General features: G+C 65.4%; 200 protein-coding genes, 6 tRNA genes, 1 rRNA gene and 1 pseudogene (1 of these 208 cut by a window edge). 123 read left to right on the forward strand and 85 right to left on the reverse strand.

What is annotated here, in order from left to right; genetic code table 11:
* A 5S ribosomal RNA gene (gene rrf, locus CH273_RS24420) occupies positions 1 to 97 on the forward strand; the annotation flags it as partial.
* Positions 98 to 476: 379 nt separating this feature from the next.
* Here the strand turns inward: rrf and CH273_RS24425 are convergent.
* Positions 477 to 2,066 carry an adenylate/guanylate cyclase domain-containing protein gene (locus tag CH273_RS24425; RefSeq protein ID WP_032394816.1) on the reverse strand — a complete coding sequence of 530 codons (1,590 nt, stop codon included), beginning with the start codon at positions 2,064 to 2,066 and terminating at the stop codon, positions 477 to 479.
* Positions 2,067 to 2,108: 42 nt separating this feature from the next.
* Here CH273_RS24425 and nucS point away from each other — a divergent pair, with 42 nt between their 5' ends.
* Together nucS and CH273_RS24435 are read left to right on the forward strand one after the other, a co-directional pair.
* Entirely contained in the window at positions 2,109 to 2,780 is a 672-nt protein-coding gene (gene nucS / locus CH273_RS24430; RefSeq protein ID WP_032394670.1) for an endonuclease NucS, read from the forward strand.
* A 41-nt stretch (positions 2,781 to 2,821) separates the two neighbouring features.
* On the forward strand, positions 2,822 to 3,139 hold the full coding sequence (locus CH273_RS24435) for a hypothetical protein (RefSeq protein ID WP_052049359.1): 318 nt from the start codon (positions 2,822 to 2,824) through the stop codon (positions 3,137 to 3,139).
* Positions 3,140 to 3,169: 30 nt separating this feature from the next.
* Here the strand turns inward: CH273_RS24435 and CH273_RS24440 are convergent, their stop codons facing one another.
* The gene (locus CH273_RS24440; protein ID WP_032394669.1) at positions 3,170 to 4,120 is read right to left on the reverse strand and encodes a coiled-coil domain-containing protein; all 951 of its coding nucleotides are present in this window, start codon (positions 4,118 to 4,120) and stop codon (positions 3,170 to 3,172) included.
* A gap of 59 nt (positions 4,121 to 4,179) precedes the next feature.
* The gene (mce, locus tag CH273_RS24445) at positions 4,180 to 4,662 is read right to left on the reverse strand and encodes a methylmalonyl-CoA epimerase (RefSeq protein ID WP_371828360.1); all 483 of its coding nucleotides are present in this window, start codon (positions 4,660 to 4,662) and stop codon (positions 4,180 to 4,182) included.
* A 105-nt stretch (positions 4,663 to 4,767) separates the two neighbouring features.
* Here mce and CH273_RS24450 point away from each other — a divergent pair, with 105 nt between their 5' ends.
* The 3 genes from CH273_RS24450 to CH273_RS24460 all read left to right on the forward strand — a co-directional run bounded on the left by CH273_RS24450 (position 4,768) and on the right by CH273_RS24460 (position 7,400).
* On the forward strand, positions 4,768 to 5,958 hold the full coding sequence (locus CH273_RS24450; protein ID WP_032394813.1) for an acetyl-CoA C-acetyltransferase: 1,191 nt from the start codon (positions 4,768 to 4,770) through the stop codon (positions 5,956 to 5,958).
* A 68-nt stretch (positions 5,959 to 6,026) separates the two neighbouring features.
* Entirely contained in the window at positions 6,027 to 6,398 is a 372-nt protein-coding gene (locus tag CH273_RS24455) for a DUF3817 domain-containing protein (protein WP_179275556.1), read from the forward strand.
* 114 nt (positions 6,399 to 6,512) lie between these two features.
* Positions 6,513 to 7,400, forward strand: coding sequence for a tetratricopeptide repeat protein (locus CH273_RS24460; protein WP_032394812.1), 888 nt, complete (start codon positions 6,513 to 6,515; stop codon positions 7,398 to 7,400).
* A gap of 9 nt (positions 7,401 to 7,409) precedes the next feature.
* On the opposite strand, the gene CH273_RS24465 is transcribed toward CH273_RS24460, so the two are convergent.
* From CH273_RS24465 to CH273_RS24475, 3 genes are read right to left on the reverse strand one after another with little or no spacing between them, the layout of a single operon-like run.
* Positions 7,410 to 8,858 (reverse strand): neutral zinc metallopeptidase, encoded by a 1,449-nt coding sequence (locus tag CH273_RS24465; RefSeq protein WP_032394667.1) that lies wholly within the window; start codon positions 8,856 to 8,858, stop codon positions 7,410 to 7,412.
* The gene (glgB, locus tag CH273_RS24470) at positions 8,859 to 11,060 is read right to left on the reverse strand and encodes a 1,4-alpha-glucan branching protein GlgB (RefSeq protein WP_032394811.1); all 2,202 of its coding nucleotides are present in this window, start codon (positions 11,058 to 11,060) and stop codon (positions 8,859 to 8,861) included.
* A gap of 11 nt (positions 11,061 to 11,071) precedes the next feature.
* Entirely contained in the window at positions 11,072 to 13,078 is a 2,007-nt protein-coding gene (locus CH273_RS24475; protein ID WP_032394666.1) for an alpha-1,4-glucan--maltose-1-phosphate maltosyltransferase, read from the reverse strand.
* A 205-nt stretch (positions 13,079 to 13,283) separates the two neighbouring features.
* Between CH273_RS24475 and glgP the strand changes: the two genes are divergently transcribed.
* On the forward strand, positions 13,284 to 15,806 hold the full coding sequence (gene glgP, locus CH273_RS24480; RefSeq protein ID WP_032394665.1) for an alpha-glucan family phosphorylase: 2,523 nt from the start codon (positions 13,284 to 13,286) through the stop codon (positions 15,804 to 15,806).
* Between the two features lie 9 nt (positions 15,807 to 15,815).
* On the opposite strand, the gene CH273_RS24485 is transcribed toward glgP, so the two are convergent.
* Positions 15,816 to 17,864, reverse strand: a complete 2,049-nt coding sequence (locus CH273_RS24485; RefSeq protein ID WP_032394664.1) for an ATP-dependent DNA helicase — start codon at positions 17,862 to 17,864, stop codon at positions 15,816 to 15,818.
* A 50-nt stretch (positions 17,865 to 17,914) separates the two neighbouring features.
* Entirely contained in the window at positions 17,915 to 19,264 is a 1,350-nt protein-coding gene (locus CH273_RS24490; protein ID WP_032394663.1) for a nicotinate phosphoribosyltransferase, read from the reverse strand.
* 58 nt (positions 19,265 to 19,322) lie between these two features.
* On the opposite strand from CH273_RS24490, the gene clpS reads away from it, so the two are divergent.
* The 8 genes from clpS (at position 19,323) to CH273_RS24530 (ending at position 25,178) form a co-directional block, all read left to right on the forward strand.
* On the forward strand, positions 19,323 to 19,682 hold the full coding sequence (gene clpS / locus CH273_RS24495; protein ID WP_179275547.1) for an ATP-dependent Clp protease adapter ClpS: 360 nt from the start codon (positions 19,323 to 19,325) through the stop codon (positions 19,680 to 19,682).
* A gap of 41 nt (positions 19,683 to 19,723) precedes the next feature.
* Positions 19,724 to 20,293, forward strand: a complete 570-nt coding sequence (aosR, locus tag CH273_RS24500; RefSeq protein WP_032394662.1) for an oxidative stress transcriptional regulator AosR — start codon at positions 19,724 to 19,726, stop codon at positions 20,291 to 20,293.
* A gap of 9 nt (positions 20,294 to 20,302) precedes the next feature.
* Positions 20,303 to 21,388, forward strand: coding sequence for a P1 family peptidase (locus tag CH273_RS24505; RefSeq protein WP_032394661.1), 1,086 nt, complete (start codon positions 20,303 to 20,305; stop codon positions 21,386 to 21,388).
* A 59-nt stretch (positions 21,389 to 21,447) separates the two neighbouring features.
* Positions 21,448 to 22,077: a rhomboid family intramembrane serine protease gene (locus CH273_RS24510; protein ID WP_032394809.1), complete on the forward strand. Its 630-nt coding sequence runs from the start codon at positions 21,448 to 21,450 to the stop codon at positions 22,075 to 22,077.
* A gap of 112 nt (positions 22,078 to 22,189) precedes the next feature.
* The gene (locus CH273_RS24515; protein WP_176459274.1) at positions 22,190 to 22,948 is read left to right on the forward strand and encodes a cyclic nucleotide-degrading phosphodiesterase; all 759 of its coding nucleotides are present in this window, start codon (positions 22,190 to 22,192) and stop codon (positions 22,946 to 22,948) included.
* A gap of 21 nt (positions 22,949 to 22,969) precedes the next feature.
* Positions 22,970 to 23,755 carry a ribonuclease PH gene (gene rph / locus CH273_RS24520; RefSeq protein WP_032394660.1) on the forward strand — a complete coding sequence of 262 codons (786 nt, stop codon included), beginning with the start codon at positions 22,970 to 22,972 and terminating at the stop codon, positions 23,753 to 23,755.
* Positions 23,748 to 24,362 (forward strand): RdgB/HAM1 family non-canonical purine NTP pyrophosphatase, encoded by a 615-nt coding sequence (gene rdgB / locus CH273_RS24525; RefSeq protein WP_032394659.1) that lies wholly within the window; start codon positions 23,748 to 23,750, stop codon positions 24,360 to 24,362. The genes rph and rdgB overlap by 8 nt, the downstream gene beginning before the upstream one ends.
* A gap of 9 nt (positions 24,363 to 24,371) precedes the next feature.
* Positions 24,372 to 25,178 carry an esterase/lipase family protein gene (locus tag CH273_RS24530; RefSeq protein WP_032394658.1) on the forward strand — a complete coding sequence of 269 codons (807 nt, stop codon included), beginning with the start codon at positions 24,372 to 24,374 and terminating at the stop codon, positions 25,176 to 25,178.
* A gap of 2 nt (positions 25,179 to 25,180) precedes the next feature.
* Here the strand turns inward: CH273_RS24530 and CH273_RS24535 are convergent, their stop codons facing one another.
* The 4 genes from CH273_RS24535 to CH273_RS24550 form a co-directional block, all read right to left on the reverse strand.
* Positions 25,181 to 25,534 (reverse strand): DUF3817 domain-containing protein, encoded by a 354-nt coding sequence (locus CH273_RS24535; RefSeq protein ID WP_032394657.1) that lies wholly within the window; start codon positions 25,532 to 25,534, stop codon positions 25,181 to 25,183.
* Entirely contained in the window at positions 25,531 to 25,932 is a 402-nt protein-coding gene (locus CH273_RS24540; protein WP_032394656.1) for a glucitol operon activator, read from the reverse strand. The genes CH273_RS24535 and CH273_RS24540 overlap by 4 nt, the downstream gene beginning before the upstream one ends.
* Before the next feature lie 89 nt (positions 25,933 to 26,021).
* Positions 26,022 to 26,681 (reverse strand): maleylpyruvate isomerase family mycothiol-dependent enzyme, encoded by a 660-nt coding sequence (locus CH273_RS24545; RefSeq protein WP_032394807.1) that lies wholly within the window; start codon positions 26,679 to 26,681, stop codon positions 26,022 to 26,024.
* Positions 26,682 to 26,746: 65 nt separating this feature from the next.
* Positions 26,747 to 26,828, reverse strand: a tRNA-Leu gene (locus CH273_RS24550).
* Positions 26,829 to 26,921: 93 nt separating this feature from the next.
* Between CH273_RS24550 and CH273_RS24555 the strand changes: the two genes are divergently transcribed.
* Positions 26,922 to 27,713, forward strand: coding sequence for a TetR/AcrR family transcriptional regulator (locus CH273_RS24555; protein WP_032394806.1), 792 nt, complete (start codon positions 26,922 to 26,924; stop codon positions 27,711 to 27,713).
* On the opposite strand, the gene CH273_RS24560 is transcribed toward CH273_RS24555, so the two are convergent.
* Positions 27,680 to 28,411 (reverse strand): hypothetical protein, encoded by a 732-nt coding sequence (locus CH273_RS24560; RefSeq protein ID WP_143546266.1) that lies wholly within the window; start codon positions 28,409 to 28,411, stop codon positions 27,680 to 27,682. The genes CH273_RS24555 and CH273_RS24560 overlap by 34 nt on opposite strands.
* A 436-nt stretch (positions 28,412 to 28,847) precedes the next feature.
* On the opposite strand from CH273_RS24560, the gene CH273_RS24565 reads away from it, so the two are divergent.
* Together CH273_RS24565 and acpS are read left to right on the forward strand one after the other, a co-directional pair.
* Positions 28,848 to 38,153, forward strand: a complete 9,306-nt coding sequence (locus CH273_RS24565) for a type I polyketide synthase (protein WP_032394655.1) — start codon at positions 28,848 to 28,850, stop codon at positions 38,151 to 38,153.
* Positions 38,153 to 38,545, forward strand: coding sequence for a holo-ACP synthase AcpS (gene acpS / locus CH273_RS24570; protein WP_008715184.1), 393 nt, complete (start codon positions 38,153 to 38,155; stop codon positions 38,543 to 38,545). Before CH273_RS24565 ends, acpS begins: the two co-directional genes overlap by 1 nt.
* 77 nt (positions 38,546 to 38,622) lie before the next feature.
* Here the strand turns inward: acpS and CH273_RS24575 are convergent, their stop codons facing one another.
* Entirely contained in the window at positions 38,623 to 39,264 is a 642-nt protein-coding gene (locus CH273_RS24575; RefSeq protein WP_371828362.1) for a TetR/AcrR family transcriptional regulator, read from the reverse strand.
* Positions 39,265 to 39,644: 380 nt separating this feature from the next.
* Between CH273_RS24575 and CH273_RS24580 the strand changes: the two genes are divergently transcribed.
* The gene (locus CH273_RS24580; RefSeq protein WP_230596674.1) at positions 39,645 to 41,006 is read left to right on the forward strand and encodes a hypothetical protein; all 1,362 of its coding nucleotides are present in this window, start codon (positions 39,645 to 39,647) and stop codon (positions 41,004 to 41,006) included.
* Positions 41,007 to 41,080: 74 nt separating this feature from the next.
* Positions 41,081 to 42,460 (forward strand): dipeptidase, encoded by a 1,380-nt coding sequence (locus CH273_RS24585; RefSeq protein ID WP_032394652.1) that lies wholly within the window; start codon positions 41,081 to 41,083, stop codon positions 42,458 to 42,460.
* Here CH273_RS24585 and bcp read toward each other — a convergent pair.
* Positions 42,449 to 42,922, reverse strand: coding sequence for a thioredoxin-dependent thiol peroxidase (gene bcp / locus CH273_RS24590; protein WP_032375973.1), 474 nt, complete (start codon positions 42,920 to 42,922; stop codon positions 42,449 to 42,451). The genes CH273_RS24585 and bcp overlap by 12 nt on opposite strands.
* A gap of 77 nt (positions 42,923 to 42,999) precedes the next feature.
* Here bcp and CH273_RS24595 point away from each other — a divergent pair, with 77 nt between their 5' ends.
* The 3 genes from CH273_RS24595 (at position 43,000) to CH273_RS27845 (ending at position 43,720) form a co-directional block, all read left to right on the forward strand.
* Positions 43,000 to 43,221, forward strand: coding sequence for a DUF3618 domain-containing protein (locus CH273_RS24595; protein WP_032375974.1), 222 nt, complete (start codon positions 43,000 to 43,002; stop codon positions 43,219 to 43,221).
* A 92-nt stretch (positions 43,222 to 43,313) separates the two neighbouring features.
* Positions 43,314 to 43,387 (forward strand) — tRNA-Lys (locus tag CH273_RS24600).
* A gap of 162 nt (positions 43,388 to 43,549) precedes the next feature.
* Positions 43,550 to 43,720: a hypothetical protein gene (locus tag CH273_RS27845; protein ID WP_155290792.1), complete on the forward strand. Its 171-nt coding sequence runs from the start codon at positions 43,550 to 43,552 to the stop codon at positions 43,718 to 43,720.
* Positions 43,721 to 43,902: 182 nt separating this feature from the next.
* On the opposite strand, the gene CH273_RS24605 is transcribed toward CH273_RS27845, so the two are convergent.
* Entirely contained in the window at positions 43,903 to 45,399 is a 1,497-nt protein-coding gene (locus tag CH273_RS24605; protein ID WP_032394651.1) for an aldehyde dehydrogenase family protein, read from the reverse strand.
* Between the two features lie 97 nt (positions 45,400 to 45,496).
* Complete coding sequence (locus CH273_RS24610) at positions 45,497 to 46,780, reverse strand: acyl-CoA dehydrogenase family protein (protein WP_230596672.1); 1,284 nt, start codon at positions 46,778 to 46,780, stop codon at positions 45,497 to 45,499.
* A gap of 185 nt (positions 46,781 to 46,965) precedes the next feature.
* Between CH273_RS24610 and CH273_RS24615 the strand changes: the two genes are divergently transcribed.
* From CH273_RS24615 to CH273_RS24630, 4 genes are all read left to right on the forward strand, one after another.
* The gene (locus CH273_RS24615; protein WP_052049357.1) at positions 46,966 to 47,979 is read left to right on the forward strand and encodes a helix-turn-helix domain-containing protein; all 1,014 of its coding nucleotides are present in this window, start codon (positions 46,966 to 46,968) and stop codon (positions 47,977 to 47,979) included.
* 157 nt (positions 47,980 to 48,136) lie between these two features.
* Positions 48,137 to 49,357, forward strand: a complete 1,221-nt coding sequence (locus CH273_RS24620; RefSeq protein WP_143546267.1) for a lipase family protein — start codon at positions 48,137 to 48,139, stop codon at positions 49,355 to 49,357.
* Positions 49,358 to 49,698: 341 nt separating this feature from the next.
* On the forward strand, positions 49,699 to 49,869 hold the full coding sequence (locus CH273_RS27850) for a KOW domain-containing RNA-binding protein (RefSeq protein WP_155290791.1): 171 nt from the start codon (positions 49,699 to 49,701) through the stop codon (positions 49,867 to 49,869).
* Between the two features lie 82 nt (positions 49,870 to 49,951).
* Positions 49,952 to 50,980: an LLM class flavin-dependent oxidoreductase gene (locus CH273_RS24630; RefSeq protein WP_032394649.1), complete on the forward strand. Its 1,029-nt coding sequence runs from the start codon at positions 49,952 to 49,954 to the stop codon at positions 50,978 to 50,980.
* A gap of 19 nt (positions 50,981 to 50,999) precedes the next feature.
* Here CH273_RS24630 and CH273_RS24635 read toward each other — a convergent pair whose 3' ends face one another.
* Positions 51,000 to 51,707 carry an enoyl-CoA hydratase-related protein gene (locus tag CH273_RS24635; RefSeq protein ID WP_032394648.1) on the reverse strand — a complete coding sequence of 236 codons (708 nt, stop codon included), beginning with the start codon at positions 51,705 to 51,707 and terminating at the stop codon, positions 51,000 to 51,002.
* Positions 51,708 to 51,822: 115 nt separating this feature from the next.
* On the opposite strand from CH273_RS24635, the gene CH273_RS24640 reads away from it, so the two are divergent.
* Entirely contained in the window at positions 51,823 to 52,092 is a 270-nt protein-coding gene (locus CH273_RS24640; RefSeq protein ID WP_032394647.1) for a DUF7218 family protein, read from the forward strand.
* A gap of 1 nt (position 52,093) precedes the next feature.
* Here CH273_RS24640 and CH273_RS24645 read toward each other — a convergent pair whose 3' ends face one another.
* From CH273_RS24645 to CH273_RS24665, 5 genes are all read right to left on the reverse strand, one after another.
* Positions 52,094 to 52,582 carry an SRPBCC domain-containing protein gene (locus CH273_RS24645; protein WP_032394646.1) on the reverse strand — a complete coding sequence of 163 codons (489 nt, stop codon included), beginning with the start codon at positions 52,580 to 52,582 and terminating at the stop codon, positions 52,094 to 52,096.
* Between the two features lie 7 nt (positions 52,583 to 52,589).
* Positions 52,590 to 53,639 carry a helix-turn-helix domain-containing protein gene (locus CH273_RS24650; protein ID WP_230596670.1) on the reverse strand — a complete coding sequence of 350 codons (1,050 nt, stop codon included), beginning with the start codon at positions 53,637 to 53,639 and terminating at the stop codon, positions 52,590 to 52,592.
* 9 nt (positions 53,640 to 53,648) lie between these two features.
* Entirely contained in the window at positions 53,649 to 54,620 is a 972-nt protein-coding gene (locus CH273_RS24655) for an alpha/beta hydrolase (protein WP_032394644.1), read from the reverse strand.
* A 95-nt stretch (positions 54,621 to 54,715) separates the two neighbouring features.
* Positions 54,716 to 55,669 carry an ABC transporter substrate-binding protein gene (locus CH273_RS24660; RefSeq protein WP_230596668.1) on the reverse strand — a complete coding sequence of 318 codons (954 nt, stop codon included), beginning with the start codon at positions 55,667 to 55,669 and terminating at the stop codon, positions 54,716 to 54,718.
* A gap of 41 nt (positions 55,670 to 55,710) precedes the next feature.
* A complete protein-coding gene (locus tag CH273_RS24665; protein WP_032394643.1) occupies positions 55,711 to 57,399 on the reverse strand; it encodes a nitroreductase family deazaflavin-dependent oxidoreductase in 1,689 nt (562 codons plus the stop codon).
* Positions 57,400 to 57,518: 119 nt separating this feature from the next.
* Here CH273_RS24665 and CH273_RS24670 point away from each other — a divergent pair, with 119 nt between their 5' ends.
* Positions 57,519 to 58,106, forward strand: a complete 588-nt coding sequence (locus tag CH273_RS24670; RefSeq protein WP_230596667.1) for a TetR/AcrR family transcriptional regulator — start codon at positions 57,519 to 57,521, stop codon at positions 58,104 to 58,106.
* A 97-nt stretch (positions 58,107 to 58,203) separates the two neighbouring features.
* Positions 58,204 to 59,823: an MFS transporter gene (locus CH273_RS24675; RefSeq protein ID WP_052049355.1), complete on the forward strand. Its 1,620-nt coding sequence runs from the start codon at positions 58,204 to 58,206 to the stop codon at positions 59,821 to 59,823.
* Here the strand turns inward: CH273_RS24675 and CH273_RS24680 are convergent.
* The 3 genes from CH273_RS24680 to CH273_RS24690 all read right to left on the reverse strand — a co-directional run bounded on the left by CH273_RS24680 (position 59,816) and on the right by CH273_RS24690 (position 62,350).
* Positions 59,816 to 60,712, reverse strand: coding sequence for a glucose 1-dehydrogenase (locus CH273_RS24680; protein ID WP_032394641.1), 897 nt, complete (start codon positions 60,710 to 60,712; stop codon positions 59,816 to 59,818). The two genes, CH273_RS24675 and CH273_RS24680, sit on opposite strands and share 8 nt — an antisense overlap.
* A gap of 152 nt (positions 60,713 to 60,864) precedes the next feature.
* A complete protein-coding gene (locus CH273_RS24685) occupies positions 60,865 to 61,227 on the reverse strand; it encodes an STAS domain-containing protein (RefSeq protein WP_032394640.1) in 363 nt (120 codons plus the stop codon).
* Between the two features lie 193 nt (positions 61,228 to 61,420).
* Positions 61,421 to 62,350 (reverse strand): aldo/keto reductase, encoded by a 930-nt coding sequence (locus CH273_RS24690; protein ID WP_032394639.1) that lies wholly within the window; start codon positions 62,348 to 62,350, stop codon positions 61,421 to 61,423.
* Positions 62,351 to 62,504: 154 nt separating this feature from the next.
* Here CH273_RS24690 and CH273_RS24695 point away from each other — a divergent pair, with 154 nt between their 5' ends.
* Genes CH273_RS24695 through CH273_RS24725 form a run of 7 tightly spaced genes read left to right on the forward strand, consistent with a single transcriptional unit; the run spans position 62,505 to position 70,701 of the window.
* Entirely contained in the window at positions 62,505 to 63,521 is a 1,017-nt protein-coding gene (locus CH273_RS24695) for a LacI family DNA-binding transcriptional regulator (protein ID WP_032394638.1), read from the forward strand.
* Positions 63,518 to 64,525: a 2-hydroxyacid dehydrogenase gene (locus CH273_RS24700; protein WP_052049354.1), complete on the forward strand. Its 1,008-nt coding sequence runs from the start codon at positions 63,518 to 63,520 to the stop codon at positions 64,523 to 64,525. The genes CH273_RS24695 and CH273_RS24700 overlap by 4 nt, the downstream gene beginning before the upstream one ends.
* Positions 64,522 to 65,739 (forward strand): D-mannonate dehydratase ManD, encoded by a 1,218-nt coding sequence (gene manD / locus CH273_RS24705; RefSeq protein WP_032394637.1) that lies wholly within the window; start codon positions 64,522 to 64,524, stop codon positions 65,737 to 65,739. The genes CH273_RS24700 and manD overlap by 4 nt, the downstream gene beginning before the upstream one ends.
* Before the next feature lie 4 nt (positions 65,740 to 65,743).
* Positions 65,744 to 67,261 carry a mannitol dehydrogenase family protein gene (locus CH273_RS24710; RefSeq protein WP_032394636.1) on the forward strand — a complete coding sequence of 506 codons (1,518 nt, stop codon included), beginning with the start codon at positions 65,744 to 65,746 and terminating at the stop codon, positions 67,259 to 67,261.
* Positions 67,262 to 67,315: 54 nt separating this feature from the next.
* Positions 67,316 to 68,680, forward strand: coding sequence for an MFS transporter (locus tag CH273_RS24715; protein ID WP_032394635.1), 1,365 nt, complete (start codon positions 67,316 to 67,318; stop codon positions 68,678 to 68,680).
* Between the two features lie 6 nt (positions 68,681 to 68,686).
* The gene (locus CH273_RS24720; RefSeq protein WP_032394634.1) at positions 68,687 to 69,625 is read left to right on the forward strand and encodes a sugar kinase; all 939 of its coding nucleotides are present in this window, start codon (positions 68,687 to 68,689) and stop codon (positions 69,623 to 69,625) included.
* Between the two features lie 26 nt (positions 69,626 to 69,651).
* Entirely contained in the window at positions 69,652 to 70,701 is a 1,050-nt protein-coding gene (locus CH273_RS24725; protein WP_032394798.1) for an L-idonate 5-dehydrogenase, read from the forward strand.
* 15 nt (positions 70,702 to 70,716) lie between these two features.
* Here the strand turns inward: CH273_RS24725 and CH273_RS24730 are convergent, their stop codons facing one another.
* The 10 genes from CH273_RS24730 to CH273_RS24775 form a co-directional block, all read right to left on the reverse strand.
* Positions 70,717 to 71,301, reverse strand: a complete 585-nt coding sequence (locus CH273_RS24730) for a hypothetical protein (RefSeq protein WP_032394633.1) — start codon at positions 71,299 to 71,301, stop codon at positions 70,717 to 70,719.
* A 107-nt stretch (positions 71,302 to 71,408) separates the two neighbouring features.
* A complete protein-coding gene (locus CH273_RS24735; RefSeq protein ID WP_032394632.1) occupies positions 71,409 to 72,494 on the reverse strand; it encodes a glycosyltransferase family 4 protein in 1,086 nt (361 codons plus the stop codon).
* Positions 72,495 to 72,548: 54 nt separating this feature from the next.
* Entirely contained in the window at positions 72,549 to 73,811 is a 1,263-nt protein-coding gene (locus CH273_RS24740) for a hypothetical protein (RefSeq protein WP_052049352.1), read from the reverse strand.
* Positions 73,798 to 74,907 carry a glycosyltransferase gene (locus CH273_RS24745; RefSeq protein ID WP_032394631.1) on the reverse strand — a complete coding sequence of 370 codons (1,110 nt, stop codon included), beginning with the start codon at positions 74,905 to 74,907 and terminating at the stop codon, positions 73,798 to 73,800. Before CH273_RS24745 ends, CH273_RS24740 begins: the two co-directional genes overlap by 14 nt.
* Positions 74,897 to 76,162, reverse strand: a complete 1,266-nt coding sequence (locus tag CH273_RS24750; RefSeq protein ID WP_052049373.1) for a hypothetical protein — start codon at positions 76,160 to 76,162, stop codon at positions 74,897 to 74,899. Before CH273_RS24750 ends, CH273_RS24745 begins: the two co-directional genes overlap by 11 nt.
* Before the next feature lie 243 nt (positions 76,163 to 76,405).
* On the reverse strand, positions 76,406 to 77,932 hold the full coding sequence (locus CH273_RS24755; protein WP_032394630.1) for a flippase: 1,527 nt from the start codon (positions 77,930 to 77,932) through the stop codon (positions 76,406 to 76,408).
* Positions 77,932 to 78,984 carry a glycosyltransferase family 4 protein gene (locus tag CH273_RS24760; RefSeq protein ID WP_032394629.1) on the reverse strand — a complete coding sequence of 351 codons (1,053 nt, stop codon included), beginning with the start codon at positions 78,982 to 78,984 and terminating at the stop codon, positions 77,932 to 77,934. The genes CH273_RS24755 and CH273_RS24760 overlap by 1 nt, the downstream gene beginning before the upstream one ends.
* A complete protein-coding gene (locus CH273_RS24765) occupies positions 78,894 to 80,267 on the reverse strand; it encodes an O-antigen ligase family protein (protein ID WP_032394628.1) in 1,374 nt (457 codons plus the stop codon). The genes CH273_RS24760 and CH273_RS24765 overlap by 91 nt, the downstream gene beginning before the upstream one ends.
* Before the next feature lie 40 nt (positions 80,268 to 80,307).
* Entirely contained in the window at positions 80,308 to 81,786 is a 1,479-nt protein-coding gene (locus CH273_RS24770) for a sugar transferase (RefSeq protein ID WP_230596665.1), read from the reverse strand.
* Between the two features lie 151 nt (positions 81,787 to 81,937).
* Positions 81,938 to 82,645 carry a GAF domain-containing protein gene (locus CH273_RS24775; protein WP_032394627.1) on the reverse strand — a complete coding sequence of 236 codons (708 nt, stop codon included), beginning with the start codon at positions 82,643 to 82,645 and terminating at the stop codon, positions 81,938 to 81,940.
* Positions 82,646 to 82,813: 168 nt separating this feature from the next.
* Here CH273_RS24775 and CH273_RS24780 point away from each other — a divergent pair, with 168 nt between their 5' ends.
* Positions 82,814 to 83,932 carry an endo-1,4-beta-xylanase gene (locus tag CH273_RS24780; RefSeq protein ID WP_032394626.1) on the forward strand — a complete coding sequence of 373 codons (1,119 nt, stop codon included), beginning with the start codon at positions 82,814 to 82,816 and terminating at the stop codon, positions 83,930 to 83,932.
* Between the two features lie 49 nt (positions 83,933 to 83,981).
* Positions 83,982 to 84,902: an alpha/beta hydrolase gene (locus CH273_RS24785; RefSeq protein ID WP_032394625.1), complete on the forward strand. Its 921-nt coding sequence runs from the start codon at positions 83,982 to 83,984 to the stop codon at positions 84,900 to 84,902.
* Here CH273_RS24785 and CH273_RS24790 read toward each other — a convergent pair.
* Entirely contained in the window at positions 84,896 to 89,029 is a 4,134-nt protein-coding gene (locus tag CH273_RS24790) for a bifunctional nitrate reductase/sulfite reductase flavoprotein subunit alpha (protein ID WP_032394624.1), read from the reverse strand. The two genes, CH273_RS24785 and CH273_RS24790, sit on opposite strands and share 7 nt — an antisense overlap.
* Before the next feature lie 258 nt (positions 89,030 to 89,287).
* Here CH273_RS24790 and CH273_RS24795 point away from each other — a divergent pair, with 258 nt between their 5' ends.
* Positions 89,288 to 90,481 (forward strand): L,D-transpeptidase, encoded by a 1,194-nt coding sequence (locus tag CH273_RS24795; protein WP_032394794.1) that lies wholly within the window; start codon positions 89,288 to 89,290, stop codon positions 90,479 to 90,481.
* Positions 90,482 to 90,503: 22 nt separating this feature from the next.
* Here the strand turns inward: CH273_RS24795 and CH273_RS24800 are convergent, their stop codons facing one another.
* The 3 genes from CH273_RS24800 to orn all read right to left on the reverse strand — a co-directional run bounded on the left by CH273_RS24800 (position 90,504) and on the right by orn (position 92,344).
* Positions 90,504 to 91,265: a M23 family metallopeptidase gene (locus CH273_RS24800; RefSeq protein ID WP_032394623.1), complete on the reverse strand. Its 762-nt coding sequence runs from the start codon at positions 91,263 to 91,265 to the stop codon at positions 90,504 to 90,506.
* Positions 91,266 to 91,579: 314 nt separating this feature from the next.
* Positions 91,580 to 91,655, reverse strand: a tRNA-His gene (locus tag CH273_RS24805).
* A 77-nt stretch (positions 91,656 to 91,732) separates the two neighbouring features.
* On the reverse strand, positions 91,733 to 92,344 hold the full coding sequence (gene orn / locus CH273_RS24810; protein ID WP_082322415.1) for an oligoribonuclease: 612 nt from the start codon (positions 92,342 to 92,344) through the stop codon (positions 91,733 to 91,735).
* A gap of 94 nt (positions 92,345 to 92,438) precedes the next feature.
* Between orn and CH273_RS24815 the strand changes: the two genes are divergently transcribed.
* Positions 92,439 to 94,163 carry a helicase HerA-like domain-containing protein gene (locus tag CH273_RS24815; RefSeq protein ID WP_032394792.1) on the forward strand — a complete coding sequence of 575 codons (1,725 nt, stop codon included), beginning with the start codon at positions 92,439 to 92,441 and terminating at the stop codon, positions 94,161 to 94,163.
* A gap of 2 nt (positions 94,164 to 94,165) precedes the next feature.
* Here CH273_RS24815 and cmrA read toward each other — a convergent pair whose 3' ends face one another.
* Genes cmrA through CH273_RS24830 form a run of 3 tightly spaced genes read right to left on the reverse strand, consistent with a single transcriptional unit; the run spans position 94,166 to position 97,563 of the window.
* Complete coding sequence (cmrA, locus tag CH273_RS24820) at positions 94,166 to 94,969, reverse strand: mycolate reductase (RefSeq protein WP_032394622.1); 804 nt, start codon at positions 94,967 to 94,969, stop codon at positions 94,166 to 94,168.
* 24 nt (positions 94,970 to 94,993) lie between these two features.
* On the reverse strand, positions 94,994 to 97,039 hold the full coding sequence (locus CH273_RS24825; RefSeq protein WP_179275548.1) for an NADPH-dependent 2,4-dienoyl-CoA reductase: 2,046 nt from the start codon (positions 97,037 to 97,039) through the stop codon (positions 94,994 to 94,996).
* Positions 97,036 to 97,563: a PadR family transcriptional regulator gene (locus CH273_RS24830; RefSeq protein WP_027497612.1), complete on the reverse strand. Its 528-nt coding sequence runs from the start codon at positions 97,561 to 97,563 to the stop codon at positions 97,036 to 97,038. Before CH273_RS24830 ends, CH273_RS24825 begins: the two co-directional genes overlap by 4 nt.
* Before the next feature lie 83 nt (positions 97,564 to 97,646).
* Between CH273_RS24830 and CH273_RS24835 the strand changes: the two genes are divergently transcribed.
* On the forward strand, positions 97,647 to 98,969 hold the full coding sequence (locus CH273_RS24835) for an MFS transporter (protein WP_032394621.1): 1,323 nt from the start codon (positions 97,647 to 97,649) through the stop codon (positions 98,967 to 98,969).
* Here CH273_RS24835 and CH273_RS24840 read toward each other — a convergent pair.
* Both CH273_RS24840 and CH273_RS24845 read right to left on the reverse strand, forming a co-directional pair.
* Positions 98,960 to 99,790, reverse strand: a complete 831-nt coding sequence (locus tag CH273_RS24840) for an alpha/beta fold hydrolase (RefSeq protein WP_032394790.1) — start codon at positions 99,788 to 99,790, stop codon at positions 98,960 to 98,962. The two genes, CH273_RS24835 and CH273_RS24840, sit on opposite strands and share 10 nt — an antisense overlap.
* A gap of 29 nt (positions 99,791 to 99,819) precedes the next feature.
* Positions 99,820 to 100,470, reverse strand: a complete 651-nt coding sequence (locus CH273_RS24845; protein ID WP_230596664.1) for a TetR family transcriptional regulator — start codon at positions 100,468 to 100,470, stop codon at positions 99,820 to 99,822.
* A 171-nt stretch (positions 100,471 to 100,641) separates the two neighbouring features.
* Between CH273_RS24845 and CH273_RS24850 the strand changes: the two genes are divergently transcribed.
* From CH273_RS24850 to CH273_RS24860, 3 genes are all read left to right on the forward strand, one after another.
* Positions 100,642 to 101,754 carry a ferredoxin reductase gene (locus tag CH273_RS24850; RefSeq protein WP_032394620.1) on the forward strand — a complete coding sequence of 371 codons (1,113 nt, stop codon included), beginning with the start codon at positions 100,642 to 100,644 and terminating at the stop codon, positions 101,752 to 101,754.
* 61 nt (positions 101,755 to 101,815) lie between these two features.
* Positions 101,816 to 103,000: a fatty acid desaturase family protein gene (locus CH273_RS24855; RefSeq protein WP_032394619.1), complete on the forward strand. Its 1,185-nt coding sequence runs from the start codon at positions 101,816 to 101,818 to the stop codon at positions 102,998 to 103,000.
* 23 nt (positions 103,001 to 103,023) lie between these two features.
* On the forward strand, positions 103,024 to 103,257 hold the full coding sequence (locus CH273_RS24860) for a hypothetical protein (RefSeq protein ID WP_032394788.1): 234 nt from the start codon (positions 103,024 to 103,026) through the stop codon (positions 103,255 to 103,257).
* Positions 103,258 to 103,322: 65 nt separating this feature from the next.
* Here CH273_RS24860 and CH273_RS24865 read toward each other — a convergent pair whose 3' ends face one another.
* The 3 genes from CH273_RS24865 to CH273_RS24875 form a co-directional block, all read right to left on the reverse strand.
* The gene (locus CH273_RS24865; RefSeq protein WP_052049350.1) at positions 103,323 to 104,450 is read right to left on the reverse strand and encodes a methyltransferase; all 1,128 of its coding nucleotides are present in this window, start codon (positions 104,448 to 104,450) and stop codon (positions 103,323 to 103,325) included.
* The gene (locus CH273_RS24870; RefSeq protein WP_032394618.1) at positions 104,447 to 105,589 is read right to left on the reverse strand and encodes a N(5)-(carboxyethyl)ornithine synthase; all 1,143 of its coding nucleotides are present in this window, start codon (positions 105,587 to 105,589) and stop codon (positions 104,447 to 104,449) included. The genes CH273_RS24865 and CH273_RS24870 overlap by 4 nt, the downstream gene beginning before the upstream one ends.
* 71 nt (positions 105,590 to 105,660) lie before the next feature.
* A tRNA-Arg gene (locus tag CH273_RS24875) sits at positions 105,661 to 105,733 on the reverse strand.
* 145 nt (positions 105,734 to 105,878) lie between these two features.
* Between CH273_RS24875 and CH273_RS24880 the strand changes: the two genes are divergently transcribed.
* Both CH273_RS24880 and CH273_RS24885 read left to right on the forward strand, forming a co-directional pair.
* Positions 105,879 to 107,036 carry an XdhC family protein gene (locus CH273_RS24880; RefSeq protein WP_032394617.1) on the forward strand — a complete coding sequence of 386 codons (1,158 nt, stop codon included), beginning with the start codon at positions 105,879 to 105,881 and terminating at the stop codon, positions 107,034 to 107,036.
* A gap of 44 nt (positions 107,037 to 107,080) precedes the next feature.
* Positions 107,081 to 109,144, forward strand: coding sequence for a cytochrome c oxidase assembly protein (locus CH273_RS24885; RefSeq protein WP_032394616.1), 2,064 nt, complete (start codon positions 107,081 to 107,083; stop codon positions 109,142 to 109,144).
* A gap of 12 nt (positions 109,145 to 109,156) precedes the next feature.
* Here the strand turns inward: CH273_RS24885 and CH273_RS24890 are convergent, their stop codons facing one another.
* The gene (locus tag CH273_RS24890) at positions 109,157 to 109,582 is read right to left on the reverse strand and encodes a MarR family winged helix-turn-helix transcriptional regulator (RefSeq protein ID WP_052049349.1); all 426 of its coding nucleotides are present in this window, start codon (positions 109,580 to 109,582) and stop codon (positions 109,157 to 109,159) included.
* Positions 109,583 to 109,728: 146 nt separating this feature from the next.
* Here CH273_RS24890 and CH273_RS24895 point away from each other — a divergent pair, with 146 nt between their 5' ends.
* The 8 genes from CH273_RS24895 (at position 109,729) to CH273_RS24930 (ending at position 121,215) form a co-directional block, all read left to right on the forward strand.
* A complete protein-coding gene (locus tag CH273_RS24895; RefSeq protein ID WP_032394614.1) occupies positions 109,729 to 111,477 on the forward strand; it encodes an ABC transporter ATP-binding protein in 1,749 nt (582 codons plus the stop codon).
* Positions 111,478 to 111,487: 10 nt separating this feature from the next.
* On the forward strand, positions 111,488 to 112,138 hold the full coding sequence (locus CH273_RS24900; protein WP_230596663.1) for an IMPACT family protein: 651 nt from the start codon (positions 111,488 to 111,490) through the stop codon (positions 112,136 to 112,138).
* Between the two features lie 165 nt (positions 112,139 to 112,303).
* Positions 112,304 to 112,783 carry a single-stranded DNA-binding protein gene (locus CH273_RS24905; protein WP_032394613.1) on the forward strand — a complete coding sequence of 160 codons (480 nt, stop codon included), beginning with the start codon at positions 112,304 to 112,306 and terminating at the stop codon, positions 112,781 to 112,783.
* 116 nt (positions 112,784 to 112,899) lie between these two features.
* Positions 112,900 to 114,579, forward strand: a complete 1,680-nt coding sequence (gene ettA / locus CH273_RS24910; protein WP_032394612.1) for an energy-dependent translational throttle protein EttA — start codon at positions 112,900 to 112,902, stop codon at positions 114,577 to 114,579.
* A 1-nt stretch (position 114,580) separates the two neighbouring features.
* A complete protein-coding gene (locus tag CH273_RS24915) occupies positions 114,581 to 114,991 on the forward strand; it encodes an acyl-CoA thioesterase (protein WP_032394611.1) in 411 nt (136 codons plus the stop codon).
* 140 nt (positions 114,992 to 115,131) lie between these two features.
* Entirely contained in the window at positions 115,132 to 119,970 is a 4,839-nt protein-coding gene (locus tag CH273_RS24920; protein ID WP_032394610.1) for an NAD-glutamate dehydrogenase, read from the forward strand.
* 98 nt (positions 119,971 to 120,068) lie between these two features.
* Positions 120,069 to 120,533 (forward strand): acyl-CoA thioesterase, encoded by a 465-nt coding sequence (locus CH273_RS24925; RefSeq protein WP_052049348.1) that lies wholly within the window; start codon positions 120,069 to 120,071, stop codon positions 120,531 to 120,533.
* A complete protein-coding gene (locus CH273_RS24930; protein ID WP_032394609.1) occupies positions 120,526 to 121,215 on the forward strand; it encodes a hypothetical protein in 690 nt (229 codons plus the stop codon). The genes CH273_RS24925 and CH273_RS24930 overlap by 8 nt, the downstream gene beginning before the upstream one ends.
* Here CH273_RS24930 and CH273_RS24935 read toward each other — a convergent pair.
* Positions 121,212 to 122,795, reverse strand: coding sequence for a glycoside hydrolase family 13 protein (locus tag CH273_RS24935; protein ID WP_032394608.1), 1,584 nt, complete (start codon positions 122,793 to 122,795; stop codon positions 121,212 to 121,214). The genes CH273_RS24930 and CH273_RS24935 overlap by 4 nt on opposite strands.
* 212 nt (positions 122,796 to 123,007) lie before the next feature.
* Between CH273_RS24935 and CH273_RS24940 the strand changes: the two genes are divergently transcribed.
* Positions 123,008 to 123,475, forward strand: a complete 468-nt coding sequence (locus tag CH273_RS24940; RefSeq protein WP_032394784.1) for a cupin domain-containing protein — start codon at positions 123,008 to 123,010, stop codon at positions 123,473 to 123,475.
* Positions 123,476 to 123,493: 18 nt separating this feature from the next.
* On the opposite strand, the gene CH273_RS24945 is transcribed toward CH273_RS24940, so the two are convergent.
* Together CH273_RS24945 and CH273_RS24950 are read right to left on the reverse strand one after the other, a co-directional pair.
* The gene (locus CH273_RS24945) at positions 123,494 to 123,889 is read right to left on the reverse strand and encodes a globin (RefSeq protein ID WP_032394607.1); all 396 of its coding nucleotides are present in this window, start codon (positions 123,887 to 123,889) and stop codon (positions 123,494 to 123,496) included.
* A gap of 51 nt (positions 123,890 to 123,940) precedes the next feature.
* Complete coding sequence (locus CH273_RS24950; protein WP_052049372.1) at positions 123,941 to 124,900, reverse strand: mechanosensitive ion channel family protein; 960 nt, start codon at positions 124,898 to 124,900, stop codon at positions 123,941 to 123,943.
* A gap of 231 nt (positions 124,901 to 125,131) precedes the next feature.
* On the opposite strand from CH273_RS24950, the gene CH273_RS24955 reads away from it, so the two are divergent.
* The 3 genes from CH273_RS24955 to CH273_RS24965 all read left to right on the forward strand — a co-directional run bounded on the left by CH273_RS24955 (position 125,132) and on the right by CH273_RS24965 (position 126,590).
* A complete protein-coding gene (locus CH273_RS24955; RefSeq protein ID WP_179275550.1) occupies positions 125,132 to 125,794 on the forward strand; it encodes an HNH endonuclease in 663 nt (220 codons plus the stop codon).
* An 81-nt stretch (positions 125,795 to 125,875) separates the two neighbouring features.
* Positions 125,876 to 126,127: an aa3-type cytochrome oxidase subunit CtaJ gene (gene ctaJ, locus CH273_RS24960; protein WP_032394605.1), complete on the forward strand. Its 252-nt coding sequence runs from the start codon at positions 125,876 to 125,878 to the stop codon at positions 126,125 to 126,127.
* Positions 126,114 to 126,590, forward strand: coding sequence for a DUF5130 family protein (locus CH273_RS24965; protein WP_032394604.1), 477 nt, complete (start codon positions 126,114 to 126,116; stop codon positions 126,588 to 126,590). The genes ctaJ and CH273_RS24965 overlap by 14 nt, the downstream gene beginning before the upstream one ends.
* Positions 126,591 to 126,681: 91 nt before the next feature.
* Here the strand turns inward: CH273_RS24965 and pepN are convergent, their stop codons facing one another.
* Entirely contained in the window at positions 126,682 to 129,255 is a 2,574-nt protein-coding gene (gene pepN / locus CH273_RS24970; protein WP_032394603.1) for an aminopeptidase N, read from the reverse strand.
* A 158-nt stretch (positions 129,256 to 129,413) separates the two neighbouring features.
* Between pepN and CH273_RS24975 the strand changes: the two genes are divergently transcribed.
* Entirely contained in the window at positions 129,414 to 130,031 is a 618-nt protein-coding gene (locus CH273_RS24975; protein WP_045194585.1) for a mycothiol-dependent nitroreductase Rv2466c family protein, read from the forward strand.
* Between the two features lie 61 nt (positions 130,032 to 130,092).
* Here the strand turns inward: CH273_RS24975 and CH273_RS24980 are convergent, their stop codons facing one another.
* Positions 130,093 to 130,755: a DUF429 domain-containing protein gene (locus CH273_RS24980; RefSeq protein ID WP_094638085.1), complete on the reverse strand. Its 663-nt coding sequence runs from the start codon at positions 130,753 to 130,755 to the stop codon at positions 130,093 to 130,095.
* A 16-nt stretch (positions 130,756 to 130,771) separates the two neighbouring features.
* Between CH273_RS24980 and CH273_RS24985 the strand changes: the two genes are divergently transcribed.
* Together CH273_RS24985 and CH273_RS24990 are read left to right on the forward strand one after the other, a co-directional pair.
* A complete protein-coding gene (locus CH273_RS24985; RefSeq protein WP_032379225.1) occupies positions 130,772 to 131,251 on the forward strand; it encodes a ribose-5-phosphate isomerase in 480 nt (159 codons plus the stop codon).
* Entirely contained in the window at positions 131,252 to 132,046 is a 795-nt protein-coding gene (locus CH273_RS24990; RefSeq protein ID WP_032394602.1) for an Fpg/Nei family DNA glycosylase, read from the forward strand.
* Here CH273_RS24990 and CH273_RS24995 read toward each other — a convergent pair.
* Entirely contained in the window at positions 132,043 to 132,819 is a 777-nt protein-coding gene (locus CH273_RS24995; protein WP_032394601.1) for a hypothetical protein, read from the reverse strand. The genes CH273_RS24990 and CH273_RS24995 overlap by 4 nt on opposite strands.
* Before the next feature lie 109 nt (positions 132,820 to 132,928).
* Positions 132,929 to 133,002: transfer RNA gene (locus CH273_RS25000), tRNA-Gly, on the reverse strand.
* A 170-nt stretch (positions 133,003 to 133,172) separates the two neighbouring features.
* Here CH273_RS25000 and CH273_RS25005 point away from each other — a divergent pair.
* The 5 genes from CH273_RS25005 to clpX all read left to right on the forward strand — a co-directional run bounded on the left by CH273_RS25005 (position 133,173) and on the right by clpX (position 137,730).
* Positions 133,173 to 133,246: transfer RNA gene (locus CH273_RS25005), tRNA-Pro, on the forward strand.
* A 103-nt stretch (positions 133,247 to 133,349) separates the two neighbouring features.
* Positions 133,350 to 134,729 (forward strand): trigger factor, encoded by a 1,380-nt coding sequence (gene tig, locus CH273_RS25010; protein WP_032394780.1) that lies wholly within the window; start codon positions 133,350 to 133,352, stop codon positions 134,727 to 134,729.
* An 83-nt stretch (positions 134,730 to 134,812) separates the two neighbouring features.
* Positions 134,813 to 135,463 carry an ATP-dependent Clp protease proteolytic subunit gene (locus tag CH273_RS25015; RefSeq protein WP_082073666.1) on the forward strand — a complete coding sequence of 217 codons (651 nt, stop codon included), beginning with the start codon at positions 134,813 to 134,815 and terminating at the stop codon, positions 135,461 to 135,463.
* 47 nt (positions 135,464 to 135,510) lie between these two features.
* Positions 135,511 to 136,152 carry an ATP-dependent Clp protease proteolytic subunit gene (locus tag CH273_RS25020; RefSeq protein WP_008715342.1) on the forward strand — a complete coding sequence of 214 codons (642 nt, stop codon included), beginning with the start codon at positions 135,511 to 135,513 and terminating at the stop codon, positions 136,150 to 136,152.
* 297 nt (positions 136,153 to 136,449) lie between these two features.
* Positions 136,450 to 137,730, forward strand: coding sequence for an ATP-dependent Clp protease ATP-binding subunit ClpX (clpX, locus tag CH273_RS25025; RefSeq protein ID WP_032394600.1), 1,281 nt, complete (start codon positions 136,450 to 136,452; stop codon positions 137,728 to 137,730).
* A gap of 78 nt (positions 137,731 to 137,808) precedes the next feature.
* On the opposite strand, the gene CH273_RS25030 is transcribed toward clpX, so the two are convergent.
* The 3 genes from CH273_RS25030 to CH273_RS25040 form a co-directional block, all read right to left on the reverse strand.
* On the reverse strand, positions 137,809 to 138,621 hold the full coding sequence (locus CH273_RS25030; protein WP_230596662.1) for an N-acyl homoserine lactonase family protein: 813 nt from the start codon (positions 138,619 to 138,621) through the stop codon (positions 137,809 to 137,811).
* A gap of 8 nt (positions 138,622 to 138,629) precedes the next feature.
* On the reverse strand, positions 138,630 to 139,988 hold the full coding sequence (locus tag CH273_RS25035) for an MFS transporter (RefSeq protein WP_032394599.1): 1,359 nt from the start codon (positions 139,986 to 139,988) through the stop codon (positions 138,630 to 138,632).
* Positions 139,989 to 140,166: 178 nt separating this feature from the next.
* Complete coding sequence (locus CH273_RS25040; RefSeq protein WP_032394598.1) at positions 140,167 to 140,844, reverse strand: TetR/AcrR family transcriptional regulator; 678 nt, start codon at positions 140,842 to 140,844, stop codon at positions 140,167 to 140,169.
* 110 nt (positions 140,845 to 140,954) lie between these two features.
* Here CH273_RS25040 and CH273_RS25045 point away from each other — a divergent pair, with 110 nt between their 5' ends.
* Positions 140,955 to 141,842 (forward strand): shikimate dehydrogenase, encoded by an 888-nt coding sequence (locus tag CH273_RS25045; protein ID WP_032394597.1) that lies wholly within the window; start codon positions 140,955 to 140,957, stop codon positions 141,840 to 141,842.
* Positions 141,839 to 143,725: a sugar phosphate isomerase/epimerase and 4-hydroxyphenylpyruvate domain-containing protein gene (locus CH273_RS25050; protein ID WP_032394596.1), complete on the forward strand. Its 1,887-nt coding sequence runs from the start codon at positions 141,839 to 141,841 to the stop codon at positions 143,723 to 143,725. Before CH273_RS25045 ends, CH273_RS25050 begins: the two co-directional genes overlap by 4 nt.
* Positions 143,726 to 143,742: 17 nt before the next feature.
* Here CH273_RS25050 and CH273_RS25055 read toward each other — a convergent pair whose 3' ends face one another.
* Genes CH273_RS25055 through pcaH form a run of 6 tightly spaced genes read right to left on the reverse strand, consistent with a single transcriptional unit; the run spans position 143,743 to position 149,663 of the window.
* The gene (locus CH273_RS25055) at positions 143,743 to 144,954 is read right to left on the reverse strand and encodes an acetyl-CoA C-acetyltransferase (RefSeq protein WP_032394595.1); all 1,212 of its coding nucleotides are present in this window, start codon (positions 144,952 to 144,954) and stop codon (positions 143,743 to 143,745) included.
* Entirely contained in the window at positions 144,947 to 145,768 is an 822-nt protein-coding gene (locus CH273_RS25060; protein WP_032394594.1) for an IclR family transcriptional regulator, read from the reverse strand. Before CH273_RS25060 ends, CH273_RS25055 begins: the two co-directional genes overlap by 8 nt.
* Positions 145,765 to 146,946, reverse strand: coding sequence for a bifunctional 3-oxoadipate enol-lactonase/4-carboxymuconolactone decarboxylase PcaDC (gene pcaDC, locus CH273_RS25065; protein WP_032394593.1), 1,182 nt, complete (start codon positions 146,944 to 146,946; stop codon positions 145,765 to 145,767). The genes CH273_RS25060 and pcaDC overlap by 4 nt, the downstream gene beginning before the upstream one ends.
* Positions 146,943 to 148,292, reverse strand: a complete 1,350-nt coding sequence (pcaB, locus tag CH273_RS25070) for a 3-carboxy-cis,cis-muconate cycloisomerase (protein WP_032394592.1) — start codon at positions 148,290 to 148,292, stop codon at positions 146,943 to 146,945. Before pcaB ends, pcaDC begins: the two co-directional genes overlap by 4 nt.
* 23 nt (positions 148,293 to 148,315) lie before the next feature.
* Positions 148,316 to 148,954, reverse strand: a complete 639-nt coding sequence (pcaG, locus tag CH273_RS25075) for a protocatechuate 3,4-dioxygenase subunit alpha (protein WP_032394591.1) — start codon at positions 148,952 to 148,954, stop codon at positions 148,316 to 148,318.
* A complete protein-coding gene (pcaH, locus tag CH273_RS25080; protein WP_032394590.1) occupies positions 148,947 to 149,663 on the reverse strand; it encodes a protocatechuate 3,4-dioxygenase subunit beta in 717 nt (238 codons plus the stop codon). The genes pcaG and pcaH overlap by 8 nt, the downstream gene beginning before the upstream one ends.
* Before the next feature lie 108 nt (positions 149,664 to 149,771).
* Between pcaH and CH273_RS25085 the strand changes: the two genes are divergently transcribed.
* Together CH273_RS25085 and CH273_RS25090 are read left to right on the forward strand one after the other, a co-directional pair.
* Positions 149,772 to 150,521 (forward strand): CoA transferase subunit A, encoded by a 750-nt coding sequence (locus tag CH273_RS25085; RefSeq protein WP_179272913.1) that lies wholly within the window; start codon positions 149,772 to 149,774, stop codon positions 150,519 to 150,521.
* Positions 150,518 to 151,165 carry a CoA transferase subunit B gene (locus CH273_RS25090; RefSeq protein WP_032394589.1) on the forward strand — a complete coding sequence of 216 codons (648 nt, stop codon included), beginning with the start codon at positions 150,518 to 150,520 and terminating at the stop codon, positions 151,163 to 151,165. Before CH273_RS25085 ends, CH273_RS25090 begins: the two co-directional genes overlap by 4 nt.
* On the opposite strand, the gene fdhD is transcribed toward CH273_RS25090, so the two are convergent.
* Together fdhD and malQ are read right to left on the reverse strand one after the other, a co-directional pair.
* Entirely contained in the window at positions 151,142 to 151,987 is an 846-nt protein-coding gene (gene fdhD, locus CH273_RS25095; RefSeq protein ID WP_032394588.1) for a formate dehydrogenase accessory sulfurtransferase FdhD, read from the reverse strand. The genes CH273_RS25090 and fdhD overlap by 24 nt on opposite strands.
* 34 nt (positions 151,988 to 152,021) lie before the next feature.
* Positions 152,022 to 154,193, reverse strand: coding sequence for a 4-alpha-glucanotransferase (malQ, locus tag CH273_RS25100; RefSeq protein ID WP_052049369.1), 2,172 nt, complete (start codon positions 154,191 to 154,193; stop codon positions 152,022 to 152,024).
* 84 nt (positions 154,194 to 154,277) lie between these two features.
* On the opposite strand from malQ, the gene CH273_RS25105 reads away from it, so the two are divergent.
* The 13 genes from CH273_RS25105 to proB all read left to right on the forward strand — a co-directional run bounded on the left by CH273_RS25105 (position 154,278) and on the right by proB (position 171,272).
* On the forward strand, positions 154,278 to 155,357 hold the full coding sequence (locus CH273_RS25105; protein WP_052049347.1) for an FUSC family protein: 1,080 nt from the start codon (positions 154,278 to 154,280) through the stop codon (positions 155,355 to 155,357).
* A gap of 101 nt (positions 155,358 to 155,458) precedes the next feature.
* Positions 155,459 to 155,890, forward strand: a complete 432-nt coding sequence (locus tag CH273_RS25110) for an ATP-binding protein (protein ID WP_032394587.1) — start codon at positions 155,459 to 155,461, stop codon at positions 155,888 to 155,890.
* A complete protein-coding gene (locus CH273_RS25115) occupies positions 155,890 to 156,675 on the forward strand; it encodes a SigB/SigF/SigG family RNA polymerase sigma factor (protein WP_032394586.1) in 786 nt (261 codons plus the stop codon). The genes CH273_RS25110 and CH273_RS25115 overlap by 1 nt, the downstream gene beginning before the upstream one ends.
* Positions 156,676 to 156,703: 28 nt before the next feature.
* Positions 156,704 to 158,695 (forward strand): S9 family peptidase, encoded by a 1,992-nt coding sequence (locus CH273_RS25120; protein ID WP_032394585.1) that lies wholly within the window; start codon positions 156,704 to 156,706, stop codon positions 158,693 to 158,695.
* 9 nt (positions 158,696 to 158,704) lie between these two features.
* Positions 158,705 to 161,380: a valine--tRNA ligase gene (locus CH273_RS25125; RefSeq protein ID WP_032394584.1), complete on the forward strand. Its 2,676-nt coding sequence runs from the start codon at positions 158,705 to 158,707 to the stop codon at positions 161,378 to 161,380.
* A complete protein-coding gene (gene folC, locus CH273_RS25130) occupies positions 161,381 to 162,811 on the forward strand; it encodes a bifunctional tetrahydrofolate synthase/dihydrofolate synthase (protein ID WP_045194613.1) in 1,431 nt (476 codons plus the stop codon). It abuts the gene before it with no gap.
* On the forward strand, positions 162,808 to 163,197 hold the full coding sequence (locus CH273_RS25135; protein WP_032394583.1) for a DUF4233 domain-containing protein: 390 nt from the start codon (positions 162,808 to 162,810) through the stop codon (positions 163,195 to 163,197). The genes folC and CH273_RS25135 overlap by 4 nt, the downstream gene beginning before the upstream one ends.
* Before the next feature lie 70 nt (positions 163,198 to 163,267).
* Positions 163,268 to 163,681, forward strand: a complete 414-nt coding sequence (gene ndk / locus CH273_RS25140) for a nucleoside-diphosphate kinase (RefSeq protein WP_032394582.1) — start codon at positions 163,268 to 163,270, stop codon at positions 163,679 to 163,681.
* 502 nt (positions 163,682 to 164,183) lie between these two features.
* Positions 164,184 to 167,633 carry a translation initiation factor IF-2 N-terminal domain-containing protein gene (locus CH273_RS25145; RefSeq protein ID WP_032394773.1) on the forward strand — a complete coding sequence of 1,150 codons (3,450 nt, stop codon included), beginning with the start codon at positions 164,184 to 164,186 and terminating at the stop codon, positions 167,631 to 167,633.
* Between the two features lie 235 nt (positions 167,634 to 167,868).
* Positions 167,869 to 168,180, forward strand: a complete 312-nt coding sequence (gene rplU / locus CH273_RS25150; RefSeq protein WP_032394581.1) for a 50S ribosomal protein L21 — start codon at positions 167,869 to 167,871, stop codon at positions 168,178 to 168,180.
* 59 nt (positions 168,181 to 168,239) lie between these two features.
* Positions 168,240 to 168,503 carry a 50S ribosomal protein L27 gene (gene rpmA / locus CH273_RS25155; protein WP_032379202.1) on the forward strand — a complete coding sequence of 88 codons (264 nt, stop codon included), beginning with the start codon at positions 168,240 to 168,242 and terminating at the stop codon, positions 168,501 to 168,503.
* Positions 168,504 to 168,678: 175 nt separating this feature from the next.
* The gene (obgE, locus tag CH273_RS25160; RefSeq protein WP_032394580.1) at positions 168,679 to 170,130 is read left to right on the forward strand and encodes a GTPase ObgE; all 1,452 of its coding nucleotides are present in this window, start codon (positions 168,679 to 168,681) and stop codon (positions 170,128 to 170,130) included.
* A gap of 2 nt (positions 170,131 to 170,132) precedes the next feature.
* Positions 170,133 to 171,272, forward strand: a complete 1,140-nt coding sequence (gene proB, locus CH273_RS25165) for a glutamate 5-kinase (protein WP_179272914.1) — start codon at positions 170,133 to 170,135, stop codon at positions 171,270 to 171,272.
* Here the strand turns inward: proB and CH273_RS25170 are convergent.
* The 5 genes and pseudogenes from CH273_RS25170 to CH273_RS25185 form a co-directional block, all read right to left on the reverse strand.
* Positions 171,245 to 172,111, reverse strand: a complete 867-nt coding sequence (locus CH273_RS25170) for a Sir2 family NAD-dependent protein deacetylase (protein WP_032394771.1) — start codon at positions 172,109 to 172,111, stop codon at positions 171,245 to 171,247. The genes proB and CH273_RS25170 overlap by 28 nt on opposite strands.
* Before the next feature lie 104 nt (positions 172,112 to 172,215).
* Positions 172,216 to 172,614: an ectoine synthase gene (locus CH273_RS25175; protein WP_032394579.1), complete on the reverse strand. Its 399-nt coding sequence runs from the start codon at positions 172,612 to 172,614 to the stop codon at positions 172,216 to 172,218.
* A gap of 40 nt (positions 172,615 to 172,654) precedes the next feature.
* The gene (ectB, locus tag CH273_RS25180) at positions 172,655 to 173,932 is read right to left on the reverse strand and encodes a diaminobutyrate--2-oxoglutarate transaminase (protein ID WP_032394770.1); all 1,278 of its coding nucleotides are present in this window, start codon (positions 173,930 to 173,932) and stop codon (positions 172,655 to 172,657) included.
* Between the two features lie 48 nt (positions 173,933 to 173,980).
* Positions 173,981 to 174,595: pseudogene (ectA, locus tag CH273_RS28320) on the reverse strand (diaminobutyrate acetyltransferase); the annotation flags it as partial.
* 62 nt (positions 174,596 to 174,657) lie between these two features.
* Positions 174,658 to 176,775, reverse strand: coding sequence for a RecQ family ATP-dependent DNA helicase (locus tag CH273_RS25185; protein WP_032394769.1), 2,118 nt, complete (start codon positions 176,773 to 176,775; stop codon positions 174,658 to 174,660).
* 107 nt (positions 176,776 to 176,882) lie between these two features.
* Between CH273_RS25185 and crcB (CH273_RS25190) the strand changes: the two genes are divergently transcribed.
* Positions 176,883 to 177,302, forward strand: a complete 420-nt coding sequence (gene crcB, locus CH273_RS25190) for a fluoride efflux transporter CrcB (RefSeq protein WP_045199560.1) — start codon at positions 176,883 to 176,885, stop codon at positions 177,300 to 177,302.
* A complete protein-coding gene (gene crcB, locus CH273_RS25195) occupies positions 177,299 to 177,670 on the forward strand; it encodes a fluoride efflux transporter CrcB (protein WP_032394577.1) in 372 nt (123 codons plus the stop codon). Before crcB (CH273_RS25190) ends, crcB (CH273_RS25195) begins: the two co-directional genes overlap by 4 nt.
* Before the next feature lie 37 nt (positions 177,671 to 177,707).
* On the opposite strand, the gene CH273_RS25200 is transcribed toward crcB (CH273_RS25195), so the two are convergent.
* Genes CH273_RS25200 through CH273_RS25210 form a run of 3 tightly spaced genes read right to left on the reverse strand, consistent with a single transcriptional unit; the run spans position 177,708 to position 179,446 of the window.
* On the reverse strand, positions 177,708 to 178,112 hold the full coding sequence (locus tag CH273_RS25200; protein ID WP_032394576.1) for a VOC family protein: 405 nt from the start codon (positions 178,110 to 178,112) through the stop codon (positions 177,708 to 177,710).
* A 9-nt stretch (positions 178,113 to 178,121) separates the two neighbouring features.
* Positions 178,122 to 178,577, reverse strand: coding sequence for a helix-turn-helix transcriptional regulator (locus CH273_RS25205; protein WP_032394575.1), 456 nt, complete (start codon positions 178,575 to 178,577; stop codon positions 178,122 to 178,124).
* Positions 178,574 to 179,446, reverse strand: coding sequence for a ribokinase (locus CH273_RS25210; protein ID WP_032394768.1), 873 nt, complete (start codon positions 179,444 to 179,446; stop codon positions 178,574 to 178,576). Before CH273_RS25210 ends, CH273_RS25205 begins: the two co-directional genes overlap by 4 nt.
* 94 nt (positions 179,447 to 179,540) lie before the next feature.
* Between CH273_RS25210 and CH273_RS25215 the strand changes: the two genes are divergently transcribed.
* The 9 genes from CH273_RS25215 to CH273_RS25255 all read left to right on the forward strand — a co-directional run bounded on the left by CH273_RS25215 (position 179,541) and on the right by CH273_RS25255 (position 192,339).
* Complete coding sequence (locus tag CH273_RS25215) at positions 179,541 to 180,806, forward strand: aspartate aminotransferase family protein (RefSeq protein ID WP_032394574.1); 1,266 nt, start codon at positions 179,541 to 179,543, stop codon at positions 180,804 to 180,806.
* Complete coding sequence (locus CH273_RS25220) at positions 180,803 to 183,715, forward strand: FAD-binding and (Fe-S)-binding domain-containing protein (RefSeq protein ID WP_094638086.1); 2,913 nt, start codon at positions 180,803 to 180,805, stop codon at positions 183,713 to 183,715. Before CH273_RS25215 ends, CH273_RS25220 begins: the two co-directional genes overlap by 4 nt.
* Positions 183,712 to 185,187: an NAD-dependent succinate-semialdehyde dehydrogenase gene (locus CH273_RS25225; protein ID WP_032394573.1), complete on the forward strand. Its 1,476-nt coding sequence runs from the start codon at positions 183,712 to 183,714 to the stop codon at positions 185,185 to 185,187. The genes CH273_RS25220 and CH273_RS25225 overlap by 4 nt, the downstream gene beginning before the upstream one ends.
* A 15-nt stretch (positions 185,188 to 185,202) precedes the next feature.
* On the forward strand, positions 185,203 to 185,916 hold the full coding sequence (locus CH273_RS25230; RefSeq protein WP_230596661.1) for a GntR family transcriptional regulator: 714 nt from the start codon (positions 185,203 to 185,205) through the stop codon (positions 185,914 to 185,916).
* Positions 185,917 to 186,138: 222 nt separating this feature from the next.
* Entirely contained in the window at positions 186,139 to 187,317 is a 1,179-nt protein-coding gene (locus CH273_RS25235; RefSeq protein WP_032394765.1) for a M24 family metallopeptidase, read from the forward strand.
* A gap of 2 nt (positions 187,318 to 187,319) precedes the next feature.
* On the forward strand, positions 187,320 to 188,645 hold the full coding sequence (locus CH273_RS25240) for an aminotransferase-like domain-containing protein (protein ID WP_230596660.1): 1,326 nt from the start codon (positions 187,320 to 187,322) through the stop codon (positions 188,643 to 188,645).
* Entirely contained in the window at positions 188,642 to 189,838 is a 1,197-nt protein-coding gene (locus CH273_RS25245; RefSeq protein ID WP_032394572.1) for a M20 family metallopeptidase, read from the forward strand. The genes CH273_RS25240 and CH273_RS25245 overlap by 4 nt, the downstream gene beginning before the upstream one ends.
* A 114-nt stretch (positions 189,839 to 189,952) precedes the next feature.
* Positions 189,953 to 191,383: an MFS transporter gene (locus tag CH273_RS25250; RefSeq protein ID WP_230596658.1), complete on the forward strand. Its 1,431-nt coding sequence runs from the start codon at positions 189,953 to 189,955 to the stop codon at positions 191,381 to 191,383.
* Complete coding sequence (locus tag CH273_RS25255; protein ID WP_032394571.1) at positions 191,383 to 192,339, forward strand: D-2-hydroxyacid dehydrogenase; 957 nt, start codon at positions 191,383 to 191,385, stop codon at positions 192,337 to 192,339. The genes CH273_RS25250 and CH273_RS25255 overlap by 1 nt, the downstream gene beginning before the upstream one ends.
* Before the next feature lie 4 nt (positions 192,340 to 192,343).
* Here CH273_RS25255 and CH273_RS25260 read toward each other — a convergent pair whose 3' ends face one another.
* The gene (locus CH273_RS25260; protein WP_032394762.1) at positions 192,344 to 193,495 is read right to left on the reverse strand and encodes an NADH:flavin oxidoreductase/NADH oxidase; all 1,152 of its coding nucleotides are present in this window, start codon (positions 193,493 to 193,495) and stop codon (positions 192,344 to 192,346) included.
* 113 nt (positions 193,496 to 193,608) lie between these two features.
* Here CH273_RS25260 and CH273_RS25265 point away from each other — a divergent pair, with 113 nt between their 5' ends.
* The 11 genes from CH273_RS25265 (at position 193,609) to holA (ending at position 204,275) form a co-directional block, all read left to right on the forward strand.
* A complete protein-coding gene (locus tag CH273_RS25265) occupies positions 193,609 to 194,886 on the forward strand; it encodes a glutamate-5-semialdehyde dehydrogenase (RefSeq protein ID WP_032394570.1) in 1,278 nt (425 codons plus the stop codon).
* Positions 194,887 to 194,931: 45 nt separating this feature from the next.
* A complete protein-coding gene (locus CH273_RS25270; RefSeq protein ID WP_032394569.1) occupies positions 194,932 to 195,813 on the forward strand; it encodes an AAA family ATPase in 882 nt (293 codons plus the stop codon).
* A 1-nt stretch (position 195,814) separates the two neighbouring features.
* Complete coding sequence (locus CH273_RS25275; RefSeq protein ID WP_032394568.1) at positions 195,815 to 197,230, forward strand: vWA domain-containing protein; 1,416 nt, start codon at positions 195,815 to 195,817, stop codon at positions 197,228 to 197,230.
* A 107-nt stretch (positions 197,231 to 197,337) separates the two neighbouring features.
* The gene (gene nadD / locus CH273_RS25280; RefSeq protein WP_045194641.1) at positions 197,338 to 198,051 is read left to right on the forward strand and encodes a nicotinate-nucleotide adenylyltransferase; all 714 of its coding nucleotides are present in this window, start codon (positions 197,338 to 197,340) and stop codon (positions 198,049 to 198,051) included.
* Positions 198,048 to 198,437 carry a ribosome silencing factor gene (gene rsfS, locus CH273_RS25285; protein WP_032394567.1) on the forward strand — a complete coding sequence of 130 codons (390 nt, stop codon included), beginning with the start codon at positions 198,048 to 198,050 and terminating at the stop codon, positions 198,435 to 198,437. Before nadD ends, rsfS begins: the two co-directional genes overlap by 4 nt.
* On the forward strand, positions 198,434 to 199,087 hold the full coding sequence (locus CH273_RS25290; RefSeq protein ID WP_032394566.1) for a histidine phosphatase family protein: 654 nt from the start codon (positions 198,434 to 198,436) through the stop codon (positions 199,085 to 199,087). The genes rsfS and CH273_RS25290 overlap by 4 nt, the downstream gene beginning before the upstream one ends.
* Complete coding sequence (gene octT, locus CH273_RS25295) at positions 199,074 to 199,823, forward strand: diglucosylglycerate octanoyltransferase (RefSeq protein ID WP_032394565.1); 750 nt, start codon at positions 199,074 to 199,076, stop codon at positions 199,821 to 199,823. Before CH273_RS25290 ends, octT begins: the two co-directional genes overlap by 14 nt.
* The gene (locus CH273_RS25300; protein ID WP_032394564.1) at positions 199,820 to 200,668 is read left to right on the forward strand and encodes a DegV family protein; all 849 of its coding nucleotides are present in this window, start codon (positions 199,820 to 199,822) and stop codon (positions 200,666 to 200,668) included. The genes octT and CH273_RS25300 overlap by 4 nt, the downstream gene beginning before the upstream one ends.
* A gap of 109 nt (positions 200,669 to 200,777) precedes the next feature.
* A complete protein-coding gene (locus CH273_RS25305) occupies positions 200,778 to 201,659 on the forward strand; it encodes a ComEA family DNA-binding protein (protein ID WP_032394563.1) in 882 nt (293 codons plus the stop codon).
* The gene (locus CH273_RS25310) at positions 201,656 to 203,248 is read left to right on the forward strand and encodes a ComEC/Rec2 family competence protein (RefSeq protein ID WP_052049346.1); all 1,593 of its coding nucleotides are present in this window, start codon (positions 201,656 to 201,658) and stop codon (positions 203,246 to 203,248) included. Before CH273_RS25305 ends, CH273_RS25310 begins: the two co-directional genes overlap by 4 nt.
* Before the next feature lie 52 nt (positions 203,249 to 203,300).
* Positions 203,301 to 204,275 (forward strand): DNA polymerase III subunit delta, encoded by a 975-nt coding sequence (gene holA / locus CH273_RS25315; RefSeq protein ID WP_032394759.1) that lies wholly within the window; start codon positions 203,301 to 203,303, stop codon positions 204,273 to 204,275.
* A gap of 129 nt (positions 204,276 to 204,404) precedes the next feature.
* Here the strand turns inward: holA and rpsT are convergent, their stop codons facing one another.
* Positions 204,405 to 204,665 carry a 30S ribosomal protein S20 gene (rpsT, locus tag CH273_RS25320; RefSeq protein ID WP_027497522.1) on the reverse strand — a complete coding sequence of 87 codons (261 nt, stop codon included), beginning with the start codon at positions 204,663 to 204,665 and terminating at the stop codon, positions 204,405 to 204,407.
* A 355-nt stretch (positions 204,666 to 205,020) separates the two neighbouring features.
* Here rpsT and CH273_RS25325 point away from each other — a divergent pair, with 355 nt between their 5' ends.
* From CH273_RS25325 to CH273_RS25335, 3 genes are read left to right on the forward strand one after another with little or no spacing between them, the layout of a single operon-like run.
* A complete protein-coding gene (locus CH273_RS25325; RefSeq protein ID WP_230596688.1) occupies positions 205,021 to 206,592 on the forward strand; it encodes a circularly permuted type 2 ATP-grasp protein in 1,572 nt (523 codons plus the stop codon).
* The gene (locus CH273_RS25330; RefSeq protein ID WP_032394562.1) at positions 206,593 to 207,567 is read left to right on the forward strand and encodes an alpha-E domain-containing protein; all 975 of its coding nucleotides are present in this window, start codon (positions 206,593 to 206,595) and stop codon (positions 207,565 to 207,567) included.
* Between the two features lie 8 nt (positions 207,568 to 207,575).
* On the forward strand, positions 207,576 to 208,406 hold the full coding sequence (locus tag CH273_RS25335) for a transglutaminase family protein (RefSeq protein ID WP_032394561.1): 831 nt from the start codon (positions 207,576 to 207,578) through the stop codon (positions 208,404 to 208,406).
* A gap of 49 nt (positions 208,407 to 208,455) precedes the next feature.
* Here the strand turns inward: CH273_RS25335 and CH273_RS25340 are convergent, their stop codons facing one another.
* Positions 208,456 to 209,025: a type II toxin-antitoxin system PemK/MazF family toxin gene (locus CH273_RS25340; RefSeq protein ID WP_032394560.1), complete on the reverse strand. Its 570-nt coding sequence runs from the start codon at positions 209,023 to 209,025 to the stop codon at positions 208,456 to 208,458.
* Positions 209,026 to 209,175: 150 nt separating this feature from the next.
* Here CH273_RS25340 and lepA point away from each other — a divergent pair, with 150 nt between their 5' ends.
* Together lepA and CH273_RS25350 are read left to right on the forward strand one after the other, a co-directional pair.
* Positions 209,176 to 211,023, forward strand: a complete 1,848-nt coding sequence (lepA, locus tag CH273_RS25345) for a translation elongation factor 4 (protein WP_045194648.1) — start codon at positions 209,176 to 209,178, stop codon at positions 211,021 to 211,023.
* A 151-nt stretch (positions 211,024 to 211,174) separates the two neighbouring features.
* On the forward strand, positions 211,175 to 212,182 hold the full coding sequence (locus CH273_RS25350) for a nitronate monooxygenase (RefSeq protein ID WP_032394559.1): 1,008 nt from the start codon (positions 211,175 to 211,177) through the stop codon (positions 212,180 to 212,182).
* A 10-nt stretch (positions 212,183 to 212,192) separates the two neighbouring features.
* On the opposite strand, the gene CH273_RS25355 is transcribed toward CH273_RS25350, so the two are convergent.
* Complete coding sequence (locus CH273_RS25355; RefSeq protein WP_371828361.1) at positions 212,193 to 214,184, reverse strand: glycoside hydrolase family 15 protein; 1,992 nt, start codon at positions 214,182 to 214,184, stop codon at positions 212,193 to 212,195.
* A 147-nt stretch (positions 214,185 to 214,331) separates the two neighbouring features.
* On the opposite strand from CH273_RS25355, the gene CH273_RS25360 reads away from it, so the two are divergent.
* From CH273_RS25360 to CH273_RS25385, 6 genes are all read left to right on the forward strand, one after another.
* Positions 214,332 to 214,565, forward strand: coding sequence for a hypothetical protein (locus CH273_RS25360; RefSeq protein WP_032394557.1), 234 nt, complete (start codon positions 214,332 to 214,334; stop codon positions 214,563 to 214,565).
* A gap of 118 nt (positions 214,566 to 214,683) precedes the next feature.
* Positions 214,684 to 214,773: an Ms4533A family Cys-rich leader peptide gene (locus tag CH273_RS28530; RefSeq protein ID WP_327205197.1), complete on the forward strand. Its 90-nt coding sequence runs from the start codon at positions 214,684 to 214,686 to the stop codon at positions 214,771 to 214,773.
* Between the two features lie 201 nt (positions 214,774 to 214,974).
* Positions 214,975 to 215,997: a sulfate ABC transporter substrate-binding protein gene (locus CH273_RS25370; protein WP_032394555.1), complete on the forward strand. Its 1,023-nt coding sequence runs from the start codon at positions 214,975 to 214,977 to the stop codon at positions 215,995 to 215,997.
* A 6-nt stretch (positions 215,998 to 216,003) separates the two neighbouring features.
* Positions 216,004 to 216,897, forward strand: coding sequence for a sulfate ABC transporter permease subunit CysT (gene cysT / locus CH273_RS25375; RefSeq protein ID WP_032394554.1), 894 nt, complete (start codon positions 216,004 to 216,006; stop codon positions 216,895 to 216,897).
* Positions 216,894 to 217,697, forward strand: a complete 804-nt coding sequence (gene cysW / locus CH273_RS25380; protein ID WP_032394553.1) for a sulfate ABC transporter permease subunit CysW — start codon at positions 216,894 to 216,896, stop codon at positions 217,695 to 217,697. The genes cysT and cysW overlap by 4 nt, the downstream gene beginning before the upstream one ends.
* Positions 217,694 to 218,740: a sulfate/molybdate ABC transporter ATP-binding protein gene (locus tag CH273_RS25385; protein WP_032394552.1), complete on the forward strand. Its 1,047-nt coding sequence runs from the start codon at positions 217,694 to 217,696 to the stop codon at positions 218,738 to 218,740. Before cysW ends, CH273_RS25385 begins: the two co-directional genes overlap by 4 nt.
* Here the strand turns inward: CH273_RS25385 and CH273_RS25390 are convergent.
* Genes CH273_RS25390 through CH273_RS25410 form a run of 5 tightly spaced genes read right to left on the reverse strand, consistent with a single transcriptional unit; the run spans position 218,671 to position 224,108 of the window.
* A complete protein-coding gene (locus CH273_RS25390; RefSeq protein WP_032394551.1) occupies positions 218,671 to 219,441 on the reverse strand; it encodes a sirohydrochlorin chelatase in 771 nt (256 codons plus the stop codon). The two genes, CH273_RS25385 and CH273_RS25390, sit on opposite strands and share 70 nt — an antisense overlap.
* Positions 219,438 to 220,742, reverse strand: a complete 1,305-nt coding sequence (locus CH273_RS25395) for a sulfate adenylyltransferase subunit 1 (protein ID WP_032394550.1) — start codon at positions 220,740 to 220,742, stop codon at positions 219,438 to 219,440. Before CH273_RS25395 ends, CH273_RS25390 begins: the two co-directional genes overlap by 4 nt.
* The gene (gene cysD, locus CH273_RS25400) at positions 220,742 to 221,686 is read right to left on the reverse strand and encodes a sulfate adenylyltransferase subunit CysD (RefSeq protein WP_032394549.1); all 945 of its coding nucleotides are present in this window, start codon (positions 221,684 to 221,686) and stop codon (positions 220,742 to 220,744) included. Before cysD ends, CH273_RS25395 begins: the two co-directional genes overlap by 1 nt.
* Positions 221,683 to 222,393 (reverse strand): phosphoadenylyl-sulfate reductase, encoded by a 711-nt coding sequence (locus CH273_RS25405; protein WP_032394757.1) that lies wholly within the window; start codon positions 222,391 to 222,393, stop codon positions 221,683 to 221,685. The genes cysD and CH273_RS25405 overlap by 4 nt, the downstream gene beginning before the upstream one ends.
* Positions 222,390 to 224,108 carry a nitrite/sulfite reductase gene (locus tag CH273_RS25410; RefSeq protein WP_032394756.1) on the reverse strand — a complete coding sequence of 573 codons (1,719 nt, stop codon included), beginning with the start codon at positions 224,106 to 224,108 and terminating at the stop codon, positions 222,390 to 222,392. The genes CH273_RS25405 and CH273_RS25410 overlap by 4 nt, the downstream gene beginning before the upstream one ends.
* A gap of 336 nt (positions 224,109 to 224,444) precedes the next feature.
* On the opposite strand from CH273_RS25410, the gene hemW reads away from it, so the two are divergent.
* Positions 224,445 to 225,656, forward strand: coding sequence for a radical SAM family heme chaperone HemW (gene hemW, locus CH273_RS25415; protein ID WP_032394548.1), 1,212 nt, complete (start codon positions 224,445 to 224,447; stop codon positions 225,654 to 225,656).
* A gap of 10 nt (positions 225,657 to 225,666) precedes the next feature.
* Here hemW and CH273_RS25420 read toward each other — a convergent pair whose 3' ends face one another.
* Positions 225,667 to 225,972 (reverse strand): type II toxin-antitoxin system VapB family antitoxin, encoded by a 306-nt coding sequence (locus CH273_RS25420; protein ID WP_008715485.1) that lies wholly within the window; start codon positions 225,970 to 225,972, stop codon positions 225,667 to 225,669.
* Positions 225,973 to 226,105: 133 nt separating this feature from the next.
* On the opposite strand from CH273_RS25420, the gene hrcA reads away from it, so the two are divergent.
* The 5 genes from hrcA to CH273_RS25445 form a co-directional block, all read left to right on the forward strand.
* Entirely contained in the window at positions 226,106 to 227,149 is a 1,044-nt protein-coding gene (gene hrcA / locus CH273_RS25425; RefSeq protein ID WP_027497502.1) for a heat-inducible transcriptional repressor HrcA, read from the forward strand.
* 98 nt (positions 227,150 to 227,247) lie between these two features.
* Entirely contained in the window at positions 227,248 to 228,405 is a 1,158-nt protein-coding gene (dnaJ, locus tag CH273_RS25430) for a molecular chaperone DnaJ (protein WP_032394547.1), read from the forward strand.
* A 3-nt stretch (positions 228,406 to 228,408) separates the two neighbouring features.
* Positions 228,409 to 229,182, forward strand: coding sequence for a 16S rRNA (uracil(1498)-N(3))-methyltransferase (locus CH273_RS25435; RefSeq protein ID WP_032394546.1), 774 nt, complete (start codon positions 228,409 to 228,411; stop codon positions 229,180 to 229,182).
* A complete protein-coding gene (locus tag CH273_RS25440; protein WP_032394545.1) occupies positions 229,179 to 229,934 on the forward strand; it encodes an alpha/beta hydrolase family protein in 756 nt (251 codons plus the stop codon). The genes CH273_RS25435 and CH273_RS25440 overlap by 4 nt, the downstream gene beginning before the upstream one ends.
* 93 nt (positions 229,935 to 230,027) lie before the next feature.
* Positions 230,028 to 230,686, forward strand: partial view of a PhoH family protein gene (locus tag CH273_RS25445; protein WP_032394544.1) — the 5' portion only. The gene runs 385 nt beyond the window's last position; 659 of the gene's 1,044 nt are visible here — the first part of the coding sequence; it begins with the start codon at positions 230,028 to 230,030; its stop codon lies off the right edge, out of view.

Genomic DNA, 230,686 nt, shown 5'->3' on the forward strand with positions numbered 1-230,686 from the left:
GGAAACGCCCGGTCCCATTCCGAACCCGGAAGCTAAGCCCTCCAGCGCCGATGGTACTGCACTCGACAGGGTGTGGGAGAGTAGGACACCGCCGAACACAATTTCCCAGAACACCCCCAGACCACCCGGTCCGGGGGTGTTCTGCATTTCGAAACCACAACCACAACAGCCCATATCCCCGCGACAAACGCGCACGCAATCGCCAACCGCGCACACAATCGCACCCGGACACCCACCATTTCCCGCGTACTCGACGAACGCGCGCGCATTTGCCATCCCGCCGAGGGCTGAATCCGGGTGCCGCTGTCCGCAGAGTTATCCGTCACTCCGACGAACGCGTGCGCAATTGCCGACCGCGCTCAGAATCGCAGCCCGGACACCCACCAATCCCTGCGCACCTGACGAACGCGCGCGCATTTGCGAAATGCGGTACCGACGCGACGGGCTGCGGCAACTGCAAGGACCGGTAATGCGAGTCAGGCGTGCACGGCAGCAGGCTCGTCGGCGGTGACTTTCACATCCTTGGGGTTCGCGAGTACCGTCTCGGCGGATCGTCCTCGGAGCGTCACACGATCGCCGAATTCCCAACGCTGCGCTTCGTCGTCCGAGGCGCCGTCCACGGCGGTCTTCGATGCAAGGATCGCTCCGGGGGAATTTTTCGCCAGCTCGGACAGGCGAGCGGCTTCGTTCACCGGGTCTCCGATGACCGTGTACTCGAATCGGGACTTCGCACCGACGTTGCCGGCGACAGCGCGTCCCGCCGCGACGCCGACCGCGGCGCTGCATTCGGGAACTTCGACCACGAGTCGTCGGGCAATTGCTCGTGCGGCAGCCAGCGCCGAGCCGCAGTGGTCGGGAATTTCGTTGGGGGCTCCGAAGATGGCCAGAGCCGCGTCGCCCTCGAACTTGTTGATGAAGCCGCCGTGCTCGTCCACCTCGTCGACCACCACGGCGAAGAACCGGTTGAGCAGGTCCACGACCTCGGTAGGGGGTCGGGATGCTGCCAGCTCCGTCGATCCCACGAGGTCGATGAAGAACACGGCGATATCGCGTTCCTGTCCGCCGAGCTCGCTCTCGGACTGCAGGGCCTTCTCGGCGACCTCGTGTCCTACGTGTCTGCCGAAGAGGTCTCGAATCTTCTCCCGATCGCGCACTCCGTCGGCCATGCGGTTGAACCCACTCTGCAGCTCGCCGAGCTCGGTGCCGTCGTACACCGCAAGGCGGACATCCATGTTGCCCTTCTCCACCTCGGCCATGCCTGCCCGCACATTGTTGATCGGGGACGTCGTCGCGAAACCACCGAGCACGGTCAGCGCAAGACCGAAAACGATGGTGATTCCCCCGAGGGACAGGATGCAGACCGCGAGCTGTGTCGCTGTCGTTTCGGGGTTGATGAAGCGGAAGATGGCGATGATCATCAATCCGCTGACCGGCACGCCGGTGCCCAGAAGCCACGACAGAATCGATCGGCCCATGACTCCGGCAATACGGATTCGGCGAGGATCCCCGGCTTCGAGGGCCCGAGCGGCAGCGGGACGAAGCGCAAATTCACTGAGTAGGTAGCTGAACGCGCAGACGACGGTGCCACCTGCCGCGATCGTGAACGCAACCTTGGGAATCGACGCCGCGTCGATGATGCCGTCGATCGTGGTGAGCAGCAGCAAGGCTCCTATCCAGAGCAGAATCTGGATTCGAGTCAGACGCCACGGCATTGCGAGGGTCGCGACCTGCTCCTCGCGGCTGGGTTGACGGTCCTCGATTGCCCACCGCAGGCTACGCAGAGCGTGCGTGGTGCCCCAGACAGCACCGACGACGAAAGCCACGAACACGTATACCGGGACGACGATGAAATTCACCCACCAGTACTGATCCGTTCGCAGAACGTCCGGTCCGGGCACCACCACGCTGATCAGAACCCCCACGATGACTGCACCGATCAGGTTCGACAGGATCAGAAACACCGTCAGCAACAGCTGGATTCGGATCCGTCGTCGACGCGGCGACTCGGAGGTGTCGCCGAGCAGTCGGGAACCCAGGGGAGCGGCAGATCGTCTCAATTGCGGCATGGTCGTCACAGACTAACGGGGCTCCTGCCTTAAGGTGGTCGAGTGCGTCTAGTTATTGCTCGTTGCCAAGTCGACTACGTCGGCCGCCTCACCGCACATCTCCCGTCCGCTCGTCGCCTGCTTCTCGTCAAGTCCGACGGATCGGTCAGCGTGCATGCGGACGACAGGGCCTACAAGCCGCTGAACTGGATGTCGCCGCCCTGCTGGACGGTAGAAACCACCGAGGGCGAGACGATCAAGTGGGTCGTCACCAACAAGGCCGGCGAAGAACTTCGTATCACCATCGATGACGTCGAACTCGACTCGAGCCACGAGTTGGGCATCGATCCCGGATTGGTGAAAGACGGTGTGGAGGCCCATCTTCAGGAGCTGCTGGCCGAGCATGTCAGTACCTTGGGTGACGGTTACACGCTCGTGCGGCGCGAGTACATGACGGCTATTGGACCAGTGGATCTGCTGTGCCGCAACGCTGATGGCGGAACCGTGGCGGTCGAGATCAAGCGACGTGGCGAGATCGACGGCGTCGAGCAGTTGACCCGGTACTTGGAGCTTCTCAACCGTGATCCGCTGCTGGCTCCGGTGAGCGGTGTCTTCGCTGCCCAGGTGATCAAGCCTCAGGCGAAGACGCTGGCCACCGATCGCGGCATTCGTTGTCTCACACTCGACTACGACGTCCTGCGCGGAACCGACAGCACCGAGTTCAGGCTTTTCTGACGACCGTCCGTGTCCGCCGGCGTGTTCTCTACACTGGACGGGTGCCCCGTCGTAATCAGCCCCGCAGAGCGAATCGGAGCGGCCCGAGTGCTCTCGGCCCGCCGACCGATTCCGTGCTGGGCGGCAATCGGGTCGAGGTCGGTCCGGACGGAGACACGTACACGACTCGGATGATCCCCGGTGCCAAGGCGGTCAAGACGTATCGCTGCCCCGGCTGCGATCACGAGGTGCGGCCGGGCGTCGCACACATCGTTGCGTGGCCGTCGGACGATTTCGGCGGTGCCGACAATCGTCGGCATTGGCACACCGGGTGTTGGTCCGGGCGAAACACGCGAGGCCTCACCCGTAGATGGTCGTAGCGGGGGAGGCCAGGCGCAGGATCAGCCGAATCAGGACGACGAGTCGGCCGATTCCTTCTGTTCCTCGGCCTTCGCGGCCGCTTTCTCTTCTTCCTTCTTCAGGATGGCCGTCGGGTCGGGGTTGTCGAGCAGCTCGCTTTCGCGATTGACCGAGGCGAGCATCGCCGGAACCGAATCGAGCTGGCCCCGGATTCCGAGCAGCTGGGCCAGTACGCGGCTGCGCAGCACACGCAGCTCCTCGGCCAGTTCCTTGGAGTGCGCGATCCGCCTTTCGGCCTGTTCACTGGCGGACTGAAGCCGTCGAGCAGCCTCGGTCGTCGCCTCTTCGATGCGTCGGGCGGCATCGGCCTTGCTGGACGCCTCTAGTTCCTCGAGGGCGGTGAGCACCTTGGTTCGGCGCTCGGCCATCGTGATCTCGAAGTCTTCCTGAACCTTGGCGCGCTTGGCCTCGGATTCGGCGGCCAACTTGTCGCGCTCGGCCTGCGCGGCCTCGACCACTCGGGCCGCCTCCGTGCGCGCCTGAGCCATGGTCTGCTCGTGTTCGGCTTCGAGTGCCGTTCGGCGCTCTTCGAGTTCGGCCACCAGTGACTCGTGCCGTCCGCGCAATCGGGCACTCTCCTGCTGCGCAACGGAGATCATTTCCTCGGACTCCGAGTGCGCCTTGGCGCGTACCTCGGATGCCTCGTCCGAGGCCAACCGCAGCATGCGTGAGATTCGATCGCTCATCCCCTCCGCCGTGGTGGGCGGAACCGACAGGCGATCGATGTCCTTGCGTAGTTCGTCGATCTCGTCGCGAGCGTCGTCGAGCTGCTTGGCCAGATCACGAGCCTGCGCTGCGGCCGCATCACGATCTGCGGTCGTCAGCCGTAGTTCGGCGTCGAATCGCTCGAAGTAGTTGGTGACTTCGTCGCGATCGAACCCTTTCCGGACGATGGAAAAGGGAAGTTGCACCGTGGAAGTGCGCTCATGATCGATGGCCATGGCCGTCAATTTACCGGTGAGTCAAGTAGAGGGCCATACGGTTCGCTCACCGAGTTCGCTCAGTGCGAATTGTGATCAGGTTCGACGAGTTCGATGAGCACTCCACCGGCGTCCTTGGGATGGACGAAGTTGATCCGAGAATCGGCGGTGCCGCGGCGCGGGGCGTCGTACAGCAACCGAACTCCGCGAGCGCGCAACTCGGTCGAGATCTCTTCTATGTCGGTGACGCGGTAGGCCAACTGCTGCAGACCCGGGCCGTTGCGGCCGATGAACTTGGCGATGGTGGACGACTCGTCGATCGGTGCGAGCAACTGCAGTGCAGCGGACTTCTCCGTCGCTCCGGGGAAGGACAGCATCGCCTCGCGGACACCCTGTTTCTCGTTGATCTCCTCGTGCACGGCAATCATGCCGAGGTGGTCGGTGTACCAGGCGATCGCGGCATCGAGATCGGGCACCGCGACACCCACGTGGTCGATAGCCGTCACCAGGTCGGAGCGCAGCGGGGCTCCCGTGTAAGACTGCGTGCTGGAGGTCATGGCCATGACGTTAGCGCCAGCTGCGTTTCGGTGTTCCGCCCGGCCGGTATCGGAAGGGAGCGTCGGAGCGTTGATCTCGACAAGGCCGTCTTCATACTTTCGGAGGAAATCGTGACCACAACAGTCATCGTCGCCGGTGCTCGCACGCCCGTCGGGCGCTTCTCGGGTGCACTCAAGGACTTCTCGGGATCGGACCTCGGCGGTATCGCCATCAAGGGCGCGCTCGAGAAGGCCGGTGTTGCTCCGGATCAGGTCGACTACGTCATCATGGGCCAGGTTCTCACCGCCGGTGCCGGCCAGATTCCAGCCCGTCAGGCTGCGGTTGCTGCTGGTATTCCGATGACCGTGCCTGCCCTGACGATCAACAAGGTGTGCCTGTCCGGAGTCGACGCCATCGCATTGGCCGACCAGCTGATTCGTGCCGGTGAATTCGAGATCGTCGTCGCCGGTGGCCAGGAGTCGATGACTCAGGCACCGCACATGCTCGAGAAGTCGCGCGCCGGGTTCAAGTACGGCGATGTCACCATGCGTGACCACCTCGCGTATGACGGTCTGTACGACATCTTCACCGATCAGGCCATGGGTGCGCTGACCGAGCAGCGCAACCAGAGCACCGAGGTCATCACTCGCGAGGAGCAGGACACCTTCGCCGCCGCGTCGCATCAGAAAGCCGCAGCGGCCTGGAAGAACGGCGTCTTCGACGACGAGGTGGTTCCGGTCTCGATCCCGCAGCGCAAGGGTGAGCCGATTCAGTTCACCGCAGACGAAGGCATCCGCGCCGACACCACCGTCGACTCCCTCGGCAAGCTTCGCCCCGCATTCGACAAGGCCGGCACCGTGACCGCCGGATCGGCGTCTCAGATTTCCGACGGTGCCGCCGCCGTCGTGGTGATGAGCAAGGAGAAGGCGGAGTCGCTCGGTCTGACCTGGCTCGCCGAGATCGGTGCCCACGGAGTGGTCGCCGGTCCCGACTCCACACTGCAGTCACAGCCGGCTCGAGCGATCGTCAAGGCATGCGAGAAGGACGGCATCGACCCGAAGGATCTCGACGTCGTCGAGATCAACGAGGCGTTCGCAGCAGTCGGAATCGCGTCGACGCGTGAGCTGGGCATCGATCCCGAGATCGTGAACGTCAACGGCGGAGCGATCTCGATCGGGCATCCCCTCGGCATGTCGGGAGCTCGCATCGCCTTACATCTGGCTCTCGAGCTGCAGCGACGCGGCGGCGGAGTGGGCGCGGCCGCCCTGTGCGGCGGCGGTGGACAGGGCGACGCCCTCATCGTTCGAGTCCCGAAGCAGTAGGCGCGTGGTGGCTCTGGCGCGGGACTGAGACCAGAGCCACTACGTTCCGTCGTAGCAAACCGGGCACAATAGCGGGTATGACCAACTTCTTCGACCTGAGCAGTACAGCCAAACGCTTCCGCTTCGTCGCTGTGCTCGAAGCGTTCACCTGGCTGGGTCTGCTGATCGGAATGGCGTTCAAGTACATCCCTGCCGCTGGCAACGAAATCGGCGTGAAGATCTTCGGGCCCATCCACGGCGGCGTGTTCGTCGTGTATCTGGTCGTCGCCGTGTGGACGGCGGTCAAGCTCAAATGGGACATCAAGGCGACCCTGCTGGCGCTCGTCGCGGCGTTCCCCCCGTTCGGCACCGTGATCTTCGAGATCTGGGCCGCGCGCACCGGCCGTCTCGCCGAGTTGAGCACCGGCAGGCCTGCAGCCGATGCCAAGGTTCTGTCCTGACCGACCTGCACCGCCCGCCAGTGGATGACGCATCGCGTTAGTGACAAACTGTAGGGCGTGACTCGACCCGGTTCCCGTCCTCCCGTCCGCCCGTCAGCTGTTGTTCCCGCATCCATTGCCGGTGCCGTCGACCTGTCCGTTCTCAAGGACCGTCCGGCACCTGCACCCGCGGCCGAATCCGCAGGCGACGCGGGAGGACTGGCACCGATCGTGGACGTGACCGCGGCTACGTTCGAGGCCGAGGTTCTGCAACGGTCCACGCAGGTTCCGGTGATTGTCGACCTGGGGTCTGCTCGTTCGCCGCAGTCCCAGGCGTTGACGCGTCAGCTCGGACAGCTGGCCGTCGAGGCCGCGGGAACGTGGGTGCTCGCGCGGGTCGACGTGGACTCCAGCCCGCAGATCGCGCAGGCATTCGGCGTTCAGGCCATTCCGACGGTCGTTGCCGTGGCAGCGGGCCAGCCTCTGGCCGACTTCCAGGGCGCCCAGTCGGATGAGCAGTTGCGTCAGTGGCTGCAGGCAGTGGAGCAGGCCACGGCCGGCAAGCTCAGTGGTCCGCCCGGAGTCGCGGCTGCCGAGCCGGAACCCGAGATCGAGGATCCGCGGATCGTCGCAGCCGAAGAGGCCATCGACGAGGGTGATTTCGTGAAGGCAGAAGCTGCCTACCAGGCGATCATCGACGCCGAACCGAAGAACACCGAGGCCGTCGCCGCACTGCGTCAGGTCAAATTCCTTGCGCGTGTGCAGAATCTGGCACCGGACGCGATTGCACTCGCCGACGCCGACGCCGCAAACGTTCAGGCTCGGATTGATGCCGCAGACGCCGAGATGGCCGGTCAACAACCGGAGCAGGCTTTTGCGCGGTTGATCGACGGTATCAAGATCAGCGCCGGCGACGACCGAACTGCGCTGCGCACCCGTCTGCTCGAGCTGTTCGAGTTGTTCGATTCGGCCGATCCGCTGGTGGTTTCTGCGCGACGCAAGCTTGCGTCGGCCCTGTACTGACAGCGGTACTCAGCTGTAGCGCGCGTCGCACCGTTCCTTGCCGCCGAGAACTCCCGACCGGAAGGCATCGACTCGGGAGAAGCCGGACGGCAGGGTCGTACCGTTGACGTCGCTGGCGGCGAGTCCGTCACTGAGCAGTCCGGACACGGCCTCGTCGAGATCGCCGGGGGAGAGCCAGACTTCGAGGTCCGTCGTTCCGCTCTCGAGGCTCATCGCCGAGGTGATCACTCCGGACAGACAGGCCGATCGCAGGGCGGCCTGCGGATCGTCGAGCGACTGGCCTGCCTCCCTCTGCACCGCGAGCGTGTAGCGCGAGGCGAACAGCACGTAGGCGCTGTAGTCGCCGGAAACGTTGAGCGGCAGGATGTCTCCGCGTCGGGGTGTCTCGGGCTGTCCGACTTCGGCCAGGTCCTCGACGTCGACACCGATGGTGTTGGTCGACGGGCAGTACGACACCGGCGCGGTGGGCTCGGCGTCGGAGCACCCGGTATCCGAACCGGAATAGTCGATGTTCGGCGGAACAGCGACGGGCAGCACGGTTTCGAAGGATCGAGTGAAGGCTCCGAGGGTGTCCTCGGTGACCGGTAGCTCACCGGAGTCGTCCGGGTCGCTGAACTTCTGCGGCAACGATGCTCGACGCGAATCGATCTCGGCCTCGTCGATACCGGTGCAGATTGCCGCGCCGTTGGTGAAGCCGAGCTGCACTGCGGTGACGCGCTCGAAGGCAGAGCCGTGTACCGATTCCGGATCGTTGGGGTCGACGTCGCGCACGGCGACTGTCGCGGCGAGAACGCCGTTGAGTCCGTCCGAGGTGTTGATGGTGAAGTGCGGTGCATCGTCTTCGGCGACGTGGCGGATGAACGCGCCGGCGAAGCAGTCGGCCTGTTGCTCGGCAACGATGGTCGGGGTGTCTTCGCCGACAAGGCCCGATTGATGCTGAATGGCGTGGCCGTATTCGTGGGCGATCACCATGACCACCGACATCGGTCCGAATGCGTCGACGAGAGCCGGGAGCAGAATGGTGCGATCCCATCCGATCGAGTCGTCGCGAGTGCAGTAGGCGGCGTTGGGAATACCGCCGGTGCGGTCTCCGCAGAATCTGATGCCCGATCCCTCGTCCTCGGACGCGTCCCACGAGACGACCTTCGAGACCGGGGTGAACGAGCCCTTGAACAAGTTGGGGTACTGCTCGGCCCAGAACTGCTGGATGTCGTCGATCGCGTTCGTGCCGAGAATGTCCGAGTCGGTGCCCTCGGCGTTCTCCACGGTGATCGTCGAATCGGGGACACCGGGACGGGGCCCGCTCGGCCCGTTCGTGACCGGAAGTCCGGCGACGGTGAACGGGTTCTCGTAGATCGATACCGCATTTCCGCTGACGGTCTGTGCGCACGAGGTCAGCAGGAGCAGCCCTGCAGTGGCGGCCGCGGCCAGAAGTCGGGGTGTGCGGCCGCCACTCATCTATCGCTCCAGTTTTATCCAGATCGCCCCGTTGGCAGGAAGGGCGACCTGGCCTGACGCCGGTCGACCGTGCCACGAGTGCGATGTAGCCGTCACTTCACCCAGGTTGCCCACGCCGGAGCCCCCGTACTCCGTTGCATCGGTGTTGAGAATCTCGATCCAGCGGCCGGGTTCCGGTAGTCCCACACGATAGCTGCCGTGCTCGTTTCCGGAGAAGTTGAAAATACACGCGATGACCGAACCGTCGGATCCGTACCGCAGAAAGCTCAGCACGTTGTTCTCGGTGTCGTTGGCGTCGATCCACGAGTATCCACTCGGCGAGGTGTCGAGCGTCCACAGCGCCGGATGGGTCTTGTACGTCGAGTTCAGATCGGACACAAGGGTTTTCACGCCGTTGTGCAGAGGTTCCTCGTCGATCTGATACCAGTCGAGACCGCGTTCCTCGGACCACTCACGGGTCTGCCCGAACTCCTGTCCCATGAACAGCAGTTGCTTACCGGGGTGCGCCCACATGTAGGCGAGCATTCCGCGCAGCCCTGCTGCCTTGGCGTAGTCGTCTCCGGGCATCCGAGTCCACAGAGTGCCCTTGCCGTGTACCACCTCGTCGTGGCTGATGGGGAGCAGGTAGTTCTCACTCCACGCATAGACCAGGGAGAAGGTGATCTCGTGGTGGTGGTAGCTGCGATGGATGGGGTCACGCCCGAGAAAGCCAAGGGTGTCGTGCATCCAGCCCATGTTCCACTTCATGTTGAACCCGAGTCCGCCGACGTTCGTCGGGCGGGTGACGCCGGGCCATGCGGTCGACTCCTCTGCCACCGTGACGACACCGCGGTGCTTCTTGTGCACCGTCGCGTTCATCTCCTGCAGGAAGGTCACGGCCTCGAGGTTCTCGCGGCCGCCGTAGATGTTCGGCGACCAGCCGCCCTCGGGACGGGAGTAGTCCAGGTACAGCATCGACGCCACGGCGTCGACGCGCAGTCCGTCGATGTGGAACTCGTCGATCCAGTACAGCGCGTTCGCGACCAGGAAGTTGCGAACCTCGCGCCGCCCGAAGTCGAAGACCAAAGTGCCCCAGTCGAGTTGCTCGCCGCGCTGCGGGTCACCGTGCTCGTAGAGCGGGCCACCGTCGAACCGAGCCAGGGCCCATTCGTCCTTGGGGAAGTGGGCGGGAACCCAGTCGACGATGACACCGATTCCGGCACTGTGGAGATGGTCGACGAAGTAGCGGAAATCGTCGGGGCTGCCGAAGCGAGAGGTCGGTGCGTAGTACGAGGTCACCTGGTATCCCCAGGACCCGCCGAACGGGTGCTCGGCGACCGGGAGCAGCTCCACGTGGGTGAAGCCGGTTTCGGTGACGTATTCGGCCAACTGCTCGGCGAGTTCGCGGTACCCCAGTCCCGGCCGCCAGGACGCCAGGTGGATCTCGTAGACGCTCATCGGTGCCTGAGTCGGCTCGATGCCGGCCCTCGTATCGAGCCAGGACTCGTCGTTCCAGGTGTACGAGGATGCGGTTACCACCGAGGCCGTCGACGGTGGAACCTCGGTGGCGAAGGCCATCGGGTCGGCCTTGTCCTTGACCGAGCCGTCGGAGCCGTGGACGCGGAACTTGTACAGCGCGCCCGGCGCGATGTCGGGCGCGAAGATCTCCCACACTCCGGTCGAGCCCAGTACGCGCATCGGCCATGTGCGGCCGGTCCAGCCGTCGAAATCGCCGACCAGCGTGACGCCCTGGGCTGCGGGTGCCCAGACCGCGAACGACGTGCCGGTGACGGGGCCGTCCGGTGTCGCGTACGACTGTTGGTGCGCGCCCAGAATGTCCCACAGACGCTCGTGTCTGCCCTCACCGAACAGGTGCAGATCGAGTTCGCCGAGAGTGGGCAGGAAGCGGTATCCGTCGGCGGATTCGGAGACGTGTCCACCGGGCCACGTCACCACGAGGCGGTAGTCGATCAGGTCCTCGAACGGGAGAAGGGCAGAGAAGACTCCGTGCGCGACGTGGGTCAGCTCGTGGTCGACGCCACCGATGCGGGCGACGACCTTCTCGGCGTCGGGCTTGAGGGCCCGGATCGCGGTTCCGCCCGGCACCGGGTGGGCACCGAGGACGGAATGCGGGTTGTAGTGCCGCCCTGCAGCGATGAGTTCGAGATCGTTGTCGGGCGGGGCTGCGACGGTGTCTTCGGGCGTCGTCGGATTCTCGGTCACGTTGAATCCCTTCACTTTCGGTTGCCGCGGTAGGCCAGTTCGATTCGTGCCGGGTACGGGATGTGGGGGAGCGTGAAGATGTGCGCCACAGACGTCCAGGGCTCGAGCCGAACGAAATTGGTGTGGCCCCAGTCGTAGTGAACGCCGCTCACTTCGTCCTTGATCGTGAGGGTGTCCTGCCAGTCGTGACCGAGGGCGGGCATGTCCAGGTGGATCGTGCCTTCCTCGGCTCCGAAGGGATTGAGGTTGATGACCACCAGGATCGAGTCACCGGTCTGCGGGTCGAACTTGGAGTATCCGATCAGCGCCTCGTTGTCGATGGTGTGGAAGTGGATGTTGCGGAGCTGCTGCAGCGCCGGATGCGCACGCCTGATCGCGTTCAGCGTGGTGATCCAGGGCTCGAGCGACTCGCCGCGGGCGAGTGCACCCTCGAAGTCGCGCGGACGCAGCTGGTACTTCTCCGAGTCCAGGTATTCCTCGCTGCCCTCTCGCACGGCTTGGTGCTCGAACAGCTCGTAGCCAGAGTAGACGCCCCAGGTGGGAGCCATCGTCGCCGCGAGAGCTGCTCGGAGAGCGAACATTCCGGGCCCGCCGTGCTGCAGGCTCTCGTGCAGGATGTCCGGGGTGTTGACGAACAGGTTCGGCCGCGCGTCGTCGGCGCGTCGAGCGTGTTCCTCGGCGAACTCGGTGAGCTCCCATTTCGCGGTACGCCACGTGAAGTAGGTGTACGACTGCGTGAAACCGCGCTGCGCCAACCCGTACATACGCACCGGGCGGGTGAACGCCTCGGCCAGGAACAGCACGTCCGGGTCGGTCTTCTTCACCTCGGCGATCAGCCATTCCCAGAAGTCCGGCGGCTTGGTGTGTGGATTGTCGACTCGGAAGACCTTGACGCCCAGCGAAATCCAGTATCGGACGACGCGGAGCACCTCTTCGTAGATGCCGCGTCGGTCGTTGTCGAAGTTGACCGGGTAGATGTCCTGGTACTTCTTCGGAGGGTTCTCGGCGTAGGCGATGGTGCCGTCCGGAAGCACGGTGAACCACTCGGAATGTGTTGCAGCCCAGGGATGATCGGGAGCAGCCTGAAGAGCGAGATCGAGCGCCACCTCCAGGTTGTGTTCCTGTGCGGCGGCGACGAACGCGCGGAAGTCGTCCTCGGTGCCCAATTCGGGATGGATGGCGTCGTGCCCGCCGTCCTTCGAGCCGATGGCCCACGGCGACCCGACGTCCTCGGGGCCGGGCGTCAGCGTGTTGTTCGGGCCCTTGCGGTTGATGGTGCCGATCGGGTGGATGGGCGGCAGGTAGACGATGTCGAATCCCATCCGCTCGATGCGGGGCAACTGCTCGATCGACGTCGCGAACGTGCCGTGCCGAGGCGAACCGTCCTCGTTCCACCCACCGGTCGACCGGGGGAAGAACTCGTACCACGCACCGTTGAGCGCGAGATTGCGATCGACCCACACATTGACCGCACGAGATCGAGTCACCAATTCGCGCAGCGGATGCGCGAACAGCAGTTCGGCGACCGCCGGCGCGAACGCCGAGGACACGCGAGCCGGCAGCGGGCGGTCGGTATCGCGCAGCGCGGCGGCGACATCGGCCAGCATCTGCCTGCTCTCGGCCGGAACTCCGGTGGCGGCCCGCAGGAACAACCGGGCCCCGATCTCGAGGTCGTTGGCGAGTTCGTGGGCACTCTGGCCCACTCCGAGCTTGGCTTCGACGGCGTGACGCCAGGTGCTGATCGGATCGCTCCACGCTTCGATGCGGCAGATCCAGTAACCCGGCCGAGAGGGGACGAACACCGCGTCGAACGTGTCGGGTTCGCGGCCCGGTGTCATCGGGATGCGTTCGAGTTTGCCTCCAGGCCCGCGCACCGACAGTGTCGCGGCCACCGCATCGTGACCCTCGCGCCAGACGTCGGCGGAGACTGGAAACGTCTCGCCCACCACCGCTTTCGCGGGGTACTTCCCGGTCGTCGTATCTGGAAGGACATTGTCGATACCAAGTCGACCTGTCACTTCACACTCCATTCTTCGCTAGAGGTATGGCTGCGCGGGCGCAACCTCTGATCGAACCGATATTGGTGTGCTTCTACTCGTCAACCGTAGTGCAGCAATGCAGATGGCGCGTGCGCCGACGCATACTGCCCGCGGTGGGCACTACATCTCGGATTTCGTCCAAGCCGCCCATCGACACAGGTGTGCGTGGGTAGGGTTCGACCCTGTGAAAGCTTTGCGTCGATTCACCGTCCGAGCCCACCTTCCCGCCCGCCTGAATGCCCTCGCCGAGCTCTCGACAAACCTCAGGTGGTCGTGGCACCCGTCGACGCAGGATCTGTTCGAGCACATCGATCCACTGTTGTGGACCGAGCTCGAGCGCGATCCGGTGGCCGTACTGGGAGCCGTCGCACCTGCGCGTCTCGAGGAACTCGCAGCCGACGAGCACTTCCTGGCCGAGTTGGACGCCGCCGAGGCCGATCTGCACGACTACCTCGCTCGCCCGCTCTGGTACCAGAACGAGCTGGCCGAGGGGCGCGCTCTGCCGTCGGGCATCGGGTACTTCTCGATGGAGTTCGGTGTCACCGAGGTCCTGCCGAACTACTCCGGCGGGCTCGGAATCCTCGCCGGCGACCACCTCAAGGCTGCCTCGGACCTGGGACTGCCGTTGATCGGTGTCGGGCTGCTCTACCGCTCGGGCTACTTCCGTCAGTCGCTGACGGCCGACGGCTGGCAGGCCGAACGCTATCCGTCCCTCGACCCGCACGGTCTGCCACTGCGGTTGCTCACCGACGACGGCGACTCTCCGGTGCTGATCCACGTCTCGATGCCCGGATCTCGGGTGCTGCGAGCGCGGGTGTGGATCGCCCAGGTCGGACGCGTCCCGCTGCTGCTGCTCGATTCCGATATCGCCGACAACGACCCGGAGCTGCGCGGGGTCACCGACCGGTTGTACGGCGGCGACCAGGATCACCGCATCAAGCAGGAGATACTCGCCGGTATCGGCGGAGTCAGGGCGATCCGGGCCTACACCCGTGCACACGGGCTGCCCGATCCCGAGGTGTTCCACATGAACGAGGGCCACGCCGGATTCCTCGGCGTCGAACGCATACGCGAACTCGTCACCTCGGGAACACTGGACTTCGATGCAGCGCTGGCGGCGGTGCGAGCGGGCACCGTCTTCACCACCCACACCCCGGTCCCCGCCGGAATCGACCGGTTTCCGGCCGATCTGGTGCGGCACTACTTCGCAAGTGCGGACGGCGGCGCGGACTCGGCGCTGCTGCCGGGCTTGCCGATGGATCGAATTCTCGCCCTCGGCGGCGAAGCCGACGCCTCGGTGTTCAACATGGCGCACATGGGACTGCGTCTGGGGCAACGTGCCAACGGGGTGTCGAAGTTGCACGGCATCGTCAGCCGCGAGATGTTCAACGACCTGTGGCCGGGATTCGACGCATCCGAGGTGCCGATCGGATCGGTCACCAACGGCGTTCATGCTCCGACGTGGTCCGCCCGGGAATGGGCGGAGTCGGGGCCGATGTCCTCGGACGAGGTGTGGTCCACGCGCAACGCCCTGCGGGCACAATTGGTGGACGAGGTACGGCGTCGGGTGCGGCGCTCGGCCCTCGAACGTGGCTCGACCGAGGCCGAGATCAGTTGGACAGCAAACGTTTTCGATCCCAATGTCCTCACCGTCGGATTTGCTCGACGAGTGCCGACGTACAAGCGCCTGACCCTGATGCTCCGCGAACCCGAGCGACTTCGCGCCATGTTGCTCGACCCGGTTCGCCCGGTCCAGTTGGTGGTCGCAGGCAAGTCGCACCCCGCCGACGACGGCGGAAAGGCGCTCATCCAGCAGATCGTCAGATTCGCCGACCAGGCCGACGTACGGCACCGCATCGTGTTCCTGCCCGACTACGACATGTCCATGGCTCGATTCCTGTACTGGGGATGCGACGTGTGGCTGAACAATCCCTTGCGACCGCTCGAAGCCTGCGGTACCTCGGGCATGAAGTCCGCGCTCAACGGCGGCCTGAACCTGTCGATCCGCGACGGGTGGTGGGACGAGATGTACGACGGGGAGAACGGCTGGGCGATCCCCACCGCGGACGGCGTCACCGACGACAATCGGCGGGACGATCTCGAAGCCGCTGCTCTGTACGAACTGCTCGAACAGGCGGTACTACCCAAGTTCTACGACCGCGGTGACGACGGGGTACCGAGTCGCTGGATCGAAATGGTGCGGCACACCCTCGAGCAGCTGGGCCCGAAAGTGCTGGCGTCGAGAATGGTTCAGGACTACACGCTGGGTTACTACGCCCCCGCTGCCGAGTCCGCCCGCGCGGCTTCGGCCGAGAACAACCGCGGTGCCTCGGATGTCGCGTCGTACCGCCGGCGCGTCGAACAGGCATGGAGCGCAGTCAAAGTCACCCGGGTCGACAGTGACGGTCTGCCGGACACCCCGGTGATCGGCGCGGATCTCTCGCTGCGCGCCGACGTCGATCTCGGCGGACTCGACCCGTCGGACGTCGTGGTGCAGGCGGTCGTGGGACGCGTCGACGAGGAGGAGAACCTCACCGACATCCGCACGACGGCCATGACGCACGTGGGTACCGAGGGTGGTGAGCACATCTACGCGGGCGAGACGCTGCTGCCGCACAGCGGCGCAGTGGGATACACGGTGCGGGTGCTACCTCACCACCACGGTCTCGCCTCGGATGCCGAGCTCGGTCTGGTGGCGACTCCGTAGCCGGGCGCGTTACTTTCCGGCCAGCCGGGTGAGCGCCTTGCGCACTACCTCCGGATCCGAGGTCTCCCAGAACGGCGGCAGCGAGGCGCGCAGGTAGCCGCCGTAGCGGGCAGTGGCAAGTCGTGAATCGAGGACGGCGACAACACCTTTGTCGTCGACGCTGCGAAGCAGTCGGCCGACGCCCTGCGCCAGGAGCAGGGCTGCGTGGTTCGCGGCGACCGCGAGAAAGCCGTTGCCGCCCCGGGATTCGACGGCCTGCTGCCGGGCGACCAACAGCGGATCGTCGGGCCGCGGGAACGGAATGCGGTCCAGGATCACCAGGCTCAGCGATGGGCCGGGGACGTCGACGCCCTGCCACAGCGACAGCGTCCCGAACAGGGAAGTGGCCTCGTCGTCGGCGAACTTCTGCACCAGTGCGCCGGTGGAGTCGTCGCCCTGGCACAGAATCGGGGTGTCGAGGCGCTCGCGCATCTCCTCGGCGGCGGCTTTCGCGGCCCGCATGGACGAGAAGAGTCCGAGCGTGCGACCACCGGCGGCGCTGACCAGCGACTCGATCTCGTCCAGAGAGGACTTCGAGAGGCCGTCGCGTCCGGGCGGAGACAGATGCTTGGCGATGTACATGATGCCTGCCCGGGCATGGTCGAACGGCGAGCCGACGTCGAGCGAATTCCACCGGATCGACCCGGTGTCGGACGGCGGTTCCACACCCGACGCCATCGCGGTGTCACTGCGCGAGGGCTTCTCTGCAGGCAGACCCCAATTGACGGCCAACCCGTCGAACGATCCGCCGACGGTCAAGGTCGCGGAGGTGAGCACCACGGTGGACTCGGCGAACAGGCGAGCCCGCAGCAGTCCGCCCACCGACAGCGGCGCGATGCGGACCGTGCGTTTGACGTTGCCGCGAAAGTCGTCGACGGCATGCCAGACGACGTCCTTGCGCTTGGCCGGATCTGGTTCGTCGAACGCCGTGAGGACACGAACCGCGCTGTCGTGAACCTCGTCGACCGCGACCAGAGCCGCGCTGCGAGCCGCGGCAGCCTCGGGATCGCTCGCTGCCATGCCCTGCTTGTTGGGGCCGATCGCGGTGCGCACCGCCCAGGCTGCATCACGAATCGAAGCGAGTGCTGGGCCGACGCCGTCGGGTAGGGACTGCCACCGGCTCGGCGGAAGCTCGTCCAGAATCGCGGCCCAGTTCTCGGCGGCACCCTCGAGCTGATCGACCGTCTCCTCTTCGATCAACTTGGCGCTCCGCCGAGCCGCGGCGGTGACGGTTGCGGCCGACAGCTCCTCCGTGGCCACACCGGTCACCCGGTCGACCAGTTCGTGGGCCTCGTCGACGACCACGACGTCGTGCTCGGGCAGGATCTGGATTCCGGTGATCGCGTCGATCGCGAGCAGCGCGTGATTGGTCACCACTACGTCGACCTGCGCGGCCTCGGTGCGGGCGCGTTCGGCAAAGCAATCTTCGCCGACGGGGCAGCGGGACTTGCCCAGGCATTCGCGGGCGGTGACGCTGACCTGCCGCCAGGCCTGATCGCTGACCCCGGGCACGACATCGTCGCGGTCGCCGGTCTCGGTCTCGGACGACCACTTGGTCAGCCGTACCACCTCGCGGCCCATGCGTGAGACGGCGAAGGGATCGAACAGTTCCGCATCCGGGGCCTCCTGCGCAGCACCGGTGTGGATCTTGTTCATGCACAGATAGTTGTTGCGGCCCTTGAGGATTGCGAATTTCGGTCGACGGCCGACAGCCTCGGTCAGGGCGTCGGACAGGCGCGGGAGATCGCGGTCGACCAGCTGCCGTTGCAGTGCGATGGTGGCCGTGGAGACGATGACGGTCCTGCCCGATTCCACAGCGTGCCGGATGCTGGGAACGAGGTAGGCAAGAGACTTGCCGGTTCCGGTGCCTGCCTGCACCGCCAGATGCTCACCGGTGTCGATCGAGTGCGCCACCGCCGACGCCATCGTCAGCTGATTGCTGCGCTCCTTGCCGCCGAGCGAGTGCACCGCGACCTGCAGGAGAGCGGGAACGGTTGGCAACTCGGTCTTCGACGGCACCGAAGCAGACTACTGCCGATCGCCCACTCGCTTCGGTACCGACACCGCTGTCACCCCTCGACGAAGCGGGTGGGTATGGCCGGTTCGCCCTGAGACAGTTTCAGACCCTCCCACGGGAGGCTGACGAGGCGTCGGGCCAGCAGGTCACGACCGTCGGCGAGCGTGGGGAGGTCGGCGACTCGTTCTCCGCCGCGGACCAACGGCGTGGTCAACGTCTCCACCGTCAGATCGCTCTCGACGGTCGGCGGAGCGTCGAACGGGTGGACGATCTCCTCGACTGCGGTGCCGGTGCTCCGCGCGGTGCGCAGCGCCGCTTTGGTACCGCCGCGCGACTCCTTGTGACTGCTGCGCTTGGCGACGGGGATTCCGTCGACGGTGACCAGTTTGTAGACCATGCCCGCTGTCGGGGCACCGGAACCGGTCACCAGAGACGTTCCGACGCCGTAGGAGTCGACCGGCTCGGCCCGCAGCGCGGCGATGGCGTACTCGTCGAGGTCGCCCGAGACGACGATCCTGGTCTTCGGCGCTCCCAGGGCGTCCAGTTGGTCGCGGACCTGGCGCGCGAGCACGCCGAGGTCGCCGGAGTCGATGCGCACACCGCCGAGTTCGGGTCCGGCGACCTCGATGGCGTTGGCGACACCCTGGGTGATGTCGTAGGTGTCGACGAGCAGGGTGGTGGCCACTCCGAGAGCGCGTATCTGAGCCGCGAATGCGGACCGTTCGTCGGGGCCGTCGGCGGTGGTGTGCAGCAACGTGAAGGCATGCGCCGACGTGCCCGCGCCTGGAACGCCGTGCCTGCGGACGGCTTCGAGGTTGGACGTTGCAGTGAATCCCGCGAGGTACGCCGCGCGCGAGGCGGCGACGGCGGCTTCCTCGTGGGTGCGACGCGATCCCATCTCGATGATCGGACGGGACTTCGCGGACGCCACCATCCGCGCTGCCGCGGATGCGATCGCACTGTCGTGATTGAGGATGGAGAGCACGAGCGTTTCGAGGACGACGCACTCGGCGAAGGTGCCGCGAACGGTCAGAACGGGGGAGCCAGGGAAGTACAGCTCACCCTCGCGGTAGCCGTCGATATCGCCGGTGAAGCGGTAGTTGCGCAGCCATTCGACGGTCTCGGCGTCGAGGAATTCGGCGACGATCCGCAACTCCTCCTGGCCGAAGCGAAAACGTGCAATCGCATCGAGGATGCGTCCGGTGCCCGCGACGACTCCGTATCGGCGACCGCCGGGCAACCTGCGCGCGAACACCTCGAAGCTGCACATTCGATCTGCGTAACCGCTGGCCAGGGCCGCCGACAGCATCGTGTACTCGTACTGATCGGTCAGCAGTGCTGTGCTGGCACCGTCGCCGGGATTCGCGTGATCTGTGGTCGCATCGTTGCTCACCTCGCCCACACTACGAGCGAAGGGGCGAGCGTGGGACGCTGGCCCGATACGCCGTACCCTGTTGGGCATGCCTTGGTTGACGGTGGATGGATCGCTTCTGCCCGTGGACGGCTTCTCGGCAGCGGATGTCGTCGCCGCGTCTCCGCAAGCGGTCCCGGCACAGACCGAGGCCGTCGCGGCCGACGAAGCGCACGACACCCCCTGGGTCACCATCGTCTGGGACGATCCGGTCAACCTCATGCACTACGTCACCTACGTGTTCCAGAAGCTCTTCGGCTACAGCAAGGCCAAGGCCACCGAGCTGATGATGCAGGTGCACTCCGAGGGCAAGGCCGTGGTGTCGAGCGGAGAGCGCGACGCGATGGAGAACGATGTTCGACGGCTGCACGCGGCCGGTCTGTGGGCCACCATGCAGCAGGACAAGTAACCAGCTCACCACCTCTTCGTCAGTGAAGGACATCAGCAACAGTGCGCACGTGGACGAGACGGAATTCGTTGTCCGGGGTCAAGATAAAATCCGAGATCGATGCGCGTGAGGCTGCCGTGCTTCGGTCTCTCGTCGGCTCGGTTCTCGGCTTGCTGCGTGACCGTTCCGCCGCCGCTCCCACCGACGAGCTCGCAGCGCTGACCGGTCTGCGGACCGGCCACAACAGTCCGCCCGAGGATGCCGCGCTGGCCCGGCTGCTGCCGGACTTCCATCGCGCCGATCCCGACCGCGACGAGGAGGATCCGACCGATCTCAACGGGGCTCTCCGAGGACTTCACGAGCCCGAGATCATCGACGAGAAATTGGCTGCCGGATCGATGATCCTGGCCACTGTTCCCGAGTCGGGTGGCAAGATCGTGCTGACCCAGGAGCAGGCGGACGCATGGTTGACCGGTCTCAACGACGTGAGGCTGGCGCTCGGCACGACGCTGGGGATCAGCGCGGACACGCCCGACGTCCTCGACGAGGGTGATCCTCGCGCTCCGCATCTCGACGTGTATCACTGGCTGACCTGGATGCAGGATTCTCTCGTGCAGGTCCTCATTCCCTAGGACGCGCGCGTGACCGCTGCATTCCAGACACCCGGACCACGGGACAGCCTGACCGATGTGACAGGTCTGCTGGTCGGCCATCATCACGACCTCGACGACGACGCCACGATGGGGTCCGGTTCGGCCACCGGTGCCACCGTGGTGCGCGCACTCGGTGGAGCGACGGCCGCAGTCGACGTCCGCGGCGGCGGGCCGGGAACGCGCGAAACCGATCTGCTCGATCCGAGCCATTCCGTGCAGCACGTCAACGCGATTCTGCTGACCGCGGGCAGTGCCTACGGGCTGGCGGCCGCGGACGGCGTCATGCGATGGCTGGAAGAGCACGGCCAGGGCATTCCGATGGGCAGTCCCGATCATGTCGTTCCGATCGTGCCGGCCGCAGTGATCTTCGATCTCCCGGTAGGCGACTGGGCGGCACGTCCGACGGCGGAGTTCGGTTACCTCGCTGCCGCCGCAGCAGCAACCGAATTCGAGACCGGATCGGTCGGAGCAGGAGTCGGTGCTCGCGCCGGAGTGCTCAAGGGCGGCGTCGGTACCGCCAGCACGGTGATCGAGGGTGGCCCTGCCGACGGAGTCACCGTGGCGGCACTGATGGTGGCCAATCCGGTGGGGGCCGTGTTCGATCCGCGCACGGGGCTGTTGTGGGGAACCGGCACGCTCGGACCCTCAGCATTCGGTATGCGCAAACCCGACGTCAACGAGGTGTGGACCGCGCTGGCGCTCGAACCCAAGGGCACAGCGCTCAACACCACGATCGGTGTTGTCGCCACCGATGCTGCGCTGTCGTCGGCGTCGTGCAAGAGGATTGCCGTCGCCGGTCACGACGGTCTGGCGCGTGCGGTTCGACCGGCACATTCCCCACTCGACGGCGACACGATCTTCGCCGTGTCCACCGGCACCAGACCCGTCGGCCCGGAGTCCTCGGTACCCGCCGCGTTCTCGGTGGAACTCCCGGTACTGGCCGCGGTCACCGAGGCCGCGGCGATCGTCGTCGAGCGCGCCATCGTCCGGGCCCTGCTCGACGCCACCTCGGTGGCCGGCATTCCTACGTATCGCCAGATCTTCACGTCCGCGTTCGGTGGCTCGGGAGTCTGAGGGACTCGGGCGTGTCACCTCTGCCCGGTACCGTGGTGGGACCGAATTCGGAGGCGATCATGAGCGAGATCAGTAACCGTCCTGCCCAGCGTGAGCGGCCGGTCTGGATGCAGGCCGCCATGCTGGTGGGAGCATTCACGGTGCTGCTGTGGGTCATCGAGTTCATCGATGTGGCCAGCGGATCGAGACTCGAACGCAACGGCATCGAGCCGCGCTCGGTCGAGGGGTTGTGGGGCATTCTGTTCGCGCCCGTGCTGCACGACGACTGGCAGCATCTGATCGCGAACACCGTGCCCATCGTCGTACTCGGGTTTCTGGTGCTGCTGTCCGGACTGACGCGTGGGCTGGCGGCCACCGGGATCATCTGGGTGGTCGGTGGGTTCGGTACCTGGCTCACGGCCTCTTCGTACACCAATACGATCGGTGCCTCGATCCTGATTTTCGGCTTCATCGCCTACCTGCTCGTCCGCGGCTTCTTCACCCGCAGACTCGGCCAACTCGCGATCGGCGTCGTAGTGTTCGTCCTGTACGGCAGCGCCCTGTGGGGCATCCTTCCGAGCGAGCCGAACGTCTCGTGGCAGGGACATCTGTTCGGCGCGGTGGGCGGAGTGGTTGCCGCTCGACTGTTGTCCGCCGATGCGCGGGCCGAGCGGGCGCGGATGAAGTCGCTCGACCGGCCCACTCCGTAGGCGCTGGGTAACTACGGACACACCTGTCGCCTGCGGTGAATTTCGCCGACTCGCGCTGTGAATACTGCCCGAACGTTTCGAGCGATGCGCTCGGCGTGGCAGCATGGCTTTCATGCGAATTACCGTCCTGGGATGTTCGGGCAGTGTGTCCGGACCCGATTCGCCCGCGTCGGGCTACTTGCTGGAAGAAGAGGAGACCTCCCCGGTCGTCCTCGACTTCGGTCCCGGCATCCTCGGGGCATTGCAGCGCTACGCCGATCCGGGAGATGTGAGTGTTCTGCTCTCACATCTGCATGCCGATCACTGCCTCGACGTTCCGGGGCTGCTGGTGTGGCGGCGCTACCATCCCACTCCGCCGGAGGGACGAGCGATCGTCTACGGACCGAAGGACACGGCGTTCCGGCTCGGCGTCGCCTCGGCCGAGTGCGGTGGGCAGATCGACGACATGTCGGACACCATCGACCTGCGTCGCTGGGTGGACGGCCGCACCGTGGAGTTCGGAAAGTTGTCGATTCTGGCTCGGCAGGTGTTCCATCCGCCGGAGTCCTACGGCATGCGCGTCACCACCGCGCAAGGCCGCACGTTCGCGTACAGCGGAGACACGGGAATGTGTCAGGCGGTGCGAGAACTGGCGGACGGAGCCGACGTGTTCCTGTGCGAGGCGTCCTGGACCGACAGTCCCGAGCGGCCGGAGGGAGTGCACCTGTCCGGAACCGAGGCCGGCCGAATCGCGCGAGATGCAGGGGTGGGGGAGCTGCTGCTCACACATATTCCACCGTGGACCTCACGGGAGGATGTCATCGCCGAGGCGAAGGCAGAGTTCAGCGGACCGGTGCACGCGGTACTACCAGGGGACGTCTTCACCGTCTGACGACGCGCTAGGCTTCGAGTCGTGTCCAGACGAGAAGACGGCAGGGCGGACGACGAGCTCCGCACCATCAAGATCACCCGCGGATTCACCAGCCACCCGGCAGGGTCGGTGCTGGTCGAGTTCGGCAACACCAGGGTGATGTGCACGGCCAGTGTCGAGGAGGGTGTGCCGCGCTGGCGAAAGGGATCCGGTCTCGGCTGGCTCACCGCCGAATACGCGATGCTCCCCGCTGCAACCCACACCCGTAACGGCCGCGAGTCCGTCAAGGGCAAGGTCGGCGGCCGCACCCAGGAAATCTCTCGATTGGTCGGACGCTCACTGCGAGCTTGCATCGATCTCGCTGCGATCGGCGAGAACACCATCGCTCTCGACTGCGATGTCCTCCAAGCCGACGGTGGTACCCGCACCGCGGCCGTGACCGGTGCGTTCGTCGCTCTCAACGATGCAGTCACCTATCTGCGCGCCGCGGGACGACTGGCCGATCCGCAGCCGATCTCGTGCATGATCGCCGCGGTCAGCGTCGGCGTCGTCGACGGCCGAGTGCGCCTCGATCTGCCCTACGAAGAAGATTCGCGCGCCGAGGTCGACATGAACGTCGTCGCCACCGACACCGGCACGCTGGTGGAAATCCAGGGAACCGGGGAGGGCGCGACGTTCCCGCGCACCACACTCGACAAGTTGCTCGACTCCGCATTCGTCGGTATCGAGAAATTGTTCGAGGTGCAGAAGGAAGCCTTGGCGTTGCCGTATCCGGGCGAACTGCCCGAGCCTGCAGCCGCGGATTCGAAGAAGAAGTTCGGTGCCTGACTCGAAGCTTCTGGTAGCGAGCCGGAACGCGAAGAAATTGCGCGAACTCCGGCGGGTGCTCGACGCCGCCGGAGTGGCCGGAATCGAACTGGTGGGCCTGGACGAGGTGCCGCCGTTCCCGGAGGCTCCCGAGACCGGAGCGACCTTCGAGGAGAATGCGCTCGCCAAGGCGCGTGACGGCGCGGCGGCCACCGGAATGCCTTGTGTGGCAGACGATTCCGGGATCGAGATCGATGCCCTGAACGCGATGCCCGGGGTGCTCTCGGCGCGCTGGTCCGGTACGCACGGGCAGGACGAGGCCAACACCGCACTGGTTCTGGCGCAGTTGAGTGACACCCCGGACGAGCGTCGCGGAGCCGCATTCGTCTCGGCGTGTGCCCTGGTGATTCCGGGCGGCACCGAGACGGTGGTCCGGGGCGAATGGCGCGGGGTAGTGGGCCGAGAGCCAATGGGGGAGAACGGCTTCGGCTACGACCCCATCTTCGTGCCCGAGGGCGACGGCCGCAGCGCCGCGCAGCTGAGCCCGGAGGAGAAGGACGCCGCCTCGCATCGTGGTCGCGCGCTTCGCATGCTCGTTCCGAGCCTCGGCGAGCTGGCGGGGCGGTAGCTCGTGGCTATGCGAACCGTTTCGATGCGGACATCGGTTGTGTTCGCCGCCGCAGCCGCACTGTGCCTGGCGGGCACCCCGGCCGACGCGGCACCCGCGGCCGGCTCCTTCGCCGAGGCTCTCGCCTATTCGATCGCGCATCCTGGCGTGACGCCTCCGGGCGCGAACAATTTCTCGTGTGTTCCGAGCGCGCAGCATCCCGAGCCGGTGGTGCTGGTGCACGGATTCCTGGAGAATTCCTACGACAACTGGGCATCGCTGTCGCCGACGCTGGCCGAGGCCGGGTACTGCGTGTTCGCCATCGACTACGGCAACACCGGGCCGGTTCGGGCGTTCGGTGCGCTCGAACCCATTCCCGAGAGTGCCGCGGAATTGTCGATGTTCGTCGATTCCGTACTGGAGGCGACGGGCGCGCAGAAGGTGTCGATCGTGGGGCACTCGAAGGGCGGCACCGTGCCGCGCTACTACGCCCGCTTCCTCGGCGGAGACCACACGGTGGCACGGATCGTGGCGTTGTCTCCACCGAACCACCCGACGGCGGGCCCGCCCACGCAGGACGACGTGCTCGAGCGTCTGAACGAGGGCAGCGACACCGTCTCGGGTATCGACTACACCACCATCGTCACCCGGTACGACCAGATCGTGGTTCCGTACACGGCCTCGCTGCTCAGCGGCGCGGGAAACACCAACGTGGTGTTGCAGGACCTGTGCCCGGCCAACGTCGTCGAGCACACGGGAATCTCGTACGATCCGCTGGCTCAGCGGCTGGTGCAGAACGCATTGGATCCGGAGAACGCGCAGCCGGTCGACTGCTGACGTCAGACGCCGAAGTCGGCTTTGACCTGCTTGGTGCGCTTGTGCTCGACGTAGAAGGACAGGAACGGGATGGTCCCGGCGAGCAGTGTGCCGATCGTGCGGGCGGCGGGCCACCGCACCTTGATGGCGAGATCCACCGTGAGCACGAGGTACACGAGGTAGACCCAACCGTGCACGACGGCAATCCAATTGGGCACGTTCTCGACCTTGAAAACGTACTTGGCGACCATCTCGGTCACGAGAACGAGCAGCCAGATTCCCGTGGCGTAGGCCAGAACGCGATAGCGCAGCAACGCGGAAGCGATCTTCTGGGTCTTGTTCGCAGACGCCTGCGTCTTGTCCGGTGCCGAACTCACGTGGTGCTCCTGTCGGTCCCGCGGGATTCGTTCAGCTCCGCGAGGTAGCTGTTGTATTCGAGCAGTTGCCTGGCTTCGGGATCGTCGAGGTCCCTGGCGTCGGCCGCCGGGGCCTGCCGCTGGGGGAGCAGGTCGAGGGGCACCTCGGTGGGTCCGTCGGGCCGCACTGCAGCCGCCTCGTCGGAGTCCTCGTCCTCGAGGCGGACGAACTTGCGGTAGGCGTAGACCACGAACACTGCGAACAGGGGCCATTGGAACGCGTATCCGAGGTTCTGACCGTTGCCGCCTACTGCCTCGAAGCGTTCCCACTGCCACCAGCCGAGTCCCAGGCACACCGCCGCGGACACGATGACCAGCGCAATCAGTGCTGGCCGACGGTTCGGGCGGGAAGAAGTCACCCTTCGACGGTACCGGAGGTACTACTACTGGAGGTAGTCGCGTGCTGCGGCCCGGCGGTGATTCTCACCATGGACGGCTCGGGTGCGACTCATGCCCGACGACGGTTGGCCCGTGCCTGGGCGAGTTGCTCGGCCCCTGGCCCGGTCACGTCGGTGAGAGCGCTGCTCCGTCCGGTCAGAACCAGTGCCAGGGTGCCGGCCGTTCCTTCGATGACCGGGCCCTCGCCACGGCTCCAGTCGAGATCGGTCGCGCGCCATTGCAGCCGAAGTTCGGGGCCTTTGAACGGTGCCGCGCCGGTTGCGGGTACCAGGGAGTCGAGCATGGTGATCATGCGTTGCTCGGGGACGTGGTGTTCGATGCCCAGCGGCCTGCACACGTCGAGTCCGTGCACGATGACGTCGGACAAGGGGGCGAGCGGACCGTGGCCGGGCGGGGTGAATTTCTTGTCTGCGTGAGCGGTGAGCAAGGCGGGCAAGTCGTCCTCGTGCTCGCGACGAACGCGCGTGGTCATCAGTTGATTGGCGCGGTCGAAGTTGCCGCGCGTACGCACCATGACCAGTCCGAACTGCCAGAGCGGGACGATCAGCGGCACCACCAGATGGGCGGCGACGTCGCGGACCGTCCAGGCCTCGCACAGCGAGGGTGTGTCCCATTGTTCGGGAGTGAGAGTCTCGAGAGTCGTTGCGAGAGAACGTCGTTCGTCGGAAATCTCGGCGAAGATCGCGTCGTCGTCGGGGTTGCTGGACATTCGAGCCGCCTTCACACGTCGGAACCTGCAGAAGTCTCGAGAAAATCCGGGTCGAACGACCGTCGTGCGCGAGGGGGGACTTGAACCCCCACGTCCGAAGACACTGGAACCTAAATCCAGCGCGTCTGCCAATTCCGCCACTCGCGCGTGCCGATGAAGTCTACAACCTGGGTGGTCACCGTCATCGGTGCGGGCGAACGTTGCAGGTGTACACCGTACGGCCCCCGCTACACTCGGCGAGTGGCATCGAAAAAGGACGTCCCCTTCGACCCGGCCCGGACCCTCGGGCTGCTGTGGCGAGTCGACGCCAAGCCGAGTCGCACCGGACTGAGCGTGGATGCGATCGTCGACGCCGCCATCGAACTGGCCGATGCGAACGGCCTCGAGTCGGTATCGATGCGGAACGTGGCCGAGCATCTCGGGGTCGGCGCGATGTCGCTCTACACGCATGTGCCGGGTCGGGAGGACCTGGCCGATCTGATGATCGATCGAGCGCTTGCAGGTCTCTACTCTCGCGTCGACGAGCCGTCCTCCGTAGCCGGCGGATGGCGTCCCGCGATGCACTTCGTCGCCGAGCGCAATTGGACTCTGTACCAACGGCATTCGTGGCTCCTCGGAGCGGAGGGTGCACGCCCCGTGCTCGGTCCGCACACCAACGACAAATACGAGGCCGAGTTGCGTCCCCTGGTCGGCATCGGCCTGAGCGACGTCGAGATCGACTCCGTTCTCACGCTGGTACTCACTCACGTCTCCGGAACCGCGCGAGCCCTCGCCGGCGTGGCGCGTGTCAAGGAACAGTCGGGCATGTCCGACGCCCAGTGGTGGGCGGCTACCGCGCCGATCCTCGAACGGGTCATGGAGCGCGAACGATTTCCGGTGTCGTCTCGGATCGGGACGGCCGCGGCGACGTCGTACGACGCCGCCAGCGACCCCGTGCACGCCTACCGGTTCGGGTTGGAGTGCATTCTCGACGGCGTGGAGGCACTGGTGTCTCGCGGTCAGGCTGCCGATCGCAGTTCCGCTTCGGAGTGACGCTGCTTCGGCTTGCGTGATTTGTGCTGGTATCGCCAGACGGCATGCTCGAGCGAGGCGAGATCGGTGCCGAGTGCGTTCGCTGCCGCTGTGAGGATCACGGGGGAGCGGTCCTCGGCGATTCCGGCGGCGAGGTTCCGGTGGAGGGGTTCGAGAGCGTCGGCGACGAACGAGTTCGAATGGGCGGTCGCCTTGTCGGTACGCACGCCGAGATTGACGAGCATGCACTCCCAGGTGGTCTCGCCGAGACCGGGGATCGCGCGGAACGCCTCGAATTGTTCTTTCGTGTGCTGCTCGAAGTCGGTCGAACAGCTCAACCCCACCGAGATCAACGTCTGTGCCGCCACGGCTGCAGCAGCTGCCTTGGTTCGACTGTTTCCCGGAACCAGTTGACGGTTGGACAGAATCTCCACGGGTAGATCCGGAGTAGTGGTCAGTTCGGCGAGGGTTGTCAAGTCGTCGAGTCGGTTATCGCCGCGATGCGATCTCCATCGTTGGACCACCGCGCGGACCCCGCTGGTCGGGCCCCCGTACGCAGCCCGTGCGGAGAAGATTGCATCCAGCAACGCCGCCTCGCTCTCGCCGCGCCATCCCGGTGTCCAGTGCGGCGAACGCGATTGCGGCACATGCGATTCGATGTGCAGAATCATCGCGTCGAGTTCGTCCACGGTGCAGATGTCCGTTACCGATGAATACATGAATTCCCCCCGGAGTTCGTGGACCGCTCTCGGCGATGAGCGGCTCGTTCGCACAAGGTAGAGGACCGCACCGACAAGGTCGCGTGGCGCTCGTCTGTGCTCGAGATCACATCACGAAAAGATAACGAAAAATGCGAGGCTTTCCTCATGTTCTGACGTCGCGCCCGATGCTCTCGCCAGCGTGGATGTGGGTTACCGACGAGTCGGGTAAACAAAAAGTAAAGCCGGTTCGAGCGACGTACTCGCTGGTAGCACTCGGACGTCCGAGCAAACCTGAGGATTTCCTCATGATTTTGTGTCAACCTTGAGCAGCGCGGAGAAGACCTGTCGACGAGGACCGGCTCACCGCTTCGCCCCTGTTGCCCACGACGCGCCAGGGCAGTCATCACAGCGAACGCCCCGACCCCCGAGGCGTCCACGAGAGGAATCTTCAGCCTTGACGATCAACGAGAGCACACCATCACACGGACGAGGTTCGCGAAGCACCGGCAACGCAGACAAATCCCCTAGAAGCAATGGCGGCTCTCGGACTCTGGCAGATCGTTTCGCCGCGGGCGAGCCGTACGCACTGGCCTTCGGTGGCCAGGGTGCACCGTGGCTCAGCTCCCTCGAAGAACTGGCTCGCGACTCCGCGCTCGAACCCGAACTGACCGATCTCGTCAACGAGGCTGCAGTCACTCTCGCACCCGTTGCCGACGAGCTGCTGGTCGTACGCTCGGTCGGCTTCGACCCGATCGGCTGGATGCTCGAACAGGACCTCGCCGACGACGACACCGCCGGCTCGTACGGACCCTCCGAGGCTGCACTGACCTCCGCTGCCGTCTCGCTGCCCGGAGTGTTCCTCACCCAGGTCGCGGCACTGCGCGCACTGAAGTTGCAGGGACTCGATCCCGCCCAGACCCCGCCGGTCAAGGTCGTCGGACACTCGCAGGGTCTCATCGCCGCCGAATCCGTCGCAGCGGACGGCGCGAAGGACGCGAGCTTCCTCGCGATCGCCCAGCTCGTGGGTGCCGCTGCAGGTCTCGTCGGCCGCCGCCGCGGCATCATCGGTGCCGGAGACCGCGCGCCGATGGTCTCGGTTGCCAACGTCGAACCCGCACGATTGCAGTCGATCATCGCCGAACTCGCGATCGCCGGAGCGCCGGAGCGATCCGCAGCCCTCGCCATCCGCAACGGCCGCCGTCGCGTCGTGCTCTCGGGACCTCCCGCCCAGCTGGCCCGCGTGCAGGAGAAGTGCGAGCAGATCGCTGCCGAGGAAGAGCGCGACCGCGACGCCAAGAAGCGTGGCGGTGCCGTGTTCGCCCCGGTCTTCGAGCAGCTTCCCGTCGAGATCGGTTTCCATCATCCCGCCCTGGCAGACGCTGTCGAACTCGTCAGCGCCTGGGCACAGCGTTGTGGACTCGATGTCGAGCTCGCACGCGACCTCGCGCAGAAGATCCTCGTGGACTCCGTCGATTGGGTCGACGCCATCGACGGTGTCGTCGACGCCGGTGCCGACTGGATTCTCGACCTCGGTCCGGGCGACCTGCTCACCCGCATGACCACTCCGGCGCTGCGCGGACAGGGCGTCGGCATCATCGCCGCGTCCTCACGCGGAGGCCACCGCAACCTGCTCACCCCGGGAGCTGCTCCCGAGGTCCAGCCCGCATGGTCTGCCTACGCCCCCACGCCGGTCACGCTGCCCGACGGCCGAGTCGTGGTCGAGACCTCGTTCACCAAGATGACCGGACGTTCGCCGATCCTGCTCGCAGGCATGACGCCGACGACGGTCGACGCGAAGATCGTTGCCGCAGCCGCCAATGCAGGCCACTGGGCCGAGCTGGCCGGTGGCGGCCAGGTCACCGAGGACATCTTCACCGATCGTGTCGCCGAGCTCTCCACCCTCCTCGAGCCCGGCCGCGCCATCCAGTTCAACTCTCTCTTCCTCGACCCGTACCTGTGGAAGCTGCAGCTCGGCGGACGCCGCATCGTGCAGCGCGCTCGCGCAGCGGGTGCGGCCATCGACGGCGTCGTCGTCACCGCAGGCATCCCTGAGCTCGACGAGGCCGTGGCTCTCATCGAAGAGCTGTCCGAGGCCGGAATCAGCTACGTCTCGTTCAAGCCCGGCACCGTCGCGCAGATTCGCGCCGTCATCCGCATCGCCAACGAGGTTCCGTCCTACCAGGTCAACGTTCACATCGAGGGTGGCCGCGCAGGCGGACACCACTCGTGGGAGGACCTCGACGACCTGCTGCTGACCACTTACGCCGAGCTGCGCTCACGGCCCAACCTCGTCGTCTGCGTCGGCGGCGGCATCGGCACCCCCGAGCGGGCAGCGGAATACCTCACCGGTACCTGGTCGGCCGTGCACGGCTACCCGAAGATGCCGCTCGACGGAATCCTCGTCGGCACCGCAGCGATGGCGACCCTGGAGGCCACGACGGCTCCCGAGGTCAAGCAGCTTCTGGTCGACACCCCCGGAACCCCCGACTGGGTCGGTGCCGGTACCGCCACCGGCGGAATGGCCTCGGGCCGAAGCCAGCTCGGTGCCGACATCCACGAGATCGACAATGCGGCATCTCGGTGCGGCCGACTGCTCGACGAGGTCGCCGGCAACGCCGACGCCGTGGCCGAGCGTCGTGACGAGATCATCGCCGCACTCGACGGCACCGCGAAGCCCTTCTTCGGTGACGTCGCCGACATGACGTACCAGCAGTGGCTCGTTCGCTACCTCGACCTGGCCGTCGGAACCGACTCGCGCAGCGAATTCGACTGCGGCGGCGAGTTCACCGATGCCGTGACCGAGGCACGCGAATCCGTATGGCTCGACATCACCTGGCGGACACGCTTCCTGGAGATGCTGCAGCGTGCCGAGGCTCGCCTGCATCCGGTCGATCGCGGACCCATCCCCACCCTGTTCGCCGACGCCGAGGTTCTCGAACGCCCACGCGCCGCACTGAAGTCACTGCTCGCACAGTTCCCCGACGCCGCCGACGTGGTTCTGCACCCGGCCGACATCACCTTCTTCACCTCGCTGTGCCGCATGCCCGGCAAGCCGGTCAACTTCGTCCCCGTCGTCGACGGCGATGTGCGTCGTTGGTGGCGCAGTGACTCGCTGTGGCAGGCACACGACGCCCGCTACTCGGCCGATCAGGTCTGCATCATCCCCGGTACCGTCGCCGTCGCGGGCATCACTCGCGTCGACGAGCCCGTGGGCGAGCTGCTCGATCGCTTCGAGAAGGCCACCGCAGATCAGCTGCTCGCCGAGGGCATCGAGCCCACGGCCGTCGCCAGCCGTCGCCACGCCGACATCGCACCCGGACTGCTGGGTATCGTGCTGGCTGCTCCCGACGTCACCTGGGCCTCTCGCATGACGCAGAATCCCGTTGCACGCTTGGGTGATCCGGCCGACTGGACCGTGGAATCCGAGACCGTCGCGGCGCACCCGCAGACCGGCTCGTCGCTCACCGTGCTCGATTCCGAGCACGTGGAGCTGCTGGTTCCGCTCGCTCCGGGCAAGGAAGTTCGCATCCGCCTGACGGTTCCGGCCTCGACGATCGACGGCGGCGCGCCCGTCGTCACCGCACAGGACGCCCAGCAGGCCATGTCGGCTCTGCTCGGAGTTGCTGCAGGCCAGGAACTTCCGGCTGTCAAGAGCGGCGTTGCCCGGCTGAACATCGCGTGGATCCCCGATCTGATCGCCGACCACGCAGGCGTCACCGGATCCGGACTGCCGGACTCGCTGACCGTCAGTGGCAAGGCCGTTCCCGACGTCCTCGTCGGTGCCTGCTGGCCCGCCGTCTTCGCCGTCCTGGGTGCCACTCGCAACGCCGAAGGCATCGACGTCATCGAAGGCATGCTCGACCTGGTGCACCTCGATCACAGCGTCGCCCTGGTCGGCGAATTGCCCACCGACACCTCCATTCTCGTGGTCAAGGCCGCGGCCGGAGAGGTGCTCGACACCGATCTCGGCCGCGTCGTCGAGGTCACCGTCGAGATCGGTGCCATGCTCGGTGAGGGGCTCGACGCTCCCGCCGTCGCAACTCTGGTGGAGCGCTTCGCCATTCGCGGACGCACCGGCAAGGGCGAGCTCGTCGACCCGGCTCGCGCCGGTGGCTCGGTGAGCGCCGACGCACAGGACACCCCGCGTCGTCGCCGTCGTCAGGCCACCATCGTCGCCCCTCGCAACATGGCCGCGTTCGCTCAGGTCTCGGGCGACCACAACCCGATTCACACCTCCGACGCCGCGGCTCTGCTCGCCGGTCTCGGCAGCCCGATCGTGCACGGCATGTGGCTCTCGGCCGCTGCCCAGCAGACGGTCACCGCAGTCGACCACGCGGACACCAAGACTCCGCCGCGTCGCCTCACCGCATGGACCGCACGCTTCCTCGGCATGGTTCGACCCGGAGCCGAGATCGACGTTCGCGTCGACCGCACCGGATTCGATCAGGGTGCCGAACTGATCGAGGTCTCCTGCCGTGTCGCAGGAGAACTGGTCATGGTCGCCACCGCTCGCACCGCGCCGCCGAAGACCGTCTACGCCTTCCCGGGCCAGGGCATCCAGCGTGCGGGCATGGGCCTGGACGCACGGTCTCGCTCGAAGGCCGCACGTGAGGTGTGGGAGCGTGCCGACAAGCACACCCGCAGCGCGCTCGGCTTCTCCATTCTCGCTGTGGTACGCGACAACCCGACGTCGCTCAGGGCGCGGGGCGTCACGCACAAGCATCCTGACGGTGTGCTGCACCTGACCCAGTTCACCCAGGTCGCGATGGCCGTTCTCGGCGTCGCACAGGTGGCCGAACTGCGTGAATCCGGTGCGTTCGTGGAGAACTCGATCCTCGCCGGCCACTCCGTCGGTGAGTACAACGCCCTCGCAGCCGTAGCCGGCGTGCTCCCGCTCGAAGCCGTCCTCGAGGTCGTCTTCCAGCGTGGATCGGCCATGCACGCGCTCGTTCCGCGTGATGCCAGCGGCCGCAGTGACTACCGCATGGCAGCGATCCGCCCGTCGCAGATCGGCCTGGCCGACGAGGACGTACAGGGCTTCGTCGCCGGTGTCGCGGCAGAATCCGGTGAATTCCTCGAGATCGTCAACCTCAACCTGCGCGGCTCGCAGTACGCCATCGCAGGCACGGTTGCCGGCCTCGGCGAGCTGGAGAAGAAGATCGCGATCCGCCGTGCCGAGTTCGGTGGCAAGGCCGCCTACATCATGGTTCCCGGCATCGACGTGCCGTTCCACTCCACGGTGCTACGTGGCGGAGTCGACGACTTCCGCAATCGCCTCCAGACTCTGCTCCCCGAGCAGATCGATCCGGCGATCCTGGTGGGTCGCTACATCCCGAACCTGGTGCCCAAGCCGTTCTCGCTCGAGCGCGAGTTCGTTCAGGAGATCGCCGATCTGGTTCCGTCCGAGCCGCTGAACGCCGTTCTCGCGGAGTTCGATTCGTGGGCTGCTCGGCCGAGCGACCTGTGCCGCGTGATTCTGACCGAGCTGCTTGCTTGGCAGTTCGCCAGCCCGGTGCGCTGGATCGAGACCCAGGACCTGCTGTTCGCAGACGAGTCCGACGGTGGCATGGGCGTCGAGCGCTTCGTCGAGATCGGCCTCGGTGCAACTCCGACCGTGGCGAACCTCGCGTCGCAGACCCTCAAGCTGCCGGGCCGCTTCGGCCACCCGGTCGAGGTACTGAACCTCGAGCGCGAGGCTGCGATCATCTACGGCACCGACACCGACCCGGCTCCGGCCGACGAGGAAGAGTCGGCACCGGTGGAGGCCGCTGCTCCGGCAGCAGCTTCGGCCCCTGCCGCGGCACCCGCGCCCGCTCCGGCCGCAGCACCGTCCGGCGGACCTCGTCCGGACGACATCGCGTTCGTCGCGGCCGATGCGACCAAGATCCTCATCGGTCTGTGGACCAAGCTGCAGCTCGATCAAATCGGGCCCGCCGACACCATCGAGGCACTGTGCGACGGCGTGTCCTCGCGTCGTAACCAGCTGCTCGTCGACCTCGGTTCCGAGCTCTCGCTCGGTGCCATCGACGGCGCAGCCGATGCCGACATGGGTGCGCTCTCGGGCACGGTGAACAAGCTGGCTCGTACCTACAAGCCGTTCGGTCCGGTGCTCAGCGACTCCATCAACGACCACCTCCGCAAGGTCTTCGGCCCCTCGGGTCGACGCCCGGCCTCGATCGCCGATCGCGTCAAGAAGACCTGGGAACTGGGCGACGGCTGGGCGCACCACGTCACCGCCGAGGTCGCTCTCGGTACCCGTGACGGTGCCTCGGTTCGTGGTGGCGCACTCGGCGGCCTGGCCGACGGCGCTCTCGCCGACGGCAACGCAGTCGACAACGTCATCGACGCGGCCGTGGCCGCGGTGGCCGCACGCCGCGGCGTCGCAGTCTCGATGCCGCAGGCAGGCGGCGGGGCCGGCGGAACCGTCGACGCTGCTGCTCTCGGTGAGTTCACCGAGCACATCACCGGCCGCGACGGCGTCCTCGCCTCCGCAGCCCGGCTGGTACTCGAGCAGCTCGGACTCGCCGATGCTCCCAACGCAGTGCTGGCCGAGGATCCCGATGCCGCTCTGGTCGAGCTGGTTTCGGCCGAGCTGGGATCCGACTGGCCTCGCCTCGTCGCCCCGGCGTTCGACGCCAAGCGCGCCGTCCTGATCGACGACCGATGGGCAACCGCGCGTGAGGATCTGGCCCGGTTGTGGCTCGGTACCGCAGGCGACATTTCGGTCGAGTCCTTCGCCGGCGCAGGCAATGCCGTTGCGTCGCAGGCACAGTGGTGGAAGGCCAAGGCCGACCACGAGAACAAGACCGTGCTCGCCGAGACCTTCGGACGCATCGCGGATATTGCGGTCGCATCCGAGGACAAGGGTCAGTGGTCCGACGAGGTCGCAGTGGTCACCGGCGGCAGCAAGGGGTCCATCGCAGCTGCGGTGACAGCCAAGCTGCTGGCCGGCGGAGCGACGGTCTTCGTCACCACCTCCAGGCTCGACGACGAGCGACTCGGCTTCTACCGCAGCCTCTACCGCGACAACGCACGCAGCGGAGCATCGCTGTGGGTGGTTCCGGCCAACATCGCGTCGTACACCGACGTCGATGCGCTCATCGAGTGGATCGGCAGCGACTTCGTCGACACTGCCGGTGGCGCGAAGACCCTGGTCAAGGCCGCAGCGACGCCGACTATGCTGTTCCCGTTCGCCGCACCGCGGGTCATGGGCGAGATGTCCGACGCCGGAGCTCGCGCCGAGATGGAAATGCGCGTGCTGCTCTGGTCGGTCGAACGGTTGATCGGCGGACTGTCCAAGGTCGGTCACGACACCGACATCGACACCCACCTGCACGTGGTGCTGCCGGGATCGCCGAACCGCGGAATGTTCGGTGGCGACGGTGCCTACGGTGAGTCGAAGGCTGCACTCGATGCTGTTGTCGCCAAGTGGGGCTCGGAGAAGAACTGGGCCGAGCGGGTGTCCATCGCCCACGCTCACATCGGGTGGGTACGCGGAACCGGCCTGATGGGTGGCAACGATCCCATCGTCGAGGCCGTCGAGGCCGAGGGTGTGCGCACCTGGTCCACCGACGAGATGGCGACCGAGCTGCTCGAACTGTGCACGCCTGCCGCTCGCCGACAGGCTGCGCAGGAGCCGATCGTCGCCGATCTCACGGGCGGGCTGGCCAACACCAAGCTCAACCTCGTCGAACTCGCTCGAGACGCAGCTGCGGCCGCGGCCGAGAAGACCGAAGAGGTCGTGGACAGTTCGGTTATCGCAGCACTGCCCGCACCGCCGCGGCTGTCGACGACGACCACCGCTCCGGCGTGGCCGACACTCGATGTCGACCCGAAGGACCTCGTCGTCATCGTCGGTGCCGGCGAGCTCGGACCGTACGGTTCGGCACGTACACGCTTCGAGATGGAGGTCGACGAGCAGCTCTCTGCCGCAGGCGTTCTCGAACTCGCGTGGAACACCGGCCTGATCGCCTGGGAGAACGATCCCAAGCCGGGTTGGTACGACATCGAGTCCGGTGACCTGGTGCCCGAGGAGGACATCGCCGACAAGTACCACGACATCGTGGTCGAGAAGTGCGGCATCCGCACCTACGGCGACGACGGCGCGATGGTCGGCAACACCGCTCCGCTGATGACCTCGATCTTCCTCGACAACGACCTGACATTCGTGGTCGGAACCGAGATCGATGCCCGGTCGTTCGCAGCAGCGGATCCCGAGCACACGCTGATCACGCCGGTCCCGGATTCGAGCGACTGGCAGGTCACCCGAAAGGCGGGCACCGAGATTCGTGTCCCGCGCAAGATGAAGCTCACTCGCACCGTCGGTGGGCAGATTCCGACCGGATTCGATCCGACCAAGTGGGGCATCTCGCCCGACATGGCCAGCTCGGTCGACCGTGTCGCACTGTGGAACATCGTCACCACGGTCGACGCGTTCATCTCCTCGGGCTTCAACCCGTCGGAATTGATGCGCTGGGTGCACCCCACGCTGGTGGCCAACACACAGGGCACCGGCATGGGCGGCATGGAGTCCATGCGCTCGCTGTACATCGACACCCTGCTCGGTGATGCTCGTGCGAACGACATCCTGCAGGAGGCTCTGCCGAATGTCGTTGCTGCGCACGTGGTCCAGTCGTACATCGGTAGCTACGGCGCGATGGTTCACCCCGTCGCCGCCTGCGCCACCGCGGCCGTCTCCGTCGAGGAAGGCGTCGACAAGATCAAGCTGGGCAAGGCGCAGCTCGTGGTCGCCGGCGGCTTCGACGACCTGAGCAACGAAGGCATCATCGGCTTCGGTGACATGTCGGCCACGGCGGACTCGGCAGCGATGACCGCCAAGGGCATCAGCGATCGGCGGTTCTCGCGGGCGAACGACCGCAGGCGCGGTGGATTCGTCGAATCCCACGGCGGCGGAACGATTCTGCTCGCTCGCGGCGACCTGGCACTCGAGATGGGCCTGCCGGTCCTCGGAGTGGTGGCCTACGCACAGTCGTACGGCGACGGAGTGCACACCTCCATCCCGGCTCCGGGACTCGGTGCGCTCAGTGCCGGTCGCGGCGGGAAGGATTCGGCGCTCGCACTCTCGCTCAACGCACTCGGCGTCAGCGCAGACGACGTGGCCGTGATCTCCAAGCACGACACCTCCACCGCAGCCAACGACCCCAACGAGGCGGAATTGCACACCCGCCTCGCCAAGGCCATCGGCCGTTCCGACGGCGCTCCGCTGTTCGTCGTCTCGCAGAAGAGCCTCACCGGACACTCGAAGGGTGGCGCAGCTGCCTGGCAGCTGATCGGCCTGTGCCAGGTGCTGGCGAACGGTGTCATCCCGCCGAACCGCAGCCTCGACTGCGTCGACGACAAGATGACCGCGTTCGAGCATCTGGTGTGGGCACGGGAGCCGCTGCGCTTCGGTGACTCGGTGCCGCTCAAGGCAGGTCTGCTCACGTCCCTCGGATTCGGCCACGTGTCCGGACTCATCGCCCTGGTGCACCCGCAGGCATTCGTCGAGGCCGTTCCGGCGGACCGGCGTGCGGAGTACATCGCGAAGGCGAACGAGCGCCGGATCGCCGGTCAGCGCAGGCTGATCTCCGCGATGGTGGGGGGAGACTCCCTCTACGAGCGGCCCGACGATCGACGGCTCGGACATGACGGGACGCCGGCCAAGACGTCACGTGAACTGGAGGCGAACGTGTTGCTGAACGAGTCCGCTCGCCTCGGTGAGGACGACGTCTACTCCTCCGGTCTGCCGGGTGCCATCTGATGGCGATCCTGGGAGTGGGTTTCGACCTGGTGACGGTGTCCGACTTCGCCGAGCAGATGGAGAAGGTCGGCACGACGATGATCCGCGACAGCTTCACCGCGGGCGAGCGCCGTCATGCCGCGACGAAGAGTTCCGATCCGACCCGCCACTACGCAGCACGGTGGGCGGCCAAGGAAGCAGTGCTGAAGGCATGGGCGACATCGCGATTCGCTCGGCCGCCGCAGATCGGTGACAACCCGTATCCGCTGATCGAGGTCGTCAACGATGCGTGGGGCCGGCCGTCCATCAAGTTGCACGGGATGGCGCAGGAGTTCCTGCCGACGGTGAAGATTCATCTGTCGCTGACGCACGACGGTGACATCGCCGCTGCCGTGGCCATTCTGGAGGAGTGAGTTCGCTCCGACAACGAGTCAGGCCCGTCCGATCCAGGTGATCGGGCGGGCCTTTCGTCTGTGCGGGCTCGGGTTGCTCAGGCTTGCTCGGTGTCGCTCGCCGAGCCGCCGGAGCGCCTGCTCTCCTTCTCGGCGACGAGCAGGTACGCCATCATGATGCGTTTGAGCTCGGCGACGGCGTCCTCGTGGCTCTGGCCGTCCTGCACGGAGAAGTTGAGCATCGAGTAGACGATGTGCACCAGCACCTGAGCCATGAGGTTGCGGCGATGCCGAGGCGTGCGCGGAGTGAGCGGTCCGAGCATGCGCGAGACCTGCTCGGCGAACTCCCGCTCGTGGATCACCCCGGTTGCGCGGGTCGACGGTGTCGACTGCATGGCGAGCCACACTTCGCGGCGCGACGGATCCGTCATCCACATGCCGGCCATGTGGTCGACGAAGTTGTTGAGGAAGCGCACCCAGTCCAGGGACGGCACCTCGCCGTCGAACTCGGCCAGCTCCTGTTGCACCCCGACGAGGTCCTGGCGGTTGAGCTCGCAGACGATGACGTACTTGTTGGCGAAGAACTGGTACAGCGTGCCGATCGGGAGTTCGGCGCGCGACGCGACTTCCTCGCAGGTGAACGACTCGAAACCGACGTCACTGAGCAACTCGCGTGAGGCTTGCAGCAGCGCGTCGAACTTGCGCTGGCTGCGTTCCTGGGTAGGACGCCGTCGCGGCATGAGCTCCTGAGTCTGTGCCGTCGACTCGAGCGCGGCGTCGAGACGGCGCGAGGACTGGGCACGAGCAGAGGATTCCACCCGGTCAGGCTATCCGGCGCGGGTGCTCGATATCCACAACGGTCCGCGAGGTCACGCCCGCAGGCTGCGCATCTGGCTCGAACAGGCGGGTTCCAGCCTAGGATTTCGAAGAATCCTGGGGTCGATTACAAACGCCGGATCCTCATACTGTGACAAACTCCAAGACCGATCTCGGCCAATTTAACCGTCAACAGGTATGGTTTAGGTAACAGAATCAAATTCCGTGCAGGGTGATCGTCGTTCGGAACCGCTGAACGACGTTCATGGTCGGGTGCCTCCACCCTGAGCACAGGGAGACTGCCATGGCAATTATTGGTATAGCGATCGAATCTGGCTCGATGCAGACAGTGCTGTTGGAGCCGACCTCGGGCGAGGTTCTCGCCGACCGGACGACCCCGCTCGATCCCGACGCCGCCTCGGTTCTCCCCGCCGCGATCGAGACGATGCGCAGCGAGGCGGCGACGCTCGACGAAGACGTGGACGCAGTGGGAGTGGTGTATCGAACCGAGGAGGAGCGCGCGGAGTTCGCGGATGCCCTCGGCGACGAACCCGCAGTGCTGTCGTCGGTGACCGAGTCGTTCCTCGGCTGGCTGGCAACCTCGAAAGAATTCGCCGACGCGAAGACCGTCCTTCTGTACTACATGGGCGACACTGGCGTCTCCATTTCTCTCGCCGACGCAGCCGACGCCTCGATCACGCCAGCGAAGACTGCTGCGCTGGACTCGATGTCGCCCGAGCGCATCGGCAGCACCATCCCCCTGGCGTGGGAAGTGGTCGATCAATCCGGCAAGAAGCCCGAGTTCGTTGCGTTGTTCGGCGACCGGTCCAGTAGTCGAGACCTGGTCGACATCCTGTCCCTCGGGCTCGGCGTTCTCGTCGTGCGCGTGGGTGATGCGGACCAGGTCGCAGCGCGGGGAGCTGCGCTGCTGGCGCATCAGGAGGAGCCGACAGCAGTGGCCGCACCGCCGGTGGCGACCGAGGAGCCGGAGCAGGTCGAGGTTGTCGAGACCGAGGTCGTGGAAGCGGACGAGATCGACGCCCGGATCGCCGTCTTCGAGGCCGCGGAGTCCGATCCAGAGGTAGCGGCGGACGCGGATGTCGACAGGGTGGTAGCGCCGCTTCCGGTGCCTGCCGTGCGGTCGGTCGTCGGGGCCGAGCCGGCCCGGTCGGCAGGCTCCGGGCGCAAGCTCGTGTTCGCCGCAGTGCTGCTGGCCGGGGTGCTCTCAGCAGGTGTCGCGGTCGCTGCGACGTTGCCGGATGAATCCGAGACGACTGCCGAACAGAGCGTCGATCGACGCGACGCCGGTACGGATCTGGTGGGGGCGACTCGGCAGGCGGACCCCACCACGTCCGACCCGGTTGCGGTCGTCGTTCCACCGGCACCGGATATTGCGCCCCCGACCGAGGCGAGTCCCCCGACAGTGGACCCGTGGGCGGTTGTCGAGCCCGCACCGACCACTGAGCCTTGGGTGACACAGGATCCGCCACGTCAGGCCGTGGCGGCTCCGCAGCCGGCGACGACCACGGTGGCCCCTCCGCAGTTCACCGTTCCTGTTCCCATTCCGGAGCCGGGTAAGTCGCCCGAACAGCTCGAACAGGAAGCGTGGGATCGGCACTGGCAGCAAACCGGTGAGTGGATTCATCAGGAGCTCTCCGGCGGCTGACGGTGAACGGTTCGTATGACGAGTGATGACAGACTGGCTACGGCCCGTCTGTCATTTTCTCGTTTGGAGGATTCATGCCCGCCGATTCGCGACCCGTCGACGTTCGATCTGCAATCGCATCGCAGATGCCCCGAGCGAAATCGGAGCTGGCAGAGTTGGTCCGGTTCGCCTCGGTGCACGATCCTCGGCAGTTTCCGGTCGAGGAATGCACCGGTGCGGCGCAGTGGGTGCAACGGGCATTCGTCGACGCGGGAATTCCCGACGTCCAACTGATCGAGACGGTCGACGGCTCACTGGCGGTCGTCGGTTCGCGGCCGGCTCGCGCGGGAGCGCCGACCGTTCTGCTGTACTCGCACTACGACGTTCAACCTCCGGGTGACCGAACACTGTGGAACAGTGAACCTTTCGAGCTGACGGAACGGGACGGCCGTTGGTACGGGCGGGGTTCGGCGGACTGCAAGGGCAACGTGATCATGCATCTGCTGGCGCTACGGGCACTGGGGGAGTCACTCGACGTCGGCGTGCGCATCATCTGCGAGGGTTCGGAAGAGATGGGCACGGGCGGGTTGGAAGCGCTCGTGGAGCAGCGACCCGAATTGTTCGTCGCAGACATGGTCGTCATCGGCGATACCGGGAACACGAAGGTGGGATCGCCGACGGTGACGACCACGCTTCGCGGTATCGCGAATGTAGTAGTGCACGTGGAAACGCTTGCAGGAGAGGTGCATTCCGGAATGTACGGCGGTCCTGCTCCCGATGCGCTCGCAGCCTTGGTGCAAGTGCTCTCCACGTTGCGGAACGAGCAGGGAGACACCGTGGTCGACGGTCTGGACGGAACGCAGACCTGGGACGGGGTCCAGTACGACGCCGAGCAGTTCCGTGCCGATGCCGGGGTACTCGACGGCGTCGGGCTGGCCGGCTCGGGCTCGGTAGCGGAGGCGGTGTGGGCGCGGCCCGCTCTGACGATTCTGGGGATCGACTGTCCACCGGTGGTGGGGTCTGCTGCTGCGATCTCGCCTCGTGCGTCGGCACGGCTCAATCTGCGGGTACCGCCTGGAACGGATCCGCAGCGGGCTCAGGATGCCCTGGTGGCTCATCTGGAGGCGCGTACGCCGTGGAATGCGCGCGTCACCGTCGAGCGTGAAGCGATCGGATCGCCGTTTCGAGCCGGGACCGACGGGCCGGGATATGCGGCGCTGTCCGAGGCGTTGGCGGAGGCATTCGGGCATCCCATGGGGACGGCCGGCCAAGGTGGGTCGATTCCGCTGTGCAACGCGCTGGCTCAGGTGTTGCCGGACGCCGAGATCGTGCTGATGGGCGTCGAGGAACCTCGGTGTCGGATCCACGCTCCCAACGAGAGCGTGGATCCGTCGGAAATCGAGAAGATGGCCGTCGCCGAGGCGTTGTTCCTGCAGCGACTGGCCGGGTTCGGCAGTGAGGACTCAGACAGCTAGATCGCGGCGAAGCTTGGCGACGTGGCCGGTGGCCCGGACGTTGTACTGCGCCACCTCGATCTTGCCTGCCTCGTCGACGAGGAACGTGGAGCGAATGACGCCCTCGTAGACCTTGCCGTAGTTCTTCTTCTCCCCGAATGCGCCCCACGCCTGCAACGTCGTCTTCTCCTCGTCGGAGAGCAGGGGGAACGTCAGCTCTTCCTTGTCGCGGAACTTGGCGAGCTTGGCTGGCTTGTCGGGGGAGATGCCGATGACTTCCAGGCCTTCTCCGTTGAGCTCGGCGAGGCTGTCCCGGAAGTCGCAGGCCTGCTTGGTGCAGCCGGGGGTGCTCGCGGCGGGGTAGAAGTACACGATCACCTTCTTGCCTGCATAGTCGGCGAGAGAGACGTCGTTGCCGTCGGCATCGGGCAGGGTGAACGCCGGAGCGGTGTCGCCCGGCTCGAGCTTGCTGTATTCGGTCACCGCACGAGACTATCGAAATGTCGTCGTGCTCTAGGCTCGACTGCGACCGAGACTATTTGCAACAAGTTGGAGGACACGTGGCCAAGGACACCGACCGGATCGAGCGCGAGATCGAGGCCGCTCGCAATCAGCTCGCCAGCACCCTGGACGAGCTGAGCGTCCGTGCCAGCCCCAAGAACATCGTCGCCAATACCAAGCAGTCCGTGGTGGCCAAGCTCAACGAGCCGGCAGTGAAGTTCACTCTCCTCGGAGTCGGCGCAGTGGTGGCAGTTCTCGTGGTTCGCCGGATCTTCAACTGAGTCAGCAGGCGCTCCGACCAGCCGATTTCACATCTGACGGTATCTGCTGTTAATGTTTCTCCCGCACCGCAGAGAACACGCGGTGCGGATCGGCGCCATTAGCTCAGTTGGTTAGAGCAGCTGACTCTTAATCAGCGGGTCCGGGGTTCGAATCCCTGATGGCGCACAACAGATGCCCTTGCCAGTGGAAACACCGGTAAGGGCATCTTTGTGTTGTACCCACGGGTCGAAGGAGCGGTAGACCTCGAAAGCCGAATGCAGGCCGACGTTCGCCACGCCCGAGTGAGTTCGAGGAAGCAGATCCAGTGCTCGCGCCGCATCCGAGGCGATGTCGCAGGTGCTCGGACCGGGCGGGTACGGAACCCGAACCGACACATCGGCTTCGGACTCCGACTTGATCGTGCCGACCGAGAACTTCGGGTGGCAGTTCGATCGGTACTTCGGCATCCCGGCCATCTCGGTCACGAAGTTACCTGTGGACGCCGCTCACCGCGGGTGAGCACTCGCTCGTGGTGGAGCAGACCTCGGCCTGCGGGCCCATCGCATCAGTGACGGTCCATCCAGCAACGGCGCTCGGGCCTTTGTGACTGGTAACGCCGAGACGGACGAGCGGATCTGCCCGTCCGCCTCGGTGTCGAGAGCCCCGAAAAGGTTGTGTTGCTGTCGAAGTCGATTGCGTGGTCAGCCCCTGTTGATGATCACGGTTTTCGTCTCGGTGTATGCCTCGAAGACCGACGAACCGTGTTCGCGGCCCCAACCCGACTGTTTGTAGCCCCCGAACGGGAGCGCAGGATCGAGAACGTGGTAGCTGTTGATCCACACCGTGCCGGCCTTGAATCCGGCGGCGATATTGTGCGCCTTGGACAAATCCGAGGTCCACACCGCCGCCGCGAGACCGTAATCCGTGTCGTTGGCGGCCTTCATGAGCTCGCCGTGGTCGGAGAAGGACGAGACGGCTACAACGGGGCCGAATATCTCGTCGGTCACGACTTTCATCGATGGCTTGACGTCCGTGAGCACCGTGGGTTCGACGAAGTACCCCACTGTTCCTTTCCGTTTGCCGCCGGTCACCGTTGTCGCCCCCTCGGCCTCTCCGCTGCCCAGATAACCCAGTACGCGGTCGAGCTGTCGCTGCGAAACCAGGGGCCCGATCTGAGAGTCGGGGGAGAGGCTGTCACCGACGGTGAGCTGAGCTGCAGCGGCGGAGATGCCCTCGACGACGCGGTCGTAGACAGCCTCCTCGACGAACAGTCGTGAACCCGCCTCGCATGCCTCACCCTGATTGAAGAAGATCGCATTCGCCGCGCCCGCGATGGCCGCGTCCAGATCTGCATCAGCGCAGATCACGTTGGGCGACTTTCCGCCCAACTCGAGAGTGACCTTCTTGAGATTGCCCCGAGCGGCGTTGATGATGCTCTTACCGACTTCGGTGGATCCGGTGAACGAGATCTTGTCGACACCGGGATGGGCGGCCAGTGCGTTGCCGACATCGTGGCCGTATCCGTGGACGATGTTGACAACGCCGTCCGGAATTCCGGCTTCTCGCAGAATCTCGCCGAGAAGTGTTGCGGTGAGCGGTGTTTGTTCTGCCGGTTTCAACACCACCGTGTTACCGGCTGCCAGAGCGGGAGCAAGTTTCCATGCAGCGAGCATGAGCGGGAAATTCCACGCGATGACTGCGGCGACCACACCGATGGGCTCACGGACGGTGTAAGCGAGATAGTTCCCGGGAGTCGCTACCGCTGACACCGGGATGGTGGTCCCCTCGATTTTGGTTGTCCACCCGGCGAAGTAGCGGAACCAATCGATGGCGAGAGGGATGTCGACCGCGCGTGCGTAGGTTGCGGGTTTGCCGCTGTCGAGCGCTTCGAGGATCGCGAAGTCCTCGGCCTTCTGTTCGATGAGTTCGCCTACGCGCCAGATGATCTTGCTTCGTTCGGACCCGCTCATTCGGCCCCACGGGCCGTCGAGGGCCTCTCTGGCCGCAGCCACGGCTCGATCGACCTCGGCCACGCCACCGAGGGCGACGTGGGCGAGTTCGGCACCATCGGACGGGTTGAATGTCAGGAATTGCTCGTGTGATCGAGAGGGTGCGTCCGCTCCGTCGATCAGGTGATTCACCGGTCGGCTCAAGAAGTCCGTGACCGTTGTCGGTACCGCGATAGGTGATGCTGTCATCTGTATTCCTCACACTCGAATTTCAGGGTTTGAGTCGATTCATCAACCGCAAGAATGGGTTGGGCGCGGTGATATGGAGATCGAGGCGCGAACGGTGCTATGCCGGCGTGGTGCTGAGTCGGTTCTCCGCAGCGGCCAGCGGGTCGAAAGTCGGGTCCTTCAGCAGCTTGTGCAAGTTGCGTCGTCGAACGCCCATGTTGCCGCCGTCGTAGACCGGGAAGCACAGGACGTCTTCCATGATCGCGGCGATCGGGGTCAGATTGGTGTACGCATCCACACCCACCAGACGCATTGCGTCGTAGACCACCTGAACTGCCGTCTCGGAAGCGAAGATCTTGACCCCGTTGGCCATTTCGCGGTCCTTGCCACCCGTGCGATCGAAGTGATCTGCGGCTTTCCACGAGAAATAGCGCACTGCTTCGATCCGTGTCTTGATGTCGGCCAGCATGTAACCGGCATTCTGGTAGTCGATGACCGGAACGGGGCCGGACCGATGGTCGGTCTTGGTGAAGTGATACGCGTAGTCGAATGCTGCACGCATACGGCCCACACAAGCTGCGCCGATGGTGGAACAAGTCCACGAGAACGCCGTCGCTACGATCTCGAGTCCATCTCCGGGCTTGCCGATCATGTTGTCGACGGGCACGCGTACGTCCGTGAACTCGATGCGTGGCGAATTCGTTGCGCGGTGCCCGATGGTGTCGATCATTCCGGTCACCGAGACGCCCGGGGTGCCGCGTTCGACAACGATCACGGCCAGGGATTCGCTGGGCGGCAAACTCGGATCTGTTCGACACACGACGCTGATCAGGTCGGAACCGAGGCCATCCCATCCCGACCCGTTGGTGGTGTAGTGCTTCGCTCCGTTGATCACCCAGTGGTCCCCGTCGCGCTGCGCGAAGGTCCGAATGCCGGAGTCGGGATCGGGGGAGTCGTAGTTCGCGCCTCCGGTGACTTCCGTGTAGGCGATCGCGGCGAGGCGTGGTTCGTCGCCGCAGAACGACGGCAGCCAGCGTCGCTTCTGCTCTTCGGTGCCGAAGTTGATGATCGGATTGAGTCCCAGTCCGGTGGCCAACAACGCCGAGGGCACGTTGATGTCGACCCGCGCCAGTTCCTCGGCGGCCAGGGCGAAGGTCAGGTTGTCGAAGTACGCGCCTCCGTACTCGTTCGGCACCAGTGCTTTCAAGAAGCCCATCCCCACCAGCTGCTTGTAGACCGGCAGCAACGCATAGAACCGTTCCTCGGGTTTCGCGAGCGCGTCGGTGGCACCGGCCACCTGAGACAGGACTTCGTCGGCGACCTGCCGCGCCTGGGTTCGGACGGCCAGCTGATCGGGACTGAGTTCGAAGCTCAACGACATCTGTTCTCCCTGAAGGGTCATGGGTGGTAGTCGATGTGTGACGGGTCACACCGGTGCAAGCGTGCTGCAACCCCTCGTGGCGTGTCTTGGACCTCGCTGCAGTCTTTTCGGTAGATCCCTGCAGTCATCCACCGTTCGCCAGTGCGTTTGCCGAGTGTGGGGTTGGGTGTGATTCGACGAACACGACAAGGGATCTCGGAGCGCGAATGACTGATTTCTGGTCCACGGAAGAGCTCGGACCGGCCGACCAAGTCGGTTACTGGACGGATGTGTTGTGCCAGGCCTTCACGCCGTTGATTCCGTTGCGGTCTCGCGATCACGTCGGGCGGAGCCGGATCAGCTCGGGTCTTCCCGGCTGGGTCCGCTCGTCGCGCATCGGCGCACTGCAGGCGGCGGAGATCGCATCGTGCACCCAGCAGGTCACGCACGGTGAACTGGAGGTCTCGCGGAGTCCCGAGGACGTGGTGTTCGTCAACCTGCAGATCGACGGCCGTTGTCTGACCGAACAAGACGGTCGTCGATGCGTCGTCTCGCGCGGTGAATTCGCCGTCGTCGACTCCACCCGTCCGTACAGCTTGGAATTCGTCGAACCCGACGACTCCTCGGAGCTGTGGAGGGTGTTGTCGTTTCGCATTCCCCGCGAGTCCGTGGCAGACCTGATCGGAGATCCGTCACGAGCGCCGACTGCGACGACGTTCGACGGCGAACACGGCAGCGCGCACGTGGCGCGTTCGTTCATGGTGTCGACCTGGCAATCACGCGACGACCTGGGCTCCGTGGCCGAACGTCACATGCTCGGAACTGCGCACGTCAGCACAGTTCGCGCCGCGCTTGCCGGAGCCCAGCGATCGGCGTCGGACGGCAGTGTGTCCGACGGTGAAATGCGCCGAGTCGCTGCGGCTGCCTATATCGACGCCCACTTGCCGGTCGGTCAGGTATCGGCGGCCGACGCGGCCCGTGCCCTCGACGTGTCCGTTCGCACGTTGCACGCCGCATTCGAACAGTCGGGCACGACCTTCGGCGCGGTCGTCCGAAGAAGGCGTCTGCAAGCCTGCAGCCACGACCTCACGACGGGAGATCCGCGGCGGTCGATAGCGTCGTTGGCTGTGTACTGGGGTTACTCGGATTCCGCGCACATGGCGAAAGTGTTCCGATCCGAGTTCGGATGTACGCCGTCGGAATATCGGCGACGGTGCTCGCGTGCCCCGAGCACGAGGTGACCGACAGCAGGTTCGGTCGTCGACGAATCCGGCGTCGTGACCCAGTCCGGTGACGCCGAGGGTGACGCCACCGGGTCTTGTCGAGCTGCGCTGTCCCGAGTTCGATCCATCGGTGGGTCTCGAACCAGATCCACGCCAGGCCTTCACGGATCGCGGAATGCGGATCCGCACTTCGGGCGGCATACTTGCTCGCGCCATGAAGCTCCGTGTCGTCACCCTCGCCCTGTTCGTTCTTGCCGGGTTCTGTGTCCAGTCGGTCGCACCCGTCTCGGCGGCTCCCGTCGCTGCCGATTTCTACGGAGCGCCCGTCGTCGGCCTGGAGGCGTATGCACCCGGGTCCATCGTGCGCCGAGAACCAGTGCCGCAGCTCGACCTCCTGGGAGCACGCACCGAACGCATTCTGTATCGATCGGCCGATCCCCGCGATCGTGCGGTGGCGGTGTCGGGGCTTCTGGTGACACCGACTCGGGCGTGGGACGGTGCCGGACCCCGGCCCGTGATCGCCTATGCGCCAGGAAGTTACGGGGTTGCCGATCGTTGCTCGGGGTCGACCGAGCAGGGACTGACAACCACGATGCCGGCACTGCTCCCACTGCTGGCGCAGGGGTACCAGGTGGTCACGACGGACTACCAAGGGCTCGGAACCCCGGGTGAGTACGAGTTCCTGGGCCGGGTCGCCGGCGCCCGTGCACTGCTGGACGCGGCACGGGCCGCAGCACATGAGACCGGCGCGCCCGTCGTGCTCTACGGATACTCGGCGGGCGGCGTCGCATCGGCCGCCGCCGCAGAGCTCGCATCCACCTACGCGCCCGAGTTGTCCGTGGTCGGGGCCTTCGTCGGTGCCGCTCCGACCGATCCGGTGGTCCGCGTCGAAGGCCAGGACGGCTCCGCATGGGCCGCGACGATGCTGTACACGATCGACGGTCTGATCGGCGCACACCCCGATCTCGCCGACCGGATCCGCGCCCTCTTCAACGATCGCGGACGCGCGGCTCTCGACGCGGCACAAAACTTCTGTACCACCGACGCGCTCGCGTACGGACCGCTGCGATCCGAGGATCTGACTGCTGACGGCTCGTCCCTGGGAGAACTGATGACCGGGCCCGTGCTGGGGTCACTGACCGTGGCGAACACCGTCGGGTTCACCGCGCCCGTCGCGCCCGTGATGATCGTGCACGGCGTCCACGACGCGTCCGTCGAGATCGAGCAGAGCCGACTGCTCGCGCAGCGTTGGCGCGCCGCGGGTGCCGTGGACATCACCGTCCGCGAGTTCGATTTCGGAACCGAGCTCGTTCCGGAGTTCGACCACACGGCCACGAATGTCGCTGTTTACCCCGAGGTGATCGGATGGATCGATCGACTTGTCGCGCGGGCGTGATGCGACGCGCAACAGGTAGTAAGTGACGTAGATCACCCGTGACCGATGTGCGCTTGCTCGCCTTCGATTCGACTCACTTTCAACAGCTACCAGGTGCAGGGCGTACCGGAAAGCCTGCTGCTTCCGATAGCGGACCGACAGAACATGATCACCACTGGAAACGAGGCCACACCATGAGCAACCGCAGAAGTCTCTCCAGCCGACTCTTCGAGGGTCTCGGCCGCATCACATGGGGCTACGGCAAGCGAAAGCTGGAGGAACGGCGCGCACGCAAGCGCGGACAGCGATAAGCCGAACGGTGAGTGTCCGATTTCGGCACCCTCGGTCGGTACGGTGCAGGGATGGACGGATTCGAGGTAGGCGACGGAGTCACACCGCTGACCGGGCCCATGGCAGGTATGTACGGAACCGTGGTCTGGTTCTACGAGGACAAGCAACAGTTGCTCGTTCGCTTCGGCGCTTCCCAGCAGATGTACTACGCGGCGGACGAGCTGAAACGATGGGGTGAGTAGTCGCCGGCTCGACGCAGATCGGAATAATTGAATCTTCACCGATGCTGATGGAGTCGACCAACCCGAATCGAAAGGTCCCACCATGCATCTGGGCGTAGACAGCTTCGTCTCTTCCGTGACCGATCCGACCGACGGCCGGGTGATCGCTCCCGAGGAGCGAATGGGTCACCTGCTGGAAGAGATCGCCCTCGCGGATCAGGTCGGGCTCTACTCGTTCGGCATCGGCGAGCATCACCGCAGCGAGTACTACGATTCGGCTCCGTCGATCATTCTTGCCGCGGCAGCCGCGCGCACCGAGAACATCCGACTCGGCAGCGCAGTCAAGGTGCTCAGCGCAGACGATCCGGTACGGGTGTTCCAGGAGTTCGCCACCCTGGATCTGATCTCCAAGGGCCGGATCGACCTGGTCGTGGGACGTGGATCCTTCACCGAATCCTTCCCGCTGTTCGGCCTCGACCTGGCCGATTACGACTCGCTCTTCGCCGAGAAGCTCGACCTCCTGCTGCAGATCCGCGACAACGTCGAGGTCACCTGGTCCGGTCGGCACCGCCCGGCGCTGACCCGCCAGGGTATCTACCCGCGTCCGCTGCAGGATCCGTTGCCGATCTGGGTCGGCGTCGGTGGAACGCCTGAATCCTTCGCTCGCGCAGGGCTTCTCGGGCTCCCTCTGATGATTGCCATCATCGGCGGAGAACCTCGACAGTTCGCCCCGCTCGTCGATCTGTACCGTCGCGCTGGAGCGCAGGCGGGCCATCCGCCGGAGCAGCTGAAGGTGGGCCTGCATGTGTTCGGCTTCGTCGCCGAGACCACGACGGCCGCAGCCGACACCATCTACCCCGGCTGGAACGAGATGTTCACCAAGATCTCTCGGGAACGTGGATTCGCTCGGCCCAGCCGGCAGCAGTTCGATGCCACCTCCGGTCCCAACGGTGCGTTCTTCATGGGAGATCCGAAGACGGTGGCGGACAAGATCCTGCGAGTGAGCGATCAACTGGGAGGTGTGGACCGGCTGTCGTTGCAGATGACCAATCCGCGACTGGCGCACAGTGACCTGTTGCGCGGGATCGAACTCCTCGGCACCGAGGTCGCTCCTCTGGTCGCAGGAAGTTAGCGCTGCGCTGGCGGCTCGGTCAGTTCGAGGCCCATTCCATTTCGTCGACGCCTGCGACAGGCGTCAGAAGAGAACGGATCTCGGCCGAGTACATGGTGCGTTTGATCTCGCCCAGGACGTCACCGCGGGTGCCGGCCAACTCGGCTGCGCGCGCGATGGCGTCCTCGCGCACCCGCTCCTGCGTCGAGACCGCGTCGACCAGGCCGAGCGCCTTGGCCTCGCCACCGCCGTACCGGCGGCCGGTCGTCAGAGCCTCGTGGAACGCATGTGGAGCCAACCTGGCACGCACCATGTCGACGGTTCCCGGGCTGTACGTCGCACCGATGTTCACGCCGGGGAAGCAGAGAAATCCGCGATCGGATCGCATGATCCGGTAGTCGTGCGCCATCACGAAGAACGCGGCACCACCGTAGGTGTGTCCCTGCATTGCCGCGACGGTTTGCATAGGAAATGTCAGGAAGCGCACCAACATCTCCTGCACCGTCCCGATGAATCGGTTGATCTGGTCGAGGTTCTCGGCACCCCAGGACAGATCGACTCCCGTGGAGAAGAACTTTCCCGTCGCCGTCGTGACCAGCGCAGCAGGACCCGTTCCGGTCTCGATTTCGTCCAGAAGCGCGTTGATCTCGGCAACCCAGTTCGGGCTGATGCGGTTCTCGGTATCGTCCACACCTCGACTGCCGAGGTTCAGCACGAATACGTCGTCGAATCGTTCCAGGTATGGCATATCCCGAACGTACCCATTTTCTGTTGTTCTAGCTCACAACGAGGGAAGCGTCCGTGTTTGCCCGGGGGCGAAGCGGGTAGCTGTACGAGCACTATCGACGGAACGGAGGGCCGGTATGCCGACCAACGACGATCAACCACAGCTCAAGGACCAGGATCTCTACGAGAAATTGCGCGAGGACGGAAACTCGAAGGAGAAAGCCGCCCGCATCTCGAATGCCGCAGCGAAGAAGGGGCGAGACCAGGTCGGCAAGAAGGGCGGAGAATCCGGATCCTACGAGGACTGGACGGTCGACGAATTGACCGACCGAGCCAGGGAATTGGGTCTCGAGGGCTACTCGAAGCTGAACAAGGAAGAGCTCATCGACGCGCTACGCAGTCACTGATTCACTGCGGGCGAAGCGACGCGTAGTACTCCTGCAGCGACGGGTAGTAGTCGTCGAAACTCGGCAGCGGGGCGTCGTCCCTGGATGCGACGAGCATATCCAGGTAGTACTCCCAGCCGGGACCGATGTCGCCCAGACCGTCCGTGCTCTCGCAACTGTGCACCAGAACGACGACCGTCGAGCCGTCCCTGTCGTCGAGGCGAACCTCGAGCGGCCACTGCATCACGTCGAGCGTTCGCACGGCAAGCCGGCCGGGCGGCTCGCACGCTTCGATCGCCATGTCCGATGCAGGCTCGCCCTCCTCGAACCGCATCGTGACGCGAACGGTGTTATCCGAGATGCGCTCCCACGGCCCGAACCACCTTGCCGTTCGCGACGATTCGGTGATGCTGGCCCACACGTCCTCGCGCGGAGCGGCGATGGTCCTGGTCAGCTCGAGAGCGAAGCCGGTGTCGGTGCTGCGCAGCGTGCCCGTGGGCGTCGGTTCCATCGACTGATTATGCGACTGCGGTGTCGCTGCCGTCGAGCACCATCATCATTGCGGTCGCGCGGGCACGGTGTTCGATCGAATCGACCGGGTACCCCACTGCTTCGGAGACCTTCGCAAGTCGGTGCGCCACGCTGCTGTGGTGCAGGTGCGTTCGGTCTGCTGTCGCCCGAAGGCTTCCGGATCCCAGGTACGCGCGAAGCGTGCCGAGCAACTCCCGGCCGTGAGGCGTGGCGCGCAGTTCGTTCGCGCGCACGAGGTCGGGAACGTCGCTGAGTGTCAACGAACTTCCCCTGTCCAGCAGGTTCAGTGCACCGAGCCGATCGGCGATCACGACGGGTCGGTACTCACTTGCCTGCGCCAGGGCGAATCGAGCATTCCCGAGGTGTCGATGGAGATCGTCGGCGCGCAGGGCAAGGGAGACACCCAGATGGCAGCAGCCGACCGGCGGTGCGGGCGGTTCGTCCGTCAGGAGGTAGAGGACGTGGTCGTCGACCGTGATCGGCACCGACCGACCGGCCGTCGGCGAGGCAGGTCCCGGCGGTGAGTCCGCGGCTGCCACGGCCACTCTCACTCGGTCGGTCGGTTCGATGTGCAAGGCGGTCAGCGAGCTCAGCAGTGCGATGTCGTCGACAGGGAACAACACCGAACGGGTGTGTTCGGCAGCGGACGGACTGTGCCGTGGTACCAGAATGACGGCTGCGGTCAGGGCCATTCGATCGACGAGCATGTCGTCGAGAGCGAGCGCGGGACCTGCGCGCTCGATCCACACCGAGCCCATCACCACGTCGTCGACGACAACGTCTTTGGCTGCCGACCGCTCGCCCGCGGCCTGAGTCAGCCAGCGGCCCTTCGGATCGCACCGCGCACGCTGGCGGTGTCCGCCGGACGTGCCGACGACGTCGATTCCGACCACGCAATCGGCGAGAGCAGCGCTGGCGCGGAGCATCGCGGTGGTGTCGGCGCCGTGTCTGATCAGTGCGTCGAAATAGTCGATCACGCGCACCAGGCCCGCGGAGTCGGCATCGAGCTCCGCGAGCCGGTACATCAGTCCTTGCATGAAGCGACGCTACGAGGCGGGTACGCGAAGGCGCAAGCCCCTACGCAGGGCGTCCAACGCTTCCGCATGTCCGCGCTTGCTCACCTCTGCTGTTGCCAATAGCGCGGATCCGTGGAAAGTGCCGGGGAACGAATGCAATTCGACGCTCACGCCTGCCTGCAGCAACCGCACCGCATAGTCGATGCCCTCGTCACGAAGCGGATCGAGCTCCATGGTCGAGACGTACGTCGGTGGGAGTCCGGCCAGATCGGTCGCACGAGCCGGAGCGGCGTAGATCGAGACGTTCGGGTCGTCCGGTCCGCTGTACGACTCGCCCAGGTAGTACTGCCACGACAGAATCGCGTTGGGCCGGTGCCACATCGGTGTGTCGACGAATTCCGTCATCGACACGGTATGCAGTCGGTCGTCGAGTTCGGGAATCTCGAGCAATTGGAACGCCACCGGCACCACGCCCTCGTCTCGAGCCCGCAGCACCGTTCCTGCCGCCAGGCCGCCACCGGCGCTCTGACCGCCCACCGCGATTCTGTCCGGGTCCACGCCCAGTTCGTCCGCATGAGAGTGGATGTACGCCAGCGCCGCGTAGCAGTCGTCGAGCGGCCCGGGGAACCGGGTCTCGGGGGCGAGCCGGTACTCGACGTTGGCTACTGCGAAACCGAGTTCACGGACGACGTCCACGCAGTAGGGATCGCTGGACGCGGCTGTCCCAATGGCGAATCCGCCGCCGTGGATCCACACCAGCACGGGTAACGGTCCGTCGACGTGCTCCGGTGTGAAGAATCGAACGACGACGTCCGGTGCACCGTCGAGTCCAGGGACGGCGAGCTCGCGCAGGGAAACTCCGTCCATGGATAGGTCGGCGAGCATGGCGTCGACAAGTGCGGTGAAGGTCGATCGTGCTGCGGGAAGGTCGCCGAAATCGACACTCGGAAGCATCGTGACGGCAGCGGCGAGTTCGGGGTCGAGAGTGGGGAAATTGGTCATGAACCCATAGTCGGCACAATTGTGTCCTGTGTCACTTGTCGTATGGAGGAAGTGCAAGCGGTGCCGTCCGACGGGTGTCGGACGCCCGCCGTCGATCAACTCGGGGTGTAGAGCCTCTCGACCAAGCCGAGGGTCCACAGCGCGGTCAGCGGACCCCCGTCGTTGGTGAACTTGTCCGTCCGGACGATGCGGTCGCCGCGAACAGCCGGTAATCCGGCCCAGAGCGGGTTGGCGTTCATCGCCTGCAAGTCCTCTTCGGACGTGATGGCGGCAATCATTGCCACTGCGTCGGATGCGGCGGTGACGTTCTCCGGTCCGTACTCGATCTCCGGAGCGGCTGCGCTCCACGCGGAGCCGAAGCGGGCTCCCACATCCTCGAGCGCGATCGACGTCACCCGGTCACGTCCTATCGAGATCCCACCTTCCTCCGATGTACTGATAGGCAGGACGGTGGTGTCGGCGATGGCATCGGCGTACTGCGTCGTGAGTTCGTCGACGCGAGTAGTGTATTCGTCGACAACTGCTCGGGCTCGGTCCTGCAGATTCAGTGCCGCGCCGATCGTTGCCACGTCCTGCTGCCAGCTGACTCCGGTTCCGGTGGAGCCCACCGGCAACACCGGCGCGATAGCACTCAACTGGTCGTAGATTTCTTCGATCACCTCGTCGCGGCCGATGATCAGGTCGGGATCGACGCGTGCGACGGCCTCGAGGTCGACGGTGTTTCGCGGATACAGCTCGGGCACTCCGTCTGCGAGCAGCATCCTGGTGGGCTCGGTCAGCGGGCCGGGAATTTCAGGTGGAGCCTCGGTTTCCACCGGCATCCCGACGATGGGTAGGTCGAACGCCAGGGCGATGTCCAGGTCGCGTCGTCCGTCGATCACGACGACCGACTCGATTCGATCCGGTACCTCGACGGTGCCGAACTGCGTGGTGACCGAATGGGTCGCCGAGTCCGACGTCGCCGGTTCGGTGTCGACGCCGCAGGACGAGAGCAGGGATGCAACAAGGACCGCGCCGAGGACGACGTGCAAGCGGGGGAGTGTCTTCACAACTTAAGTAAACCAAACCTAAGTGAATGGTGAAGAGTCGGTCAATCGTCGTACTCGACTCGCACCGACACCGGGTCGGTCTGGAGCGCTCGGAAGCCCGCGCCGATGAGGCGTCCGAGCACCGGATTGTTCGAGAAGGATCGCGCTCGGAGCGCGACGTCGTCGTCGGGAACGAACGTTGCTGTGCCGGTACGCCATCGGCTGCCCACACGAATTCTGATTCTGGGTTCGTCGGTGATGTTGGCTCCCCAACCGGATCGGGTTCCGTGCTGGGAGATCAGCCAGGCTCCGGTCTCGTCGAACACTGCCGACACCGGTACCTGCCTGCGCAGGCCGGACTTGCGGCCGACGGTCTCGATATCGGTGACCAGGGAGGTTCGGACGCCGATCGACGTGAGTCCGTTGACGACCGGATTCGCGATGTGCTTGCCGATCCAGCGCTCGCGGCGAAACTTCGTCGCGGAGGCAGATGTCTCGACCCGAGCGGAGCCCCGGCGATTGCGGAACGCGTCCCAGCCGTTGCGCTGCATCATCGTAGCCGCAGTCTTCCATGCCGGACGGCTCGAATTCGGTTGCCGCCCAGCACCGATGAGCTGTAACTGGTCGGTGTGCCACTGCAGATCGAGAGCGCCGTTGATCTGCTTGAACGCACTGGATTTCGACGGGACGCGCAGAGCCACGCGCGGCGATTCGACCCGGTCGAGAGTGCCGTCGACCAGAGAGTTCGCGACGGCAGGGGTGAGGGCGGTCGGACGGCCGAGGCCCACCATGTCGCACTCACCCGATTGCACTGCCGCATTCATCACCGAGCGGGTACGGAAGCCGCCGGTGACCGCCAGTGGCACGCTTGCGGCCGCGTCTCGCACCGTCCGCGCGTACTCCAGGAAGTACGCCTCGCGATCGCGGGTGCTCGCGGTGCCCATCATCGCCGGTGATTCGTAACTGCCACCGCTGATTTCGATGAGATCTATGGATTCCCGAACGAGATGCTCGACGGTGATGCGTGATTCTTCCTCGCTGAACCCGCCGCGTTGGAAGTCCGCCGAATTCAGTTTGATTCCCACTGCGAAACTCGGGGACACCGCCGCTCTGATTGCGCGGACGATTTCGAGCACGAATCGCATCCGTCCGTCGAGGTCGCCGCCCCAGGCGTCTTCGCGTCGATTGGACAGCGGCGACAGGAACTGCGACACCAGGTAGCCGTGCGCCCCGTGGATCTGGACGCCGTCGAAGCCGGCCGTCTCGGCCACAGCCGCCGCGGTGGCGAATCGACCGATGATGTCGTGGATCTCGTTCTCGCTCAACGCCCGAGGTGCCGGAATCCCCGGGATGTTGGGTGCGATGGCGGATGGCGCAACGGGCTTGGTGCGGGTGACGAGCGGATTGGCCTGTCGACCGGGGTGATTGAGCTGCATCCAGATGGGTGCACCGCCGTCGGACGTCGCTTTCGCCCAGCGGGCCAGCGCATCGCGGTCGCGGTCGTCTTCGATGACGACATTGCCCGGTTCGCCGAGATGGGACCGGTCGACCATCACGTTGCCGGTCACCACCAGGCCGTAGCCGCCGGCACCCCAACGGCGGTACAGGGTTTCGAGGCGCGAGTCCGGGCCGTGCTCGGCGGTGGACAGTCCTTCGCTGAGAGCTGCCTTCATCACGCGATTCGGCAGGATCTGCCCGCAGGCGAGGGTGAGCGGGCTGCTCAGGTCGATCACGTCGGTGTCAGGGGACATGGCGTTTCTCCGGTTCCTGGACGGCGGCTCCAGCTATGATGGACAACATAGCTACAGAGGGACTGTAGATGTAACGAGTCGTCACGTCAATCATTGTGGCGTCCTCGGGAGGGGTTGGGATGGCGAATCGAAGCAGTGCTCGGGACGACATGTTGCGCAGCGCCGCACACCTGTTTCGTCGACGCGGTGTCGACGCGACCTCGCTGGCGGACGTCATCGATCACGCGGGCGCACCGCGCGGCTCGATCTATCACCACTTTCCGGGCGGCAAACCTCAGTTGGTGGAAGAGGCGACCCGTACTGCGGGCGCCGCGATGAGCGCCATGATCTCGGCCGGCCTGGCTTCGGCCGGTCCGTCTGCGACCGTGCGGGCGATTCTGGACGGATTCCGCGGCGAACTGCTGGCCACGGATTTCGTGGCGGGCTGTCCTGTCGCGCCTGCTGCGCTCGAGGGGTTGCATGCGCCGCAGGCGGTGGCCGCGGCAGGTGAGTCCTTCTCGTCCTGGGAGGACGTGATCGCGGCGTCGCTGTGGCAGCGCGGATTGACTCGCGAGCGGTCGTACTCGTTGGCGACGTTCGCGATCGCCGCTATCGAAGGTGCGCTGATCATGGCCAAGGCGCAGCGCTCCACGGCGGCGTTGGATCGGACCGAGGGGGAGTTGTCGGCCCTGCTGGAGGCGGTACTGGAGGCGTCGGCCGGCCGCTGACGTCGGTCAGGATGGGCGGCCGGTATTGCTATAACTGACAGTTACAGCTAACTTTCCTTCAATAACTATGCCGATCGTCATAGTGGAAGGAAATCCGATGTCGTCACCCACCACCTCCCGTCATCTGGCGGATGTGCCGCAATTTCGTCGGCGATACCTCGCGCTGATCGTCATCTGCGCGGCCGAGCTGCTCGTCGTGCTGGACAACACCGTCGTCAATGTCGCCCTGCCCTCGATGGGGCTGCAGCTGCGTGCCGAGATGAGCGGATTGCAGTGGGTGGTCGACGCCTACACCTTGACGTTCGCTGGATTGCTGTTGGCGTTCGGGCACCTCGGCGATCGCTACGGCCGCAAGAAGGTCATGATTTTCGGACTGACAGGTATCGCGGTGATGTCGGTGGGCGGTGCTGTGGCCGCCGATCTCGGACAGGTGATCGCGGCCCGAGCAGCTATGGGTGTGTGTGCGGCCGCGGTGTTTCCGGCGACCCTTGCCCTGATCATCAACATCTTCACCGACGCCAAGGAGCGAGCGCTGGCCATCGCGGCCTGGACTGCCATGGCCGGGTTCGCCATCGCCATCGGCCCGACGGCGGGCGGATTCCTGCTCGAGCATTTCTCGTGGCACTCGGTGTTCTGGATCAATGTCCCTGTGGCACTGCTCGTTCTGGTGGCTGCGCTGGCTTGCGTGCCGGAGTCGAAAGCAGAGCACGTCGGTAAGTACGATCCTCTGGGCATCGCGCTGTCGTTGGCGGGCATCACGGTGTTGGTCTGGGCGATCATCGAAGCGCCACACAACGGTTGGTTGTCTGCTACGAGCATCGGAGCCTACCTGGCAGGATCGGCTGCCATCGTCGCATTCGTCTGGTGGGAGCTGCGAACACCGTCTCCGGTGCTGGATCTGAACCTGTTTCGGAACCGGCGATTCTCACTGCCCGCCTTGGCAATTGCCGTGGCGTACTTCAGTATGTTCGGCTTCCTGTTCATGATCACCCAGTATTTCCAGGGTGTGATGGAGTTGACCCCACTGCAGTTCGGTGTCCACTCGCTGCCCTTCGCGATATCCATCGCAATCGGTGCGCCGCTGGCGACGATCATCGCCCAACGCATCGGAACCACGGCCGTGATCGTCTTCGGTTTGGTGGTGATGAGCATCGGCATGTTCATCGCAGGGCAGGTGAAGGTCGAAACGCCCTATCTGGGGCCGGTTCTCGTCTCGATGGTTCTGATGGGCCTCGGCTTGGCGATCGTGCAGGGCCCTGCCACCGAGTCGATCATGTCCTCGGTGACGCTCGACGAGGCAGGTGCAGGATCCGCGGTGAACGACACCACCCGCGAGATCGGCGGAACTCTCGGAGTTGCCGTGCTCGGGTCGATCGTCGCATCGGTCTACACCGCACAGGTGAGTCCGAAGATCGATGCGATTCCCGACGCGATCATGGAGCCGTATCAGAAGGCGTTCGCTCGCGAGACCGTCGTCAGCGTCATGGAGATCGTGAAAGCACCCACGAACCCGATCTTTGCGACGCAGAAGGCCGACCTGATCTACGCGATGAAGGCGGCCTCGTTGGAGGGCTTCCAGCTCGCGTCGTTTGTCACCGTCGCGGCTGCCATGACGTGCGCGATCGCTGTTGCGCTGTTCCTGCCGTGGCGACGCCCCGAGGGGAGCGGTGTTCTTCTGGCGTGGCGTGAATCCAAGGACGCCGGCGGGGTCAGTTGAACGGCGTTCCGCCGGTGACGGCGATGGTCTCGCCGGTGATGTAGCTCGACTCGTTCGATGCCAGGAACACATAGGACGGAGCCAACTCCGCGGGCTGGCCCGGGCGTCCGAGCGGTACGGTCTCACCGAACTTCTCGTACTTCTCGGCCGGCATCGTCGCGGGAATGAGCGGCGTCCAGATCGGTCCGGGTGCAACAGCATTGACACGGATGCCACGCTCTGCAAGATCGCCGGCGAGGCCTTTGGTGAAGGCCACGATTCCTGCCTTGGTCGTCGCGTAGTCCAGCAGTTCCGGAGAGGGATTCGATGCCTGAATCGAGGTCGTGTTGATGATCGTCGATCCTGCGTCCATGATTTCGGCAGCGCGTTTGGAGATCCAGAACAAGGCGTACAGGTTGGTCTTGAGTACCCGATCGAACTGCTCGGTGGTGATATCGGCGATGCCGCCCATCTGAGCCATTTGGAAAGTGGCGTTGTTGACGACGATGTCGAGCCCGCCGAGGACCTCGGAGGCGGTGTCGACCAGCTGCACGCACTGGGACTCGTCGGTGAGATCGCAGGCGATGGCTCTACCGGCGCGCCCCGCTCCTTCGATGAGGTCGACAGTGGTCTGCGCGTCCGGACCTTCGGATTCGAGGTGTGCGATGACCACGTCGGCACCCTCGCGTGCGAATGCAAGTGCAACAGCACGGCCGATACCCGAGTCGCCGCCGGTGATCAGTGCTTTGCGGCCGTGCAGTCGATCCGATCCACGGTAGGAATTCTCGCCGTGATCGGGAGTGGAGACCATGTCGCGGGTCAGTCCCGGGTGCTCGAGGCGACCTTGCTCGGCCCGGTCGGGCATCGAAAATGCGGTGGTCGGGTCGGACTTGCTGAACTGGTCGGACATTGTCGATCCTTGCCTCGGTGTGCGTGAAATGCTCCACGCGGCAAGTCGAACGAGCCGCTTCGGTTCAGTGGAGACGACTCACGGCCGCAGCCGTTTGTGAGTCCATGTCAGCCCAGGGTCACCGAAACGACGAACTGGTAAACCTCGACAGGTCAGGCTGCGCGAGGATCGTCGACGATCGTCGCCAAACCCAGCGCGTCGAGGACCATGCGTGCGGGCCGCGTCGGAGCGAAGATCTCGAGGCGGTCTGCCGCGCGAGCGGCAGCGTCGATGATCACGCTCGCTGCGCCCGAGTACATGAACGACACCGCCGACAAGTCCAGCAGCACGACCGATTCACCGCGCAGCGCCTCGTCGAGTTCCCCAGCCAAGCTGAAGCGCGATGTCAAATCGAGTTCGCCGCCGGCACGAACCACCGTCAGGCGAGGCGAGTAGGACTCGATACCGATCGAGAAGCGAGCATAGGCGGTCTCGGCGGTTGCGAAGCGGGAATCGAAGTGGTCGGTGACAGTCACGGTGCGAACCTCTCAGTTCGGATGGCCTAACGACCGACATGCGCTGGGTGGAACCCGAGGGCTACAGGTTCCGTTGCATGCCGTGCAGTAATCCTGACAGCGCAACGTCACCGAATCGAAGACTGATCATCACGGATCGATAGCTAGTCGGTAACGAAGAGGTAACGGCAGATGTGACGGCGCTGAGCATCGTTCAGGGCAGTGTGTGGCCTGCCGTCCGGAACAGGCGGTACCACTCCTGCCTGGTCAGGCGTAGATCGGAACCGCCGGCGGCCTCGACGACTCGATCGGGGTTCGTGGTGCCGAGCACTACCTGGATGTCGGCCGGGTGCCGGGTGATCCAGGCCGTTGCCACTGCCGACGGGGTGGAGCCGTGTACGTCGGCGATCTCGTCGAGCGCCACGTTGAGTTCGGGGTAGTTCTCGCGGTCACCCACGAACACACCGGAGGACGTCCCGCTCTGGAACGGTGACCATGCCTGCAGGGTGATGCCGCGCGTTCTCGCGTAGTCCAGCAGACCGTTGTCGCGGTCGATCGACTGATCCTCGGTGCCCATGTTGGCGGTCAGCCCCGACGCGATCAACGGCGAGTGCACGATGCTCAGCTGTACTTGATCGAAGAGAATTGGTTGTTTCACAGCGGTTTTCAGTAACTCGATCTGGCCGGGTGTGTGATTGGAGACGCCGAAGCCCAGGACCTTGCCAGACTCGTGCAGGTGATCGAACGCTGCTGCGACGTCCTCCGGCTCGACGAGGGCGTCCGGTCGGTGCAGCAGAAGTGTGTCCAGGTGATCGACACCGAGGGCTGCGAGTGACGCCTCGACCGTGGTGACGATGTGTTCTTCGGAGAAGTCGAACCAGCCGTCGCGGATACCGACCTTGCTCTGAATGCTGATGGCCTCACGCTGCGACGGGGTCAGTGTCACCGCGTCGCCGAATCGCTTCTCGCACGTGTGCGGGGCACCGCCGTAGATATCCGCGTGATCGAACACCGTCACGCCCACATCGAGGGCAGTGTCCACCAACCTCCTGATCCGGGCGTCGTCCACGTCGGTGATGCGCATGAACCCCAGCACGATGCTCGAGACTTCTGTTCCGGTGTGGGGGAGGGGGAATGTACGCACCGTGAAATCTCCTGCTCGTCGACGAAGCGGTCCATGGAGTCTGTCAAAGTCCGCCGCGCGGTCGACACGGAAGGGGTTGTGCAAGGTATTGACAAGTTTGCGCAATATCTGCAATCGTTGTGCTCAGCATCACAACGAACCCCCGAGGTGAACCATGGCACCAACGCTCACGCAGGTGGCACAGCAAGCAGGCGTATCCCTGTCGACGGCATCGCGCGCGTTCAGCAATCCCGACCGTATCGGTGCCGACACACTCGCCCGGATCATCGCGGTCGCCGACGACATCGGCTACGTCGCCGCCTCGGGTCGATCGTCGGACACTCGCATTGCGGCGACCACCGTCGCGGTCGTGGTACCCGACATCGGCCACACCGTCTTCGCAAGCTTCGTCAAGTCTGCCCAGGCCCAGGGCTGGCATCGCAGGCAGACCATCGTCCTGACCGACACCGACGGAAGCGCCGACCGTGAGCGTGAGGTGATCGGGGAGTTGCAGGGGCGAGTCGACGCATTGATCGTCTGTGCGCCGCGCCTGCCCGCAGAGGACATCGTTCAGTTGGCAGGCGACACCCCGCTCGTGCTCGTCAACCGGTCCTCGGACGAATGTGATTGCGTCGTCGCCGATTCGGAGGACGGAATTCGGCAAGCCGTGGACTACCTGGCAGCTCTGGGGCACTCGCACCTCGCGTACGTCCAGGGATCGCCACAATCCTGGTCCAACGCGCGACGTGTCGACGCCGTCGAACAGTTCTGTGCCGCAAGAGGAATCGTGCTGGTCGTGCTGGGCTGGCAGCAGGAAACCCTGGCGGGTGGTCACGCCGCCGCCGCCAGCGTCGTCGCGACGGGGGCCACCGCGGTCATGACCCACAACGATCCCATGGCCATCGGAGTCATGAACGGAGTCCGGTCGATGGGCCTGGCGGTTCCCGAGGATCTCAGCGTCGTCGGCATCGACGACTCACCTCTTGCCGAACTGGCGCATCCTGCTCTGACGAGCATCAGCGTGCCGATGGGCCGCGCCGGTCTCGTCAGTTCCGACCTGGTCTTCCAACGCGCAGCCGAGCCCGATTCGCCCGCGCGCACCATCCATCTCCCCACGCAACTCGTGGTCCGTGCCTCGTCCGGCCCCGTCCACACACGCACTCTCGTTCCGGGAAAGGACGAATCGAAGTGAAGGTCGTCATCGCAGATTCGAACCTGCTGCCCCATCGCGCCCGATTCGAGGATCGGATTTCCTCCGACGTCGCCCTGTCGTGGCACGAGAACTTCGACGTCGATGCGATTGCCGCCGACGTCGCCGACGCGACCGTGTACGTCGGCGGAAAGTTCCCGGCTGCGCTGGCCGAAGCATCGCCCAAGCTGCGGTTGGTGCACGTCGCCGGAGCCGGCACCGACGGCGTGGCCTTCGATGCCCTGAGCCCGCAGACACTGGTGGCCAACACCTTTCACCACGAGCGGTCGATCGCGGAGTACGTTGCCGCCACCGCGGTTGTGCTACGCCGCCGATTCCTCGAACAGGACCGGCAACTACGGGAAGACCGATGGGCGTCGCCGGTCTACGACCGGACGCTTCGGCAGTCCAGCTCACTGGGTTCGGCGACAGTCGGATTCGTGGGCTTCGGCCACATCGGCGCGCAGTCCTGGGCACTGCTGCGCGCATTCGGCTGCACCGGTATCGCGGTCACGGGCAGCGGTTCGGTCGACGCCGCTGAGAACGGATTGACCTGGGCTGCCTCGACGGACCGCCTCTCCGACCTGATGACCGAGGCCGACGTCGTGGTGGTATCCGCACCACTGAACGAGCGCACCACCGGAATGATCGGCTCCACGGAACTTGCGGCCCTGGGAGCCGATGGGGTCCTGATCAACGTCGGACGCGGACCACTCGTCCAACAGGATGCGCTGTTCGAGGCGTTGTCGACCGGTTCGCTCGGGGGAGCCGCCATCGACGTCTGGTACGACTACCCGTCGGCGGACGGTGTCGGTGCACCATCGCCGCATCCGTTCCACACGTTGCCGAACATCCTGATGACACCCCACTCGTCCGGCATCACCGGCGAAACCTTCGAAGGCCGAGTCGACGACATCACCGCCAACATCGGTCGACTCGCAGCGCACGAACCACTGATCAATCTCGTTGCCGGCAAGAACTTCATGGCAGAGGCAGTGATCTCGTGACCGACAGGATCATCGCTGCCGACGTCATCGTCTGCAGCCCCACCCGCAACTTCGTCACCCTCAAGGTGACCACCGCGGACGGCGTCGTGGGCTACGGCGACGCAACGTTGAACGGCCGGGAACTCGCGGTGGCGTCGTACCTACGCGATCACGTCGCGCCGTTGCTGATCGGCCGAGATCCGGCGCGCATCGAGGATACCTGGCAGTACCTCTACCGCGGTGTCTACTGGCGACGCGGACCGGTGACGATGGCCGCGATCGGGGCAGTCGACCTCGCACTGTGGGACATCAAGGGAAAATCGCTGGGGCAGCCGGTCTTCCAACTTCTGGGCGGAGCCGTCCGGGATCGCATCCTCTCGTACACCCATGCCACCGGATGGGACACCGCGGAACTGATCGACTCGGTCGACCGGCGTCGGGCACAGGGCTTTCGCGCCGTGCGTGCCCAGTCGGGAGTTCCCGGTCTCGACTCGGTGTACGGCGTGCACCGAGGGGCGCAGGGATACGAACCTGCTGGGCGCGGTGCATTTCCGGTCGAGGAAGTGTGGGATACCGACGCCTACCTCAATCATGTCCCCGGCGTACTGGCAGCGGTACGTGAACACGTCGGATCCGAACTGAAACTGTTGCACGACGCGCACCATCGATTGACTCCGCAACAGGCTGCGCGACTGGGCAAGTCGCTCGAGGACGTCGATCTGTTCTGGCTCGAGGACGTCACCACCGCCGAGGACCAGAGCGCCCTGCGGCTGGTGCGCCAACACACCACGACTCCGCTCGCCATCGGTGAAGTGTTCAATACCATCTGGGACTGCCAGCAGCTGATCTCCGAGAAGCTGATCGACTTCATTCGCGTCGCCATCGCGCATGCCGGCGGCATCAGTCATGTGCGCAAGATCTTCTCGCTCGCCGAGGTGCACCAGGTTCGCTGCGGGCCGCACGGACCGTCCGATGTCTCGCCGATCACCCTCGCCGCGAGTGTGCACCTGGGCATGGCGACGCCCAACTTCGGAATTCAGGAATTCATGGGCTACGACCCGCTGGTCGACGAAGTGTTCCCACACGCATGGTCGTTCGCAGACGGCTATCTCACCCCGGGTGATGCGCCTGGCCTCGGCGTGGACATGGACGAATCGTTGGCGGCGAGGTATCCGTACGAACCCGCGTATCTACCGGTTGCGCGTCGCCTCGACGGTTCCATGACGGATTGGTGACGAGATGAGTGAAGCGAGACTGTCCCATTCGGCACTCGCCGGCTCGGGGCTCGCCCCCACGCGGCCGGACGGAACCGGAATCGTGCACCTGGGCCTGGGGAACTTCCACCGCGCACACCAGGCCGTGTACACCGCGGCCGCGCTGGCGCAGGACGGCGGACGCTGGGGAATTCTGGGTGTGGCCAACAGATCTCGGGCGATCACGGATGCCATGCTCGCGCAGGACCTGCTCTACGGGGTCGTAGAGATCTCTCCGTCCGGCTCGCGCGTGAGTGTGCCGGGAGCGCATACCGGAGTCATGGTTGCCGCGCACGACCCCGCGGCCGTCGTCCGAGCCATTGCCGACCCGGACGTCAGGATCGTCACGATCACCGTCACCGAGCTCGGCTACACGTTCTCGCCCCTGACCGGTGAACTGGATCTCGAATCGACTGCAGTGCAGCAGGATCTGGCCCAGCCGGACACGCCGACGACGACCGTGGGACAGCTCGCGCGAGCGTTGTCGGTGCGGGCTCGAAGTCACGGAACTCCGATCACGGTGGCCAGCTGTGACAACCTGCTGGGTAACGGGGACCGCACGGCGGCTCTCGTGCGCCAGTTCCTCACCCGCTGCGGTGCCGACGACGTGATCGATTGGTTGGCGACGTCGGTGACGTTCCCCAACTCCATGGTCGATCGCATCGTCCCGTCCAGCAGCGAGTCGTACGACGCAGAGTCCAGTGCCCGATTGGGTGCAGTGGACACCATCGCCGTCCCGGCCGAGCCGTTCACGATGTGGGTGATGGAGGACAACTTCGTCGCAGGTCGTCCGCGGTGGGAGGCCGGCGGTGCCGTATTCGCTCGGCACGTCGAACCCTACGAGCTGATGAAGGTGCGGCTGCTCAACGGAACGCACTCTCTCATTGCTTATCTCGGCGCTCTGGACGGTCGCGCGACCATCCCGGATTCGATCGGACGGCCGTTCGTCGAGGCCGCGGCGCGAGCGGTACTCGTCGACGAATACCTCCCCACCGTGCCCGTTCCGGACGACGTGGACATCGAGGACTACATCGCTCAGCTGTTCGTACGGTGGTCCAATTCCGCTCTGGGCCACAGAACGGCACAGGTCGGTTCCGACGGCTCGGCGAAGCTGGCGCAGAGAATCCCGACCCCCGTGCTGTATCACCTGCGCAACGGCGTTGTACCGCAACATCTCTCGTTGACCCTGGCCGCGTATCTCTGCTGCGTGTGCCCTCCCGAAGGTTTCGATCCCGGCCCGCACGCACGTGCGATGGCCGACCCAGCACGTGCGCGATTGGCAGGACTTGCCGCCTCGGCAGCGTCCAGTGAAGATGTCGTTCGATCGGTTCTCGAACGTGGCGACATCCTCCCCGTCGAACTGGCCGAATATCCCGAATTCATCACACGCACAGCGGATTTGATGAATACTGTTGTCCGTCATGGTCCGATGGCAGCAGCCGTCGAAGCGGGGAGTTCTTCGCCCCGCCCTGTCGTCACAGCATCCCGGACCACACTCGACTGACTCCTTCCTTCTTCCTTCGTTCGGCTCAGGCCGTAACTTCACCCGAGGACAACCATGGACACGACCACAGAACCGTCGGATTCTCCGAGAATCGCTCCGGCCAAGCATGATCCGACCGCGGTACGACGCGCGGCGTGGGCCGGCCTCATCGGCACCACGCTCGAACAGTACGATTTCGTCATCTACGGCACGGCATCTGCGCTGATCTTCAACAAACTGTTCTTTCCCAACATCTCTCCGGCCGCGGGCATCATCGCCAGTTTCAGCGCGTACGCCGTCGGGTTCCTTGCTCGTCCGCTGGGCGGGCTGTTCTTCTCTCGCTACGGTGACCGGCTCGGTCGCAAATGGGTGCTCGTGGCGACCCTGATGCTGATGGGAGGAGCGACGATGGCCATCGGGCTGCTGCCGACATTCGAACAGGTTGGCCTACTTGCCCCGGTGTTGCTGGTACTGTGTCGGTTCTTCCAAGGCTTCGGAGCGGGAGCCGAACAGTCCGGTGGCGCAACACTTCTCACCGAGACTGCGGAAATCGGCAAACGTGGCCGATTGGCTGCCCTCGTCATGACCGGAGCGGCACTCGGCACCGCGCTCGGAGCCATCGCCTGGATTCTGGCCCAGTTGCTCCCCGATGACCAACTGATGTCCTGGGGCTGGCGAATGGTGTTTCTCAGCAGCATTCTGGTCACCGTTGCGGCGTTCATCATCAGGCGCAAGCTCAACGAGTCTCCGGTCTTCCAGGAGCTCAAGGCGGCCCAGGAGCGCCCGAAGGCACCGGTGAAGGAAGTGTTCGCCAACGGAAAGCGGCCGCTGTTCATCGTCATGTTCATGACCGTCGGTATCAGTGCACAGTCCTACACGTACCAGGTGTTCATGGCCTCGTACATGAAGAACGACGTCGGCGTGGACCCCACGTTCATCCCGAAGGTGTTGCTGATCGGAGCTATCTGTGGCGGCATCGCAGCCTGGGGCTTCGGATGGCTCTCGGACAAGGTGGGTCGCAAGCCGGTGTACATCGGCATCGTCAGCCTGCTCGTCGTTCTGCCGGTCCCGACCTTCATGGCGCTGAACACCGGCTCGCACACGTTGATCACCCTGGTGATGATCATCGGATTCATCCTGGCATGCCAGGGAGCAGTCGGCGTCACGATGAGCTACTTCCCGGAGATGTTCGGAGCCCGATACCGTTACGCCGGGGTGACATTGGGCCGCGAGTTCGCCTCGGTGTTCGGCGGCGGCATCGCTCCGCTGCTGTGCGCGGCTCTGATCACCGCGTTCTCCGGCTCCTGGGTTCCCGTCGCCGTGTACATGATGATCATGGCGATCTCGGTACTCGTGGCCGCGTCGTTCGCTCCGGAAACCCGCGACAGAGACCTGACCGATCCGGCCAACGCCACCGATCCTGTACTCGTCAAGGCTTGATCTGCAGTGTCGGTACTGACCTTCGGCGAAACCATGGCTTTGACCACCGCCCAGGACCCCGGTCCACTCGCACACGTCTCGACGATGCGGCTGGGTATCGGAGGAGCCGAGACGAATTTCGCAATAGCACTGCGGCGGTTGGGAGTTCCGGTCACCTGGGTGGGCCGAGTGGGTTCGGACAGCCTGGGTGACCGGGTGGCCAGGGAACTGCACGCCGAACGACTCGACGCACACGTCGTTCGAGACCCCGATGCACCCACCGGCCTGATGGTGAAGGAACGCCGTACTTCCACTTCGACTCGGGTCTGGTACTACCGAGCGGGGAGTGCAGGCTCACGCTTCCGCATCGGTGACATCCCGGAGACGCTCTGGGACGGAGTCAGGGCGCTGCACGTCACGGGAATCACCCCGGCGTTGTCGGATACGGCGTGCAAAGCGACGCTGTTCTACGTCGAGCGAGCCCGCGAGCGCGGCATCGCGGTGTCTTTCGACCTGAACTATCGCCGGGCACTGTGGACGAGAACCGAAGCGGCACCGGTGTATCGGCAGATCATCGAGCAGGCCGATATCGTGTTCGCCGGTACCGAGGAGGCAGCCATCGCCGTCGGTGACGGCACTGCCTCCGAGTTGGCGGAACGTTTGTGCGAGCTCGGCACGGACGAGGCCGTCATCAAGCTCGGCGACCGCGGTGCACTGGTACGGGCCCGAGGCATCGAATATGTCTGCGCTGCAGTGCCGGTGGACGTGGTCGACTCGGTCGGCGCAGGGGACGGTTTCGTGGCCGGCTATCTGTCCGAACGGCTCGTCGATGCACCGATCGACCAGCGGCTGCGAACGGCGACGACCGTGGGTGCCTTCGCGTGCACGGTCCCCGGCGACTGGGAGGGTATGCCGCGCCGAGACGAGCTCGACCTGCTCACCTCGGAGGAGGCTGTCACCCGATGAACGAGAACGGACGGACGAGTACCACCATGACCGAAGTACCGCGCATTCCCGAGAAGACCGTCGCCCTGGTCGCCCATGCCGCCGACGATCTGCGTCTCGACACCGTCGCTGTGACACCCGCGGCACCGGACGAGGCAATCATTGCCATCGCCTACGGCGGGATCTGCGGATCGGATCTGCACTACTGGCAGCACGGTGCTGCGGGTCAGTCGGTGTTGAAAGCGCCGATGCGGTTGGGCCACGAGGCGTCGGGAACGGTGGTTCGTCGTGCCGAGGACGGCAGCGGTCCCGCCGAAGGCACCCCGGTGACCGTTCATCCGGCCACGCCCGGCGGAACGGGCGCGAAATACCCGGCCGATCGCCCCAACCTGTCGCCCGGCTGTCGGTACATGGGCAGCGCGGCACAGGTACCGCACAACGACGGGCTGTTCATCGGACACGTCGCCGTCCCGACGCGAATGCTCCGAGCCCTGCCGGCAGGACTCGATCTGAGAATCGCGGCGCTGGCCGAGCCCGCGAGCGTGGCCTGGCACGCTGTCGAACGCGCCGGAATCGTTCGGGGCGCAACTGTCCTCGTCGTCGGTACCGGTCCGATCGGTGCCCTCATCGTGGCGGTGGCCGCGCGGGCGGGTGCGGCGAACATCGTCGCGGTCGACCTGCAGGATTACTCGCTCGAAGTGGCACGTGCACTCGGTGCGCACCGGACGATCGATGCTCGCGACGGCGTGGCGATCGCCTCCGTCGAGGCAGACGTCACGTTCGAGTGCTCAGGTAATCACCGCGGTCTGGCGTCGGCGATCAACGGCACCATGCGCGGCGGACGCGTCGTGATGGTGGGGCTACCCCCGGCCGGTGATCAGCCGGTTCCGGTCTCGTTGGCGATCACGCGGGAGATCGACCTCGTCGGTTCCTTCCGTTTCAACGACGAGATGGAAGACGTCATCGAGGCATTGGCCGACGGTTCCCTCGATGTCGGAGCGGTCGTCACGGCCGAATATCCCGTCACCGAGGCGCTCGACGCATTCGCGCTGGCGGCGGATGCATCGCGTTCGAGCAAGGTCCTGCTGACGTTCTGATCGAACAGAGCTCGACTACTCGAACTCGAGTCGCATGGATTGACTCGTCATCTGCAAGATGAGCACGAAGCCGGTGAGAGTCACCACGATCGGTGCCCACAGGACGACGGCGACGAACGTGTCGACACCTCTGTCCACCACGATGTACACCGCGACGATGGAGGTAGCCAGCACACACAGCGCTATGTGTGCGGCCAGCCTCCATTTGTCGAAGAGGAAACCGGCCAGCATGCCGAGGGGTATGAGAAACGTGCACTTTCCGAGTGTCACCTCGGGCTCGAAGTCCGCGGTGATGGTGGCCCCGAAAATCGCGATATCGGCGATGACGACGAACGCGAAGGCCTGCCGGAGCGTCGGCCATGGACCGAACCACCAGAATGCGCCCATGATGTACGCGGCGATCATGCACGTCCACTGCACTATCGACGGGATCGGGGTGGTGGCACCGTAACCGAATGCCATCTCGAGGGTCACCACGACGGCCATGGCCAGACTCGCAGCCGAGACGACCCGTTTGACCCCCGTGGTCAGCGCGAGGGAGGCCATTACTCCGACACCCCAGTGATAGTGCTCGTTCGGCCGGTACGAAGCGCGTGTCACGTGTGTCCCCTTCCGTCGACCGCTTCAGGATTCAATCACACGCGACCGTGACGAGGATCATGTTTCTGCACTTCACCAGCTGATGCGTCCAGCGATCGAAGCGGCGTTCAGCCGATCAGCCGGTGTAACAGTTCGGGAAGCGTTTCGCCGATGTCGTGGCGACTGGCCACGCGGTAGCGAGCGCTGTCACCGAGTCGGCGCCGTCGATCCGCGTCACCGATCACGGTCGAGATCGCCTCGGCCAGAGCCGCGGAGTCACCGGGTTCGACCAGTACCCCCGCGCCGTCGGAGAGAAATTCGTGGGTACCGCCGTGATCCGTTCCGATCACCGGCAGCCCGTGCGACATTGCCTCGAGTACCGACAACGGACCGGCCTCCGGGGACGTACTGGCCGAAATCACGACGTCCCACCTGCGGAGTGCGGACTCTGCATCGGTGTGCCCGAGAAACTCCACCCTGCCGGCGAGGTCCGATTCGGCGGCACGTTCGTGGAGCTCCGATACGTAGTCGCGATCGCCGGGAAAGCTTCCACCAGCCAACTCGACTCGGATGCCGGGGAGTGTGGCGACGGCATCGAGGAGAACTCGGTGCCCCTTCCAGGGTGTCAGCAACGCCAACATGCCGACCACCGGTGGGGTGTGAAGTTCGCCGCCGAAACGGGTCACCGGCCACGGCACTCCGTTGTGTGCCACCACCACCGGAAGGCCTGCCGCGCGGAGTGGAACGGCCGTTGCTTCCGAGACCGACACCGCGACCCGAATTGCCGGGCGGGAGAATCGAACCACCACGCGCTGCTTGAGAGAGTTCATGGTGTCGTGAACGAGCCAGGACGCACCGCGGGTCGGCCGGCACAATCGTGCGACCGGGAGCGCGAACAGGGAATTGACGACAGTTGTCGTGTCGGGCGCGCGCACGACGGAGCGCACTGCGCGTGCGGCGCCGATCCACCTTCCGAGCAGGCGCAGCGCGGCGATACCGCGTGCGGCACCGTGCTCACCCCCGAGACCGAGTTCGTCGATCCGAATGTGCCGGGTTCCGCTCGGCAGGCGACGCGCCAATGGTCCCGCGGGGCAGGCGATCACAGTTCTGTGGCCGCGGCGCTCGGCCTCGTCGATCAAATTGAGCAGCACCTTCTCCGCACCGGAAACCTGTCCGGTGTGGGCCAGAAAGAGCACGGTCGACTCGTCGGTCATGTGTTGGCCTGTCTGTGTGGCAAGGGTGGTTCGCGAAAGCGAACTCGTGACTCGTCAGGCATGGTGCAGTAGAGCGACGGGGTCTCCGCACATCCTCTGCAGCGCTGAATCGACGACCGCGACGTCGATCATCTTGCTGCAGAACGATGCCGTGTAGGTCCGCCCACCGGCAATCTCGGCAATGAGCATCGTGCAGCCGTCCGGGCCGTCCGGCTCGAGTGATGCGGCCATCTGCGGTGGCCTGCCGTCGTCGACCCAGTCGAGGTGATCGAACACTCGCACTCGCCCGAGGTCGCTGACGGCCAACCTCAATGTCCCAGGAACGTCGACGACCGAATCGTCGACCTGCGGTCCAGCGGACGACCGAACTCGCGTTGCGATGTCGCGGAGCTGCGACATCCCCAGTACCGCTATGGGCCAACCGGATTCGATCACCTCACGCATCGCCGTAGCGATAGCGACGGGTGTCGTGCCCGACGGCAGGTGAAGTGGAATACCGACGGCGAAGTTCCCGTGCGAATTCTGTTGTGCGGGATCGAGGTAGCGTCGACTGTTGAACAAGACCATGATGTGCTCGGCGACGTCGACGCCCTCTGCGCGCAGTGCCGCGCTCCACAGCGCGATCGAGATCGACGCGGCTGTCGCACCCGGCATGTTCTCGGCCGTCCAGCGCTTGAGCTCGTCTACCCGTGCTCGGCTCATGTACCCGGCACGGCTGACTTTCGCGGTTTCCCAGTTCTCGATTCTTCGGCGGGGAGCAGACCCGTCGTCGACCTCGGGTCTATGGCGTCCGCGCAGCCTACGGAAGTCCAAGATGGTCTTGGGGTTCCGAGAATAGTGACGCCACAATGCTTTCCACGTCGAACTCGCGGGCAATCCTGACGCGAGCCCGGGAACCAGTGTCCCGTCGGCATCGTCGCAGAATGCCGCCAACATCATCACGCCGATCTGGCCATCTCCGATTCCGTGCGAGTAGTCGATGGCGAGATGGTCGTCGAACACGATCACGTCGAGCGGGCTGCGCTTGCCGTCTCGGGATCGAATCTCGGTGAGCATCCGACCCAGGTCGTCCGTGGGGCCGCTACTCGCGGTGACGTTGTCACCTGCGATGTCGGTGCGGTAGCGCCAATGCTGATTGTCCGACCGCGGTTCCAGTGCGAGGTGTGCCTCGGCATCGGCCTGTTCGGCGGCCGTGAGCGTTCGTCTCGTACGTACGACGTCGAGACCACGAACCGGACCGACAGCGGTGATTATTCGGGTGTCGGCGAACACTCGATCCAGCGCAGTCGCGCGGTAGCGGTGCTCAGCGGACGGCATCGACGACCTCCTGCATTCGACTGCGGAAGTTGGCGCGAGAAAAGCCTTCCGCCCACGTACGGATGGCGGCGCGGTCGTAGTCCGCAGGGTCGAAAGAGCGCATGGCCTCGGCGAATCCGGCGATCACGTCGTCGTCGGAGCCTGGAGATACGTGCACCCCGGTCTTCCCGGGTACCACCGAGTCCATCGCACCGCCGTCGCCCAGGGCGATGACGGGTGTTCCGGTTGCCATGGACTCGACGGGGACGATCCCGAAGTCCTCTACGCCCGGCATCAGAAGGGCTCGCGTCGTGCGGTGCAGTTCGAGAAGCTTCTCGTGTGAAACTCGTCCCAAGAAGGTCGTTTTGGGTCCGGCAAGTTCTCGGCAGGCGTTCATCGCGCGACCGTCTCCTGCCACCACGAGGGGAACGTCGGCTTCGGCGGCAGCGCGGACCGCGATGTCCGGACGCTTGTAGGGGACAAGGCGTCCCGCGAGCAGGAAGAAGTTCTCTCGCTCGACGGACGGATCCGGTGTGAATCCCTCGGTGTCGACGGGAGGATGGACAACCACTGCGTCGTCGCGCCCCCACCAGTTGTCGATACGACGCGCAACTGCACTCGAATTGGCCACCACGGTGGTCAGTTTCGGTGCGGCGGCTATCTCGCATCGACGTGCGACGGCCGACAATGCCGTCAGTATCGCCGCTCCGGCTCGACCGCCACCCTCGCCTGCGCGCAACTCGGGGTCCCAGGCCCACCGTGCCGGGCTGTGTACATAGGCGATCACCGGGGAGTCGGTGGCGAACACGGCCTGGGTAGCGAAGGCATGGTGGCTGACGACCACCGCATCGAAACCGGTGAGCGGCATTCGGCGGAAGGCCAGCGGCATCAGCGGAAGAACGGGCGCGTACGACCGTTGGCCCAACGCGTTGTACACCCGATTGAGTCCGGTCGTGTGCGGCTCGCGACTGATTCCGGCCGGTACCCCTGACGGCCGGGAGATCGGCGCGAACACCTCGGCCGCAGGCCAGTGCAGAGCAAGTTGTTCGATGACGTGCTCGGATCCGGCGATCTCGGTGAATCTTTCGTGTACGACGGCAATTCTGTCAGCTGGCATGTCTCTGGCCTTCCGGCGCGATCGTCTGTGCGGTCCGTTCCACCCGTCGGGTCGACCTACCGCTCTGCAGGACCAGATGTACGGGGATGTCGAAGTCGTCGAGCAGCCGCAGTGCGGCGGTTGCCGCCTTCTTGTCTCGTCCGCGTTTCGAAACCAGCACCACCACGGTCTCGACGTCACCCACGTCGAGGTGCTGCCACCACTGGTCCGATACTCCGAATTCTGCGGTGGCTCGGCGAGGTTCGGTTGTCCGGTCCTGATCGTGATCCGACTCCGACACGGCACCCTCGCCGACCAACAGGACGATCACGCCCTCGCCCTTGGGAGCAGCGTGTCGAGCGCCTCTCGAGGCAGTCCGGTCGCCGCGTTCGAGCGCAGCGATCCGCGCAGCTACGGCAGGCGGCACCGTATCGCCCGACTTCGGGTCGAAGTGTGCACCGTACTTGCGCGAGACCCGACGGGCCCAGGAGCGAGAGGGCTTGCGTCCGAGGCGTCCTCGGAGCAGCACGATCAGTTCGGCCGCGACGATGAGAGCAGCGAGCGCTGCGACGAGCGCCTCCGAGACCGGTTTCGGCGATACCGGAGTGGTGCTCTGTTCGGGGTTCGACAGCACGACGAGTCGATCTCCGCCCGCTGTGGCCTGAACCTCGCTCAGGCGGGCGCGCAGATCGGCCAGCTCGGAGACGGCCGCGGGCCGACTCGGATCGTCGGGTGCCAGGGCATCGATTCGAGCCTGTTGCGCGTCGACTGCGGACTGTGCATCGCTCGTACGATCGCCGGAGTCGCGAATTGCATTGGCAGTGCTGGTGCTTGCCATGGTCGACACCATCGCCTCGGCCAGATCCGCGGCGAGTTCGGGAGATCGGGTTGTCACCGTCACGATGAGCAGTGCAGGCGAGGTGCCGGGGGAGAGCTCCACGCTCGAGGCGAGTTCCGCTGCGTCCATACCGGAATCGACCTGAGCGAGTACCTCGTCGAGAACACTGCGATCGGTTGCCAGTTCCATGAACGGTGCGCGCATCTGCTCGATGAACGCGTCACCGGGAACCAGAGTCTGGGCCGGTTCGATCTCGGTGACGACCGACGCGGCGTACTGCTCGTCGGTGAGTTCGCTCCTGAGGTAGAACACCCCTGCACCGACCAGCAGCGCGATGACGAGGGCTGGCAGAAATGCTCGGCCCAGCTCACGCATGTGGCCGGCCAGGTCGATGGGTGGGGGTACGTCGCCTCGGTGTACGGCATCGTGGACGGACATCAACCGCATATCCTTCCGTCGTTGATGCGAGCGGATGTACCGCTTCGGCGATTCGTGGAGCCGACGGGCTCGATGATAGCCGGGGTCGGGTGTCGGTCGCGTAGCCGTGCCGCCCGTGAATGAAATTGCACATCAACAACATTGGAATAACAAGCACGGTGATTTGTTGCGATCGCGAAACCGAACTTCGAGTCCGGACCGAGCCGCCCGAATCGGGCGATGTGTCCGTTGTTTCCGTGGTTCTCACTCGGATCGCGCACGGTGCCGTCCTTTCTCTGCCGCTCCCGGCAGTGGTGACTCGACGAGTCCGATCGCAACGAGCGCGTAGAGCACGGTCGCGACCAGCAGCGCCGCCGCAGCGGAGACGAGCAGCCACAGGCCGGGGTGGTACTGCACCAGGAACCAGCCGCCGACCGTCGCAGCTGCCGCGATCACGACGACGACCGAAATCGACCGCACAGGAAACAGTTTGGAAATCGGCATACTCCGCGCGATCACTGCCCACAGCAGGACGAGCGTGGTTCCGATCGTCGCTACCGTGGAGATTGCAGCTCCGTCGTACGACATTCGCGGGATCAGAACGAGGTTCAACCCGACGTTCAGGGCCAGGCCGACCAACGCCACCACGGGGTAGTGTCGCTGCATTCCGGCCGATGCGAGCACGAAAATGCCCAGCATCACCAACGACATCAGCGCAGCGCCGATCACGAGCAGACGGGCTGCGTGAGCTCCGTCGACGAAACGGTCGCCGTACAGCAAGCCGATCAGCGGCTCGGCGGACGGTACGAACGCCGCGACAGCCATCGCCCCGAACAGTGCGAACAGCAGTGCAGCCGAACGTGTGCGCGCTCGAAATGCTGTGGTGTCGTGGGGCCACGACGCGACGAGCAGGGTGCTGATCGGTGCCACCGCGGCCAACACGAAGGTGTCGATCATGTCCGAGAATTTGTAGCCGATGGAGTACAGTCCCACGGCCTCGAACGTGTCGAGCAGGCTCAGCATCAACATGTCGATCTTGAGCATGGCGATGGTGAGAGCGAAGCCGATCGCCAGTGGTACGGCCTCTTTCAGATAGGGCCCCCAGCGACGGATTTCGATGTGCCGTGACGGTCGCAGACCCATGGAACGGTTGCCGATGCCGAAGCCCTTGGTCACCAACTTGAACACTTCGTTGGCCACGGCCGGGAGAACGAAGATCAGCAGGGTGGGGGCAAGCACGGCCGCCAGGACGGTCAAGGCCAATTGGAGTGCTTGGCCTGCGCTTTCGGCGACGGCCACCAGGACCAGGCGATGACGGCTCTGGAAGAGGACGCTCAGGGCGTGGCCCGGCGTGGCGAACACGACAACCAGTCCACCCACGACCGTGGCGAGAACCACTTCGCTCGGATACTGCAGCAGGAGAACGTATGCGACGGCCAGCACGTACCCCAGCAGCCCGAGGACGGTCCGCAGAGCCAGGAACGACGATGCCGTTCGACCGATTTCCTCGGGATCGTCGTCCATCAACTTCGCCAGCACGACGCGTCCGACACCCAGATCGGTGACGACGGACATCAAGCCGAGCAGCGCGAAGACGAAGCTGAACTGACCCCAATCGTCCGGTCCGAGTGACCGCGCGACCACGACGCTGCCTGCCCATCCCAGGGCTGCGATGATCACTCGGCTGATCAGGACGGCAATCGTGGCCTTGGCAGCGGCCTTCGGATCCGCGGCCACTGCACGGTAGTCGGGAGGTTGCTCGGTGCCGTCGAGTGCGAGGTCCTCGGCCATCAGACCACGCCTGCGGCTCGATATGCGCCGGCGGTGAGCTCTGCCGTTCGCCGCCAGCTGATCTCGCGGGTTGCCACGGCTGCCGCGTCGACGAGGGCTGCGCGGGTATCTCCGTCGAAAGCGATGGGTTTCATCGCCTGTACCCAGTCGTCCACGTTCTCCGATTCGACGAGAACGGCACCGTCGCCGACGACATCGGGGAGGGCACCGACGGCACTGGCGACGACCGCGCCGCCCGAGGCCATCGCCTCGACGGGCGGGAGTCCGTAGCCCTCGTACCGAGAGGCGTACGCAGTGATCGTCGCGGCAGCGTAGAGGCCGGGCAGATCCTCGACGTCCACGTACCCGAGCCCCTGTGAATTGCGGGGGGCGTGGGGGCCGGTGGAGCCGGCCCCGGCCAACAGGCACGGTAGTCCGAGACTCTCCGCTGCGTCCGCCACCAGCTGAACGTTCTTGCGAGGCTCCACCGTTCCGACCTGCATGACGAAACGGTCCGGCAAGTCGTACTTGCGTCGAACGGCGTCCACCCGGCCCTCGCTGGGGACGCGAGCCCACGCTGCGGGTGCCAGGCCGACCACCGTGGCGTCGCGCCCGCTGACCGCCTTGATTCGATCGGCGGTGAACTGCGAGACCGCGATGAGCAGATCTGCGCGACGCAGTGCGCGCCGTACCAGTCTCTGCTCACCCAGTGCGCGAAATCGACTGGAAGCCGACGGCATGTCGATGACCGAGAGGTCGTGCACCGTCGCAACGGTGAAGGCCTTGGTGAGGAACGGCAGGTCGACGTCGAGGCCGTGCACCACATCGCAACGACCGACGGGGAGGGCGCCGAGCACAGCGCGAGCCGCACCGCTGGTGACCGGCCTCTCCATCGCCGCGACCGAGGGTGGAAGATCGCCGACGGCGTCGCGCTGCACGCACGCGGCGAGATCGGTACCCGGTAGGCAATGTGGGAGCTCGTTCAGGAGTTCGCGAATGTAGGTCTGTACGCCGCTTCCGCCCGGTCGGAGGGCGAGCGCCCCGAAAACGATTCGTGTTGCGCTGCTGCGCATCCCACCACTCCTAACAAGAGCCAGAAATAGACATCGATCGGAAAGATCTCGAAATACGTGGAGACGAGACTGGCGAACATCGCGGCGACGATCGACGCACCGACTCCGAGGGCGAGCGCACCGTCGCTACCCGGTAGTGCCCGGGACAGGCGGGTGCACCACAGCAACGACGTCACCAACAGCGCCACGACGGCCCAGAGGCCGATCGGCCCCAGTTCGAGCAGCGCCTTGACGTAGTAGTTGTCCGGTTGATAGTTGGTCGACAGTCCGGATCGAGTGAACGCCTGACCCTCTGCGGTGGAAATGCGGTCTGCTGCAGACCCACTCGATCCCAGCCCCGTCCCGACTGGATGAACCAGAATGCTGGCGATGATGTTGGCCCAGCCGTCACCGCGTTGACCCAGGCTGCTCGACGAGAAGAAGACCGACGTGATCTTGGGTACGAAGGGGACCGTGACGGCGACGGCCACTGCCGCCAGCGCGAACGGCGCGGCGAGGTAGCGGAAACGCACGGCGATCAAGTAGACGGCCCCGACGGCGAGTCCGAGGATCGCGCCTCGCACGATCGAGCTGGACATCGCGATCACCATCATCGGAGTCGCGCAGAGGAACAACAGGTTTCGCCGCCGACGCGGATCGGCCAGCGCTACCGCACCTCCGACCAGCAACGCCAACATCACGTACAGGCCGAAGGGGAACGGCAGATTGAACGTGCTGAACGTACGCAGCAGTCCGCCCGATGTTCGGACCTGCGTGCCGTATTCGTACCCCAGCGACACCAGTGCGGCGGGACCGGCCACCAGTTGCGCTATGCCGACCGCCGACGTGAACACGCCCATGCCCATGAGAACGGAGACGAGGTGGTCCCGATCGGTGGCGTCGAACGGTGCGAGCCACATGACGACCACCAGCAGGATGTAGAAGAAGGTGACTTTGATGCCGAACACGCCCACGACTCCGTACGTGGCGAACGCCGACACGCTGCCGAACACGACGAAGACCGCAGCGGCCGGCCACCACGGCACGAACACTCGAGGCGACGAGCCGCGGACGTGCCGTGGTCGACGCAACCACGCGCACAGGACCGTGAAGACGACGAGACCCTCCTTCCAGCCCGATACGATCCCGGGGAGGGGAACGAGAACCAGAAGTCCGTGCAGTGGAACGAGTCCGGCCAGCAGGAGAACCCCGCGCTGTGGCCGACGGTAGATCGCCGAGGCCACCGCACAGCCCAGCGCGAGCACCAGCGCTGCGCCGACACCGAGCGCAACGTACGTGATCACGCGGTGCCCCGAACGCGGTCGTGTTCGGCGTAGACCACGATCAGTCCTCGGCGCGCTTCAGTACGGCGAGAACCGTGAGAAACAGGATCTTGACATCGAGCCACACCGACCAGTTCTCGATGTAGTAGTTGTCCCACTCGGCGCGGTCGGCGATGGACGTCTGTCCGCGAAGGCCGTGCACCTGTGCCCATCCCGTGACACCTGCCTTCACGCGATGCCTCTCTCCGTACCGACGGATCTGCATCTCGAACAGGTCGACGTACTCGGGGCGCTCCGGCCGCGGACCGACCAAACTCATGTCGCCGCGAAGGACGTTGAGCAGCTGCGGAAGTTCGTCCATCGAGGTCTGTCGCATGATCTTTCCCACGCGCGTTCGTCGATCGACACCTTCGACACCGCCGGGTGCGTCACCGGCCTTCCGCTCGAACTCGGCGTCGGAGGCACGGGGAGGCCGCATGGAACGGAACTTCAGGCAATCGAACGGCAATCCGTCGCGCCCGATTCGCTCCTGCTTGAAGAAGATCGGTCCAGGGGAACTCAGGCGCACGAGCAGCATCAGCGTCAGGAAAACGGGGGAGAGCAGCAGTAGGCCGAAGGCGGTCAGAACCCGATCGAGAACTCCCTTGAGTGCGAACTGCCACCCTTTGGGGTTCACGTGCGGTAGCACCATCAACGGCAGACCGCCGATGTGCTCGACGCGGGCGTTGACACCTACTGCGTCGTACAGCCTCGGCACCACCCACACTCGCATGCCGAGTCGATGCGCTGTCCTTATAGCACCGAGGAGCTCCCGATCCTCCGTCGGTGCGAACGCGACGATCAATTCTTCTGCTGCCGTTCTGCGAGCGATGGTCTCGAAGTTGCTCGGAACTCCGAGGTGAGGCAGATCGGCCGGGTCGCCTGCCGAGGACAGGTCGGCGACCGGTGCCTCGCCCACGTAACCGACCGGAAGCAGACCGTACTCCGGGAATTGCCGTGTCCGTGAAACGAGTTGGTGGGCAATCGGATCGTTGCCCAACACGATGGTCGGTGCGGCGGAGCCGTACCTGGTTCGAATCAACCGCTGCACGACGACACGGATCAAGCGAGCAATGGCGATCGTCGCGGCACTCGCCACCCAGATTCGCAGTACGACGGCACTCGGCCGATAGTCGGTGTCGGCCACGAACATCGAGACCATCAACGCCAGTGATGCGAATGCGACGGCGGTTTCGGCCGGCCCGATCTCGTCGAGGAAGTTGCGCCGAAGTCCGCGGCGGTACATCGACTTGGCGGCGAGGATGCCGATGAGGAGCGGCAGGAAAAGCCATGGCAGCCAGCCGGTCTCGGTGAGACTCCCCGAATACCACAGCAGTGCTGCAACCACGGCCACGACAGCAGCAAGGACGTCGACGGCCACGGTGATCGCCGAGTGCCACGGATCGACTCGGAGTCGATCCACGAGTGTGCGAGTGTCGACGATTGTGTCCGCCTCGGCAGCCCGAGAGCTGGTGCGCAGTGAATCCAGGGTTTTGGGCACATCTACTTCCGGTGGCTAGTTCGGATCGGTGGTCCCGAATATCCCTTTTAATGTATACCGGGACGAAAGAGGCAACCCGGTCGACTTGTCAAAAAAACTCGAAGTCGGTTGTGGGCCGAAAAATGCTAATACCCGATGGGTATTTCGCCGATTATTCGAAAATTCGCTCGCGAATGATCCACGCCAAATCCTGCAGTATCTGTACGTGGCCGGTAGTCCATTGACGGGGCTGCTGATCCCATACACAGAGGGTTCCGACGGAATGGCCCTCGTCGTCGGTGAGCGGGACTCCGAGGTAGGACACGAGCAGGTTGCCCTGCACCGACGGGTGATCCTTGAGCATGTCGTTGAGCCGTGCGTCCTCGACGACGAGTGGTTGTCCGAGGTCGATCGCGTAGCGGCAGATCGATCCGTCGAGAGGAACCTCCTGCGCGCCACCGAGTTCCGCAGGCAGCCCGAGAGCGCTCTTGAAGTACTGACGTTTGTCGTCGAGCAGCGAGAACGCAGCCGACGGAACGCTGAGGGCATCGGCCACCATGGCGACGACCCGGTCGTACCCGGCGTCGGAGTCGGTGTCCATCAAGCCCGTTCGGGTCACTGCGGCAAGCCTGTCCGGGTCGTCGATCGGGGTGCCGAACACTCGGGTGGCCTCGATCGGGTCGACACCGTTGTCCACGCCCTCCTGTAGAACTCGAAGCAGCGCACCGACCTCGGAATCGGGATCCTCGGACAGCTCTCGCACGATCTGATCGACCACAGCGCGTCGAATGTATGCCTCGGGGGACAGACCCGACTTCTCCGCTTGTGTGGACAGCAACTCGTTCAGGCGGTCGTCGAAACCGGGAAATCCTGTCGTCATTGTCCAGATGGTAGTACAGGCCGTGACGTCTCACCGACGCCCGAGTCACTGCATTCCATAATTCGGTTTTCGGCGTGGTTCTGCGGCCGAGGACCGAGACAAACCCAGCTGCGAAGCAATATTGCCGGTATTCGATTTCGAATTCACCGAGGTTGCTAACATCTGCCGATGAAACCGAGTTCACCGCGGCGAGCGGCAACCGCGCTTGTAGTCGTGTTGTTGTCCCTGGCTGCCGGGTCGATGCCGGCGGCCGCATCCGTCCTGCGGGAGCAACAGGTACCGGGGGACAATCCGCCGTGTTCGCGGCAGTCGGATGCCGTTCGGATCGGAGTGTCACCGGGCGCTTCGATAGGTGCGCTGTCTCCGACGGATCTGGATCGAGAACTGACGCTCGCCCGCGACGCGGGGTCCTTCGCGGTTCGTCTCGACATCGATTGGTCTGCCATCGAGTCGACGCGGGGCAGGTTCGACTGGAGCCGAACGGATCGGGTGATCGATGCCGTTGTGGCCCACGGGATGTGCGTGCACGGCATCGTCGCGTACACACCGCGGTGGGCACGTGTAGCCGGTGCCGTCAACGATTCGCACTCCCGTCCTGCGAACCCTGCGACCTTCGCTGCGTTCGCCAAGAGCGTGGTTCAGCGGTACCAGAGCCGAATCAAGATATGGGAAGTGTGGAACGAGCCGAACATCGTGACGTTCTTCAAGCCCGTTCCCGATGTGGCGGCCTATTCGGCGCTGCTTCGAGCGACCTACACGGCGATCAAGCAAGTACAACCCGATTCCACCGTGCTCGCAGGCGGGATGGCACCCTCCGAGGACAAGGACGGCAACATCGCGGGTACGACGTTCCTGTCGAAGATGTACGCGCAAGGATCCAACAAGTACTTCGACGCCTTCAACGTTCACCCGTACACGTGGCCGTACCTACCCAACGACCCGGACACGGCGTCGTGGAACACCGCCATGAAGATGTGGTCCATGCGAGACACCATGATCGCAGGCGGCGACAGCGGCAAGCAGATCTGGATCACCGAGTTCGGTGCGCCGACCGGGACCGCACCCAACAGTGTCAGCGAGCAGGTGCAAGCGGACAGCATAGGGATCGTCCTCGATGCCGTCCTCGGCAACGACTGGCTCGGACCGGCCTACGTTTACAGCCTGCGCGACGCCGGCACCGACACAGCAGACACCGAGCAGAACTTCGGCTTGGTGCAGCGCGACTGGACGCCCAAGATCGCCTACGGACGCGTCGACGCCTACGCCGCCGAGCACTCCGGACGCTGATCGACCGACTCTCGGCCAATGCTTCGACCTGGTGAGCTATTGTCTGCGCATGAATTCGCAGCCGGGGGGCTCGATCCCAGATCGCATCGATGTCACGTTCGATTCTCACGGTGACGCCTGCGCGGCGTGGCTCTATCTTCCGAGGGACACCGGCCCGGCTCCGGTGATCGTGATGGGGCACGGTCTCGGCGGAACTCGGGAGATGCGGCTCGACGCCTATGCCGAGCGCTTCCGCGCCGCGGGATACGCCTGCCTGGTGTTCGACTATCGCTACTTCGGGGCCAGCGGCGGCGAGCCCCGACAGCTGCTCGACATCGACGCGCAATTGCAGGACTGGGCCTCGGCGATCGCTCATGCCCGCTCACGTGCAGATGTGGACAACTCCCGAATCGTGTTGTGGGGCTCGTCGTTCGGCGGTGGTCACGTCATCGTCGCCGCCGCCCGAGACCAGCAGGTCGCGGCAGTGATCTCGCAGTGTCCGTTCACCGACGGAATTGCCTCGGGACTCGCGTCGAACACCTGGACATCGATGAAGCTGTCCGGCCGGGCACTGGGTGACCTGGCAGGTTCGGTGATCGGGCGACCGCCGCTGATGGTGAACACGGCCGGACGACCCGGGACGACCGCGCTGATGACCTCACCCGACAGCTACGACGGTTACCTGGCACTCGCGCCGGACGCCGACGAGACCTTTCACAACCGAGTCGCAGCGAGAGTTGCGCTGCATATCGTGCGGCACCGGCCCGGGCGTCGGGCCAAGGACGTTCGGTGCCCCATCCTGTTCGTCGTCTGCGAAACGGACTCGGTTGCGCCGGCGAAGGCCACTCTGCGCTACGCGCGTACGGCACCGCAGGGCGAGATCAAGACCTACGACGCCGGTCACTTCGAGATCTACCTGGGTGAGGCGTTCGAGCGAGTGGTGGCTGATCAGATCGAGTTCCTCACCCGCACGGTTCCACCGACTCAGTAGACGTCGCGTACGTATCGCTTCTCTGCGGCAAGGGCTTTGACGTAGGCCTCGGCACTGCTGGGAGCGAGTTTGCCGTGTTGTGCCACCACGCCCTTCAGCGCGGCGTCGACGTCTTTCGCCATTCTGGACGCATCGCCGCACACGTAGAAGTGGGCACCGCGGTGAATCCAGTTCCACAGCTCGGCCCCGTGCTCGCGCATCCGATCCTGGACGTAGACCTTGTCCTTCTGATCGCGCGAGAAGGCGACGTCCAGGCGGTTCAGCGACCCGTCGCTCAGCATCGCAGTCAGTTCGTCGCGATAGTAGAAGTCCGTGTCGGCGTGCTGTTCACCGAAGAACAGCCAGTTGTGGCCGGTGTGCCCGAGTGCGCGACGCTCGTGCAGGAAGGCGCGGAACGGGGCGACGCCGGTACCCGGGCCCACCATGATCATCGGGGTGGTGGGGTCGTCCGGCGGCTTGAAGTGCGAGGTCTTCTGCACGAAGATTCCCACATCGTGATTCGACGCATGGTCGGCCAGGTAGGTCGAGCACACGCCACGCCGCGGAACTCCGTGCACGTTGTACCGCACCGCCGAGACCGTCACCTGTACCTCGTTGGGGTTCTCCTTCGGACTCGACGAGATCGAGTACAGCCGTGGCTGCAACGGTTTCAGAACTCCCAGCCAGTCGTCCACCGAGGCTCGAACCGGGTGTGCAGCAAGCACGTCGATCGATTGACGACCCCACATCCAGTCGGACAGTGCATGCTTGTTGTCGGGATGCAGCATCGCCTCGAGATCGTCGTCCGCAGTCCGTCGATGGACGAACTTCAGCAGATCCGGTGTTGCACGGGCGATCTCGAGGTGGCGGCTCAGCGCCGTGCGCAGCGACATCGAGCCGTGTCCGGCGAGGTCGACGGCTGCATCGCTGTCCAGGCCGGTGGCGTCGAGCCACTCGTCGACATAGGCATCGCTGTTTCGCGGCCACACTCCGAGCGCGTCGCCTACTTCGTACTCGAGCGTGCCGTCGGGCAGATGGAATCCGAACTGACGGACATCCTTGACGGATCCGCGTGCGGTCAGTACCCGATTTCGTACGAGAGTAGTCACCAGCGGTGACTTCTTGCTGTACCGCTCCGGCTCCGCGCGGGTCTGCGGAACGGTGCGGACAGACTCCACCCGTGCTTCCTCGATGGTGGTGTCGTCATCGCGCCGAAGCAGATCGACCACCGCATCGAGCCACGCCGCCGCCTCGCTCTCGTAGTCGGGCTCGCAGTCGACGCGCTCGAGCAGTCGCCGGCCACCCAGCTCGGCGAGACGCTCGTCGATCCTGCGTCCGTGGCCGCAGAAGTCCGCATAGCTCGAGTCCCCGAAAGCGAGTACGGCATAACGGATTCCCGGAAGCGTCGCCGCGGACTCGGCGGCGAGGCTGTCCCAGAACGTCGCACCGTTGTCGGGCGCTTCGCCGTCACCGGTGGTACTGCTGACGATCAGCACATCGGCCTCGGCGGGCACACGATCGACGGTGAACGTATCCATCGAGTGTTCGGCTATCGTCAGACCGGCTCCCCGCAGGTGGGCCAGGCAGGACTGGGCGTACTCCTCGGCGGTGCCGGTCTGCGAGGCCCAGAGCAGCAGCACCGGGCGACCGCCTGGATCAGCAGTATCGGCCGATACGCCGGAGACAGCACCGTCGGTGTCGGGTCTACGCGAGAACAGTCCTGCGAGAACGCCGTCGAGCCATGCGTGGGTCTCGGGGGACAGGGGAGTCTGCGACGGCAGGGTGGGCGTTCCGGCGGCGCTGCGGCCCGCCTCACTGCCCAGACCGTCGAGAAGTCCTGCGATGTAACGCTGCTCGATGGTGGTCAGTGGTTCCGAAGGGCGCGCAGGGCGGCCGACGATCGTGGCGAGTGCATCGACCGGATCGTGGGAATGCTCGTCGTCCGCGGGTGAGGGTGATCGGGCTGCAACAACTCTCGTGAGCGTGACAGCGCACGCCTTGAACTCGGGTTGTTGAGAATACGGATCGATGGCGTCGTTGGTGACGGCATTGATGGCGAGATACTCACCGAATTCGTCGTTCCAGTGGAAGGGTGCGAAGCAGCTGCCCGGGAGCACTCGATCGGTGACGACGGCAGGGAGGACGGCTCGGCCTCGGCGGGACGCGACCTCGACGCTGTCGCCGTCGATCAGACCGAGCCGGTCGGCGTCGTGTGGGTGCACCTCGACGAAGGGTCCGGAATCGAGTTTGTTCAGTTTGGCGACCTTGCCGGTCTTGGTCATGGTGTGCCACTGGTGCGGCAGGCGCCCGGTGTTGAGCAGAAACGGGTGGTCGTCGTCGGGCATCTCCGCAGGCATCATGCTGGGCCTGGCGAAGAACTGAGCCCGACCGCTCGGGGTGGGGAAGGACAACGCGGGGATCGAACCGTCTTCGGCCACCCGTCGTCGTTGGCTGACCCCGTCGTTGAGGTAGCGGATCGGGTGCCGGGTGGTCGACGCGTCGGGCGGACACGGCCACTGGATGGGACTTTCGCGCAGGCGATCGTAGGTGACTCCGCGAATGTCGTAGCCGGTGTTCGGATTCCAGAACTGCTTGATCTCCTCGAACACCTCCTCGGCGCTCGCATACGTGAAGGCATCGGAGTACCCCAGCGCGCACGCCATGTCGGCGATGATCTTCCAGTCCGGCAGCGCACCGCCCGGTGCCTCGAGCGCCGGTTGGAACAGCGTGAGGTTGCGTTCGGAGTTGACCATCACTCCGTGCGCTTCCGTCCACAACGCAGCGGGCAGCATCACATCGGCGTACTCGTTGGTTTCGGTATCGGCGAAGGCATCCTGAGTGATGACCAGCTCGGCGCGCTCGAGACCGTCGATCACCGTCGTTCTGTTGGCCACCGAGGCAACCGGATTGGTGCAGATGATCCAGCAGGCCTTGATCTCACCGGCAGCGAGCTTGGCGAACATCTCGATGGTTCCGCCGCCGACGTCGGTGCGCAGAGTTCCACGCGGAACGCCCCATCGATCCTCGACGAATTCGCGGTCGGCGTCGTTGACCACCGCTCGCTGTCCCGGCAGCCCCGGGCCCATGTATCCCATTTCCCGTCCGCCCATGGCGTTCGGTTGACCGGTCAGTGAGAACGGGCCGCTACCGGTCCTGCAGATGGCACCGGTCGCCAGATGGAGGTTGCACAGCGCATTGGTGTTCCAGGTTCCGTGCGTCGACTGGTTCAGGCCCATAGTCCAGCAGCTCATCCAGTTCTCTGCGCCGCCGATCATCGCGGCGGCGGCCCGCAGGTCTTGCTCGGCGAGACCGGTTGCGGCGCAAACCTTCTCCGGGGTGTAGTCGCTGAGGAACTCCGGCATGGCGTCCCACCCGTCGGTGAACTCCGCGATGAACTCGGGGTCGATGTCGCCGTTCTCGACGATGAGCGCGAGCAGACCGTTGAGCAGCGCGAGGTCCGAACCCGGTTCGAGTTGCAGGTGCATGTGGGCCTTGTCCGCGGTGGCGGTGCGACGGGGGTCGACGACGATCAGCTTCGCGCCTGCCTTGACTCGGTCCATCATCCGCAGAAAGAGAATGGGGTGACAGTCGGCCATGTTGGAGCCGATGACGAAGAAGACGTCGGCGTGGTCGAAGTCCTCGTAGGATCCAGGCGGGCCGTCGGCACCGAGCGACTGTTTGTATCCGGTTCCCGCGCTCGCCATGCAGAGTCGGGAATTGGACTCGATCTGGTTCGTGCCGATGAAACCCTTGGCCAATTTGTTCGACAGGTACTGGGCCTCGATCGACATCTGCCCCGAGACGTACAGCGCGAGCGCATCGGGACCGTGTTCGTCGATGATCGCTCGCAGCCGCCGGGCGGTGTCGTTGATCGCCACCGACGTGTCCGTGCTCTCCGGGCGCTCGCCGCGGCGGTGCCGAATCCGAGCCTTCTCGAGCCGTCCGGGTCCGGCGAGCATGTCCGCGGTGGTGGTTCCCTTGGTGCACAGCCGGCCGAAGTTGGCCGGGTGAGACTTGTCGCCGACGGATTTGGTGACGACAGGCCTGGTCGCGGTGGTATCGGAGGTCAGGGATGGGCCGCCGACCTCGAGCACCATGCCGCATCCCACGCCGCAGTACGCGCAGAGTGTCTTCACCGTGGTGACCATGCATTCCACAGTGCCCGGCCCAGGGTGCGCCGTCATTACACCTCAGTTAGCCGGATATGACGTTGTCCTCACCATGCTCCGCCGGGGGCGGTGATGCGCCCCCAAGGAACGCAGGAAGCGGACGTGAGGTAACACGAACTTCCCGGTCTGCGATTGGTACTCGAACGTTACTCATCGAACGGGCTGTCGAGTGGAGTGTCCGATTCTTCGCTGGCACAATCGTCCCGGTCGGGCACGAAGTGGGAAGTGGTGTGGTTCATGAGGGTGTATCGCGGATTCGTCATCGCCGCGGTGGGAGTGGTTGCTTCGGTGGCAGTCCTGTCGGGATGTAGTTCCTCTTCGGACATCTCCGAACCGTCGGTGCCGATCGATTCCAACCCGATGACCGAGCTGATGAAGCCGAAGCTGACCTCCAGCGTTCTCGACGGTGCCGTCGGATTCTCGCCGGCGGACCCGGTGACCGTTTCGGTCGCCGACGGCAAATTGTCCTCGGTGACCATGCTCAACCCGGAGGGCGAGCCGGTCTCGGGTGCGATCTCGCCCGACGGATTGTCGTGGACCAACACCGAACCGCTCGGCTACGACCGCGAATACCGCGTTCAGGCCGACGCATACGGACTCGGGGGAGCGTCGAGCACCGTATCGAGCTTCACCACCAGCCAACCCGGTAACTTCACCAAGCCCTACGTATTGCCGAACCCCGGCGACGTCGTGGGTATCGGGCAGCCCGTCGCGGTTCAGTTCGACGAACCGATCACCGACAAGATCGCTGCGCAGAACGCGATCACCGTCACCACCACGCCCGCCGTCGAGGGCGCGTTCTACTGGGTCAACAACAAAGAAGTTCGCTGGCGTCCGCAGAACTACTGGGCACCGGGCACCAAGGTCGACGTGGCGGTGAACGTGTACGGGCGCGATCTCGGTGACGACATCTTCGGCCAGGAGAACGCCACGACGTCGTTCACGATCGGTGACGCCGTCATCGCCACCGCCGACGACAACACCAAGCAGGTGACGTTCAACGTCAACGGCCAGGACGTCATCACCATGCCGACGTCGATGGGCAAGGACAGCACCCCCACCGACAACGGGGTCTACATCATCGGCGACCGCTTCGAGCATCTCGTGATGGATTCGTCGACCTACGGCGTGCCGGTGAATTCGTCCAGCGGATACCGCACTCCGGTCGACTGGGCGACGCGAATGTCCTACAGCGGCATCTTCTTCCACTCCGCACCGTGGTCGGTGGGACAGCAGGGTTATTCCAACGCGTCGCACGGGTGCCTGAACCTGAGTCCCACCAACGCGAAGTGGGTCTACGACAACACCAAGCGCGGGGACATCGTCGTCGTGAAGAACACCGTCGGCGGAACGTTGTCGGGTACCGACGGCCTCGGTGACTGGAATATCCCGTGGGACGAGTGGAAAGCCGGGAACGCCACCACCGTCTGATCTCGAACCCGGCCCGGCCGGATCAGCTACGGTCGCGAGTCTGGTACAACGACGGGTCGATACCCAGGGTCTTCAGGTACGCCACCGGTTCGATGCTCGAACCGTTGTTGCGTACCTCGAAGTGCAGATGCGGTCCGGTCGAATTTCCGGTACTGCCGACTGCGCCGAGTACGTCGCCCGGTGCCACTTCGTCTCCGACGGCGACGGCGATGCTGGACTGGTGGCCGTAGTAGGTCTCGGTGTTGCCGCTCTTGACTCGGACGAGCTTGCCGTAGCCGTCGCCTGCGTCTCCGGCCTGAACGACGGTTCCGCCGGTCACCGCGTGGATGGGCGTTCCGCTGTCTGCGGCGAAGTCCACGCCCTGGTGGTACTGCGCTCCGTTACCGGTCGGGTTGTTACGTCCGCCGTAGCCCGAACTGATGCGGTACTTGCCCGCGTCGATGGGGAGCACCGCCCCGCCGAGCCCCACGGTCGGGGGCGCGGTCGGGAGTTCGATCTCGGGCAGGTCTGCCGTGGACGGTGCGTCGGCGACGTCGGGTGCAGAGAGAACGTCGCTGTCCAGAACGATGGCTGCGACCTGGTTGATGAGCACGCCGGTGGCGTCGAGAACGGCAGCGAGAATGGCGGCCCGTTGCTGCGCATCGGGCTGCGGTATGGGGATCTGAGGTAGTTCGATCGTGGGTTGAGCGGTGGCCACCGCCGGGCTGAGCACGCCGGTTGTGCCGATGCACAGTGCTGCCGACAAGATCGAACCCGCTATGACTCTGTGCATTCTGCGACCCACGAAAAGCCTCCTCGTCTGCGTCCTCCGCGCACCGTCGGATGGGTGCGCGCAGGACGTAAGAACATGTTCGGTGACGCTTCGGGGCACGCTGAACTCACGTAGCAAAAAACACATGAATCACATTGGTACTTTTCTTCCCCAAAAGTGCCATTGGTAACCGTACGTCACATTAACCCCACAGGAAACCTGAAAGTTGAATTACAACAACGTAATTCGAGGTCAGGGTGGATGCGGGGGTAACGGGGCGGCCCTCTGGGCTGGGTGATGGACGCACGAAAAAGGCCGGTCTCGCGAGGAGACCGGCCTTGTTCGTATGGGGTGAGTGACGGGACTCGAACCCGCGACACCCAGGATCACAACCTGGTGCTCTACCAGCTGAACTACACCCACCATATGCGCATCAGCAGAACCGTTTCGGGCTCTCCATCAGCAGCGTCGACAATACTAGCGGGTTGAATCCCGGGTTGCTAATCCGCCCCTGCTTGCGTGTCGAGATCGTGAACGACCGCGGCGATATCGCTGGTAGAGGGCCCTGGCTGCGCCACGAATGCCGTGCGGCGGTAGTACTGCAGCTCTTTGATCGACTCCTTGATGTCTGCCAGAGCCCGGTGGGCAAGGCCCTTGGGAGGCTGTCCGTAGTAGATCCGCGGGTACCACCGGCGGGAGAGTTCCTTGATGGAGCTCACGTCGATCATGCGGTAGTGGAGGTAGGTGTCGAGCGCGGCCATGTCGCGGGAGATGAATCCGCGATCGGTCGCGATCGAGTTTCCTGCGAGTGGAACGGTCCCGGCCACCGGGACATGCTCCTTGATGTACGCCAGAACGCGCTGCTCGGCTTCCTCCAGTGTCACCGTCGACGCCCGCACCTCGTCGGTCAAGCCCGACTTGGCGTGCATGTCGGTGACGACGGCAGGCATGTTCGCCAACGCGTCGTCGTCGGCGTGGATGACGATGTCGACACCCTCCCCGAGGATGTTGAGCTCACTGTCGGTCACCAGCGCCGCAATTTCGATCAGCTTGTCCTTGCTCAGGTCCAAGCCGGTCATTTCACAGTCGATCCACACGAGTTTGTCCTGCACTCGCACCACACTAGTGCGAGCTGCGATGCCACTAGGGTTTGCGGTGGCGATCGAGCCAGATCAGCATCAGCACACGTTCATGGAGGACGCGGACATGACAGTCGACCCGACGCAGCCGGAACCTACGCTCAGCCCGGCAGAGAAGGCGAAGGCAGCCAAAGCCGCAGCCGTCGAAGCAGCACGGGTCGCAGCCGAAGCGCTGGCCGCCGCCGACGCCGCCGAAGCCGAAGCGCTGGCTGCGGAAAAGGGGCAGCCGCAGGCATCGACCGGCAGAGCCGCCGAGATCGCCGCCGGATACGCCTCGGAGGGTGCCGCGTTGGAATTGGGAACCGTGGTGCTGGACGGCGTCACCGATCCGTCTGCCCGCATCCGAATCCCGTTGGCCACGTTGAACAGACACGGCCTCGTGGCAGGAGCCACCGGAACCGGAAAGACCAAGACGTTGCAGGGTATTGCCGAACAGCTGTGCGCCGCAGGCGTCCCCGTGGTCATGGCCGACGTCAAAGGTGACCTGTCGGGCCTGTCGAAGCCAGGAGCGGACAACGAGAAGATTCGCAGCCGAGCAGCGGACACCGGTATTGCGGACTGGGCTCCCACCGGCCATCCGGTGGAGTTTCTCTCGCTCGGCACCGAGGGAATCGGGGTACCGGTCCGCGCCACCATCACCGCCTTCGGGCCGATTCTGCTCAGTAAAGTGTTGGGGCTGAACACCACTCAGGAATCCACCCTGGGCTTGATCTTCCACTGGGCCGATTCCCAGGGGCTCGCCCTGCTCGATCTCAAGGACCTGCGATCGGTGATCATGCACCTGACCAGCGACGAGGGCAAGGCCGACCTGAAAGGCATCGGCGGTGTCTCCTCGGCAACCGCAGGCGTCATTCTGCGCGCGTTGGTCAACCTCGAAGCAGACGGCGGCGACACCTTCTTCGGCGAGCCCGAGCTCGAGACCGAGGACCTGCTGCGAGTCGGGCCGGACGGACGGGGCGTCATCACGCTGTTCGAGCTCGGAGCGCAGGCAGCACGGCCGGTGATGTTCTCCACCTTCCTGATGTGGGTGCTGGCCGACCTGTTCCAGACGCTGCCCGAGGTGGGCGATGTCGACAAACCCAAGCTGGTCTTCATCTTCGACGAGGCGCACCTGCTGTTCGCCGACGCGTCGAAAGCATTTCTGCAGCAGGTGGAGCAGACCGTCAAGCTCATCCGCTCGAAGGGGGTCGGAGTCTTCTTCTGCACGCAGCTACCCACCGACGTCCCCAACGACGTTCTCTCCCAGTTGGGAGCGCGAATTCAGCACGCACTGCGCGCCTTCACACCCGATGATCAGAAGGCGTTGAACAAGACGGTGCGCACGTACCCCAAGACCGACGCCTACGACCTCGAGAAGGCACTGACGTCCTTGGGTACCGGCGAGGCCATCGTGACGGTGCTTTCGGAGAAAGGTGCCCCGACGCCCGTGGCCTGGACCAAGATTCGCCCGCCGCGCTCGTTGATGGACACCATCGGCAACGACGCCATCGCGGCGGCCGCGTCGTCGAGCACACTGTCCGCGAAGTACCGGGAAACGGTCGATCGTGAGTCGGCCTACGAGCGGATGAACGCTCGCGTGGCCAACGCGCCCGCTCCGGCGGAGAAGTTCGACATCCCGCCGCTGCCGGCCGATCTGCCGGATCTACCGCCGAGCGAGCCGGACGGCCCGTCGGCTGCCGAGCGCATCATGGGCAACCCTGCCGTCAAGAGCTTTCTCCGCTCGGCCGCCTCGGCTGCCGGGCGGGAAATTTCGCGCAGCATCTTCGGGACCGGACGTCGCCGCAGGCGCTGAGATCAGTTGCCCAGCTTCTTGTAGAAGCTGCCGATGATCGGAGCGGAGATGCTACGCGGGCTGTACTGCCCGGCCGCCGACATGCCCTTGCTGAGCAGGCCCGGTACGACGCGCATCTTGTTCTTCGCGAGGCCGTCGAGGGACAGCTTCGCGGTGTAGGCGCTGTCGATCCACAGAAAGTCGGGAACCATCTTGTCCACGATCGAGGCCTCGGCCGGATCGGGTGTCTCGGTGCGGACCGGGCCCGGAGCCAGCAGGGTGACGTTGACGCCGGTGCCCGCGAGTTCACCGCGGAGTGATTCGGAGAACGTGTTGACGAAGGCCTTGGTCGCGGCGTACGTCGCATTGTTGGGGATGGCCATGTTGCCTGCCGCCGAACCGGTGATGAGGATTCCACCTGCTCCGCGGCCGATCATGCCGGGCATGACGGCCAACGTGAGGTCGTGTACCGCAACGGCATTGAGCTCGACCTGGTCGCGCTCGTACGCTGGATCGAGACCGGCCACCGGTCCGAACGTCGCAATGCCTGCGTTGTTGCACAGGATCGAGATCTCGCGCTCGGCCAGCTCGGTGACCAGTTCCTGTCGCTGCTGACGATTCGACAGATCCGACTGACGCACCTCGACGGTGACGCCGTGCTCGGCTGTGAGCTTGGCAGCCAACGCCTCGAGCAGCTCGCCGCGTCGGGCCACCACGATCAGGGAATGTCCGCGGACGGCAAGTTCGGTGGCCAGGGCTTCACCGATTCCGGAGGAGGCTCCGGTGACGACGGCGCGGGCATCTGGACTGGGCTTGGGCAGGCTCACGGTGAGACAGGCTAGCGGAAAAGATCAGATCGTGGCCGCGAGCCGGGTGCCTTGCTCGATGGCCCTCTTGGCGTCGAGCTCCGCTGCGACGTCCGCACCGCCGATGACGTGTGTGGTGGTCCCCGCGGCCTTCAGTTCGTCGACCAGGTCGCGTACCGACTCCTGGCCCGCGCAGATCACGATGGTGTCGACCTCGAGAACGCGCGAACGTTCGTGCTTGTCACCGAAGGAGATGTGCAGCCCCGCGTCGTCGATCTTCTCGTAGTTGACGCCCGAGAGCTGATGCACACCTTTGGCTTTCAGTGCAGCGCGATGGACCCAACCGGTCGTCTTCGCCAGCCCTGTCCCGATGCGTCCCGGCTTGCGTTGCAGCAGATACACCTCACGCGGAGACGGTGCGGGCACCGGAGTCGTCAACGCCCCCGGCGCGGCCTCGGGCTCGGTGACGCCCCACTCCTGCTTCCATTCCTTCAGATCCAACGTCGGGGAGGCGTCGGTGGTGAGGAACTCGGAGATGTCGATACCGATTCCGCCGGCACCGATGACCGCGACCCGATCGCCGACGGGCCTGCCGTCGCGCACCAGTTCTGCGTACGACAGCACCGACGGATGCTCGATGCCGGGGATGTTCGGAATCCGGGGAGTGACGCCGGTGGCGAGTACCACCTCGTCGAACTCGCCCGCGATCAGTTCTGCGGCGGTGACCCTGGTGTCGAGGTGCACCGCGACGTCGGCGGAGCGCAGTGCGCTCGAGAAATACCGGATGGTCTCGGCGAATTCCTCCTTGCCGGGAATGAGCCGCGCGATACCGAACTGTCCACCGATCTCGCTTCTGGCCTCGAACAGGCTGACGGCATGTCCGCGTTGCGCGAGATTGAGTGCGGCAGCCAGGCCTGCGGGTCCGGCTCCGACGACCGCGACCTTCTTGGTCTTCTTCGTCGGCAGCAGCTGTAGATCGATCTCACGTCCGGCACGAGGATTGACCAGGCAGGAGACCTTCTTGTGGACGAACGCGTGGTCGAGGCAGGCCTGATTGCAGGCAATGCAGGTGTTGATCCGGTCCGCCGAGTCGGTCGCGGCCTTCTCGACCCAGAACGGATCTGCCAGCATCGGCCTGGCCATCGCGATCAACTGTGCGTCGCCGCGGGCGAGGATGTTCTCGGCGATCTCGGGCATGTTGATGCGATTGGACGCGGCGACGGGGATGGCCACGTGCTTCTCGAGCTTGCCGGTGATGTCCGCGAATGCAGCGCGCGGCACCGAGGTGACGATGGTCGGCACTCGCGACTCGTGCCAGCCGATGTCGGTGTTGATGATGTTCGCACCCGCGGCTTCGACGTCCTGCGCCAGTGCGACGATGTCGTTCCAACTCTGGCCCTGCTCCACCAGATCGGCCATCGACAGCCGGAACACGATGAGGAAGTCCGGGCCCACGGCTGCCCTCGTCTGCCGCACGATCTCCACGGCCATTCGCCGGCGATTCTCCGCCGAACCGCCCCACTCGTCTCGTCGCCTGTTGGTGCGCTCGGAGAGGAACTGGTTGATGAAGTAGCCTTCACCGCCCATGATCTCGACGCCGTCGTATCCGGCGCTCTGGGCGAGCCGAGCGCAGCGCACGAAGTTGCGGATCTGCCAGCGGACGCCCCGCGAGGTCAGTCGCCTGGGCCGAAAAGGGTTGATGGGGGCCTTGATCGACGACGCCGAGACGCTCAGCGGCTGATAGGAATAGCGCCCGGCATGGAGGATCTGCAGTGCGATCTTGCCGCCCTCGCGGTGCACGGCAGCGGTGATCCGTCGATGTCGGCGGGCTTCGATGCGATTGGTCAGCTTGGCCCCGAACGGCAACAGCCAGCCGGTGCGATTGGGGGCATAACCCCCGGTGATGATGAGTGCGACTCCGCCGCGGGCACGCTCGGCGAAGTAGGCCGCCAATCGGCCGGTGTCGCGGGCGCGATCTTCGAGGCCGGTGTGAATCGATCCCATGATCACGCGGTTCTTCAGCGTGGTTGCGCCGACATCCAACGGCGACAACAGAATCGGATACGGGCCAGCGGTCTGCTCGATCGTCACAGCTTCTCCAATACCTCGGTGCACCACTCGGTGAATCCTTCTTCGACGCGAATTCCGCCGCGCAGCACCAGATATTGATGCAGCGCGGTGCCGGTGAGGGCAGCGGGAGCCGGAAAATCCTGTTTCTCGATCAGTCGATAGACGTCGAGGCGGGTGGCATGTACATCGCGATGGCGGGCGACCTCGACCTTGAGAGCCTCGATGTCGCCGTTGGCCGCACCGCGGATCTTGACGGCCAGCTCCTCGCGTAATTGCGAAGGGTCGGTCGGCGCGGCGATCCAGCGGTCGAGTTCGGCCCGGCCCGCAGCGCTGACGGAGTACACCTTCTTGTCCGGCCTGCCGTCCTGCGCGACCGCCTCGCCGGTGATCCACCCGGCCCCGTCCATTCTCGTCAGAGTCCGATAGATCTGCTGATGCGTTGCGCTCCAGAAGAACCCGATGGACTTGTCGAAGCGACGGGCGAGCTCGTATCCCGAGCCGCTGAGCTCGGTCAGGGAAACCAGGATCGCGTGTTCCAAAGCCACATCCGAGAGTATGTATGCAACGCGGTGCTTATGCAACTAGGTGCAACTGGGCGCGAGTCCGACGCGGACTAGTGTTGGCAAACATGGGAACCCAGCCGGAGGCCGCTGTCGTCGGAGTCGCCACAACGCGCAAGCAGGTCACCGCCTGGGGGTTCTGGGACTGGGGCTCGGCGGCGTTCAACGCCGTTGTTCTCACGTTCGTGTTCTCGGTGTATCTCACCGATGCAGTCGGCGACGACCTACCCGGTTCGATCTCGGCCACCACCTGGTTCAGTTGGACAATTGCCGTGTCCAGCGTTGTGATCGCGCTCCTCGCACCGGTCTGCGGGCAATACTTCGACGCGCGTGGCAAACGCAAGTGGCTGCTCGGAGTGTTGACCACGCTGACGGTCGTCGCCATGGCAGGCCTGTTCTTCGTCCGAGACGACTACCACTATCTCTGGCTGGGCCTGCTGCTGCTCGGTCTCGGGTCCATCATGTTCGAGCTGGCCAGCATCCCCTACAACTCGATGCTGCGGCAGGTCTCCACGCCGGAGAACATCGGCCGGGTATCCGGGTTCGGTTGGTCCATGGGCTATTTCGGCGGAATCGTACTGCTGCTTCTGTGCTACGTCGGCTTCATCGCCGGCGACGGCGACACCCGCGGGGTTCTGGGTCTGAGTACCGACGGTGGACTCAACATCCGACTCGTCGCGCTGCTCGCTGCCGTGTGGTTCGCCGTCTCGGCCGTCCCGGTGATGTTCTCCGTTCCCGAAGTGCCGCGAGCCGTCGCCGATCCGAAGGCCGCCGAAGCCGGGTTCGCGGCCTCGTACCGTGTTCTGTTTCGCGATGTCCGTGAGCTGTGGAGCGCAGACCGGCGCGCCGTGTACTACCTGATCGCCAGTGCACTGTTCCGAGACGGACTTGCAGGTGTCTTCACCTTCGGGGCCGTTCTCGCCGTCAGTGTCTACGGCATCGGTGCGGGTGACGTTCTGCTGTTCGGCGTCGCCGCCAACGTCATCGCAGGCCTCGGTGCCATCGTCGCCGGGCGGTTCGACGACAGAATCGGACCCAAGAAGGTCATCGTCTTCTCGCTCACGTCCATGATCGCGGCCGGAACCGTTCTGCTGTTCGTCTCGGGACCGACGATGTTCTGGATCTTCGGGCTGATCCTGTGCCTGTTCGTCGGACCGGCGCAGTCGTCCGCTCGCACCTTCCTGGCCCGGTTGGCTCCGCCGGGACGAGAAGGTCAGTTCTTCGGACTGTTCGCGACGACGGGTCGTGCCGCGTCGTTCCTCGCACCGTCTCTGTTCGGCCTGTTCGTGTGGATCTTCGACGCCGACCGCGCGGGTATCGCCGGGTTGATCATCGTTCTCGCTGCCGGTCTGCTGGCGTTGCTGAAGGTGCGGGCTCCGGATCAGGTCTGAACGGAGTCGATACGGGCCAGGATCTCGGCCGTGAGTTCCCCTGGGGCTTCCTCCGGGATCCAGTGCGAGATGCCGTCCAGTTCGACGAATCGGTATGGTGCATCGACGAATTCGCCGCAGCGCTCCGCTCCCGCTCGACCGATGGCGGTGTCGCCGTTGCTCCAGACGTATGTGGTGGGCACGGTCACCGGCGTCAGGTTCGCGAACTCTCTGGTCATCGCGGCATACCAACTCGATGCGGCCGTCAGCGCCCCGGGGACGGTGAGATGACGAACGTACTCGTCGTCGAGGCTCTCGGCACCGAACATCGCGCGCAGACGCTGCGCGTCGTTCTCCACCAGAACTCGCTCGGCCTTCTCCGGCTCCCGAAGCAGGCCGAAGTACTTCGACCGCTCCTGCTGATCCGGATCCTGACGGATGGCCCAGTTGAATGCAGCCGAATGCGGGACCGACGCCGTGGTGAGCGTGCGCACGCGGTCCGGATGCTCGGCCGCCACGTGCCAGGCGACCACCGCACCCCAGTCGTGTCCGACCAGATGCGCCGAGGGCACCTCGAGTGCGTCGAGCAGGCCGAGAACGTCGCCGGTGAGACGTTCGATGCGATAGTGCTCGACACCGATCGGGCGGGCACCGGGGGAGTAGCCCCGCTGGTTCGGGGCGATCACACGACAGCCTGCGTCCACCAAGCCGGGCGTCACCGCGGTCCACGACGCGTTGGTCTGCGGAAAGCCGTGCAGTGCAACCACCGGAACACCGTCCGACGGACCCGATATCGTAACGTCGAACACGTACTCGCCGACTCGTACCTCGGTCATGAACATTCCTTCGCGGCCGTCTCGTTCTCGAACGGTCAAGCCCGTCGTGGTTCCCATCGGCTCATTCCGAGCATGATCATGCGGATCTGCTTCTCGGTCCGCTGAATCAGGTCCTTCTCGTTCTGACTACCCGGCCTGTCGATTTCCAACAGTCCGACCACCGCGGTGAGCATCGTCGAGACGAGTAGGTCGGCCGTCATCTCGAGGTCGGCGACGTCCCACTGCTCGAGGCCGGGCATGCGGCAGAGGTCGATGGTCAGCTCGCTGACGAACAGGCGTAGCTCGGTGGCGAAGGCGCGCCGCACCTCGGTGACGCCGCCGTACCGTTCACGACTGAGAAATCGGAACTGATCCTCGTGGGTACGAACCTGGCGGACCAGGATGCCGAAGGATTCGGTGGCGGTCGTGGCGCTCGGGTTGCGTCGAGCGTCGCGCAGCATCTGCCGCAGCATGCGCATGCTGTCCTCGACGAGCGCGACGCCGAGGTCCTCCATGGACGCGAAGTGTCGGTAGAACGCGGTGGGGACGATGCCGGCGGATCGGGCGACCTCACGCAGGCTGACGCTGGCGAAAGAGCGCTCGCGTAGCAGGTCGAGGGTGCCCTCGATCAATGCCTGACGCGTGCGTTCCTTGCGCTCGGCACGGGTCCCCGGTTCTGTCACAACGTCCAGTTTATGGGCGCGCATTCTGTGATCTCCCTTCCGGTTCCTCCCCGACACCCACGGAACGGTCGATTCGCTCTGTAACGGCTGTCACATAAACGTTGACAGGTACCGGTGTCGCTCTGCCACACTCATGTTAGTGCACAATCGTTCACTGAATGGGTCGTAGGTTTCGATCCGGTTAGGGAGGATGGAATGACGCTTCAAGAACGTCCGCCGCGGACCTCGGGTTTGCGCAAGTTCTCGCTTCTTTCCCTGTTCGAGGCCATGGCCACACCCCACGCGCTCGACCGGTACCTCGAACTGGTCGATCCCATGACGACCGTTCGAGACCTGCGCGGTGAGGTTACTGCGATACACCGGTCCACCGAAGAATCGTTGACTCTCACCATCCGCCCCACGCGTCAGTGGAAGGGATTCAAGGCCGGCCAGTTCGTTCAGGTCGGCGTCGTGATCGACGGTGTTCGTCACACCCGCTGCTATTCGCCTGCCTGCTCGCAGTACCGCAAGGACGGCCGGATCGAACTGACGATCAAGGCGCATCCCGAGGGGCTGGTCTCGCAGTACCTGCACAAGAACGCGCACGTCGGTCTGGTGGTCAGCCTGTCCCAGGCGGACGGCACGTTCGAGCTTCCCGAACCACGCCCGGCGAAGACGTTGCTGATCAGCGGTGGCAGCGGCATCACGCCGGTGCTGTCGATGCTCAGGTCGCTGCTGGACGAGGGGTACAGCAGCGACCTGACCTTCCTGCACTACGCGTTCACCGAGAACGACGTGGCGTACAAGAAGGACCTGGAGAAGATCGCTGCAGAGCACGAGAACGTGAACATCGTCTTCGCGTACACCGAGCAGAAGACGGGCGGCGACCTGTACGGGTTCTTCGGCCAGGAACATCTCGACGCAGTGGCCCCGTGGTTCGCCGAGGCCGACACCTTCCTGTGCGGACCTCCTGGGCTCATGAAGGGCGTGACGTCGTTCTTCGACGACGCAGGATTGAGCGAGCGGCTGCACCTCGAGGAATTCACGCCCTCGTTCGCCACCGTCAGTGACGACGTCACCGGAACCACGACGTTCTCCGGCAGCGATGTGTCCTCGGAGAACGACGGCGAGACGCTGCTCGAACAGGCCGAGGCGGCGGGCCTCTCACCGGCGAACGGTTGCCGGATGGGAATTTGCTTCACCTGCACCTCGGTGAAGAAGTCCGGCTGCACCAAGAACATCAAGACCGGTGAGACCGACACCGAATCCGACAAGAAGATCCAGCTGTGCGTGTCCGTTGCCGTGGGCGACGTCGACATCGACATCTAGATCCACCCCTGACACCGACAGTCCAGACCCATCTCGACCCGATCGAATTGGAGACCAGCAGATGCTCGGAACGATTCTCTCGATCCTGCCCACCACAGTCCTTCCCTTCCGCCGCAACGAGACGTTGCCGGACGAGCCGACCGTGCTGACCTACGAACAGGTCCAGGAACTCGGCCGCGAGCTCGACGATCTGCGCGCCCGCACCGTCGCCAAGCTCGGCGACGAGGACCGCGAATACATCTACAAGATCATCAAGGCCCAGCGCGGCCTCGAGATCACCGGACGCGCACTGATGTACCTGCCCTTCCTGCCGCCTGCGTGGCTGGCCGGAGTCGGTGCCCTCGGTGTTGCGAAGATCCTGGACAACATGGAGATCGGCCACAACGTCATGCACGGCCAGTACGACTGGATGCGTGAGCCCGGACTGAACTCCGAGGTCTTCGAGTGGGACACCGTCTGCCCGGCGGATCAGTGGAAGCATTCGCACAACTACATGCACCACACCTTCACCAACATCGTCGGCATGGACCGCGACATCGGCTACGGCGTGCTGCGGATGGACCAGGAGCAGAAGTGGAACCCGTACTACCTCGGTAACCCGGTCTACGCGTTCCTGCTGATGACGTTCTTCGAGTGGGGCGTGATGCTGCACGACCTCGAAACCGAGAACATCGTGGCGGGCAAGCGCAAGTGGCACGACGTGAAGCCGCTGCTGCAGGGCATGTGGCGCAAGGCCGGCAAGCAGGCGCTCAAGGACTACGTGATCTTCCCAGCGCTGACCGGGCCGTTCTTCGTCTCGACCGTGGTCGGTAACGTGGCCGCGAACCTCATCCGCAACGTGTGGACCTACTCGATCATCTTCTGTGGACACTTCCCGACCGGAGTCCAGACGTTCAGCCAGGAAGAGACCGCAGAGGAGACCCGCGGCGAGTGGTACGTGCGCCAGATGCTGGGTTCGGCCAACATCGAGGGCACCCCGCTGTTCCACATCATGTCGGGCAACCTCTCGCACCAGATCGAGCACCATCTGTTCCCCGACCTGCCTGCGCATCGGTACCCGCAGATCGCGCCCGAGGTCAAGGCCCTGTGCGAGAAGTACGATCTGCCCTACAACACCGGCGGCTTCTTCCACCAGATCGGCACCGTGTGGGGCAAGATCTTCAAGCTCGCGCTGCCCAATTCGCTCACGGGATCGGCGGCTCCGGCCGGTGTTATCGTCGAGCGTAAGAAGACCAGCGCAGCGTGACGACTTCGAAGGGGGCGGTCCTGTTGGTAGGAAAGTTCGAGCGCAACAAGGACACCGTGCAGGAATTCACCGAATCTGCCGCGACTCACGTCGGCCGGATCGTGGTGATCATCGCCGGAGCCGTCCGCGACGTCACTCGCGAAATCGGTGACCTGATCACCGACGGAATCGAGATGCGCGAGGCCGCGAAGAAGGCGGAGCGTGACGCCCCGCTGGGCACCGTGATCAACGGTGAGTTCGAGACCCGCGAACGGTAGAGCGGTACAAGATCGACGCAGCGCCGCCCGAGCATCACTCGGGCGGCGCTGTCGTGTGTCCACGCTCAGCGTGCGCGCAGCCGCCACAACGACGTGGTCTCGCGCGAGCGCGCCTCGTGCAGCACATCGGAGCTGTCGGTGACGCGTGAGTGCGTCGGGGTGGTGTCGGTGCGGCCGACGACGGCCAGACCCGCAGCGTCGATGGCGGTGAGAAGGTCTGCGCGAGTGACCAGTTCGAGCAGTTCGGCGAGGTCGGAAACCACCAGCCATGCTTCACCGTCAGGCGTCAGGTGCCCGCGGAGCCGGCTCAGGAAGGATTTGAGCATTCGAGACCCGGGGTCGTACACCGCATGTTCGATGCCCGATGTCGGTTTCGTGGGGATCCAGGGCGGATTGCACACGATCAGTCCCGCGCGGCCGGACGGGAAGATGTCGGCCTGCACCACCTCGACTCGATCGGCGTACCCGAGAGCATCGATGTTGGCTCGTGCGCACGCGACCGACCGCGGATCCTTGTCGGTCGCGACCACCGAGGTCACCCCGCGCCGGGCGAGTACCGCAGCCAGCACGCCCGAGCCGGTGCCGATGTCGAACGCTCGGTCCGTGTCCGGCAGCGGGGCGTCGGCGACGAGCCGAACGTACTCGCCGCGGACAGGGGAGAAGACTCCGTAGTGCGGATGGATCGAGGCGTCGAGCGCCGGAACGAAGACGCCCTTGCGTCGCCACTCGTGTGCGCCGACCATCCCGAGCAGTTCGCGCAACGACAGCACGCACGGCGCGGCGTCCGGGCCGAGAGCGTCCGTCACGGCCGCCCGCACGTCCGGTGCCCGGCCGAGATCGAGACGGACATCCGAATCGAGTTCCACCAGAAGCATTCCCAGCACTCGCGCACGTCGCGCTTGATACTGGCGGTGCAGATGGAACCGCTCCGCACCCGACGCGGCCGGCAGGTGTTTCGCTGCCGGTACCCGCCGGGCCATCGCCGTCAACAGCTGTCGTGCGTTGTTGTAATCGCCGCGCCACAACAACGCCTCACCGATCGTGGCCATCTTGTACGCCACGTCGGCGGTGGTCGAATCGTTCACGATCCGCACCACGCGCGGTGGGGGAGCGCCGTTCTCGGACTGCCAGCGAGACGTCCGCTCGCTACCGTCCTCGGTCCAGCCGATGATCGACGCTGCGTCCTCGTTCATGCGGCGGTGTGCGGGTACTCCGCACTGCGGTGTTGGAACGCAAGGATATTGGGGTTGACGATGACGCCGCTCCTGATCTCGATCGATCGCTCGATGGTGGCATCACGGCTCCAGGCCGAGGGGCCGTCGAGGACGGTTCGCAGGTAGGGCAGCAACGATTCGCTGATCTCCCAGGTGGCCGAGTTCCACAGATAGGACGGGCTGTGGTCGACGGCGTAGTACTTGACGTTGTCGCCGACGGTGAACATGGGATCGGTGAACGAGGTGGGTCTGGCCCATTCGAAGCCCATTCCCTCGTCGCAGGAGACGTCGACCACGAGAGTTCCCGGTGCGAGAGTGGGCAGATCGTCGTTCGTCAGGAACGTCAACGGTGCATTGGTGTCCTGCAGAACACAATTGACGATCACGTCGTGGTCGGCGAGGAACTGGGACAGCGGCACCCGTCCCTCGGGCGTGAGAGCTCGGCTTCGTCGGGGATCGGCGTCGTCGAGATCGAAGTTCACGATGTTGGCCGAATGAATGGGCGAACCGACGGCCGTGACACCGCGTTGTGTCAGGACGTCGACGTCGTGGATGCCGTGCGCGTTCAGAGCGGTGACGGCACCGCGGGCCGTGGCCCCGAAACCGATGACCGCGGCACGCAACCGTCGGCCGTAATCGCCCGTGGAACCGATCAGTTGCAGTGCGTGCAGCACCGAGCAGTAGCCGGCCAGTTCGTTGTTCTTGTGGAACACATGGAGATTGAACCAGCCGTCCTGCGTCCAGTGGTTCATGGCCTCGAACGCGATCAGTGTCAGCTTGCGTTCGACGGCGATCTGGGTGAGGGCTCGATCCTGGACGCAGTGCGGCCAACCCCACAGGGTCTGCCCGGGGCGAAGCGCGGCGAGATCCTCGGCTTGCGGCTTCGGCAGCAGGATCACATCGCATCGAGCGATGAGTTCGGCACGGGTGCCGATGCCCGCTACCTGCGCGGCCAAGTGCTCGTCGGACAGTCCGAACGGCTCGCCGTAACCGGATTCGAGAAACATGCGGGCTCGGATGTCGGCATCGATGCGATCGAGATGAAGTGGATGAATCGGAAGTCGCCGCTCATTCGGCTTGCGTGAACGTGAGAGGACTCCGAGAGTGAGCTGATGCACGTGTGACCCTTCGTTACCTCGAAGTCAACCACAGCGGGCCGAAGCCCTAGGCGTTCGTGCTGGTCAGAGGGTGCCCCCGGCAGGATTCGAACCTGCGACCAAGGGATTAGAAGGCCCTTGCTCTATCCCCTGAGCTACGGAGGCTGGCGCGTGCGGAGTGGACCCGCTCGAGCACGGTTGACGAGTGTACCTTTCCGCCCGTGCCGTCGAAGCAGGCACGGGTTGAGCTGGCATCCTGAGGGGAGCCGGTGTTCTCGGAATCCTTCCGACCTGTGCCGAGGGAGGTTCGATGCACGACATCCTGGACGACGTACTGCACATCTGGCAGTCCGGCGACGTGGCAGCGGTCGCGACGGTGGTTCGCACTTTCGATTCGGCACCGCGTCCGGTCGGGGCGTCGATGGTCGTCGGTCCGGACGGTGCCGTTGCCGGCTCGGTCTCGGGCGGCTGTGTCGAGGGTGCGGTCTACGACCTCGCACAGGACGTGATGGATTCCGGCGCGCCGGTTCTCGAGCGATACGGGATATCCGACGACGATGCCTTCGCCGTCGGGCTCACCTGCGGCGGAACGCTCGACGTGTTCGTGCAGCAGATCTCTCGACACACGTTTCCCGAATTCGAGGCTCTCGTCGCGGACGTGCGTGGCAACGTGCCCGTGGCGATGGCGACCGTCGTCGCACACACCGATCCGGAACGGCTCGGTCGCAGGATCGTCGTCGGAGAATCGGGTACCCGTGGCTCGCTCGGCAGCTCGCGGGCCGACGCCGCCGTGGCCGACGATGCGAAAGGGCTTCTCGCCGCGGGCCGTTCGGCCGTCCTGACCTACGGGCCGGACGGTCAGCGACGGGGGGAGGGGATGGAGGTGTTCGTGTCGAGCCACGCTCCGCCGCCTCGGATGCTGGTCTTCGGAGCCATCGATTTCGCCGCCGCGGTCGCGCAACAGGGCGTATTCCTCGGTTACCGCGTCACCGTCTGTGATGCGCGTGCCGTCTTCGCGACACCGCAGCGGTTCCCCGCCGCCGAGCAGGTCGTGGTCGCGTGGCCGCACGACTATCTGGCCGAGCAGTTCGCGGCCGGAGAGGTGGACGAACGCACCGTCGTCTGTGTGCTGACCCACGACCCCAAATTCGACGTGCCGCTGCTCGAGGTGGCGTTGCGCATTCCCTCTCTGGCGTTCGTCGGTGCGATGGGATCGCGCCGTACCCACGACGACCGCACGGCTCGGTTGCGTGCGGCGGGTCTGACGGAGATCGAACTCACTCGTCTGGCGAGTCCGATCGGGCTCGACCTCGGAGCGCGGACGCCTCAGGAGACAGCGGTGTCGATCGCCGCGGAGATCATCGCCCACCGTTGGGGCGGTACCGGTGAACCGCTGCGCGCCCGACACGGTCGCATCCACCACGACGCGACCGAAGCCGTGAGCACCGGCAAGTACGACGCTGTGTAGGACTCGCGTTTCGACTACCGCCGATCACCTCTTACTCTGGTGGTATGGCAACACCGGATCTCGAGAAGACCGAACCCTCGACCGCTGAACTGCAGGCGGACGATGTCCGGGCGGATGTGGATCCGCGTTCGGCCACGACGACGGTGTTCGTCACCGCGGGCGTCATCGCCGGTGTGGTTGCCGCGCTCATCGTGATGCTCTCCGCGTCCGACGCCTTGGTGTTGCTCGGAATCCCGGACCCGGGCCCGGCCACCACCTATGGTCTGCCCGCCCTGCGGGCGATCGGCGAGATCGCTGCCGTCATCGCCATCGGATCGTTCCTGCTGGCCGCGTTCCTCGTGCCGCCGCAGAAGAACGGCGTGCTCGACGTCGACGGCTACCGCGCCGTGCGCACCGGTTCGGTCGCCTCGATCGTCTGGGCCGTCTGCGCGCTGCTCCTGGTGCCGCTGACACTCTCCGACACCTCCGGGCAGCCGTTCACCGAAGCCATCAAGCCGGCGAACCTCTGGATCGCGCTCGACCAGGTGGAGATCGCCAGCGCCTGGCGTTGGACCGCCATCATGGCCGTTGTGCTCGCCATCGCGTCGCGCACGGTGTTGCGGTGGGCCTGGACTCCCGCACTGCTCGGGTTCTCCCTGGCGACGCTGCTGCCGATCGCGCTGAGCGGCCACTCCTCGGCGGGCGGATCGCACGACATCGCCACCAACAGCTTGATCCTGCACCTCGGAGCCGCGTCGCTGTGGGCGGGCGGACTGTTCGCGCTGCTGGCACACGTTCGCAGGCACGGTGCGCATGCCGATGTCGCGGCTCGCCGATTCTCCACGATCGCCGGAGTCTGTTTCGTGGTGATGGGCATCAGTGGCGTCATCAACGCGTTGGTTCGTGTATCGATCTCCGACCTGTTCACCACCACCTACGGCCTGCTGATCGTGGGCAAGATCGTGGCCCTGATCGTGCTGGGCGGTTTCGGCTGGATGCAGCGTCGCCGCGCACTACCGGCCCTGGTCGCCGATCCCTCGGCCCGTGGGCCGCTGCTTCGTTTCGCCGGAGCCGAGGTGCTGGTCCTCGCGGCGACCATCGGACTGGCCGTCGGGCTCGGCCGCACACCGCCTCCCGCCGAGATCGACCCCGATCTCACGCCGACCGAGGCTGCACTCGGATACGACCTCAGCGGCCCGCCGACGTTCGCGCGGATGGCGCTGGACTGGCGCTTCGATCTGATCTTCGGTACCGCTGCCATCGTCATGGCCGTGGTGTACCTGATCGGCGTTCGTCGACTGCGGCTGCGCGGCGACGCGTGGCCCGTCGGCCGTACCGTGGCCTGGGTCCTGGGCTGCCTGACGCTTCTGATCAGCACGTCCTCGGGAATCGGTCGCTACTCCACGGCCGTGTTCAGCGTGCACATGACCGGTCACATGATGCTCTCGATGCTGGCACCGGTCCTCCTCGCGCTCGGTGGTGCGTTGACGCTGGCACTGCGGGTGCTGCCCGCGGCGGGCAAGGACGGCGTTCCCGGAATTCGTGAATGGCTGTTGCTCGGACTGCACAGTCGAATCTCGCAGTTCCTGACCCATCCGCTCGTCGCCTCGTTGATCTTCGTCGGCGGCTTCTACGTCCTCTATCTCGGTGGCATCTTCGGAGCGGTACTGGACAGTCACGGCGCGCACCTGCTGATGAACCTGCACTTCGTGCTCAGCGGTTACCTGTTCTACTGGACCGTCATCGGCGTCGATCCGTCCCCGCGCAAGATCGCTCCGGTCACCAAACTCGCAGTCGTGTTCGGTTCGCTGCCGTTCCATGCGTTCTTCGGCGTGGCGCTGATGAGTATGAACACCGTGATGGGTGCCTGGTTCTACCGGACGCTCGGGCTGGATTGGAACTCCGATCTGCTCGGGGATCAGAAGCTCGGCGGCGGTATCGCCTGGGCCACCGGCGAGGTTCCGCTGGTGCTCGTCATGCTGGCGCTGCTGATCCAGTGGTCCCGCAGCGACGATCGGGATGCCAGGCGTGGTGACCGCGCCGCCGAGCGCGATCACGATGCCGATCTGGCCGCGCACAATGCGATGTTCGCCGAGCTCGCTCGACGCGATCGAACCGGCGAGCACTGATCGGCCTTCGGGTCAGTCCGTCTCGGCGATCTTGCTCAACAGTCGGTTCAGCTCGACGCGTTCCGCAGGCTCCAGGCCGTCGAACATTTCCGAGGACACCTGACGGCGTGCGTCGTCGATCCGGTCCAGCAGCGCACGGCCAGTGTCGGTCAGCTCGACCAGGACGGCTCGCCGATCGCTCGGATCCTGTTGCCGCGTCACCAGATGCGCCGCCTCGAGGGAGTCGACGATGTCGGTGGCCGACCGCGCCACGATCCGCAGGTGTTCGGCCAAATCGCGTAGTCGCACGGACTCGGGCTCGCGCGCCAACACGTGCAGGGCTCGGCTCTGCGAAGGATTGAGGCCGAACGGTTCCAATGCAGCCATGTGGCTGCGTCGGATGCGCCGCGCAACGGCCATGAACGAATCGCTCAGGTTGGGCGAGTGTCCGGTTTCCATGCAACGGATCATAGCGACGGTTGCCCGTTACCTCATAGTGAGGTAGCCTCTGCATATCACTTCGGTGACCCTGCACTTCAGCTACCACGGAGGTCTACTTGGAAAGCCGACCCGAACGTTCTCTCCTCGCGTCCGATCCAGCACCCGTGCGCCGAGTCCTGGCTCTGTTCACGCCCTACCGCCGCAAGATCGCCGCCGTCAGCGCGATCATCGTCGTCAGCGCGATCATCGCGCTCGCGTCCCCCTTGCTTCTTCGCGAACTCCTCGATCATGCGATACCCGACCGCGACGTCACGCTCGTCAGCTTCATCGCACTCGGCATGATCGCAGTTGCAGTCGCCACCAACACTCTCGGCGTCGTACAGACCTGGATGTCCAACGGCGTCGGTCAACGACTCATGCACGATCTTCGCGTCCAGGTCTACTCGCACCTGCAACGCCAATCCCTCGGGTTCTTCGCGCGCACCCGCACCGGCGAGGTCCAATCACGTATCGCCAACGACATCGGCGGCATGCAATCGGTGGTCACCAACACCGCCACGTCCATCGCGCAGAACGCCACGACCGTTGCCGCGACGGTGGTCGCACTCTTCCTGCTGGACTGGAAACTCGCCACGTTCTCGTTGATCATCCTGCCGGTCTTCGTCCGCGTCGCCCGCCGCATCGGCGACGAGCGGCGCAAGATCTCCACGAAACGACAGAAGTTGCTCGGCGACCTGTCGGTGCAGATCGAGGAATCACTGTCGGTCAGCGGCATTCTGCTTGGCAAGACCACCGGTTCCGCCCAGGCTCTGACCGACAAGTTCGCCGCCCGGTCCCACGAGGTCGCGGGCGTCGAACTCGCGGCGATGATGGCCGGAAAATGGCGAATGGCCACCATCCAGATCAGCTTCGCCGTCATGCCTGCACTGGTGTACTGGTTCGCCGGCATCACCATCGGGCAGGGGAGCGCGCTGACGATCGGCACCCTCGTCGCGTTCACCGCTCTGCAGACCCAGTTGTTCCGGCCCACCATGCAGTTGCTCAACACCGGTGTCGAGGTGCAGGCCTCGCTCGCCCTGTTCGGTCGCGTGTTCGAGTACCTCGATCTACCGATCGACGTGGCCGAGCCCGCCCACCCGGTGGCACTGCCCCGGGAGACCGTCCGCGGCGACGTCGCCTTCCGCGGTGTCGAGTTCACCTATGCCGCGGCAACGGTTCCGACCTTGAGCGACATCGACCTCGAGGTGCCGGCCGGAAGCACTCTCGCCCTGGTCGGTGCCACCGGATCCGGTAAGACGACCCTGGGCTATCTCGTTGCGCGGCTGCACGATCCGACGGCCGGAACGGTGACCATCGACGGCATCGATCTGCGGGAGCTCGCATCGGAGACGATCGCCGACCTGGTCGGCGTCGTCTCCCAGGAGACGTACCTGTTCCACGCCACCATTCGAGAGAACCTGCGATTCGCCAAACCCGACGCCACCGACGAGGAGATCGTCGCGGCGGCTCGCACGGCGCAGATCCACGACTTCATCGACGGCCTCGACGACGGCTACGACACCATGGTCGGCGAGCGCGGGTACCGCTTCTCGGGCGGTGAGAAGCAGCGCATCGCGATCGCCAGAACGGTGCTGCGCAACCCGCCGATCCTGGTGCTCGACGAAGCGACCAGTGCTCTGGACAATCGCACCGAACGCGCAGTGCAAACCGCGCTCGACGGCCTGATGGAGGGGCGAACGACCATCCTCATCGCGCATCGACTGTCCACGGTGCGCTCCGCGGACCGCATCGCAGTACTCGACCACGGCGTCGTTCGCGAGGTCGGAACCCACGAGTCCCTGCTCGAGAACGACGGCATGTACGCCCAATTGGTCCGTGCCGCAGACGATGTCGTGGACAGTGTGGCTGCATGAGAGTGACCGGGTGACCCCACTGCGCACCATCGCGAGCCGCGTCGAGTGCGAGACCGACGTCAAGAAGTCCAGGTTCGTCGCCGTCGTCGATCGCGCGGGCACCGAAGCGGAGGCGCGGGCGGTGATCGCCGCAGCTCGCAAGGCCGATCCTGCTGCCGGACATCATTGTTCGGCTTTCATCGTCGATTCCTCGGCCGGCGACACACTGGCCGACCCCGATCAGCGCATCGAGCGGTCCAACGACGACGGTGAACCCGGTGGCACGGCAGGTACACCGATGCTCGACGTGCTCCGCGGCCATCACCTGACCAACGTCGTCGCGGTCGTCAGCAGATACTTCGGCGGAACCAAGCTGGGCACCGGCGGACTGGCGCGTGCCTACGGCGGCGCGGTGACCGAGGCGCTGTCCGGAGCGACGTTCCTGACTCGGGAGCGACGCGAGATCATGACGCTCGAACTCGATCACGCCGAGGTCGGCCGGGTGGAATCGGAACTGCGGGGGCACGGAGTCCTGGTGGTCGGCACCTCCTACGGCGCGTGCGCGGTACTGACCGTCGCGGTGCCGGACGCCGATTCGACTGCGGCGCTTGTTGCTTCGCTCACTGCGGGCCGCGTAGTTCCCGTGCTCGACGGCCACACGTACGCCGAAATTCCCGACTAGCACACCTCCCCGACATTCTCGGCTCGCACGGACCCCGATTCCGGCCGTTCATCCACAGACCGGGCAGTTGTCCACATTTCGCCGACTCGTTCACCGCAGACGTTCTCCGCGTAGCAGTCTCGAACTCGATCGCAATCACGCGACATCGATCGAGGGGAAGACAACATGTACGAAGCACAATGCGCCGTGGTCGGCACGGTCATCACCAATCCCGTCAAGCGCTCCACGCCCACCGGCGACGAGGTCCTCAGCTTCCGGATGGCCAGCAACGCCCGACGGCAGGACCGCAACACCGGCGAATGGACCGACGGTGGAACCCTCTACCTGACGGTCACGTGCTGGCGTCGCCTGGTGCGCGGCGTCGGGGCGTCGCTGATGAAGGGCGACCCGATCATCGCCTACGGACAGCTACGCACCAACGAGTACACCAATCGTGACGGAGTCGAACGCGCGGATCTCGAGATGCGGGCCAGCGCCGTCGGACCGGATCTCGCGCGCTGCAACGTCTCGATCCACCGGACGCGAGCGGTGGCATCCGACGCTGCGACGGACGGCGATTCGGGAGCGACCGAACCCGTGGACGCGGATGAGGATCGCGATCACGACCGCATCGACGACGACGTGCGCGAGTCCGTTCCGGCCTGACGCGCTCCCGGGACCCGCCGTCCGCGCTGCATCGGAACCTACGATCGGGTGTGGACGGCGGCTGCGCCCTCGGGCGGTGGTGCCGGAGACTCGCTCGCACCGATAAGCTGGGCGTCATGGCTGAATTCATTTACACCATGAAGAAGGTGCGCAAGGCGCACGGCGACAAAGTCATCCTCGACGACGTGACGATGAGCTTCTATCCGGGAGCGAAGATCGGCGTCGTCGGCCCCAACGGCGCCGGTAAGTCCAGCATCCTCAAGATCATGGCGGGAATCGATCAGCCCGGAAACGGTGAGGCGTTCCTCGCTCCCGGTGCCTCGGTCGGCATCCTCATGCAGGAACCGGTCCTCGACGACACCAAGACCGTTCGTGAGAACGTCGAGGACGGCCTCGGCGAGACGATGGTCCAGCTCAAGCGGTACAACGAGATCGCCGAGCTGATGGCCACCGACTACTCCGACGAGCTGATGGAAGAGATGGGCGAGCTGCAGGAAAAGCTCGATCACGCCGATGCCTGGGAGATCGACTCACAGCTCGAACAGGCGATGGACGCGCTGCGCTGCCCGCCGCCCGAGTCGCCCGTCACCAACCTCTCCGGTGGTGAGAAGCGCCGCGTGGCGCTGTGCAAGCTGCTGCTGAGCAAGCCGGACCTGCTGCTGCTCGACGAGCCGACCAACCACCTCGACGCCGAGAGCGTGCTCTGGCTCGAGCAGCACCTGGCCGCGTACTCGGGTGCAATTCTCGCCGTCACACACGACCGGTACTTCCTCGACCACGTGGCGCAGTGGATCGCCGAGGTCGACCGCGGACACCTGTACCCGTACGAGGGCAACTACTCCACGTACCTGGAGAAGAAGGCCGAACGCCTCGAGGTATCGGGCAAGAAGGACCAGAAGCTGCAGAAGCGCCTCAAGGACGAACTCGCCTGGGTTCGCTCCGGTGCAAAGGCGCGTCAGGCCAAGAGCAAATCTCGTCTGGCTCGTTACGACGAGATGGTGGCCGAGGCCGAGAAGACCAGGAAGCTCGACTTCGACGAGATCCAGATCCCCAACCCGCCGCGCCTCGGCGACGTCGTGGTGGAGGTCAAGAGCCTGGACAAGGGCTTCGACGGCCGCGTGCTGATCAAGGATCTCTCGTTCACGTTGCCCCGCAACGGCATCGTCGGCGTCATCGGCCCCAACGGTGTCGGTAAGACGACGCTGTTCAAGACGATCGTCGGGCTCGAGGAGCCGGACGGCGGTGAGGTCAAGATCGGACAGACGGTCAAACTCAGCTACGTCGACCAGAACCGGTCGGGCATCGACTCGAAGAAGACGGTGTGGGAGACGGTCTCCGACGGCCTCGACTTCATCACCGTCGGCAACTCCGAGTTCCCGTCCCGCGCGTACATCAGTTCGTTCGGGTTCAAGGGTCACGATCAGCAGAAGCCTGCAGGAGTTCTGTCCGGTGGTGAGCGCAACCGTCTGAACCTGGCGATGACACTCAAGCAGGGCGGCAACCTGATCCTGCTCGACGAGCCGACCAACGATCTCGACGTCGAAACGCTCGGATCGCTCGAGAACGCTCTCGAAGAATTCCCCGGTTGCGCCGTGGTCATCTCGCACGACCGGTGGTTCCTGGACCGCACCTGCACGCACATCCTGGCGTGGGAAGGTGGCTTCGGCGACAACGAGGCCGCGTGGTACTGGTACGAGGGCAACTTCGAGGGCTACGAGGCCAACAAGGTCGAACGCCTCGGACCCGACGCGGCCCGTCCGCATCGCGTCACACACCGGAAGCTGACCAGGGACTGACGTGGCAGGAAAGACCTTCACCTGCACGCTCCAGGTGCGGTGGGGAGATTCCGATCGCCTCGGCCACGTCAACAACACCCGCTTCGTCGAATACCTCCAGGAAGGCCGCGTTCAGTTTCTGAACGCGGTCTTGGGAGGCTCGAAGCAACGGGGTGCGGCCGTGGTCCGAAAGCTCGTCACCGATTTTCTGCACCCGATTCTCGACGACTCCGGACCGTTGACGATCGAGCTGTGGGTCACGCGTATCGGGACCACCTCCTACGGCGTCCGGCACGTGGTGACCGACCGCGACGGAAAAGTGTGCGCGGATGCCGAGGCGACGATGGTCGCATTCGATCTCGCCACCTCGTCGTCGCGTCCTCTGGACGAGCGCGAGCGGGGACTGCTCACCGAGTACCTGCACGTCGAATAGAGCCGTCGCGCAGTTCGCCACGCGCCGGGTCTGCGAGGTCACTGCGGCAACGGGGTGTTCGACACTAAGGTCGAGTAGTCATCGACGACCGGCGATCGGCGGGCGTCGGGAAAATCCTCACGAGGGAGTACTCGAACACCATGCCACGCTCGCTGGACCTGCCCGACAACGATTGGGCCGACGGGCTCGACGACCGACTCCTGGCCGAGCTGGCGACCCTGCGTGCCGAGTACTTCGAGCACGTGGACACGACGGCCGTCGGAGCGTCTGCGCACAGCCCCGACACCACGTCCTTTTATCGGCACGTCCGGTTGGCTGCGCAGCGGCGTCCCGAGACCGCGAACGTGGCGGTTCACCGACCGAGTGAGTCGAGTTCTGCCGCCCATCGGGCCGCGGGCAGCTACCTGCAGATCGTCACAGACGACATGCCGCTCCTCGTCGAATCGGTCATCTCGCTGCTCTCCCGACTCGGCATCGAGTACACCGACGTGGTTCATCCCATCCTCTCGGTGGCCCGCGACGCCGACGGCAAGCTGACGGGCCTGACCGCCGACGGTCGACGCGAATCCTGGATTCACGTTCAGCTGCATCCCGCCACGTCCGAGGACGCGCTCGCCCGCGTCGAGTCGGAGGCGCGCCGGGTGTTGGCCGACGTGCGTCAGGTGGTCGGCGACACCGATCGAATGCGTCGGGTGCAGGCCGAAGTCGCCGATCTGCTCGACGGAGCGGCCCAGCGGGCCGGTGATCCGGAGTCCGACATCGCCGTCGATCATCGCGACGCCGCCGCGTTGCTGCGTTGGCTCGGCGACGGCCATTACACGCTCCTCGGCTACCGCCGCTACCGGATCGACGGAGTCGACGGCGCACGGACGGCCACCGGCGACGAGTCGAGCAGTCTCGGTGTCCTGCGCGACGCGGCGCACGAGGTGGACGGCTCGGAACCCCTCGGTCAGCGCGATCTGGTGACCCTGACGCAGGGTGCGAGTCCGGCCACGGTGCACCGCGCGGTCTACCCCTACTTCGTGAGTGTTCTCGACAACGAGAACTCCGCCGAGCACCGCTTCGTCGGCGTCTTCACCGTCACGGCGCTGCACGAGAACGTGCTCGACATTCCGGTGATCGAGCGTCGGGTTCGATCGGTGATCGCCCGCGCAGGCCACGATCTCGGGTCGTTCTCCGGTCAGGCGATGCTCGAGGTGCTGCAGTCGATGCCGCGCTCGGAACTGTTCGCCACCTCTGCGGCCTGGCTGTTCGAGACCGCGAGTGCTGTTCTGGCACTTGGCCGTCGGCGCAAGGTCAAACTGTTCGTCCGGCCCGACGCCAGCGGCTCCTTCGTCTCCGCCCTGGTGTACCTGCCGCGCGATCGTTACACCACCCGTGTGCGTCTCGCCATCCAGGATCGGTTGCTCCGCGAACTCGGTGGTACCTCTCTCGACTACACAGCTCGCGTGACGGAATCGGACCTGGCACTGTTGCACGTGACCGTTCGTCGCGCACCGGGAACGGCGTCGACGGAGCTCGATGCCGAGGACATCACCCGGATCGAGGCGGCGCTGACCGAGACCACCAGAACCTGGGAGGACTCCCTCGGCGACGCAGTCTCGCTCGACCGTACAGTCGACCCGCTGCGTATTCAGCGGTACACCGAGGCGTTCCCCGAGGCCTACAAGCAGGATTTCAGTCCGGCTCGGGCGGTCACCGACATCGCGCGCCTCGAAGGGCTCGGGGCCGAGTCGATCGACATGCAGCTCTACCGCAACGAGCAGTCCGCCGTTGGCAGTTGGCGGTTCTCGTTGTACATCGGCGGCGCGGGCGTCTCGCTGTCGCAGGTGCTGCCCATTTTGCAGAGCCTCGGCGTCGAGGTCGACGACGAACGACCGTACCCCGTGGTTCGGCCGGACGGAATGTCTTGCTGGATATACGATTTCGGGCTCTCCGCCTCGCGCGAGATGCTGCGCTCGGCAATCGACGGTGACATCGATGCGGAATTGTCCGAGGCAGGCACCGCCGATCGTGAGAGCCGAGTACAGCACCGGTTCACCGACGCGTTCGCGGCGGTGTGGAGCGGCGCTGCCGAGGCAGACCGGTTCAACGAGCTGGTCATGCGCGCGGGCCTGCACTGGCGGCAGGCCGTGGTGTTGCGCGCCTACGCGAAGTATCTGCGCCAGGCCGGTTTTCCCTACAGTCAGTTCAACATCGAAGGTGTGCTGCTGACGCATCCGCGCACCGCTCGGCTGTTGGTCGGGTTGTTCGAGGCGCAGTTCGATCCCGAGGCGAGCTCGGAGGAGAACGCGCAGTCGATCGGCACCCAGCTGGGGGAACTGATCGACGAGGTCGTCAGCCTCGATGCCGACCGAATCCTGCGCAGCATGTTCGAGCTGATTCGCGCGACCTTGCGAACCAACTACTTCGTGGTGGGAGTCGACGGCGAACATCGCGAGTACCTCTCGCTCAAGTTCGACCCGCAGTCGATCGCCGAATTGCCCAAGCCGAAGCCGAAGTTCGAGATATTCGTGTACTCACCCCGCGTCGAAGGTGTGCACCTGCGGTTCGGGGCCGTGGCCCGCGGCGGACTGCGCTGGTCGGATCGACGTGAGGACTTTCGGACCGAGATCCTCGGACTCGCCAAAGCCCAGATGGTCAAGAACGCCGTCATCGTGCCGGTCGGCGCCAAAGGCGGATTCGTCGTCAAGCGGCCCCCCGTCGTGACCGGTGACGCCGATCGAGATCGTCAGGCCCATGCCGAGGAAGGCAAGGCCTGCTACCGGCTGTTCATCGCCGGGTTGCTCGACATCACCGACAATCTCGACCGTGCCACCGGAACGGTGACGGTTCCCACCGGCGTCGTACGCCGCGACGGAGACGACACCTACCTGGTCGTTGCCGCGGACAAGGGCACCGCGACGTTCTCCGACATGGCCAACGACGTGGCCGCGAAGTACGGCTTCTGGCTCGGCGACGCCTTCGCCTCCGGTGGTTCGGCCGGCTACGACCACAAAGCCATGGGCATCACCGCCAAGGGTGCGTGGGAGAGCGTCAAACGCCACTTCCGCGAGCTCGGAATCGACACGCAGAGCCAGGATTTCACCGTCGTCGGTGTCGGCGACATGAGCGGGGACGTGTTCGGCAACGGCATGTTGCTCAGCCGGCACATTCGCCTGCTCGCCGCGTTCGATCACCGGCACATCTTTCTCGATCCCGACCCCGAGCGTGAGTCCTCGTTCGCCGAGCGGGAGCGGTTGTTCGCACTGCCGCGGTCGTCGTGGGCGGACTACGACACCTCGCTCATCAGTGCGGGCGGTGGAGTGTGGGAACGGACCCGCAAGTCCGTCCCGATCAGTGCGGCTGCACGTGCCGCCTTGGGGCTGGGCGATTCCGTGGCCGCGCTGTCTCCGCCGGAGCTGGTGAACGCAATCCTTCGGGCTCCGGCCGATCTGCTGTGGAACGGCGGAATCGGCACGTACATCAAGGCATCGACCGAGACCAATGCCGAGGTCGGCGACAAGGCCAACGACATGGTCAGGGTCGACGGAATCGACGTCCGTGCCGCAGTGGTGGGGGAGGGCGGCAACCTCGGAGCCACCGCCCTGGGCCGCATCGAATACGCCGCTGCCGGAGGCAAGATCAACACCGACGCCGTGGACAACTCGGCGGGTGTCGACTGCTCCGATCACGAGGTCAACATCAAGATCCTGTTGGAAACGGCCATCACCAACGGCAACCTGGCGCGCGAGGATCGAGACGAGCTGCTCGCGTCCATGACCGACGAGGTGGGCAGATTGGTGTTGTGGGACAACATCATGCAGAACGAGCTGCTCGGCACATCGAGGTTCGACGCACCGAGCCTGGTCACCGTGCACAGTCGGGTGATCGAGGATCTGGAAGTGCGCCGCGGACTCGACCGCGAGCTCGAGGCGCTACCGACCGAGGCGGACCTGCGGCGACGCAAGCAGGACGGCCGAGGATTGACCTCGCCGGAACTGGCGACGTTGATGGCTCACGTGAAGTTGGCGTTGGAAGCGGAGTTGCTCGACAGCGAACTCCCCGACAGCGACGTCTTCGCTCCGCGGCTACCCAAGTACTTCCCCGAGCCGCTGCGCGAGCCGTATGCCGACGCGATCACCGCACATCCGCTCCGGCGGCAGCTGGTGGCCACGACGCTGGCCAACGAGGCCATCGACAGCGGCGGCATCACGTTCCCCTACAGATTGACCGAGGATTCGGGTGCGGCAGGCACCGATGCCATTCGCGCGTTCGCGGCCGCCACCGAGATATTCGGACTCGACGAGGTGTGGAACTCGATCAGGGCCGCGGACGTGCCGACAGCGGTCTCGGCCGAACTGTTGCTCGAGTCGCGCCGCATGCTCGACCGCGTCTCGCGGTGGCTGCTCGCCAACCGTCCCCAGCCGCTGGCCGTCGGAGCCGAGATCAGCCGGTACGCCGGCCAGGTGCGGGCACTGCAACCGTCGGTGTCGACGTGGATCTCCGGGCATCAAGCCAGCGACCTGGACTCGCGATCGGCTGCGGCGATCGAACGCGGCGCGCCGGCCGACCTGGCTCGTCGGATCTACGGGTTGCTCGACGTGTACTGCCTGCTCGACATCATCGACATCGCCGACATCGTGGATCGGGACGGAGCCGAGGTCGCCGAGCTCTATTTCGCCCTGGACGCGCACATCGGTATCGACTGGTTGCTCACTGCCGTCTCCAAGCTGGCTCGTGGAGATCGCTGGCACTCGTTGGCGCGCTTGGCCCTTCGCGACGACCTGTACTCCTCTCTCCGGGGAATCACGCAGGCCGTACTGGCCGGCGGCGAGCCGGAGGAGTCGGTAGCGGAGAAGATCGCGGAATGGGAGTCGACCAACTCGTCTCGGCTCGCGAGGTCTCGCGCTGCATTGACCGAGATCGCCGAGTCGGGAACCCTCGACCTGGCCACCCTGTCGGTCGCTGCCCGACAGGTGCGCAACATGGTGCCGTGACCGACACGGTGCCGTGACCGACACGGTGCCGTGACCTTCCGCACCACGTCGCAACTGCCGAAAACGACGACACTCGACCGAGAAGAGGGAACGACCACGTGAGTGTGCCCGACGCCCATCTGTCCGACCAGCGACCTGCAACCGCGCGAGTGGGCTTCCATGCCACCGTGGACGTGCGGTGGTCGGACATGGATGTGTACCAACACATCAACCATGCCCGGATGGTCACTCTCCTCGAAGAGGCCCGCATTCCGTGGCTGTTGGTGGACGGGAGGCCCACGGCGAACCTGCGTCACGGAGCGGTGATCGCGGATCTGCACGTGAAGTATCGAGGCCAGCTCCGGCACGAGGACGGCCCCCTCGATGTCTTCATGTGGATCGATGCGGTGCGGGCGGTGGACTTCGTCGTCGGCTACGAGGTGCGGGCCAGGGGTGCCTCGCTTGACACCCCTGCCGCCGTCGTGGCCTCGACGCAGATCGCGGCGTTCGACATCGATGCGCAGCGGTTGCGTCGACTCACCCCGACCGAGCGCGAGTTCTTGATGAGCTGGCAGCGTGTATGAGCGCGTACTGACCGTTCCCGACGCGGTCGAGCGGGAGAACCTCGCGACGTTCTGCAGCAGGGCGCTGCGTCTGGACGAAGCTGCGGTGATCCGTATGCGGACCCGAGCGGGTGGCGGTGTTTCGTGTTGGGCAGCAACGGGTTTCGATGCGCTGGCAGCGCGGGTGATCACCGGAACCGTGGTGCCCGACGACACCAGTGCCGGTGCCGACGTGTTGGTTGCGGCGGCGGCGCAGGCGGTCGACGGTGTGATCGACCCGGGGTTCTCGATGGATTCCGCGTGGCGCGGTGCCCTGCCGCCGGACGGCGGATTCGACCATCTCGACGATGTGCCCGCCAGGGTGCTCGTGGGGCTTGCGCAACGCGGCGTCGCACTGGCCAAGGAGCACGGCAGCAGCCACGGCCCGCCGAGTTCGTTGCTCGAACAGGAAGTTCTCCACGTCGCCGGTGACGCCGACGACGTGTCGATCTCCATGCGGACGGTGTTCGCCCTCACCGCAATGGGTTTCGTTCCGCACAGCGGCAGCGATCCGTTGACCGTCGACATCGACCCGGATCGAATCGCACCCGGCGAGGTCGTTCGGGTGCGCGTGTCGAAGGTGTGGCTACGCCTCGACGCCCGCTACGGGTCGATCTTCGCTCGTCGGGCCGGGCAGCAGTTGTCGCTCACCGTCGAGCGTTAGACGAGCCACGCAGCAGCGTTCGCCGGAAGTTTGCCGTCCACCAGCGGGGCACTGGCCAGCAGCAACTCGCCGGGAGGCAGCGGGATCGACTGCTCCGAGGCGTTCAGGGCACAGATCAGGCCGCCGCTTCGGCGAAACGCCAGGCAGCCGGGAGGTGATCCGTACCAATCGATTCCGGTACCGGTGAATTCCGGACGCAGCGCCCGCAGTTCGAAGGCCGTCCGGTAGAGGCTCAGCATCGAATCGACGTCCTCGAGTTGCGCCTCGGCGGTGTACCCGTCCCACTCCGGCGGCATCGGCAACCAGGTTCGATCCGTGGAGGAGAATCCGAAGGGCGGTGAGTGTCCCTCCCAGGGCATCGGCACCCGACAGCCGTCTCGGCCACGTTCGGCATGCCCGGATCGCTCCCACACCGGATCCTGCAACGCGCTGTCGGGCAGTTGCACGTTGGGCAACCCGAGCTCGGCACCGTTGTACACGAAAATTGTTCCGGGAAGGGCCAATTCGACGAGAATCATGGCGCGGGAGCGCGCCCGACCCCGGTCCCCACCGCCGTACCGGGTGACCTCGCGCTCGACGTCGTGGTTCGACAATGTCCACGTGGGAGTTCCGGCAACCAGTTCGACAGCGGCGAGGGAATTGGAGATGGCGTCGCGGATGGTCGACGCATCGAAATCGACACTGGCCAGCCGGAAGTTGAAGCCCAGGTGCAGCTCGTCGGGCCGGATGTATTCGGAGAACCGCACGTTGTCCTGCACCCAGATCTCGCCCACGGTCACCGCGTCGGGGAATTCGTCCATGACGGCTCGGATGCGTCGATGCAGCTCGTGGACGCGAGGGTTGTTGAATCGTGGATCGTCGTCGTCGTTCTTCATCAACGCGTTCAGTTCGAGACTCATGTCGGCCAGGTCCACCGGTTTGGCCATACCGTGCGCCACGTCGAGTCGGAAGCCGTCGACGCCGCGGGAGAGCCAGAATCGCAGGGTGCGCGCGAAGTCCTCGAACACCTCGGGATTGTCCCAGTTCAGATCCGGCTGCTCGGGCGCGAAGATGTGCAGGTACCACTGGCCGGGTGACCCGTCGGGCTCGGTGATGCGGGTCCAGGCCGGGCCACCGAAGATGCTCGGCCAGTTGTTCGGTGGCTGCGAACCGTCGTCACCCCGTCCGTCTCGAAAGATGTAGCGGGCTCGTTCGGCACTACCGCGCGCAGCTGTCAGGGCCGATCTGAACCACGGGTGCTCGCTGCTGGTGTGATTGGGCACCAGATCCATCGTGACCTTGATGTCGCGCGCATGAGCCTCGTCGACCAACGCGTCGAAGATCTCCAGGTTGCCGAACAAGGGGTCGATGTCGCGAGGATCGGACACGTCGTACCCGTGATCGGCCATGGGCGACCGCGTGATGGGTCCGATCCAGACCGCGTCGATACCAAGCAGTTCGAGGTAGCCGAGCTTGTCCCGAATTCCGTCGAGGTCACCGATGCCGTCACCGTTGGAGTCCGCGAACGACCGGGGATAGATCTGGTAGAAGACGGCGTCCTGCCACCACAGCAGCTCGGAGCTTTCGATCGGATCGGTCACAAGGGGCAATAGTGCCAAACGATCGGCCGCGGAACGATTCAGGGGCGTTGGGGCACAGCGGGAGGCAGGAAGTCAGGTCAACGAACAGTAAAGCTTTGTGCTCATTCACATGACCGACTCGTGCCGTTTCGTTGAGAAAGTGTTGTATGTTTCTGCTCTGGCAACCAGTAGCGGCGGAAGCCGCGCCCGACGGTGAGGACGCGACGGAAACCATGATCACTTCGACCATCGAAGCCGTACGACTCGGCGACATCGCACTCGACGACAGCCCCATCGAACCCACCTGGATTCTCGAAGGAAACCCGCAGGCGCGCCTCGCCGAGTGGTCGAAGAGCATCGACGGCACTACCACCACCAACGTATGGGACTGCACTGCGGGACGTTTCCGTTGGTACTTCGCCGTCGACGAGATCGTGCACATCATGGACGGTTCGGTGACCGTGTCCAGTGACGACCACGCACCGCGCACCCTGCTCCCGGGTGATGCTGCACTGTTCCGTGCGGGCACCTGGTCGGAGTGGCACGTCGAGAACTACGTACGCAAGCACGCCATTCTGCGCCAGCATCTGCCGGCACCCGTGAGTTTCGCACTCAAGGTGGCCGGTTCCGTTCGCGCTCGCATGGGCAACCTCAGGGCCGCTGCCGGCGGCAAGAGCCCGCAGCGGGTCGGATCGCTGTAACCCGCTGCGCTGCCGCCGTCAGATCGCCGAGTTCATCATCGAATTGGCGGCCATCTCCATGTAGTCGATCAACTGTGCTCGGTGCGCGGAGTCCATGACCTTCGGGTCGATCGACGCGATCGCGATGTGCATGCAGCGAAGCCACGCGTCTCGCTCCATCGGTCCGATCCGAAACGGGTTGTGTCGCATCCGCAATCGAGGATGGCCGCGCTCGTCGGAATACGTCCGCGGACCGCCCCAGTACTGTTCGAGGAACATCCGCATCCGCCGTTCGGCCGGTGCCAGATCCTCCTCCGGGTACAACGGGCGCACAATCTCGTCCTTGGCGACTTCCTCGTAGAACTTCGCCGTGAGTGACCGGAACGTCTCGGCACCGCCTACCGCGTCGTAGAACGTCTGCTGCGGTTCGGTCATCACACTCTCTCTGTTCGTTCCTGGTCGGCGTCGCTCACCATCATGGTCTGTTCAGTTGCCGCGCTCGGCCACGACCCCACCCGGGCGACCCAGTGCGTACGGTGCCTTGATGTCGGCATCGTCGAATGCCTGGAGTATCTCCTGGTGGAGTCGGCGCTGCACGGCCCACTGGCGGCCGGGGCGGGTCTTGATCGTGATGCGGATGGTGACCGTGTCGGCGCTGACCGCATTGACCCCGAGCATCTCGGGCGGTTCGAGAATGTCGTCGGCGAAGTCTTTCGACTCCACCACCTTCAGCGTGGTGCGTTCGGCGACTGCGCGGGCCTCGTCGATGTTGGCCGTGTGGGACACGGGCAGATCGAGAACGGCGACCGCGAAGCCCTGACTCATGTTGCCCACGCGCAGCACCTCGCCGTTGCGGCAGTACCAGACCGTGCCGTTGACATCCCTGATCGTCGTGACGCGTAGCCCCACGCTCTCGACGGTGCCGGTCGCTTCACCGAGGTCGACGACGTCACCCACTCCGTACTGGTCCTCGAGGAGCATGAAGATGCCCGACAGAAAGTCTCGAACCAGGTTCTGGGCACCGAAGCCCAAGGCGACACCGACGATGCCCGCCGAGGCGATGAACGGAGCGACATTGACCCCCGCCACATCGAGCACCGAGAGCACGAACCACGTGAGAATCATGACCGAGACCGCCGACTTGAGCACCGAGCCGATCGTGTTGGCCCGTTGTTTGCGACGCTCGTTGAGAATCGCACCCTGGACGGTGCTCGACGACCGGTCGCGGAGCGGACGCAACAGCATCGGAGACTTCCCGACGTTGTTGCGGGTGAATCGGTCGATCAGTTTGTGCAGGACCAGTCGCAGCACGATGGCGAGGACCAGATAACCCAGAGCCTGCAGCGGACGATCGACCAACCAGTCGCGTCCGGTCTCCGTCAACTCGAAAGCTCGGGTGTCGAGATCTCGCAACAGCGACGGGTCGGGAAGGGACGATGCGGACAGGAAGGTTGATACGGACACCCGAAAAGTCTACGGAGACGTCGAGATCTCGCCAGTCACGCTGCGCATGGAGCCGCCGGTCGTCGATCGTGAACGCGAGGACGCGAGATGTTCACCGTTCGGCAACAGAAAATGCCGAGAAAAAGGCTGTGCGTGGACGGTGTATTCGTGTTCCACTGTCACTCGTGTTCCACGCAAGCCATGCGCGGGCGCCGACTGTCTCTGGAGCAACGCATGAAGAACTCGCAACACCGCCATCGACAACTCCCGCCCACTGAGGGCCGCACCACGCACGACCAGCGTGAGACGGCCTCGGGGGCTTCTCCGCTGCGTGTGGTGCCGACGGCTCACACCGCCACGGGCGACGACGCCGTTCCGGCGTGGGTCAAGCGCCGTGTGCTGCTCCTCAATGCCACATTCGAACCACTGACCGCGCTTCCGATGCGCCGGGCGGTGGTTCTTCTCGTTTGTGGGAAAGCCGACGTGGTGCACGACGATCCGGAGGGCCCGTTCATTCGGTCTGCGGACTTCTCGGTCCAGGTGCCGTCGGTGATCAGATTGCGGACGTTCGTCCGTGTTCCGTACCGAGCGCGAGTGCCGATGACCCGCGCCGCGCTGATGCACCGCGACCGGTTCCGGTGCGCGTACTGCGGAAGCAAAGCCGAAACCGTCGACCATGTGGTCCCGCGTAGTCGCGGAGGTGGCCACTCGTGGGAGAACTGCGTCGCTTGCTGCGCCTCGTGCAACCATCGCAAGGCGGACAAATTGCTCAGTGAGATCGGCTGGACACTGCGCGCCCAGTTGGTGCCGCCCAAGGGTCCGCACTGGCGACTGTTTGCGACGACCAAGGAGCTCGACCCGACGTGGCTCGCGTACCTCGGTGAGGGTGCTGCCTGACGCGGTCGGGTCTGCACATTTCGGTCACAACACCGGCCCCGACGTGGTCCGACGCGCAATTGTCGACTAACGTCACACCCCGTGAGCATTTTTGAGACCACGCTGATATTCGGGGTGATTCCGGTTGCGGTGATCGGACTCCTCGGCGCGTTGTCCTACTTGACCGACAAGCAGCCCGGTATGGACGTTCCGCCCTACCGACTGACGGACGAGTGGACGCGCGAGCCATTGCTGTGGAGTGCTACGGACGAGGTGACTCCTTTCGGAGGCCACGGTTCGCACGACGCCGACACAGCCGACTCGATCGGAGGTTCCGCAAGTGGCAAGTGGTGAACTCGTCCGCAGTGACGTCAGAGAAGAAGACCTGCCTTTCGGGGCTGCGCTCACCTCGAGCGGCCGTGTCTCGGCGGCTCACGAGTTCGGGACCGCCAATCCCGAGCACCTGCCGTTCGCCACGCAGGACCTGGTTGCGCTCGACGACGCACTCACCCAAGCGATTCGGCAGACCAAGATCCGGTTCAACGTCTACATCGGTGATCTCGGCGTCGATCCGGCCGCGGGTGCGGATTCGGTGTTCCCCGGGACTCCCGATGCCGTTCGTTCGGTCCTGATCGCCGTCGACCCCAATCGGCACGCACTCGAGATCCGCACCGGCAAGCGAGTGTCCAACCGAGCGACCGACCGGGTCGCACAGTTGGGTGTCACCGCGGCCCTCGGCCCGTTCCGCGACGGAAACCTCATCGACGGTCTGGTCACCTCCGTCCGGGTGATGGCCGCGTCCATCCTGAGCCCCTAGCTCCCTTCCTCCCGACCGCGCTCGTACGACGAGGGCCGGTTGCTCCACCTCCGGGTGGAGCAACCGGCCCTCGTCGTCGGTGCCGTCGAGATCAGCTCGCGTCGAACTCCCGTGCAGCGAGAGCCCGAACGATTCCGGCCCGGCCCTCGATCACCAGGCGTCGGAGCGCGGGCGGTAGGTCGCCGTCGAGGAACCCGTCCGCCGCAGCGAGGGAGTCCTCCGAGATCGACCAGGACGGGTACAGGCCCACCACGACGGTCTGCGCGACCTCACTCGAACGACGCGCCCAGACACCTTCGGTGGCGTCGAAATAGCGGGCGACGTACGGTTCGAGCAGCTCGCCCTGACCTGGTCCGGCGAAGCCGCCGATGATCGAGCGGGCCGTGATGTTGGGAACCGCATCGTCGTCCACCACCGTCGTCCAGGCCTGCTCCTTGACCTCCGCGCTGGGCCGAGCGGCTCGTGCAGCCGCTGCCGACCGGGCTCCGGCGGCAGTGTTGTCCCTGGCAGCCTCGGCGTCGATCACCGGCGAGTCCAGGCCGTCGGCGTCGATCGCACCGGCACCGGCCAGCGCCGTGACGATGCGCCAGCGCAGATCGGTATCCACGCCGAGGCCGTCCAGCGACTGCCCCTCCACATCACCGTCGAGCAGTGCCCTCAGCACGTCGATGTGACGGTCGCCGAGCTCGGTGCCGGTGAGAGCATTGACGAATGCCAGCTGGTGATCCGAGCCTGCTTCGGCGCCGCGCGCCAGGTCGAGCAGTGCATCGGCGAACTCGGGGGTACCGTGCTCGGCCGCCCATGCCGGGTCGGCGTAGCTGGAGATTGCGGTCTGGGCCTGCAGCAGAAGTCGTTGCACCACACCCACTTCCGTCTCAGCGCCGATTCCGCGCTGGACGAGGGCCACGAAGTCTCGCGCCTTCATCTCGGCGGATCGAGTCATCTCCCAGGCCGCCGACCACGCGAGGGTGCGGGGGAGTGGCTCGGCGATGTCGGCGATTCGAGAGAGAAGGACATCGAGCGAGTCCGGGTCGAGTCGCACCGCGCAGTACGTCAGGTCGTCGTCGTTGACCAGGACGAGCTTGCCGCGCGAGACGCCGACCAACGCATCGACGGTCGTCGACTCGGCCGCGTCGAGGTCGAGTTCGACGCGGTCGGTGCGCACCAGCTTGCCGTCGACGTCGTCGTAGATTCCCACCGCGATGCGGTGCACGCGATGCTCGCCCGCACCCGGGGCAGCACCGGTCTGCAGCACCGAGAAGCGGGTGAACTTGCCGTCGGCGTCGACGTCGAAATCCGGGCTCAAGGTGTTCAGGCCGGTGGTGCGCAGCCACTGGGCACCCCAGTCGGAGAGATCGCGTCCCGACGACTTCTCCAGAGCGGCAAGCAGATCCGAGAACGTGGCGTTGGCGAAGGCATGATCGACGAAGTACGCCCGCAATCCGGCGAGGAAGTCCTCCTTGCCGACGTACGCCACCAGTTGCTTGAGCACACTCGCGCCCTTGGCGTAGGTGATGCCGTCGAAGTTGACCTCCACGGCCGCGAGATCGGGAATGTCGGCGGCGATGGGGTGCGTCGACGGCAACTGGTCCTGACGGTAGGCCCAGGCCTTCTCGACGTTGGCGAAAGTGGTCCACGCGTTGGTGTACTCGGTTGCCTCGGACTGGCACAGCACCGAGGCGAACGTCGCGAACGACTCGTTGAGCCACAGGTCGTCCCACCACGTCATGGTCACCAGGTCGCCGAACCACATGTGTGCCATCTCGTGCAGCACTGTCTCGGCGCGCCGTTCGTACGAGTACCGCGTCACCTTGGACCGGAAGACGTAGTCCTCGAGGAACGTGACGGCACCCGCGTTCTCCATGGCGCCGGCATTGAACTCGGGCACGAAGAGCTGGTCGTACTTGCCGAAGGCGTAGGGAGTGCCGAAGTTCTCGTGGTAGAAACCGAAGCCCTGCTTGGTCTCGGTGAACAGGCGCTCTGCGTCCATGTGCTCGGCAAGTGAAGCGCGGCAATAGATTCCGAGGGGAATGGTGCCGTGGTCGTCGGTGTACGAGTCGGTCCACTCCGCGTACGGTCCGGCGATCAGTGCGACGAGGTAGGTGCTCATCAACGGTGTCGTGTCGAACACGTGCTCGCCCGCCGCAGGCTCGGCGGCGTGCGCGGCATTGGAGATGACCGTCCAGCTCTCCGGCGCGGTGACCTTCAGATCGAAGGTGGCCTTGAGATCGGGCTGATCGAAGCAGGCGAACATACGCTTTGCATCGGCGGTCTCGAACTGCGAGTACAGGTAGACCGTGCCGTCCGACGGGTCGACGAAACGGTGCAGTCCCTCGCCCGTGTGCGAGTAGACGCAGTCCGCATCGATGACGAGTTCGTTGTGCTCGGCCAGATTCTCGAGCGCGAGGCCGGTCGACTCGTCGTAGTCGGCGGTATCGAGATCGGTGCCGTTGAGCGTCGCAGAGCGGATCGTGCTCGCGATGACGTCCACGAAAGTCGACGCCCCGGCGGTGGCCGCGAACGTGATGGTGGTGAGCGAGCGGAAGGTCTTCTCGCCCGGATTGCCCTCGCCGTCGGTGAGATCGAGAACGATCGCGTACTTCGTTTCCCCGATGATCGCCGAACGCTCGGAGGCTTGGTCACGCGTCAGGTTGGGAGCAACCACTTCAGTCGACACCTCTTCGTGTAGTTATGGATAGTGCCTTCCATCCCATCACGTCACGCGTACCCCTCGCTGGCCGACGGGCCGTGCGGAATGTCTGCGCGGTGGGCGGTTGTTACGCAATGAAGAGACGTTGACCTCGACTTCCAAGGAGTAGGACAGTGGCCGGTTCAGGACAGAAAGACACTGCGGATTTTTGGTTCGACCCACTGTGCCCGTGGTGTTGGATCACCTCGCGGTGGATTCTCGAGGTGCAGCAGGTGCGAGACATCGACGTGAACTTCCACGTCATGAGCCTGGCAGTGCTCAACGAGGGCCGCGATCTGCCCGAGGAATACGCCGCGATGATGAAGAAGGCCTGGGGGCCGGTTCGGGTGGCGATCGCCGCAGCCAAACTGAAGGGCGACGAGGTTCTCGCCCCGCTGTACGCGGCCATGGGAACGCGAATTCACAACGAGGGCAACAAGGATTTCGACGTCGTGATCTCGGAGTCGCTCGCGGAACTGGATCTGCCCGGTGACCTCGCGAAGGCCGCCGAGAGCACCGACTACGACGAGGACCTGCGGACCAGTCATCACGCGGGCATGGACAAGGTGGGGCCCGATGTCGGCACCCCGACCATCCACGTCAACGGCGTGGCCTTCTTCGGCCCCGTGCTCTCCCGAATCCCGCGCGGTGAAGAAGCAGGCAAGCTCTGGGACGCGTCGGTGATCTTCGCGTCGTACCCGCACTTCTACGAGCTCAAGCGCACCCGCAACGAGGACCCACAGTTCGACTGATCGCATGACCCTCGTGCGCGGAAATTCGTACCCTGCTACGAGTTTCCGCGCACGGGGTTCGTCAGGCGACGATCCGATCCGAGCTGTCCTCGGTACCGAACGTCCGATGCTCGCCGACGTGGAACCGCCTCGCCGACCACGCCGCTGCGGCCGCGTCGAGAACATCGTCGACGGCGGGTCCGGGCGGCAGATCTGCGAGATCGAGGTGTTCTTGCCAGCGCATCAGGGTGGACAAACGCTGCCCGACGCCTCGGCCGGACTTCTTCGACGCGAACGTCGTCGTCGGTGACATCGCCCGGAACGAGCATTCGGGATGTACCTCGACGTACCGGTCCCGGTCGAAGTCGGCATCGAGCCAGGCCTTCACGGACGGCAGGATGTGCCACGTCTGCTTGCTGATCGCCTTGCCGGTGAGTTGCCGAGACACCGCACACGCTTCGGGATACGACTCGGCGGCGAGCACGTCGACGACCGGCGTGTGGAAGATCGAGCTCCTCGCCGTTCCGAGAAACCTCTTGGCCTCCAGTTCGCTGACGCGATAACCGCCCCGGGGCAACGACAGCGGCATGTCGACTCCCACTCGTGCGCAGTCCCGAGTCACCTCGAGCACGTCGGCCACCGACGCGCAACCGGTCCACGTCAGCGTGGTCCCGGCCGAGATCGCGACCACCCATGCGCCCTTCGCGCCGTCCACACCGGCGAATTTCTCGGCTTCGGAGTTCACCTGTCAGACTCTAGGCATGCGCGTATACCTGGGTGCCGACCACGCCGGCCTCGAGTTCAAGAATCAGATCATCGAACACCTGACGGCGACCGGGCACGAGCCCGTCGACTGCGGTGCCTTCGACTACGACCCCGTCGACGACTACCCGGCATTCTGCATCGACGCAGCACGCCGCGTAGTCGCCGATCCGGGTAGCCGCGGCCTGGTGCTCGGCGGTTCCGGAAACGGCGAGCAGATCGCCGCCAACAAGGTGCCCGGCGCTCGCTGTGCGTTGGCGTGGAGCGTCGAGACCGCGAAGTTGGCCCGCGAGCACAACGACGCTCAGCTCATCGGCATCGGCGGCCGCATGCACACGCTGCCCGAAGCCCTCGCGATCGTCGACGCCTTCCTCGGTACCCCGTTCTCGGGCGAGGAGCGCCACCAGCGTCGCATCGACATCCTGTCCGAGTACGAGCGCAGTGGCGAGGCACCCGAGGTGCCGGGAAAGCCCGCATAGGTGCCCGAGGGTCACACTCTGCACCGACTGGCTCGGTTGCACGGACGTCGGTTCGGCGGGGCACCGGTTCGGGCGAGCAGCCCACAGGGGCGGTTCGCCTCCGGTGCCGCGCTGATCGACGGCCTCGTCCTCGAGAAGGCCGAGGCCTGGGGCAAGCATCTGCTGCATCGGTACGAGTCCGATCTGATCGTTCACATCCATCTCGGTCTGTACGGGAAGTTCACCGAACAGGCTGTGCCGCTGGACGATCCGGTCGGTGCCGTGCGATTGCGCATGGTGGGGGAGAAGTACGGTGTCGACCTGCGCGGCCCCACCGCCTGCGAGATCTACACCGAGGAGCAGGTCGACGCCCTGGTGGCCCGCCTGGGACCGGACCCGCTGCGTAAGGACGCCGATCCGGACGCAGCGTGGGCGCGAATCTCCAAGTCGCGCACGGCAATCGGCACGTTGCTGATGGATCAGAAGGTGCTCGCCGGAGTCGGCAACGTCTACCGCGCCGAGATCCTGTTCCGGCACGAGATCAACCCCATGCGGCCCGGCAAGGACCTCGATCGAGCCGAGTGGGATGCGATCTGGTTCGACCTCGTCGACCTCATGGCGATCGGTGTCCGACGCGGGCGCATCATCACCATCCGGCCCGAGGACGATCACGGCGACACTTACGGTGCACGGCGACCGCGGTCCTACGTCTACCGCAGGCAGGGGTATCCCTGCCGGGTGTGCGGAGCCGACATCCTGCACTCGGTGATGCAGGCTCGAAACCTGTTCTGGTGCCCGGTCTGTCAGGCGACCTAGAACCCGCCGAAGTCGCCCCCACCGCCGAAGTCGGCTCCGCCGTCGAACATGCCCCCGCCGCCGTCGTCCATCGCACCGTATTCGGTGTCGCCGCCGGAGTAGTCGTCGCCGCTGCCCCCGTCGGAACCGTCGGCCCCCATGTCTTCGCCTGCCGCGGTCTCCTCCGGCACCCCGGCCATGCCGGAGAACATCGCCGAGAACAGGAACATCGAACCCATTCCCCATGCACCTGCCACCAAGGCCGGCCGCCACCACGGCTCGGAGTACCAGCCCGCGGGTACCGGACGACCCGCGACTCGGCCACCGGGGTAGTAGTTCGGGGTGCGATCGGACGGATCCGGCGATGCCGCGATCTCACGGCCCTCGAAGTCGACCTTGCGATCCTCGGTGACTCGACCCGCCTGCTGCTGGCCGTCGATGCCCTGGACCTCCGGGCCCGGGTCCATGCCCATCGCCAGGCGGGCGGCGCGGATGTAGTAGAGACCCTCGAGGGCCGTCTGCTTGGCCAGTCGGGCCTGTTCAGGGGTAGTGGCCTGGTCGATCTGCGAACCGGCGGCGATGTTGCGTTCGGATGCGTCGGCCAGGGCCTGCTTGGAGGCGGTGTCGGTGCCGATCAGGTTGTAGACCTGGCCGCCGAGACGCTCGATCGACTGCCGGGCATCGGCCTTTGCGTCGGCCAGCGCGGTTTCGGCCGCCGCGGCCGAGTTCTTCTTGCTTCGCAGCACCAACAGGGCCACTGCGGCGATGACGATGACGATCAGGACGATTTCCACTGCGGACCTTCCGCCGACGGTGCATGCCCGGTTCGTACGGACAATTCGGACACCATTCAGGGTACGCGGACACGAAAAAGCCCCGCACCAGGAGTGCGGGGCCTTTCGGTGGAGCCGATGACGAGAATCGAACTCGCGTAGCCTGTTTGGAAGACAGGGGCTCTACCATTGAGCTACATCGGCGTGCAAACAACAGTCGTGGGATCGCCAGTTCCGTCGCCTGCGTTTCAAGACTGTACCCAACGCCGACGCCGGATTCCAAACCGGCCCGCCGCGAGCGGTTCGTCCGAACGTCATCGGTGGGGCGCCCACGGGGGGCTACTATCGGTTGCTGTTCAATGGTGTCCGTACGACGGGGTGTGGCGCAGCTTGGTAGCGCATCCGCTTTGGGAGCGGAGGGTCGCAGGTTCAATTCCTGTCACCCCGACAAAAGAGAGCCGCAGGCACGGCTCGCCGTGTTCGTGGCGAGCGAGAGCAGACAGCACACCGGAACCACCAGCAAGCAAGAACCACCAGAAGGAGCATGTCCCGTGAAGAGCACCGTCGAGCAGCTGAGCCCGACGCGAGTCCGTATCAACGTTGAGGTGCCCTTCGAGGAGCTCAAGCCTGATTTCGACCGCGCGTACAAGGCTTTGGCTCAGCAGATCCGCCTCCCCGGCTTCCGTCCCGGCAAGGCTCCGGCCAAGTTGCTCGAGGCTCGTGTCGGCCGTGGTGCGGTTCTCGAGCAGGTCGTCAACGACGCTCTTCCCTCTCGCTACTCCGAGGCCGTGACCAACGAGAAGGTCAAGGTCATCGGCCAGCCCGAGATCGAGATCACCAAGATCGAGGACGGTACCGAGCTCACGTTCACCGCCGAGGTCGACGTTCGCCCCGAGATCGATCTGCCCGACTACTCGACCATCAGCGTCGTCGTCGATCCGCTCGAGATCAAGGACGAGGCCGTCGACGAGCAGCTGCAGTCGCTGCGCCAGCGTTTCGGCACCCTGACCGGTGTCGATCGTCCCGTCCAGTCGGGCGACTTCGTCTCGATCGACCTCTCGGCCACCGTCGACGGCGAGAACGTCGAAGAGGCAACCGCGAGTGGACTGTCCCACGAGGTCGGCTCCGGCCAGCTCATCGAGGGACTCGACGACGCGATCATCGGCGTCTCGGCCGACGAGTCGAAGGAATTCACCTCCACTCTCGTTGCCGGTGAGTACGCAGGCAAGGAAGCCGTCGTCACGGTCAAGGTCGTGTCCGTCAAGGAGCGCGAGCTGCCCGAGGCCGACGACGAGTTCGCCCAGCTGGCCAGCGAGTTCGACACGTTCGACGAGCTGCTCGCCGATCTGAGGACCCGCGTCGAGCGAGTCGCGAAGGTCGAGCAGGCCGGTCAGATTCGCGACAAGGTGCTCGAGACGCTGCTCGACACGATCGAGATCCCGGCTCCCGAGGCCGTCGTCAAGGCCGAGGTCGATTCCCAGGTGCACGAGGCCATCCACGGCCTCGACCACAACGAGGAAGCACTCGCCGAGCTGCTCGAGTCGCAGGGTTCGAGCCGCGAGGAATTCGACAAGGACGTCAAGGAAGGTGCCGAGAAGTCGGTGCGCACCCAGCTCCTTCTCGATGCGATCGCCGAGGCCGAGAACACCCAGGTCGGGCAGGAAGAGCTCACCGAGCGAATCATCTTCCAGGCGCAGCGCTACGGCATGCCGCCCGAGCAGTTCATTCAGCAGGTGCAGCAGGCCAACCAGCTCGGTGCCGTGTTCGCCGATGTCAAGCGCGGTAAGGCGCTGGCTTCGGTCGTCGAGCGCGTCACCGTGACCGACACCACCGGCGCGAGCGTCGACACCGCAGAGCTGTTCGGCAGCCCCGCCGATGCTCCCGACGAGGTCGAAGCAGCAGATTCTTCCGAGGGCGAACAAGAGAAGTAACGCTCACAGCGAACGACGGCGGTTCCGGGACTCCGGAGCCGCCGTCTTTCGTTAGTGTCTGTGTCAGGAACCAACGATTTGTTATGGAAAAGGCAGGTACCGTGACTGTTCAGAATCCGGCGGCTTCGCACCAGCAGAGTCCCGTCATGACTTCGGCTGCAGCAGGGCTGAATCTCAGCGACTCCGTGTACGAGCGTCTGCTTCAAAACCGCATCATTTTCCTCGGTACCCAGGTCGACGACGACATCGCCAACAAGTTGTGCGCTCAGATCCTGCTGCTCTCGGCCGAGGACCCCACTCGCGACATCGCGCTGTACATCAACTCGCCCGGTGGCTCGGTCACCGCGGGTATGGCCATTTTCGACACGATGGAATTCGCCGAGTGCGACATCGCGACCTACGGAATGGGTCTGGCTGCCTCGATGGGTCAGTTCCTGCTCTCTGCCGGTGCCAAGGGCAAGCGCTACGCCCTGCCGCACGCGCGCATCATGATGCATCAGCCTTCGGCCGGTATCGGCGGCAGTGCCTCCGACATCGCCATCATGGCCGAGCAGTTCGCGCACACCAAGCGTGAGATGGCTGAGCTCATCGCCCAGCACACCGGCCAGACCGTCGAGCAGATCACCGAAGACTCCGATCGTGACCGCTGGTTCACGGCGCAGGCGGCCAAGGAATACGGGTTCGTGGACCACGTCGTCAGCCGTGCGCGGCAGGCCGGCGGAATCGGCGAGTAACTCGGCCGCTCCCGGCGACCCTCGATCACTTACATCTTGGAGAAACGATGACAAACCTGTTCGACCCCAATCAGCTGCCGTCCTCCCGATACATCCTGCCGTCCTTCGTCGAGCACTCCAGCTACGGCGTGAAGGAATCGAACCCCTACAACAAGCTGTTCGAGGAGCGCATCATCTTCCTCGGCGTCCAGGTCGACGACGCGTCCGCCAACGACGTCATGGCTCAGCTGCTGGTGCTCGAGGGCCTCGACCCCGACCGAGACATCACGATGTACATCAACTCGCCCGGTGGCTCGTTCACCTCGCTGATGGCGATCTACGACACGATGCAGTACGTCCGCGCCGATGTTGCGACCGTCTGCCTCGGCCAGGCCGCGTCGGCCGCGGCCGTCCTGCTCGCCGCAGGCACTCCCGGTAAGCGTGCGGCGTTGCCCAACGCGCGCGTGCTGATTCATCAGCCCTCGAGCGGTGGCATTCAGGGCCAGGTGTCCGACCTGGAGATCCAGGCCGCCGAGATCGAGCGCATGCGTCGACTCATGGAGACCACCCTCGGCCGCCACACCGGCAAGGATCCCGACGTCATCCGCAAGGACACCGATCGCGACAAGATCCTCACCGCGGAACAGGCCAAGGACTACGGAATCATCGACACCGTGTTCGAGTACCGCAAGCTCTCTGCCCAGAAGTAGCAGAGCGAGTATCACCGGTCGGACCTGACGGGTCCGGCAGAAGATTCCGACGCCGGGCGTGAGTGTGAAACTCCGCCCGGCGGTCGTGATCGACGACCCGAATGGTCCATTCGACGAAATCGGGTGGCGAATCACCGGAAACAACCCGCCCATGTTCGGCGAACACGGGTACCGTCGCATCCAAGAACTCGGTCGACCGAAGTCGGCATGACGACAGACCGAGAAGTAGCCCACGAAGGTTTCGGCCACACCCGGTCGGCGTGGGTCGTACGCGGACAAGGAAGTAGGAACCTCCGAATGGCACGCATCGGTGACGGTGGCGATCTGCTGAAGTGCTCCTTCTGCGGCAAGAGCCAGAAGCAGGTCAAGAAGCTCATCGCTGGACCAGGGGTGTACATCTGCGACGAGTGCATCGACCTCTGCAACGAGATCATCGAAGAGGAATTGGCCGAATCGAGCGAGGTCAAGCTCGACGACCTCCCCAAGCCCTCCGAGATCAAGGACTTTCTCGAGAACTACGTGATCGGTCAGGACGCTGCCAAGCGCACGTTGGCCGTAGCGGTCTACAACCATTACAAGCGCATCCAGGCCGGTGACAAGGCACGCGACGTGCGAGGCGAATCCGTCGAACTGGCGAAGTCGAACATCCTGATGCTCGGACCGACGGGGTGTGGAAAGACGTACCTCGCGCAGACCCTGGCCAAGATGCTCAACGTGCCCTTCGCCATCGCCGACGCCACCGCGCTCACCGAGGCCGGATACGTGGGCGAGGATGTCGAGAACATCCTGCTCAAACTGATCCAGGCCGCGGACTACGACGTCAAGCGCGCCGAGACCGGCATCATCTACATCGACGAGGTCGACAAGATCGCTCGCAAGAGCGAGAACCCGTCGATCACGCGTGACGTGTCCGGTGAAGGCGTGCAGCAGGCGCTGCTCAAGATTCTGGAAGGAACTCAGGCCAGCGTGCCGCCGCAGGGTGGGCGCAAGCATCCGCATCAGGAGTTCATCCAGATCGACACCACCAACGTGCTCTTCATCGTCGCCGGTGCATTCGCCGGACTCGAGAAGATCGTCTCCGATCGGGTCGGCAAGCGCGGGCTCGGATTCGGAGCCGAAGTTCGCTCGAAGGCCGAGATCGACACGCAGGATCACTTCGCCGAGGTCATGCCGGAGGATCTGATCAAGTTCGGTCTGATTCCCGAGTTCATCGGGCGACTGCCGATGATCGCGTCGGTGACGAATCTGGACAAGGAGTCGCTGGTGACGATTCTGTCCGAGCCGAAGAACGCGCTCGTCAAGCAGTATCGCCGGTTGTTCGACATGGACGGCGTCGAGCTCGAGTTCACCACCGAGGCCCTCGAAGCGATCGCGGACCAGGCCATTCTCCGTGGAACCGGTGCTCGTGGACTGCGCGCCATCATGGAAGAAGTTCTGCTTCCGGTGATGTACGACATCCCGAGCCGCGACGACGTGGAGAAGGTCGTCGTGACTGCCGAGACCGTGAACGACAACGTGCTGCCGACCATCGTGCCGCGCAAGCCCGAGCGTCCGGAACGCCGCGACAAATCCGCCTGATAGCGCCGACCGAGCTGCCGAACAACGACGAATCCCCGACCTCATCGCGAGGTCGGGGATTCGTCGTTTTCGCTGTGTTCAGCCGATGATCACCGCGTGCGCGCCGGGAACGTCGGTCAACGCGGCGAAGCGGTCTCGAACCAGGGGGTCGTGGCCGGGCACGACGGTACCGGAGCCGGCGGCGAGCTCTCGGATTCGGTCGAAGGCCCCGTACATGTCCGGCAACGCGTGCAGGATCGCGAACGGGCTGTCGTCCTCGAAGTTCTCGTAGAAATGACTGGCGTCGGAGGCCAACACCACCGGGCCGCGGTCGGTGTTCACCCTGACCACCTGCATGCCTGCAGTGTGTCCGCCGACGGCGTGCACGGACAGCCCGGGGAACAGGTCGAGATCGCCGTCGACGAGGTCGAGTCGACTGCCGCGATCGGCGGTTTCGATGTGTTCGGTGTCGGCTCGCGAGTGCAACCAGTGCTCTCGGGTGATGCGGGCGGCCCACGGCCCGGTCCAGTACTCGAGTTCTGTGCGCTGCACCACGTATCGTGCGATCGGGAGCTCCGCGACGACCCCGGTGTGGTCGTAGTGCAGGTGGGTCAGGATGCAGGTGTCGATGTCGTCCGGTGTCAGGCCGAGCTCGCCGAGCAGGTCGATCGGCGATCCGTGATAGTCGAGCCCGTCGACAGATTCTGCTGTGGCAGCGGATATTCCGGCGTCGATCAGCACCGTGTTGTTCTTCGAGAGGGCGAGCCACACGTAGTAGGCCACCGTCTGGCTTTCGGTACTGCGTTCGTCACGTTGGTGAAAGAGGTTGCCGCGCATGGCCGTTCGACTGGCATACTGCAGGGCGAGCACCGTCCAGGTGCCCGCCGCTGCAGGTCGAAGTGCGTCGATCACGATGTCGGTCAGACGGACGCGACGCGCGCGCTGTCGGTGGTGCGGGTCCGAACACCGAGCTCGTCGGTGGGGGTACGGAAGGTCTCCTTCGAGGTCGCGACGATCACGACGTTGATGGTGCAGAAGACCGCGGTGACGATGGCGACGGGTAGCCACGCACCGATCTCGGCTCCGGCGATCGCGCCCGCGATGGTCGGCGCGAATCCTGCGATGGCGAAACCGATCTGGGTTCCCAGTGCGGTTCCGGTCAGGCGGACCCGGGCCGGGAACATCTCACCGTAGAACGAGGGCCAGACGCCGCCGGTGGCGCTGTGCACGAAACCGAACATCACGATGCCGAAGACGAAGATGAGAACGTAGTTGCCGCTCGAGATGGACCACAGGTAGCCGAACATCAGGATCGCGCAGCCGATGGAGCCGAAGAGGAACACCGGCTTGCGACCGATGCGATCCGACAGTGCACCGAAGAAGGGCAGTGCGAACAGTGCGACGACGTTGGCGAGAACGCCGACCCACAGCATGGGGGTGCGTTCGAGGCCGACGGTGTTCACGGCGTAGGACAGCGCGTAGACGGTGAAGATGGTGCTGACCGAGGCGATGACTGCGGCCAACATGACGCGGACCACGGCGGACCCATGCTCGCTGAGCAGTTCGGCCACGGGCAGGCGCTGCGGCTCGGTCGAGGCCTTCTCTTCTTCGAAGACCGGGGTCTCGTCGAGCGAACGGCGGATGACGAAGGCGGCGACGACGACGAAAGCGCTGAGGAAGAACGGGATTCGCCAACCCCAGCTGAGCAGTGCCTCCTCGGGGAGCATGGCGACGGGCAGGAACACGGCGGTGGCGAGAATCTGTCCGCCCTGAGTGCCGCTGAGGGTGAAGCTGGTGAAGAACGCGCGCCTGTTGTCCGGGGCATGTTCGAGCGTCATCGAGTTCGCTCCGGCCTGCTCGCCGCCGGCGGAGAATCCCTGGCACAACCGAAGCAGCACCAGGATGATGGGAGCGGCGATGCCGATGGATTCGTACGACGGCAGGACGCCGACGCCCAGGGTGGCGATTCCCATCAGCAGGACCGTGGCGACCATGACCTTCTTGCGTCCGTACCGATCACCGATGTGGCCGAGGACCAGTGCGCCGAGCGGCCGTGCGAGGTATCCGACGCCGAAGGTGGCCAGGGCCAGCAGGGTGCCGGTCGCCGGGTTGGAGCCCGGGAAGAACACGCGGCCGAAGACGAGCGCGGCGGCCGTGCCGTAGATGAAGAAGTCGTAGTACTCGAGGGCGCTTCCGACCCATGCGGCTGTCGCCGCTTTGCGCGGGTTCGCCCCGGGGCGAAGCGGCGTCGGGTGGGTGCCGGGGGTGTGCGAATCCATCGTTCTCGTGTCTCTCTTCGTGAGGCGGGGGAGCGTAGGCGCTGGTCGACGATGCGTTCTCGGCAATCGGACCGCTAATGTACTAAATGGTTAACACCGGGTGCCTCTGAATACTGAACGTGATCCATGCCACGTGTCAACCCCTGACGTGACGAGACCTACCGAGAAATCGCGAATTTCAGCGAGAAGGCGAGGTCAGGAACGCGATGATCATGTCGCCGAGCATCGAGCGCAGCCGGTCTCGATGCCGGGGATCGGTGAGGTCACGGCCGAAGAGGGCCTCGAAGGTGTACCGATTCGACAGGCGGAACACACAGAAGCTGCTGATCGTCATGTGCACGTCGAGGGCATCGACGTCCGTCCGGAACACGCCGTCCGCCTGGCCTCGCGCCAGGATGCTCGACAGCAGCTCCGCGGCGGGATTGCCGAGGTTGCTCAAGGCCTCGGACGTGGAGATGTGTTCGCCGCGCAGGATGTTCTCGGTGGAGACCAGGCGAATGAAGTCGGGATTCTCCTCGTGATGGTCGAATGTCAGCGATGCGATGGCACGAATGGCCTCGACCGGTCCGAGGCCTTCGACGTCCACGTCTCGTTCGCGCTCGCGAATGCGCATGTACGACCGTTCGAGCACGGCCTTGTACAGGCCTTCCTTGTCGGTGAAGTAGTAGTACAACATTCGCTTGGTCGTGTGTGTCCGCTCGGCGATCTCGTCGATGCGCGCTCCTGCGAAGCCCTTGTCCGCGAACTCCTCGGTGGCCACCTCGAGGATGTTGTGCCGGGTCAGGTCGCTGTTGCGTCGACGCTTGACGCCGGGTCCGCTGGTGTCGTCGGACGTGTCGGTTGCGCGCGGAGCCATGGAACAACTCTATCGGCGCCGATTGTGGCGAAAGGGTTGGGCGCGAGGCAGTCGCGTAGTACCGTCGAGCTAATTCACCAATTCGTACATTAAGGCTCGAGGAGATCGACATGCCGGAATCCCTGCTCTGCGGACTGATCGGGACGGGTATCGGCAAGTCGCTCACGCCCGCGATGCACGAACGAGAGGGCTCCGAGCACGGGCTGACCTACCAATATCGGATCATCGACCTGGACAGCCGTGGACTGACCGTAGAGGACCTTCCCCGTCTCGTCTCCACCGCAGCGGACCTCGGATTTCGGGGACTCAACATCACGCACCCGTGCAAACAACGCGTCATCTCCTCTCTCGATGCGCTCTCCGAGGACGCCGCCCGACTCGGAGCCGTCAACACCGTGGTGTTCGCCGACGGCCGGGCCGTCGGCCACAACACCGACTGGTCCGGATTCGATCGCAACTTCGGCCGCGGATTACCCGGTGCCGACATCGGCGACGTGGTGCAACTCGGTGCCGGGGGAGCAGGGGCGGCCGTCGCCTACGCGATGGCCCGCCGCGGCGCGGGCAGGCTCACCCTCGTGGACGCCGATCCGCTGCGGGCACAACAACTACGGGAATCCTTGTCCGTGATGTTCCCGGACGTCGAGATCCTCTCGGCGGGCCTCGACCGGCTCGCCGCCGTTCTCGACACCGCGACCGGCCTGGTGCATGCCACCCCGATCGGAATGGTCGAACATCCCGGATCTGCTGTGCCCGAGTCACTGCTGAACCCGAGGATGTGGGTCGCCGAGGTCGTGTATCGGCCCGCCGAAACCGAATTGCTCGCTGCTGCATCCCGAGCTGGGTGCCGAACGCTCAGCGGAACCGGAATGGCGGTGTTCCAGGCCGCCGACGCCTTCGAGATATTCACTGGACGCACCGCCGACGCCGATCGCATGATCGCCCACATGAGCTCGCTGATCGCACTGGAGGATCGTGCGACCGCAGGTGCTCTCGCATGAAGCACATCGCCACATCGGTGGCCACGGTATCGCTCAGTGGTTCGCTGGACGAGAAGATGCGCGCCATCGCCGACGCCGGGTTCGACGGCTTCGAGGTGTTCGAGCCGGACTTGATCAGCTCACCCGACCTTCCCGAGGACATTGCGAAGAAGGCAGCCGACCTCGGTTTGACCCTCGATCTCTATCAGCCCTTCCGCGATGCCGACTCGGCCGACCCGGAACAGTTCGCCCGCAACCTCGTTCGCGCCGAACACAAATTCGACGTGATGGAACAGCTGGGGTGCGATCTGCTGTTGGTCTGCTCCTCTCCGCTGGCCGGTGCCGTCCGTGACGACGCCCTGCTGGTCGAACAGATGGCAACCCTCGCCGAGCGTGCGCATCGGCGCGGAATGCGACTGGCGTACGAGGCGTTGGCGTGGGGTGCACACGTCAACACCTACCGCCACGCCTGGGACATCGTCCGGCAGGTCGATCATCCCGCGCTGGGAACGTGCCTGGACAGCTTCCACATCCTCTCCCGCGGTGACGATTCCTCAGGCATTCGCGAGATCCCCGGCGAGAAGATCTTCTTCCTCCAGTTGGCCGATGCCCCGCACCTGGTGATGGACGTACTGCAGTGGAGCAGACATCACCGATGCTTCCCCGGTCAGGGCAGCTTCGATCTGGCGCGCTTCGGTGCCGACGTCGCGGCCTCCGGGTATTCCGGCCCGTGGTCGCTCGAAATCTTCAACGACGTCTTCCGACACTCCGACACCGGCCGCACGGCATCCGACGCGCACCGGTCGCTGCTGTACCTCCAGGAGCAGGTGCGCGGCGTCGAAACACCCACGGACGGAAACGATCTGTTCGCGCCGCCACCGCCGGGTCCGATCGAGAACGTCGTCTCCCTGCGGATCGCGGCAGGGCCGGCGAAAGCAGCGCAGCTGGGCACCACACTGCGGCACCTGGGCTTCGATCTCACCGCAGCACACAGCGAACACGGACTCAGCCTGTTCACCCAGGGTCCGCTGGCCGTCGCCGTCGACACCACGGTGGACACGTTGTGGACCGCGCCGGGTGTCCCGGCTCATCTACCGGCGTTGGCCCAGATCGGGGTTCGCAGCGAGCGCCCGGATCTGTGGCTGACTCGGGCCCGCGCACTGGGAGTCACCGCATCCACCGTCTCCATGCCCGGTGTGGCCGACGCGACCGATGCGGTGGTGCGTCTGGCCGTGACCGGTGCGACGTCGCTGGACCTACGCACCCGCGACAGTGCGGGTGCCTGGCAATCGGCGTTCGATCTGGTGCCGAGGGTGGTGGAGGAGAACCGGGCATGCGTCACGCACGTGGATCACATCGCGCTCGCCGTGCCTGCCGAGAGTTGGGACGGGGTGATGCTGCTGCTGCGCTCGGTGTTCGGCATGGTGCCACACGAGGGCCAGGACGTCGTCGACGCGATAGGCCTGGTTCGCAGCCGAGCCCTCACCCTCGCCACCGCCAACGGCACGATTCGACTCTCGCTCAACATGGTTCCCGGCCGCCCGTCCGACTCGGACCCGCTTCCCGCGGCCCGGCGCGGAGGCGTCGGACACGTGGCGTTCGGATGCGAGGACATCCATGCCGCTGCGAGAGCGATGACCGAACGCGGGCTCACCCCGTTGCGGATCTCGCCCAACTACTATCGCGATCTCGACGCGCGATTCGGGCTCGGCCCCGAGACCCTGGACGCGATGCAGCGTCTGGGGATCCTGTACGACGCGGACGCGACCGGCGGTGAGTTCTTCCACTTCTTCACCGAGACCGTCGGCGACGACCTGTTCTTCGAGGTGGTCCAGCGCGTGGGTGGCTACGAGGGCTACGGAGAGACCAATTCGGCCGTGCGACTGGCGGCGCAACTGCAGTAGCAGTCACCGGACGGTGGTCAGCCGATTCGCTCGAACACCGCAGCGAGTCCCTGGCCGCCGCCGATGCACATCGTCTCGAGTCCGTAGCGGACCTCTCGGCGGTCCATTTCACGCAACAGCGTCGCCAGAATGCGGGCTCCGGTGGCTCCGACGGGATGGCCGAGCGAGATGCCGGAGCCATGGGGGTTCAGTCGCGGATCGTCGGGGTCGATGCCCCAGGACCTGGTCACGGCGAGAGCCTGCGCGGCGAATGCTTCGTTGAGTTCGATGATGCCCATGTCGTCGAGACTCAGTCCCAGCCGTCCCAGTGCCTTCTCGCTCGCGGGGACCGGTCCGATCCCCATCGTGCGTGGAGCCACGCCTGCGACGCCCCAGCCGGCCAATCGTGCCAGCGGCCGAAGGCCCAGTGCGGCAGCTTTTTCCGGGGTGGTGACGATGGCGATCGCGGCACCGTCGTTCTGTCCGCTGGCGTTTCCTGCGGTGACGGTCGACTCGGGGTCGATCGACGCGCGGATCGCCTTCAGCTTCGCCAGTGACTCCACGGTGGTGTCGGCTCGCGGATGCTCGTCGGTGGTGACGAGCAACGGATCCGATCTACGTTGGGGGACCGACACTCCCACGATCTCCTCGGCGAACACACCGCTGTTCTGCGCGGCGACTGCACGTCGGTGGGACTGGACTGCGAGTGCGTCCTGATCGGCGCGGCTGATGGAGAACTCCGCGCGCAGGTTCTCTGCGGTTTCGATCATGCCGCCGGGAACCGGAAAGTTCTTGCCGCCCGCGGTCACTCGCGCCCGGGCGAGGCGGTCGGACAGAGCCACGGCCTCGGCCTTGACGCCCCAGCGCATGCCGGTGGCGTAGAACTCGGTCTGACTCATGCTCTCGACACCGCCCGCCAGCACCAGATCGTTGCCGCCGGACTGGACCTGCATGCACGCCTGCAACACCGCTTGCAGACCGGAGCCGCAGCGACGGTCGACCTGCATCCCGGGGACGTCGATACCCAGATCTGCATCGAGCGCGGCAATGCGTCCGATGGCCGGTGCATCGCCGTTCGGGGACGCCTGACCGAGGATGACGTCGTCGATGTCGGCACCGGAAATGCCCGTGCGGGTGACCAGTTCGGCGATCACCGCACCGGCAAGAGCCTGGGCGGAGATGTCCTTGAACTGGCCGCCGAAGCGACCGACCGGGGTCCGAAGCGGTTCGCAGATCACGGCATCAGGCATGGGTGGTTCCTCGCTTGTCGTTGGGTCCGGTGCTCACCCGGAGCAGGTCGATCTCGATGGCGCGGGTGGCGTCGAGCAGAGCCGGTAGCAGTTCGGTGCGCACCGCATCGGCGGAATGCCGCGCGGCCTGGGTCGAGACGTTCGCCGCTGCGACCACGGCTCCGTGTCCGTCGTGGATGGGAGCCGCGATGGAGCGCAAACCCTCTTCGAGTTCCTGGTCCACCAGGCAGAAGCCGTCGGATCGGACCCGGTCGAGTTCGCGGCCGAGCGCGTCGGCAGTGGTGATGGTCTTACCGGTGAGCGGAGTCAACCGCACCCGGTCGAGGTAAGCCGCGAGTTCGTCGGCGGGCAGTCCGGCCAACAGCACGCGCCCCATCGATGTTGCGAACGCGGGAAATCGGGTGCCGATGTTGATGCCGACGGTCATGATGCGGCTGACCGGAACACGGGCGACGTACACCACGTCGTCACCGTCGAGAATCGAGACCGAGGACGACTCGCGCACTCGTTCGGCGAGAGCCTCCAGGTGCGGTCCCGAGACTTCCGGGAGCGACAGGCTCGACAGGTAGCTATAGCCCAGCTCGAGCACTCGCGGGGTGAGCCAGAACATCGAGCCGTCGGTACGGACGTAGCCGAGTTCGACGAGGGTGAGCAGGAACCGCCGAGCGGTGGCTCGGGTGAGGTCGGTGGTTCGGGCGACATCGGAGAGTGTTCGACGCGGATGCTCGGCGTCGAAGGCTCGGATCACCGCAAGACCACGGCCCAGTGACTGGACGTAGTCCGAGGACGGCGGCGGCGATTCCGCGGAGTTCACGAGGTACCCGATTCGGTCTCGGCCGATGTCTCGGCGATGGCCGCGTTCGCGAGACCGAATGCACTGTTGCTGTTCGGAACTCCCGCGTACACCGCGGTGTGCAGGAACACCTCCGCCATCGTGTCCGGCGCAGTGCCCGCTCGCAGGGCGGCCCGAATGTGCATGTCGAGTTCGTGCTGGTTGCCCACCGCCGTCAGGATCGCCAGGGTCAGCAGTCTGCGGGTGTGGTGATCGAGTCCTGGCCGACTCCAGATGTCACCCCATGCAGTGCGGGTGATGAAGTCCTGGAACGGTGCGGTGAAGTCGGTTCGCGCGGCGACACTGCGGTCGACGTGTGCATCACCGAGGACGCTGCGCCGCACCGCCATTCCGGCATCGTGGGCAGCTGCGCGTCCGAGCGCATACGCATCCGGTCCGATGTGTGCGGCGATGGCCGCGGTGACGGGCCCGGCTTGTTCGACGTTGGCCAGGTGCGCGGCCGGGTCGAGAACTCGGAACGTCGATCCGATGACGCCGTCGGCGATGATCTTCAGGTCCTCGGGGGTGGTCGAGGGGTCCTGCCGGCCCGCGATCACCAGGGTCGGAGCGGTGATTCGGTTCAGATCCGATCGAGAGTCCCAATCCGACAACGCCTCACAGCACGCTGCGTAGCCCTCGTCGGACGTTTCAGCGATCATCCGGCGATGCCGGTCGACGAGATCGACGTCGCGAGCGGCCAGTTCGGGGGTGAACCAGCGCTGGAGGACGGCGTCGGCCAGGGACGCGGTTCCCGCCGACCTGACCGTTGCGGCCCGATCGAGCCATTGCGCCGGCTCACCGAACCTGGCCGAGGTGCACAGCAACGTCAGAGTGATCACGCGCTCCGGGCGGTGGATGGCGATCCACTGCGAGACTGCGCCGCCGAGCGAGAGACCGACGATGTGAACACGCCGTAGATTCAGGGAATCGATCAGTGCGAGAACATCTTCGGCCAGTTCTGCGACGGAGTACGGACCGGACGGCACCGGCGATGCCCCGTGCCCACGAAGATCGACGGCGACCACATGGGCAGAAGCGGACAGTTGTCCGATCTGCGGGTTCCACATCGATCGGTCGGAGCCGAGCGATCCGATCAGCACGACGGTCTCCGCGTCGGCGCGGGGTCCTTCGGTGCGTTCGTGAGCAAGTGCGACGGTCATCGTGAATCCTTCGATTCTGTGGTGAGTTCGGTGTCGAGGGCGTGCTCGGCGAGGATCGCGTCGACCAGCTCGGTCGCGTGGCCGAGATACGCGGCCGGATCGAGTAGTTCGCGCACCGTCGACGGTGGCAGGAATGCCGTGATGGCAGGGTCGCTGTCCAGCGGCGCTCCCACCGCGCATCGCGCAGTGACTATCTCGCGGGCCTGCTCGGTGTGCGCTGCCAATGCCGCGGTGACACGTTCGGCGAGCAGCGCTCCACCCGTCGTATCGAGATTGCGGGCCATCGCCTCCGGATGAACGTGCAACCCGCTCAGGCTCTGCGAGAGTCGATGGGCGGCACCACCGGTGAAGCGCAGTAGATCGGTGATCGTCTCCCATTCGGCATGCCACGCTCCTGCGGCGCGCTGATGTTCGTGGTCCATGTTCGACAGCACCGTCGACACCGCACCCGGGACTCGCCGGGCCGCAGCCCGAGCGGTGATGGCCGCAACGGGATTTCGCTTGTGCGGCATCGCCGATGATCCACCCGGCGCGTCCTCCGAGACCTCGCCCAATTCGGTGGCGGACATCGCCACGATGTCCTGGGCGATCTTGCCGATCGTTCCTGCCGCGATGCCCAGGGAACACGCGATGTCGGCGATCGCGGTGCGGTCGGTGTGCCAGGGAGTGTTCTGTCGAGCCAAGCCCAGTTCGACGGCCATCGCCGCTGCGATGGCGGGTCCGTGCGGATACAGGGCCGCGAGAGTGCCTGCAGCACCGCCGTACTGGACGGCGCACGCACGTCGAACGGCCGCGATCCCGGTCTGCGCGCGGCGCAACCCCGAGAACCAGTTCGCGGCCACCAGACCGAAGGTGGTGGGCAATGCCTGCTGTCCGAGAGTGCGCGCCGCCATCGGGGTGGTCCGGTGGGTCAGAGCAAGACCCCGCGCTGCCGCACTCGCTGCGTCGAGCGAGCCCTCGATCGCACCGAGCGCATCGCGGCAGACGAGCATCAGCGCGGTGTCCATGATGTCCTGGCTGGTGGCCCCGGGATGCACTGCCGTAGCAGGAACATCGGCCTCGGCCACCTCGCTGCGAAGGATCTTCACCAACGGGATCACCGGATTGCCTCCGGCCGCCGCATCCACTCCGAGCCTCGCGATGTCCAGTCCCGCTCCGAGTTCGGTCGCAACAGAGGTGACGACCTCGGCGTGACCGGCCTGCACGAGACCGACCGTGACCGCGGCCCGGGAGAGCGCCGCCTCGACGGCGAACATCGCTGTCACCCAGGCTCGGTCGCCTACGAGCGGCGCAACGGTATCGCTACCGAACGTCGGATCGAACAGTGCCCCTCGCTCGGATTCCATCGTCCCCTCTCGGCAATCGTGTGTCACAGCGCGAAGAACGGAGTCTCGTCGCCGTCCGGATCGGTGTTCTGCAGCACGATGTCCAGGTGATACCCACCGTGCACCGGTGCTGCGACGAGTCTGGCACGCTTGTGCGCAGGCATGGCGGACAACACCGGATCGACCGCATTGGCCTCGACTTCGTCGGGAAAATACACCCGTGTCACGGCTCGGTCGAGCATCCCGCGAGCGAAGACGCTGACGTCGATGTGCGGTGCTTCGACACGATCGTCCTCGGCAGGCAACGGTCCGGGCTTGATCGTGGTGATCGACATCGTCCCGGTCTCGTCCGCGAACGCGCGCCCGAAGCCGCGGAAACCGACGGTGCGTGACGCCACCGCGCCGCGCGGATCGTCGGGGTGATCGAACCGGCCGTCGGCATCGGCCTGCCAGGTCTCGATCATGGCGTCGGACATGGGGTTTCGGGCTCCGTCGATGACCGTGAACGAGACGGTGATCTCGCCGTCGGTGCCCTGCGGTACCACGCTCTCACCGTCGGGCCACAGCAGTCCGATATGGACGTAGGGACCCACTGTCTGAGACGGCGTCTGGCCGAACGGTGCGGTGGTGAAGTCGGCACCGGAGACCACCGGGTAGCGCGGGGCGAACTCGGGATCAGTCATCGTGGTCGTCTTCCTCGAAGGGGGTGGCGTTTCGGCCGCGGAGCACGATGTCGAATCGGAATCCGAGGGCCCAGTTGTCCTGTGTCGCTTCGTAATCGAACGCGCCGATCATTCGGGCTCGCGAGTCCTCGGGTGCGGCGTTGAAGATCGGATCCTGGAAGAACATGGGGTCGTCCGGGAAGTACATCTGGGTCACCAGTCGCTGAGTGAACGCCTGGCCGAACAGCGAGAAGTGAATGTGGGCCGGCCGCCAGGCGTTGTGGTGGTTGCCCCACGGGTATGCGCCCGGCTTGATCGTGGTGAAACGGTATCGACCCTCGGCATCGGTGAGAACGCGTCCGGTGCCGTTGAAGTGCGGATCGAGCGGTGCGGGCCACCGATCGCCGGTGTGGCGGTATCGGCCGCCTGCATTGGCTTGCCACACCTCGACGAGGGTGTTCGGAATCGCCTTGCCGTCGCTGTCGAGTACGCGGCCGTGCACGATGATTCTCTGCCCCTGTGCCTCACCGCCGTTCGCCAGGGTGAGATCGGCGTCGGCGGCGGTGACGCGTCCCTCGCCCAGCACCGGTCCGGTGATCTCGGTGAGTCGCTGGGGGAGCAGGGTCAGCGGCTGCGCCGGATGCCGAAGAGCGGTGGTCCGGTACTCGGGGAAGTCGAGCGGGGCATGGACCCCCGATTGATCCCGATACTCGGGCGGGAGAAGAAGCATCGAAGGTTCCTCACGATTGTGGTGATCTACGCAACAGACACCATAGCGAGATGTTCGCATTGTGGCAACCTGTTCATATTCCGCACAACATGCGGTAGCGTGCGTCTCATGTTGGACAAAGTCGTGGCCAGCGCCACCGAAGCCGTAGCGGACATTCCCGACGGATCGTCGATCGCCGTCGGCGGTTTCGGATTGGTCGGTGTGCCGGAGATTCTCATCGACGCCGTGCTCGCGCAGGGTGCGACCGATCTGGAAACCATCAGCAACAACTGCGGGACGGATGGCTTCGGCTTGGGAGTGCTACTGGCGCAGCACCGTATTCGCCGGACCATCAGCTCGTACGTCGGCTCGAACAAGGAGTTCGCGCGGCAGTATCTCTCCGGAGAACTCGAGGTCGAGCTCACCCCACAGGGCACCCTCGCCGAGCGACTGCGAGCGGGCGGTGCCGGCATTCCGGCGTTCTTCACCCCCGCAGGGGTCGGAACTCAGGTCGCAGACGGCGGATTGCCGTTGCGTTACGACGGCAGCGGCGGTATCGCACTGGCCAGTCCTCCCAAGGAGACCCGCGAATTCGACGGTGTCACCTACGTGATGGAACGCGGAATAGTCGCCGACTACGCGCTCGTGCACGCATGGAAGGGCGACCGACACGGCAACCTGGTGTTCCATGCCAGTGCACGAAACTTCAACCCGCCGGCCGCCGAGTCGGGGCGCATCACCGTCGCACAGGTCGAGCATCTGGTCGAGCCGGGGGAGATCGGACCGGACGAGATACACACCCCGGGTATTCACGTGCAGCGGGTGGTCCACGTCGGACCGGTCGAGGTCGGCATCGAGCAGAGGACGGTACGAGCATGAGCGAGAAGATGACCCGCGAACAGATGGCGGCTCGGGTGGCGCAGGAACTCGGCGACGGTCAGTACGTCAACCTCGGCATCGGCATGCCGACTCTCGTGCCCAACTACATCCCCACCGACGTATCGGTGATCCTGCATTCGGAGAACGGAGTGCTCGGTGTCGGCCCCTATCCCACCGAGGACGAACTCGACGCCGAGATCATCAACGCGGGCAAGGAGACCATCACGGTCCTGCCCGGTGCGTCCTACTTCGACTCCGCGCAGTCGTTCGGAATGATCCGTGGCGGCCAGGTCGACGTCGCAGTACTGGGGGCGATGCAGGTCAGCGCCACCGGTGATCTGGCGAACTGGATGATTCCCGGGCACATGGTCAAGGGGATGGGTGGCGCGATGGATCTGGTGCACGGAGCGCGACGCGTCATCGTGATGATGGAACACGTCTCTCGCAAGGGTGAGCCGAAGATCCTCGAACGCTGCTCTCTGCCGCTCACCGGCAAAGGCTGCGTGCACCGCGTCATCTCGGACATGGCCGTACTCGACGTCACCGAACGCGGACTGCGCCTCGTCGAGACCGCGCCCGGTGTGTCCGTCGACGAGGTCAGAAATGCGACCGCTGCCGAACTACTGGTCGACGCCGACGTCTGAGACGTGAACGCGGTGGGCGTGAGAGTAGATGTTCATGGACCGACCGCGGAGGAAGCCGACGACCGTCAAACCGGATTCGGTGGCGAGGTCGACCGCAAGCGAGGACGGGGCCGAGACCGCTGCGAGAATCGGTATTCCGGACATCACGGCCTTCTGGGCCAATTCGAACGAGGCGCGGCCGCTGACCATGAGCACTGTGGCCTGCAGGGGAATTCGATCGTTGGTCACCGCCCAACCGACCACCTTGTCGACGGCGTTGTGGCGTCCGACATCCTCACGTAGAACGAGCATCTCGCCGTCTGCGGTGAACAGGGCGGCGGCATGCAGACCGCCGGTGGCATCGAAGACCTTCTGCGCGGCCCGCAACGTGTCGGGTAGCCCGGACAGAGTATCGGACGTCACGACGACCGAATCGGCCACGGGGGAATGCTTGGTGCGCAATCGAATTGCGTCCAACGATCCCTTGCCGCACACCCCGCACGAGGACGTCGTGTAGAAGTTCCGTTCGACGCCGGTCTCGGGTGGAGCGACACCCTCGGCCAGGGTGACGTCGAGGACGTTGTAGGTGTTCGCGCCCTCGTCGTCGACCCCGTCGCAGTAGCGAGCCGCTGCGATATCGGCCCCCGAGGCGATCACGCCTTCGGTCAGCAGGAAGCCGTGAGCGAGCTCGACGTCGTGGCCGGGAGTTCGCATGGTGACGGCCAGCGCTGTGCCGTCGACTCTCAACTCCATCGGCTCCTCCACCACGAGGGTGTCCGGGCGCTCGACGCGGTGCCCACTCCTGAGTCGGACGACGGGTCTGCGGGTAGTGATGCGGCCCATCAGTGTCGGTTGGATTCGCGGTGACGACGGTGACTCATTCTTCGATTGTGGACCCCGGCGTTCTCGGGCCGTCGACGCGGTCGGTCATTGCGTTCACCAACGACACCATGCGCGGGTGATCGACGAGGTCGTCGACGAGTACTCGCTTGCCTTCGGCGTCGGCCAACGGGATCTTCCAGTTCTCGTACTGGGTTTCGTCGGTGCCGGGCTGGTTCTGGATGCGATGTTCTCCGACGGCGTCGACGAGAGCGACACCGATCAGCAGGGACGGACTGCGCTGGACGAGGCGATGCAGAGCTTCCACCGTTCGGTGGTTGTCGGCGTCGGCGTCGAGCAATCCACGCTCACGCGCCAGCTCGAGAACCGCCTCGCGTTTTTTCGCGTCGACCTCCTTCTCGGAGTCGATATCGCGTTCGAGAAGGCCGAGACGTGATCGCAGGTCGATGTGTTCGCCGTCGAGATATCCGGCCGTGGGCGGCAGGTCGTGCGTGGTCACCGACGTCAGACACAGACTGCGGTAGTTCTCGGGCGGGATCGGTCCGGATTCGTCGGCCTCGAACCACAGGATCGAGGTGCCGAAGATGCCGCGTTCGGTGAGGTACTCCTGCACCATCGGCTCGAAGACGCCGAGATCCTCACCGACGACAACCGCGCCTGCGCGTTCGGCCTCGAGGGCCAGGATGCCGATCAGGGCCTCGTGGTCGTACTCGACATACGTTCCGCCGCCTGCGTTCTCGGCCTCCTGCGGAATCCACCACAGGCGGAACAGACCCAGGATGTGGTCGACGCGGATGCCGCCGGCATGACGCAGGATCGTGCGCAGCATGTCCCGGTACGGCACGTATGCCAGCTCGCGGAGTCGGTCGGGATCCCACGGGGGTTGATTCCAGTTCTGGCCCTGCTGGTTGAAGTTGTCCGGCGGTGCGCCCACCGTGACTCCCGACGCGAGCACGTCACCGAGCGCCCACGCGTCGGCTCCGCCCCGCGCCACGCCGACGGCGAGGTCGTGCATGATGCCGATGTCCATCCCCGCATCGAGCGCCGCACGCTGCGCGGCGGCCAACTGCTCGTCGCAGATCCACTGCAGCCACATGTGGAAGTCGATGCGCTCGGCGAGCTTGGTGCGCTGCTCGAGCACGAAGTCGGTCCGTGGGTGCGCTGCTCTGTCGGTCCACGCCGAATTCTCGGGTCCGAATTTCTCCGCCAATGCGCTCCACACCGCGAAATCGCGCAGTCCGGAACCCTCCCGTTCGACGAATGCACGGAATGCGGACTCGCGGGCCGGGCTTCGTTCCACTTTGTGAACACGTTCCAGGGCACGCAGTTTGGCCCTGAATGTCGAGTCTCGGTTCAGCTTCCCGGTTCGCTTGTTGGCCTTGTCGAAACGCTTCGCGGCTTTCTCGACCTTGGCGAACTGTTGCGGCGACAGCAGTGCGGTCTCGCGAATGTTCTCCACGCGGATGTAGAGCGAGTTGAAGAACCGGCGGGTGGTCGGCAGGTAGGGCGACGCCTCGACCGGTGTGGTGGGTCGGTCGGCGTGCAGCGGATTGACGAGAAGGTAGTCGAACCCGTGCTCGCGGCCCGCGATGTCGGCCATGTCCTCCAGGTCACCGAGATCACCGATTCCCCACGACCGCTTCGATCGCACCGAATACAACTGAGTGAGCAAACCCGTGCGCTGCCGGTCTGCCAGTTCTGCATTGGGGGACAACGACTTCGGCGTGACCACCACGACCGTGTCCGAGGTTCGGACCGTGTTGTCCTCGCTGATCGTCGTCGCGGTCAGGCTGTGCCAACCGAGCGGTGCGCTGCCGGGAACGACGAACGTGGCGCGACCGATCAGGCGGCCGTCGACCTCACGGGGATCGACCCAGACGTCGGCTTGGGTCACCTCGATGGTCTCGCCGTCCTCGGAGACCATCGAGACCTCGACCGGATTGCCGTGTGGCACATGCACCCACACCACTGCATCGGTGCCCTGGGTCGCCACTACCACCGGCGGAAGCAGACGCCGCCACGGCGCGTTCTCGATGTCGGCCCGAGCTCGGTCGACGTCCTCGGTCGATTCGGTTGCGTAGCCGCGCGCGGCGAGGACTCGACGCAGGGTGTCGTCGCTCACTTCGCGAACGGTGTCGTCCCAGCCTCGGTACGAGGTCGATGTGCCGAGACGTCGAGCGAGAGAGCGAAGTGCCTGCGAGTAGTCCACATCGATGATCGTGCCAGTTCGCTGCGTCCCCGTCACCCGGGCCGGGCGGTTTCGGGTCGACCGGGGTGGGGTAGGTGAACTGCGATGAGGTGGACACGACAGTCGGTCTCGCGAGACAGGACGATCGAAACCCTCGTCGTGTCCGCGAAAATGGCGGGTGCCGCGGCGGCGGCGTGGATTCTGGCCACCGAACTGCTGTCGATGTCGCAGCCTTTCCTCGCTCCCTACGCAGCGGTGTTCCTGATCGAGGTGACGATCAGCCGAAGCCTGCGCTCGGCGGCCGAGCAGATCGCCACGGTGACCGCAGGGGTTCTCGTCGCGGCACTCGTGGTTCGCATCGTCGGCCAGCCGAGTGTGGCTCTGGCGGTCAGCGTCTTCGTCGGTGCGCTCGTGGGCCGTTGGTCGAAGTTCGGTACGAGCGGAATCTGGATACCGGTGACCGCGCTGCTGATGGTCACCTACGGATCGGCATCCGATCCGGTCGCCTTGGTGGACAGGATCGTCGAGCTCGCGGTCGGTGCCGCAGTCGGTGTGGCGGTGAACGCTCTCGCAGCACCGCCGCTGTACTGGCGGCAATCACAACACGCGGTGGAGTCGGTGTCCTCGGCCGCGGGATCCCTGTTGCGGGACGTCGCCCGCGGTCTCGACCTCGAGCCCGACCGATTCACCGTGGACGAACGGCCTTCGCAGTGGCGAGCGCGGAGTGACGCCGTTCGAGTCGAGGTCCGGCGTGCACAGGCCGCGTTGATGTGGACCGAGGAGAGCACCCGCGGAAACCTTCGCCGGTCGGCGGTACCCACCCGAGTGAACCATCGTTGGTGGAAGGCCACGGTCGGTGCCATCGATGCCAGTTGGACCGAATGCGGCGAATTGGTCGATGCAGCCGCAGTCGGACTCGATCCGGTTCCGCCGTTCCACGCGCTCGGAGACGACGTCCGTGTCGCCGGTGCCGACTTCGTGCGTGCCCTGGCGGACGTGGTCGAGGGCCGGTGCGATGCGCGCCGTACCCAGGCGGACGTGGTCGACCGGGTCGCTGCGGCGGAAGAGACGTTGGCGGTGCTCGTGCACACGGTGGTGGCGTCCGGGCAGGGATCCGCCGGAGCGACGATGAGCGCAGGCAGGCTCGTGGGGCCGGCAACGGCAGCGCTCCGAGCGCTCACCTGACGCCTGTGTTGCTTCCGACTGCCAGGATTGAAACGCCGGGCGCTGGGTAGTCTGGCTCGGCGAACGGTAAAACGACTGCTCGGCGACGATGGGAAGTGCGGATGGCTGGGGTCAGCAAGATCGAAGAACTGGAGCGAGGTTCCGGTGCACCGGTCGAGCTGAGGGTGCGTGCAGAGGCAGACCAACTTCCTGTGGTTCGTGCCGTCGCCGAAACCCTCGCAGTGCTCAGCGACTTCACGCTCGACGACATCGCCGATGTGAAGTTGGTCGTCGACGAGGTGTGCTCGCAGCTGATCAAGGGCTCGGTCACCGATGCCGAGCTGTCGTGCATGTTCGCAGTGAGCGACTCCGGAATCCGAATCGTCGTCACCTCCACCCTGACACCCACTTCCGTACCGAAGAAGGACAGCTTCGGCTGGCACGTGCTGCAGACGTTGACCGACGCCATCGAACTGCGTGCCGACGACGCGGTCGACGACGAGGTAGGTCGCACGGTCGCGATCGACGTGGTCAAGCGGAGGAGCAAGGTCTAGTGCCTGTGCCGCACGAACGAAGCACACGGCGAGAGTCCGACGATTACAGCGACGTTGTCGCCCTGATCCAGCAGATGCAAGCGCTCGACGAGAATTCACCGCAGCGCCGAGTGCTGCGCGATCGCATCATCACCCGCTGCCTTCCTCTCGCAGAACACATCGCACGCCGCTTCGGCGGTCGCGGCGAAGCACACGAGGACCTCCTGCAGGTCTCACGCCTCGGTCTGGTGAACGCGGTCGACAGATTCGACATCGAACGTGGTTCGGATTTCGTGTCGTTCGCCGTACCCACGATCATGGGCGAGGCTCGCCGGTACTTCCGGGACGCAGGATGGTCGGTTCGGGTGCCGCGGCGCATGAAGGAACTGAACTCGATGATCTCCCAGGCGGTGGGATCGTTGTCGCAGAAGCTCGGTCGAGCTCCGACTGCCAGCGAGATCGCCGTCGAGCTCGGGATCGACGTCAAGGAAGCCTCGCAGGCGTTGCTTGCGCGCAGCGCGTATCAGACCGTCTCGGTCGACTCGGTGGTCAGCGAAGATCGATTGCCGCTGATGGACACCCTCGGTGCCGACGATCCCGAACTCGAGAAGATGGAGAGCTATCTCGCGGTGCGCCCCGCGCTCGAGAAGTTGCCCGAGCGTGAGCGTCGCATCGTCGTGCTCAGATTCTTCGGGTCGATGACCCAGACACAGATCGCGGAGAAGGTGGGGATCTCGCAGATGCACGTCTCGCGAATCCTGGCTCGCACGCTCGCTCAGTTGCGTGAGGACCTCGGCGAGGACTGACAGCGGCCGGTGGAGCTAGGCTCGCTGGATGAGCATGTACGACGACGTCGACGAGTACATCGGAGCCCGTCGGGTCACAGGCCTGGCGGCATCGCACGATTTCTCGCGGGCGGTGATCGTGGTTGCCGCACTGGACGATTCGCGGACCGAGTATCGAACGTCGTTGTGGGAGATCGATGTCGACGGTGGTTCGCCGGCCCGACGCCTCACGCACGGCGAGTGGGGCGAGAGCGCTCCGGTGTTCACCCCGGCCGGCGACTTGTTGTTCTCCCGCCGATCGAGCAAGGACGATCCGGCTCGGTTGTGGATTCTTCCTGCCTCGGGCGGTGAGGCGCGAGTGCTCGAGACTCGGTCGGCCGGTCTGAGCGAAATCCGAAGCGCCCGTTCCGGACACGGGCTGGTCGGGTTCTCGCCGGTGTTCGGATCGTCGAGCACCGATGAGGACGACGATGCCCTGCGCACTGAGCGCAAGGCGAACAAGGTGGATGCAATTCTGCACACCGGGGTTCCGGTGCGTTTCTGGGATCACGATCTCGGTCCTGCCACCCCGCATCTGTTCGCCGGATCGACCGACGGTACGACGGTGTTTCGTGATCTGACCTCGGATGCGGCCGGAGCTCTGCACGAGGCGGCGTTCGACATCAGTGCCGACGGTGCGTTCGTCGTGTCCACCTGGGCCGTACCCGGCGCTCTGGCGACCGTGCGGACGGTGCTGGTGCGCATCGACACCGCGACGGGGGAGCGCAGCACGATCGTCGACGACGTCGATGCCGATCTGGGCGCGCCGGCGATCTCGCCCGACGGTGCGTCCGTGGTGTTCGTGCGTGAATCGCTCTCCACTCCCGAGGATGCGCCTCGAATGACGCTCCAGCGCTACCACTTCGGGACTGCTTCCGTCGTCGATGTCGCGCCCGGCTGGGATCGATGGCCGATCGACCCGGTGTGGTTGCCGGACGGGTCGGGGGTGCTGGTGACCGCGGACGACGACGGCCGGTCGCCGATCTTCGTCGTCCGCGAGGGTGCGGAGCCGCGTCGGCTGACGAACACCGACGACGCCTACACCCACGTTCACGTGTCCTCGGACGGAACCAGGGTGCTCGCACTCGCCGCGTCCTATCTGGCCGCCCCGCATCCGGTGTCGATCGATCTGTCCGACGGCACCGTTGTGGACCTCGACACCTCCATCGACCGCTGTCCGTTGCCCGGAACTCTCACCGAGATCGACACCGTCGTCGGCGACGGAGCCCGGGTGCGCGGTTGGCTGGCACTGCCCGAGGGTGCCTCGGACGCGGCACCCGCACCGCTGCTGCTGTGGGTGCACGGTGGTCCGCTGAGCTCGTGGAACACCTGGTCGTGGCGGTGGAATCCCTGGCTGATGGTCGCCCGTGGGTACGCGGTGCTGCTGCCCGATCCGGCTCTGTCCACCGGGTACGGCCAGGAGTTCGTGCAGCGCGGCTGGGGTGCGTGGGGAAAGGCTCCGTTCACCGATCTGATGGCGTTGACCGATGTCGCAGCCGCGCTACCGCACATCGACGACACCCGCACCGCGGCGATGGGCGGATCCTTCGGCGGCTACATGGCCAACTGGATCGCCGGGCACACCGACCGGTTCGACGCCATCGTCACCCACGCGAGCCTGTGGGCGCTCGATCAGTTCGGGCCGACCACCGATGCCCCGTACTACTGGGCTCGTGAGATGTCTCCGGAGATGGCGGTGGAGAACTCCCCACACCTGTTCGTCGCGGACATCGCCACGCCGATGCTGGTCATCCACGGCGACAAGGACTATCGAGTGCCGATCGGCGAGGGCCTGCGGCTGTGGTACGAACTGCTCAGCGAATCCGGCCTGCCCGCCGACGACGAGGGCAACACCGACCATCGTTTTCTCTACTTCCCGGCCGAGAACCACTGGATTCTGAGTCCCCAACACGCCAAGGTCTGGTACGAGGTGGTGCTGGCATTCCTGGCGCAGCACGTGCTGGGCGAGAGGGTGTCGATGCCTCGAATCCTCGGCCACTAGAATCGACCGGTGACCAGTTCAGCGCCAGAGCACTCAGAGAACCCCGCCGATTCGATCGACCTGCCCAAGAGCTGGGATCCCAGTGCGGTCGAGGCGGAGCTGTACCGGTCCTGGGTCGACGCCGGGTACTTCGAAGCCGACGCCACCAGCGGCAAGCCGCCCTACTCCATCGTGCTGCCCCCACCCAACGTCACGGGCAGCCTGCACATGGGTCACGCTCTCGACCACACGTTGATGGACGCGCTGAGCCGTCGCAAGCGGATGCTCGGGTACGAGGTGCTGTGGTTGCCGGGCATGGACCACGCGGGTATCGCCACCCAGACCGTCGTGGAAAAGCAGCTCGCCGCCGACGGAAAGACCAAGGAAGAGTTCGGCCGCGAGCTGTTCATCGACAAGGTCTGGGACTGGAAGCGTGAATCGGGCGGAACCATCGGTGGGCAGATGCGACGCATCGGCGACGGTGTGGACTGGAGCCGAGAGCGATTCACCATGGACGACGGCCTGTCCGAGGCCGTGCAGACCATGTTCAAGCGTATGTTCGACGACGGTCTGATCTATCGCGCCGAGCGACTGGTCAACTGGTCTCCTGTGCTGCAGACCGCCATCTCCGACATCGAGGTCAAGTTCGAGGACGTCGAGGGCGAACTCGTCTCGCTGCGATACGGCTCGCTCGACGATTCCGAGCCGCATGTCGTCGTCGCGACCACCCGAGTCGAAACGATGCTCGGCGACACCGCAGTTGCGGTTCACCCCGACGACGAGCGATACAAGGCTCTCGTCGGCACCACCCTCGAGCACCCGTTCACCGGGCGGCAGATCCCTATCATCGCCGACGACTACGTCGATCCCGAGTTCGGCACCGGTGCCGTGAAGATCACCCCGGCTCACGACCCCAACGACTTCGAGATGGGTGTGCGGCACTCGTTGCCGATGCCCTCGATCATGGACAAGGCAGGTCGGATCGCCGACACCGGAACGCAGTTCGACGGCATGGACCGTTTCGAGGCGCGCGTGAAGGTTCGTGAAGCACTGGCCGAGCAGGGCCGCGTCGTCGCCGAGAAGCGTCCCTACCTGCACAGTGTCGGCCACTCCGAGCGCAGTGGCGAGCCGATCGAGCCGCGCCTGTCGCTGCAGTGGTGGGTCAAGGTCGACACCCTGGCGAAGGCGGCCGGTGACGCAGTGCGCAACGGCGACACCGTCATTCACCCGAAGAGTCAGGAACCGCGCTGGTTCGCCTGGGTCGACAACATGCACGACTGGTGCATCTCGCGTCAGCTGTGGTGGGGTCATCGGATTCCGATCTGGTACGGACCCGACGGCGAGACCGTCTGCCTCGGACCGGGGGAGACGCCGCCCGAGGGCTGGGAGCAGGATCCCGACGTTCTCGACACCTGGTTCTCGTCCGGGCTGTGGCCGTTCTCGACGATGGGGTGGCCCGACGCCACGGCGGATCTCGAGAAGTTCTATCCCACCGGTGTTCTCGTCACCGGATACGACATCCTGTTCTTCTGGGTCGCCCGCATGATGATGTTCGGCACCTACGTCGGAGCGGACGACGCGATCACCGCGGGCAAGTCGGGGCCGCAGGTTCCGTTCCGAGATGTGTTTCTGCACGGCCTGATTCGGGACCAGTTCGGCAAGAAGATGTCGAAGTCGCGGGGCAACGGCATCGACCCCCTCGACTGGGTCGACCGTTTCGGTGCCGACGCGCTGCGCTTCACGCTCGCTCGCGGCGCGAACCCCGGAGCCGACATGTCCGTGGGCGAAGACCACGCCCAGTCGTCGCGCAACTTCGCCAACAAGTTGTTCAACGCCACCAAGTTCGCTCTGATGAACGGCGCGGCACCGGCAGATCTGCCTCGGCGCGTCGAGTTGACCGACGCCGACCGATGGATACTCGACCGGCTCGAACAGGTTCGGGCAGAGGTGGATTCGGCGTTCGATCGGTACGAGTTCAGCAAGGCCTGCGAGGCGCTCTATCACTTCGCCTGGGACGAGGTCTGCGACTGGTACCTCGAGATCGCCAAGGTTCAGTTCGCCGACGACGCCATCGCCGCCACCACGCGCGGAGTTCTCGGTAACGTCCTCGACGCCCTGCTTCGGTTGCTGCATCCGGTGATTCCGTTCGTCACCGAAACGCTGTGGAAGGTGCTCACCGGCGGCGAGTCGCTGGTGATCGCGGCGTGGCCCACTGCCGCCACCGAGTCGTTGGATCCTGTTGCGGCACAACGCATCGAGGACATGCAGCGGCTCATCACCGAAATTCGCCGATTCCGCAGCGATCAGGGACTCAAGCCGTCCCAGAAGGTGGCGGCCCGCATCGTCGGAGTCCCCGACTCCGATCTGGACGGGCAGATTTCGGCGGTCACCGCACTGGCTCGACTGACCGAGCCCGCCGAGGACTTCGCCGCCACGGCCTCGGTGGAGGTGCGCCTGAGCAAGGCCACCGTGGTCGTCGAACTCGACACCTCGGGCACCGTCGACCTCGTCGCCGAACGGGCCCGCCTGGTGAAGGATCTGGCCGCTGCGGAGAAGGAACTGGCGCAGACCACCGGCAAGCTCGGCAACGAAGCGTTCCTCGCGAAGGCACCGGATGCGGTGGTGGACAAGATCAGAACACGCCAGACGATCGCGGGCGAAGAGATCGCACGCATCTCGGCGCGGCTCGAATCGATGGGAACCTAAGTGACCGAACCCGACGCCGCCCTGCCGCTACCTCCGCCGAGCCCGGTCGATCTGGCCGAGCTCGCCCTCGTGGAGGCCGAGCTCGACAAGCGTTGGCCCGAAACCAAGATAGAGCCGTCGACGGCTCGGATCTCGGCGCTGATGGATCTGCTCGGGTCGCCGCAGAAGGCGTACCCGTCGATTCACGTCGCCGGCACCAACGGCAAGACCTCGGTGACTCGCATGATCGATGCACTGCTCACTGCCTTCCACCGACGCACGGGCCGAACCACCAGTCCGCACCTGCAGATGGCGACCGAGCGGATCAGCATCGACGGGAGGCCCATCTCTCCGCGGCTCTACGTCGACACCTACAACGAGATCGCACCGTTCGTCGAGATGATCGACGCGCAGTCCGAGGCTGCGGGCGGACCCCGAATGAGCAAGTTCGAGGTGGTCACGGCCATGGCGTTCGCTGCGTTCGCCGAGGCCCCGGTCGAGGTCGCCGTCATCGAGGTCGGACTCGGTGGGCGTTGGGACGCCACCAACGTCGTCGACGGCGAGGTCGCCGTCATCACCCCGATCGGCCTCGATCACGTCGAGTTCCTCGGCGACGATCTCGCCGGGATCGCAGGCGAGAAGGCGGGGATCATCAAGAAGGCCCCGGAATCGCTCGTGCCGCGCGACACCGTCGCGATTCTGGCGAAGCAGCAACCAGAGGTCTCCGAGGTGCTGCTGCGGGCGGCGGTGCAGGCGGATGCTGCGGTGGCGCGGGCCGGATCGGAATTCACCGTGCTCGGGAGGCAGATCGCCGTGGGGGGCCAGCAACTGGAACTGCAGGGGCTCGGCGGGGTGTACACCGACGTTTTCCTGCCGTTGCACGGCGAGCATCAGGCGCACAATGCCTCGCTCGCACTCGCGGCGGTCGAGGCGTTCTTCGGTGCCGGTCCGGATCGCCAACTCGATCAGGACACCGTGCGCGGCGCGTTCGCGACGATCGTCAATCCGGGTCGGCTCGAGCGGGTTCGCAATGCCCCGACCGTGTTCCTCGACGCCGCGCACAACCCGCACGGGGCGGCAGCGCTCGCCGCCGCCCTCACCGACGAATTCGACTTCCGCAAACTCGTCGGCGTCGTCAGCGTCATGGCGGACAAGGACGTCGGAGCGATTCTCGACGCACTGGAACCGGTGTTCGACGACATCGTCGTCACCCACAACGGGTCGGCGCGGGCGATGGACGTGGACGCGTTGGCCGACATCGCGGTGGCCAAGTTCGGTGACGAACGCGTCGTGGTGGCGTCGACACTGCCCGATGCCCTGGAAACGGCGATCGGGCTGGCCGAGGAGGTCGCCGAGCCGGGGGAGGCCGTGTCCGGTGCCGGAGTCGTCGTGACCGGATCCGTGGTGACCGTCGGTGCAGCTCGCACTCTGTTCGGAAAGGACCCCGCGTGAGCGAAACAGAGTTCAGACCACCCACGAACGACCCGTGGAAGGGGTTCCGCGGTGTCGCGGCGGGCACCCTCGTGCTCGAAGCCATCGTGACACTGCTCGCGCTGCCGGTGGTGGCGACCCTCGGCGGCGGCGCGACCTGGTTCTCGACGACCTACATCGTGGCGTTGGCCGTCGTGATGGTCCTGGCGGCGGGCAAGCAGGGGGAGCCGTGGGCGATGAAGCTCAACCTGATTCTCCAGCTGTTCGTCGTGGCCGGGGCGGTGTTCCACCTCTCCATCGGTGCCGTCGGCCTGATCTTCATCGCGGTATGGCTGTATCTGCTGTACCTGCGCCGTGACATCACCGAGCGGATCCGACGAGGAATGTTGCCGGGGCAGCGCGACTGACCGGGGAAACCCGTCGGTTTCGGCGATGCGGCGCGCGCTGCATCGTCGGGTTCCATTACTGTCGTCTTTCGTGACCGACCGCACCCTTGTACTGATCAAGCCCGACGGAGTTGCCCGGCGTTACGTAGGAGAGATCCTCGGCCGCGTGGAGAAGAAGGGTCTGAGCATCGTCGCACTCGAGCTCAAGACCGTCTCCCGCGAATTGGCCTCGGCTCACTACGCGGAGCACGAGAGCAAGCCGTTCTTCCCCGAACTCCTCGAGTTCATCACGTCCGGACCGGTCGTGGCCGCAGTTCTCGAAGGCCCCCGCGCCATCGCGGCCTTCCGTCAGATCGCAGGCGGCACCGACCCCGTGGCCAAGGCGGTTCCCGGGACCATCCGCGGTGACCTCGCCCTGGATGGTCAGCAGAACCTGGTACACGGATCGGATTCCGTGGAATCGGCCGAGCGCGAGATCGCACTCTGGTTCCCCGGCCTCGCCTGACCGTTTCGCCGTCGACAGAAACAGCAACGTTCGTCAGCCACGCCGCACCCGTCGGAAACCCGATCGGTGCGGCGTGGCGAGTACGCATCACAGCGTGTGGGATACTCGACAACAGATCGACTCCACTGCACCAGTACGTACAGGTTTCACGCTCCACCCGAAGCCCAGGCTTCACGGAAGTTCGCTAGACCGGTGTGATGGATTCGATCGGATGACTGTCGTCTATCCGCTGCCCGTCATCGCAGATGCTCGAACGAGAGACAGGCTCGTTCGCGTTCTTGCTTGATGATCAGGCGCTCGGATCGCCGGTACACCACCATCCAGCCAGGCACTGCACACGCTGTCGTCGACCACCGAGAACTACGAAGTGGTCATCGGCTCGGGTGCGGAGCGAGACCGAACAGCTGACGTCCAACCCGACGTGAGTACACAAGGATTGCCCTCGCGTGGCCGCGTCACACCCGAAGTCGGATGGACGCGCCCGGGGGCCCGAGGAGACTACGTGGCCGATCAAAGCCCGCCCGAAGATGTACAGAACGAAAACGCAGGACGTACGGAGGCCCCCGGCCCGGTGTCGCCTGTGGAAACCGACGCGGTGTCGTCGGTGCAACCCGACACCATCGAGCTGCCGACCAGGCTGCGCGTGCACGCATTGGCGAAGATCCTGGGCGTCACCAGCAAGCAGCTGCTCGTCACCCTCGGTGAGCTCGGCATCGAAGCGCGCAGTGCTCAGTCGAGCCTGAGCCGCGACGTCGCCGAGTCCGTTCGTGATTCGGTCAACGCCCCCACAGCAGCAACTCCCGATTCCTCGACTGCCGAGCCGACTCCGGTGCCCGATGTCGATGTGCCTGCTGCCGATGAGCCTGCTGCCGATGAGCCCGCAGGCGAGGTTCCGTGGACCGAGCCGCAGCTGTTCACCAGTGCGCCCGCACCGGAGCCGGAGGCGGCCCAGCCCGCGGCAACGACCGACCAGCCCACAGCGACGACGTTCGCCACCCCTCTGTTCCTGCAGCCCGCCGCCGTCGATGCTCCGGCTACGGAATCGACGGAGTCACCGGCCGAGCCTCCGGCTCGCCGTCGCCGCAGCCGCAAGGCCGCGCCCAAGGACGAGGCTGCGAACACCGAGAGCAGTGCCACTACCGACAGCAGCGAGTCCGCAGTGACGCCGGAGACCGGTGCACCCGAGGTCTCCGCCGTCGAGACCGACCGGTCCTCCTCCGAGGCCGGCGAGTCGACCGAAGCCGAGAGCTCGACCGACGGTGACGGCGACGACGATCAGTCTCAGCCTCGACGTCGCCGGCGCGGCCGTCGTGGTCGCGGACGCGGTCGCGGCGAGCAATCCTCGGACGAGTCGACCGACGAGAACTCGGACGACGATTCCGACGGGGACACCGACAGCACCGAGACCGCCGATTCGACCGACGCGGAGTCGAGCGACGACGCGGACTCGGACGAGTCCTCGGCAGGTGACGGACAGCAGTCGAACTCGGGACGACGCTCGCGTCGGTCACGTACTCGCAGCCGTTCCTCCGACCGTCAGAACTCCGATTCGTCCGACTCCTCCGACGACGCGCGCACCGCGGACTCCTCGGCCGAGGACGGCGACGACGAGTCCGATTCCGGAGCCCAGGACAACTACGACGACTCCGACAACGGTGGTTCGGACGGAGACGGCTCCAGCCGCCGTCGCCGTCGCCGGCGCAGGCGCAAGACCGGAGCCGAGGCCGCTGCCGAAGGCGCGACGTCCGAGGACGATCCGCCCAACACCGTCGTGCACGAGCGTGAGCCACGCAACAAGAGTCGCGCACCCCGGGACGAGGTTCAGGGAATCACGGGCTCGACGCGCCTCGAGGCCAAACGTCAGCGTCGCCGCGACGGGCGCGATGCCGGCCGTCGTCGTCCGCCGATCCTCACCGAGTCCGAGTTCCTGGCGCGCCGCGAATCCGTCGACCGCGTCATGGTCGTGCGCGAGAAGGCGACACCGGATCATCCGCTGACCACACAGGTTGCCGTGCTCGAAGACGGCGTGCTCGTCGAGCATTTCGTCACCAGCAGTGCCACCGCGTCGATGGTCGGCAACGTGTACCTGGGCCGCGTCCAGAACGTGCTGCCCAGTATGGAAGCAGCGTTCATCGACATCGGCCGAGGCCGTAACGGTGTGCTGTACGCAGGCGAGGTCAACTGGGACGCTGCCGGTCTCGGCGGGAGCGCGCGCAAGATCGAGCAGGCCCTCAAGCCGGGCGATCAGGTTCTCGTGCAGGTCAGCAAGGACCCGGTGGGGCACAAGGGTGCTCGCCTGACGACGCAGCTCTCGCTCGCCGGTCGCTTCCTCGTCTACGTGCCAGGTGGAAGCTCCACCGGTATCAGCCGCAAGCTGCCCGATACCGAGCGCAAGCGTCTCAAGGAGATCCTCCGCGACATCGTGCCTCCCGAGGCAGGCGTCATCATCCGCACCGCAGCGGAGGGCGTCAGCGAAGAAGAGCTCGCACGTGACGTGACTCGCCTGCAGGCGCAGTGGGCCAGCATCGAAGAACGCTCGGCCAACGCCGAAACCGGCAAGGGCGTGCAACCGCAGACGTTGTACGAAGAGCCCGACATGTTGGTCAAGGTCATCCGAGACCTGTTCAACGAGGACTTCTCCAAGCTCGTCATCGAGGGCGACAAGGCATGGACGACGACGTCCAACTACGTCGAGACCGTGGCCCCGGACATGATGGAGCGGCTGCACCGATACGAGGCGGACGGCAGTTCGGTCGACGTCTTCGCTGCGCACCGCATCGACGAGCAGCTGGCCAAGGCTCTCGATCGCAAGGTCTGGCTGCCCTCGGGCGGCACCCTGGTGATCGATCGCACCGAGGCGATGACCGTCGTCGACGTCAACACCGGCAAGTTCACCGGCTCCGGCGGCAACCTCGAAGAGACCGTCACCCGCAACAACATCGAGGCGGCCGAGGAAGTCGTTCGCCAGATGCGTCTGCGAGACATCGGCGGCATGATCGTCGTCGACTTCATCGACATGGTGCTCGAGTCCAACCGCGATCTCGTACTGCGGCGGCTCACCGAGTCCCTCGGACGCGACCGGACTCGCCATCAGGTGTCCGAGGTGACCTCGCTCGGACTGGTGCAGATGACCCGCAAGAAGCTCGGTACGGGGCTCGTCGAGGCGTTCTCCACCACATGCGAGCACTGCCAGGGTCGCGGCATCGTCGTGCACCCGTTCCCCGTCGATGCAAAGCCTGACAACGACGGCGGACGGTCGAATTCGTCGCGGTCCGACAGCAGCAACTCGGGAACGAGCAGCAGGCGTCGACGTGGCAAGGACAACAAGGCCGACGGCAACGATCGGTCGGACGGTGGCGACCGGGCGTCCTCGAACGATCGGACAGGCATGGCAGACGGTCACGAGCACCCCGTGGTCGATCCGTCGATCAAACGAGCGCACCCGGTGGCGCTGGCCATGGCCGCGCATCATGACGACGTGGTCGCCGACGTCAGCCCGGCCGATGTCGAGACACCGGCACCGGCCGAAGCTGCCGGCGGCGACGCAGTGGTGACCGTGGTCTCCGCCGACGACGTGGACGTAGCGGCCGCGTCGGTTGCCGACGCCGAGACCGAGGCCACCGAAGTCGACACGCCCGCCGAGACTGCGGCCGACGAGCCGTCGGCTCCGGTGGCTGCCAAGGCTCGACGCGGACGGCGGGTGGCCCGCAAGGCTGCCGCGCCGACCGGCACTGCACCCGACGCGGGCATGGTCATCGTCGTACCCGCCACAGACGACTCGGGGGACGCCACGTCTTCCGACCAGGCCGGGACGGCACCCGACGAGCCGTCGGCACCGCTCACTGCGGCGGCCGAGCAGCCAACGGAGCCGGTCGAGGTGCCTACCGCACGTCCTCGCAGACGGCGCGCAGCAGCGCGGCCTGCAGGTCCACCGGTGGACGTCGATGCCTAGCAGAGCAGGGCAGTTTGACCCTGGCCGTCTCCCTGCCGTAACCTTGATAAGTCGCTCCCGGTGACACCGTTCTGCCGTGCCGTAGTGGTGCTGTAGGAAACAACGGTTCTCGAGCGGGTCGGAATGATCATCATCCCGACCGGCCGATAGGGAGCAAGCAAACACGTTTTACCAGACCAGTCGTGTTGCCATGCGCAATGCGAGCAAGTTCGAAGAAGCAAGGGGTAGCCCTCCGATGGCAACGTACGCGATCGTCAAGACCGGCGGAAAGCAGTACAAGGTCGCTGTTGGTGACCTCGTCAAGGTCGAGAAGATCGAGGGAGCGCCCGGCACTGCTGTCTCGCTTGCTCCGGTCCTCGTCGTAGACGGATCCGACCTGACCACCGATGCAGACAAGCTGGCGAAGATCTCGGTCGCCGGTGAGATCGTCGAGCACACCAAGGGCCCGAAGATCCGCATCCACAAGTTCAAGAACAAGACCGGATACCACAAGCGTCAGGGACACAGGCAGAAGCTCACTGTCCTCAAGGTCACCGGCATCAAGTGACCAGGTCCCTTCGGACCCGCGTTCTCCCAAGCTGATTCACCCCGAGGAGGGTATGCAACATGGCACACAAGAAGGGCGCATCGAGCTCCCGTAACGGTCGCGACTCTAACGCTCAGCGCCTCGGCGTCAAGCGTTTCGGCGGCCAGACCGTAGGCGCAGGCGAGATCCTGGTTCGTCAGCGCGGCACGCACTTCCACCCCGGCGTCAACGTCGGCCGTGGCGGCGACGACACCCTGTTCGCACTCGCCCCGGGCGCAGTCGAATTCGGTGCCAAGCGCGGTCGCAAGACCGTGAACATCGTTCCGGTCGCTGTAGAGGCCTAGTCCTTCTGCAGCGCTCGCGCCCGCGATGGCCGACGCGACCGGGCAACTGCTCGAGTCGACCATCCACGGCGTACGTTCACAGCTCCCGATAGGGGCGGACCAGGGTCATGAGACCGGTCCGCCCCTATCGCTTTTTTCTCCCGCTTTTACTTTCACGAAAGGATCGAAGACAGCTATGTCACGATTCATCGACCGCGTGGTGCTGCACGTCAGCGCCGGCAAAGGTGGCAACGGCTGCTCTTCGGTTCACCGCGAGAAGTTCAAGCCTCTCGGTGGCCCCGACGGTGGCAACGGAGGACAGGGCGGCGGAGTCGTGTTCGTCGTCGACAGCAACGTCCACACTCTGCTCGACTTCCACTTCTCCAGCCATGCCAAGGCAGGCAACGGAACTCAGGGCATGGGCGGCAACCGCGAGGGTGCCAACGGCGAGGACCTGATCCTCAAGGTTCCCGACGGCACCGTCGTGCTCGACAAGAAGGGCAACGTCCTCGCCGACATGATCGGCGAGGGAACACGTTTCGACGCCGCTCCGGGCGGCCGCGGTGGACTCGGCAACGCAGCTCTCGCATCGAAGGCTCGACGCGCCCCCGGATTCGCACTGCTCGGCGAAGAGGGCGTCGAGCGCGAACTCGTCCTCGAACTCAAGTCCGTCGCCGATGTGGGCCTCGTCGGTTTTCCGTCGGCCGGTAAGTCGTCGTTGGTCTCGGTGCTCTCCGCCGCGAAGCCGAAGATCGCCGATTATCCCTTCACCACACTGGTGCCCAACCTCGGTGTCGTATCCAGTGGAGACACCACGTTCACTGTCGCGGACGTGCCCGGGTTGATCCCCGGCGCGAGTCAGGGCCGCGGTCTCGGACTGGACTTCTTGCGGCACCTCGAGCGATGCGCTGTGCTCGCACACGTAGTCGATTGCGCCACACTGGATCCGGGCCGCGACCCGATCTCCGACGTCGACGCCCTCGAAGCCGAGTTGGCGGCCTACAAGCCGGCTCTGTCCGGTGATGCCAGCCTCGGTGATCTCGCCGATCGGCCCCGCATCGTCGTACTGAACAAAGCAGACATTCCCGAGGGTGCCGAACTCGCCGAGATGGTCACCGCCGAGTTCGAGTCGCGTGGGTGGCCCGTGTTCACCATCTCCGCGGTGACGCGTGCCGGTCTCAAGCCGCTGACGTTCGCATTGGCGAAGCTGGTCGAGGAGTACCGCACTGCGCATCCGGCTCCCGAGCCGCGGCGTCAGGTGCTGCGTCCGGTCGCCAAGAACGACGACAGCTTCAAGGTGGTGAAGGATCCGGACATCCCGGACGGCTTCATCGTTCGCGGTACCCGACCGGAGCGGTGGGTACGCCAGACGCAGTTCACCAACGACGAGGCCGTCGGCTACCTCGCCGACCGTCTCGCGCGGCTCGGCGTCGAGGACGCACTCATCAAGGCCGGCGCTCAGCCCGGTGCTTCGGTCACCATCGGCGACGTCTCGTTCGATTGGGAGCCGCAGACCCCGGCCGGTGTCGAGATCACGATGACCGGCCGTGGCACCGATGCCCGCCTGGATCAGGTCGAGCGCATCGGCGCATCCGAACGCAAGCATGCCCGCCAGGTTCGTCGCGGGCTCGATACCGAACAGGAGTAGCCGTGGTGGCGGTGCGTGAATCCGATTCGCTCGCAGAGGCTCTCACCGATACCCGTCGCACGATCGCCGATGCCAAGCGGATCGTGGTCAAGATCGGTTCCTCGGCTCTCACCAGCCTCGACACCGGTCTGGATCTGGGCCGACTCGATCTGCTCGCCGACGCCATCGAATCTCGGATGCGCAGCGGCACGGACGTGGTGGTCGTGTCCTCCGGCGCGATCGGCGCAGGGATGGCACCGCTGGGCCTGACCAAGCGTCCACGAGACCTGGCGACCAAGCAGGCTGCGGCGAGCGTCGGACAGCTCGCTCTGGTTCATGCGTGGAGCTCGTCGTTCCACCGGTACGGACGCACGGTCGGACAGGTTCTGCTGACGGCCGAGGACATCGCGCGGCGAACCAACCATCGCAATGCTCAGCGCACCCTGGATCGGCTGCGCTCGCTCGGTGCCGTGGCCATCGTCAACGAGAACGACACGGTCGCCACCGCGGAGATCAGGTTCGGCGACAACGATCGCCTGGCTGCCCTGGTCGCCCACCTCGTCGGAGCGGACGCGCTGTTCCTGCTCTCGGACGTGGACGGGTTGTACGACGGTGATCCTCGCAAGGGCGAGGCGACGCTGATCCCGGAGGTGACCAGCCCCGAGGATCTCGACGGCGTCGTCGCCGGCTCCGGGGGAGCGCTCGGCACCGGCGGAATGGCGTCCAAGCTGTCCGCTGCGCGTCTCGCAGCCGATGCCGGTGTTCCGGTACTGCTGGCTGCGGCATCCGATGCGGCACACGCACTGACGACGTCCGCGGTGGGTACCGCCTTCGCTGCTCGGCCGACGCGGTTGTCGGCCCGCAAGTTCTGGGTCCGTCATGCCGCGGATGCCGCGGGAGAACTCCACCTCGACGCCGGGGCGGTGCGTGCAGTGGTGGATCGGCGACGGTCGTTGCTGTCCGCCGGTATCACGTCGGTGACGGGATCCTTCCACGGCGGCGATGTGGTCTCGTTGGTCGACCACGGCGGCGTCCTGGTGGCTCGCGGGGTCGTCGCGTACGACTCGGCGGAGCTGGCCGGAATGCTCGGGCGGTCCACAGGGGAGTTGGCCGCGGAACTACAACGACCTGTGGTTCATGCCGACGATCTGGTTCCTGCCTGATCGAGGTCGTCGGCCAGCGCGGTCGCCACCTCAGAGCAACCGGCATGGACTGTGAGAGAAGCGAATTCGTCGCCGCGGGTGGTACCGCGGTTGACTATGACGATCGGCTTCGACTTCTTGGACGCGTGCCTGACGAACCGCAGGCCGGACATCACGGTCAGCGAGGACCCGAGCACCAACAACGCATCACTTCGGTCGACCAGATCGTATGCCTCGGCGACACGCGGCTTGGGAACACTCTCACCGAAGTAGACGATGTCGGGTTTCAGTATGCCCGAACATGATTCGCAGTCGACCATTCTGAAGTGCGCGGTCGAGGAGATGATCGCGTCGGCATCGGGCGCGATCTCGACGCCGTTTGCGGGTGCAACCGACTCGAGGAAACCCGGATTGGCACGATCGAGTCGCCGGGCCAGTTCGAAACGCGAGATCAATCGCTCGCAATTCAGGCAGCGAACGCGGGCGTAGACGCCGTGCAGGTCGATGACGTTTCGGCTGCCCGCCTTGGTGTGCAGCATGTCGACGTTCTGGGTGATGATGCCGGTGACGACGCCGGCCCGTTCGAGTCGGGCGAGTGCTCGGTGCCCGTCGTTGGGTACCGCGGCATCCATGTGTCGCCACCCGACGTGGTTGCGTGCCCAGTAGTGCCGACGAAATTCGGCGTCACCGATGAACTGCTGGAATGTCATCGGGTTACGCGGGGGTGACTGCGGACCGCGGTAATCGGGAATGCCGGAGTCGGTGGACATGCCTGCGCCGCTCACGACGGTGACCGTCCTGCCCTCGAGCAGAGAAGTCAGCTGCTCGTACAGGACTGCGGACACAGGAGATGCATTCACTTCGTCCAGGATAGCGATCCATCGCCCGATGAGCACCGTATAGACGCCTACGGCCCGCACCCGACGCGGAAGCGTCGGTGCGGGCCGTCAGGGACGTACTGGTGCTACGCGGGTACCTCGACGAGGGGGTACACGCCGTTCTCGTCGTGCGTCTCGTTGCCGACGACCGGGGGATTGAATACGCACAGCATGCGCATCGTGGTACGCGGCTCGACGGTGTGGCGCTCGTGTCCGTTGAGCAGGTACATCGATCCCGCACCGAGCTCGTAGGTCTCTCCGGTCTCGCGGTCGGTGAGCGTTCCCTCGCCCTCGATCAGCCAGACGGCCTCGACGTGGTTGGCGTAGTGGAAGTTGTTCACCGTGCCGGCCTGAATCGTGGTCTCGTGGAACGAGAATCCGACCTTGTCGCCGCCGAGAATGATTCTCTTGCTGCGCCAGTTGCCGTCTTCGCTCTCGATGTCGCGATCGGTACCGGTGATCTCCTGGGTGGTGCGAACGATCATGCGATGTCCTCCTTCGATGTCGGTTGCTGCGGACGGACGGTCAGGAAAGCACCTTGGCGACGGCGCTCTCGATGACGTCCAGACCGCGGTCCAGCTCGTCGATCGTCGTGGTCAACGGTGGGAGCAGCTTGACGACTTCGTCCTTCGGTCCTGCCGTCTCCACGAGCAGATGCTCGTCGTAGCAGAGCTGTGAGACCTTGCCGGCCAACTCGGCGTCGTCGAACACCAGTGCCTGGACCATGCCGCGGCCGCGAGTGGAGATGCCGTCGAACTTTGCGCAGAGCTTGATGAAACGATCCTGGATGTGCTCGCCCTTGGCGAGGATCTCCTTCTCGAAGCTGTCATCGGACCAGTAGTGGTCGATGGCGGCCTTCGCCGTGACGAACGAGGGGTTGAAGCCGCGGAAGGTGCCGTTGTGCTCGCCCGGTGACCACACGTCCAGCTCGGGCTTGAACAGGGTCAGTGCCAGCGGCATGCCGTAACCGCCGATGGACTTGGACAGCGTGACGATGTCCGGGGTGATGCCGGCTTCCTCGAACGAGAAGAACTGTCCGGTGCGACCGCAGCCCATCTGGACGTCGTCGACGATCAGCAGGATCTCGCGACGCGAGCACAGCTCGGCCAACGCGCGCAGCCATTCGGGGCGCGCCACGTTGATGCCGCCCTCACCCTGGATGGTTTCCACGATCACTGCGGCCGGGCGGTTGAACCCGCTGCCCGAGTCGTCGAGTACGCGCTCGAACCACTGGAAGTCCTCGGTGACTCCTCCGAAGTAGTTGTCGTACGGCATTGGAGTGGTGTGCACCAACGGAATTCCGGCGCCGGCACGCTTCATCGAGTTGCCGGTGACCGACAGCGCGCCGAGTGTCATGCCGTGGAATGCGTTGGTGAAGTTGATGATCGCCTCACGCCCGGTGACCTTGCGTGCCAACTTCAGGGCCGCCTCGACGGTGTTGGTGCCCGTCGGTCCGGGGAACTGAACCTTGTAGTCCAGGCCGCGGGGGTCGAGGATGTTCTTCTTGAACGACTCGAGGAATTCGCGCTTGGCGACCGTGGACATGTCCAGTCCGTGGGTGATGCCGTCGCTGGTGATGTAGTCCACCAACGCACCCTTGATCATGTCGTTGTTGTGGCCGTAGTTCAGTGCGCCTGCGCCACCGAAGAAGTCGAGGTAGTCGTTGCCGTCCTCATCGGTGATCACCGAGTTCTTCGCGGTGGAGAACACGGCGGGCCACTGGCGGCTGTAGCTCCGCACTCCGGACTCGACGGTCTCGAACACATCGGGCTTCTCTGTTGTGACGGTGTTCTTTTCGGTCATGTTCTGCTTGTTCCTTTCGTAATTCCGCGATGCGTCGGGGCCTACGGTGTAGAGCTCCTCCGCTTCGTGGCTATCAGGGAAATCGTTGGGCGCGAACAAATCCGACTTGACGATGTCGGTGCCTCGCTTACGTGCGAGGCTCGTGAAGGTTGCGATGGACGCTTCGTTGTCCGGGCTGATCGTCGTTTCCAGATGCGTGATGCCCTGTGGCTCGAGGCGGTCGAGCAGCTCCATCAGCATGCGACCGGCAAGTCCTTTGCCACGCTGGTCCGCATCCACGGCGACCTGCCACACGAACAGTGTGCGGGGGGCGTCCTGGCGGATGTATCCGGTGACGAAACCGACTGCGCGGCCGTCGATATCGGATACGACGGTGGTGGCCGCGAAGTCACGGCACCACAACACGTACGAGTAGCTGGAATTGAGATCCAGAACTCGCGAATCTCTTGCGATCTCCCAGAGCCGGACTCCGTCGGAGATCTGTGGCTTACGAAACTTCACTGCGTCCGGCGCAGTGAGCGGGGTACCTCTCAGCAATGCGGGCTTCATGGGAAATACAAACGTAACAAGGTCGCCGAGGCATATCGAGTGAGTCCGCAGATCGACCCCCGAAACGGACATGCTTCCCCTGGTTAACCACCGATTGTGATGGTGGTCACACATTCCTGACCCAGCTGGCTGTACCCAGCGCTGCAGAAATCAAACCATGCAATTTCGACCGGTCGTCATTTCGGTGTTGCGAGAGCGAACGGCAACACCGCCGAGGCGCCCGCTGACGTCAAGGCCGACGCCGCACAGGTGAACGTCCACCCCGTGTCGGTGACCAGATCGATCAACAGGATCGGTCCCGTCACGGACGATACGTCCGGAACGTCCCACGAGTCCACCAGCCCGGCGACCCGAAAGGCCGAATTGGCGGCCGACACGGGTGGATGACCTGCCCTGACCTGCATCACCCCGAGATCCTCCAATTTGCCGACCGATGCCAATCGCGCGGCGATCGACCGCACCAGGAGCGGGTGGGTAGGGGAGTCGAGAGCCAGAACGGCAGTGGGCCGCTGCTTCCAATCCCAGTTGGCGAGCACGGTGATGCACGCCTTCTCCAGTGCATCGGTGGCCGGAGCGTCGGGCGCATCGAGCAGGGCACGCAGTCGGCTGCCCCAGCCCAGGTCGGTGAGCCGGCCCAGTACGCGCCCGGGTTCGTGGGGGTCGGAGATCTTGCCCGAGAGCGAGACACCGAGCTTCTTCATACCGCTGGGCCACTGCTTTCTGGGCTGCAGGTCGATGCCCGGCCGATCCAGTCGTGCCCTCGCCGAATCGACCGAGGCCGCATCCACCGAGGCGGACAGGTGCTCACCGGTGCAGTTGTCGCACCGCCCGCATCGGTCGGACTCACTACCGGGTGCGCCCAGGTCCGGGTCGTCGAGCTGTCTCCGCAAGAACTCCATCCGGCAGCCGTCGGTGCCCTGGTAGTCGATCATGGCCTGCTGTTCGCGGTCCCTGGCCTGCTCGAGACGCTCGTAGCGGGACGCGTCGTACGTCCATTGCTCCCCGGTCGCCATCCAGCCGCCACGAACGCGTCTGACCGCGCCGTCGACGTCGAGGACCTTCAGTACCATCTCGAGCCTGCTGCGGTTCAGCTCGACCAGCGGCTCCAGTGCCTGCGTCGACTGAGCCTTCTCGGTGTTCAATGCATCGATGACCTGCCGCACCAGATGTTCGCGGGGGAAGGCGACCGAGGCGAAGTAGCTCCAGATCTGCCGATCCTCGTGGCCGGGAAGCAGCACCACATCGGCTCGTTCCGTGGCGCGACCGGCACGCCCGACCTGCTGGTAGTACGAAATCGGAGACGACGGTGCCCCCATGTGCACCACGAAACCGAGGTCGGGCTTGTCGAAGCCCATGCCCAATGCGGACGTGGCGACCAGGGCCTTGACTCGGTTGGCCAGCAGGTCACCTTCGAGCGACTCGCGTTCGGTCGGGTCCGTCTGACCGGTGTACGAGGCCACGACGTGCCCCTGATCGGTCAGCAGCGCCGCCAGGTCCTTGGCCGCCGACACCGTCAGGGTGTAGATGATTCCCGAACCGGGCAGCGTCTTCAGATGATCGCCGAGCCACGCCGCCCGTTCGGTGGCATTGTCGATCTGCACCACGGCCATGCGCAGAGAGTCGCGTGCGAGCCCGCCGCGCAGGACGAGTGTGTCTCCGCCGCCGACACCCAACTGCGCCGCGACGTCGTCCACCACGCGGTCGTTCGCCGTCGCCGTGGTCGCGAGTACGGGGATACCGTCGCGCAACTCGGCGATCAGAGTTCTGATTCGTCGGTAGTCGGGTCGAAAGTCGTGGCCCCAATCGGAGACGCAGTGAGCTTCGTCGACCACGACGAGGCCCGCATCCCCGGCCAGGGACGGCAGTACCTGATCGCGGAAATCGGGATTGTTCAATCGCTCCGGACTGACCAGCAGCACGTCGAGTTCACCGGAGTTGACCTGCTGATGAATGTCGTCCCATTCGGTCATGTTGCCGGAGTTGATGGTGGCGGCGCGCACGCCAGCCCGCTCGGCGGAGGCAACCTGGTTGCGCATCAGCGCCAACAGCGGAGAGACGATGACCGTCGGACCCAGGCCCTGCGCGCGCAGCAGCTTCGCCGCGATGAAGTAGACCGCCGACTTGCCCCAACCGGTCCGCTGCACCACCAGCGCCCGCCGCCGATGCACCACGAGGGCCTCGATGGCCGTCCACTGGTCTTCGCGCAGCACTGCATCGGGGCCGGCGAGTTCGCGCAACAGTTCCTCGGCGCTCTCGCGCAAGTTCCCGGTCGTGGGCTCCGTGGTCGTTGTCATAGGCTCCATCGTGCAGTAGGCATCCGACATCAAACACGGGCCGGTCGGAAACGGTCGGACCGAGCAGCCCGAAAGGATCATCGGTGGTCGATCCCGATTCCGATTCGATGCCGGCCGACCAGGGACCCGTGCACCGTCACCTGTGGGCACTGGCAGTGGTGTTCGTCGGCGGAGCGGCGGGTACGGCAGTCCGCTACGTGATCGAGGAGCAGCTCCCGCATTCGGCATCGCAGTGGCCGACGGCGACCTTCGGCATCAACATCGCCGGTGCATTCGTGCTCGGCCTTCTGCTCGAGTCACTGGTTCGCGGTGGGCCCGATGCGGGAAATCGGCGCAGGCTGAGGTTGCTGGCAGGTACCGGGTTCTGCGGTGCGTTCACCACGTACAGCACCTTCGCCCTCGAGACGGTCGAAGGGTTCCGGAGTGGGTTCACCGGGGTGGCCGTGGCCTACGCCGTGGTCAGCGTGATTGTCGGCATACTCGCCGCCTGGGCCGGAATCGCACTGGCAGGCAGAGTGGTTCGATGATCGCGCTGTGGATCGCAGTGGCCGGCGGGCTGGGGGCAGTCGTTCGCTTCGTCGTCGATGCGGAAGTGAAGTCACGTCTCGCGGCACGGACGAGCCTTCCGTGGGCGACACTCGGCATCAACGTGTCCGGGTCGTTCCTGCTGGGGGTGCTGGCCGGATGGGTGATGTTCCGAGCCGGCTCGACCGACGTCCAAGCCGTCATCGGCACCGGGTTCTGCGGCGGGTACACCACGTTCAGCACGGCGAGTGTCGAGACCGTCCGGTTGCTACAGCAAGGGCGTCGACGCGATGCCGCAGTCAACGCAATCGTCTCGCTGCTGGCGTCCGTCCTCGCATGCGGCGGTGGTCTGGCCCTCGCGTCGATGTGAGGTCGGAAACCATGATGGTTCGTTCCGCGGGCTCCACTCACGCCTGACTGACGCGAACCATGTTCCCGGCGGGATCGCGGAATGCCGCGTCGCGCGCTCCCCACGGCTGACTGGTCGGTTCCTGCAGAATTTCGGCAGTGCCTGCCGCGCGTATCTTCTCGAACGCTGCATCGAGGTCGTCTGCGCGGAACCACAAACCTGGCAATTCACCCTTGGCGAGCAGCGCAGCGATCTGATCGCCGAGCTCCTGGGACCGTCCCGCATGCGGCTGTGACAGTACGATCGCAATTTCGGGTTGATCGGCGGTGGACAGGGTTATCCACCGGAAGCCGTCATTCACCACCTCGTTCTTCACCTCGAGTCCGAGGGTGTCGCGATAGAAGGCCAGAGAGGCATCGGGGTCGTCGGTGTAGATGTGGCCGTGGCTCAGGGAAAGTGTCATGTCGCAAGGCTAGGACGCGTCGGTCGACATCGCTTCTTCGATTCTGCTCGATTGCGCGGAGATCGCGGTCCGTATCGGTCGGCCCATCGCCAGGGACACGCAACTCGGCATCCCCTGGCTGTCGCTGTGATCACGGGCGCGGTACGCGCTGGGTGTCTCACCGACGATCTCGGTGAAGCGGGAGCTGAAGGATCCGAGACTGGTACAGCCCACTGCGAAGCAGGCCTCGGTAACGCTGACATCTCCGCGGCGCAGCAGGGCCTTGGCGCGCTCGATTCGGCGGGTCATCAGATGTGCGTACGGCGTCTCACCGTAGGCCTCGCGGAAACGGCGACTGAAGTGCGCGGTGGACATCGATGCCGTGCGGGCCAGAGCGGGAACGTCGAGTGGCTCGGCGAATTCGCGATCCATTCGGTCGCGCGCGCGGCGCAGACGTCGGAGTTCGTCGAGGTCGGGGGTGTTCATCCAGTGGCCGCATCTCGCAGTGCGTCGATGTCCTCGCGAGTACCCGAGGACGTGCTCGCACCCGGCCTCGTCGCGGCGAAAGATCCTGCAACGCAGGCCCATTCGACTGCCTTGCGCGGGCCGTCGAACCAGGACGCAGCCAGTGCTCCGGCGAATGCGTCGCCGGCCCCGGTGGTGTCGACGGCGTCGACGCGCGGAGCAGGGACCTCGAACGATTCCGAGCCGCGGTACCGAGCGCCTCGGGCACCGAGTGTGGTGATCACGTGCGTCACCTCGTTCAGCCGGTTTCCGAGTCGGCTTTCCTCGGCTTCGTTGACCACGAGCACGTCGGTTGCCGCCACCAGGGCGTCGGGCAGATCCTGAACCGGTGACGGGTTCAGCATCGTCACCACACCGCGAGAGCGTGCGTACTCGAATGCGGTCACCACGGTGGCGAGGGGAATCTCCAACTGACACAGGAGAATGTCGGCGTCGGAGATGACGGTCAGGTCGTCGTCGGTGAGGTCGCGAACGCGTTCGTTGGCCCCGGGGACCACGACGATGTTGTTCTCGGCGTGATCGTCGACGGTGATGGCGGCGATGCCGCTCGAACCTGCTGTGGTGCGCAGCGCGCGGTCGTCGACTCCCGCGCTCGACAGGGTCCGGCGCAGTGTCTCCCCGAACTCGTCGTCTCCGACCGCTCCGATGAACGACACAGGAACGCCGGCTTTGGCGGCGGCGATGGCCTGATTGGAGCCCTTGCCGCCCGGCGAGGTGGTGAACGATGTGCCCAGCACGGTTTCGCCGGGTTCGGGCAGGGACGGTGCCCGGGTGATCAGATCCATGTTGATGCTGCCGAGCACGGCGATGCGAGGGTTCGAAGCGGGCACCGACGAACTGTATCGCTCGGGCGGATGCACCCGTCCCTGAACTGCCAATTGCAGATTGTTGACAATCCTAATTCCGTGGGTGACGATGGCAGCCATGACAGCGTCGACTCGCACCCACCTCAGCCCGGCACTCAAGCAGGCGACCCCGATCGTCGTCGATCACGGAAAGGGCAGCTGGATCATCGGCACGGACGGGCGCAAGTACCTCGACTTCACCACCGGTATCGGCGTCACCAGCACCGGGCACTGCCATCCCCGCGTGGTCGAGGCCGCCCGCGAGCAGGTGGGCAAGATCATCCACGCTCAGTACACGACAGTCATGCATCAGCCGCTGCTGGCGCTGACCGACAAGCTCGGCGAGGTACTACCGCCCGGTCTCGACAGCGTCTTCTACGCCAACTCCGGCTCCGAGGCCGTCGAGGCATCGATTCGGTTGGCGCGCATGGCGACCGGACGGCCCAACATCATCGCGTTCCACGGAGGGTTCCACGGACGCACGGTGGCGGCCGCGTCGTTGACCACCGCGGGCACCAAGTTTCGGTCCGGATTCTCACCGATCATGGGCGGTGTGCACATCGCGCCGTTCCCGTACGCGTTCCGATACGGCTGGGACATGGACACCGCCGTCGCCTTCGCGTTGAAGGAACTCGACTACCTGCTGATGACGATGTCGAGCCCCGCCGACACCGCTGCGTTCATCATCGAGCCGGTACTCGGTGACGGCGGTTATCTGCCCACGCCTCCGGAGTTTCTCGAGGGCCTGCGCGAACGTGCGGACACCCACGGGATCGTCCTCATCGTCGACGAGGTGCAAGCGGGGGTCGGCCGTACCGGGAAATTCTGGGGTCATCAGCACTCGTCGATCACTCCCGACATCGTCATCACCGCGAAAGGTCTGGCCAGCGGATTTCCGATCTCGGCGATCGCGGCATCGACCGAGTTGATGAGCAAGGCCTGGCCCGGATCGCAGGGCGGCACGTACGGCGGCAATGCCGTCGCCGCTGCGGCGGGTGTCGCGACGCTCGACGTCGTGCGTGAGGAAGGTCTGGTCGCCAACGCTGCCGCGCAGGGCCGAGTTCTGCTCGACGGCCTGCTCGCACTGAAGTCCGAGCACTCTGCAATCGGTGATGCACGTGGACTCGGCTTGATGCAGGCACTCGAATTCGTCGACAGCGCAGGCAATCCCGATGCTGCGGCCGCTCTGCGCGTACAACAGGGCGCGATCGACGAGGGGTTGTTGCTGCTCACCTGTGGCGCGCTCGGCAACGTGGTCCGGATCATCCCGGCGCTGATCGTGAGCGACGACGAAATGCGGCAGGGCCTCGACGCGTTGTCGCGCACACTGAAGAACGTGCTGTGACGGCTGCTTCCGTTCGGTCCCCGGTTCCTGCACTCGTGCAGGAAGTACGCGAACTGGGCATCGAGATCGACGACTCGGATCGGCGGCTCGCCGAGTACTCCTACGACGCCTCGAACTACCGAATTCCACCTGCCGCCGTTGTGTTTCCGCGCAATGCCGATGACGTGTCCACCGTGGTTTCGCGGTGCGCCGCTGCCGGAATCGCGGTCATCGGCCGAGGCGGCGGAACGTCCATGGCGGGCAACGCGATCGGTCGCGGCATCGTGCTCGATTTCTCTCGCCACATGAATCGCGTGATCTCGGTGGACACCGACTCGCGAACGGCGGTGGTGGAACCGGGAATCGTCATCTCGGAGTTGCAGCGAGAGTTGGTGGCGCGCACAGCCGGGGAATTCACGTTCGCCCCCGACCCGTCCAGCAAGACACGCGCGACGGTCGGCGGGGCGGTCGGCAACGACGCATGCGGTAATCATTCGGTGCGCTACGGACGAACAGCGGACCACACGGTGGCGATGGACGTGGTCACCGCCGACGGGCACCTGCTTCGAGTGACTCGTAGCGGTGTGGCGGCAGTGCATTCGCAGGATTCCGCGGCAACCGAGGCGGCCGAACGTATCTCGCGTGAGCTGCAGTCGCTGGCGGCGGACAACCTCGCCCTGTTCAGAGTCGAGCTGGGCCGCATACCGCGACAGGTCTCCGGATTTCACCTGTCGCATCTGCTGCCCGAGAACGGGTTCGACGTCGCTCGTGCACTCGTCGGAAGCGAGGGCACCTGCGCGGTGATCGTCTCGGTCACCGTCGCCGTCGTGCCCGTACCGCGGGCCGCGCTGTTGCTCTGCCTGGGCTACGACGACGTGGTGGCCGCCGCGGCCGACGTGACGGCCATTCTCGAGTTCTCGCCTGCCGCGGTGGAGGGTATCGACGACAACATCGCCCGGACGATGGAGTACCGCCGCGGACCGGACTCCGTCCGCGGTCTGCCCGCGGGAAACGCCTGGCTCTACGTCGACCTCGACGGTGCCGATACCGTCGAAGTGGAGAACAAGGCCGCCCGTCTGCTCGAGGCGCTCGGTCTTCTCGGCCGCGTCAAGGAGGGCCGCATCGTCACCGACCCTGCCGATCGAACAGCGCTGTGGCGAGTACGTGAGGACGGCGCGGGGCTCGCGACCCGCCTGGCCGGCGGAGCCGAGTCCTGGGGCGGCTGGGAGGACGCCGCCGTCGCACCCGAGAACCTGTCCGCCTATCTCGCCGACCTCAACGTGCTTCTGGCCGAACACGATCTGACGGGGGTGATGTACGGACACTTCGGTGCCGGCTGCATGCACGTGCGCATCACGTTCGATCAGCGCACCGACGCCGGACGACGAGTGATGAACGACTTCCTGCGCGCCGCCGCGCGGGTGGTGGTCGAGCACGGCGGCAGCCTGTCCGGTGAGCACGGCGACGGCAGGGCACGCTCGGAACTGCTGCCGGTGATGTACTCGCCCCGCATGCTCGACGCGTTCGCACGATTCAAGCGCATCTGGGATCCCGGCGGCATCCTCAACCCGGGGTCGATCACCGATCCGGAACCGATGATGGACAACCTGATGCTGCAGGGCATCCCACAGCGGGAATGGAAGACGACCTTCGATCTGCACCAGATCGGGACGCGGGCAGACCTGGATCCCTTCGTACACGCAACTCAGTCGTGTGTCGGTGTCGGTAAATGCCGCACAGCGTCCGGAGGCGTCATGTGCCCCAGTTTCCGCGCCACGGGCGACGAGAAGGATTCGACGCGGGGTCGAGCACGAGTGCTGCAGGAGATGGTGCGCAGTTCGCCGACAGTTGCCGACGGATGGGCCTCGAAGGACGTGGCCGAATCGCTCGATCTGTGTCTGTCCTGCAAGGCCTGTTCGTCGGATTGTCCTGTCGGAGTGGACATGGCGACGTACAAGTCCGAGTTCCTCGATCATCACTACGCGGGGCGACTGCGGCCGCTCTCGCATTATTCGCTTGGCTGGTTGCCCCGCTGGCTGAAGGTGACGAAGAGAACGGCACCGTTGCTCAACCGTCTGCTCACCCCGCGCATCGCAGCACTGGCGGCTCGGCTCGGTGGGCTGACCACCGAGCGGCCGTTGCCACGATTCGCATCGGCGAAGGAACTGGCGCGAGAAGTCCGGCTCGGCGGCGGCCGCGACGCGGACGTCGTGTTGGTCGTCGACACCTTCACTCAGGGTTTTCGTCCCGAGGTCGCGGGCGCGGCTCAGCGCGTGCTCGAGGACTCGGGCCGCAGCACCGAATGCCGGACCGACGTGTGCTGTGGTCTGACCTGGATCTCGACGGGCCAGCTGAAGGCCGCCCGAGCGCACCTCACGAAAGCCGTTGCAGCACTGGACGACGGCACCGACCGGCCCATCGTCGTCACCGAACCGAGCTGCGCGGCGGCGTTCCGCAAGGACATGCCGGAGTTGGTTCCCACCCCGGCCGCGAGACGAGTCGCGGCGCGAGTACAGAGTTTCGCGGGCGCGGTGATCGATCAGGCCGCGGCCGGGTGGGTGCCCACGGCGGAGATTCCCGACTCGGTGACCGTACAGACCCACTGCCACGAATATGCGGTGTTCGGCAACGCCACCCAGCGCACGGCATTGGCCTCCGTCGGTATCGACGCGGTGCGGGAGGCCACCGGATGCTGCGGCGTGGCAGGCAATTTCGGCTTCGAGTCTCGGCACTTCGAGCTGAGCATGGCGGTCGCCGAGCAGGCCCTCGCGCCGGCGCTCCGTGACGCCGAGCCGGACACTCCGATTCTGACCGACGGATTCTCCTGCCACATGCAGGTGCGTCAACTCACCGGTGACCTGACCGGTGACGCGTCCGTACACCTGGCGCAGATACTCGATCCACGTTCGACGAAAGGACCGCGGCCATGACCGCCAGTTCGACCACCAGCCTCACGCGTCCCACGATCACGGCTCCGACCGACCTGTTCATCGCAGGCACGTGGACCGCCGCAGCGTCGGACGCCCGGTTCGATGTCATCGATCCCGCCAGCGGTGAGGTCATCGCCAGCGTCGCCGACGGCGGCATCGCCGATGCCGAGAACGCCATGGCCGCAGCGGTCGCCGCCGCCGCCGACTGGGCCGCGACGCCGCCGCGTGCACGTAGCGAAATCCTCCGCGCGGCATACGAACTGATCTTGGCGCGGTCGGAGGAGCTCGCTGCGATCATCACCGCGGAAATGGGAAAGCCACTGGCCGATGCGCGGGGTGAGGTGGCGTACGGTGCCGAGTTCTTCCGCTGGTTCTCCGAGGAGGCGGTGCGCATCTCGGGCGATCACACCCTCACCGGAGACGGCAAGAACCGCATCGTGGTCACCCGAGCACCCGTCGGACCGTGCATTCTCGTCACTCCGTGGAACTTCCCATTGGCCATGGGAACTCGCAAGATCGGCCCTGCATTGGCGGCAGGATGCACCGTGGTGTTCAAGCCGGCCGAGCAAACTCCGTTGACGGCACTGGCCCTGGCCGAAATCCTGCGCGACGCCGGTGTTCCGGCGGGAGTGGTCAATGTCGTGACCACCACCGACGCGTCGGGTGTCGTGGGCTCGTGGATGAGCAGCGGTTCGGCCCGCAAGATCAGCTTCACCGGGTCGACGGCGGTGGGCAAGATCCTGCTCGAACAAGCTGCATCGACGGTGATGCGCACCTCGATGGAGCTCGGTGGCAACGCACCCTTCATCGTCATGGACGACGCCGATCTCACGCGCGCCGTCGACGGTGCGATGGTCGCCAAGATGCGCAACATGGGTGAGGCGTGCACCGCCGCCAACCGATTCTTCGTACACCGCAGTGTCACAGCGCAGTTCGCGGACGCGCTCGCCGAGCGGATGGGTGCACTGTCGGTCGGGGCCGGAAGTACACCCGGAACCGAGGTGGGTCCACTGATCGACGACGCGGGCCGCACCAAGGTGCAGACACTGGTCGACGACGCCCTCGGGCGCGGCGCACGTGCGATCGTCGGGGGAGTGGCCCCGGACGGACCCGGCTACTTCTACCCACCGACCGTCCTCACGGACGTCGACGCGGCGTCGGATCTGATGTCACAGGAAATCTTCGGGCCGGTGGCAGCAATCGTCCCGTTCGACACCGAGGACGAGGTGATCGCCCTCGCCAACGACACCGAATGGGGACTCGTCGGATACGTCTTCACCCAGGACATCGACCGTGCTCTTCGGATGGGTGAGCGCCTCGAGGTGGGCATGGTCGGCCTCAACACGGGGCTGGTGTCCAATCCGGCTGCGCCGTTCGGTGGCGTCAAACAGTCCGGACTCGGCCGCGAGGGCGGAAAAGTCGGCATAGACGAATTTCTGGAGTACAAATATTTCGCCATTCCCCGAGGCTGAGAGAGGTTTTCGATCATGCCCAGTTCGAGACGACTGACGCCCATCGACGCACGCAACACGTCGATGGTCATTGCCGACCAGATTCGCGACCGCATCATCGACGGGTCCTACGCCCCAGGGGAACAGATCAACGAGGCCAACGTCGCCGCGGAACTCGAGATCTCGCGGGGACCGGTCCGGGAGGCGTTGCAGCGTCTCAATCAGGAGGGGCTCCTCGTCAGCTACCGGAATCGAGGCGTGTTCGTCGTCGAGCTGAGCAGCGAGGATGTCACCGAGATCTACGAATCCCGCGCGGCGATCGAGGTCGGTGCCGCGTGGACTCTGGTGCACGGCGATCGCGCTCGTTTGGTTTCGGCTGCCGATGAGCTCTCGGCCATCGTGATGCAGATGCAGCCGTTCATCGATCGGGCGGACTGGCGTGGTCTTGCCGAACGGGATCTGGCGTTTCACACCGCCCTGGTCGCGGCGACGCGCAACAGCCGAATGTCGCGAATGTACGCCACGCTCGCTGCAGAGGCGCGAATCTGCATGGCCAACCTCGAAACCGCGTACTACCGGCCCGAGGCGCTGGTGGAGGAACATCAGCTGATCGTCGACCTCCTGCTCGGATCGGACTGGGACGCGCTGGAAAAGGGCGTGCACGAGCACATGGACACCGCTATCCACGATCTGACTCGCGCCATGGTCGAGGAGCAGGCAGAACACTCGGCGCTGGCCACTCCGGGTTAGTCGCCTGCCCGCAACACAGCATTTACATCCGAAGTCTTGCGAACCTCTCGCGCCAGCGCTTAGCCTGATTGTCAACAATCTACTAAAACGACTTCCTTGAAGGGGGTGCCCGTGAACGACTCACCCGACGCCGCCTACGTCACCGCACTCGGACCCGACGAGACCACAGGACGGGCCGCTCCAGGCCTGGCTCGGTACCCCGATGTTCCGAACAGCACGCCGATCACCTTCACCGACGAGGAGTACGCCGCCCGGCTCGCTGCCGTTCGAGAGCGGATGGCAGCGCAGAACCTCACCGCGCTCATCGTCACCGATCCCGCGAACCTGTACTACCTGCTCGGCTACAACGCCCTCTCCTTCTACACCCCGCAGATGCTGTACGTGCCCCTCGACGGAGAGATGTACTTCTTCGCCCGCGAGATGGACGCCAACGGCGCGTTTCGGACGTCATGGCTGCCGCAGGATCGAACGTTCGGCTACCCCGAAACATTCGTACAGCGCAAGGACACCCACCCGTTCGTCTGGGTCGCCGCAAAGCTGCGGGAACTGGGACTGGTGAACAACTTCGAGCACGGCCAGGTCGGGTTGGAGATGGACTCGTACTACTTCAGCCCGAAGGCATTCGAGGCACTAGTGAAGTCGCTACCCGAATACCGCTTCACCGACTCCTACGAACTGATCAACTGGGTGCGAGTGGTCAAGTCGCCGGCGGAGATCGCCCTGATGCGCGGTGCCGCCCAGGTGTGCGAGTCGGCGATGTCGGCCGCGTACCGGTCGATCTCGGTCGGTGAACGGCAGTGCGACGCAGCTGCTGCCATCATGAACGCACAGGTACGCGGCACCGAGGAGTTCGGCGGCGACCACCCCGCCATCGTCCCGATGCTGCCCACCGGTGCCGGAGCCGACACCCCTCACCTGACCTGGTCGCATCAACCCTTCGTGCGGGGCGAGACCACCGTCGTCGAACTGGCCGGAGTGTTCCGGCGCTACCACGTCCCGATGGCGCGCACCATCGTTCTCGGAAAGCCAAGTCCGCGTTTGGATTACCTCGCCAAGTCCACCGGGGAAGCCCTGAACGACGTGCTCGCAACCGTACGGGCAGGCGTCACCGCCACCGAGCTGGCGCAGGTGTGGAACACCAGCCTGGCCAAGCACGGACTGCACAAACCGTCGCGCATCGGCTACTCGATCGGCATCGCCTACGCACCCGACTGGGGTGAGCGCACCGTCAGCCTGCGCACCGACGACGAGACGGTACTCGCCGAGAACATGACGTTCCACATCATCGGCGGAATGTGGATGGACGACTACGGATACGAGGTATCCGAGGCCGTTCGTGTCACCGAGAACGGCCTCGAAACCTTCACTGCATACCCCCGAGAACTACTGACGAAGGAGTGAGCATGACCGCCACCGCACAAGGTCGCCCCGCAGGCTCCACTCCTGCCCTTCATGGTCGTTCCGCAGGCTCCACTCCTGCCATCCATGGTCGTTCCGCAGGCTCCACTACTGCCATCCCCTGGGCGCTACGAACCGACAAGCTGGTGGGATCGGTGATCGATTCGTCGACATCGCTCCTCGCCGCGCAGAAACACGACATCGTTCGATTCGCCATGGGATCTCCTGCAGCCGAGACGGTTCCGGCCGCTGCGTTCACCGAGATCGCCGGCAGCGTACTCACCGCGGACGCATTCGATTACGGTGCCACCGAGGGTGATCCGGGTTTGATCGACGCATTGCTCGCATACCTCGACTCGGTGGGCGAACCCACGACCGAGGAGCGGGTGGTGATCACCTCAGGCGGAATGCAGGGCCTCGACATCGCGTGCAAGCTGTTCATCGACCCGGGCGACCTGGTGATCGTCGAAAGTCCCACGTACACCAACGGAACCGCGACCGTACTCAGCTACGGAGGTGACATTCTCGAAGCTCCGATGGACAGTGACGGCCTCATCGTCGAGGCGTTGCCCGAGCTCGTCGAGCGCGCAGGTCGAGTGCCGAAGATGATCTACGTGATTCCCAACTTCCAGAACCCGTCCGGGGTCACCCTGTCGCTCGAGCGTCGTCAGCTGCTCATCGAGCTGGCACACCGGTGGGGATCGGTCATTCTGGACGACGATCCGTACGGCCTGCTGCGCTTCTCGGGGGATCCGATTCCCAGTTTCGGCACGCTCAGTCCGAACGACCCGTTGATCTTCTCGGTTCGGACCTTCTCCAAGATGATCGCTCCAGGACTGCGAGTGGGGTGGGTGGACGCCGCCCCCGAGGCTCGGCAACTGATCGTCAACGCCAAACAGGCCATGGATACGTGCACCAACCTGCCCGGTCAGCGGATGGTGGCCGAGTACATCCGGCGCGGCCTGCTCGACGAGCATCTTCGATCGTTGGCCTCGGTGTACCTGCCCCGCAAGGTCGCGATGCAGAACAGCATCGAGAGGTACTTCGGCGAGTCGATGTCGACGACGGATCCCGAGGGAGGCTTCTTTCTCTGGGCGACGTTGCGCGGCAACGATGTCGACTTCTCGACGCAGGACCTGTTCGAGACGGCGCTGGCCGAGGGCGTGGCCTACATACCGGGGCCGGCATTGTCGGTGGGTGGGAAGTTCCACGACTCGTTACGGCTGTGCTTCGCCTCGTCGACGCCCGAACGTATCGACGAGGGGATCAGGCGGCTGGCGGCAGCGGTGGAGAAGTCCAAGCATCTGCTCGCCTCCGATCCCACCCGATGACCGTCTCGGATTCCGAACGCGCTCTGCTGGATTCGATCGACGAGCACGAGATCGTCACTCTGACAGCGGCATTGATCGACGCGGGCGGCGAAAACCCCGGCGACACGGAGGAGAAGACCGCAAAGGTCCTTGCCGAGCACTGTCGCGCACTGGGATTCGACGTTCGAACCGTCGAGGTGGTTCCGGGTCGGCCCAACGTCATCGTCTCGATCGGATCCGACGATCGCCCGGGAGTCCTCTTCGTCGGGCACTCGGACGTGGTCCCCGCGGGAACGGGCTGGACCACCGACCCCTTCTCCGCCGTGGTTCGAGACGGCCGCATCGTCGGCCGCGGGGCCTGCGACATGAAGGGCGGCCTCGCCGCCGTCGTGGCCGCGATGACCGCGGTGCAGCGCGCCGGTCTTGCCGACGAGCATCCGATGACGTTGGCGTGCCTGGTCGACGAGGAGGACACCGGTCTCGGCATCCGAGCGTTCGTGGCCGACCCACCACTGCGGAACCACAGCCACTGCGTGGTGGCCGAGCCGACGGATCTGGTCACCATTGTCGGTTGCCGAGGCGCCGCCAATCTGGAGATCGAGATTCGCGGCCGCTCCGCACATGCGGGACAACCTCGTAACGGAGCCAATGCCATAGCGGCTGCAGCGCGCATCATCGCGATCATCGAAGACTGGCAGATCGAGCTGGACGGCAAACCCGACCCCGAGTTGGGCCCCGCCACCTGGAACGTGGGAACCATCTCCGGTGGGACGGGAACCTCGATGGTCGCCGATCGCTGCACGCTCACCGTCGATCGGCGACTGCTTCCCGGCGAGCGCGCCATCGATGTCGTCGACGAATTGCGCTCACGTATCGAAGCAGCGGATGTGACCGGATCCGGTATCGAGGTGACAATCGACGTCGCGATGGAGATGCCCGGCTTTCTGACCAGCGCAGACAGCGGATTGGTCAGCACCGCAGTGCAATCGGTCCTCGACACCGGATCTGCGAGTTCGACTGACATCTGGACTGCTTCGTGCGATGGTGGTTTCGTGGCACAGCAGATGGGTATCGGCACCGTCGTGCTCGGTCCGGGGGAGATCGAAAACCAGGCACATCGGCCGGACGAATCCGTGGCCGTGCGGCAATTGACCGACAGCGCAAGGGCGTACGCGTTGATAGCCACCAGAATCGCTGCGCCACCTGGTCTTTAGCTTCCGAGAAGGGGGTTGGCCGAAAAGCACGTTCCGGTTGGCCGTACAGTCGAACGCTGCGAAGTACCACACCGACGCTCCATGTTGTTCACAAAAGCGAGAGGTATTTCGACCGTGACCGAAAATTCAGGGTCGGCATCCACGCCGACCGGATATCCACCGAGCACCGACACGCTGAGCCCGAACGAGACGAAGATCCTGCACCGAGCGATCGGCGGATCGGCGCTCGGAAACGCAGTCGAGTGGTTCGACTACGCGGTGTACGGCTATCTGGCCGTGTACATCGCCGCGAACTTCTTCCCGTCCGAGGACGGGGGCGCAAGCCTGCTCTCCACTTTCGCCGTGTTGGCCGCGTCGTTCATCATCCGCCCCATCGGCGGCATCGTGCTCGGCCCACTCGGCGACCGCATCGGTCGTCAGAAAGTCCTCGTGCTGACCGTCTCGATGATGACGTTGGCCACGGCGACGATCGGTGTGCTGCCGACATTCGACACCATCGGCATCGCCGCACCGTTGTTGCTGCTCGTCTGCCGATTGGTGCAGGGCTTCTCCACCGGTGGTGAGTACGGTGGCGCAGCAGTGTTCATGGCCGAGTACGCGCCGGACAAGAGGCGCGGATTCTTCGGATCGTTCCTCGAATTCGGCACCCTCGCCGGCACCGTGGGCGGTGCCACCCTGTGCACCCTGCTCAACGTCGCGCTCGGCGACGAGACGATGGAGGCCTGGGGCTGGCGCATCCCGTTCCTGGTCACTCTGCCGCTGGGCATCGTTGCACTGTGGTTGCGGACCCGCCTCGAGGATTCTCCGGTGTTCGCCGAGGCCAAGGAGGACGGCGGCACGGTCGACGAGGGTGCGGGCGGAGCGATCACCTCGCTCAAGGCCACCATGACGTACTGGCAGCGGATCCTGATCCTGATGGGATTCGTGTTGCTGCTGAACATCGCCTACTACACGGTGCTGACGTTCTTGCCCTCGTATCTGAGCGACACGTTGGGCCACAGCACGACTCAGTCCAACTTCACTCTCGTGGCCATCATGATCGTCATGATGGCGATCATCAACCCCATCGGCGCTCTGTCCGACCGAGTGGGCCGAAAGCCGTTGCTGCTGGCGGCCTGCGTCGGGTACTTCGTGCTCAGCGTTCCGCTGTTCCTCCTGATCATCAACACCGGACTGATCGGCCAGAGCATCGGCCTGCTCGGTCTCGGAGTGTTGCTGGTCATCATGTGCTCGTGTGTGTCGTCGACCCTGCCCGCGCTGTTCCCCACTCAGGTGCGCTACGGAGCGTTCGCCATCGGATACAACGTCTCGACGGCGCTCTTCGGCGGTACCGCTCCGCTGATCCTGACGTTCCTCATCGAACGGACCGGCTCGAACCTGGTCCCGGGCTGGTACATGATGATCGCGGCGGCCATCGCCTTCGTGCCGATTCTGCTGATGCCGGAAACCGCAGGCCGTTCGCTGCGCGGAACCCAGTGCCCCGGCGACAACGACGACGAGGTGGCCGCGTCCGGCGTCGAACTCGTCGGCTACAAGAAGAAGTAGTGGCACCGGTCCTCGTCGTTCTGCACGCCGGCGACCTCCCCGACGGGCTCGACTCCGTCGCGGAGGTCGCCGACGTCCGGTACGCCACTGCCGACACCCTCGGTGATGCGGTCGACGGTGCCGACGCGTTGTTGCTGTGGGACTTCTTCTCCTCCGCAGTCGAATCGGCATGGCCGCGCTGCAGTTCGCTGAAGTGGATCCACATCGCCGCCGCAGGCGTCGACTCATTGATGTTCGACGATCTGGTCGAATCCGATGTGATCGTGACCAATTCGCGGGGAGTGTTCGACCGACCGATCGCGGAGTTCGTACTGGCCCAGATACTCGCGTTCGCCAAGGACTCCGAACGTTCACGTGCTCTGCAGCTTTCGAAGGTCTGGCAGCACCGAGAGACCGAGCGCATCGACGGTGCCCACGCGATGATCGTGGGTACCGGCGCGATCGGCCGCGCGATCGCGAGCCTGCTGAGCGCGGTGGGAATGTCGATCTCGGGTGTGGGTCGAACGGCACGAGAGGGCGACCCAGATTTCGGCACCGTCCGTGCCAGTGCCGATCTCGCGGCTCGAGTAGAGCGTGCCGACTACCTGGTGCTGGTCGCCCCGCTGACCGATCTGACGAGGGGGATGGTCGACGATTCGGTGCTGGCCGCGATGAAGCCCGGCGCGCGGGTGATCAACGTGGGCCGCGGGGAGTTGCTCGACACCGAGGCACTGCTGGCGCACCTGGCCACCGGGCACATCGCAGGTGCCGCACTCGACGTGTTCGAGACCGAACCGCTCTCGGCCGACCATCCGTTGTGGACGGCCGAGAACGTGATCGTCACACCGCACATGAGCGGTGACGCCTCGGGATGGAAGCTGCGACTGGCAGAATTGTTCGCCGACAACGCCCATCGGTACTTCCGCGGCGAACCGTTGCTCAATGTCGTCGACAAGAAGCTCGGCTTCGTGGTCTGAGGTCTCAGTAGGCCCGCTCGTACTGCGGTGCCACGGCCGGGAGCATCTCGACGCCGAGTTCGCGGGCAGCGCGCCGCGGCCAGTACGGATCCCGCAGTAGCTCGCGCGCCAGCAGCACGGCCGTCGCCTCGCCCAGCGAGACGATCTCCTCCGCCTGCTTGGGTTCGGTGATCATCCCGACGGCGGCGGCGGGCATGGTCGTCTCGTTCTGGATGCGCCGCGCGAACGGAACCTGGTAGCCGGGACCGACCGGAATCTTGGCGTGCACGTTTCCGCCGGTCGAGGTGTCGACCAGATCCACCCCGTGCTCGGTGAGGATCTGCGCCAAGGCCACCGTCTGATCCGACGTCCAGCTCGAAGCCTCCAATGCGGCTGTGCCCTCTCCACCGGGTCGTTCCGCAGACTCCACTCCTGCAGCATTCTCGGGCTCGTCGAGCCAATCCGTCGCCGAGAGGCGAACGAAGACCGGAAGCTCGGCCGGCCACACCTCACGCACCGCGTCGACGACCTCGATCAGCAGCCGCGTGCGACCCGAGAAGTCGCCGCCGTACGAGTCTGTCCGCGTGTTGCTGGCGGGGGACAGGAACTGGTGCAGCAGGTAGCCGTGTGCGCCGTGTATCTCGACAACCCGGAATCCTGCTTTCAGCGCCCGCTGAGCGGCAGTCCGGAAGTCGTCGACGATCTTCGCGATGTCCTCGGCTGTGGCCTCCCTCGGGGTCGCGTAGTCATTGAACGCAACCGCGCTCGGGCCGACGGTCTCCCAGCTTCGGGGATCCTCGGCGGGCAAGGACTTGCCACCCGACCAGGGAGCCGCGGTCGACGCCTTGCGGCCCGCGTGTGCCAGCTGGATACCCGGCACGGTTCCGAAGGATTCGATCTCGGTGACGATCGCCGCCAATGCGTCGGCCTGAGTGTCGTTCCAGATACCCAGGTCCGACGGGCTGATGCGACCCTCGGGGCTCACCGCGGTCGCTTCGGTGATGATCAACCCGGCACCGCCGATCGCCCGGCTCACCAGGTGGGTTCGATGCCAGTTGCCGGCGACGCCGACACTGTCACCCGCCTCGTCGGCCGAGTACTGGCACATCGGTGCCATCCACACCCGGTTCGGGAAGGTGACCTCACGCAGGGTCAGAGGCTCGAACAGCGCACTCACAAGTGGTTCCTCCGGTCTTCGGGCGGCGTCGACGGTCGGTCGACGATCTTCACGCTGTGCTGCAACGACGCGGCGATGCAGCTTCATTCCCGGCCCCTATTAGTGTGTAGTTCATGACAGCTTCCGTCTCGGCCGAACCGGTGACCACGACTGCCGACGAGCGAGAGAACGTGCACGCCGCAGCCCGCCGAGCGCGCACCGCATCACGCGCGCTCGCGCTGCTGACGACTGCAGAGAAGGACGCTGCGCTGCATTCCGCGGCCGACGCGGTCGTCGCTGCAGCGGAGTCGGTACTCGCCGCGAACGCAGTCGATATCGAGAACGCGCGAGCGGCCGGTACCGACGAGGGGCTGCTGGACCGCCTGCGGCTGACCGCGTCGCGCATCGACGGCATCGCCGCCGGTCTGCGACAGGTGGCCGGGCTGCCCGATCCGATCGGCGAGATCATCCGTGGTTCGACGCTGCCCAACGGGCTGGAGATTCGGCAACTGAGAGTTCCGCTCGGCGTGGTGGGCATGGTCTACGAGGCTCGGCCCAACGTCACCGTCGACGCGTTCGGTCTCGCGTTCAAGTCCGGCAACGCGGTGCTGCTTCGTGGTTCGTCGTCGGCGGCACGGTCCAACGCGGCACTTGTCGAGGCATTGCAGGGAGCGTTGCGCGGTCACGGTCTGCCCGAGGCCGCGGTGCAACTTCTCGGAAGCGCCGACCGTGCCACGGTCACCCACCTCATCCAGGCGCGCGGACTGGTGGACGTGGTGATCCCGCGCGGTGGAGCAGGACTGATCGCTGCGGTCGTGCGCGACGCAACGGTCCCCACCATCGAGACCGGCGTCGGAAACTGCCACGTGTACATCCATGCTTCTGCCGATCCGGAGACGGCCGAGAAGATCGTGCTCAACGCCAAGACCCGACGGGTCAGCGTCTGCAACGCCGCCGAGACCGTGTTGGTGGACTCCGCGATCGCCGAGACCATGGTGCCCCGGCTGCTCCAGGCGTTCCAGATGCACAGCGTCACTGTGCACGGGGACCTGCCCGGGCTCGTGCCTGCGCGCGACGAGGACTGGTCGCAGGAGTACCTCTCCCTCGACATCGCGCTGAAGGTCGTCGGTGGTATCGACGAGGCGATCGAGCACATCGACCGATACGGCACCGGCCACACCGAGGCGATCGTCGCCGCCGACATCGGTGCCGCGCGCGAGTTCACCCAGCGGGTCGATGCGTCCGCGGTGATGGTCAACGCGTCCACGGCGTTCACCGACGGAGAGCAATTCGGCTTCGGTGCCGAGATCGGTATCTCGACTCAGAAGCTGCACGCGCGTGGACCCATGGGATTGCCCGAATTGACCTCGACCAAGTGGACCGTGTGGGGCGACGGACACGTCCGAGACTGACACCCCTCGAAGTACCGGCCAGACCCGATCATCAGGAGCTGTGACATGGATCGTGCCCTACCGACGACACCCCCGCTGTTCGCCAGCGTGGACGACGTCCAGAGGCGCCTGGCCGAGACGGGCTATCTGGCCGACAAGGCCACCGCCACCTCGGTGTTTCTCGCCGATCGCCTCGGCAAGCCGCTGCTGATCGAAGGTCCGGCGGGAGTGGGCAAGACCGAGTTGGCCCGTGCCGTCGCGCAGACGACCGGGGCCGAACTGGTGCGGCTGCAGTGCTACGAGGGTGTGGACGAGGCTCGCGCGCTGTACGAGTGGAACCACGCCAAGCAGATCCTGCGCATCCAGTCCGGTACCGCGGCCGATTGGGACTCGACCAAGCTCGATGTCTTCTCCGAGGAATTCCTGTTGGCGCGGCCGCTGCTGCAGGCGATTCGTCGTACCGATCCCACGGTTCTGCTCATCGACGAGACCGACAAGGCCGATGTCGAGATCGAGGGTCTGCTGCTCGAGGTGCTCAGCGACTTCGCGATCACCATTCCCGAACTCGGCACGATCGTGGCCGAGCGGACGCCGTTCGTGGTGCTCACCTCCAATGCCACCCGTGAACTGTCCGAGGCCCTGAAGCGTCGCTGCCTGTTCCTGCATCTGGACTTTCCCGACGCCGACCTCGAGCGCCGGATTCTCGCCAGCAGGGTTCCCGAACTGCCCGAGGCCGTCGCCGAGCAGATGATCAAGACCGTGCGGGTACTGCGCGCGATGCAGCTCAAGAAGTTGCCCTCGGTGGCCGAGACCATCGACTGGGGACGCACTCTGTTGGCGCTCGGTATGGACACCCTCGACGACGATGCGGTTCGCTCCACACTCGGTGTGGTGCTCAAGCATCAGTCGGACCAGGTCCGCGCGGCAGCCGAACTCCGGCTCAACTGACATGCAGGCCCCGCACGGAATTCCCGGTCACCTCGTCGGTTTCGTCGATGCGCTGCGTCGGCGTGGAATTTCGGTCGGGCCGTCGGAGACGGTCGATGCCGGACGCGTCCTGTCGGTTCTCGACCTGCTCGATCGGGAGGCCGTGCGCGAGGGTCTGGCCTGTGCACTGCTGCGCCGGCCGACGCATCGCGGAGTGTTCGACGCCCTGTTCGACCTGTGGTTTCCGGTGGCATCGGGTACCAGGGACTCGGGGCAGATCGATACCGCGTTGCCTCGCACCGACGCCGGCGACGTCGACATCGATGCGCTCCGCGAGCTGTTGGTGGATCTGCTCTCGGACGACTCGGCCGAGGCCGCGGAGTTGACCCAGATGCTGGCAGCGCAGATGGTCGAGGAACTCGGACAGTACAAGTCCTCCAACGGGCCTTCGTTCTCGGCGTATCAGGCCCTGCGCGACGTTGCGCCCGAAACGTTGCTGCGCAAGATTCTCGACGGATTGCTCGGGCGCAGCGACGACGCGCCCGATCGCCCCACCGACGACTACGAGTCCGAGGTCGCCAAACGCACTGCCGCGCAACGTATCGCAGACCTACGCAAGATGGTCGAGAGCGAGACGAGGCGTCGTTCGGCAGAGAAGCTGGGCCGTGAGCGGGTAGCGAGCTACGGGGTGCCCAAGCTCGCCGAGGAAGTCGACTTCCTGCGGGCCTCGGACACCGAGATGGCGGCGCTGCGGCGTAACGTCACCCCTCTCGCCCGGCTGCTGGCGTCGCGACTTGCGGTGCGGCGCAGCCGAAGCAGACACGGCTCGATCGATCTGCGTCGCACGCTGCGCAAGTCGATGTCCACCGGCGGCGTCCCGATCGACCTGGTCGAGCGCAAGCCTCGGAGAGCACGCCCCGAACTCGTTGTGCTGTGCGATGTCTCGGGCTCGGTGGCAGGATTCAGCAATTTCACTCTGCTGCTGGTGCATGCACTACGCGAGCAGTTCTCGCGCGTGCGCATCTTCGCGTTCATCGACTCCACCGACGAGGTGACGCGATTCTTCGATTCCGGGTCCGATCTCGGAGCCGCGATGAGCCGCATCATCGGCGAATCCGATCTCGTGACGTACGACGGACACTCGGACTACGGCCATGCACTGACGACGTTCGACGAGAAGTACGCCCATGCGGTCACCAGTCGCAGTTCGGTGCTGATTCTCGGTGACGCCCGCACCAACTACCGCGAACCGAAGCTGCCGGCGTTGGCGCACATCGTGTCGGTGGCCAAGCATGCGTACTGGCTCAATCCGGAACCGAAATCGCAGTGGGGTTCCGGCGATTCGGCGGCCAAGGTGTACTCCGGCGTGATCGCGATGCACGAGTGCCGATCGGCTCAGCAGCTCGCCACCGTGGTCTCGCGTCTGCTTCCGGTGTGAGGCGTGTGACGCCCAGCGGCAACCCGGACGTAGAATCGGCGGTTGTGCAGCGCGAATCCGAACCCGGCGACGATACCGGTAGGCAGTCCGTCCGCCGTTTGGGCGTGATGGGCGGCACCTTCGACCCGATTCATCACGGGCACCTCGTCGCCGCCAGCGAAGTGGCGAACAAGTTCGCTCTGGACGAGGTGATCTTCGTCCCCACCGGAAACCCGTGGCAGAAGGAAGGCAAGTCGGTCAGCCCGGCAGAGGATCGCTACCTGATGACCGTCATCGCGACGGCGTCCAATCCGAGATTCTCGGTCAGCCGGGTGGACGTCGACCGGGAGAAGTCCACCTACACCGTCGACACCCTGCGCGATCTGCGATCGCAGCATCCCAATGCCGAGCTGTTCTTCATCACCGGCGCGGACGCGCTCGAGTCGATCCTCACGTGGCAGAACTGGGAGGAGCTGTTCGAGCTCGCCAAGTTCGTCGGCGTCTCGCGTCCCGGGTTCGAGCTCGGCGTCGAACATCTGGCCAACCACCTTCGATCGCTACCCGCCGACACTCTCACATTGATGGAAATCCCTGCACTCGCGATATCGTCGACGGACTGTCGACTTCGAGCCGGTGAGAATCGGCCGGTCTGGTACCTCGTACCGGACGGCGTCGTGCAATACATCTCGAAGAGGAATCTCTACAGACCACGAGGCGCTCAGCGTCTCGACGGATCCGTCACCATGTCGGAACCAGCGCCCCAGAAGAAGCAACCGGCAGGGTCGGTCACCAGCGCAATGACCGAGAACCCGAGCCATACGAGTGGGAGTACACCGAAGTGACTGCAACAGCCGAAGCCGCCGAGATGGCGCGGATCGCCGCGCTCGCAGCCGACGACAAACTGGCCGGCGACGTGGTGATTCTGGACGTCTCCGATCAGCTCTACATCACCGATTGCTTCGTCATCGCCTCCGCGCCCAACGAGCGTCAGGTCAACGCGATCGTGGAGAACATCGAGGACCAGCTGCGTGAGGCCGGACACAAGCCGGTCCGCCGCGAGGGCACCAGAGAAGGCCGTTGGGCGCTGCTGGACTACTCCGACATCGTCGTGCACGTCCAGCACAACGAGGAGCGGAACTTCTATGCGCTCGAGCGGTTGTGGAAGGACTGCCCGACCATCGAGGTTCCCGGTCTCGGACAGCATCCGGCTCCGGAATCGGAGCAATGATCAGACGGCTCATCCTGCTTCGGCACGGTCAGACGGAGTACAACGCCACCGACCGCATGCAGGGTCAGCTCGACACCGATCTGTCCGAGCTCGGCCGCAGCCAGGCGAAGACGGCCGCCGCCGAGCTGGCGACGCGTGATCCGATCAGGATCGTCTCGTCGGATCTGCGGCGAGCTCTGGACACTGCGACCGCGCTCGGAGACGCAGCAGGTGTGGCGGTGTCGGTGGACGAGCGTCTGCGCGAGACCCATCTCGGTCAGTGGCAAGGGCTCACCCACACCGAGGTCGACGACATCGCTCCCGGGGCACGACCGGCCTGGCGCGCGGACGCCACCATTGCCCCACCCGGTGGGGAGAGCCGCATCGACGTCGCCCGACGCAGCGTGCCGCTGGTTCGTGAACTCACGGCAGGCGTCCCCGAGTGGGGTGCAGGCGGCAGCGAGCGACCGCTCGTCCTCGTCGCGCACGGAGGTCTGATCGCGGCGCTCACCGCCGCGCTGCTCGATCTACCGACCGATCGCTGGCCGGTACTCGGAGGCCTCGCGAACACCAGCTGGGTTCAGCTCGGCGCGCACGGCCCCGGCGAGAACCCGTCCTGGCGACTGGACGTGTGGAACGCCTCCGCGCGGGTGGCCAGTGACGTCCTCTGAGACGGCGCGGCCCGCGCTGCTCGTCCTCGCGGACTCGTTGAGCTACTACGGACCCGAGGGCGGACTGCCCGTCGACGACCCGCGACTGTGGCCCAATCTCGTTGCAGCGGAACTGGATTGGACGGTCGAGTTGGTTGCGCGCATCGGCTGGACGAGTCGTGACGCGTGGTGGGCCCTGACCCAGGATCCGCGAGTGTGGGCAGCCATTCCCCGTGCCGGTGCCGTCGTGCTCGGAATCGGCGGCATGGATTCGCTCCCGTCACCGTTGCCGACTGCGCTCCGGGAGCAGATCAGATACGTCCGACCGCCTGCCCTGCGGCGCGTGGTTCGCGCGGGATACCAAGCGGTGCAACCCGTTCTGTCGCATCTCGGTTGGCCCGTCGCGCTGCCGCCGCGGCTCAGCGTCGAGTATCTGGAACAGACCCGTGCGGCACTGGCGTACGTGCGTCCCGAACTTCCCGTCATCGGTACCTATCCATCGGTGCACCGCTGCGATGCCTACGGCAAGGTCCACTCCGGTCGCGAACCCGCCGTCCGCGCACTGCGTGCGTGGAGCTCGGCCAGGAACGTCCCCATGGTCGACCTCGCCGACGCCGTACGACCGAACATCGAGTCCGAGAACGCGAACCCCGACGGCATCCACTGGGGATGGGACGCCCACATCGCAGTCGCCGATGCGATGCTCGAGGTACTGCGACCCGTCGCCGCCGCCCGATCGATGACCGAAACGCCGTGACCGTCGCCGTCGTCACCGACTCCTCCTCCTGCCTGCCGGCCTCACTCGCCGCAGCGCGAGGCATCACGCTGGTGCCACTGCACGTGCTGGTCGACGGAATCGACCACCGTGAGGGTATCGACGAGATTCCCGATCAGTCCTCCTCGGGCAAGCAGGTGACCACTGCGGGGGCCTCTCCGGGTGAGCTCACCGAGGTCTACGCCGCGGCTCTCGAACGCAGTCGAGGTGCCGGTGTGGTGGCACTGCACATCTCTCGGGGACTGTCGAGCACCTGGGAAGCTGCGCGCCAGGCCGCAGATCACGTGGGCTCGGCCGTCCGAGTCGTCGATTCCGCCTCGGCCGGAATGGGACTGGGCTTCGCAGTGCTGGCTGCGGCAGCCACCGCCGCCGGGGGAGCAGAACTGGACGCAGTGTACCGCGACGCCGTCGCCGCGTCGACGACGTCGCGATGCTTCATCGTCGTCGATCGACTCGACCACCTGCGACGCGGCGGCCGAATCGGTGCCGCTGCCGCCTTGCTCGGCACGGCACTGGCGATGAAGCCGGTCCTGCACATCACCGACGGCAAACTCGTGTTGCGGGAGAAGACGCGGACCTCGTCCAAGGCGCTGACCAAGCTGGTCGATGCAGCCGTCGCTGCCGCGGAGGAGGTCGGTGACGAATCGGGGGTTGCGCTCGCGGTGCACCACATGCAGTGCCCCGAGCGGGCCGAGGACGTAGCCGCGATGCTGACCTCCCGGATACCGCATTCGACCAGCATCGACGTCTATCCTTTCGGTGCCGTTCTGGGTGCTCACGTAGGCCCGGGCGCGGTCGGTGTCGTCGTGGCGTCCGGACGTCGATAGGCGCGTCGCGTCCCGCGTTCATCCACAGCCTCCGGGTTCGTACACAGGGCAGTCTGCGACCTGCAGTCCTCGGTGAACGAACCGATCGTGCGCACTAGCGTCCTCGAGCATGGGCGGCAACGACGATCGGGCGCACACGGTGGCGCGATTGAACTCCGTGCGCAGACAACACGATTCCTCCCGCGATCGTGCCGTGCCCGAGGGCGTGCGACCCGACGCCGAGTCCACGGATCCGGATTGGCTGCTGCCGGAAGCACAACGAGAAGGTGCCCCGTGGTCGGCCCTGCTGCCGGCGCGGTGGCGATCCGCCCGCGTGAACCCGGGGAAACAGGGGGCGCTGGCGATGGCGGCGGCCGGAGTCTTCGTCGTGCTGGTCGCGGGATTCGCGGTGGCCAGGGACGCACCGAGTCCCGCACCGGCACCACCCCTTGCTGTGGTCGCGACCGACAGCTCGGACACCGATGGCACGGTGGGTACCGATGGCACGGTGGATTCTGTGCCGACCGCCGAGGCCGAACTCGTGGTGAGCGTCGTCGGGCTCGTGACGCGTCCCGGATTGGTTCGGCTGCAACCGGGTTCGCGAGTTGCCGACGCGCTGGCCGCGGCAGGCGGCGCTGTCGAGGGTGCCGACCTACTGGCGCTCAACATGGCCGCGCGAGTCGCCGACGGTGATCAGGTCGTCGTCGGCGTCGTGCCGCCCGAGGCAGCTCCACCGGTCAGCAGTACGACATCCGAGATCGAGGCATCGACAGACGGTAGCGGCGTACCGGCCGGGGTCGGAGGTTCCGCGCCCGGAGGGACGGTGGACCTCAACGCCGCGACCGTGGCAGAACTGGACGCGTTGCCCGGGGTAGGGCCGGTCACCGCGACTTCGATCGTGAAGTGGCGAGAGATCAACGGCCGCTTCACATCCGTGGATCAGTTGTCCGAGGTGGACGGCATCGGGCCCGGCAGACTGGCGAAGATCCGCGACCTGGTGCACGTCGGATGACCACCGGTGCCGCGTCCGCCCCTGCGCCACAGACCGAGGATCTTCTGCCGTTCGACGTGCGACTGGTTCCGGCCGCTGCGGTGTGCTGGTCGATCACCGCGGTCGGAATTCTCGGAGGACCCGCTGCTGCCCTGGCTGCTACCGCCTCGGCGGTTGCGGTGGTCCTGCTCCTCGCGGTGGCACTGAACGGGTTGTCTGCTCGGCGTGCCTGGCCGGGTCCGAGTCGGTCCGGTGCGGCGGCGGTGATCGTGCTGGCGCTGTGCTTCGGGGGAGCGATCTGGCTTCAGATGCGCTCGCTGGCAGAGCATCCCGTGGCGGCGGCGGCAGAGAACCGAGCCTGGATCACCGCGACGGTGCGGCCGGCGGAGGACCCGCGCCGTCTGACGGCTCCCGGGCCCGCGACCGTGATGGTGAAGGCCGCGATGACGCGCGTCGACGTGGGCGGCGAGGCGTGGAACGTCGGTGGAATGGTGTCGATCATCGCACCGGAGTCCAGTTGGTCGGCATTGCTGCCGGGCCAGGTGGTCACCGTGCGGGGCAGGCTCGGCGAGCCGATTCGGTCGGACATGACCGTGGCCGTGATCCGCACTTCGGGTCCGCCGGTCACCGTGGACGAGCCTGGAACGATCTCTGCTGCGGCCGGCACTTTCCGATCGAATTTGGCTGTGGTGGCGCAGAATTCGATGCCACCCGATCGTGCGGGTCTGCTGCCCGGTCTCGTGGTCGGCGACGTGTCGCGGCTGGACGAGACGGTATCGGACAATTTTCGGGCGGCAGGCCTCACCCATTTGACGGCTGTGTCCGGAGCGAACTTCTCGATCCTGATCGGTGCGATTCTGTTGGTGTTGCGAGGTATCGGGGTCGGACCCCGCACCACGGTCGCGGTGGCGTTCGTCGTACTCGTGGCGTTCGTGATCGTGGCCCGGCCGTCGCCGAGTGTGCTGCGGGCGGCAGTGATGGGGTCGATCGGCTTGGTGGCGTTGGTCACCGGCAGGCGCAGGCAAGCGGTACCGGCACTGTGCGGTGCGGTGTTGGGGCTGCTCGCGTGGTGGCCGAGGCTCGCGGTGGACGTCGGGTTCGTGCTGTCGGTGTTCGCCACCGCCGGGCTCGTACTCGTCGCTCCGATCTGGGTCGACTGGCTTCGGGCCCGTGGCTGGCCGAGAGCTGCAGCGGAAGTGGTGGCGGTCGCCGCGGCAGCGCACGCGGTGACGGCGCCGATGGTCGCGGCCGTGTCAGGAACGTTCAGCGTAGTGGGAGTGGCGGCGAATGTGCTGGTGGCACCGGTCGTCGCTCCGATCACCGTGGTGGGCTTTCTGACGGCCGTGACCGCCACCGCCAGCACCTCGCTCGCGGAGCTGATCGCGCAGTTGGTGTCGGCACCGCTGTGGTGGCTGATCACGGTGGCAGAGAGTGCCGCGTCGGTGCCGGGCGCGGGCGTCGTGGTCCCCGATGGCGTCGGGGGCGCAGCACTGGCAGCGTTCTCGACTACCGCGCTGCTGACGGCGTTGCGTTTCAGGGTGTTTCGATGGACGGCCGCAGCCGTGGCGATGGCGACACTCGCGATGTGGACGGCGCACGTTCTCTGGTGACCGCTCGGTCTTCGAGCGGATGCTCGCAGTGTCGGTCGCACATGGCACGATCATGGTCGTGACTTCGAGTGTGGCTCCTCTGCATCTGGTCCTCGGCGACGAGGAACTTCTGATGGATCGCGCGGTAGCCGCGATCGTGGCTCAGGTGCGTGCGAATGCTGCGATTCCGGGGGAGGACCTGCCGGTCACGCGGTTGCGCACCGGTGATGCCAGTGCCCCGGAACTCGCCGAACTGCTCAGTCCCTCGCTGTTCGCCGAGGATCGCGTCGTGGTGCTCGAGGCCGCGGCCGAGGCAGGCAAGGACGCTGCTGCTCTGGTACTCGACGCCGCTACCGATCCGCCCGAGGGTGCAGTGGTCGTGGTCATGCACTCCGGCGGAGGCCGGGCCAAGGCGATGGTCGGTGCGCTGCAGAAATGCGGTGCACAGGTGCACGAGTGCGCCAAGCTCACAAAGCCCGCCGAACGTATCGACTTCGTACGCGGAGAGTTCCGTACCGCCGACGTCCGGGTGAGCGGCGACGTGATCGAGGCGGTCGTCGAGTCGGTGGGCAACGAACTTCGCGAATTGGCGTCGGCCTGTTCGCAGTTGGTCTCCGATACCGGGGGCAAGGTCGATCTCGCCGCGGTGCGTCGGTACTACTCCGGCAAGGCCGAGGTGTCCGGGTTCGACGTCGCAGACAAGGCGGTGATCGGAGACCGAGCCGGCGCGCTGGAGGCTCTGCGGTGGGCCATGCACCGGGGCGTGGCGCACGTGTTGCTCGCCGACGCGTTGGCCGACGCCGTCCGCACGATCGCGCTGGTGGGTTCGGCGGGCCGCGGCGACCCCTTCCGCATGGCAGGGGAGTTGGGCATGCCGCCGTGGAAGATCAAGAAGGCGCAGGGTCAGGCGCGCGGGTGGAACGGTCGATCCATCGCCCAGGCGCTGCGTGTGGTGGCGCAGTTGAACGCCGACGTCAAGGGTCAGGCAGCGGACGCGGACTATGCAGTGGAGAAAGCGGTGGCCGAGGTCGCATCACTGGGCAGGTAGCGTCGACCGACCTCAGAGCGCAGGACAGGCTCAGCGCAGTACAAGCCCTGCGCACTGGAAGTTCGGCGCACGAGAAAGCCCGCCGCGTCCTTCTCGGATACGGCGGGCTTTCTCGAGCTCAGAGAGGTATCAGAGCTTGTTGACTGCGAGAGCCAGTGCCGACTTCTTGTTGGCTGCCTGGTTCTTGTGGATGACGCCCTTGCTGGCGGCCTTGTCGAGCTTGCGGCCTGCATCGAGAAGAATCTCGGAAGCCTTGTCCTTGTCGCCCGCAGCCTGTGCCTCGCGGAACGAGCGGATGACGGTACGAAGGGAGGACTTCACCGACTGGTTGCGCAGGCGTGCACGCTCGTTGGTGAGAATCCGCTTCTTCTGGGACTTGATATTGGCCACGCGTAAAATCCTTGTCGTCTTCGTCGGTATTCCGGTCAGGGCGATCCATGCTGGAATGCCCGAAGTCTGCTGCTGAGCGTTGGAGCCCTGCGCCGAAGATCGAGAATACCAGCACGATCGGCCAGAACCCAATCCGGACCGGGGTGACGATGCGTTTCAAGAAATTAACGCTTCTACCGCGCCTAACTCCTGTCTCTGTAGCAACATGGCCAGAATGAGTCCGCGATCGGCAACGCATGCCACCACCAAGGCCAAAGCGACCAAAACCAAGTCAGCGGATCGTGACGAACCCGAAGCCGACGGAGTGTTCGGCGGGTATTCCGACGTCGGAAAGTACAGTCTCGCCTTCGACGAGATGTTCGACGCCGACGGGCGCACCCGAACTCCGTACAAGGGCATCCACACCGCACTCGCCCCGGCGAACGCGGTGGACCTGGATGCGAGATCCGACGCGCTGGGACGAGCCTTCATCGACCAGGGCATCACCTTCTCTCTGTCCGGCCAGGAACGCCCCTTCCCGCTCGACCAGGTACCCCGTGTCATCGCGGCGGGCGAGTGGTCACGTCTCGAGCGCGGCATCAAGCAGCGCGTCAAAGCTCTCGAGATGTTCCTCGCCGACATCTACGGCGACCAGGAGATCCTGCGCGACGGAGTGGTACCCAAGCGGCTGGTGACCTCCTGCGAGCACTTCCACCGAGAGGCGGTCGGCATCACACCGCCCAACGGTGTGCGTATCCACGTCGCGGGCATCGACCTCATTCGCGACGCGCAGGGCACGTTCCGTGTCCTCGAGGACAACCTCCGGTCACCGTCGGGCGTGTCCTATGTCATGGAGAACCGTCGCACCATGGCCCGGGTGTTCCCCGATCTGTTCGCCAGCCACCGCGTCCGCGCCGTCGGTGACTACGCCTCGCATCTGCTGCGGGCACTGCGCGCGTCGGCCGCCCTCAACGAGGCCGACCCGACCGTGGTGGTTCTCACTCCTGGCGTCGCCAACTCGGCGTACTTCGAGCACTCGTTGCTCGCGCGACTGATGGGCGTCGAGCTCGTCGAAGGACGCGACCTGTTCTGCCGAGACAACATCGTCTACATGCGCACCACCGAGGGCGAGCGTCAGGTCGACGTCATCTACCGACGCATCGACGACGACTACCTCGACCCCATGCAGTTCCGTCCCGACTCGGTGCTGGGAGTTGCAGGTCTGGTCAATGCCGCTCGGGCAGGCAACGTCGTCATCTCGAGCGCTGTCGGGAACGGCGTCGGCGACGACAAGCTCGTCTACACCTACGTGCCGACCATCATCGATTACTACATGGGCGAGAAGCCGCTGTTGGCCAACGTCGACACGTTCCGGTGCTGGCTCGACGACGAGTGCGAGGAAGTTCTCGACCGCATCGACGAACTGGTCATCAAGCCGGTGGAAGGCTCGGGCGGCTACGGCATCGTCTTCGGGCCCGACGCCTCGCCGAAGGAACTCGCCACGATCAGCAAGAAGGTTCGCGCGGATCCGCGCGGTTGGATCGCCCAGCCCGTCGTGCAGCTCTCGACGGTGCCTACCAAGATCGGCGATCGATTGGTACCGCGCCACGTCGACCTGCGGCCGTTCGCCGTCAACGACGGCGACGACGTCTGGGTGTTGCCCGGCGGCTTGACCCGGGTCGCGTTGCCGGAGGGTTCCCTGGTGGTCAACTCGAGCCAGGGCGGCGGCAGCAAGGACACCTGGGTACTCGCCACCCGAACCTCTCTGGAGGAGCAGGAGCTTGCCGGCGAGGAGATCGTCAGCGTTCCACCGGAGTCGCCGATGGCCGAACAGGGCCCGGAGCTGACGATGGACCAGCAGATGAATCAGCAACAGCAACAACAGCAGCAACAACAGCAGCAGCAACAGCAGGCAACGAACTCGGACTCGAACGGCGGTGGACAGTAAATGCTCGCGCGCAACGCAGAGTCGCTCTACTGGATCGGACGGTACGTCGAGAGAGCGGACGACACCGCCCGCATTCTCGACGTCACCGTCCACCAGCTTCTCGAGGACGCCACGGTCGATCCGGACCACACGTCGCGAGTGTTGTTGCGAGTGCTCGGCTTCAAGCACGAGCCGGACGTCTCGCTCGACGTGTGGTCGCTCACCGAGGTCGTCGCCTTCAGCCGGGACGGGTTGGGTTCGATCGTGGACTCACTGTCCAGCGCACGTGAGAACGCCCGTGGTGCACGAGAAGTCACGTCCAGTGAGATGTGGGAGTGCTTGAACACCACGTACAACGGTTTGAACGAGCGCATCAGGGCGTCCAAGCGCACCGGCCCGGCCGAGTTCTTCAGCTACATCGAGGAGCGCGCCGCGATGTTCGCCGGTCTCGCGGACTCCACCCTCAGTCACGACGACGGCTATCGCTTCCTTCTGCTCGGTCGCTCGGTCGAGCGCATCGACATGATCGTTCGGTTGTTGCTCTCGCGAGCCGGTGACCGGCCGTCGTCGCCGGCTTGGGTCACGGTGCTGCGCTCCGCCGGTGCTCACGACACCTACTTGCGCACCTACCGCGGCGCGCTCGACGCCCAGCGAGTTCTCGAATTCATGTTGCTGGACAGGCTCTTTCCGCGCTCGGTGTTCTACGCACTCAACGAGGCGGAACGTTCGCTCGATCAGCTCGACCATCAGCCCAACAGTCGAGTCGGTGCACGCGCCGAAGCGCAGCGCCTACTCGGCCGCGCTCGTAGCGAACTCGAATTCCTCCGTCCCGGTGAAATTCTCGACGATCTGCAGGAGCGCCTGCTCTCCCTGCAGGAAACCTGCCGTGAACTCGGTGACGCGATCTCCAAGCAGTACTTCCATGCCGCTCCGTGGGTTGCGTGGACGGACGCCGGCTCGGGAACATTCGAAGATCAACTGGAAGGTGAACTGTGAGCTGGCGTATGCGTGTCGTGCACACCACGGGCTATCAGTACGACGCACCGGTGACGTCGTCGTACAACGAGGCTCGGTTGACGCCGCGAAGTGACAACCGGCAGAACGTGATTCTGAACCGAGTCGAGACCGACCCGGTGACGCGTTCCTACCGCTACACCGACTACTGGGGCACAGCGGTGACGGCGTTCGACCTGCACGCACCGCACACCGAGCTCGAGGTCACCGGATCGTCGGTGGTCGAGACCGACCCCTTCGTCTACCCGGACGAGAACGCCTCCTGGGAGGAGCTCGCGAGCGAGCAGGTGATCGATCGCTTCAACGAGGTCCTCGACAACACCGAGTACGTGCCGAAGAACAGGCAACTGGCGTCGGTGGCGAAGAAGCTGTCCAAGGGCCTACCGCCGCAGGAATCGGTGGTGGAGATCGCCAACTGGGTCAACCAGGAGATGTCCTACGTGCCGGGGACCACCGGCGTGCACACCTCGGCCGTCGAGGCGTGGTCGGAGAAGAAGGGCGTCTGCCAGGACTACGCCCACCTGACGTTGTTGATGCTGCGCAGCATCGGCATCCCCAGCCGGTACGTCTCGGGCTACCTGCACCCGAAGAAGCAGGCCGCGATCGGTGCGACCGTCGAGGGCCAGAGCCACGCCTGGATCGAGGCGTGGACCGGTGCCTGGTGGGGTTACGACCCGACCAACGCGATCGCCGTCAACGAGCAGCACGTGTCGGTCGGACTCGGCCGTGACTATGCCGACGTGCCACCGCTGAAGGGCATCTTCTCCGGCGGCGGTTCGACGGCTCTCGACGTGGTCGTGGAAATCACCCGATTGGCGTGAGCCCGATGCGCGTTGTGCGTCCTTCCGCGGGACGCACAACGCGCGCGCATCAGTTCCAGCCGAAGTCGCGACGCAATCTGTTTGCGACGGAATCGAATTGGGGCTTGCTCAGAATCGCACCCTCGCGGCGGATGCCGTCCTCGGGCACGTCGAGCACTCGATCCAGTCGAATCCAGCTCGGTCGGCCCTCGGCGTCCCAGGACCCGGACCCGATCGACTGCCAGTCACGGTCTCCGTCGCGGCTGCTCTGGCTCGACAACATCAGGCCGAGCAGGTCGTTGCCCTCGCGTCCGATGACCAGCACCGGGCGGTCCTTGCCCTGGCTGGCATCTTCCTCGTAGGTGACCCAGGTCCAGACGATCTCACCGGGGTCGGCCTTGCCGTCCAGGTCGGGGGAGTACTCGATGGTGCGGGCGCGCTGCGCTGTAGGTCTGGTCTGCGATGCCACCGGACGCCCCGGACGAGGTGCCGGAGCGGACGTGCGCGCGGCCGTTCCGCTGATCGCGTCCTTGCCCTTCTGCAGGGCTCCGGACTTCTGCAGTTGACGCAGCAGCCGAGGTCCCTCGCGCATCGCGATCTTGCCCAGTTCCTTGCCGAATCTGCTCCAGTTGCCAGCCATGCGGCGAGTGTAGCGATGCAGACGCTGCTGCTCATCGCCCGAACCGCGGCAACGTGAACACCCGACTCGGACAGCCGGGGACGGCGCACCGTTCTCGGCGTGGGACGATAGGGAAACCCGTTCGCTCATTTCGAACACGCCAGCCGAAGGATACGAGTGCCCAGCTTCGCCGACACGACGTTCACCGATCCGTCCAGGATCAGGAACTTCTGCATCATCGCCCACATCGACCACGGCAAGTCGACGCTGGCCGACCGGATGTTGCAGCTCACGGGCGTCGTCGACGACCGGTCGATGCGCGCTCAGTACCTCGACCGGATGGATATCGAGCGCGAGCGCGGCATCACCATCAAGGCGCAGAACGTCCGGCTCCCATGGGTCGTCGACGGTGAGGAGTTCGTGCTGCACCTCATCGACACGCCAGGCCACGTCGACTTCACCTACGAGGTGTCGCGCGCACTCGAGGCCTGCGAGGGTGCGGTGTTGCTCGTCGACGCCGCGCAGGGCATCGAGGCGCAGACGCTCGCGAACCTGTACCTGGCCCTGGACAAAGAGCTCACCATCATTCCGGTGCTCAACAAGATCGACCTGCCCGCTGCCGACCCGGATCGCTATGCCGCCGAGATCGCCCACATCATCGGCTGCGAGGCCGACGATGTGCTGCGCGTGTCCGGCAAGACCGGTGTGGGCGTGGAGGAACTGCTGAACGAGGTCGTCAAGCTGGTTCCGGCCCCGGTCGGCAATCCCGACGGCCCGGCCCGCGCGATGATCTTCGACTCGGTCTACGACACCTACCGCGGCGTCGTCACCTACGTCCGCGTCGTCGACGGTGCGCTCAACCCGCGCGAGAAGGTCACGATGATGTCGACCGGCTCGACGCACGAGCTGCTCGAGGTCGGGATCGTCTCTCCCGATCCGAAGGCGACCAAGGGCCTCGGCGTCGGCGAAGTGGGCTACCTCATCACCGGTGTGAAGGACGTCCGCCAGTCCAAGGTCGGCGATACCGTCACCACCTTCCGCAAGGGCGCGACCGAGCCGCTGACCGGCTACCGCGAACCCCGTCCGATGGTGTACTCGGGCCTCTACCCGCTCGACGGCTCGGATTACCCCGACCTGCGCGACGCACTCGAGAAGCTGCAACTCAACGACGCGGCCCTGACCTACGAGCCGGAGACCTCCGTCGCGCTGGGATTCGGCTTCCGCTGCGGCTTCCTCGGTCTGCTGCACATGGAGATCACCCGCGAGCGGCTCGAGCGGGAGTTCAACCTGGACCTGATCTCGACCTCGCCGAACGTGGTCTACCGCGTCGAAATGGAAGACGGTGCCGAACACATCGTCACCAACCCGTCGTACTGGCCCGAGGGCAAGGCGCGGGAAGTGTTCGAGCCGATGGTCAAGTGCACCATCATCTCGCCGAGCGAGTTCATCGGCTCCATCATGGAACTCTGCCAGGGACGACGCGGAGAACTCGGCGGTATGGACTACCTGTCCGAGACCCGAGTCGAGCTGCGCTACACGATCCCCATGGCGGAGATCATCTTCGACTTCTTCGACATCCTGAAGTCCCGGACGCGTGGATACGCCAGCCTCGACTACGAGGAGATCGGCGAGCAGAGCGGCGCGCTGGTGAAAGTCGACATCCTGCTGCAGGGTGAAGCCGTCGATGCGTTCTCGGCAATCGTGCACAAGGACGCTGCTGCCGCCTACGGCAACAAGATGACCACCAAGCTCAAGGAACTCATTCCGCGTCAGCAGTTCGAGGTACCGATCCAGGCCGCCATCGGCTCTCGCATCATCGCCCGCGAGAACATCCGTGCGATCCGCAAGGACGTGCTGGCCAAGTGCTACGGCGGCGACATCAGCCGTAAGCGCAAGCTGCTCGAGAAGCAGAAGGAAGGCAAGAAGCGGATGAAGACGATCGGCCGCGTCGAGGTGCCGCAGGAAGCCTTCGTCGCCGCTCTGTCCTCGGAATCCTCGTCGGACAAGCCGAAGAAGTAGAGCAGCTCCTGGTCGCCGGCAGCGACCTCACACCCTTTCTGCCGACTGCGCGCCCCCGCTCACCTCGGAGCAGGGGCGCGCAGTTGTCAGCAGGGGCGCGCGGTCCCCACCCAATCCGTTCACGAACGACGCGCGAGTACATTTCGAAACTGTGACGACCCCGATTCTGAAGCAGTTACGTGTTCCCGTCGTCGGTGCGCCGATGGCAGGCGGCCCGAGTACTCCCGAACTCGCCCGTGCAGTCTCGGAGGCGGGTGGGCTCGGCATGATCGCCGGTGCGTTGCTGACGCCCGAAGCCTTTGCAGCGCAGATCGATTCGGTTCGCGATCTGCTGTTCGGGGTCAATCTCTTCCTGCCCGAGGAGCCATCGGGTGCGGACGTGAAGTCCTACGCCGAGCACCTCGCGTCCTGGTTCGAGCGTTTCGACGCGGAGCCGGGAGAGCTGGTCCGACGCGACGACTTCTACGCCGAGAAGTTCGCCTGGTTGCTCGCGCACCCGGTACCGCTGGTGTCGAGCACGTTCGCGACGTTCGACGCGGACGAAGTCGCGCAACTGCACGCCGTAGGAACGGAGGTGTGGGCCACCGTCGCCACCGCGTCGGACGCGTCGGTGGCCACCGCCAACGGTGTGGACGCTCTCGTGGTGCAGGGACCCGAAGCGGGCGGGCATCGCGGCACCTTCGACGGCTCGGCCCCCGACGAGCCGCTGACCCAACTGCTGACCGCGGTGCGTGAGATATCCGATCTACCGCGAATCGCCGCCGGCGGACTGATGGACGGCAACGACATTGCGCCACTGCTCGATTCGGGTGCCGCACATGCCGCGCAGCTCGGAACCGCGTTTCTGAACACACCCGAGGCCGGCACCAAGCCGGTGCATCGACAGCAACTGACGGTCGCTCCCGACACTGCAGTGACCAGAGCGTTCTCCGGCCGACCTGCGCGGGGGTTGGTGAACGAGTTCATGCGCGAGAACTCCGAGGCCGCACCACTTGCGTATCCCGATCTGCACTACCTGACCGCGCCGATGCGGGCGAAGGCCGCGGCTGCTGGTGATCCGTCCGGACTCTCGATGTGGGCCGGCACCGGTTTTCGCCGGGCACAGGCGAAGCCCGCGGCCGAGCTGATCGCCGAATGGGCGAGGCAACTCGGCCGCTGAGCCCTCCCGCTCAGGGGTTGGAGTGGGCGGGCTGGAAGTGCCCTGCCACCTGAGCTTCCTCGGCGCGGATGACGTGCACCACCGCGTTGATCAACGCAAGATGGGTGAACGCCTGCGGGAAGTTGCCGAGATGACGGCCGGTGCGATGGTCGATCTCCTCGGCGTAGAGCTTGAGTGGGCTCGCATACCCGAGCAGACGCTCGCAGAGGTGCTTGGCGCGAGGAAGTTCGCCGATCTCGACCAGCGCCGACACGAGCCAGAAGGAGCAGATCGTGAACGTCCCTTCCTCGCCCGCCAGACCGTCGTCGGTGGTGTCGGTTCGGTAGCGCAGGACCAGGCCGTCCTCGGTCAACTCGTCGGCGATGGCCAGCACCGTCGCACGAATGCGTTCGTCCTCGGCAGGCAGGAACCGAAGCAGCGGTGCCAGCAGCAGAGACGCATCCAGCGACGGGTCACCGTAGCGCTGAGTGAGAACACCCCGAGAGTCGGTGCCGTTCTCGAGAATGTCCGCCTTGATCTCGTCGGCGATCTCGTTCCACTTGGCCGAATACTCCGTCTCGCCGTGGATGTCGGCGAGCTTGGCACCTCGGTCGAGCGCAACCCAGCACATGAGCTTCGACGAGGTGAAGTGCTGGGGTTCACCGCGCACCTCCCAGATACCGCGATCGGGCTTGCGCCAGTTAAGGATCGCCTCCTCCACCTGCCGCTTGAGCAGGGGCCACAGGAATTCGGGCACGTGCTCGCGCGACTTGACATGCAGGTACACCGAGTCGAGCATCGTCCCCCAGATGTCGTGCTGCTCCTGGTCGTAGGCTCCGTTGCCGATACGTACCGGACGTGCGCCGTCGTATCCGGACAGGTGCGGCAGCTCGCTCTCGTCGAGCGTCTTCTCGCCGCCGATGCCGTACATGACCTGGAGGGGATTGACCTCGCCGTTCGCCGTTGTCGCCACGTCGGACATGAACGCGAAGAAGTCGTTGGCCTCACGGTCGAGTCCGAGTGTGTAGAGGCCCCACAGCGCGAACGTCGAATCACGCACCCACGTGTAGCGATAGTCCCAGTTACGTTCTCCACCAGGGGTTTCCGGAAGCGATGTAGTCGACGCAGCCAGCAGGGCACCGGTGGGGGCGTAGGTCAGACCCTTGAGTGTCAGGGCGCTGCGCTGCAGGTAGCCCCGCCACGGGTGATCGGGGAATCGGCCGATCGTGATCCACTGCCGCCAGCATTCGGAGGTGCGCCACATCTTGTCCGCGGCTTCGTCGAACGTCTGCGGCGCAGGCAGATCCGACCACGAGAGAGCAACGAAGACGTTGTCGCCCTCCGTCATTCGGGTGCGGGCGCGGGCTTCGCGTCCTTCGATGCCGATGCGGAGATTGGTGGTCAGCTTCAACGTGGGCTGATCACCGCCCGCGCTGGCCTCGCAGGTGGCGGTGGTTTCCTCGTACACCTTGCCGGTGTACTCCCACTTCGCCGGCGCGCGGTGGTAGTCGAAGGCCGGCTCGCAGCTCATCTCGAGTTCGACCGTTCCGCTGACGCACTTGATGGTGCGCAGCAGGATGTGCTCGGCGTCCCAGTCGCTCGGTGCGCGCTTGTGAGTACGAGAGCGCTGGTCGGTGTTGTGCCACGGTCCCATGACGAGTGCATCGCGCACCACGAGCCAGCCGGTTTCGGTCTGCCACGTCGTCTCGACGATCAGGCCACCGGGCAGGTATCGCCGCGCTGCGGGCACCGATTGACCGTACGGCCCGACCCGGAAGTGTCCCGCGCTGCGATCGAGGACCGCGCCGAAGATACTGGGGGAGTCAGGGCGAGGCACGCACATCCACTCGACCGATCCGTTGCGAGCGATCAGACAGGTCGTTTCGCAGTCCGAGAGGAACGCGTAGTCGTCGATCGGCGGAAAGGCACTGCGATAGGACGTCAGGGTGGACACCGGTGCGTCGGTGCTGCCCAACGCTCCCTGAACTTCGACCCCGCCCAGACCTGGATGCCCCGACCCCATGGCGGGCTCGTCGGCCACCGGGGGCACTGGCGAAACATCTTCGTATGCCGTCATGGCGTAATCATCGACCGATCCACGGCATGCGTCCACTGCTGGTCGTCGGTCGGCGTGGCGTGAGAGCGGAACGAGCTGGTTTAAGCTGCGAGGGTGGAATCGATCGCACGCTGGTGGGACGGCGTCGAACTGTGGGTGACGGGTTTGCCGTTCGTGCCACAGTCGATAGTCGTGCTGCTGGTCATCGTGCCTACCGCGTTCCTGCTGGCACGTGTCTTCGATCGCGTGCTCGCGGTGGTTCTGCACCTGCTCGGGCGTGATGCACGGGCTGCTCGCGACGCGGAGCTGACGGGTGCGATCACCACTACGACGAAGGATGGACAGTAATGCCTCGGTCTCGGGTCACGTTGGCGCTCATCGCGCTCCTGGTGCTGGTTGTCATCGCCTGGTTGCTGACTCGCTAGCCGATTAGAGTCGGTCCGGATCCTCTGCTAGATTCCTGACCGTGTCTTCTGCCGCCGAGTACCGCGTCCGCCATCAGTTGGCGTTGATTGCTGTCGGCATCCTGGCAGTCGCCGATATCGACTGTTGTTGATTTCTTCCTTCGTCGAATCGGTTCCGTCGATCCGTTGCCCGCGCGCCTGCATCTCGCGGTCGGGTTCGTGGCGAACCCTCTGTGGTTCACGGTGATCTCGCGATGGCACGCGGACACTGTGGTGCTCCGGTTCGACTTCGGCCATGTCGACCTCTGCCCAGCTCGCATTCACTGCACATCATCACGAAAGGTCCTCTCTCGATGAGGCACAACTCTCGCTACCTACTGACCACCTTCGCGGCCGTGGGAACCCTCCTCCTCACTGCATGCGGGGGTGGATCGAGTGACGTCGTCGGCGGTGAGCCGGACACCGCCAGCGGTCCCGCATTGACTCTCGTAGGGTACGCCGTACCCAAGAACGGTTGGGACGCAATCGGTCCGGCGTTCGCAGCCACCGAGGACGGCGAGGGCACGGCGATCAACGCCGACTACGGCGCATCGGGTAATCAGTCTCGCAAGGTGGCCGACGGCGCACCCGCCGATATCGTCAATTTCTCGGTCGAACCCGACATCACCCGTCTGGTGCAGGCGGGCAAGGTCGACGAGGACTGGAACCAGAATGCCTACGGCGGAGTGCCGTTCGGCTCCGTGGTGACCATCGTCGTGCGCGAGGGCAACCCCAAGAACATTCGTACCTGGGACGATCTGATCAAGCCGGACGTTCAGGTGATCAGCCCCAGCCCGCTCAGCTCGGGCTCGGCCAAGTGGAACCTGCTCGCCCCGTACGCGGCGAAGAGCAACGGCGGCCAGGACAGGCAGGCCGGTCTCGATTTCGTTCGCACCCTGGTCGCCGATCACTTCCCGGTTCAGCCCGAATCCGGCCGCGCCGCAACCGAAGCCTTCCTGCAGGGCCAGGGTGATGCGTTGCTCAGCTACGAAAACGAGGCGCTGCTCATCGAGGAGCAGGGACAGAACGTCGAGCACGTGGACGTTCCCGTCACGTTCCGCATCGACAATCCAGTGGCCGTGATCAACAGCAGTGCCAACCTCGACCGCGCCAATGCGCTGAACGATTTCATCTACACCGACGAGGGACAGAAGATCTGGGCGGAGTCGGGCTTCCGACCGACGAACCCCGACATCGCGTCGGAGTACTCCGACAAGTTCTTCACCCCCGAACAGCTGTACACCATCGATGATCTCGGTGGTTGGACCCAGGTGGATGCCGATCTGTTCGGTGACAGCGGTGCGATCACGACGATCTATCAGGAAAGTACTCGGTAGCGATCGATGTCATCTTCGACCACCGAAGCCGCAGCTGCGGGTTCGACCGTCTCGCCCGGCACGAGACCACGGTTTCGTGCCGGGCGGGAAGGCCGAAAGTTCAGGGGTCCGGGATCGGTGGGGCCGTTCGGCCTGGGAGTCGCCGTGTTGTGGCTCAGCGTGATCGTGCTGCTTCCGTTGGCAGCATTGACGGTTCAGTCGTTCGACGGCGGTCTGGCCGGCTTCTGGGATGCGGTCACCGTGCCGCGTGCACTGGCCACGTTCAAGGTCACCCTCCTGGTGTCCGTGGCGGCGGCGGTGATCAATCTGTTCCTGGGAACCCTCATCGCGTGGGTCCTGGTGCGGGACGAATTCCCGGGTAAGCGATTCGTCAACGCCCTGATCGATCTGCCGTTCGCGCTGCCGACCATCGTGGCCAGCCTGGTGTTGCTGTCTCTCTACGGACCGGCGAGTCCGATCGGATTGGTGTTCAACGCAACCAAGCCCGCGGTGATCGTCGCGCTGCTGTTCGTCACGTTGCCGTTCGTGGTGCGTGCGGTGCAACCGGTGCTGATCGAGCTGGACAAGGACGTCGAGGAGGCGGCCGCCTCACTGGGTGCGAACAACTGGACCATCTTCCGACGCATCGTGCTGCCGGTGCTGTTGCCCGCCGTGCTGTCGGGAGGAGGTCTCGCGTTCGCCCGCGCGATCGGCGAATTCGGATCGGTGGTGCTCATCGGAGGCAACATCCCGAACGACACGCAGGTGGCGTCGCAGTACATCCGCGAACTCATCGAATACGACCGGCCCACCGATGCCGCCGCGATCTCGGTGGTGCTGTTGGCGATCGCGTTCGCAGTGTTGTTCGTACTTCGCGTGGTGGGCAATCGCCTGGCCCGACGTGAGGAGCAGATCTCGTGAAAATCGGCCTGCCGATCAAATTGACGCTGCGCACCGTGGCTCTGCTCTACCTCGCCGTTCTGGTGCTGTTCCCCCTCGGGGCAATTCTCTATCGCACCTTCGAGAACGGCGTGGTGACGTTCTTCGAGCAGATCACCACGCCCGCAGCTCAATCCGCCCTGCAGTTGTCTCTGCTCATCGTCGCGATAGTGGTTCCGATCAACATCGTGTTCGGCGTCATCACTGCATTGGCGCTCGTGCGAGGACGGTTCCGCGGCAAGGGCGTACTCGAAGCCGTCGTCGATCTGCCGTTCGCGGTGTCGCCGATCATCACGGGCGTTGCGCTGATCCTGTTGTGGGGAGCCAACGGATGGTTCGGTGGCGTCGAGAGCCTCGGTTTCAAGGTCATCTTTGCACTTCCCGGCATGGTCATCGCGACGATCTTCGTCACGCTTCCGTTCGTCGTGCGCGAGGTCGAACCTGTGCTCTACGAAATCGGTGAGGAGCAGGAAGAGGCCGCCTCGACGCTGGGTGCGTCGTCGTGGCAGACGTTCTGGCGCATCACTCTTCCGGCGATCCGGTGGGGCCTGACCTACGGTGTCGTACTCACCGTCGCGCGTTCGCTCGGCGAGTTCGGTGCCGTCATCATGGTCTCGACCAACCTGCCCGGCATCTCTCAAACACTGACGCTGCTGGTCAATTCACGATACGAGGACTTCAACCAACAGGGCGCGTACGCCGCGTCCACACTGCTCATGGCGATCGCCGTCATCGTGCTGCTGTTGATGACTGCCCTCGACAAGAAGAGGACGAAACAATGACCGAGGCATCCCCCGAGATCGAGATCTCCGTCGTTGGCGGCAACAAGCACTACGGCGATTTCGCCGCGCTCGACAACGTCAGCATCGACATTCCCAAGGGATCGCTGACGGCGCTGCTCGGACCCAGTGGTTCGGGCAAGTCCACTCTGCTTCGCTCCATCGCCGGACTCGAGCAGCTCGACTCCGGTCGAGTGGTGCTCGCAGGCCAGGATGTGACGTGGGTGAGTCCGCAGCGCCGCGAGATCGGATTCGTCTTCCAGCACTACGCGGCGTTCAAACACCTGACGGTGCGTGACAACGTCGCGTTCGGCCTTCAGATTCGCAAGCGGCCCAAGGCCGAGATCGCCAAGAAGGTCGACGAGTTGCTCGAGATCGTCGGGCTGGCCGGTTTCCAGACCCGCTACCCGGCGCAGCTGTCCGGTGGACAACGCCAGCGCATGGCACTGGCTCGCGCTCTCGCCGTCGACCCGCAGGTGCTGCTGCTCGACGAGCCCTTCGGCGCGCTCGACGCGAAGGTGCGTGCCGATCTGCGGACGTGGCTGCGTCGGCTGCACGACGAGGTCCACGTCACCACCGTGCTGGTGACCCACGATCAGGAGGAGGCGCTCGACGTCGCCGATCGGATCGCGGTGCTCAACAAGGGCAGAATCGAACAGGTCGGCACCCCGGAGGATCTCTACGATCGCCCGGCCAACAATTTCGTGATGTCGTTCCTCGGTCAGGTGGCCAAGCTCAACGGACTTCTGGTGCGGCCGCACGACATTCGCGTCGGACGCGACCCGTCGTTGGCGCAGGCTCAGGCGAGCGGGACGGCCGAATCGGCCGGTGTGACGCGTGCCGTCGTCGAGCGGGTGGTGCACCTCGGCTTCGAGGTGAAGGTCGAATTGAAGAACGCGGCAACCGGTGAACTGTTCGCGGCCCAGATCACCCGCGGAGACAGCGAGGCTCTCGGCCTGCGCGAGGGCGAGACCGTCTACGTACGAGCCACCCGCGTGCCCACGATCGCCGACGCCACCGACTCGCGTGCGACGGTGGAGTCGTAGCGGCGCGACGCCAGTTCGGCCACGGCCGGGTGCGCGCCGATGACCTCGGCGTGCACCACGTCCGGTAGGCCTGCCACCGACGCTTCGATCCGGTCGGTGAGCAGTCCCGGGGCCAGGAACCAGGGTGCCACGACGATGCGGTCGGCTCCCAGCGCGCGCAGCTGTGCGATCGCGTCGGTGGGGGACGGGGAGACCGATGTGGCGAAGCAGGTCACGGCTCCGGCCCAGTGCGTTCCGGCGAGCAGCTTCTGTGCGATCACACGGGTGCGCTGATTCGCCGGTGCCACCGAGGAGCCGACGGCGGCCAGGGCGATGCCGACCGTCGAATCGGAGACTCCGACACCGGTATCGGCGATCCGATCACGGACCGCCTCGATGAGGAGTCGGTCGTCTCCCAGAACCTCGGCCTGCCTGATCGACACGAGAGGGTGTCGCGTCCTCGCTGCGTCCAACAGCTCGGGCAGATCGACTTTCGCGTGGAAAGCCTTGCCCAGCAACATCGGAACGGCGACGATACGGCTGTGACCGGCAGCGGCCAGGTCGTCGACCACCTGATCGACGCGGGGCTCGGAAAGATCGAGAAACGCGACACGCACGTCCAGGTCCGGTCGCCGCCGACGCAGGACGTCGACGGCGCGGTGGACCGCTGCGCCCGAGCGCGGGTCACGGCTGCCGTGGGCAACCGCGATCAGTGCGCTCACGCCGGAACTGCCGACCCCAGCTCGACGGCAGCCAGAGCGTTACCCACGAGTCCGGCAGCCAACGTGTTGCCACCGGCCGGATCGATCAGCAGGAAGCTGCCCGTGTGCCTGTTGACGGCGTAGTCGTCCGCCACGATCGGCTCGGCGACGCGCACGGAGATGCGGCCGATCTCGTTGAGCTCCAACGACTCCGGTCCTTCGTGCGCGATGAGCTCCTGCTCGTCGAACCGTTCGACCAGTGTTCCGACGATGGCCTGAGTGGTGCGAGTGCCGTGCTTGAGCAACAGACGAGCACCCGGGCGAAGCGGCTTCTCGGCGAGCCAGCACACAGTGGCCTCGAAGTCGCCGATCGGCTCGGGCGCATCCTGCGGTGAGGCGATGGTGTCGCCGCGGGAGACGTCGACGTCGTCGGCCAGGACGAGGGTGACGCTGCGTCCGGCATGAGCGGTACGTAACTCGCCGTCGGCGGTGTCGATGCGCTCGACAGTGGTTCGGGTGCCGGAGGGCAGGATGACGACCTCGTCGCCGACGTCGACGGAGCCCGCTGCGACCTGCCCTGCGTATCCGCGATAATCCGGGAATTCCGCGGTGCGGGGCCGGATCACGTACTGCACGGGGAAACGCAGACCGACCCGGTGCGGTTCGGCATCGACTGGAACCGACTCGAGGTGCTCGATGAGGGTCGGACCGTCGTAGTACGGGGTCTTGTCGGACTTCACCGCGACGTTGTCGCCGTGCAGTGCGGACACCGGGATCTCGATGACGTCTTCGCTGGACCACCCGAGCGAGGACGTCAGCGAGTTGAACTCGGCCGAGATCTCGGCGAACACCGCTGCTGGGTCCTCGACCAGATCGATCTTGTTGACCGCGAGCACCAGGCGCGGAACGCCGAGCAGGGCGAGAACCGCTGCGTGCCTACGAGTCTGGGTGATGACACCCTTGCGGGCATCGACCAGAAGGATGACCAGCTGAGCCGTCGACGCGCCGGAGACGGTGTTGCGGGTGTACTGCACGTGGCCGGGGGTATCGGCGAGCACGAAGGAGCGGTGCGGCGTCGCGAAGTAGCGGTAGGCGACGTCGATGGTGATGCCCTGTTCGCGCTCGGCGCGTAGGCCGTCGACGAGCAGCGACAGGTCCGGTGTCGCCAGTCCCTTGTCCACCGAGGCCCGTGTGACGGCATCGATCTGGTCTGCCAGAACGGATTTGGTGTCGTACAACAGCCGTCCGACGAGGGTCGACTTACCGTCGTCGACGCTACCTGCGGTGGCGAGGCGAAGAAGTTGCGTTCCCGTGCTGCTCATCAGAAGTATCCTTCTCGTTTGCGATCTTCCATGGCAGCCTCGGAGACGCGGTCGTCTCCGCGGGTGGCTCCGCGTTCGGTCAGTCGTGACGCCGCTACCTCGGCGAGGATTGCCTGGTTGTCGGCGGCCTCGGACAGCACGGCACCGGTGGTGGATCCGTCGCCGACGGTGCGGTAGCGCACCGACAGGGTCTGCAGCTCTTCGCCCTCGGCCGGTCCGCCCCAGACGCCGGGCGTCATCCACATGCCGTCGCGCTGATACACCGGGCGCTGGTGGGCGTAGTAGATGCTGGCCAACTCCACATCGTCACGGGCGATGTAGCGCCAGATGTCGAGTTCGGTGAAGTTGCTGAGCGGGAACACACGCACCTGCTCGCCGGGAGAGTGCTTGCCGTTGTACAGGTTCCACAGTTCGGGGCGCTGCTTCTTGGGCTCCCATTGGCCGAATGCGTTGCGCAGCGAGAAGATTCGTTCCTTGGCGCGGGCGCGTTCTTCGTCGCGTCGAGCACCGCCGAACACGGCATCGAACCGGTTCTCGGAGATCGCGTCGAGAAGAGGCACGGTCTGCAGCGGGTTGCGGATGCCGTCGGGACGCTCGGTGAGGCGTCCGTCGGCGAGGTACTCCTCGACGCTGGCCACGTGCAGGCGCAGGTTGTACTTGGCGACCACGTGATCGCGGAAGTCCAGCACCTCCTGCAGGTTGTGGCCGGTGTCGACGTGGAGCAGCGCGAACGGCAGGGGAGCGGGCCAGAACGCCTTGATCGCCAAGTGCAGCAGAACGGTCGAGTCCTTGCCGCCGGAGAACAGGATGACGGGGCGCTCGAACTCGCCCGCCACCTCGCGGAAGATGTGGATGGCCTCGGATTCGAGTGCGTCGAGGGTGTCGAACCGATCTGCATCGAGATGGGTTCGACCGACGGTTGCCGAGGTGAGGTCGAGTGTCATGAGGCGTGCAACCCACATTCGGTCTTGGCCTTGCCGGCCCAACGACCGCTACGCGGGTCGGCTCCGGGGGCAGGTTTGACGGTGCACGGTGCGCACCCGATGGACGGATAGCCCTCGTCGACGAGGGGATTGACCAGAATCGAATGCTCGTCGATGTAGGCCTGCATCTGCTCGTCCGACCACGGTGCGATCGGGTTGATCTTGACCAGGCCGAAAGCGTCGTCGAACGAGATCAGCGGAGCGTTGGCACGGGTAGGGGCCTCCACTCGCCGGATTCCGGTGACCCAGGCGCTGTAGTTCGCCAGTTCCTTCTTCAAGGGTGCGACCTTGCGCATCGCGCAGCACCGGTTGGGCTCGCGGGCGAACAGGTCCTTGCCCTCGATCGAATCCTGTTCGGCAACAGTCTTCTCGGCGCGGGCATTGACGACATTGACGCCGTAGACGGCCTCGACGGCGTCGCGCGTTCCGATGGTCTCGGCGAAGTGGTAGCCGGTGTCGAGGAACAGCACGTCCACACCCGGGTGAACCTGTGCAGCGAGGTGAACGAGAACCCCGTCCTGCATGTTGGAGGCAACGATGAAGTCGTTACCGAAGGTGTCCTCGGTCCACTGCAGCAGTTCCAGTGGGCTCGCCCCGTCGAGTTCGCGGGCACCGCGCTCGGCGATGTCCTTCAGTTCCTCCACCGTCAAATTCAGCCTGGTACTCATCGCAAATCCGCCTCGTCTGCTCGCACGGCCCACTGAGCGAACCGTTCGCCGTCCTCGCGGTGCTTGTCGAAATTGCGCACCACTCTGTCGATGTAATCTCCCAGCTCGGAGCTGTTCACCTTGTGCTGGCGCAACTTTCGGCCGAACGCACTGTCCAGACCGAGGCTGCCTCCGAGATGAACCTGGAAACCCTCGATCTGATTCCCGGCTCCGTCGTCGACCAACTGCCCCTTGAATCCGATGTCCGCGATCTGCGACCGCGCGCACGAGTTGGGGCAGCCGTTGATGTTGATCGTGATCGGAACGTCGAGTCGACTGTTGATGTCGGACAGGCGCTCTTCGAGCTCCGGCACCAGAACCTGTGAACGCTTGCGGGTTTCGGCGAACGAGAGCTTGCAGAACTCGATGCCGCTGCAGGCCATCAGGTTCTTGCGCCAGTGCGACGGCCGGGCAGGCAGGCCCAGCGCATCGAGATCGGAGATCAGCTGTTCGAGCGTCTCGTCGGGAACGTCGAGCACGATCAGCTTCTGGTACGGCGTGAATCGCACGCGATCCGATCCGGCCTTCTCGGCGGCGTCGGCGACGGCGGCGAGGACAGTGCCCGAGACACGGCCCGCGATGGGTGCCACGCCGACGGCGTTGAGGCCGTTCTTGAGCTTCTGGATGCCGACGTGGTCGCGGGGCCGAGCGGGCTTCTCGGGAGCCGGGCCGTCGATGAGCTTGCGGTGCAGGTACTCGTCTTCGAGGACCTGGCGGAACTTCTCGATGCCCCAGTCCTTGATGAGGAACTTCAGGCGCGCCTTGGTGCGAAGCCGGCGGTATCCGTAGTCGCGGAAGATCGAGACGACGCCCTCCCACACATCGGGAACGTCCTCGAGCGGGACCCAGACGCCGACGCGCTGCGCGAGCATGGGGTTGGTGGACAGTCCGCCGCCGACCCACAGGTCCAGACCCGGTCCGTGCTCGGGATGCACCACGCCGACGAAGGCGCAGTCGTTGATCTCGTGCACCACGTCCTGCAGGCCGGAGATCGCCGTCTTGAACTTGCGCGGCAGATTGGAGTACTCGGGCTTGCCGATGTAGCGCTCGACGATCTCGTCGATGGCGGAGGTGGGGTCGAGGATCTCGTCGACGGCCTCACCTGCGAGCGGGGAGCCGAGAACGACACGGGGGCAGTCGCCGCACGCTTCGGTGGTCTTCAGGCCGACCGCTTCGATTCGACGCCAGATCTCGGGGACGTTCTCCACCTCGATCCAGTGGAACTGCACGTTCTCCCGATCGGAGAGGTCGGCGGTGTCGCGGCCGAAGTCCTGGGAGATCTGCGCCAGTGTGCGAAGCTGCTCGAGATTCAGCGCGCCCGCGTCGCAGCGAATGCGCATCATGAAGTACTTGGCCTCGAGCAGATCGATGTTGTCGTCACCGGTGAACGTGCCGTCGTAGCCCTGTTCGCGCTGGGTGTAGAGGCCCCACCACCGGAAACGGCCGCGAAGATCGCCCTTGTCGATGCTGTCGAAACCCTGCTTGGAGTAGATGTTCTCGATGCGGGCACGCACGTTGAGCGGGTTGTCGTCCTTCTTGGACTGCTCGTTGGCGTTCAGTGGCTCCCGGTAACCCAGTGCCCACTGGCCCTCGGCCCGACGCTTGGTCGGCCGCGGCGTGCGCTCCCGTGGTGTGGCGGGGACAGCGTCGGTGGTCGCGTCGCTGGTCGACGACATGCATTGCTCCTGCATCTTTGTGCTGGCCGGTAACCGGGACGAAACCGCGGACATCTGCGCTTTCGACGACAGCGGGAAACCGGTGGATCGAATGGACGTGCTCGAAGGAAGGCTGGTCAGCAGCCGGTCGTGTGTCGACACGACGCGCTGCAGACACGGCCGAGATCGACGTGGCGGCGCGCCACGAGTCGAATTCCTGAGTCGGTCACGGGAGCCATTGTGCCACGTCATCGCGGCGACGGACGACGGCGGCAGCTATTTACCCCGATTTCGGGGTAAATAGGCTGGCAGGGCGAGTGGGATCGGGTGGGCCTGGACTCTGGGACACTGGAGGGCGTGAATACCGTCCTACCCGTCCCGTCCACCTTCGAGCTGCCGACCGAGGCATTCGACGGGGTGGGGGACCGCGCATTCGGGATCTACGTGCACGTCCCGTTCTGCGCCACCCGATGTGGGTACTGCGACTTCAACACCTACACGGCCGGTGAACTGGGAACGTCGGCGTCACCGCAGTCCTGGTTGGAGGGCCTGCGACGTGAGTTGGACATCGCTGCTGGGCTGATCCAGGCCGGTACGGGCCGCGTTCCGACGGCAGACACCGTCTTCGTCGGCGGTGGCACGCCGTCATTGCTCGGGGGCGACGGGTTGGCCGACGTCCTGGGGGCGGTGCGGTCCAGCTTCGGCCTGACCGACGGCGGCGAGGTGACCACGGAATCCAACCCCGAATCGACGTCGCCTCGATTCTTCGACCGGCTCCGTGATGCGGGCTTCACTCGTATCTCGCTCGGAATGCAGTCCGCTGCGCCACACGTGCTCGCCGTCCTCGATCGCACGCACACGCCCGGTCGCGCGGTCGCCGCAGCCAAGGAAGCACGTGCGGCGGGATTCGAGCACGTCAATCTCGACCTCATCTACGGCACCCCGGGCGAGCGTGACAGTGACCTGGACCAGTCTCTCGCCGCGGTTCTCGACGCCGGTGTCGACCACGTCTCGGCCTACGCGCTGATCGTCGAGGACGGCACCGCCATGGCCCGCAAGGTTCGCCGAGGTGAGCTGCCTGCCCCCGACGACGACGTACTGGCGGGCCGATACGAGCGCATCGACACGGCATTGAACGCCGCAGGCCTGTCCTGGTACGAGGTGTCGAACTGGGCCACCGACGCCGCAGCGCAGTGCCGCCACAACATCGGCTACTGGGACGGCGGCGACTGGTGGGGCGCGGGACCCGGTGCACACAGTCACATCGGCGGCACCCGGTTCTGGAACGTCAAGCACCCGGCCGCATACGCCGATCGCCTCGCCGCAGGTCACCTACCGGTGCTGGGCAGCGAACTGCTCAGCGCCGAGGATCGACACCTCGAGGAGCTGATGTTGACCGTGCGGCTCCGCTCGGGAGTGCCGAGAACTCTGCTGGGGCCGGCCGAGCGCGCCGCTGCCGAGCAGACCGTCGCGGACGGGTTGATGGTGGCCCGGGGTGACCATCTCGTGCTGACCGACCGAGGCAGACTGCTGGCCGACGCGGTGGTGCGCACCATCGCGGCCGCCTGAAAAACCTGGCTCAGGCTCCGAGGGCGTCGTAGTCGAACACCCTGGCGTGCAACACAGTTCGATTTCTCAGTGCCGCACGCACAGCGCGGTGCAAGCCGTCCTCGAGATAGATGACGCCGCGGAACTGCACCGCGTGGGGAAACAGATCGCCGTAGAAGGTGGAGTCCTCGGACAGCAATCTGTCCAGCTCGAGCACCTTGGTGGTGGTGACGATCTCGTCCAGGCGGAGCTGGCGCGGCGGGATTCTCGACCAGTCGCGGATGGACAGGCCGTGCTCGGGGTACGGCTTTCCGTCACGAACACCCTTGAAGATCATCGCGAGCCTCGAGCCGCTGGACCGAATCGAAAGAACGTTTCCACTCGGACCACAGTAAGGCCTTGCACGAGCATGTGTTCGCCGGCTACTAGACTCGAGCGACGATTGGAAACGAGAACGGAGGTGGGCACCGATGTCGAGCACCGACGACAGGCGGTTCGAGGTTCTACGAGCGATCGTGGCGGACTACGTGTCCACCCAGGAACCCGTGGGTTCGCGTGCGCTGGTCGAGCGCCACAACCTGGGAGTGTCCAGTGCAACGGTGCGCAACGACATGGCTGTGCTCGAGGCCGAGGGCTACATCGCCCAGCCGCACACCAGCTCCGGTCGGGTGCCGACCGACAAGGGCTATCGGCAGTTCGTCGACCGGATAGCCGACGTCAAGCCACTGTCTGCTGCCGAACGTCGCGCCATCCTGGAGTTTCTCGAGAACGGCGTTGACCTGGACGACGTGTTGCGACGCGGCGTTCGATTACTGGCCCAGTTGACCCGCCAGGTGGCCGTGGTGCAGTACCCCACGCTGTCGGCGTCCTCGGTGCGCCACCTGGAGGTGGTGGCGCTCACCCCGGCCCGGCTGCTGCTGGTGCTCATCACCGACTCCGGTCGAGTCGATCAGCGCATCGTCGAACTCGGTGACGTGATCGACGACGAGAACTTGGCTCAGCTGCGGCGCCTCCTCGGTGGTGCGCTGGAAGGCAAGCGGCTGGCGGCGGCGTCGGCTGCGGTGGCCGAACTCGCCGAGAACGCCCCGCCCGCGCTGCGCGACGCGATGATTCGATCGGCAACGGTGCTGGTGGAATCACTCGTCGAGCACCCCGAGGAACGCCTGGTACTCGGCGGCACGGCGAACCTGACGCGCAACGCCGCGGACTTCGCGGGCGACGCGGGGTTTCCCGGGTCGCTCAGAGCGGTACTCGAGGCACTGGAAGAGCAAGTGGTGGTGCTCAAGCTGCTCGCCGTGACACAGGACACCCGAACGGTCACGGTGCGGATCGGCGAGGAAACGCAGGTCGAGGAGATGCGCGGAACGTCGGTGATTTCCACCGGGTACGGGTCGGCTGGCATGGTCCTCGGAGGAATGGGTGTTCTCGGGCCGACCCGAATGGACTACCCAGGAACAATCGCGTCGGTCGCCGCGGTTGCCAGGTACATCGGCGAGGTCCTGGCCGAACGCTGACGACGAGCGAGAACCGATCGAACGACGGCCGCGGGGGCGCGGGCGGCCGCACACAGCACTATCGAACGAGATTCATCTTCTAGGACGAAAGAGACGACGTGGCACGGGATTATTACGGGACTTTGGGCGTCGGCCAGCAGGCGACGGACCAGGAGATCAAGCGCGCCTACCGCAAACTGGCGCGAGAACTGCACCCGGACGTCAACCCGGACGAGGCCGCTCAGGCACGGTTCAAGGACATCTCCACCGCATACGAGGTGCTCTCGGATCCGGAGAAGCGTCGCATCGTCGACCTCGGCGGCGACCCGCTCCAGCAGGGCGGCGGAGGCGGCGGCGGTGGATTCGGTGGAGCCGGATTCGGCGGCGGCCTCGGGGACGTGTTCGAAGCGTTCTTCGGTGGCGGCGCGGGCGGCTCCCAGCGCGGGCCCAAGGGCCGTGTGCAGCCGGGCGCGGACTCGCTGCTGCGTACCAAGCTCACCCTCGACGAGTGCGCCACCGGCGTGACCAAGCACATCACCGTCGACACGGCGATCCTGTGCGACCTGTGCACGGGCTCGGGCACCAACGGCGACTCCAAGCCGGTCCGCTGCGAGACCTGCGGAGGTGCCGGTGAAGTGCAGTCGGTACAGCGCTCGTTCCTCGGCCAGGTCATGACCAGCCGTCCGTGCCCCACCTGCCGCGGCGCCGGCGAGACCATCCCCGACCCCTGCCGCAAGTGCGGCGGCGACGGTCGCGTCCGGTCGCGTCGCGACATCTCGGTCAAGGTGCCGGTCGGCGTGAGCAACGGCATGCGGATCCGACTGGCCTCGCAGGGCGAGGTCGGTCCGGGCGGCGGACCCGCGGGTGACCTGTACGTGGAGATCGTCGAACAGCAGCACGAGGTGTTCGTGCGCGACGGTGACGACCTGCACTGCACCGTCCGCGTCCCGATGGTCGACGCGGCACTCGGCACCTCGGTCACCGTCGACGCGATCATAGACGGACCCACCGAGATCTCGATCGAGCAAGGCACACAACCGAATTCGACCACGGTGCTACGCGGTCACGGTATGCCCAAGCTGCGGTCGGGCATTCGCGGCGATCTGCACGCGCACCTCGAGGTGATCGTGCCGACCAAACTCGACAGCAAGCAGACCCATCTGCTCGAACAGCTCAGGTCGATGCGTGACCGCGACTCGGCGGAGGTGGTCACCACCGGCTCGGCGCACAGCGGTGGCCTGTTCTCGCGGTTGCGGGAAGCTTTCAGCGGTCGCTGATCGATGGCCCCCACGGTCTTCTACCTCTCCCCGCTGCCGAACGTCGGCGAGGTCGCGGTGCTCGACGGCAAAGAAGGTCATCACGCCGCGACGGTGCGACGCATCCGCGTCGGCGAGCGGGTGCTGCTCGGTGACGGAGCGGGCGGTCTGGCCGACACGGTCGTGGCCGCAGCGGAGAAGAACCGACTGGAGCTGACAGTCCAAGCACGCAGCGAGATGCCGCGTCCCACTCCGGTGGTGACGCTGGTGCAGGCATTGCCGAAGGCGGACCGATCGGAACTGGCCGTCGAGCTGGCCACCGAGGCAGGCGTCGACGCCGTGGTTCCCTGGCAGTCCGCGCGATGCGTCGCCCGGTGGGAGGGCCCGAAGGCATCCAAGGGCGTCGCGAAGTGGCGGAGTACCGCGGCCGAGGCCGCCAAGCAGTCGCGTCGGGCATTCATCCCCGAAGTCTCCGAGCTGCACGATTCGCGTGAGGTCGACGCCTTCGTGCGCGGCGTCGTGGAGCGCGGTGGAATCGTGGCGGTCCTGCACGAGGCGGCCACCTCGGCGTTCCGAGACCTGCCGTTCGACTCGGTGCCCGAGGTCGCGATCGTCGTGGGACCCGAGGGTGGCCTCGACGACCGAGAGGTGACCGCCCTGACCGAGGCGGGTGCAACCCCGGTCGTGCTCGGCCCTACGGTGCTGCGGACCTCGACGGCAGGAGCGGTGGCCCTCGGCGCGCTCGGGGTTCTGACCTCGCGGTGGGCACAGTTGCCGCCCGACTTCCAGAACGCATGAGCGCACGGATCAAGATCGCCTACGGCGATCACCCGGAGCAGTTCGGCCATCTCTATCTGCCGGCCGAACCCGTCGACGACACGACCCCGGTGGTCGTGGTGGTGCACGGCGGGTTCTGGAGCGGACAGTACGGATCCAATCTGGGTACCCAATTCGCCCGCGCCGTGGCCGGAGCCGGAGCGGTGGCGTGGAACATCGAGTACCGACGCGTCGGCGCAGGCGGACACTGGCCGGAGATGCAGTCCGACGTGACCGCAGCACTCGACGTGGTCGCGGGGGAACTGCAGCACCACGCCCCGGTCGGGATCGACGACGTGCGCGTGATCGGGCACTCCGCAGGCGGGCACCTGGCCGTGTGGCTCGGCGGAGAGACCGGCACGAAGGTCCGCCCGTCACGCATCGTCTCGCAGGCCGGCGTTCTCGATCTCGAACCGCGAGGTGCGTCGGGACGCACCAACCCGGCGGTCGAGGCGCTGTTGCAGGCCCGGTACCAGGACGACCCCGCGCTGTACCGATCCGCCTCGCCTGCTGCCCGTGCACCCATCGGTATCCCGACGATCTGCCTGCACGGGGCCGAGGACGTCCAGGTGCCCGCCGCGCAGAGCGAGCGGTACGTCGCGCTGGCGCGAGCCGCCGGAGACGACGCCCGACTGACGATCGTGCCTGGGGAAGACCACTTCGCTTTCCTGAACCCCGATTCGCGGTGTTGGGCGCTCTCGCTCGACGCCGTGCTCGGTGCCACCGCCGGTTAATGGGAATGCGCATCGTTGCTGCGGCGTTAAACTCCATCCATAGCAAGTGCACATCCGAGCAGCCGACACCAGAGAGCAGGCCATAGCCACCACGTGAGTGAACACAGCGAATTTCCCGCCGAGCGTGACGTTCGGTCCACCTTGGAACTCGCCCCCGAAGCGGTGATGCCACTGCTGGGACAGTCCGACGAGAATCTGCGGGCGCTCGAGCAGATGCTGACGGCAGACATCCACGTACGAGGAAACGCCGTGACGCTCACCGGAAAAGTGGCGGATGTGGCGCTGGCCGAACGGGTGATCTCCGAGTTGGCCGCGCTGGCCAAGCGTGCTCAGCCACTGACTCCCGATGCGGTGCGCCGGTCGATCGCCATGCTCACCGAGGGCGTGTCGGATTCACCGGCCGAGGTGCTCAGCCTCGACATCCTCTCGCGCCGCGGCAAGACGATCCGGCCCAAGACGCTGAACCAGAAGCGGTACGTCGATGCGATCGACGCCAACACCATCGTGTTCGGCATCGGCCCGGCCGGTACCGGCAAGACGTACCTGGCGATGGCGAAGGCCGTGCAGGCATTGCAGACCAAGCAGGTCAGCCGCATCATCCTGACGCGTCCTGCAGTGGAGGCGGGGGAGCGCCTCGGCTTCCTGCCCGGAACGCTGCACGAGAAGATCGACCCGTACCTGCGCCCGCTGCACGATGCGTTGCACGACATGATGGACGACGAAGCGATCCCCAAGCTGATGCAGGCGGGGGT

It is taken from the genome of Rhodococcus sp. 05-339-2 (assembly GCF_002258965.1).
Taxonomy (GTDB): domain Bacteria; phylum Actinomycetota; class Actinomycetes; order Mycobacteriales; family Mycobacteriaceae; genus Rhodococcoides.

Coding starts and splice junctions, on each gene's coding strand:
- CH273_RS24425 (WP_032394816.1), bottom strand. CDS start 2,066: ATGCCGCAATTGAGACGATCTGCCGCTCCCCTGGGTTCCCGACTGCTC.
- CH273_RS24440 (WP_032394669.1), bottom strand. CDS start 4,120: ATGGCCATCGATCATGAGCGCACTTCCACGGTGCAACTTCCCTTTTCC.
- mce (WP_371828360.1), bottom strand. CDS start 4,662: ATGGCCATGACCTCCAGCACGCAGTCTTACACGGGAGCCCCGCTGCGC.
- CH273_RS24465 (WP_032394667.1), bottom strand. CDS start 8,858: ATGAGTGGCGGCCGCACACCCCGACTTCTGGCCGCGGCCGCCACTGCA.
- clpS (WP_179275547.1), top strand. CDS start 19,323: ATGCCTTGGTTGACGGTGGATGGATCGCTTCTGCCCGTGGACGGCTTC.
- CH273_RS24510 (WP_032394809.1), top strand. CDS start 21,448: ATGAGCGAGATCAGTAACCGTCCTGCCCAGCGTGAGCGGCCGGTCTGG.
- CH273_RS24515 (WP_176459274.1), top strand. CDS start 22,190: ATGCGAATTACCGTCCTGGGATGTTCGGGCAGTGTGTCCGGACCCGAT.
- CH273_RS24530 (WP_032394658.1), top strand. CDS start 24,372: ATGCGAACCGTTTCGATGCGGACATCGGTTGTGTTCGCCGCCGCAGCC.
- CH273_RS24545 (WP_032394807.1), bottom strand. CDS start 26,681: ATGTCCAGCAACCCCGACGACGACGCGATCTTCGCCGAGATTTCCGAC.
- CH273_RS24560 (WP_143546266.1), bottom strand. CDS start 28,411: ATGTATTCATCGGTAACGGACATCTGCACCGTGGACGAACTCGACGCG.
- acpS (WP_008715184.1), top strand. CDS start 38,153: ATGGCGATCCTGGGAGTGGGTTTCGACCTGGTGACGGTGTCCGACTTC.
- CH273_RS24575 (WP_371828362.1), bottom strand. CDS start 39,264: ATGCCGCGACGGCGTCCTACCCAGGAACGCAGCCAGCGCAAGTTCGAC.
- CH273_RS24580 (WP_230596674.1), top strand. CDS start 39,645: ATGGCAATTATTGGTATAGCGATCGAATCTGGCTCGATGCAGACAGTG.
- CH273_RS24585 (WP_032394652.1), top strand. CDS start 41,081: ATGCCCGCCGATTCGCGACCCGTCGACGTTCGATCTGCAATCGCATCG.
- CH273_RS27845 (WP_155290792.1), top strand. CDS start 43,550: ATGTCGCAGGTGCTCGGACCGGGCGGGTACGGAACCCGAACCGACACA.
- CH273_RS24605 (WP_032394651.1), bottom strand. CDS start 45,399: ATGACAGCATCACCTATCGCGGTACCGACAACGGTCACGGACTTCTTG.
- CH273_RS24610 (WP_230596672.1), bottom strand. CDS start 46,780: ATGACCCTTCAGGGAGAACAGATGTCGTTGAGCTTCGAACTCAGTCCC.
- CH273_RS24615 (WP_052049357.1), top strand. CDS start 46,966: ATGACTGATTTCTGGTCCACGGAAGAGCTCGGACCGGCCGACCAAGTC.
- CH273_RS24620 (WP_143546267.1), top strand. CDS start 48,137: ATGCGGATCCGCACTTCGGGCGGCATACTTGCTCGCGCCATGAAGCTC.
- CH273_RS27850 (WP_155290791.1), top strand. CDS start 49,699: ATGGACGGATTCGAGGTAGGCGACGGAGTCACACCGCTGACCGGGCCC.
- CH273_RS24630 (WP_032394649.1), top strand. CDS start 49,952: ATGCATCTGGGCGTAGACAGCTTCGTCTCTTCCGTGACCGATCCGACC.
- CH273_RS24635 (WP_032394648.1), bottom strand. CDS start 51,707: ATGCCATACCTGGAACGATTCGACGACGTATTCGTGCTGAACCTCGGC.
- CH273_RS24640 (WP_032394647.1), top strand. CDS start 51,823: ATGCCGACCAACGACGATCAACCACAGCTCAAGGACCAGGATCTCTAC.
- CH273_RS24645 (WP_032394646.1), bottom strand. CDS start 52,582: ATGGAACCGACGCCCACGGGCACGCTGCGCAGCACCGACACCGGCTTC.
- CH273_RS24650 (WP_230596670.1), bottom strand. CDS start 53,639: ATGCAAGGACTGATGTACCGGCTCGCGGAGCTCGATGCCGACTCCGCG.
- CH273_RS24655 (WP_032394644.1), bottom strand. CDS start 54,620: ATGACCAATTTCCCCACTCTCGACCCCGAACTCGCCGCTGCCGTCACG.
- CH273_RS24665 (WP_032394643.1), bottom strand. CDS start 57,399: ATGTCCCCTGACACCGACGTGATCGACCTGAGCAGCCCGCTCACCCTC.
- CH273_RS24670 (WP_230596667.1), top strand. CDS start 57,519: ATGGCGAATCGAAGCAGTGCTCGGGACGACATGTTGCGCAGCGCCGCA.
- CH273_RS24675 (WP_052049355.1), top strand. CDS start 58,204: ATGTCGTCACCCACCACCTCCCGTCATCTGGCGGATGTGCCGCAATTT.
- CH273_RS24680 (WP_032394641.1), bottom strand. CDS start 60,712: ATGTCCGACCAGTTCAGCAAGTCCGACCCGACCACCGCATTTTCGATG.
- CH273_RS24695 (WP_032394638.1), top strand. CDS start 62,505: ATGGCACCAACGCTCACGCAGGTGGCACAGCAAGCAGGCGTATCCCTG.
- CH273_RS24710 (WP_032394636.1), top strand. CDS start 65,744: ATGAGTGAAGCGAGACTGTCCCATTCGGCACTCGCCGGCTCGGGGCTC.
- CH273_RS24715 (WP_032394635.1), top strand. CDS start 67,316: ATGGACACGACCACAGAACCGTCGGATTCTCCGAGAATCGCTCCGGCC.
- CH273_RS24725 (WP_032394798.1), top strand. CDS start 69,652: ATGACCGAAGTACCGCGCATTCCCGAGAAGACCGTCGCCCTGGTCGCC.
- CH273_RS24735 (WP_032394632.1), bottom strand. CDS start 72,494: ATGACCGACGAGTCGACCGTGCTCTTTCTGGCCCACACCGGACAGGTT.
- CH273_RS24740 (WP_052049352.1), bottom strand. CDS start 73,811: ATGCCGTCCGCTGAGCACCGCTACCGCGCGACTGCGCTGGATCGAGTG.
- CH273_RS24745 (WP_032394631.1), bottom strand. CDS start 74,907: ATGCCAGCTGACAGAATTGCCGTCGTACACGAAAGATTCACCGAGATC.
- CH273_RS24750 (WP_052049373.1), bottom strand. CDS start 76,162: ATGTCCGTCCACGATGCCGTACACCGAGGCGACGTACCCCCACCCATC.
- CH273_RS24755 (WP_032394630.1), bottom strand. CDS start 77,932: ATGGCCGAGGACCTCGCACTCGACGGCACCGAGCAACCTCCCGACTAC.
- CH273_RS24760 (WP_032394629.1), bottom strand. CDS start 78,984: ATGCGCAGCAGCGCAACACGAATCGTTTTCGGGGCGCTCGCCCTCCGA.
- CH273_RS24775 (WP_032394627.1), bottom strand. CDS start 82,645: ATGACGACAGGATTTCCCGGTTTCGACGACCGCCTGAACGAGTTGCTG.
- CH273_RS24780 (WP_032394626.1), top strand. CDS start 82,814: ATGAAACCGAGTTCACCGCGGCGAGCGGCAACCGCGCTTGTAGTCGTG.
- CH273_RS24785 (WP_032394625.1), top strand. CDS start 83,982: ATGAATTCGCAGCCGGGGGGCTCGATCCCAGATCGCATCGATGTCACG.
- CH273_RS24790 (WP_032394624.1), bottom strand. CDS start 89,029: ATGGTCACCACGGTGAAGACACTCTGCGCGTACTGCGGCGTGGGATGC.
- CH273_RS24795 (WP_032394794.1), top strand. CDS start 89,288: ATGAGGGTGTATCGCGGATTCGTCATCGCCGCGGTGGGAGTGGTTGCT.
- CH273_RS24815 (WP_032394792.1), top strand. CDS start 92,439: ATGACAGTCGACCCGACGCAGCCGGAACCTACGCTCAGCCCGGCAGAG.
- CH273_RS24835 (WP_032394621.1), top strand. CDS start 97,647: ATGGGAACCCAGCCGGAGGCCGCTGTCGTCGGAGTCGCCACAACGCGC.
- CH273_RS24840 (WP_032394790.1), bottom strand. CDS start 99,790: ATGTTCATGACCGAGGTACGAGTCGGCGAGTACGTGTTCGACGTTACG.
- CH273_RS24845 (WP_230596664.1), bottom strand. CDS start 100,470: ATGCGCGCCCATAAACTGGACGTTGTGACAGAACCGGGGACCCGTGCC.
- CH273_RS24850 (WP_032394620.1), top strand. CDS start 100,642: ATGACGCTTCAAGAACGTCCGCCGCGGACCTCGGGTTTGCGCAAGTTC.
- CH273_RS24855 (WP_032394619.1), top strand. CDS start 101,816: ATGCTCGGAACGATTCTCTCGATCCTGCCCACCACAGTCCTTCCCTTC.
- CH273_RS24865 (WP_052049350.1), bottom strand. CDS start 104,450: ATGAACGAGGACGCAGCGTCGATCATCGGCTGGACCGAGGACGGTAGC.
- CH273_RS24880 (WP_032394617.1), top strand. CDS start 105,879: ATGCACGACATCCTGGACGACGTACTGCACATCTGGCAGTCCGGCGAC.
- CH273_RS24885 (WP_032394616.1), top strand. CDS start 107,081: ATGGCAACACCGGATCTCGAGAAGACCGAACCCTCGACCGCTGAACTG.
- CH273_RS24890 (WP_052049349.1), bottom strand. CDS start 109,582: ATGGAAACCGGACACTCGCCCAACCTGAGCGATTCGTTCATGGCCGTT.
- CH273_RS24905 (WP_032394613.1), top strand. CDS start 112,304: ATGTACGAAGCACAATGCGCCGTGGTCGGCACGGTCATCACCAATCCC.
- ettA (WP_032394612.1), top strand. CDS start 112,900: ATGGCTGAATTCATTTACACCATGAAGAAGGTGCGCAAGGCGCACGGC.
- CH273_RS24920 (WP_032394610.1), top strand. CDS start 115,132: ATGCCACGCTCGCTGGACCTGCCCGACAACGATTGGGCCGACGGGCTC.
- CH273_RS24940 (WP_032394784.1), top strand. CDS start 123,008: ATGATCACTTCGACCATCGAAGCCGTACGACTCGGCGACATCGCACTC.
- CH273_RS24945 (WP_032394607.1), bottom strand. CDS start 123,889: ATGACCGAACCGCAGCAGACGTTCTACGACGCGGTAGGCGGTGCCGAG.
- CH273_RS24955 (WP_179275550.1), top strand. CDS start 125,132: ATGAAGAACTCGCAACACCGCCATCGACAACTCCCGCCCACTGAGGGC.
- CH273_RS24985 (WP_032379225.1), top strand. CDS start 130,772: ATGCGCGTATACCTGGGTGCCGACCACGCCGGCCTCGAGTTCAAGAAT.
- CH273_RS25015 (WP_082073666.1), top strand. CDS start 134,813: ATGGAAAAGGCAGGTACCGTGACTGTTCAGAATCCGGCGGCTTCGCAC.
- CH273_RS25020 (WP_008715342.1), top strand. CDS start 135,511: ATGACAAACCTGTTCGACCCCAATCAGCTGCCGTCCTCCCGATACATC.
- clpX (WP_032394600.1), top strand. CDS start 136,450: ATGGCACGCATCGGTGACGGTGGCGATCTGCTGAAGTGCTCCTTCTGC.
- CH273_RS25035 (WP_032394599.1), bottom strand. CDS start 139,988: ATGGATTCGCACACCCCCGGCACCCACCCGACGCCGCTTCGCCCCGGG.
- CH273_RS25040 (WP_032394598.1), bottom strand. CDS start 140,844: ATGGCTCCGCGCGCAACCGACACGTCCGACGACACCAGCGGACCCGGC.
- CH273_RS25045 (WP_032394597.1), top strand. CDS start 140,955: ATGCCGGAATCCCTGCTCTGCGGACTGATCGGGACGGGTATCGGCAAG.
- CH273_RS25050 (WP_032394596.1), top strand. CDS start 141,839: ATGAAGCACATCGCCACATCGGTGGCCACGGTATCGCTCAGTGGTTCG.
- CH273_RS25055 (WP_032394595.1), bottom strand. CDS start 144,954: ATGCCTGATGCCGTGATCTGCGAACCGCTTCGGACCCCGGTCGGTCGC.
- pcaDC (WP_032394593.1), bottom strand. CDS start 146,946: ATGACCGTCGCACTTGCTCACGAACGCACCGAAGGACCCCGCGCCGAC.
- pcaB (WP_032394592.1), bottom strand. CDS start 148,292: ATGGAATCCGAGCGAGGGGCACTGTTCGATCCGACGTTCGGTAGCGAT.
- pcaG (WP_032394591.1), bottom strand. CDS start 148,954: ATGACTGATCCCGAGTTCGCCCCGCGCTACCCGGTGGTCTCCGGTGCC.
- pcaH (WP_032394590.1), bottom strand. CDS start 149,663: ATGCTTCTTCTCCCGCCCGAGTATCGGGATCAATCGGGGGTCCATGCC.
- CH273_RS25085 (WP_179272913.1), top strand. CDS start 149,772: ATGTTGGACAAAGTCGTGGCCAGCGCCACCGAAGCCGTAGCGGACATT.
- CH273_RS25090 (WP_032394589.1), top strand. CDS start 150,518: ATGAGCGAGAAGATGACCCGCGAACAGATGGCGGCTCGGGTGGCGCAG.
- fdhD (WP_032394588.1), bottom strand. CDS start 151,987: ATGGGCCGCATCACTACCCGCAGACCCGTCGTCCGACTCAGGAGTGGG.
- CH273_RS25105 (WP_052049347.1), top strand. CDS start 154,278: ATGAGGTGGACACGACAGTCGGTCTCGCGAGACAGGACGATCGAAACC.
- CH273_RS25110 (WP_032394587.1), top strand. CDS start 155,459: ATGGCTGGGGTCAGCAAGATCGAAGAACTGGAGCGAGGTTCCGGTGCA.
- CH273_RS25120 (WP_032394585.1), top strand. CDS start 156,704: ATGAGCATGTACGACGACGTCGACGAGTACATCGGAGCCCGTCGGGTC.
- rplU (WP_032394581.1), top strand. CDS start 167,869: ATGGCAACGTACGCGATCGTCAAGACCGGCGGAAAGCAGTACAAGGTC.
- rpmA (WP_032379202.1), top strand. CDS start 168,240: ATGGCACACAAGAAGGGCGCATCGAGCTCCCGTAACGGTCGCGACTCT.
- obgE (WP_032394580.1), top strand. CDS start 168,679: ATGTCACGATTCATCGACCGCGTGGTGCTGCACGTCAGCGCCGGCAAA.
- CH273_RS25175 (WP_032394579.1), bottom strand. CDS start 172,614: ATGATCGTTCGCACCACCCAGGAGATCACCGGTACCGATCGCGACATC.
- ectB (WP_032394770.1), bottom strand. CDS start 173,932: ATGACCGAAAAGAACACCGTCACAACAGAGAAGCCCGATGTGTTCGAG.
- CH273_RS25185 (WP_032394769.1), bottom strand. CDS start 176,775: ATGACAACGACCACGGAGCCCACGACCGGGAACTTGCGCGAGAGCGCC.
- crcB (WP_045199560.1), top strand. CDS start 176,883: ATGCCGGCCGACCAGGGACCCGTGCACCGTCACCTGTGGGCACTGGCA.
- crcB (WP_032394577.1), top strand. CDS start 177,299: ATGATCGCGCTGTGGATCGCAGTGGCCGGCGGGCTGGGGGCAGTCGTT.
- CH273_RS25200 (WP_032394576.1), bottom strand. CDS start 178,112: ATGACACTTTCCCTGAGCCACGGCCACATCTACACCGACGACCCCGAT.
- CH273_RS25205 (WP_032394575.1), bottom strand. CDS start 178,577: ATGAACACCCCCGACCTCGACGAACTCCGACGTCTGCGCCGCGCGCGC.
- CH273_RS25215 (WP_032394574.1), top strand. CDS start 179,541: ATGACAGCGTCGACTCGCACCCACCTCAGCCCGGCACTCAAGCAGGCG.
- CH273_RS25225 (WP_032394573.1), top strand. CDS start 183,712: ATGACCGCCAGTTCGACCACCAGCCTCACGCGTCCCACGATCACGGCT.
- CH273_RS25230 (WP_230596661.1), top strand. CDS start 185,203: ATGCCCAGTTCGAGACGACTGACGCCCATCGACGCACGCAACACGTCG.
- CH273_RS25240 (WP_230596660.1), top strand. CDS start 187,320: ATGACCGCCACCGCACAAGGTCGCCCCGCAGGCTCCACTCCTGCCCTT.
- CH273_RS25245 (WP_032394572.1), top strand. CDS start 188,642: ATGACCGTCTCGGATTCCGAACGCGCTCTGCTGGATTCGATCGACGAG.
- CH273_RS25265 (WP_032394570.1), top strand. CDS start 193,609: ATGACAGCTTCCGTCTCGGCCGAACCGGTGACCACGACTGCCGACGAG.
- CH273_RS25270 (WP_032394569.1), top strand. CDS start 194,932: ATGGATCGTGCCCTACCGACGACACCCCCGCTGTTCGCCAGCGTGGAC.
- CH273_RS25275 (WP_032394568.1), top strand. CDS start 195,815: ATGCAGGCCCCGCACGGAATTCCCGGTCACCTCGTCGGTTTCGTCGAT.
- nadD (WP_045194641.1), top strand. CDS start 197,338: ATGGGCGGCACCTTCGACCCGATTCATCACGGGCACCTCGTCGCCGCC.
- CH273_RS25290 (WP_032394566.1), top strand. CDS start 198,434: ATGATCAGACGGCTCATCCTGCTTCGGCACGGTCAGACGGAGTACAAC.
- CH273_RS25305 (WP_032394563.1), top strand. CDS start 200,778: ATGGGCGGCAACGACGATCGGGCGCACACGGTGGCGCGATTGAACTCC.
- CH273_RS25310 (WP_052049346.1), top strand. CDS start 201,656: ATGACCACCGGTGCCGCGTCCGCCCCTGCGCCACAGACCGAGGATCTT.
- holA (WP_032394759.1), top strand. CDS start 203,301: ATGGTCGTGACTTCGAGTGTGGCTCCTCTGCATCTGGTCCTCGGCGAC.
- CH273_RS25325 (WP_230596688.1), top strand. CDS start 205,021: ATGTTCGACGCCGACGGGCGCACCCGAACTCCGTACAAGGGCATCCAC.
- CH273_RS25330 (WP_032394562.1), top strand. CDS start 206,593: ATGCTCGCGCGCAACGCAGAGTCGCTCTACTGGATCGGACGGTACGTC.
- CH273_RS25335 (WP_032394561.1), top strand. CDS start 207,576: ATGCGTGTCGTGCACACCACGGGCTATCAGTACGACGCACCGGTGACG.
- CH273_RS25340 (WP_032394560.1), bottom strand. CDS start 209,025: ATGGCTGGCAACTGGAGCAGATTCGGCAAGGAACTGGGCAAGATCGCG.
- CH273_RS25355 (WP_371828361.1), bottom strand. CDS start 214,184: ATGGGGTCGGGGCATCCAGGTCTGGGCGGGGTCGAAGTTCAGGGAGCG.
- CH273_RS25370 (WP_032394555.1), top strand. CDS start 214,975: ATGAGGCACAACTCTCGCTACCTACTGACCACCTTCGCGGCCGTGGGA.
- cysT (WP_032394554.1), top strand. CDS start 216,004: ATGTCATCTTCGACCACCGAAGCCGCAGCTGCGGGTTCGACCGTCTCG.
- CH273_RS25385 (WP_032394552.1), top strand. CDS start 217,694: ATGACCGAGGCATCCCCCGAGATCGAGATCTCCGTCGTTGGCGGCAAC.
- CH273_RS25395 (WP_032394550.1), bottom strand. CDS start 220,742: ATGAGCAGCACGGGAACGCAACTTCTTCGCCTCGCCACCGCAGGTAGC.
- cysD (WP_032394549.1), bottom strand. CDS start 221,686: ATGACACTCGACCTCACCTCGGCAACCGTCGGTCGAACCCATCTCGAT.
- CH273_RS25405 (WP_032394757.1), bottom strand. CDS start 222,393: ATGAGTACCAGGCTGAATTTGACGGTGGAGGAACTGAAGGACATCGCC.
- CH273_RS25410 (WP_032394756.1), bottom strand. CDS start 224,108: ATGTCGTCGACCAGCGACGCGACCACCGACGCTGTCCCCGCCACACCA.
- CH273_RS25420 (WP_008715485.1), bottom strand. CDS start 225,972: ATGATCTTCAAGGGTGTTCGTGACGGAAAGCCGTACCCCGAGCACGGC.
- hrcA (WP_027497502.1), top strand. CDS start 226,106: ATGTCGAGCACCGACGACAGGCGGTTCGAGGTTCTACGAGCGATCGTG.
- CH273_RS25435 (WP_032394546.1), top strand. CDS start 228,409: ATGGCCCCCACGGTCTTCTACCTCTCCCCGCTGCCGAACGTCGGCGAG.
- CH273_RS25440 (WP_032394545.1), top strand. CDS start 229,179: ATGAGCGCACGGATCAAGATCGCCTACGGCGATCACCCGGAGCAGTTC.